Source organism: Cryobacterium sp. TMT1-3 (assembly GCF_004402315.1).
GTDB lineage: Bacteria > Actinomycetota > Actinomycetes > Actinomycetales > Microbacteriaceae > Cryobacterium > Cryobacterium luteum.
Genome location: NZ_SOFW01000020.1, coordinates 1 through 230686, shown reverse-complemented (window position 1 = coordinate 230686; position 230686 = coordinate 1). Strand labels below are relative to the sequence as shown.

Genomic DNA, 230686 nt, shown 5'->3' with positions numbered 1-230686 from the left:
ACGATGAAGGCGAAGATCAGCAGGGATCCGCCGATGTGCGCCGAAACGTAGCCGTAGTAGATCGAGGCAAGCACCCCGCCGAGGCCGGCGGCGGCGCCGCCGATCGCGAAGACCAGGGTGAAGGCACGGCGCACGTCGATGCCGAGCGCGGTGACCATGAGCCGATTCTCGACGCCGGCCCGAATGATCAGGCCATAGCGGGTGAACTTGAGGAACAGCACGATCGCTACGAGTACGAGCATCGCCACGACGATGAGCATGAACCGGTTGTTCGGAATGCGAGCGCCGAGAATCTCGCTGGTCTGCCCGAGCCAGGACGGGCTCGTGACATAGGTCGGGTCGGTGCCCCAGATTCCTTCGAACAGCGCCACGGAAGCCAGGGCGAGGCCGACCGTCACGAGCACCTGTTCGATGTGTCGGTTGTAGAGCCGACGAATGAGAAAGAATTCGGTCGCGGCGGCGACGATCGCACCTACCACGGCGCCGGTCAGCATGGCGGCGGCCAGGGCCCACCAGGATCCGTCGCTCAGCCGGCGGGCGACCTCCCAGCCGATGAAAGCGCCGATGGTCAGGAACGAGCCGTGCGCGAAGTTGAGCACGCCCATGAGGCCATAGATGAGCGAGAGGCCGGAGGCGACCAAAAAGTAGAGGGCGCCCAGGCCGAATCCCGTGATGAGCAGCAGCACGATGGTACTCATGCCGGCACCGTCGCATCCGTTTGTTCGGTGCCGCTGTGCTCCGAACCGCTGTGGACCCCCAGGTAGCGCTGGATGCGTTCGGGATCGTCGAGGAGTTCCGTGGCTTCGCCGGTGAAGACGACGCGACCACCGGACAGTATGACCACCCGGTCGGCGAGCTGCCTGATCACCTGCAGGTTCTGTTCCACCAGCAGGATCGGCACCGTTTTCGCGGCGGCGAGCAGCGCCTGGGCGACCTCGCCGACGATCTTCGGGGAGAGTCCCTTGGTGGGTTCGTCGACGAGCAGCAGCCGATTCTGGTTCAGCAGGGCACGGGCCAGCGACACCATCTGCTGCTGTCCGCCGGAGAGCGTGCCGGCCAGCTGGGCCTGGCGGTGCACCAGGTCGGGAAAAAGTTCCTCGACCAGGGCCCGGTTGGGGTGAATGGAGCGTTCGGCCAGTTTCAGATTCTCGGCGACGGTGAGCTTACCGAAGACCTCGCGATCCTCCGGCACGTAGCCAACGCCGAGCTGCACGACCTTGTGGGTCGGCAGCCGGTCCACCCGGCGTCCGTCCAGGGTGACCTCGCCGCTGCGGTCGATCAGGCCGAGGATCGACTTGATCGTGCTGGTCTTGCCGACGCCGTTGCGGCCGAGCAGGGCGGTGACTCCGGTGTTCGGCACGTCGAACGAGACGTCTTCAATGACCTGTTGCCCCTCGATGCGGCCGTACAGGTTGCGCACTGTGAGGATGTTGGTGGTGCTCAAGTTGGCGCTCATACCGGGTCTCCGAGATAGGCGGACTGCACCGTGGGATTCTTCATCACGGCATCGGGGGTGTCGCAGGCGAGCAGCTCGCCGTGGTGCATGACCGCAACGCGGTCGACCAGGCCGAGCACGACCTCCATGTGATGTTCGACCATGAGCACGGTTCGGCCACCGTGGTGCAGGCCACGAATGACTTCCATCAGGCCGGGAACGTCGCCAGAGCCCACGCCGGCCATCGGCTCGTCGAGTAGGATGACACTCGGATCCATGGCCAGCAGCATCGCGATCTCCAGCTTGCGTTTGTCACCGTGCGAGAGACCGCCGGCTTTGGCTTGGGCGTGGTCGGCGAGGCCGACCTCATCGAGTTGGGCTGTGGCCAGCCGGGTGGCGGCATCCGTTACCCGGGGAAAGCGGGTGACCAGGCTGCCTCCGCCGGCCTTGGCCTGCGCGGCCAGACGAACGTTTTCGGTGGCGCTGAGACCGTTGAACAGGCTGGAAGTTTGGAACGTGCGACCGAGACCGGCCCGTGCCCTGACGTGGATCGGTTCCCGGGTCATGTCGCGGCCGTTGAGGCGAACCACACCCTCCGTGGCGAACAGTACGCCGGAAATCAGGTTGAACAGGGTTGTCTTGCCGGCCCCGTTGGGGCCGATCACACCGAGCATCTCGCCCCGCGGGATCGACAGTGACACATCGTTGAGGATGCGTGCACCGCCGATCTGCAGTCCGGCACGCTCTAACGTGAGCACATCCATGCTGAGCACGGGCTGGTCGGGCATCGGGTTACTTTGCTGCGGTGACCGGCGGGGCGACGGTCTTCGCGTCAACGGTCTCGATCAGTTCCGGTGACCAGGTGCCGTCGGCGCCTTCCTTGAGCGTCGCCTGGAACATTGGCTGCAGCACGGCATGGTCTTCGGCACGAATGGTGAGCGAACCCTTGACCGATTCGAAGGTGTAGCCCTCGAGTGAGGCGATCATGTCGTCGACGTTGTCGCCGCCGCCCTCACGCACGGCCTGCACGAGCAGCTGCGCGGCGACGAAGCCGTCGGGCGAGAACAGATCCGCTTGCGCGTCGTTGGCCTCGAGGTAGCTGATCATGGCCTTGCTCTGTTTGTTGTCGGTGGCCGACGCGAAGTAGTGCGAGAGAAAACTGATCTTGCCGCTCGCCTCACCGTAGGCACCGTAGGTCGAGACGTCACCAAGGCCGGTGACCACGGGAACAGCGTCGAAGACGCCCTGCTGCTGCAGCGCAGTCCACATCGCGCCGGTGCTTGCTCCGGCCCAGGCGACGAAGATGAGGTCGGGTGAGGCGGCCAGCAACTGCTGCGCGAACGGCGTGAACTCGGTCGCATCCTCGGCGACAAGTATGCCATCAACGCTCGCCCCCTTGGCGCCGAGCACGGCCTGGACGCCGGCGAGGTTGCCCTGACCGAAGGCGTTGTCCTGGGCGAAGACGACGATCTTCTTGCCGCTCGGGTCGCCGATGAACGTTCCGGCGGTCGCGACGTCTTCGTAGGTCTGACGTCCGGAACGGAAGGTGTAGTCGTTGATGCCGGTGATGGCGTCGGCAGCGGCCGGGCCGGAGATGTACAGAATCTTGTTTTGCGCGGCCTGCTCGGCCAGCGTGACGGCGATACCCGAAGCGACGGTGCCGGCCAAAATCTGATAGCCCTGCCCGATCAGGTCCTTCGCGACCGAGACGGCGGTGTCCGGGTTGCCCTGGTCATCCTTCCAGGTGATGTCGAGCTCACGGCCATTGACAGTTCCGGTGCCGTCGGTCGCATAGTCGAGGCCGGCCTCGAAGCCGGCGGTGTACGCGGCGCCGTAGGCGGCGAGGGGGCCGGTCGCGGAGGTGATCATACCCACCTGCACGGCGGCCTTGTCGGTGGAATCGGAGGCTGCCGTACCGCCGGTCGTTGCCGTGGGAGCGCAGCCGACCAGCGCGAGCGCGGTGACGGCGATGATCGCCGGGGCCAGGAACATCTTTGTTACCCGCATGAAATTAGCCTCTGTTCTTGTTAGTGGCGTGCTGGTGGGTTGGGGTGGTGCCAGGAGGTGCTGTGTGAGGGACTGCCACGAAAACGACCCAAACATGACAGGTGGTTCAGGTATCAGGAATCTAGGGGCGATCGACGCTAGTGTCAAGAGGCAGGTGTAAACCGATGCCCAGACGTGGCCAATATGCTGGATACCTCACCTCATTGACAAAGGAGTCCCGATGAACGACGTCGTTATCCTGGCCGGATCGCGCACCCCGCAGGGTCGCGTGAACGGGCAGCTCTCGTCCCTCACTGCCGTTGACCTCGGCGCCGCCGCCATTGCCGGTGCCCTCGCCCGCGCCGGAGTGGCTCCGGAGCAGGTCGATTTCGTGCTCATGGGGCAGGTCCTGCAAGCCGGCTGCGGGCAGAACCCGGCCCGGCAGTCCAGCGTGGCTGCCGGCATCCCGTGGAATGTGCCGGCGATGACGCTCAACAAAGTGTGCCTGTCCGGCCTGGCGGCGGTCATCGATGCCGCCCGCCTGGTGCGGCTCGGCGAGGCAAACGTGGTGGTGGCCGGTGGCCAGGAATCCATGTCGCGCGCTCCCCACCTGCTACCGGGCTCCCGCCAGGGCTGGGCGTACGGAACAGTGTCCGCCATCGACCATGCCGCCCACGACGGCCTCACCGACGCGTTCGACGGCCTCTCGATGGGGCTCTCCACCGAGCGCGCCAACGCAGAGCTCGGCCAGACTCGGCTCGAGCAGGACGAGATCGCCGCCGCTTCACATCAACGGGCCGCCGCTGCCGCCGCGAACGACCTGTTCAGCGACGAGATCACCCCGATCAGTGTGCCCCAGCGCAGGGGCGAGCCGCTCCTGATCAGCACCGATGAGGGCGTACGCGCCGAGAGCACGACCGAGACGCTCGGCCGGTTACGCCCGGCCTTCGACCCGGCGGGCAGCATTACCGCCGGCAACGCCGCCCCCCTGAGCGACGGCGCGAGCGCCGTAGTCGTGACCAGCCGCGCCTGGGCCGAGAAGCACAACCTGCCCTGGCTCGCCGTGATCGAAGCGAGCGGCCAGGTCGCCGGCCCGGACAACTCGCTGCACTCCCAGCCGGCCAATGCCATCCAGCACGCCCTCAGCCGGCAGGGGTGGACTGCGGCCGACCTCGACCTGGTCGAGATCAACGAGGCGTTCGCCTCGGTCGTGGCCCAGTCGTCGAAGGTGCTCGGAGTTTCCGCCGACGTCGTGAACATTCACGGCGGAGGCATCGCGATCGGGCACCCGATCGGATCCAGCGGCGGGCGCGTCGCCCTGCACGCCGCGCTCGAACTGGCTCGGCGCGGCTCCGGCAAAGCCGCCGTCGCCCTGTGTGGCGGCGGCGGCCAGGGCGAGGCGCTGCTGCTGTCCCGGTAGCTTCTAGCCGAACAGGTTGATCGGCTTGACGATGTCGGCGTAGATGAGCAGCAGACTCATCCCACCGAGCAGAATGACGACCGCGAGCGTCAGCGGCATGAGCTTGGCCATATCGACCGGGCCGGGGTCGGGCCGTTTGAACAGCTTCGCAAAGAAGCGACGGATGCCTTCCCAAAGCGCACCGGCGACGTGGCCGCCGTCGAGCGGCAGCAGGGGCACCAGGTTGAACACGAACAGGGCGATATTGAGCGATCCGAGCAACTGGAACATGCTCGCCACCTTGGTCGCGACCGGGATCGTGTCGATGCTCGCGATCTCACCCGCCACCCGGCCGACACCGACCACGCTGATCGGCCCGTTCAGGTCCCGCTCGCCGGGCCCGAAGGCGGCATTCGCGACGGCCACCAGCCGGTCGGGCAGGTTGAGGATCATATGCGCGACCCCGCCGATGTTGTCGCCGACAGCGGGCAGCACGGCGGTGGCCGGCTGGGGCACGAGTTCACTCGCCGCTCCGATGCCGACAAAACCGACCTCTTCGGTCAGCAACGTGCCGGAAGCATCCGTCTTGATCTTTTCCGCGGCGGTGTAGATGTAACGCTCGGTGAGTTTAGGGGTGAGCGAGAGATCCATGTTGGCACCGTCGCGTTCGACGACCACGGCGAGGGTGCGCCCCGGGGCCGAACGGATGACATCGGTCGACTCCTCCCAGCTGGTGATGACCGTTCCGCCGATGCTGACCAGGCGGTCACCCGGCTGCAAACCGGCGGCAGCACCTGGCGAGGCTTCGTCGGTGGTCTCACAGGTCTGCCGGTCGCTCGATGCGGGCAACACGCACTTACTCACGCTGCCAACGGTCGTGCTGATCTGCGGGGTGCCGAATCCCATGAGCAGGATTGCGAACATCACAATCGCGATGAGCAGGTTCATGGTCGGTCCGCCGAGCATGATGATCACGCGTTTGTAGACGGGTAACTGATAGAACGCGCGGTGGTCTTCACCGTCGCCGATGGTCTCGGCGCTGGCCTGACGGGCATCATCGACCAGGGTCGACAGGGCGCTCGACTTCTTCTCCGGGGCACCCTCCTGCACCATCTGATCGAAGAAGCCGGTTGTGGTGCTGCGCGGGGCTCCGCCCTTTTTGGAGGGAGGAAACATGCCGATCATGGCGATATAACCGCCCATGGGAATGGCCTTGACACCGTACTCCGTCTCACCCTTGGTGCGCGACCAGAGCGTCGGGCCGAAGCCGATCATGTACTGGGTGACCTTGACGCCGAACAGCTTCGCCGGCACCAGGTGGCCGATTTCATGCAGGCCGATCGACACGGCAAGACCCACGACGACAATGGCGACGCCCAGTATGAACAGCAGTACGGTTTCCACTGTCGTAGAGTATCCGCACCAAGCTGCAAAGCGGCTGGCTGTGCGGGCAGACCTCCCGATTAAGGGGCGCATGTGGTTTGCTAGAAGGCGGACGCACCAGGAGGTCCCCTTGTCTTACGAACCCGTTCCCACCCAACAGCTGCCAGTGCCACCACCGCTCGGCCCGGTCGGCAGCCTGCTCGCCGACCGTTTCCTGCTCGGGGGTCTCATCGGCACCGGCGGGATGGCATCCGTTTATCGGGCGACCGACACCGCGCTCGGCCGCACCGTGGCCGTCAAACTCTTTCGGGCCGATGGCGGCGCCTCAGAGCCCGAACGGCAAAGCGGGGAGATCGCCCTGCTCGCGAGCCTGAACCATTTCGCCCTCGTCACCCTGTTCGACGCCGGCACCACAACCGTCGAGGGCGTTCCACGCACCTTCATCGTGATGGAACTCGTCGACGGCCCCGACCTGCGCACCCGCATCAACGACGGCCCCGTGCCGAGCGTCGACGTCGCCGGGATGGGCGCCGACCTCGCCGAAGCGTTGCACTACGTGCACGAACGCGGCATCATCCACCGGGACGTCAAGCCGGCCAATGTGTTGCTCGCACCGTCCGGGTTTCCCGGCCGCGGCATGCACGCCAAACTTGCCGACTTCGGCATAGCCCGGCTGCTCGATGAGACGCGGCTTACCGCGACGGGGTCGCTGCTGGGCACCGCGAGCTATCTCAGCCCCGAACAGGCCCTCGGCGCCGCTATCGGTGCGCCAACGGATGTCTACTCCCTCGGCCTGGTCCTGCTCGAATGCCTGACCGGGCAGCGGGCGTACCCCGGCACCGCGGTGGAGTCGGCGATGGCCCGACTACAACGCCAGCCGGAGATCCCGAATACTCTGGGCAGGGACTGGTCAGAGCTGCTCGCGTCGATGACCGCCCGTGAGGCTGCCGACCGACCCACCGCGGCTGAGGCCGCCGGGTCGTTGCGAGCCCTCGCCACGGAGAGCGCCCCGGCGACGGCCACGGAGAGCGCCACTGCGGCCACCCGCCTGCTGCCAGACCTGACGCCGGCGCCCACCCTACTGATGCCCGACTTGGCCCCGGCGCCCACCCTGCTGCTGGCTGCGGCCGAGGCCGCTCCGACCGAGGTCCTGAAAACGGATGCTCCCGCTCACGCCCCTGCTGCAGGTACCGGGACCGCGGTCCCGGTCAAGCCGCGCCGGCCCGCAAGCCGGCGGGTGCCCGTCCTAATCGCCAGCGGCGTCACTCTGATCGCACTCGCCATCGCCGCTGCGCTCCTGATCAAGCCGGCCGAAGCGCCGGCCGTGCCGCCCCCGAGCTATCCGGCCGTCGACGGCACGCTCGGCGTCCACCTTCAAGAGCTTCAAGAAAGCGTGAACCCATGATTCGACGCCACCGCCTGACCCTGGCTGCTGTGGCCGTCGGGTTCCTGTTGACTCTGGCCGGCTGCACGGCCAACCCCGTCGACCTGCAGGCCGCCACGGCCGAGAACCTGCAGGGTGAAATTCTGCAGATCACTGAGGCGGCAGCCGCCGCAGACTTCACGACCGCCCAGTCGCGGCTCGAGGCCATGCAGGCAAATCTGCGCACGGCCGCAGCGGCGGGCGAGGTCAGTACCGAACGATCCGCCGCCATTCAGGCCGCGATCAACCTGGTGCGCGACGACCTGACCGTTGAAATCGATGCCGCCGTTGTTGCCGCCGAAGCCGCAGCCCAGGCAGCGGCGGCGGCAGCGGCCCTCGCTGAGAAGCAGCACGACGAAGACGCCCAGAAGAACGCTGAGCAGGCTCAAGAAGACGCGGAACAGGCCAGGGAAGCCGCGAAGGACGCTGCCGAAGACGCCAAGCAAGCCCGGGAAGATTGCAGGGAGAACAATGACAAGGTCAAGGCCGGCGAGTGCGATTAGTGCGCCAGGCCAGCCAGTGCGGGAGTGAGGCGAGAGCGTCTAGCGCGCCGCGATGAGTTTGTCGGCCGCGGCACGCGCCCACCGTTCGGCGTCGACGAGCGACTCCCTGGTGAGTTCCTGGCCCTGTTCGTGGGATTCGACCACACGCAGCACCGTGTCCACGATATCCAGAAACCCGACGTGCCCGGCGTGGAAAGCCGCAACGGCCTGCTCGTTGGCCGCGTTGAACACCGCGGGATAGGTGCCGCCCTTACGGCCGACCTTCTTGGCCAGTTCGACCGCGGGGAATGCCGCGTCGTCGAGCGGCTCAAAGGTCCAGCTGTGCGGCACGGTCCAGTCGATCGGGGTGCCGACAGCGGCGACCCGGTTCGGCCAGTCCAGCCCGAGCGAGATCGGCAGGCGCATGTCCGGCGGGCTTGCCTGCGCAATCGTTGATCCGTCGACGAATTCCACCATGGAGTGCACCACGGATTGCGGGTGCACGACGGCGTCGATGCGGTCATATTCCACGTCGAACAGCAGGTGCGCCTCGATGATTTCGAGGCCCTTGTTGACGAGGGTGGCCGAGTTGGTGGTCACCACAAGGCCCATGTTCCAAGTGGGGTGCGCGAGGGCCTGTGCCGGGGTGACCCGGGCCAGCTGCTCCCGCGTGAAACCACGAAACGGTCCGCCGGATGCCGTCAGCACAAGTCGACGCACCTCCTGCGCGGTTCCGGCCAGCAGCGCCTGCGCAATGGCCGAGTGTTCGGAATCGACGGGCACAATCTGCCCGGGCGCGGCGAGCGATTTCACCAGGTCGCCGCCGACGATGAGCGACTCTTTATTGGCCAGGGCCAGGGTACGACCGGCCTTCAAAGCGGCGAGCGTCGGTCCGAGACCGACCGAACCGGTGATGCCGTTCAGTACGACGTCGGTGTCGACGCCCTGCACGAGCTGCTCCGCAGCATCCGCTCCCAAAGCGGTGTGCTCGACCTGAAAGTCGAGCGCCTGCGCCTCGAGGAGTTCACGGTTGCTGCCGGCCGCGAGACCAACCACCTCGAACCGTTCCGGGTTGGCACGAATGACGTCGAGGGCCTGGGTTCCGATCGAGCCCGTAGACCCGAGGATGATTACTCTCTGCACCCCTCCATGCTAGGTGCATGCCGCGGTTCATGTTCGGTGCGCGGTAACTGTGGCGTAGGGTCAACGGGTGACTGGTGCCCAAGCAGAACCCCTAGACGACGACGCAACCGACACCAGCGACAGCGAATCCGCAGCCGTCCCACGCGACGAGGCGGCAGACCTGCCCGACGAACCGGAGCACGTGAAGCGTCCGGGTTTCGTCTACTTTCTCGGCTACGGCATCATGGCACCCGTCGCCCGCGTTGTGTTCCGCCCGCGCATTCTGGGGCGCGAGAACATCCCGGCCACCGGCCGCGTCATCCTGGCCAGCAACCATCTCTCCTTCATCGACAGCATCGTCATCCCGCTCGTCGCAACGAGGCGGGTGCAGTTCCTCGCCAAATCGACCTACTTCACCGGAACCGGCTTCAATGGCTGGGTCTCCCGCACGTTCTTCACCGCGATCGGCGCCATCGGGGTGGAACGCGGGGCCGGGCAGGCCGCCCAGCTTGCCCTCGATGAAGGTCGAGCGGTGCTCGATGCCGAGGGCGCATTCGCGATCTACCCGGAGGGCACCCGCTCACTCGACGGCCGTCTCTACAAGGGCCGCACCGGCGTCGCCTGGCTGGCCCTCACCACCGGGGCCGTCGTAGTTCCGGTGGGACTGATCGGCACGCAGGAGATTCAGCCAGTCGGCACCAAGGTGCCCCGCATCCGCAAGATCACGGTCAGCTTCGGCCAACCGCTCGACCTCAGCCATCACGGCCACGCAACGTCGGGCAAAGCCCGCCGTCAGGCGACGGATGAGGTCATGGCGGCCATTCACGGCCTGTCCGGCCAAGAATTGGCCCATGCCTACAACGAATCGCCGCCGGTCGGCACGCTCAATCGTCTCGCCCGCCGGGTCTTTCCGCGCGAACGCCTGTAGCGGCGAGCGATGAATCGGTCGGCGAGCACCGCCGACCGTCATAGGCTGGAACAATGACTGCAACGTATTCGGTGCCCCAGCAACGCAAGCTCGTCACGGCTCTCCCCGGCCCCAAGTCGGTAGAACTACAGGCCCGGCGCGAGAAGACGGTCGCCCGCGGCGCCGGGACCCTCGCCAACATCTACATGGACCACGGCGCTGGAGCCATCCTGGTCGACGTCGACGGCAACCAGATCATCGACCTCGGCTGCGGAATCGGGGTGACCACGATCGGCCACGCCCATCCGGAGGTCGCCGCGGCGGCATCCGCTCAGGCAGCGAAACTAACTCACACCTTGTTCACGGTCACGCCCTACGAAAACTATGTGGCGGTCGCCGAGAAACTTAGCCAGATCACCCCGGGAGATTTTGAGAAGCATTCCGTTCTCGTGAACACCGGCGCGGAAGCGGTGGAGAACGCGGTGAAGATCGCCCGTAAGTTCACCGGCCGTCGCGCCATCGTGGCCCTCGACCACGCCTTCCACGGTCGCACCAACCTGACCATGACGATGACCTACCGGCCCTGGCCGGAACGCGCCGGCATGGGTCCCTTCCCCGGTGAGATCTACAGCGTTCCGACGAGTTACCCGTTCCGTGACGGCCTGAGCGGGCTTGAAGCGGCCGAGAAGACCATCGATTACATCAACACCCACATCGGCGCGACCGAGGTCGCGGCGTTCTTCGTCGAGCCGATCCAGGGCGATGGCGGAATCGTCATCCCCGCGCCCGGATACTTCAAGCGCATCCGCGAATTCTGCACCGAGAACGGCATCGTGTTCGTGGCCGATGAGATTCAGGCCGGCATTGCCCGCACCGGCGTTTGGTACTCGATCGAGCACCACGACGTCGTTCCCGACCTGGTCACCACCGCCAAGGGCATCGCCGGCGGCTTCCCGCTTGCCGCGGTCACCGGCCGCGCCGACATCATGGATTCCGTGCAGCCGGGCGGCATCGGCGGCACCTTCGGCGGCAACCCGGTTTCGACCGCTGCCGCCCTTGCGGTATTCAACCTGATCGAGCGGGACAACCTGCTCGGCGAGGCGAAGCGGGTCGAGGCGGCCCTCTGGGCGCGCATCGGCGACTGGGCCGATAAGTTCTCCATCGTCGGCGAGGTGCGGGGCAAGGGCGCGATGTTCGGCGTTGAGCTCGTACACCCCGGAACCAAGAAGCCCTACCCCGAGGCCCTCACTGCGCTGATCAAGCACGCCACCACGAATGGGGTCATCGCGCTGGATGCCGGCAGCTGGGATTCCGTGCTGCGCATCATGCCCAGTGTCGTGATCTCCGACGAACTCATCGATGACGCGGCGACGGTGCTCGAAGAGGCCCTCACCGCCCTGGTCGCCGCCTACCCGGCGTAACTCGCGGGCGGCGTCGCTTCCCCGTCGCCGAGCCGTGAGTATGGGCACCAAGCCGTGAGTTTCGGCAGCAGGGGACGCCTGAAACTTACGGCTCGGCGGCTCCCCTCGGTTCGAGGCATCTACAGGGGCGGGCTCGTCACAATGTTCGTCGTACAGCCGAGCTCGCCGGGCTCGATCCAGGTGCGATCAAAGCCCGAGAATTCCACGACTCCATCGGAACCCCGCACTCCCACAATGCATTCGCGCTCGCCCGGAACACCCACGGCCGCGATAAGGGCACCGTCGACGTAATCCGTATCGACCGTCATGAAGTCTTCGGCGAAGGCGGCGCGCACGTCTCGCTCCAAACTTGCGCTCGTCGCGGCACCCAGAACCGCCGCGAGCACATCCTTGGCGTCGTCGGGCAGGGCTGGGAGCGGTGCCGCGGTCGGGATCGCGAGCTCCGGATTGTCCGGGCAGCTGATACTTTGTCGGGTGACCGGATGTGGCCGCCGGAAAATCTCGTAGCGGAAACATTTGGTCGCGCTCCCCTTGCCGTAGGAGGAGTCGCCGACCCCGACAGCATTTTTCTGCTCCTCATCCACCCGGATGCGCACCTCGATGCGGGCACCCATTTCGTCACCGGAGCTCCCACTCCAAGCGAGTGTGTCCGCGTAGACAGTGGAACCGAGGCCGCCCGCCGTGGAATTCAGCGGAGTGATATAGGTGGCCGCAAACCATTCAGCATTCCGCACCCGCGACACCGGCGAGTCCAGGTCGTCGGTGAGCTCCGCAGCGATGTGGTCAACCGTGTCGGCAGCGACGCTGTCGCCGGTAGCGCAGCCCGTCAGTGCAAGGACTGCAACGATCACCACGGCACTCGCACCAAGCCATCGCGCTCGCGCAACCGACAGATTGTGCGGCGCAGTGGCAACGTTTCGACTCATGTTTCCCCCTCGTGCCACCCTAACCCGTGCAATCCTGTCTGGTCGAGGTTTGCGGCGATTCGCCCGTGGCAACCCAATCGGTTATGTCGAGGGATTGGGTGGGAGGCAGGTCGACGGCCGACGGGCTGATGACCGCTACCAGATCGGTGACCGGCAGCATCATTGTCCGGCCGTCGGTGCGGCGGATGTTGTCGGTTCCGGCGACAGCGTGGGCGCGGGCGTCGGCTCCCCCTCCGCGGGCAGTTCGACCAAGGGCTGCACCCGAGCGTACGGTAACGGCGCTGGCGCGGCATCCGCTTGGTAGGCCTGGCCGAGATAGTCGTAGGTATAGTCGATATCGTCAGACGAAACCAGCCGCAGCGGAAACACATTCCAGCCTCCGCCCGCCGGAACCAGCAGGCTCGGTACGACCATGTCCTGCTCGCCGGCCTTATCGAGTTGGGGGAGGTAATTCGTATTCGCCGGGTCATTGACCACGTTAAGAGATCGCCCGTCTTGGTCGAATAACTGCACGTCTGTCAGAGGCTGACCATCGGCGTCATACGCGAATACGTTGGTCACCTGCTCACCGTTCTGCATGAGTCCCGGCAACGGCGCCGGGTTGTAGTCCAGGTAGGCACTGTTCTGCGCTCCGGCATTCTGGGCCGTGGCCAGCAGCACGATCGGCAGAACGAGAACCGCGCACACACTGACCACCGTGCGAAAACCGGGAAGCCAGCGCCAGGGCAGCCACCGGCCGCGCCCCCACTGCACGCTCAGCACCACGAAAGCCGTGAGTATAACCCACCGCAGCGGATCGGTCGGCACAGTGCTGAGAGCGCCGCCGGCGAAGACCGCAACGACCGCGTAGACGACCCAGCCGCGCAGCACCCACCACGCGGGGCGCAAAGCGAGCAGAAAGTCGAGCAGCGCCGCACCAGCGGCACTCGAACGGATGCGCCGAGCCGCGCCCACCCGCGCGTCACCGACCCGGGTGCGCAGCCGGCGCAGCTGCGGCACCCGGGCGGTCTCATCCGTTCCACGCACCGGCAGTCCGGCGGCGCCGCGCAGCTCGTCGGCGTAGGCGACCGGATCGCCGAGCTCAAAGTCGGGCACCGCCAAATCGCCCGCATCGACGTCGGCCGCCTGCTCCGTCAGGTCGGCCTCGAGTCCGTCGGTGAGTTCATCGACATCGTCGGTGGGCAGATCGCTCAGGGCAGCTCGCACGGCAATGGCGAAATCGCGAATGGACTGGATGGTCGTGGCGGTGTCGCTCATGAGTTGTCGCCGATCGTGGGTAGGGAGACGGAGGGCTGCGGCTTATCGAGCAGCTGGGTGAGGGTGTCGGCGAAGCGGGTCCAGTTCGCGCGCTGTTCGGCGAGCATGGCCCGGCCGTTCGCGTTCATTCCGTAGTACTTGCGGTGCGGCCCGCCGTCGGACGGGACGACGTAGCTCGACAGTGCTCCCGCGCTGTACAGCCGCCGCAGGGTGCCGTAGACCGAGGCGTCCCCGACCTCATCCAGACCGGCGGCGCGCAACCGGCGCACAATGTCATAGCCGTAGCCGTCGTCGTCGACGATCACGGCCAGGACGGCCAGATCGAGCACCCCCTTGAGCAACTGGGTGGTATCCATCGGCGTCCCTTCGATCAGTTTCAGCCTTCAACGGATCCCACACTACTACGCAAACCGCACTACCGCGCTATACACAATCTGTGTCGACCTCGCCGAGCCGTGAGTCGGAGGTCATTTCCGCGCTGAAATGCCGCCAAACTCACGGCTCGATGAGTCGCGAAGCGATCAGGCGGTGGTGACCGGCTCGTGCTCGACCGGAAAGTTCACCGAGGCCGCGATGAAGCATTCCCGGGCCGCCTCGGCATGCAGCGACTGAGCAAACTCAACCTGTTCGGGGTCGGTGATGCTCACCCGCGGCCGCAGGGTCACCGAGGTGAAGTGCCCACCACCGGCGACCTGTTTCATCGTGCCGACCGGGGCATCCGTATACGCCGTCACGATCACCCCGTTGCGGGCCGCCACGTGCAGGTACGACAGCAAATGGCATTGGCCGAGCGCCGCGAGCAACAGTTCCTCGGGGTTCCAGCGGGCGTTGTCACCGTGAAAGGTAGGGTCGGACGACCCCAGGATCGTCGCCTTGTCAGCGGATGCCCGACCGGCCGGCGATATCAGATGGTCCCGACCGTAGGCCTTGTAATGACTCGTTCCGGTGCCGCGATTACCGGTCCACTCGACTCGCACCGCATATTCGTGCACTCCGTTCATGCTTCTCCCTCTACTCTCCAAGATTCTTGCAGGCGAACTCAGGTTGACCCCGCCAGGGGTCGGTACAGTGGATTCATCATGACTGACACCCTCACAAACTCTGCCACCGATGCCGCAACATACTCCGTTGCCCAAGAACGAAAGATCGTGACCGCCATTCCCGGCCCGATCTCGGCGGCGTTGCATGAGCGGCGCCGGGCCGTTGTCTCCGACGGGGTCAGTTCCATGCTTCCCGTCTACATTGCCAAGGCCAATGGGGCGATCGTCGTCGACGTCGACGGCAACCAGTTCATCGACCTCGGTGCCGGAATCGGCGTCACGACCATCGGCCACACCGAGACCAGCGTCGTCGCCGCGGCCGTCGAACAGTCCCAGGACTTCATCCACACCCTGTTCACCGTCACCCCCTACGAAGAATACGTTCGGGTCGCTGAGCTGCTCGCCGAGCACACCCCCGGAGATTTCCCGAAGAAAAGCGTGCTCATCAACTCCGGTGCCGAAGCCGTTGAGAACGGTGTGAAAATCGCCCGCAAGTTCACCGGCCGGCGCGCCGTCGCCGTGCTCGACCACGCCTACCACGGCCGCACCGTACTGACCATGGCCATGAACTACAAGGCCATGCCCTACGCCACCGGCTACGGCCCGCTCGCGAGCGATGTGTACCACGCACCGAGCTCCTACCCGTATCACGACGGCCTGACCGGCGCCGAAGCTGCCGCACGCACCATCGCCTACCTCGACAAGGTGATCGGCGCATCCGATCTGGCCTGCCTGGTCGTCGAACCGATCCAGGGTGAGGGTGGTTTCATGGTGCCAGCCGAGGGCTACCTCCCGGCCCTGCAGGAATGGTGCAGCAGCAAGGGGGTCGTAATGATCGCCGACGAGATTCAGAGCGGCATGGCCCGCACGGGCAAGTACTACGCGAGCGAGCACTTCGGCTGGATCCCTGACCTCGTGCTCACCGCCAAGGGCATCGCCGGCGGCTTCCCCCTCGCCGCCGTCACCGGTCGCGCCGAAATTATGGATGCCTCCCAGCCCGGCGGCCTCGGCGGCACCTTCGGCGGCAACCCCGTCTCCTGCGCCGCAGCAATCGCCGTCTTCGACGCGATCGCAGCGGGCAACCTGCTCGGCGAAGCGCAGCGCATCGAGAAGTCCCTCACCGCAGGCCTGACCGCGCTGAAGAACAAGTACGACATCATCGGCGAGATCCGCGGCCGTGGTGCCATGATCGCGATCGAACTGGTGCAGCCGGGAACGGGCGACACGACGAAGGCCCCCAACGCCGCCGCTGTCGCTTCCATCTCGACCTACGCCGGTCAGCACGGCGTTCTGCTGCTCACCGCCGGCACCTACGGTAACGTGCTGCGCTTCCTGCCGAGCCTGGCGCTGTCCGATGCGCTCATCGTCGACGCCCTCTCGGTGATCGACGACGCCATGGCAGCCCTGACCGCGCCCGCACACTGACGCCGTGACAGAAACCTTCACGGTCAACGATTCGGTCGAGCTCGCCGTCGTCGAACGCAGCAGCTTCGTCGAATCCCGCCACGCCGGATCGGCGATCGTACTCGGCACCAACGGTGAGGTCTTGCGTACGCTCGGCGACGTGACCAGCCCGGTTTTTCCGCGCTCGGCCATGAAACCGTTCCAGGCCGTTGCGGTCATGGCGAGCGGCGCCGCCCTGCGCGGAGCGGATGCCGCCATCGCCACCGCGAGCCACACCGGCACGCCGGCCCACATCGAGCTCGTTCGCGGACTGCTGGCCCGGGCGGGAGTGCCCGAGACAGCGCTCGCCTGCCCGGCCGCCTGGCCGATCGATTCAGCAGCCCGTGACACCCTGGTGCGTCTCGGTGCCAGCAAGGCTCCCGTGTATATGGAGTGCTCGGGCAAGCACGCGGCGATGCTCGTGGCCTGTCAACAGAACGGCTGGGCGCTGGACGGCTATTTGAATCCGGCGCATCCGCTGCAGAAACGTATTCTCGACGTGCTCGAACGTTTCACCGGCGAACGACCGGTGGTTTCCGGCACCGACGGGTGCGGCGCTCCGGTGCACGCGATCTCCCTCACCGGGCTGGCCCGCGGCATTGCGCGCATCGCCACCAGCAAGTCCAACTCACCGTTTGCGATCTATCGTGAGGCCGGTTTTCTCGCTGAGGCAGTGCGCGCCAACGGCTGGGTGATAGCCGGTCCCGGACACTCGGACAGCATCGTGATCGAACGCCTCGGCCTGTTCATGAAGGGCGGAGCGGAGGGAATCATGGTCGCCGCCGCCGAGAACGGTACGACAGTGGCGCTGAAGGTTCTCGACGGCAACCTACGCGCCGCGGCGGCAGTCGCACTGGGTCTGCTGGCCGACGCGGGTGCCATCGCGCGAACGGATGTCGCCGAGTTGCTGCCGGAGCTCGGCCTCACCGTCACCGGCGGCGGCCGGCCGGTCGGCGAGATTCGCGCCAGCTACGTCTGACCGGTGAGGTCGGGCGCAATCACGGTAAGCGCGCCCGGCCGCACCCGCGCCCCGACCGGAAACGGCCCGATGCGGTCGCCATCGGCGTAGGCATCCACCGCCCCGACCGAGTCGATCGCGACTACTCGCCCGGTCTGCACGGTCACTTCTGGCAATTCCAGATGAGACCCGGTGTAGATCATGCGCAGCGCTTTCAGAAGCCGCAGACGGCCGGCTGAGGCAAAGATGACGATGTCGAACAGGCCATCGTCCAGCTGCGCCGACGGTGCCACGTGCATGCCCGAACCGTAGTAACCCGAGTTCGCCACGTCACGGTGTGCGCGTCGACGCTCTGGCTCACGCCGTCGATCACGATGCGGTACCCGGTCGATCGGTGCGTCGCAATCGCCCAGACAGCCGCCGTCGGATACTGCCATCGTGCCGGCAGCCGGTGCACCCGGTTGACGAGCTGTGACGTGAGCGAATCGATTCCGGCGTAGACGCTCCCCACCACGATCTGACCGCCGACGTCGATCATGTCGACCTGCCGCACCGATCCGGTCAGCAAGAGTTTGGCCACGGCCGCAATATCGGCCGAAATCCCCAACTGCCGTGCAAAATCGTTCCCCCGCCCCACCGGCACAACTCCCAGGGTTCCCCCCGCCGCGACGATCGCACCGGCCAGAGATCCGACCGTGCCGTCGCCGCTGCCGCGCGCGGCGGCCTCGGTCGCGACCTGGTGGCCGTGATGAACGCTCTGGGTGTGGGTCACCGTCACGGCGGCGCCCGCCTCACGCAGGAGCCGCCTTACCGGCGCTAGCTGAGCCTGGCCAGACGCCGGGCCTTGGCTGCCCCCGTGACCTGCACCGTCACGACCACGACGATCGCGATGATGAACACCGCAGAGGCAAGCACATTGGCTTCCGCCGGAATACCGCGCGCCGCCGAAATATAGATGTACTTCGGAAACGTCGAAACCGCGCCCGAGTTGAAGTTCGTGATGATGAAGTCGTCGAAGGACAACGCGAACGACAGCAGGGCAGCCGCCAGAATGCCGGGCAGGAGCAGCGGGAACGTGATGCGTGCGAAAACCTGCACGGCCGAACCATAGAGGTCTCGACCGGCCTCTTCCAACGCCGGATCGAGACTCGCGACACGCGCCTTGACCGTGACCACGACGAAGCTGATGCAAAACATGGTGTGCGCGAGAATGATCGTCAGCATATCCTTCGGCACACCCACCGACAGAAATTGGGCCGCCAGGCCGGCGCCGAGCACGACCTCCGGGGTGGCCATCGGCAGGAACAGGAGCAGGCTGGTCTGCGACCGGAACCTGAACCGGTAGCGCACGATGGCGATCGCGATCATCGTGCCGAGCGTGGTCGCCGCAACGGTGGCGACGGCTCCGATGAACAGGCTGTTGCCGAAGGCCTGACAGACCGCCCCGTTCTGCACGTTGCAGACGTTGAACCATTTATCAAGGGTGAAACCCTGCCAGGTGATATTCGATTTGAGCGAGTCGTTGAACGAGTAGACAAAGGTGTAGCCGATGGGAATCATCAGAAAGAGCAGGGCAAGGCCGCTGTAAACGGGCAGCAACCATTTGCCGAGGGAAAACTTCACAGCAGTTCCTCCGTTCCGGAACGTTTCACATAAATACTCACGATCACAAGGATGACGGTCATCAGAATGATCGACAGCGCCGCGGCGGCGGGGAAGTTCTGCAGGACCAGAAAGTTCGCCTCGATGACGTTACCCATCATCTGGGTGCCGGTACCGCCGAGAAAGTCCCGGCTGGCGTTGATATAGTCACCGGCGGCCGGGATGAAGGTGAGCAGGGTTCCCGCCACAATCCCGGGCATGGACAGCGGAATGGTGACCTTGCGGAACACGTGGAACGGGCTCGCATAGAGGTCGCTGCCGGCCTCGAGATAGCGCACGTCGAGCCGTTCCAGCGTCGTGTACAGCGGCAGGGTCATGAACGGGATGAAATTATAGGTCAATCCGAAAATCACCGAGAACGCGGTTCCGGTCACGTGGGCTTCCGGCCCCAGCAGCGACAGCGCTTTCAGCGACTGCACGACGAAGGACTCGTCGGAGAACAGCTGCTTCCAGGCCAGGGTACGCAGCAGAAAGCTGATGAAGAACGGTGCGATCACGAGCACGAGCATCAAACTCTGCAGAAGCGGCCACTTGCGGGCCTTTACGCCGATGAAATAGGCCAGCGGATAACTGATCAGCAGTGCGAAGAAGGTCGCGGCCAGCGCATAGCTGAACGAGCGCACGATGTGCGGCCAATAGGTCGTCACGACCTCGAGGTAGTTCTGCCAGCGAAAGGCGTAGTCGAACTGACCGATATCGCCGAACTCCCGCGGCGCCTGGAATGATGTCAGCAGCAACGATATGAGCGGGGTGAGAAAGAACAGCACCAGATAGAGGATGCCCGGCAACAGCAGGAACAACGCCACCGGACTGCGACGCCGAGTGACCGGGTCCGTCGTCGGAGCGGCCGTGGAGGAGAATGCGGCGAAGGCCATCGTTAGGCCTCCTCAAGCTCCGTCAGCAGGGACGACCGTCGCTGCTGTGCGATGGTCTTGGTGTCCAGGTCGGCCTCGAACCGTGGCGAATCAGCTGGATCGTCGTCGAGACCGAAACCGTGGTCGACGTTCCAGCTGAGCCAGACCTGGGCGCCGACGTGCGCGGCCGGGCCGAAGGCCATGTTCTGGGCGAAGACGACCAGGGTACCGACTCCTGGCACCGCCACGAGGTATTGCGTGCTGACCCCGCTGAACGACACATCGATGACTGTGCCTGGGCCCATCAGGTTTCGGCCGGCATCGTCAGACGGCGCCTCGCCGTGCAAGGTGAGTTTTTCGGGGCGCACCCCGATCGTGACCTCGCCCGACACCCGGTGCGCGCGCTCCAGCGGCACCACAATCTTCTGCCCGGAGACGTCGACGGCGATGGCGGTGCTGGTGGTGGAGACGACGGGACCGGTGAACAGATTGGACTGGCCGAGAAAGTTGGCGACGAACGCGGTCCTGGGCAGTTCGTAGAGTTGTTGGGGTTCGCCCATCTGTTCGATGCGACCCTTGTTCATGACAGCGATAGTGTCGGCCATGGTCATGGCCTCCTCCTGATCGTGGGTCACGTGCAGAAAGGTGAGGCCGACCTCCTCCTGAATGGTCTTCAACTCGAGCTGCATCTGACGTCGAAGCTTCAGGTCGAGTGCCCCGAGCGGCTCGTCGAGCAGGAGTAGCGCCGGCCGGTTGACGATGGCGCGGGCCAGTGCCACCCGCTGCTGCTGACCGCCGGAGAGCTGCTGGGGTTTGCGGTGGGCGAGGTGATCCAGCTCGACCAGGAGCAGCGCCTCGTGCGCTTTGGCCACCGGGTCGCCGATCTTGCGTCGGCGTAGCCCGAAGGCGACGTTCTCCAGCACCGACATGTGCGGAAAGAGCGCGTAACTCTGGAACACGGTGTTGACCGGACGCTGGAAAGATTTCTGATTCGTGACATCCGTTCCCCCGATGAGGATGCGGCCGTTCGTGGGTTCTTCCAGCCCGGCGACGAGCCGCAGCGTGGTCGTCTTTCCGCAGCCTGAGGGACCGAGCAGTGCAAAGAACGACCCGGCCGGAATGGTGAGATTGAGATTTTCGATGGCGGTGAACCCGGGGAAACGTTTCTCGATGCCGACCAGTTCCAGGTCAGCGCCGCGATCGGCGAACGCACCGACGGCCATCAGGCAGCACCCAGCAGGATCGCCTGGAACTGGGCATTGAAGGTCTGTTCTTCGGTGCCGTCGAGGCCACGAAAGACATAGGCGTTGGCGAGGGTGGCGTCGTCGGGAAAGATCAAGGGGTCTTCGGCCAGCGTCGGGTCGATCGCCATCATGGCTTCCTTGGCACCGACGACGGGGGTGATGTAGTTGACATAGGCGGCGACCTCGGCGGCAACGGCCGGGTCGTAATAGTAGTTGATGAGTTCTTCGACGTTCTTTTTGCCGGGCGAACCGATCGGCACCACGAAGTTGTCGTTCCAGAGCGTGCCGCCCTTTTCGGGAACGATGAAGCCCCACTTATCGCCGTTTTCAGCGTTCAGCTGCACGATGTCGCCCGACCAGACAATCGCGGCCAGGGTGTCCTCGTTGGCGAGGTCTTCTTTGTAGGAGTTGCCCTTGATGTTGCGGATCTGGCCGTCGGCGACCTGTTTTTTGAACTCGTCGATGGCGGCGGTGAATTCCTCTTCGCCCCAGCTGCCGGAGATGTCGACGCCCTGGTCGAGCATGATCAGGCCCATCGTGTCGCGCATTTCGGAGAGCACCCCAACACGACCCTTCAGTTCCGGCGCCCACAGGTCTTCGACCGAGGCCAGGCCCTGCGGATACTTCGCCTTGTTCCAGGCCAGGCCGGCGAACCCGCCCTGCCACGGCACACTCATGGCGCGCCCCGGGTCGAAGTCGACGTCCTGCAGCGACGGCAGAAGATTGGCGAGGTTGGGAATGTTGGCGTGATCGAGTTCCTGGGTGTAGCCGAACCGAATCATGCGGCTGACCATCCAGTCGGTCAGGCACACGGCATCGGCACCGATATCCTGGCCGAGGGCGAGCTGGTCTTTCACCTTGCCGTAGTAGGAGTTGTTGTCGTCCACGGCCTCGGTGTACTTGACCGATACTCCCGTTTGTGCCTTGAACGCATCGAGGGTGGGATAGTTGCCGGCATCGTCGACGTCGACGTAGAGCGCCCAGTTGTCCCAGCGGATGGTCTTATTCGTGGCTGAGGTGTCGGCGGCAGCGGTGGGTTTGACCGCGGCGCCGGAGGAGCACGCGGCGAGAGCGAGCGCTGTGGCGCCGGCACCGGCACCGGCCAGGAGAGTACGGCGGCCCATTTGGGCGTTTTGCGCTTGGCGGATGAGTTGGCGGATCATGGGATCGGCGGGCAGCGGCTTGGACTTCATCATGGTTCTCCTAGCATTCGGGCACGCACACGGTCATGACTCGCTGCGTTGCGAGTTGGTCGATAATTGCACATATCAGTGGTAGAAACACCTGAAAGAGGTCAAAACATTGATCTTGCAATCGATTTGTCACGAAATCAGCACAAACTCGCAACATTCGCCCTCGAAATCGTCGGTTCGTCCCGACTAGGGTGGAGGCCAGAAGTGGCGCTCACCGCTTCGACTGTGGAGCACGCTTCAGAACAGGAGCACCATGCGAATCGCCATTCCCACCGAGATCAAGAACAATGAGTTTCGGGTCGCGATCACCCCGGCGGGGGTGCATGACCTCGTGCTGCACGGTCACGATGTTCTCGTGCAGGCCGGCGCCGGCGTCGGTTCCTCGATCAGTGATCAGCAGTATGCCTCGGCCGGTGCGACCATTCTGCCCGACGCGGCGAGCATCTGGGCGGGCGCCGATCTGCTGCTCAAGGTCAAGGAACCGGTGGCGAGTGAATACGGCTATTTTCGCGCTGATCTGGTGCTGTTCACCTATCTGCACCTGGCCGCCGAACCCGAACTGACTCGGGCCCTGCTCGATGGCGGCGTCACCGCGATCGCCTACGAAACCGTGCAGTTGCCCTCCCGGGCCCTGCCCCTGCTGGCACCGATGAGCGAGGTAGCCGGCCGCCTCGCTCCGATCGTCGGAGCCAATGCCATGCTCAAGCCGAATGGCGGCCCCGGGCTCCTGGTACCCGGCGTTCCGGGCACTCACCCGGCGAAGATCGTGGTTCTCGGCGGTGGTGTCGCTGGCACCGCCGCAATGCAGGTGTCCGTTGGCCTCGGTGCCGAGGTGACCGTGCTCGATACCAACCTGTTTCGGCTGCGGGAGATCGACGCGCTGCACTTCGGCCGGGTCAAGACCATCGCCTCGAACGGTTTCGAGATCGACAAAGCAGTTTCTGAGGCCGACCTGGTCATCGGCTCGGTACTCATTCCGGGCGCTAAGGCTCCCAAACTGGTCAGCAACGAACTCGTGTCGCGCATGAAACCGGGCAGTGTGCTGGTGGACATCGCCGTCGACCAGGGCGGGTGCTTCGCCGACAGCCACGCCACCACGCACGCCGACCCCACGTTCACCGTGCACCGGTCGTTGTTCTACTGTGTCGCGAATATGCCCGGTGCTGTGCCGCACACGTCGACCTATGCCCTGACGAATGCGACGCTGCCCTACGTGCGGGCCCTCGCCACCCTCGGATGGGTCAATGCACTGCGCGCGGACGCCGCACTCGCTCAGGGGCTGAATGCCTTCGACGGGCGACTGACCAGTGCGCCGGTGGCGCTCGCCCACAGTTTGCCGCACCGGCCTGTGGCCGACGTTTTGCTTTAGCATCACCGGTCATTTCCTGGCAACACAGCCCGAGTGACCTCGCCGTCCGAGTGCAACACCCAGACGCGCCCGCGCCCGGGTGCCAGTGGGGGCGGCAGCTCCCGGCGGTGACTGAGCAGCCGAAAGTCCGACAGGCTGCACCGATCGAAAACCAGGCTGACCGCCTGGTCGCTTACCGCCGGATCACTCGAGGGCTGGCTGCTCGCAGGCTGACCGCGCAGCTTCGCCAGCAGGGTCCAGTGCGTCTGCCAGGTCTCGGCGTCACCCACGACGATGACCCGGTCAGGGGCATCCGGTTGGCCGCCTTCCGCGCCAACGTGCAGGGCGGATGCTGCCGGCCCGCTCGTTCCCGCCAGCTCAATCACCGACGTGGCAAGGGCACCGCGCAACCGGTTTGCTGTGCTGCCGGGAGACGAGGACACGATCAGCAGCGGGCCGGAGCCGGGGAGAGCAGGAATGGACACTCCGGTGGGCACCGGCAGGTGAGACCCGGTGGGCGCCAGAAGCTGCACTCGCAGGGTTTGCCAGACTCCCCCGCCCGCCGGCAGCGACGCGATGTAGCTGGCCGACTGTCCTCCGGCAGCGAGGTGGTCCTGCACGGTGGGCAGTTTCAGCAGCAACGTGCTGTGGCAGAGAGCGGCCAACCCGGGAACCACGCTTGTGTGCCGCTGCACGGCGATGACAAGGTGCACGCCGGCGGCCGGTCCGTCCCGCAGCAGCCCGGTGAGCAGGTCAACCGCAGCCAGCCGATGGTCAGGCTGCCAGCGAGCGCATACGGAGTCGAAGTCGTCGAACAGGAGCAACCGGGGTGCTGCCGGTGTCTGCTGACCGGTTTCGACCAGGACGCTGATGCTCGCGAGGACGTCCCAGGTTGCTTCGACGTCGGCGGCGACCAGTTGGGTGAGGCGCTGCCCGTCGGCCGCGCGGGCGAGTGTGTGCAGCAGGGTGGATTTGCCCGCACGGGCCCCACCGACGACGAGCAAATGCCCGTCGATTTCCGGAGAATAGGCGAACACGCGGTAACGCTGACGCTCGGGGTCGTCGAGCAATCCCAGGGCGTAGCCGGGTGCCTTGTCGTCGGCGGCCTCCACATCGCTCACGGTGACCACCGGCGGGAGCGGATCGAGCCACGGACGTCGCTGCGACCCCGGGAACGGCACCGACAGCAATGCCGTCACGATGCTCGAAATGTCGCGATCTTCGGTCGTCGCAACCTGGCAGAGCACCGGTTCGCCCGCTTCAGTGGCGACGAAGCATCGGCCGGGCTGACTCGGCGCCAGCGCGGCCGCGGCATCCGTTCCGATCACGGCCTGGCTGTCGGCGCGATTGTTCACCCGCAACGACAGACGCAGGCTGCAGTTGGCCAGAAGCGCGTCGCGCACGACTCCCGCGGGTCGTTGGGTGCACAGAATCAGGTGCACCCCGAGCGATCGGCCCCTGGCAGCGATGTCGACGAACAGGGCGTGCAGTTCGGGAAACACCCCGAGCATCGTTGCGAATTCATCGACGACGATGACCAGGCGGGGCAACGGATGCTCCATGCGAGCGTCGGTCAGGTCTCGCGCCCCGGCAGCGCTCAGCATGCGCTCGCGATAGCGGAGTTCCGCCCCCAGGCTGGCGAGGGCCCGTGCGGCCGTGTTCGAATCGAGGTCGGTGATGAGGCCGACGCAGTGTGGGAGTCGCCCGAGCGGTTGAAAGGCAGCGCCGCCCTTGAAATCGACGAGCAGAAAATTCACCTGGCTGGGCGAGTAGGTACCCGCCAACGCTGCGATCCAGGTGGTGAGAAGTTCGCTCTTGCCGCTGCCGGTGGTTCCCCCGACCACAGCGTGCGGTCCGGAGCGCACGAGGTCGATTCGCACCGGCCCGTCTCGGCCGACACCGATCAGGCAGTCCAGGGACGGCGGAGCGGACACCCGGTCCATGGCCGAGCCGGTCGCCGATGCACCGGTCGCCGATGCACCGGTCGCCGATGCACCGGCACCGCGTTCGAGCAGTTCGGTCAGGCCGACTGAGGCCGGGAGCGCCTCGGCCATGGTGACCAACCCGGCAGCCCGGGCCTGCTCGGCGAGCGTCACGGCGAAGTCGGACGCTTCGGTCCGAGCCAGCAATTCCGGGCAGAAATCGACGGGCGGTGCCCGGTTCGGCGATCGGATGATCTGTGCTCGAGCAGGCCCGTTCACCCGCACGACCGTTCCACAACCGGGGGGAAGGTCGTCGAGCCTCGACGCGACGACCAGCAGAAGTCGCCCACGATCGAACTCGGTGCGCGGGTGGGGGGCCGCGGCGTGCTGTGTTGCGATGGCCGTTCGCAGCCTGATCGTGAGCCGGCCCGGCGTCGGTGCGGCATGCGGCAGTTGGGCCACCCAGTTCCAGTCACTCGGGTACTGGCCGGTTTCGCTGGAGAGGCCCAGGTCGGTCGGCGGCATGGCGAAGCAGAGTTGCACGAGCACGGCGCGGGCGAGGGCGTCCGCGAGCGGAATCGGGCCGACGATCCCGAGTCCGTGCGTCACGTCGACGATGATCGGGGCATCGGTCACGGTCGCGGCCCAGTCCCGCAGTTCGCGGTGCTCGTTCGGTGCGCTCGCTCCGCCGAGTCGGATTCCACTCGGTGCCGGGCCCGTTCCGAGCGCGACGAGGGCACCATCCGTCTGCCGCCAGCGAGCCGCCGCAGCACTGCCGCGCACGATGCTTCGGGCTGATGGGGTGTGTTGCCAGGCCTCATCGCGCCAGCGGGATTGACGCTCGGCGATGACCGTGCGCAGCAACGCCACCGCTTCGGTGTGAGAGGCCGTCTCGACCCGGCGCCGTTTTCGGCCGGAGCGTTTTGAATCGAACATGCTGGCCACCGCGATGATCGGGCTGAGAACCGCGAAGATGAGCGCGAAAGCCGAGCCGGTGATCATCCAGATCAGCCCGGCCGCGGCCAGCGGTGCCACTGTGGCGAGCAAGGGAAACCCTGCGGGCGGCAGCGGGGCAGGCGCAGGCGGCAGGGAGAGAGCTTCATCGACGGTCGACACCCATCCAGCAGACCAGATCGCGCATCGAGAAGCGGCCCTGATCGGGCCGATGGTGCACGATCGGCGTTTTCGTCGCCAGTGGAGGAGTCGGCGGCGGAGCCGCCGCCTCCCGGTCAGGCGACGCTGAAGGAGTGGTCGGCGATTTCGACCCGGGTGCCGCGTGGCAGAACATAGCGTCGCCCCGGTTCAAGCTGCTCGGCCGTTTCACCGGGACGGCGGATGACCGTGCCGTTGCCGGAGACCCGATCACTGACCCAGAACTCGCCGTCGTGCTGGCCGAACTCGAGGTGGGTTTTCGAGACGGAACGGTCGGCATCCGCTACCCGAATGAGTTCGTCGAACATTTCATCGGGCTGGGGTAGCGGTTTACGGCCGATCAGTCCCGAGCCGCGCACGGACACCCGTTGGCCGGTGCTGAACGTCAGGACGAAGGTCGCCCGGGTCGGCAGCGTCGCGGCCGGCAATACAGTCCGTGCAGTCGGCGCAGCGGTCACGACGGCGACGGCGCGCACAGGTGCCGAGACTGCCGTGGGGATCGGCACGGAAATGACAACGGTCTGACGCGGAAGGCGGGCAATGATGGTGGTGTCGTTCGGCCGGGGATCCGGGCGCTTGCGCGACTCCACGGTTGCGGTGCGGGAGCTACCGCATTCGCCGCAGAACATGGCGCCGACCGGCAACCAGGCCCCGCAAATCTGACACGTCACGATCGGTTGAACCTAGACCTTCTTGACCACGCTGGACTTGAGCTGCATGAATCCGAACCCATCAACCTTGCAGTCGATGTCGTGGCCATCGACCGGATCGACGAGGCGGATGTTGCGCACCTTCGTGCCGACCTTGATCGACAACGACTGGCCCTTGACCTTGAGGTCCTTGATGATCGAAACGGTGTCTCCATCGGACAGCACGGTTCCGAAGGCGTCTTTGACCTGGGCTTCCTGCTCGTCTTCAACCGGCTCGCTCGACCATTCGTGGGCACAGAGCGGGCACACCAGCAGCGAACCCATCTCGTAGGTCAGGTCGCTGGAGCATTCAGGGCACGGAGGCAAGGTATCATTCACTCGTTTCATAATACGCGACCGACGAGCGGTGCGATCAGGATTCGGGTGCCTCGTAGGGTTCGACCGCCAGCACGTCGACCACGATCGCCGTGACGTTGTCGCGACCGCCGTTTTCCAGGGCCGCTTCGACCATCGCCGTGACGGCATCCGCTGCGAGCTTCTTCTCGAGCAGAAAGTGCCGGATGCCGTAGGAGGTGAGTTCCTTGGTGAGTCCGTCGGAGCAGACCAGGATTCGCATGCCGGCTTGGATCGGCAGGATGCGGTAGTCCGGAATCGGTGGCTCGTGAAAACCGACAGCGCGCGTGATGATATTGCCGTGCGGGTGCACGTCCGCCTCTTCGCGGGTGATGCGCCCGGCGTCGACGAGCTCCTGCACGACCGAGTGGTCGTTGGTAACCTGTTCGAGAACCCCGCCGGTCAGCTGGTACACCCGGGAATCGCCGATGTTGTACACGATCCAGCTGGCGGCATCCGAGACGAGCGCCAGCGCCACGCCGGTCACGGTCGTTCCGGTGCCCTGATCGGTAACCCCAACCCCCTGCGCCATGTCTTCCACCGCGAGGGCGAGCGCCCGATCGATCGATCCAGCCTCCGCCACGAGTGTTCCCGAGAGCTCGGCCAGCCGCGCGACCACGGCGGCACTGGCGACATCGCCGGCCGAGTGGCCGCCCATACCGTCGGCGACAGCAAACAGAGGCGGCGCAGCGAGCAGGCTGTCTTCGTTCACCTCGCGGCGATGGCCGACATCGGTCAGGGCTGCCCACGCCAGCGTCAACGTCGTTGCGGCGCTGGGCAGTTCAACACGAAATCCGGTCGAACCTTGACCAATCTGGGTCACGGGTGGTGCCTTCCGAGTGTGGGGCACGAATTCGTCCCCGCCGTTCCAACGTTCACCGAAGGACTTGGACCATAATAACGTCACCACTCGCAGCCACCGCACCGCCTAGTGTCCGATGTAACTCATCACGTGCTTGATGCGGGTGTAATCCTCGAACCCGTACATCGAGAGGTCCTTGCCGTAGCCGGAGTGTTTGAAGCCACCGTGGGGCATCTCGGCAACGATGGGAATGTGGGTGTTGATCCACACACAACCGAAATCGAGGTGCTTGGCGAAGCGCATCGCGCGACCGTGGTCGCGGGTCCACACCGACGACGCCAGGCCATATTGCACGTCATTCGCCCAGCGCAGTGCCTCGTCCTCGTCGGTGAAGCGCTGCACGGTCATCATGGGGCCGAAGATCTCCTGCTGCACCGCCTCGTCGGTCTGCTTCAGACCGCTGACGATGGTCGCTTCGTGAAAGTATCCGGTGTCGCCGACCCGGTGGCCGCCGAGTTCGAGCACGGCGTGGTCGGGCAGCCGATCGACGAAGCCAGACACCTGGGCGAGCTGGTTGACGTTGTTGACCGGTCCGAACAGGATTCCTTGCTCGCTGGGCGCTCCGGTGCGGGCGTTGGCCCTGGCGTAGGCGGCGAGCGCGGCGACGAATTCGTCGTGAATACCGGCCTGCACGAGCAGTCGAGTGGCCGCCGTGCAGTCCTGGCCGGCGTTGAAGAAGCCGGCGGTGACAATCCCGGCGACGGCAAGCCCGACGTCAGCGTCGTCGAACACGATCACCGGGGCTTTGCCGCCGAGTTCGAGGTGTACCCGTTTCAGGTCGTGGGATGCGGCCTCGGCGACGGCCATTCCGGCCCGCACCGAACCGGTGATCGAGACGAGCTGCGGGGTCTTGTCGTCAATCATGGCCGCACCGGTCGTGCGGTCACCGGTGATCACGTTGAGCACACCGTGCGGCAGGAATTCCGCGGCGACCTCGGCCAGCAGCAGGGTCGCACTCGGGGTGGTGTCAGACGGTTTGAGCACCGTGGTATTGCCGGCGGCGAGCGCGGGGGCGAACTTCCATACCGCCATGTTCAGCGGATAGTTCCAGGGTGTGACCTGGCCGACGACACCGATCGGTTCACGCCGAACGAACGAGGTGTGGTCGGTCATGTATTCGCCAGCCGCTCGGCCTTCGAGGTTGCGGGCGGCTCCGGCGAAAAACCGAATCTGGTCGACCGACAGCAGAATTTCGTCGTCGACGAGGGTGGAACGCGGCTTGCCGGTGTCGAGCGACTCGGCGTCAGCGAATTCGTCGGCCCGCGCCTCGATCGCGTCCGCTATTCGAAACAGCGCGAGTTGGCGCACCGCCGGGGTTGTCTCACCCCAGATTTCGAAAGCGGATGCCGCAGCCTGATAGGCGACATCCACGTCGGTCGCATTCGATACCGGGCTCCTGCCATAGACCGTTTCGGTCGCGGGGTCGACGAGATCGAACCGTTCCAAAGATGTTGACTCCACGTATTGGCCGTTGATGAAGTTGCGTAATTCGGGAGCGCTCATGCGGCCCAGTGTACCTATTTCAATTTGATATGCACGCAGATTCACAAATGAAATGCACGGTGAATTGCATTATGAGCGACGGATTCGCTTGCCGAAGTGCTTTTGGACTGACAGAATCGATGCATGAATGGACAAAGGCGCGGTCACCCGCCCAAGCCGGCCCCGCTCGACGATGTGTCGAAAAAGATCATCGAACAGCTGCAAGCCGACGGACGTCGGTCGTACGCGGAGATCGGCAAAGCCGTCGGTCTCAGCGAGGCGGCCGTGCGACAGCGGGTGCAGAAGCTCACCGACTCCGGCGTCATGCAGGTCGTCGCCGTGACGGATCCGATGCAGCTGGGCTTCTTTCGCCAGGCCATGATCGGTATTCGCGCTTCGGCCGACACCCGCGTGCTGGCCGATCAACTGGCCGCCATCGACGCCGTGGATTACGTCGTGCTCACGGCTGGCACCTTTGACATTCTCGCCGAGGTCGTCTGCGAAGACGACGACGAACTGCTCGAACTGCTCAACTCCAAGATCCGCAATCTCGATGGAGTCCTCTCCACCGAGACGTTCGTTTATCTCAAACTCCACAAACAGTTCTATAACTGGGGAACACGGTAAAAAAAATGACTCTGACCACACCCGCCGAAACGCCTGTCGCCTACAGCGATGCCCACAACGCCGAGCTGCAGCAGAAAGCCAAGGACCACCTTTGGATGCACTTCTCCCGTCAGTCGGTGATGGAATCCGGCGCGGGAGTTCCCATCATCGTCAAGGGCCAGGGCCACCACATCTGGGATTCCAACGGCAAGCAGTACATCGACGGCCTGAGCGGACTGTTCACGGTCAATGCCGGCCACGGGCGCAAGCGCCTGGCCGAAGTAGCCGCGAAGCAGGCCGAGGAACTCGCCTTCTTCCCGATCTGGTCCTACGCCCACCCGAACGCGATCGAACTCGCCGACCGCCTTGCGTCGTATGCTCCCGGAGACCTCAACCGGGTGTTCTACTCCACCGGGGGCGGTGAGGCCGTCGAGACCGCCTTCAAGCTCGCCAAGTATTACTGGAAGCTGATGGGGCGCCCCACCAAGCACAAGGTCATCTCCCGCAATGTCGCTTACCATGGCACCCCACAGGGGGCCCTGGCCATCACCGGCATCCCCGCCATGAAGGAGATGTTCGAACCGGTCACCCCCGGTGGCTTCCGCGTTCCCAACACGAACTTTTATCGTGCCGACGAGATGAGCCCTGGCGTCGGCCTCGGCGACAACCTTGAGGTGTTCGGCCAGTGGGCCGCGAACCGCATCGAAGAGATGATCCAGTTCGAGGGCCCCGAAACCGTCGCGGCAGTGTTTCTGGAGCCGGTGCAGAACTCTGGTGGCTGCTTCCCGCCGCCCCCCGGCTATTTCAAGCGTGTGCGGGAAATCTGCGACAAGTACGACGTGCTCCTGGTCGCCGACGAGGTGATCACGGCGTTCGGACGTATCGGCAACATGTTCGCGTCAACGACCTACGACATCCAGCCCGACATGATCACCTGCGCCAAGGGCATGACGAGCGGATACTCACCGATCGGCGCGACCATCGTCAGTGACCGTATCTACGAACCCTTCAAGCACGGCGACACAACGTTCTACCACGGCTATACCTTCGGTGGACACCCGGTTTCCTCCGCGGTGGCGCTGGCCAACCTCGATATCTTCGAAGAGGAAAGGCTCAACGAGAACGTGCGCGAGAATTCACCGCTGTTCCGCAAGGAGCTGGAGAAACTCCTCGATCTGCCGATCGTCGGCGACGTGCGCGGTGCCGGGTACTTCTTCGGCATCGAGCTGGTCAAGGATAAGGGCACCAAGGAAACGTTCAACGACGAGGAGTCGGAGCGACTGCTGCGCGGCTACCTGTCGAAGGCTCTCTACGAGGCCGGCCTGTACTGCCGCGCCGATGACCGTGGCGACCCGGTCATCCAGCTCGCTCCCCCGCTGACCATCGGCCCGAAAGAATTCGCCGAGATCGGCGAGATTCTGCACGGGGTACTGTCGGAGGCTCCGAAGTATATGTAGCTAGCTGTCGGTTGCGAACTCGTCGAAGTCATCACCCCAGTCGTCGTCGGGTTCGTATTCGTCATGCTCGTCGCCCTCCTCCCCGTCGTCGCGTGGCACCGCGAACGCCCACTCCGGCAGGTGCCCCGACCTGAGCAGCAGGTCCAGCAGGGTGGCCATGCTGTAGTGCGAGTCGATGGCAAGGGCCTGGTCGACGTACTGTCCGGCGACGGAACCGCTGCCGAGGGCCCACGACAACCAGGCCAGCATGCACAGCGGCGCCGGTTTGGCCGATCGCGGTGCCATAGCGACGACGGTGCGTAGCAGGGTGATCGCCACCCGGATGCGGTCGACGTCGGGTCGTTCACGCTGCAGGCCCAACATGATGTCGCTGGTGTGTTTGGCGGTCGGCTCGCCGGTACTGAATTCTTCGGTGACCAGGTCGTCGAGACTCCGGCCGGTTTCGTCTTGAAGCCGAGCGTATCGATGGTTCATCTCGTGGGCCCGTACGCCTTCGGCACGCCCGAACGCGAACTGCACCATAATCTGGTCACGATTGGGTGGGCCCTGCACGAGGACGAGCAGCGCCGCGGCGTCTTCTTCGGTGGGGGGATTCGGCCAGGTGAGCGCCGCCTCGGCGGTCGCGACCGGGTCGAGCACGAAACCCAAGGTCGGGAACAGTTCCGGAGCGTTTTCGGCCCGGGCGAGGAGGTGGCGGTACCGCCGGTAGATCCGGGCCAGGCGTTCCCGGGCCGCCAGACTGACCTCGATCGGGTCGGCCCCATTCTGGAGCGTGCCGAGCGGACGCGGCGTTTGGGCCGCTGATTCCTGGTCCACCGCCTCGAAAATCGGCGATTCCGCAATATCGCTCAGTGGACGCCCACCAGCTGGGCACCCGGGGTCGAGGTAGCTGCCCCAGGCATCCGCTGCCACGCACAGGGAATCGCGCAGCAGGAATCCGCTCAGTTCCAGTCGCCGGTTCAGGATCTCGGCAAACCGTTCGCGCGGGATCCCGGGTGTGCCGCCGAACGCATCCGCGGTGTAGATCACCGGAACGGCGGCGTCGACTCCGGGAATCTTGCACAGCATTCCGGCGAGCGTCGTCGCGATTCGTTTGTACACCTTGTGCGGTGCGCCGTCGTCCGGCAGGTTGAAACGCAGCGCACCGCAGGTGCGGTTGCCGCGAAACGCGACGAGCACGACACTGGTCTCGGGAACGAACCCGAGCAGCTGGGGAACGAGTGCCAGAAAGTCCTGGGCCTTCTGGGCTTTGACAATGGTGGGATGCATGCCGCCACTGTGCCAGCGCTGTCGCGCGTCGAACCGCGCCGGACCGAAACTGGGGTTGATCCGGGCCGGCGACCGGTTGGGGAGGAGGCGCAGTCAGACCTCGTCGGCGACGGGCGCAGCGAACTGTGCAGCGTACAACGCCTGGTACGCACCGTGCGCGGCGAGGAGTTGAACGTGGTTGCCCTGCTCCACGATGCGCCCCGATTCCATCACGAGAATCAGGTCGGCGTCACGAATCGTCGACAGGCGGTGGGCAATGACGAAGCTCGTGCGTTCGGCCCGCAGGGCGCTCATCGCCTTCTGCACGAGAACTTCGGTGCGGGTGTCCACCGAACTGGTCGCCTCATCGAGAATGAGCACGCTCGGCTGCGCCAGGAACGCGCGGGCGATGGTGAGCAACTGCATTTCGCCGGCGCTGACGTTGCTGCCCTGGTCGTCGAGCACCGTGTCGTAGCCGTCCGGCAGCGAGTGCACGAACCGGTCGACGTAGGTCGCAGTGGCGGCAGAGAGAATGTCCTCCTCCGTCGCATCCGGTCGGCCGTAGGCGATATTGTCGCGGATCGTACCGCCGAACAGCCAGGTGTCCTGGAGCACCATGCCCATGCGGCTGCGCAGGTCGTGCCGGGTCATGGTCGCGATATCGACGCCATCGAGCAGGATGCGCCCGGAGTCGATCTCGTAGAACCGCATCATGAGGTTGACCAGGGTGGTTTTGCCGGCCCCGGTGGGTCCGACGATTGCGATGGTCTGCCCGGGTTCCGCGACGAGGCTGAGCTCTTCGATCAACGGCTTGTCTTCGGTGTACCGGAACGACACGTTCTCGAAGACCAGGCGACCGTGCGTCTCCGTCGGCGTCTTTGCCGGTTCCGGATCCTCGGACTGCTCATCGGCATCGAGCAGGTCGAACATCCGTTCAGCGGATGCGACGCCAGACTGCAGCAGGTTGGCCATCGATCCGAGCTGCGCCAGCGGCTGGGTGAACTGGCGGGAGTACTGGATGAACGCCTGCACGTCACCGAGCTGCATTGCTCCGGAGGCGACCTGCAGTCCGCCGACAACGGCGATGGCGACGTAGACGAGGTTGCCGATGAAGGTCATCGCGGGCATGATCATGCCGCTGATGAACTGGGCACCAAAACTTGCCGCGTACAGGTCGTCATTCTTCTGCGTGAAGCGGGCGTCGACCTCTTTCTGCCGGCCGAACACCTTGACCAGTGCATGGCCGGTGAATGTCTCTTCGATCTGGCCGTTGAGCTCGCCCGTGTTCGCCCATTGGGCCACGAACAATTTCTGGGACCGTTTGGCGATGAACGCGGTGATCACCAGGGTGAGCGGCACCGTGACGAGCGCGATCAGAGCGAGCAGCGGCGAGAGAATGACCATCATCACGATCACGCCGATGACCGTGAGCAGGCTGGTCACCACCTGACTCAGCGACTGTTGCAGGCTCTGCGAAATGTTATCGACGTCGTTGGTCACCCGGCTGAGCAGCTCACCGCGCGGCTTCTTGTCGAAGTAGCTCAACGGCAGGCGGTTGATCTTTGCTTCGATCTCCTCGCGCAGCCGGTACACCGTGCGCTGCACCACCCCGTTGAGGACGTAAGCCTGCATCCAGCTGAACACGCTTGAGAGCACGTAGAGCGCGAGCGCCCAGAACAGCACGGTCGACAGCATCGCGAAGTCGATGCCGAGGCCAGGGGTCAGGGTCATGCCGCTGAGCATGTCCGCCTGCCTGCTGTCGCCGGATGCCCGCAGGCCCGCGATCACGTCGGCCTGGCTGCTGCCGCTCGGCAGCGACTTCGACACGACGCCGGAGAAGATCAGGTTGGTGCCTTCTCCAAGCAGACGCGGGCCGAGCACCGAGAACGTGACGCTGATGACGGCCAGGGCCAGCACGAGCGCAAGCCAGAGTCGCTCAGGACGCAGCTTGCCGAGCAGTCGTTTGCCTGACGCAGTGAAGTTCATCGATTTCTCGGCCGGCAGGCTCATTCCGCCGAAGGGGCCGCCGCCGCGCTGAGGGCGCGGGGCCGGCTGGTCGTCAGCGTGGGTCTCGCTCATGCTGTTTCCTCCGCGGTGAGCTGGGACGACACGATTTCCTGATAGGTTGTGTTCGAGTCGAGGAGTTGCTCGTGCGTTCCCCGGCCGACGATGCGACCGTCTTCAAGCACCAGGATCTGGTCGGCATCGATGATGCTCGAGACCCGCTGGGCGACGATGATCATGGTGGCATCGTCGGTGCTCTGTTTGAGGGCGAGCCGGAGTCGAGCATCCGTGGCGAGGTCGAGGGCCGAGAATGAGTCGTCGAAAATGTACAGCTCCGGCCGTTTCACCAGGGCGCGGGCGATCGCGAGGCGCTGACGCTGTCCACCAGATATGTTGGTGCCGCCCTGCGAAATCGGTGCGTCGAGGCCGCCGGCCATATCCGTGACGAATTCCCTGGCCTGGGCGATCGTGAGAGCTTGCCAGAGGTCCTCCTCTGTGGCATCGGGTTTGCCGTACAGCAGGTTGCTGCGCACCGTTCCGGAGAACAGGTAGGGCTTTTGCGGCACGAGGCCGATGTGCCCCCAGAGCAGGTCCGGATTGAGCTCGCGCACGTTGACGCCGTCAACGAGCACGGAACCGCTCGTGGCGTCGAACAGGCGCGGCAGCAGGTTGACCAGGGTGGTCTTGCCGCTGCCGGTACTACCGATGATGGCGGTGGTCTCGCCGTGGCGGGCGATGAAGCTCACGTTGCGCAGCACCGGCTGTTCGGCGCCGGGATAAGCGAATCCGACATCGAGCAGTTCAAGCTCGCCCCGGCCGACCGTCACTTGGACCGGGTTGGCCGGGGGTGTGACGCTTGATTCGGTGGCGAGTACCTCGCCGATACGATCGGCCGAGACGGCCGCACGCGGAATCATGACGGCCATGAACGTGGCCATCATGACGGCCATGAGTATCTGCATGAGATAGCTGAGGAAGGCGATGAGCGTGCCCACCTGCATCGACCCGTCTTCAATGCGGAATGCGCCAAACCAGATCACGGCCACGCTCGAGACGTTGAGTACGAGCATGACGATGGGGAACATGAGTGCCATCAGGCGCCCAGAACTCAGGGCGACGTCGGTGACGTCCTGGTTGGCCTTGGCAAACCGGGCGACCTCCTGCGTCTCCCGCACGAACGCGCGCACCACCCGAATACCGGTGAGTTGTTCCCGCAGCACCCGGTTGACCGTGTCGATGCGGGTCTGCATCGTTCGAAACAGCGGAACCATCCGCACCACGATGAGTCCCACGGCGATGAGGAGGATCGGCACGCTGACCGCGATGAGCCAGGACAACTGAACGTCCTGGCGGATCGCCATGATCACACCGCCGATGCTGAGGATGGGTGCCGAGACCAGAAGGGTGCAAGTGGTCAGCACGAGCATCTGAACCTACTGCACATCATTGGTGGAGCGGGTGATGAGGGAAGGAGCTCCGAACCGGGTGACCTCCTGCTCGGAGAATTCGCCGACCCGGCTGAACACGGCGCCGCGCAGGTCACGGCCCACCTTCATGGCGACCTTGGCACCGAAGTAGACGGCCACGATCGCGCAGATGATCTGGGCGAGGGTGATGAGCAGCATGAGTCCGCCGACGCGCAGGATGTAGCCAGTGTCACCGGTGGCTACGCCCTCGTCGATGATGTCGGCGTTCAGGGTGGGGAGAAAGAGGGAGGCGATCGATTGTGCCAGTTGAAAGACGATCACGCCCAGCAGCAGCTGCCAGTATGGACGCAGGTACCGCATGAGCAGGGACCACAGCACGTAAATCTCCTAGGGTGAGGATCAGGCGAACAGGTTCGAAATGAAGGCGACCTCGTCGGCGGAGGGCTGCCAGGACGTTGCCGCGGCCGCGTTCTGCACGATCTGTTCCGGCTTGGTGGCACCCGCGATGACGCTGGTCAGCCCTCGCTGGGCCAGCAGCCAGGCGAACGTCGCCGCCAGCATGGTGGTGCCGCGCGCGTCGCACCACTGCTGGTATTGCTCGATTTTGTCCCAGGGGGCGTCGTCGGAGAGATGCCGCCGGATCATCATGATCCGGCTGTCGGCCGGCCCGCCCTCACGGGAGAACTTGCCGGTGAAGAGCCCATTGTAAAGCGGAAAGAACGGCAGAAAGCCCAGGCCGTACGCGTTGACGGCCGGCAGCACCTCGTCTTCGGCGTCGCGCACCAGCAGGCTGTATTCGTTCTGGCTGGAGATGAACGCGGGGTGTCCGTTCATGCGGGCCGTGAACTCGGCCTCGGCGATCTGCCAACCGGCCAGGTTCGAGTGACCGATGTAACGAATCTTGCCCTCCGTGATGAGGTCGTCCAGGGTCGCCAGGGTCTCCTCGATCGGCGTGGACGGGTCGGGAACATGCAGCTGGTACAGGTCGATCCAGTCGGTCTGCAACCGTCGGAGAGACGCCTCGACGGCCAGGCGGATGTATCGGCGTGAGCCGCGAGCCCCCCAGTCCGGACCGTTCAACCCGCCCATGTCCATGCCGAACTTGGAGGCGAGCACAATCTGATCACGCTTGCCGCGTAGGGAGTGCCCCATGAGCGTTTCGCTCAAGCCGCGTTCGGCACCGTAGATATCGGCGGTGTCGAAGAGTGTCACGCCCGCTTCGATGGCCGCGTCGATGACAGCGGTCGTTCCGTCCTGACTCTCCGACGCTGTGCCGGTTCGCCCGAAATTATTACACCCAAGGCCAATCGTCGAGACGGTCAGTCCGGAGGAGCCAAGTCTGCGATATTCAATCTGAGCCATCCTTACAGACTAGGACGGCAGCCGTCTCCTGCACAGGCGCAGGTCTCCACGCGTTGGCCACCAATGTCCGAAACCCGCGAGGTGGCGTTGCGGGCGGCGGCTACAGTCGAATCATGGACAGCACCCCGAAGCAACCCTCGCGATCAACGACAGCGAACGCGCTCCTTCGCCTTCCCAGCCCGATCGGCCGGCTCGAACTGACCGCCGACGACGAGGGAATTCTCTCCCTCTCCATCGAAACCGACGGCCAGCTGCCGCTCGATGCCCGTGCAGAGATTCCCTCCCCCATGCTACGGCGGGCCGGCGATCAACTCGATGAATACTTTGCCGGAACGAGGCAGTCCTTCGACCTCCCCGTGCATCTGATCCGCGGCACCGAGTTTCAGCGCAGCGTCTGGGCCAGGCTGGCGACCCTCACGTTCGGCGATGTCATCTCCTACGGGGCACTCGGCAGTGCCATCGGCCGCGTCGGTTCCGGCCGTGCCATCGGCGGGGCGGTCGGCGCCAACCCGGTGCCGATCATCATCGGCTGCCACCGGGTGCTCGCTTCGAGCGGCCAGATCACCGGTTATAGTGCCGGCCGGGGAATCCCGACCAAGGCGTGGCTGCTCGATCACGAAGGAATCCGGCACCGGTAGCGGCGTGGCCGTGCCGGTACGCCCTAGCGACGACCGAGCGGCAGCAGGCCCAGCGCCCGCACCGCTTCGCGTTCCTCAACCAACTCGGCAACGGATGCCGCGATTTTGCTTCGCGAGAACTCGTTGCGTTCCAGCCCGGTCACGATGCGCCACTGACCATCGACCGAACGCACCGGGAACGAGCACACCAACCCGGCCGGAACATCGTAGGAGCCGTCGGAAACCACCCCGGCACTGGTCCAGTCCGAACCGCGCCCGGTCACCCAGTCAGCGACGTGGTCAATGGCCGCGTTGGCTGCGGAGGCGACCGATGATCCTCCGCGCACGGCGATGATCTCCGATCCGCGCTGGGCCACTCGCGGAATGAAAGTCTGCGCCAGCCACTGCTCGTCGACGAGGTCTCGAACCGCTCGGCCCTGGGCTGTGGCGTGGAAGACATCCGGATACTGGCTGGCAGAGTGGTTGCCCCACACGGTCAGGCCGTGGATCGTTCCGACGGCGACGTCGAGGTGGTTGGCGAGTTGTCCCACAGCCCGGTTGTGGTCGAGCCGGGTCATCGCGGTGAATCGCTCCGCCGGCACGTCGGGTGCATGCGCGGCAGCGATGAGAGCGTTGGTGTTGGCGGGGTTGCCCACCACGAGCACGCGCACATCGTCTGCGGCCCCGGCGTTGATCGCGGCGCCCTGCGGTCCGAAAATGCGACCGTTGGCTTCGAGCAGGTCGGCACGCTCCATGCCAGGCCCACGCGGCCGAGATCCGACCAGCAGCGCAATATTGACGCCGGCGAAGGCGATAGCGGGGTCATCGGTGACCGTGACCCCGCGCAGCAGATCGAAGGCGCAGTCTTCAAGTTCCAGCGCGGTACCCTCGGCGGCTTTCAGCCCCTGAGGTATTTCCAAAAGGGTCAGCCGAACCGGCGTGGTCGGCCCGAGCAACGCGCCAGCCGCTATGCGGAACAGCAGTGCGTAGCCGATCTGTCCGCCCGCTCCGGTGACGGTCACGTTGACCGGTTGCCGATGAATGGGAACGTTGACGGATGCTGCTGCGGTTGCCGATGCGGGGAAAGTGCTGGCGTCTGTACTCACGCGCCCAGCCTATCCCGCTGCGTCCTAGACCCGGGCTAGATCAGCTCCGGTGTAGATCGTCGATGACGCCGCGCGACCCGCCGACGCGAGGTGCTGCTCGACAACGAGTTCAAGCTCGCCCGCTGCGCCCGGTCCAAGGCGGATTCCGACGGATTGCGCCCAGTCGATCAACTCTGAGGTCGTGCGAAAATCGAACTCCTGCTCGAGCAGGGCCCGGGTGAATTCACCCTTGGACTTCTTATTGAAGTGATTCAGAGCGCGCTTCTGACCGTCGCCCGCGAGGGCGACGACTCGCAGATACAGCGAGTCTGGGCGCTGGGGTCGGGCACCGAGAGCTACATAGGCCTCCGAGCGGAGGTCGAGCAACAGCCCCTGAGTCTGGCCGAGCACCTTCGCAACTTCGGTGCTCCACAGCTGCTTGAGCGTGAGACTGGTCGGTGTGAGGTTCGGCACGCGCGAATCATGCGACAGTCGGTACGCCGGTATCGGGTCGAGCGCACCGACCGGCCCGAGCAGTGCGGAGTGGACGGCCAGGTGAGCGCGCGCGAACTCGCGCTGCGAGACCGTCAGGGTGGCGGCATCCAACCCGTCGAAGAGTACCCCGGTGTACCGGTCAATGACCGGCAGGGTTGGAGACGACAGCAGTTCGCGGTTGCGGTCAATCTCGAACAGCTGCGTACGGCCCAGTTTCAGGGCGGTACGGGCTTCATCCGGATGCCTGGCCAGCGCCACAACCGCGCGGGCCAGGGCCCGGCGTTTCACGTTCAGGCGAGGATGGGCGAGGACTGTGAGGTCCAGGGGTACAGCTTCGCCGCCGGAGCGTTTCGTCTCCGACGGCGGAAGCAGTATCAGCACTGGTGTTGCAGACGCGCGGGTTAGGAACCGACGAGTTCAGCCTTGCGTGCCACGATGGTGACCATGTCGTTGTCGACCGACAGGAACCCGTCCTCAGCCTTGGCGATGACCTTGGAGCCATCGGCCAGGGTAAGACGAACGTCGCCCAGCGCCAGAATCGCCAACATCGGTTCGTGACCGGCCAGGATGCCGATCTCGCCCTCGACGGTCTTGGCTACGACCATGGTCGCTTCGCCGGTCCACACCTGGTGGTCGGCCGACACAACGCTGACGGACAGCGACTTCGCCATGCTTAGTCGTTCTCCTTCTGAATCTGAGCCCACTTCTCTTCGACGTCGTTGATGCCACCGACGTTGAAGAAGGCCTGCTCAGCGACGTGGTCGAAGTCACCGTTGGCGATTGCCGTGAACGACTCGATGGTGTCCTTGAGCGGAACCGTGGAACCCTCGACACCGGTGAACTTCTTCGCCATGTAGGTGTTCTGGGAGAGGAACTGCTGAATGCGGCGGGCACGGGAAACCGTGACCTTGTCTTCTTCAGAGAGCTCGTCAACACCGAGGATCGCGATGATCTCCTGGAGTTCCTTGTTCTTCTGCAGGATCGCCTTGACGCGCACAGCCGTGTTGTAGTGATCGGCACCCAGGTAGCGGGGGTCGAGGATACGGCTGGTCGAGGTGAGCGGGTCGACGGCCGGGTAGAGGCCCTTCGACGCGATTTCACGCGACAACTCGGTCGTGGCGTCGAGGTGGGCGAAGGTGGTCGCCGGTGCCGGGTCGGTGTAGTCGTCGGCGGGGACGTAGATCGCTTGGAGGGAGGTGATCGAGTGGCCACGGGTCGACGTGATGCGCTCCTGGAGGATACCCATCTCGTCGGCCAGGTTCGGCTGGTAGCCCACGGCGGACGGCATACGGCCCAGCAGGGTCGACACCTCAGAACCGGCCTGGGTGAAGCGGAAGATGTTGTCGATGAAGAGCAAGACGTCTTGCTTCTCCACGTCGCGGAAGTACTCGGCCATGGTCAGGGCGGAGAGAGCGACGCGCAGACGCGTTCCCGGCGGCTCGTCCATCTGGCCGAACACCAGCGCGGTCTTGTCGAAGACGCCGGCTTCTTCCATCTCGGCGATGAGGTCGTTGCCCTCACGGGTACGCTCACCGACTCCGGCGAACACCGATACTCCACCGTGGTCCTGCGCTACGCGCTGGATCATTTCCTGGATGAGGACGGTCTTGCCGACTCCGGCACCACCGAACAGGCCGATCTTTCCACCGAGAACATACGGCGTGAGAAGGTCGATGACCTTGATTCCGGTTTCGAAGAGCTGAGTCTTGGACTCGAGCTGGTCGAACGCCGGCGGCTTGCGGTGGATGGGCCAGCGCTCGGTGATCTCGATCTTCTCGCCGGGCTTGGCGTTGAGCACATCGCCGATGACGTTGAAGACCTTGCCCTTGGTGACGTTTCCGACCGGAACCGTGATGGGGCTGCCGGTGTCGCGCACTTCCTGGCCGCGGACGAGTCCGTCGGTCGGGTTCAGCGCGATGGCACGAACGAGGTCGTCACCGAGGTGAAGTGCAACCTCGAGCGTGATCTCGTTCGAGTCGTCACCGATGGTGATCGTGGTCTTCAGGGCGTTGTAGATGCCGGGGATCGAGTCATGCGGAAACTCGATGTCGACGACGGGGCCCGTGACGCGCGCGATGCGGCCAACAGAGCCGGCCGTGTCCTCCGCCCGGACTGGCGCGGTTGCGGTGTCAGTCATAGCTCTCTCTTCTCTGGTCTTACTTCTTAGCGGATGAGAGCGCGTCGGCTCCACCCACGATCTCGGAAATCTGCTGGGTGATCTCGGACTGACGCGCGTTGTTGGACAGGCGGGTGTAGTCCGTGATCAGCTTGTCGGCGTTGTCGCTGGCCGACTTCATTGCCTTCTGGCGGCTCGCATGCTCAGATGCGGCCGACTGCAGCATGGCGTTGAACAGTCGACTCTCGATGTACACCGGGAGGAGGCTGTCCAGAACCGTCTCAACGTCGGGTTCGAACTCGTAGAGCGGAAGGACCTTGTTGTCACCGGGTTCTTCCACCCCCTCGACGACCTCGAGGGGAAGCAGTCGAACGACTTCGGGCACCTGGGTGACCATGCTGACGAAACGGTTGTAGACGATGTGGATCTCGTCGACGCCGCCATCGGAGAAGTCCGTAAGGAATGACTCCAGCAGTGCTTCGCCGATTTCCTTGGCCGTTTCGAACTGCGGCTGATCGGTGCCGCCGGTCCAGACTCGCTCCGACGTGCGGTTGCGAAAGCTGAAGTAGGCGATGGCCTTGCGTCCCACCAGGAAGTAGACGATGTCCTTGCCCTGGCCGCGGAGCAACTCACTGAGCGACTCAGCTTCGCGCAAAACCTGCGAGCTGAACGCGCCGGCCAGGCCTCGGTCGGAGGCGAAGATGACGACCGCTGCGCGCTCGATCTTTTCGGGCTCCGTAGTGAGCACGTGCTCGACGTTCGAGTACGTGGCCACCGCCGAGACGGCGCGCGTCACGGCGCGCGAGTACGGGGTTGACGCAGCGACCCGCGCCTGCGCTTTCTGGATGCGCGAGGCCGAGATCAGCTCCATGGCCCGAGTGATCTTCTTGGTCGTCTGGGCAGACTTGATCTTCTGCCGGTAGACCCGAAGTTGCGCTCCCATGTGTCTGCTTCCTTGTCTTTCAGTGTGGTTTCGTCAGTGGTTCTGCGTCGCGCGAATCGGCGAGGACTAGCGGCGGTGCTTGACGATCTTTTCCTGGTTGACGTCTTCGACGGCAATCGCCTCAAACTTTTCCTTGCCGACCGAGGCGAGCGGCTTGCCTTCACCGGTCTGGAATTCGAGCTTGAACTTATCGACACCGGCGGTGAGGGCTGCAACGGTCTCATCAGAGAGAACGTTGGTCTCGCGCAGGGTCTTCAGGATTTCGGTGTTGCGACCGAGGAAGTCGAGCAGTTCGCGCTCGAAACGCAGCACGTCGGGAACCGGAACCTCGTCGAGCTTGCCGTTGATGCCGGCCCAGATCGAGACGACCTGATCTTCGACGGGGTACGGCGAGTACTGCGGCTGACGCAGGAGTTCCGTCAGGCGGGCGCCACGGGCGAGCTGACGACGGCTGGCCGCGTCGAGGTCCGAGGCGAACATGGCGAAGGCTTCGAGCGAACGATACTGGGCCAGCTCGAGCTTGAGCGTGCCCGAAACCTTCTTGATCGACTTGACCTGCGCGTCGCCACCGACGCGGGAAACCGAGATGCCGACGTCAACAGCGGGGCGCTGGTTGGCGTTGAACAGGTCTGACTGCAGAAAGATCTGGCCGTCGGTGATCGAGATCACGTTGGTCGGAATGTAAGCGGCAACGTCGTTGGCCTTGGTCTCAATGATCGGAAGCCCGGTCATCGATCCGGCACCGAGCTCGTCGGAGAGCTTGGCGCACCGTTCCAGCAGACGGGAGTGCAGGTAGAACACGTCTCCGGGGTACGCTTCGCGTCCCGGCGGGCGACGCAGCAGCAGGGAGACCGCACGGTAGGCCTCGGCCTGCTTGGAGAGGTCATCGAAAACGATGAGAACGTGCTTGCCGGCGTACATCCAGTGCTGGCCGATAGCCGAACCGGTGTACGGGGCGAGGTACTTGAATCCGGCCGGGTCGGAGGCGGGAGCTGCGACGATGGTGGTGTATTCCATTGCCCCGGCGTCCTCGAGGGCACCCTTCACCGAAGCGATGGTGGAGCCCTTCTGGCCGATGGCGACGTAGATGCAACGAACCTGCTTGTTGCTGTCGCCCGACTCCCAGTTGGCCTTCTGGTTGATGATGGTGTCGATCGCGATCGCGGTCTTGCCGGTCTGGCGGTCACCGATGATCAGCTGGCGCTGGCCGCGGCCGATCGGGATCATGGCGTCGATGGCCTTGATACCGGTCTGCATCGGCTCGTGCACCGACTTGCGGCTCATGACACCGGGGGCCTGCAGCTCGAGGGCGCGGCGGCCTTCGGTGGCAATGTCGCCCAGCCCGTCGATGGGAGCGCCGAGCGGGTCGACGACACGGCCGAGGTAGCCGTCGCCGACGGGAACGGAGAGAACCTCGCCGGTGCGGTGCACCTCCATGCCCTCCACAATGCCGCCGAACTCGCCGAGTACGACAACGCCGATCTCGTCTTCATCGAGGTTCTGGGCCAGGCCCAGGGTGCCGTCGGCGAATTTGATGAGCTCGTTGGCCATCACGCCGGGCAGGCCCTCAACGTGGGCGATCCCGTCGCCGGCCGTGGTGACGTAGCCAACCTCGGTCGTTGACGTTTTGTTCGGCTCGTAGGACTTCACGAAGTCCTGGAGAGCGCCACGGATCTCATCGGGGCTGATCGTTAGTTCTGCCATCATCTTCCCTTTTCTGTACGGCTGTACAGGTTCTGTCTGTTCGAGGACGCTGCCGCCCTGAGTCATCTGGTACTGCTGGGTTTGTGGTGCTGCTGCTTCTGTCACACTGCGCCAGAATCAGCGAGCGAGCTGGAGTCTCAAATCAGCCAGGCGGGTTGCGATGCTGCCATCGATGACCAGATCGCCGATTTGTACGCGCACTCCGCCGACCAGCGCCGGGTCGACGACCTGGTTGATGGTGAGTGCACGTCCGTGGCGTTCCTGGAGATTCTTCTGCAAGCGGTCGAGCTGGGCGGGCGTGAGAACGCTCGCCGACGTGATGGTCGCGATCGAGGTTCCGGACTGGTCTGCGACGATGGCTGCTGCGTGTCGCAGCAATTCGCCGATACGGCGGCCGCGAGGCTGCTGCACCAGGTGCCGAACAATGGCGAGCGTCTGTCCGGATACCTTGCCGGCCAGAAGCTGCTCGACGAGCGCGGCCTTGGCGGTCGGCTTGCCAAGCTTGCTGGCCAGTGCGAGTTCCAGACCAGCATCTGACGACACCGTTGTACCGAAGGCGAACAATTCGTCCTCGATGGATGTGCCGGCCGGTGCTGACAGGGCGGATGCCCGCAGGCCCAGTTCTTCGATCCCGGCGAGCAGGTCGTCGTGGCTGGACCAGCGTTCGGACACGGAGGCCGCGAGCAGGTCGAGCGCCCGAGGTGTCACGCTGGTACCGAAGACGGCACGCACGAGGGTGACCTTGGCCGCAGCATCCGCTGACGCGTCGCCGAGTGCTGACAACAGCTGGGACGACGACCCGATAACTCGACCGGCGCCGAACAGGCTTTCGCCCGTCGCCAGATCAGTCGTGCCGCCGGGGACGGACAGTGCCGCCCTCGATGTGGCGAGTGCTTCTCTGGTGGCGCTTCCCATTTGCTAGATCTTTCCGGCTTTTGGTGCTTCGCTGGCTTCAAGTTCGGCCAGGAAACGATCGACAATGGCGCTGGCTTTCGCGTCGTCGGACAGGCTCTCACCGATGACGCCCGAGGCGAGGTCAATGGCAAGGGTGCCGACCTCGCTGCGAAGCGACACGACGGCAGCCTGGCGTTCGGCTTCGATCTGCGTCTTGGCACTGGCCGCGATGCGACCGGCTTCGGCCGCGGCCTGCTCCTTGTGCTCAGCGACGATGCGCTGGCCATCGGTGCGGGCCTGTTCACGAATGGCACCGGCTTCGGCACGAGCATCAGCAAGCTGGGCGGTGTACTGCACGAGTGCAGCTTCGGCCTTGCGCTGAGCGTCGTCGGCCTTGGCAATGTTGCCCTCGATGGCTTCTGCACGGTCGTCAAGAAGCTTCTGCATTCTGGGCAGCACAAGCTTCCAGAAGAAGAACAAAATCACGACAAAGCAGACCGCCGACCAGATGATGTCGTAGATCTCCGGGATGAGCGGGTTTGGCGCCGCTTCTTCCGTCGCGGCTGCAATTACTGCGTGAAGCATCATGCCTCCTAATTAAGTAGTGAAGAGGTTTAGATGCCGGTGAAAATGAAGTAGGTAGCGATACCGATGAAGGCGAGCGCCTCGGTGAAGGCGATACCGATGTACATCAGCACCTGCAGGCGCCCGGCCAGCTCAGGCTGACGAGCGACACCCTCGATGGTCTTGCCAACGACGATACCTACACCGATTGCCGGGCCGATGGCTGCGAGGCCATAACCGACGGTCGCGATGTTTCCGTTGATTTCCGCGAGAACGGTTGTTGCGTCCACGTATGTTTCCTTCCGTGATGGTGAATTCGGCGAGTGCCGGATTCCTAAAGTGTCTAGTGTTCCTCAGCCAGCGCGAGCTGGATGTAGACGGCGGTGAGTAGGGCAAAAATGTAAGCCTGGAGGACGGCGATCAGCACTTCGAAGAGCGTGAAGGCGAAGCCGAAGACGAGGGTGCCAGCGCCGAAGAGCTTGAACCCACCATCCGCAGTGAAGAAGAAGAACTGGGTAGCGCTGAAGAACAGCACGAGCAGGAGGTGTCCGACGATCATGTTCATCATCAGTCGGAGCGTGAGAGTGACCGGTCGCACCAGAAACGTCGAGATGAATTCGATCGGCGTCACGATGAGGTACAGGAACGGAGGAACTCCGGGCGGAAAGAGTGAGTTGCGGAAGAACTTAGCCGGGCTCTTCTTGACGCCGGCGTAGATGAACGTTCCGTAGGAGATCACGCCGAGCAGCAGTGGTACCCCGATCACCGAGGTGCCGGCGATGTTGAGGAACGGAATAATACCCGTGATGTTCATGAACAACACCATGAAGAAGATGGTCGTCAAAAGCGGCAGAAAACGTTTGCCGTCTTTCTTACCGAGCAGGTCTTCGGCGATGTTGACGCGAACGAAGTCGAGTCCCATTTCGGCCAGGCTCTGGCCGCGGGTCGGAATGATCTTCATGCGGCGAGTACCAAGCCAGAAGGCCAACATCAGCACCGCGACCGCGAGAAAGCGAATCAGGATGATGCGGTTGATTTCGAAGCTGGTGCCCGCGAAGAAGATTACATTGGGGAAGAACTCATTGATGGAGGGACCGTGAAATTCACCGTCGCCGGTGGCAGACGGGACCATCAGGTTTACGGCGATTTCTAGCAGCGCTTTCTCCTGTTTCGGGGCGGTGAGCTCTGCTCGCGCAACGACGATTATGGGCAGGTTTACGACGCTGTAAAGCATGTGCAAACCGGGGTGGGATCGGTGTTTACTCTAGCAAAGATCAGGCGCTGCACCGAATCGAGAGCGGGATCCGTGGGTGGATGGGCCGAAGGGTTACTCGTCTACCGGGGCGGGGGGCAATACGACGTCGCTGGCGTAGGGCATCCGGCTCTTCATCACGACGACGGCATCGACCACGAGGGATCCCACGACGCCGGCGATGATGCATAAGAACAGCACCATGGGCTCGATCCACGCACGGTCCTGCAACACGAAAAGCAGTACCAGGAACACGACGAATTTGAGCAGCCAGCCGCCCATGATGATGCCGAAGAAGCCGCCGATCGCCGATTCGTTGCCGGCAACCCGATTGGCCAGCAGGATACTGCCGGCCGTGATACCCATGAAAGCGACGGACATGATCGTTCCGATCAGGGCACTGAGCACCCCGGTGCCACCGTCCACGAAATAGCCGATGACGGAACCGACGACGGCTATTCCGAGTGCGACCCAGCCGCCGTAGATCAGGATGCGACGCAGCACCGGGATGGACGTGGCCTGGGCAGGTGGTGGGGTGGCGCTGGTCATACGTTCTCCTCGGCAGGGGCCGCCGCAGGGGCGGTCGCTCGTGTCGGTGTTGGGGCGGGGGTGGCGGGAGTAGCGGCTTCGTCGAGCGGGTCGAACCGGTCGAGCACAGCGATCTGTGCCGGCGCTGACTGACTGACCCATTCACCGGTTTTGCGGCGGCCGAGCGGCGCGAGAGTGACGATCGTACAGATGAGCAGCGAGGTCACCAGGAAGATGGTGGCGTACCAGGTCGGCAGCCCGAAATAGACCGGCAGGATGTAATACAGCAGACACCCAACGGACGCTGCGGCCGTCCACCCGTAGAAGATCAGCACGGCATGCAGGTGGGAGTGTCCCATATCGAGCAGTCGGTGATGCAGGTGTTTTCGGTCGGCGCTGAAGGGCGATTTACCGGCCCGTACCCGCCGGAATACGGCCAGCCCGAAGTCGAGCAGGGGAATAATCATGATGGCCACCGGCAGCAGGATGGGTATGAACGCCGGAAAGAGCTGCGAGCGATTGATCGCGGTCGGGTCGATCTGGCCGGTGATGGCGATCGCGCTTGTGGCCATGAGCAGACCGACCAGCAGTGCACCGGCGTCGCCCATGAACATTTTGGCCGGGTGCCAGTTCAACGGCAGGAACCCCACGCACGCGCCGACCAGAATGGCGGCGATGAGCGAGGCGAGGTTGAAGTAGTTGGTCGGCGACGTGTCCCGCACGAGCAGGTAGCTGTAGAGAAAGAACACCCCGTTGGCGATCAGGGCAACGCCCGTGACGAGGCCGTCGAGACCGTCGATGAAGTTGATCATGTTCATGACCACCACGATGGCGACGACCGTGAACACGATCGACATCCAGCCGCTGCCGACCGTGAGCCCGCCGATCGGAAGGGAGTAGATCTGCACGCCCTGCCAGGCGACCAGCCCGGCGGCGATGAACTGGCCGGCGAGTTTGGTCATCCAGTCCAGGTCCCAGATGTCGTCGGCGACACCGACCAGCACGATGAGCAGGGCTGCGCCGAGGATCGCGAGAATCTGCTGCGGATCGGCGAACACCAGCCGAAGCGGCGCGAACGCCCCCGCGATGAGGTAGGCGACCCCGAAGGCCACCAGGATGCCGAGGAACATGGCGATGCCGCCGAGACGCGGCGTAGGGCGGGTGTGCACGTCGCGTTCGCGAATTTTCGGGTACAGGCGGTACTTGTGGCTGAGTTTGTAGACCACGATCGACAGCACGAACGTGACGATCGCCGTGACGAGCGCGAGCAAAAAGAAAAGGGTCATGGGCTACCGACCGGCATCCGTTTCGCCTGCGGTCTCAGCCGGCGCTTTCGTCGAGGCTTCGTCCTGGGACGGGGCGGCGATCGTGGGGGTCGCATCCGCTTCACTCGGTTCTGCCGGTACTCCGGGGATGGCCGGTGCGGCCGCGAGAACGTCGCCGACGACCGCCGCGATCGATTCTCGGGAGATGACGCCGCTGCGCACGATGTGCAGAAAATTGCCGTTGGTTTCGAAGCCGGAGGCGTCGACGATCGTCGATGAGCCGTCGCCGGGCTGGCCGAACACGCTCTCATAGGTACTGCCGGCGGTTCCGCCGTCAAGGTAGACCTCGACGCTCTCGCCGAGCGCCGCTTCGGCCGCCTGGGCATCACGGGTGGCGGGCATTCCGCTGAGGTTGGCGCTCGACACGGCCAGTGGCCCCGTTGCGGCGAGCAGATCGAGCGCGATCTGATTGCTCGGCATGCGCAGCGCCACGGTGCCGCGCGTCTCGCCGAGATCCCAAACCAGTGACGGCTGGGCGTTGACGATGACCGTCAGTCCGCCCGGCCAGAACGCCGCGACGAGGTCGCGCACCGGCTGCGGCACGTCGACGGCGAGAGCGTCGAGGGTTGGGATTCCGGGAATGAGAACGGGTGGCGGCGACTGCCGACTGCGGCCTTTGGCGTTGAGGAGAAGCTGCACGGCCTCGGCGTTGAAAGCGTCGGCCGCAACGCCGTAGACCGTGTCGGTGGGGATGACGACGAGCGCTCCGCGGCCGATGGCCGTGCGCGCCAGAGCGATGTGCGCCTGGTATTCCGAGTGGCTCGTGTTCGACTCGCTCGTGCAATCGTAGATACGTGTCATTTCCGGCAATTCTAACCCAGCGCGGTTGTGAAGAACGGATGCGAGCGCACGCACCCGCGAAAGTCCGCTCAGGGGTGCAGTGCGGTGGTGGCCCGATCGCGGCTGGTGTAGTCGCGGTGCGTGGCCGAAGCCCGCCAGCCATCGGCGGTCAGCAGCGCGCGAATGTCTACTCCCTGCAGTTCACCGTGTTCGATCACGAGCACACCGCCGGGACGCAGCAGGCGGAGGCCCGTGGCCGAGACGCTGCGCACGACGTCGAGGCCGTCCGGGCCTCCGAAGAGGGCGTGGGCGGGGTCGAACAGGCGCACCTCCGGGTCGCGCGGGATCGCATCCGCTGGAATGTATGGCGGGTTCGAGATGACGACGGCGACCGTGCCGTCGAGTTCCACGAAGGCATTGGCGAGGTCGCCGAAGGCGAGAGTCGCGTTGCCGGCAGCGATCTCCTCGAAGTTGCGCACGGTCCAGGGGAAGGCTTCGGCCGAATTTTCAATCGCGAAGATGCGCGCGTGCGGCACCTCGGTGGCGAGGGCCAGGGCGATCGCGCCGCTCCCGGTGCCGAGATCGACACCGATCGGCTCCGGATCGGGCATGGACCGCAACGCGTCGATGGCGAACTGGGCGACCTGCTCGGTTTCGGGCCGCGGCACGAAGACGCCAGGGCCCACGTTCAGGGACAGGGAGCGGAACGGGGCACGTCCGGTGATGTGCTGAAGAGGTTCGCGTGTGCTGCGGCGAGCGAGCAGGGTGTCGATCGCTGCGGCATCCGCTTGGCTGACCGGTCGATTCAGGATGCTGCCAGCTTGCACTTCGCCGCGACTCTGGCCGAGCACGTGGCCGATCAGTAGGTCGGAGTCGACCTCGGGGTCAGTCACCCCGGCCGAAGTGAGCGCTCGGATGGCTCGGTTGCGCAGGTCGGTCACGGTGGAGGGCAGGGCAGAATCTGAAGAAGGCACGTAGTGAAATGTAACGCACCAACCCGTTTTCGGCCGGGCAACCTAGGCTGGAGCTGGCCCACCCGCCCAAGCCAGTCGAATTCAGCCGAATTTCACCGAATGAAAGTTGCCCTCGTGCCTAAGATCTATTCCGATATCACCGAAGCCGTCGGTGGGACCCCCCTCGTCAAACTGAACCGTTTGACCAACGGCCTCGGCGCGACCGTGCTCGCGAAGCTCGAGTTCTATAATCCGTCCAGCAGCGTCAAGGACCGCATCGGCGTTGCCATCATCAATGCCGCCGAGAAGGACGGCTCCCTGAAGCCGGGCGGAACCATCGTTGAAGCCACCAGCGGCAACACGGGCATCGCCCTCGCCATGGTCGGTGCTGCCCGCGGCTACACCGTCATTCTCGCTATGCCCGAGACGATGAGCAAGGAACGTCGCGTCATGATGCGCGCCTACGGCGCCGAAATCGTGCTGACCGCTGGTGCCGATGGCATGCGCGGGGCCGTTGAGAAGGCCGCCGAGATCGTCGCGAACACGCCCGGTGCGGTGTTGGCCAGCCAGTTCACCAACCCGGCCAACCCGGCGATCCACCGTGCCACCACCGGCGTGGAGATCTGGAACGACACCGACGGTGCCGTCGACATCCTCGTTGCCGGCATCGGCACCGGCGGCACCATCTCTGGCGCCGGCGGGTACCTGAAGGAGCAGAAGCCGGGCCTCACGGTCGTCGGCGTCGAGCCGATCGACTCCCCCATTCTCACCGGCGGCAAGCCCGGCCCGCACAAGATCCAGGGCCTCGGCGCGAACTTCGTACCGGAGACGCTCGACCGTCAGGTCTACGACTCGATCACTGATGTGACCCTGGCCGACTCGCTCGCCACGGCCCGCGCACTCGGCACCGACGAGGGCATCCTCGGCGGCATCTCCGGCGGCGCCGCGGTCTGGGCCGCGCTCGAGCAGGCGAAATTGCCCGAGAACGCCGGCAAGACCATCGTCGTCATCGTTCCCGGCTTCGGTGAACGGTACATTTCAACGGTGCTGTACGAAGACCTGCTGGACTAAGAGATCACTGCCTGCCCGCACATGAATCCCCTGTCTTGACTGTGTTCTCGCGCCTCCGCGAAGATATCGCGGCTGCGCGCACCCACGACCCCGCCGCACGCAGCAATGCCGAGGTTTTTCTGGCTTACAGCGGCCTGCACGCGGTCTGGTCGTATCGGGTCGCCAATCGCCTGTGGCGTGCCGGGCTGCGCTTGCCCGCACGCCTGCTGTCGCAGGTGACCCGGTTTCTGACCGGGATTGAGATTCATCCGGGAGCGACAATCGGGCGCCGACTGTTCATCGACCACGGCATGGGTGTCGTAATCGGTGAGACGGCCGTGCTCGGCGACGATGTGATGCTATATCACGCGGTGACGTTGGGCGGCAAGAGCCGTCACGGGCATGCGCGGGGCGTGCGGCGGCATCCGTTTCTGGATGACGGTGTGACGGTCGGGGCTGGCGCCAAGGTGCTCGGCCCGATCACCATCGGGGCGTGGAGCACGATCGGCTCGAATGCCGTCGTGACCAAGTCGGCCCCGCCGCGGTCGCTGCTGGTGGGGGTGCCGGCCACCATTCGCCCGCAATCTCCCGAAACGGTGGAGTCCGCACGCGGCGGCACCCTCGAGCCCGAGTACTACCTCTAAGAAAACGACCGGGCCCGGGCCCGGTTAGGTTGAGGCGGGTGCTACTCGGGGTCGCCGAGCTCGGCCAGGCGGGTTTCCTCGTCGGCATGGATGCAGGAGTCGATGACGGGGCCGAGGGCGCCGTTCATGACGGCGTCGAGGTTGTACGCCTTGTAGCCGGTGCGGTGATCGGCGATGCGGTTCTCGGGAAAGTTGTACGTGCGGATGCGCTCCGAGCGATCCATCGTACGAATCTGCCCCTTGCGCACGAGCGACGCCGCCGCGTCGATTTCTTCCTGCTGGCGGGCCAGCACCCGGGCACGCAGCACGCGCATTCCGGCTTCCTTGTTCTGCAGCTGTGATTTCTCATTCTGCATCGCGACCACGATTCCGGTGGGAAGGTGGGTGATGCGCACGGCGGAGTCGGTCGTGTTCACGGACTGGCCACCGGGCCCGCTCGAGCGGTACACGTCGATCTTGAGGTCGTTCGGGTGCAGTTCGACCTCTTCAGGCTCGTCGACCTCGGGGAAGACGAGCACGCCGGCCGCCGAGGTGTGGATGCGTCCCTGAGATTCAGTCGCTGGCACCCGCTGAACGCGGTGCACGCCTCCCTCATATTTCAGGTGCGCCCATACGCCCTCGGCCGGGTCGCTCGAATTGCCCTTGATCGCGAGCTGGATGTCTTTAATGCCACCGAGGTCGCTTGAGGTCTGCTCGATGATCTCGGTCTTCCAGCGGTTGGACTCGGCATAGTGCAGGTACATGCGCAGCAGATCAGCGGCGAACAGCGCCGACTCGGCACCGCCCTCCCCCATCTTGATCTCCATGATCACGTCGCGGGCGTCGAGTTCGTCGCGCGGGATCAGCAGACGTCGCAGCTTTTCAGCCGTAACGTCGAGTTGTTCCACGAGATCCGGGATCTCCTCGGCAAAGGCAGCATCTTCGTCGGCGAGCTCACGAGCGGCCTCGAGGTTATCGTCGACCTCTTTCCACTCGTGGTAGGCCGCGATGATGCGGCTCAACTCGGCATAACGCCGGTTGACCTTCTTCGAGCGGGCCGGATTCGCGTGCAGCTCCGGATCCGCCAACTGCGACTGCAGGTCGTCGTGCTCGGCCAGCAGCGTGAGGACGGATTCGAACATTACTTGTCCTTGTCTGACCCGTTCAGGGTCGGCATCGACTTCTGAACCTGCATGAGGAATTCAACGTTCGACGAGGTCTCCTTGAGACGGCCGAGGATGAGTTCGAGCGCCTGCTGCTGCTCGAGCCCGGCGAGGGCGCGGCGCAGCTTCCAAGTCACTTTCACTTCATCGGCGCTCATCAGCATTTCTTCGCGTCGGGTGCCCGATGCGTTCACGTCGACGGCGGGGAAGATGCGCTTGTCGGCGAGTTGGCGCGACAGACGTAATTCCATGTTGCCGGTGCCCTTGAACTCCTCGAAGATGACCTCGTCCATTTTGGAACCGGTCTCCACGAGCGCGGAGGCGAGAATGGTGAGCGAGCCACCGTTCTCGATGTTGCGCGCCGCACCGAAGAAACGCTTCGGCGGATACAGAGCGGATGCGTCGACGCCGCCGGAGAGGATACGACCCGAGGCCGGGGCCACGAGGTTGTAGGCCCGGCCGAGGCGGGTGATCGAGTCGAGCAGCACGACAACGTCGTGGCCCAGCTCAACCAGACGCTTGGCGCGCTCGATGGCGAGCTCGGCGACAACGGTGTGGTCCTCGGCCGGCCGGTCGAAGGTGGAGGCGATGACCTCACCCTTCACCGTGCGCTGCATGTCGGTGACCTCTTCGGGGCGCTCGTCGACCAGAACGACCATGAGGTGGACCTCGGGGTTGTTGGTGGCGATGGCGTTGGCGATCTGCTGCATCACGATGGTCTTGCCAGCCTTGGGCGGCGCCACGATCAGGCCGCGCTGGCCCTTGCCGATCGGAGCGACGAGGTCGATGATGCGCTGGGTGAGCTTGCCAGGCTCGGTTTCGAGGCGCAGGCGTTCCGTCGGGTACAGCGGGGTCAGTTTGTGGAAGTCGACGCGGGTGGCGGCTTCTTCGACGGTCTGGCCGTTGATCGAGTCGACCTTGACGATGGCGTTGTACTTCTGACGCCCGGACTGGTCGCCCTCGTGCGGCTGACGGATGGAGCCGACGACGGCGTCACCCTTGCGCAGGTTGTACTTCTTGACCTGGCCGAGCGAGACGTAGACGTCGCTCGCACCGGGCAGGTAGCCGGAGGTGCGCACGAAGGCGTAGTTGTCGAGCACGTCGAGGATGCCGGCGACCGGAATGAGAACGTCGTCGTCGTTGACCTCGGGTTCGAAGTCATCGCCCTGGTTCGGGCCGCGACGCTTGCGGTCACGGTACCGGTTGCGGTTGCCGCGGCCGTTCAGATCATCGTCGAGCCGGTCGGGACCCTGGTTACGGTCCTGGTTACGGTCAGGGCCACGGTCGTTCTGGCCCTGGTTGCGGTCCTGGCCACGATCATTCTGACCCTGGTTGCGGTCCTGGCCACGATCATTCTGACCCTGGTTGCGATCGGCCTGCGCCTGAGCACGCTCCTGATTGCGTTCCTGGTTGCGTTCGTTGCGCGCCTGACGCTGGCTCTGCGCCCGCGTCATGCCCTCATCGTTGGTGCCGTTCTGGCCCCGGTCGTTCTGTCGATCAGCGGCCGGAACGTTCTCGCCCTGGTTGCGGTCGGCACCCTGCGCGCGGTCACCACCGCGGCTGCGGCTGCGGCTGCGGCCCTGACGGGGGGCGCCGGAGTCGGTCCCGTCGTCGGTTGCGGTGTCGGTTGCGGTGTCGGTTGCGGCATCGGTTGCTTCGGCCGGTGCCTCGACGGCATCGGTGACTGCGACCTCGACGACTACGTCGTCAGCGGCCGCGGACTCGACCGGCGCGGATTCGACGGGCGCGACGGCGTTGCGTTGTGAGGAGGCACGGCGGGACGGACGTCGGGTGGCCGGCGCGGCATCGACCAAGGGCTCGATGGATACATCAGCATCAACGGGCAAGTCGGCGGTTTCGGCGACCACGGCAGCCGCGTCGACGACCTGAACCGGCGCCACCTGCACGCGCTTGCGTGCCTGGTGAACGGGCCTGTCAGCATCCGCTGTGGTGGGGGCAGCGTCATCGACAGCGCCGGTGGAGGTCACAGCGCCGGTGGAGGTCACAGCGCCGGTGGAGGTTACAGCGCCGCGAGCGTTGCGCGCGATGCGGGACCCGGCGGCCGGGGCGTCGGGCAGGATGATGCCGAATCCGGTGCTGGCGTCGGCATTGACGTGGGACTTGGCTGGTGCGGCGGTGCTGGTGCTGGCACGACGCGGTGCACGCTTGCGCGGGGCTGTTTCGATTGCCTCGGCGAGGCTCTCGATCGGTGCGGCCACAGCCACGGGCGACGCCTCGGCTATCGGAGCGGCCTCAGCGACCGGAGCAGCTTCGACGGGAGCAGCGATGCTGGTGTCGGCCTGTGCCGTTTCGATTGCGTCCACGAGTTCTCCTTTACGAAGTTTGGAAGCGCCGGGGATTTTCAGTTCGAGGGCCAGAGCCTGAAGCTCTGACACGCGAAGGGTACTCAGGCGGGGAAGTTCCGAGCCAGTGGCGCGGAGGTTGACATCAGTCACGAAGGGGGGTCCTTTCCCCTGCCGAACAAAAATTCAGGCCAGGAGAGATGTATGCAGCGACGAATGCGCTGCGGGTGATCCAATCCGACAAATGGAGGGGATTGGTGTAAACACACACAGCCACGCACGAAATCGCAATAGCAGTGAGGTACAGGGAATACACCGGATGTCGCCAGTGGCGGTTTCTATCGGGTGCACACCAACCATAGCACCCCGCCACCAGTACGGCCGCCAGCCGGGCCGACGCGCGCGGGGCGCGTCGGCCCGATCAGCCCGCCGGTTACGCGGCGGTCTCTGCCGTGCTGTGCGCCGTGAGCGGATGCACGGTGGCACCCTGCATGTCCACGGCGAGCATGAGCGCGCGCCACGGGGTGTCAGACTGGCTCGCAACGAGTTCGGCAGCGACCAGGCGCTGGCCAGGATCGCTCGCCAACACCAGAATGGATGGCCCGGCACCGGACACGACGGCGGCGAAGCCAGCGGCGCGCAGCAGGGTGATGAGCTTGTTCGTCTCCGGCATGGCCGCGGCACGGTAGCTCTGGTGCAGCTTGTCTTCGGTCGCGGCGAGCAGCAGCTCGGGGCTCTGGATGAGCGCGGCGATCAACAAAGCAGACCGCGACACGTTGAAGACGGCGTCTTCGTGCGGCACCGAGGTCGGCTGCAGGCTGCGCGCGAGCGCGGTGGACATCTCCTGCTCGGGTACGAAGACGAGCGGCTTGACACCGCGGTGCACCATGAGCTTCTTGTGGCGCGGACCTTCCGGTGTGGTCCAGGCGATGGTCAGCCCGCCGAACAGTGCCGGGGCAACATTGTCGGGGTGGCCTTCCATTTCGGTGGCGAGCACGAGCAGCATCTCGGCGTCGATCTCGACGACGCCCTCGAGCAGCCCCTTCGCCGCCATGATGCCCGACACGATTGCGGCACCCGAGGAGCCCAGGCCGCGGCCGTGCGGTATGACGTTGTGCGCGACAATGTTGAGCCCGGGCATGGGCAGGCCGACGGCCTCGAAGGTGTGGATGATGGCACGCACGACGAGGTTGCTCTCGTCGGTCGGCACCAAGCCGGCACCGACGCCGTGCACCTCGACGAACACGCCGGGAGCACTCCGCACGGTGACCTCGAGCTGGTCATATTTCGCCAGCGCCAGGCCGAGGGTGTCGAAGCCGGGCCCCAGGTTGGCCGTCGTCGCCGGCACCTGCACCGAGACAGCGCGGCCGATCAGGGATACAGAACTGGTCATGCCTTGGCCAAGCCGAGCACGCTCGCGATTTCTGCGGTGTCGACCGGAACGATGGTGGGCACGACATCGGAACCGTCAGCGGTGCGGAGCGCCCACTGCGGGTCCTTCAACCCGTGACCGGTGACCGTGATGACCACGGTCGAGCCCTTCGGGATGAACCCGGCTTCGGCTCGCTCAAGCAGACCGGCGACACCGATAGCGGATGCCGGTTCCACGAAAATTCCGACCTCGGCCGAGAGGATGCGGTGGGCTTCAAGAATCTTTGCATCGGTGATGGCACCGAAGTAGCCGTCACTCTGCTCACGGGCGTTCAGCGCGAGGTCCCACGACGCCGGGTTGCCGATGCGGATGGCGCTCGCGAGGGTGTCGGGGTGGTCGACGCGGTGGCCGAGCACGATCGGGGCACTGCCGGCGGCCTGGAAACCGAACATGCGCGGCAGCTTGGTCGTGGCGCCGCGGGCGACCTCTTCGCTGTAGCCGCGAAAGTACGCGGTGTAGTTGCCGGCGTTGCCAACCGGAACGAACTGAAAGTCGGGGGCGTCGCCGAGCACTTCAACGACCTCGAACGCGGCCGTTTTCTGACCCTCGATGCGGTCGGGGTTGACCGAATTGACCAGGTGCACCGGGTAGTTGGTAGCGAGGTCGCGAGCGATGTCGAGGCAGTCATCGAAGTTGCCCTGCACCTGCAGCAGCTGCGCGTTGTGCGCGACGGCCTGGCTGAGCTTGCCCATGGCGATCTTGCCCTCGGGTACGAGGACGGCAGCGGTGATGCCGGCGTGGGTGGCGTAGGCGGCTGCGGATGCGCTCGTATTGCCGGTCGAGGCGCAGATGACCGCTTTCGCGCCGTCTTCCATGGCCTTGGAAATGGCCATGGTCATGCCGCGGTCCTTGAACGAGCCGGTGGGGTTCATGCCCTCAAATTTGATCCAGACCTTCGCGCCCGTGCGCGCGGAGAGTGCGGCGGCCGGAATCAGCGGTGTTCCGCCCTCCCCCAGGGTGATGATCGGGGTCGCGGCCGAGATGTTCAGACGGTCGGAGTATTCGTTCAGCACTCCCCGCCACTGACGGCTGACGATGGCGCCGGGTGTGGTCAGGTTGGTACTGGTCTCGCTTGGGCTAAACATCAGACTCCTTCAACTCTCAAAACGGATGCGACTTCGCTGACGACACTGTTGGTGGCCAGGTCCTGCACGGTGGCGGCGAGTGCGGCCTCCGTTGCGTCATGGGTCCCGATCACTAGGGTAGCCGTGGCCGAGCGGGCTGCGCGACTCTTCGTGGCCATCACGGCCGGGGTCATGGACTGTTCCACGAGGGCCAGGGACACCTTGCGCTTACTGAACACGCTCGCGATGGTTGCGAGCACGCCGGGTTCGTCGGTGACTTCGAGGGTCACCGCGTAGCGGGTGGTGACCCGGCCGATATCGAAGACCGGCAGTCCGGCGTAGCTTGATGCGGCCACTCCCGGCCCGCCGGCGACGTGCCGCCTGGCGATGGAGACGACGTCGCCGAGCACGGCCGAGGCTGTTTCCACTCCCCCGGCTCCGGCCCCGTAGAACATAAGGCTGCCGGCGGATTCGGCTTCGACGAAGACGGCGTTGTTGGCGCCGTGTACCGCGGCGAGCGGATGGCTGCGCGGCACCATGGCCGGGTAGACCCGCGCCGACACCCCGTCGACGCCGTTCTCGTCGGTGACGCGTTCACAAATGGCCAGCAGTTTCACGACGTAGCCGGCCTTGCGGGCCGATTCGATCTGCGCCGGCGTGACCGACTCGATGCCCTCGCGGTAAACGGATGCCAGCGGCACCGTCGTGTGAAACGCCAGACTCGCCAGAATGGCCGCCTTCTGCGCGGCGTCGTAGCCCCCGATGTCGGCGGTCGGATCTGCCTCCGCGTAGCCAAGCGCGGTCGCCTCGGCCAGCGCGTCCTCGAGGCTGGACCCTTCGGTATCCATTCGGTCCAGGATGAAGTTCGTGGTGCCGTTGACGATGCCGAGGATGCGCTTGATCTGGTCGCCGGCGAGGCTCTCCCGCAGCGGACGCACGATCGGGATCGCCCCGGCGACCGCGGCCTCGTAGTTGATCTGGGCGCCGACCTGGTTCGCGGCGGCGAAGAGTTCGGGTCCGGCCTGGGCGAGCAGCGCCTTGTTGGCGGTGACGACATCCGCTCCACTGCTGATCGCGAGCAGAATGTGGCTGCGGGCCGGCTCGATGCCGCCCATCAGTTCGATGACGATGTCGGCGCCGAGAATGAGCTCTTCGGCGTTGGTCGTGAACAGTTCATGCGGCAGGTCGACGGTGCGTTCGGCGTTCACATCGCGCACCGCGATTCCAACCAGTTCGAGGGTGGCCCCTACCCGGTTGGCGAGCTCCGGGCCCTGTTCGAGCAGCAGCCGGGCCACCTGGGCGCCGACGGATCCTCCACCGAGGAGGGCGACACGCAGGTTGCGGTATTCGAGCTTCAAGATTCTCCTTCGGTGGGCGAAAGCGCCCCGGTGTCCCGCGCGAGCAGGTCGGCAATCGTTTCGCCGCGTACGAGTACGCGTGCTGTGCCGTTCATCACGGCCACCACGGGGGCGCGGCCCTGGTAGTTGTAGTTGTTGGAGAGCGCCCAGCAGTAGGCACCCGTGGCGGGCACGGCGAGCAGGTCGCCGGGGGTCACGTCGCCGGGCAGGTAGTCGGAGTCGACGACGATGTCGCCGCTCTCGCAGTGTTTGCCGGCGATGCGCACGAGCACCGGCGCTGCGGTCGACACGCGATCGGCGAGTCGCACGGCATAGTCGGCGCCATAGAGAGCCGGGCGCACATTGTCACTCATTCCGCCATCAACACTGACGTACAGCCGCGGGGTGCCGGAGACGTCGACCGCTTTGGTCGTGCCGACGCGGTACAGGCTCACGCCGGCGCGACCGATGATAACCCGGCCGGGTTCGAACGCGACGATCGGCAGCGCGATGTTCAGTCGCGCGCACTCGGTGGCGACGATGTCGGCCAGGGCCGCGGCGAGGTCACGAATCGGGGTGGGTTCGTCGGCGCTCGTGTAGGCAATGCCGAAGCCGCCGCCGAGGTTGAGTTCGGGTACCGGACCGCCTCCCAGCAGGGTGGCGTGCAGCTCGAGCAGCCGGGCGGCCGACTCGGCGAAGCCGTCGGCGCCGAAGATCTGCGAACCGATGTGGCAGTGCAGGCCGACGAAGTTGAGCGCGCTCTCGGCGCGAATGAGTTCGACCAGCCTCGGCGCATCGCCGAGTACGATCCCAAATTTTTGGTCTTCGTGTGAGGTAGCCAGAAAATCGTGGGTGTGCGCGTGTACGCCGCTATTCACGCGGAGGCGTACGTTCTGCACCCGATTGTGGCGAGCGGATGCTTCGGCGATGCGGCCGATTTCAACCTCGCTGTCGATCACGATCGTGCCGATACCGACCCGGGTGGCTTCGTCGAGCTCGGCCAGGGACTTATTGTTGCCGTGAAAACCCAGCCGGGCCGGATCGGCGCCGCCGGCCAGGGCGACGGCGAGTTCGCCGCCGCTGCACACGTCGATGTTGAGCCCGGCGGCGATCATCCAGCGCACAACCTCGGTGGAGAGAAAAGCCTTGCCGGCGTAGTAGACCTTGGCGCTCGTGCCGATGCGGGCGAACTCGGCCTGGAACACGGCGAGCAGCTCCGCGGCGCTGGTGCGGGCATCCGCTTCGTCGATGACGTAGAGGGGAGTGCCGAATTCGGCGGCGAGGTCGTCAGCGGTGACTCCGCCGATGACGAGTTCGCCGGTGCTGCTGCGGGCGGCCGAGGTGGGCCAGAGACCGGGCGCGAGCTCATTGGCGTCGGCGGGCAGGCGCAGCCAGTCGGGCGCGAGCGGATTGGGTTCGGTTGCCACGAAGTACCTCACGAGAGTCGAAGGGGAATCTCAGCGAGCGAACCCGGATTGGTCCCTGAAGCCGGAAAATGGGACGCCCGAGTGGGTGGGCGTGCCTGACCGTATTCTATCGTCGCGGGTGGCGAGGTTCGAATCAGTCGGTGCAGCTGCCGAGAGTGGTCAGCGACTGCGCAGTGAGCCGAAGACTGCTCGACTCCAGCGTAACGCGTGCCCGCTCGGGCGAAATGTCGACGCCACTCAGTTCGACGCCGCCGGGCAGGTAGCCGGCCACGCAGACTCCGATCGGCGCCTGCTGCAGAATGAGGTTGACCAGGGGTGTGGCGTCGATGTCGCCGACGCCGCTCGTCACTGTGGCTTCGGTGGGGGTGAAGTTCAGCGTGTCCCCGGCAGCGCTGGCGGTGGCCGTCGCGCTGTAGCCCACGGTGAACTCAAACAGTTTGACCGTGCCGGTGTAGGCGACGACGCCGTCGCCGAGGGCCATCACGGCGTCGGCGGGCGCGGTCCCGGAAGCCAGCACGAGCTGGTTGAGCGCGGCCTGTTCGAGGTCGAGGGTGGCGGTGAGCGAGCCGATGGCCTTGGCGGTGTTAGTCGATACGTCGCGGGCGATGACGTGAACGGATGCCGGCACGCCGTCGACCGTCAGGTTCGGCGCGGTCAACTCGATCTGGTCGAAACTACCGGCGATGAACTGTGCGATGACGGAGGTGCCGCCGATCGTGACGTCGATGTCACCGGTCACGGAAGCGGGCATCCGGTTGCTGATTTCGGCTTCGGCCCGATCCTGGGCAAAGGCGCGCGCCCCGCTGTCGATAAGAAAATAGGCGACGACGAGCAGAATGGCGAGCACGCCCACGATGATGAGCGGAACGAGACCGCGCCGTTTGGTTCTGGCCACTGATTCATTCATGGCGACTACATGCGCTCCGGCGCGGTGACGCCGAGCAGGCCGAGGCCGTTACGAATCACCTGACCGGTGGCGTCGTTGAGCCAGAGGCGGGTGCGGTGCAGGTCGGTGACCGGTTCTTCGCCGAGCGGAATGACCCGGCAGTTGTCGTACCAGCGGTGGTAGTAGCCGGCGACCTCTTCGATGTAGCGGGCCACGCGGTGGGGCTCGCGCAGTTCGGCGGCCTGGGCGACGACGCGGGGGAATTCCTGCAGCACTCCGAGCAGCGCGGATTCGCTGTCGTGCACGAGCAGCTCCGGGGCGAAGACGGTGCGTTCGACGCCGCTGGCGGCGGCGTTGCGGGCGACCGAGCAGGTGCGGGCGTGGGCGTACTGCACGTAGAAGACGGGGTTGTCGTTGGTGCGCTTGCCGAGCAGGTCGAGGTCGATGTCGAGCTGCGAGTCGCTGTTGGAGCGCACCAGCGCGTAACGACCGGCGTCGACGCCGACCGCGTCGACCAGATCGTCGAGGGTGACGATGGTGCCGGCCCGCTTGCTCATGCGCACCGGTTCGCCGTCTTTAAGCAGGTTGACCATCTGGCCGATCAGAATCTGCAGGTTCACGCCGGGCTCATCACCGAACGCGGAGACCATCGCCATCATGCGGCCGACGTAGCCGTGGTGGTCGGCGCCGAGCATGATCAGGCACTGGTCGAAACCGCGTTCGCGCTTGTCGAGGTAGTAACCGAGGTCGCCCGAGATGTAGGCGGGCTCCCCGTTCGAGCGGATGATCACCCGGTCACGATCGTCACCGAAGGTGGTGGTGCGCAGCCAGATGGCGCCATCCGCTTCGAAGATGTGGCCCTGTTCACGCAGTCGTTCGATGGCGCGGTTGACGGCTCCCGATTCATGCAGCGAATCTTCGTGAAAGTACACATCGAAGTCAACGCCGAAGCCGTGCAGTTTGTCTTTGATCTCGGTGAACATGAGATCAACGCCAATCGAGCGGAACACTTCCTGCTGTTCGTCCCGAGGGAGGGCGGCGACGTCACCGTCATAGTTGGCGAGCACATTCGCGGCGATATCGCCGATGTACGCTCCGCCGTAGCCGTCTTCGGGGGTGGCTTCACCGAGGTAGCTGGCGAGCACGCTGCGGGCGAAGCGGTCGATCTGCGAGCCGTGGTCGTTGAAGTAATACTCGCGGGTGACGTCGGCTCCCTCGGCCTGCAGCACCCGGGCCAGGCTGTCGCCCACAGCGGCCCAGCGCACGCCGCCCATGTGGATCGGACCGGTGGGGTTGGCCGAGACGAATTCGAGGTTGATTTTGAGGCCGTCGTAGAGGTGGCCGGTGCCGTAGACGGCGCCCTGGTCGACGATGGTCTTGGCGAGGGCGCCAGCTGCCGCCGCTTCGAGGCGAATGTTGATGAAACCGGGGCCGGCAATTTCAACGGAGGCGACATCGGCGAGCTGTTCGAGACCGGCTGCCAGTTCTGCCGCGATTTCCCGCGGGTTGGCGCCGAGCGGCTTGGCGATTTTCAGCGCAATACTCGAAGCCCAGTCGCCGTGGTCGCGGTTGCGCGGGCGTTCGACAGCGACGTCGGCGAGGGTGAGTCCGAGGTCTACCCCACTCGCGTCAGCCTCACGTCGGCGTTCGCTGACGTCCTGGATGAGGTCGAAAAGGGACTGGGAGAGTTCGGCAGGAGTCACTGCTCAATCGTACCGGCCCCCTCCTGTTGGTAAGGTCAACGCGTGACTGATACCCGCGTCTACCCCACTCTCGTTCGTTCCGCTCGTGGCCGGGCGGGCGTTCTGCTCGCCGGCGGAGCACTGTTCGCCCTCGTTCTCACCGGCTGCAGCGCCGGCGACGAGCCGACACCCACGAATTCCGCGGCCGCGACGAGCGGGGCATCCGCTGACCCGACAGAGCAGCCGACGTCGTCGCCCACACCGACCCCGGAAGCGACCGGCTCACCGATCGCGCAGACCTGTGGCGATCTGCTCACCCTGCAGGACGTCTACGATTTCAACCCGAACTACGGCACCGCGCCCGACTACTCGCCGAGCGCGAACGGCCTGGCCGAGACCGCCGCGACGTACAACGGACTGACCTGCGGCTGGTCGAACCAGTCCAGTGGTGAACTCATCGAGGTGTCGGTCGTGGCCCCCAACGATGTTTTGATGACCACGCTCAAGCAGCAAGCGGATGCCGACAGCCAGGCCGTGCCGACCTACGGCACCCCGCCGACCGTCGATGGTTTCTTCACCTTTGCCGGTGGCAGCGGTCAGGCCCAGGTCTTCACCGGAAGCTACTGGGTCACCATGAGCTCGCCCGCGTTCTACAACGAGCCCGGCGCTGCCGAAGGTCTCATGTCGGCGGTGCTCGGGCATTTGGGCTAGCCGGCACCTCTACGAACAGGTTCTGGCGGTGGCGGTCATGATGGGTCTTGACGGCCGGGCCATGATGCTAACCTTGAACCACCTTGGCCCCCATAGCTCAGGGGATAGAGCACTGCCCTCCGGAGGCAGGGGCGGCAGTTCGAATCTGCCTGGGGGCACACTCGCTAGATCCGCGTAATCACGCGGATCTAAGCCATTTCCGCTGTTGTTGCAGATGTCGGCAATTCGTCGCTTGCCCACATTCATTTTAATAATGACCTGATTCAGCGCTGCTGCAACGCTGTCCAAGTCCGCGTCGAAGAGGTCACTGTAGGTGTCGAGCGTCTCCTTCGCTGAGGCGTGGCCGAGCATTCGTTGAAGTACTTTCACGTTGGCTCCCGCCGATACAGCCAGGCTGGCGCACGTGTGGCGAAGTTCGTGGGGAGTCAGTCCCGCAACTCCAATTTCGATGGCGGCTGCATCAAACCACCCTCGTCGAAATACCCGATTGCGCAGCACACCACCGCCGCGAGCCCCGACAAACATGAGATCCGTGGGCTTCTTGCCGGCGACATGAAGGGCGAGTTGTTTGGCGATCGAGGCTGGCATCGGAATAAAGCGGTCTTCATAGTCTTTCGGGGACGATTCCTTGAAATAGCCGTTCACTTCCACCATCATGGTGCGGATGTGAAGCCGACTAGTCGCGGCATCGAAGTCACGAACCTGCAAACCGGCTAGCTCGCCCCACCGAAGCCCACCGTACGCCAAAACCAGCACGAGCAGCCCGTAACCGTTGCCCGCGCTATGCGCCTCGACCGACTTGGCCAAGGCTGCAACTTGAGCGTGCGACAGAAACCGCTTCTGCGACTTGGAGATTTTGGGCAGTTTAAGGCGCTGAGCAGGATTGGCTGCGAGGCGACCATCATCGACGGCGAGCTGCAAGGCACCAGAAAGCACGTTGACGATCTTTCGGACCGATGCCGGCCCTTGTATAACGCTGAGCCCGCTCGCCCACTGCTGGATTTGAAGCCGCTCGAGGTCTCCCAAGGCGATGCGCCCCAGCTCGGGAACAATGTGATTGCGAATCGCGCCGTTTACGCGATCAAGAGTGGATGGGCGCAGGTCCGAGCGGCTGGCCAGCCAAGTGGCTGTCCAGTCGGCCACCGTGACTCGGGCGCGGCTGGGATCGATGTATCGGCCAGTGTGTTTGGCGATCTCAACGGATGCAAGAAACAGATCAGCGTCGCGTCGGGTTCGAAAACCTCGCTTGTCCGTCTGTGATTTGTCTGGCTTGCGGTAGCGCACGCGATAGCGACGGCCATTTGCGGTGTCGTACGGTGTTACTGTGCCCATGGATGCCTCCTGGGAGGGCTATCAGGCGGGCATCAGATTGACGCCAACGAAGACGAAACTACATAGTTCTAGATTATTTGGCGAGTAGTCCGACTCGGTACGGTTAGTCCACGTTGTTGGTACTGCCGTTCCACGATGTTGGTACTGCGGCCATCTGGGGGTCTGGCCAGTAACGGAACGGTGGTTGGCGCTAAGGGTTGAGGTGGCGGTAGATCGTCGCTCGTGAGACGCGAGGGCTTTGGCGTTTGGGTGGGAGTTTCGCCGCGTTGTTGTCGGGCTTTGGCTGTGACTTTTGGCGCTCCATGGCGGCATTCTGTGATCGCTATTTGGCGGCGGCGCCTCTCATCTCCCTCGGATTGTGCGCCGCGGGAATCGCCGACTAGATTAAGACGCACGTCTTGAGCGGTGGTCTCACCAAATTTTCGATCACAATATCGAATGTCGGCGGACCAGCCAACCCGGGAACAATATCCATGCCGACGTACGGTCGGGTCCGGTCCTCGCTGTCTTGCGCCTCGCGGAGTCTCAAGGGCCATGAAGAACGGTGTCATGGCCGCCGACACGGAGCGCAGCTTCACGCATTTGACGAGATGTAAACCGAATCTACTGATAGGTATACACGATGGCGACGACGACAGTAATTGCGGTCGCAATGGCCGTTACCTAGGTCGGCACAAGATCGTAAGGAACGCTGTCTCGGCGGAGATTCACGTGCTCACACGGTAGCCGGAACGCATCGTGCTGGTGCGCCATCGATATTCAATTCCGTGTGTCGAGGAGGTTAACCTGGCTCGCCGGGAGGCTGCTCGTCACCGCGTCTCGCGCCTGCCCGCCTGCCCGCCTGCCTGCCCGCCCAAGCGTCAGGATCCACGGTCAACCTCGCAGACGACCTCGAAAAGCGACGACTCGCGCACGTGCCGCCGGGGCTCTCCCTGCGACACATGTTGTGCTCGAAAGGGGGGTGTGGACATTCCCGACATACATCGTATATTTGCCGAGCGCCATGGCGGCGATATTTGCCCCGGATCGTATGGGAACGGTACGCACATGTCGCGTGGTCGGGTCTTTGTTCTTGTCGCTGTCGTTTCGGTCGTTGCGATGTTGTTTACCTCGCTTCCGGCTGTCGCCGCCCCGGTTTCACCATTGGCGAGTCGGTCTCTCCCCCCGGGGGTTGAGTACCTGCCGCCGACAGAGTTTGACGAGGTGTGGTCACCGTCGAAGGACGCTGCGAAGGGTGCAGCCGGCGAGTCGAATGCCCCTCCGAACACATGGGCCACGCCACTGGCAACGAGATCGCTGTCGAACGGTTCGGGTGGGACCGCGAACCGGGCACCGGCGGGAACTGTTGTGGGCGCACCAGGCCTGGGCGCTCTGCCCCACTTCGCTTTCGATGAGGCGAACGTCTCGAACGCGACTGTGGCGCGGGTGAATCTCGCGAACGGGAACCTGTTGCTCACCTCGAACGACGGCGTCTTGAACGGTCCGGCACTCGCGGTGCGCAACGACCGGTTCTACAACGGCCTGTCATCGTCGGAGGGTTCACTCGGTGGCGGCTGGTCGTCACCCCTGTCGGCGTTCGATGTGGGTCTCGCGGTGACCTCGAGCACCGCCACCTACACCGGGGCGAACGGGTTCAAGGCGGTGTTCACGAAGTCCGGTGAGGCCTGGGTAACTCCGTCCGGTTTCAACGCCACGCTGACCGAGCAGCCCTACACGAAAACGGTGACGTTCAATCGGACCGGTGAGCAGTTCGTTTTCAACAGCTCAGGCTGGATCACGAAGAACCTGAACCGGAACGGCGAGGGCACGACGTACAGCTACGACCCGTCGACGGGGACCGTGTCCACGGTGACGGAAGCGGCCGGCCGCTCGTACTCGGTGACGTGGGCGGGTGGGTCGCGGATCAGCCAGATCGTGGACTCTGCCGGCCGGACGACGACCTACACCGCGAACGGGGCCGGGCAGCTGAGCCGGGTGGATTCCCCGGGTGGGCTTTGGGAAGAATATGACTACGACGCGACCGGGAGGATCTCCGAACTCCGGGCCCGCGGCACCAACGCGGCGGCGACGTCCCGCACCCTGTTCGGCTACGACACCCAACACCGGCTGACGTCGATCAAACGCGGGCTGGCGTCCTCCTCAACGTTCCTTACGACCGCCTCCTACGTCTACACGGCCGGGCAGACGGTCCTGACCAATGGGCGCGGGAAAATGTTCTCCTACGCGATCGACGCCTCCGGGCGGATGACCTCTGTCACGGACCCGTTGAACCGTACCCGGTCGCAGTCCTACGCCGCGAACAGTGACGTGGTGACCGTCACGGACGCGTTCGCCACCGGCGGCATCGGTGGGAACACCACCACGTACTCATATGACGCGTTGAACAACGCGGTCAGCGCGACCCTGCCAACCGGAGCGGCGGCCTCGGCCGCGTATGGGACCGGAGTTGGCTGCGCCGGCACCGGTGGAACCGTGTTCCAGGCTAAGTGCTCCACCGACGCGGCCGGGAACGGGAAAGCGTTCGAGTACGACGCGAAGGGCAACCCGACGAAAGTCACCGACAGCACCGCCGGTGGCACCGGGGCGGTCCCACAACGGTTCACTTACGAGAATGGTGGCGCGGTCTGCGGCGGTTTCGACGGGCAGGTCTGCACTACTAAGGACGGTAAGGGGAACACCACCGCTTACACGTATGACGGGAACGGGAACCTCAGCGCGGTGACCCCGCCCGCACCGCAAGGGGCGACCAGCTACACCTACGACTCCCTCGGGCGGGTGCTGACCGTCAACGACGGCAATAGCGATACCACGACCTACGCGTACAACCTCCGGGACGACCTTGCGCTGTCCACCTTCCAGGGCGGGCAGACCCTCACCACGACGTTCTACAGCAACGGCATCAAGAACCGCGACACCGACAGCACCGGCCCGTTCACCCAGTACACCTACGACGCCCTCGGCCGGATCATCAACTACCAGACCATCGTCACCAGCACCGTGAACCAGGAATTCGACTACGACGCCGCGGGGAACATCACCCGGTTCCGGGACGCCATGACCGGCGAGGTGAATTACATCTACGACGACGCCAACCAACTCACCCAACTCACCGAACCTCTCGGCACTTGCCCGGTCGCGGCCGGCTCGCCCACCGACTCCGGCTGCATCAAGTTCGCCTACGACGCGAACGGTGCCGAAACGCTGCGCACCCTGCCCGGGAACGCGACCGTCGCCACCGTGAACGACGCGGCCAGCCGGGCGACCAGGATCACCGCGAAGGATGGTGCCGGCGTGATCAAAGCCGACATCGGCTATTCCTACACCGTTCCCGGTGGAACCGCGGACCGGACCAACATCCAGACCCGCACCAGCTATCTCGAACAGGGCATCAGCGCCGGTGCGATCAGTACCTACGGTTACGACTCCCTCAGCCGCCTGACCACAGCCACCGAGAAACTCGGTGCCGCCGCGACCGCCTCCTGGGCCTACACCTACGATCCGGCCGGGAACCGCACCCAACAGGTGAGGGCCGGCGCGACCGGTGCGACCGCGGGGACAACCGCATACAGCTACAACGCCGCGAACCAGATAACCGCTGCCACCGGAGACACCACCACCTGGACCTACGACGCGGCCGGGAACCAGACCCAAAACGGCCTCACCGGGCAAACCGCCACCTACAACGCCCGCGGCGCCGTCACCGCGATCGACGCGACCACCTACACCGCCCTCGGCCAGGGCAACGCCAACCAGCTCTCCCGAAGCGCCTCCTCCACCACCTACCTCAATGGCCCTCTCGGCCTCGCCAGCGAGAAACTCGGCACCGCCAACCGAGGATTCACCCGCACCCCCACCGGCCAGGCCTTGGGCGTGCACGGCACCAGCACCAAGTACTACTACGCACAAGACTCCCTCGGCTCCGTGATCGGACTGTTCGACAAAACCGGCGCCTACATGGGCGGGTACTCCTACAGCCCCTACGGCGAAGCACGCGCCACCGGCACCAACACCGCCACCGCCTACAACCACCTCCGCTACATCAGCGGCTACTACGACGACGCCACCAACCTCTACAAACTCGGCGCCCGCAACTACGACCCCACCATCGGACGCTTCACCCAATACGACCCGTCCGGGCAAGAAGCACACCCCTACGCCTACGCAAGCTGCAACCCCATCAACGCGAAAGACCCGTCCGGCCTGGGAGCCTTTTGCACATTTGCTCCCCTGGCTGTCGCCGCCCTAGGTTTTCTAACGGCGCAAGTCGGGTTGACCGCTGCAGTTCTAGCGATTACCGGCGTCGGCGCACCAGCTGCTGCAGTGGTCGGACTAGTTGCGGCTGCACTCGGAGTGGAAACCGCGGGTATTGGGCTAATCATCCTTTCAGTCTGCACACTTCGCCCGGATCTGTAAGGGGCCATATGATGCCGATTTCCTCGATTCTCATTGGCGTTACAGTGGTTCTTTGTCTTCTCAATACTGTTCCGCTGCTCGCTCTGGTGTTCTCCGGAGAACGCTTGCGTGCGAAGTCACGTGCGAAGTGGCGTGCCTTAACTATCGTCACAATGACGCTGTATGGAGTTGCTCTCATCACGGGCGTCACTGGCATTGCCCTCATCGTTTCCCAAAACACAGGGTAGGTATGAGCTGCCGCGGATATCTCGGACAGTGGGCCCTCTTAAAATGAGGGTTCACTGAAAGTAGAGATCAGCATGACCGCAGCGCGTAGGCGTTTCACCCAAGACTTCAAAGACGAGCTGTGCCGCGAGGTGATCACAACCTCCAAACCGATCAAGGACGTCGCCACCGCATATGGCGTCGGGCCCGAGACTCTCCGGAACTGGCTGAACAAATATCGCGAGGCCAACGCCGGCACCGAAGCGGACTTGACCGTGTCGGAACGAGCTCGTCTGAAGGAACTCGAGCGGGAAGTTCAAGAGCTGCGGGCGGAGACCGCATTTCTAAAAAAGCCAGCGCTTACTTCGCGCGGGAGCAGCGGTAGTGAGCAAGTACGAGTACATCGACTCCCAAAAATCTGAGCCCACCAACGGAATTCGGTGGTGAAAATGTGTCTCTGGCTGGCCGTCTCCACGTCCGGTTTCTACCACTGGGCAATCCGGCCGCAGTCAGCGACGGCGGCTCGCAGAGAGGCCCTGATCGCCCGCATCCAACATTTCTTCGAGGAGTCCGACGGCACCTATGGATACCGGCGAATCCACGCCGACCTTGCCGCCGAACAGACCGAATGCTCGCCCGAGCTGGTGCGGCAACTCATGCGCCAGATCAGCCTCGTAGCCTGCTAACCACGGCCCTTTCCGGATCACGACCGAAGCCGATGCCGAGGCGGCCGCGAACATGCCCGACCTCGTCAAACGCGACTTCACTGCCGACCGCCCCGGAGTAAAGTTCGTCGGCGATATTACCTACATCCACACCTGGCAAGGATTCATCTATCTGGCCACCGTCATCGACTGCTATTCCAAGAAAGTTGTCGGCTGGTCCATCGCCGATCACATGCGTACCGAGCTCGTCGCCGACGCCCTCCGCAACGCCGCTGCGACGACCCTGATCGAGCCTCACGCGATCTGGCACTCCGACGACCAGTTGAATGCGCCGTCTATACCTCGGCCGAGTTTCGGCTGCTGGTGACCGGCCTGGGGATGCGCTCCTCCATAGGCCGAACGGGCGTGTGTTGGGACAACAGCATGGCGGAAAGTTTTTTCTCGATGCTCAAGAACGAGCGTGTTTACCGCACTGCGTATGCCACGAAATCACAAGCCCGCAGCGACGTCATTCGCTATATCGAAGGGTTTTACAACAGCCGCCGCCGTTCTTTTGGGGTCTCAATGGTGTTGTGGGACGTTGCATAAAGCGACACGCTGAACTGGTTTGCGACACATCCCCGGGGGTGTTGTGCATGTGGTGAATAGTTGCGTCCAAGAGTTGAACTTTGGAGGCGGCATGCGCGCTTTTCCTGTTTTTCTTCCCTCGGGCGCGAGGTACTGGACGGTCCTGGACGACGATCTCGTGGTGGTCGCTGACGCTGATTGCTACCTGCGACATCTACGGTTGGGTCGTGACGCGGCGGAGCTGACGACTCGTTCCTACGCGGGCAGCATCTCGCTCTTTCTGCAGTGGTGCTCCCTAACGGGTCGGCACTGGCACGCCGGGGTAGATCGGCTGGGCCTATTCATCACGTGGCTGCGGTATGCCAGTCCGGGACGGATTACGGCCCAATCAGCGTCCACGACAAGATGCGTTCCCTCGGGATGACCCCGGTGCCGTCGACGGCGTCGCTGGCGAGGATCTTCCGTCAGGCCGGGGTCGCTCGGCTGGAGCCGCGGAAGAAGCCCCGGGCGTCTTACCGGCGGTTCGTCTACCCGGCGCCGAACGCCTGCTGGCAGCTGGATGGGACCGAATATGTCCTCACCGGTGGACGCAAGTGTGTGATCTTCCAACTCATCGACGACCACTCCCGCCTCGCCGTCGCCTCCCATGTCGCCTGGGGAGAAACGTCCGAAGGGGCGGTCGCCGTGGTGAAGAAAGGCATCGCCGCGCAAGGGGTTCCGCAGCGACTCCTCAGCGATAACGGGGTCGCGCTGAACCCGTCCCGGCGGGGAGTGCTCGGCCAACTCGTTGTCTATGTCACCTCGCTCGGCGTCGAGCCAATCACGGGGAAACCGTATAAACCGACCACGCAGGGCAAGAACGAACGCTTCCACCAAACCCTGTTCCGATACCTCGACAAGCAGCCCCTCGCGGACACCCTCGAGCAGCTGCAGGCCCAGGTCGACGCGTTCGATGTGATCTACAACACGCAGCGCCCGCACCAGGCGCTGCCGGGACGAATCACCCCGCAGCAGTCGTGGGAAGCGACCCCGATGGTCGAACCGCCACGCCCCGTCCCACACGCCGCCGCACCCGTCGGAGTCAACGATGACAAGCGGATGACGCGCATCCGCGACAACGGCACCGTCTTCGCCCGCGGCACCAAATTCCAAGTCAGCCGAACCCCGGCCGGCACCCTGTCCTACCTCGTCGAAGAAGACGATCGCCTCCTCGTCTTCGCCTCCCAAGGCACCCTACTCATCGAACACCGCTGGCCCCCTCCCGGGAACCAAATACGTGGGCAGCGGACGCCCCCGCGGACCCCGCGGACCGCGCGGACCGCGCACAGTCCCATGACTGTCAGAGATGTCCTGATGCAGAATTATCAGGGATGTCCTGATACATCACAAATGCCCTGAGTGGCGACCTGCAGTAGCGTGACTATATTTTGACTACATTTGACGAGATTTCAATGTGGATTAGGCGTATCGCCGTGATCACGATGCCAGTAAAACACTGGGGTCGCGGGGGTATCGCCCGGTACCGTGGCAGCATGTGTCGCCCTCCGGAGGCAGGGGCGGCAGTTCGAATCTGCCTGGGGGCACACCACTCACGCCGCAGTAATTCCTGATCAGAAGAATTTACAGCACAATTTTGGGCAAGGAATTTCGACGTCGCGTGCGTCATGGGCCCACGCGTGCCCCACAATTGATTCGTCCATTCACTTCGTCGCGTTCGGATGATGGGTGTGGACTTGCTCGAGGAACACATCCTCCCCGTCCACGTAGAACCAAATTCGAGCGTCACCGTGGACCGTGGGTTTGTGCTGCCAGCGCTCATGGCTTTTGCCTTCGCGCTGGACGAGCCCCAATTCACCGCGGAGCGGGTAATTCGTAGGGGTCCGCTCGGTGGGCGTCTTCGTAAGGAAGTCCCACGCGTCTGCCATCGGGTTTCGCAGCGTCGCAGCCAGGTCGCGCCATCCCTTCTTGCGCGCGCCGGCTGAGGCGAATCGAATCGTGTACTCGGTCTTCTTTGTGGGCCTGGGGGCCAGGTCGTCTTTTGCCACGGTCAGGGACGCTCAACACGTTCAGGGCCTTCGAGCCACTCGACCGGGTGCACCACCAGTCCGGCCGCGATCGCGGTTGCCGTCTCTCGCCACGAGGTGAGCTCGGCGATGGCGAGGTGCGACTGTCCTGTAGCGAACGACGCTCGAGCAGCGTTGACGAGATCCTGCGCACACTGTGCCTGATCCCCCAGCGATAACGCCAGCATCCACTGGAATCGGTCGGCCATTCTCGATGCGAGCGTGCCCTCGTCATCGAGTGTGACAGTGATGAGGTCTGCGGCAAATTGCAGAAGTGCATCCCGGGCGTCGGCCTCGCGCTGCGACATCAGCACCAGCGGCTCACCGTCGCGGCGAGTGATCTGCACAGTGTGATCCTCAGCCTCGGCGAACACGTCGGCCGAGTGCTTGCTCAGGTCTGATGATCGCCGAGTCGTGGTGCGAGGGTCGTAGATCAGGGTCATGTGCTCATCGTATTCGGAATGCATTCGGAAGTCCAGACACTGACATTGCGTGGCCGGCATTACCCCATTGAGCAATCGGGGGCTGCCCGTGTTATCTATCAGGACATCTGTGCGCGGAGCAGCTCGAGGAACTCGTCGGCCATGCCGAGTTGATCGTGAAGCTTCTGGCGGCGCGCAACGGTCTCGGCGATGAAGGCATCCAGCTGCTGCCTCGTTTCGGGAGCGTCGGCATCCAGTCCACCGTTTTGTCGCGTGTCGATGACCGCAAGCAGGGCCGTCATCTCATCGAGGGTGAAGCCGAGCGGCTTCATGCGACGAATGAGCATCAGTCGCGCGAAGTCGTCGGGTGAATACAGCCGAAAACCGCCCTCAGTGCGGGCGGATGCTTTGAGCAGGCCGACCTCGTCATAGTGGCGGATCGTGCGCAGGGATAGCCCGGTCTTTTCGGCAAGCTCGCCGATGTGCATCGTGACCGCAGGGCCCGTTGCGTCTGGTTTCACCGGAATACCTCTTTCTAGAAATCGCAATCAACCCTTACGTTAGGGTAGTGTTGCAGAAGTCGGCTGACATTCAACTATTAGCCCACTCTCCCACCATTGTCCGTGAAGGCACGCCTTCGAAGGAACGGTCTCGCTGGCTGGTGGAGGTGCGCACTGCGGCGATTCTTCTCAAACCATTTCGGCCGCATCCCCGGCCCAGCTTCTGGAGGCCTCATGGCCATCGTTCAAAAATTCGCGTCAACAAATCGCTACAAGGCGGAACCCTCCGTACTCACCGCGCTGCGCACACCCCGCCTGCTCACCCGCGAGGTGCTCGCCGGGCTCGTCGTGGCGATGGCCCTCATCCCCGAGGCGATCGCATTCTCGATCATCGCCGGCGTCGACCCTCGGGTCGGATTGTTCTCATCGTTCGTCATGGCCGTCACCATCGCCGTCGTCGGCGGACGCCCTGCCATGATCACCGCCGCGACCGGCGCCGTCGCCCTGGTCATCGCCCCGGTCGCCCGTGACTACGGCATGGAGTATTTCATCGCCACCGTCATTCTCGCCGGGATATTCCAGATCGTGCTCAGCCTGGTCGGCGTCGCCAAACTCATGCGCTTCATTCCCCGCAGCGTCATGGTCGGCTTCGTCAACGCCCTCGCCATTCTCATCTTCACCGCACAACTCCCCCAGCTGCTCGGCGTGCCCTTCACGGTCTACCCGCTCGTCGCCGCCGGCCTGATCATCACGATCGTCATGCCCCGCATCACCAAGGTGATTCCGGCACCGCTCGTCGTAATCGTCGTACTCACCGTGGTGACCGTCGTCATCGGCCTCAACGTGCCCACCATCGGCGACCAGGGCGAACTGCCCAAGAGCCTGCCCGAGCTCTTCCTCCCGAGCGTTCCGCTCAACTGGGACACCTTCACGATCATCGCCCCCTACGCCCTCGGAATGGCCTTCGTTGGAATCCTCGAGTCACTCATGACCGCGAAATTCGTCGATGAGATCACCGATACCCATTCCAACAAAACCCGGGAGACCTGGGGGCAAGGTGTCGCCAACGTCATGAGCGGCCTGTTCGGCGGCATGGGCGGCTGCGCCATGATCGGCCAGACCATGATCAACGTCAGAGCCTCCGGCGCTCGCACCCGCATCTCCACCTTCCTCGCCGGCATCTTTCTCCTCGTACTCGTGCTCGGCCTCGGCGACGTCCTCGCCGTCGTGCCCATGGCCGCCCTGGTCGCGGTCATGATCATCGTGGCTTTTCTCACCTTCGATTGGCACAGCATCCGTTTCTCGACCCTCAAGCGGATGCCGAAGAGCGAGACCACGGTCATGGTCGCCACGGTCATCGTCATCGTACTCACCCACAACCTCGCCATTGGCGTCGTCGTCGGCGTGATCGTGGCGATGGTTGCCTTCGCCCGTCGCGTCGCTCACCTGGCCCGAGTGGACCGCACCGTCGAACTCGACGAGCCGGTCCCGACCGCGTATTACACAGTCACCGGGGCGCTGTTCTTCGCCTCGAGCAACGACCTGATGACCCAATTCGAGTACGCCAACGACCCCGACCGCATCGTCATCGACATGTCGGCCTCACACATCTGGGACGCCTCCACCGTCGCCACCCTCGACACCATCACCTACAAGTACGAGCGCCACGACAAATACGTCGTGATCGAGGGGCTCAACGAGGCCAGCCACGAGCTACACACCCGCCTGGCCGGCAACCTCGGCGGCGGACACTGACCGGGGCGAAGTAACCAGCGCGCCGGTGTGATCTCAGTGCGGGCCGCCGCGAGTTCGGCCAGCCGTCGAAGTTACGGCAGAAACTTCGTCTGTTCTAACGATCTGGCTGCCGCCCACAGCCTGCCCGCAACTGGCCGGCAATGTATGAGTATTAGTGAATAGCGGCGCGATCGACAAATGCCCTCGAATCAGGCTTTTCGTGTCGTGTGACTGGGCATGTCTTCGGCCTGGTTCGCCCTCCGGAGGCAGGGGCGGCAGTTCGAATCTGCCTGGGGGCACGCTCAATCAGCCCAGAGGTCGGCGATCGGGATCTCCCGATGCAGAACGTTCGAGGCCGCGCGGTGGCCAGAACAAAGCGCCGCAGTGACGGTCGCCGGGTCATCGGTCCAGGTCGCCTCGCCGGCGAGGTGGAGGACCCCGCCGACGGGGGTCGCGATGTCGTCGTGGTCTGCCGTCGTAGAGCCGAGCGTCATATAAGCGTACGAACCGCGAGCGAGCGGGTCAGCGTGCCAGGCGGTGAGGTCAACCCGGTTCGGCTGCTCCACCCGGGCGCCATAAAGTCGCCGCAGTTGCGCGAGGACCGAGTCGACGACCTGCTCTTGGGTCCACTCGCGAATTTCCCTGGCCACCGGGCCGGCGGCAAAGGTCAGCAGGGTCGGGGTGCCGTGCAGGGCCGTGAGGTCGTACCAGGAGTGCCACCGGCGACCCTCGGCGCCCTGCTGCCGAATCGCATAGACCCCGTCGTCCCAGAACTTGGTCGGGAACCGCAGGACGACCTTCTCGAAGGCGTTCATCGTGAGTCGCCCCAGGGCCCCGGCGTTCGGCTCGGGGAGCGCCGGCTCAATCGTGAAATCTGCCGACTGCAGCACCCCGACGGGCACCGTCACGACGGCACTGCTCGCGGCCAGAGTTCTCTCACACGTCGCGACCGAAACACCCTCGGTCGACCAGCGCACCTGCGTGACGACCTGGTCAAAGCGGATGTCCAGCCCGGCCGCCAGCCGCACGGCCAGCTGGTCGTAGCCGTTTGGAAAGACCACTTCATCGCCGTCGATGACATCGTCATCAAGGCCGTGCGCGGCAAGGTCCTCGATCCACGCCCCGTACTGTTCCTCGCTCCGGTGCTGGAGAAACTCACGCACCCGTTCCGCACGCTCGGCGCTCCATCGCTGGCGGGCCAGCGCCGTCTCGGTCACGTCGCGGTAGGAGGCATCCGCTTTCGAGGCTGCGACCGCGGTCATGAGCGCGGCGTCGACCGCTCGCACGTCGTCGGCGAAGGCCCGCGCCTTCTCAGCCGAGAGCCGCTCACCGTCAGGACCGTAATAGGCGATGGGTCGGCTGTCGGGCTGGTAGCCGCCGACCGTGAACTCCACGGTCGGCAGGCCGAATGCCGCTGCCGCCGCTGCGACGGGGTTGCCGGTCACACCGTGGATCCAGGATGCGCCGAGATCGGTGATCAGTCCGTCGGTTCGATCCGTACACACCCGGCCACCCACGCGGTCGCGGGCCTCGAGCACCACGACGCGGCGACCAGCTTGAGCCAGGAGTCGAGCGGCGGTCAGCCCGGCTATTCCGGCGCCGATCACAATCGAGTCGAAATGTTCCATGCCTGATGGTATGCCGGTTCAGTTTGGTCCGACACAACAACGACGAGGCCCCAGTCTTTCGACTGGGGCCTCGTCGTTAGTGCAGTTGGAGTCAGTGGCTGCTCAGAGCCGGTTCGTCGAACTGGTTGCTCGTGTTGTTCACGCCGCCAGCCTTGAGGGCTGCTGCACCGGCGAAGTACTCCTTGTGGTTGTCACCGAGGTCAGATCCAGACATGTTCTGGTGCTTGACCGTGGCGATTCCCTCGCGAATTTCGCGACGCTGCACACCCTTGACGTAGGCGAGCATGCCCTGATCGGCAAAGTAGCCCTTGGCCAGGTCATCCGTTGACAGTGCAGCCGTGTGGTAGGTCGGCAGGGTGATGAGGTGGTGGAAGATTCCAGCCTCTTTCGAGCTGTCGCGCTGGAAGGTGCGAATCTTCTCGTCGGCGTTCAGAGCCAGTTCGGTCTCGTCGTAGTCGACGCTCATGAGCTTGGCGCGATCGTAAGCGGAGACATCCTTGCCCTCGGCGAGGAGTGCGTCGTAGGCCTGCTGACGGAAGTTCAAGGTCCAGTTGAACGACGGGCTGTTGTTGTAGACCAGCTTGGCGTTCGGAATCTCTTTACGGACCTCGTTCATCATCGCGGCGATCTGCCCGATGTGCGGCTTCTCGGTTTCGATCCAGAGCAGGTCAGCACCGTTCTGCAGCGACGTGATGCTGTCGAGCACGCAGCGCGCCTCACCGGTTCCGGCGCGGAACTGGAACAGGTTGCTGGCCAGGCGCTTCGGGCGAAGCAGCTTGCCGTCACGCTTGATGACGACGTCGCCGTTGCCGAGGTCGGCTTCGGTGATTTCGTCTACGTCGAGGAAGGAGTTGTACTGGTCGCCGAGGTCACCGGGCGTGTACGTTACGGCGAGCTTCTGCGTGAGACCGGCACCGAGGGAGTCGGTGCGCGAGACGATGATGCCGTTTTCGATGCCGAGTTCGAGGAACGCGTAACGAACGGCGTTCAACTTGGCGATGAAGTCTTCGTGAGGAACGGTGACTTTACCGTCCTGGTGGCCACACTGCTTCTCGTCCGATACCTGGTTCTCGATCTGGATGGCGCAGGCGCCGGCCTCGATCATCTTCTTGGCCAGGAGGTAGGTGGCTTCGGGGTTACCAAAACCGGCGTCGATGTCCGCGATGATCGGCACGACGTGGGTTTCGAAGTTGTCGATCTGGGTCTGGATCGCCGCGGCCTTGGCGTCGTCGCCAACGATGCGGGCGTTGTCGAGACCGGTGAAGAGCAAGTCGAGCTCGCGGGCGTCGGCCTGGCGGAGGAAGGTGTAGATCTCCTCGACGAGAGCGGGAACAGTCGTCTTCTCGTGCATGGACTGGTCGGGGAGCGGACCGAACTCGCTGCGCAGAGCGGCAACCATCCAGCCGGACAGGTAGAGGTAACGCTTGTTGGTGGTCTTGAGGTGCTTCTTGATCGAGATCATCTTCTGCTGGCCGATGAAACCGTGCCAGACGCCCAGCGACTGGGTGTAGACGGAGGAGTCAGCGTCGTACTCCCCCATGTCCTTGCGCATGATGTCGGCGGTGTATTGCGCGATCTCCAGGCCGGTCTTGAACCGGTTCTGGGCGCGCATGCGGGCGACGGACTCGGGGTTGATGGCGTCCCAGCTGCTTCCAACCTGCTGTTTGAGGGCTTCGATGTCCTCGATGTCTTTCTGGTACGCAGTCATATTCTTTCCTTCGACGTCTGAGTTGGGCTGAGCCGGGACTACTGACTCAACGGGCCGCTATCGGCTGTTAAACCAAGATTGGCGCAAGAACAACTGCTCTTCTCAAGAAAGTTGACCAGAAGAAACGCGATTATTCTGGTTACAGAAAGATTCTCACCCAGCGTCGGGCCGAAGACCCCAAACCAGGGGGCGCCGCACGCATCGGGCGGCGCCCGCGGATCAGCGTTTTGCGGCGCCGATGGGGAAGACCGTGCGTCCCCAGGTGGCATTGACGACGACAGCCGCCGACCCATACCAGGCGGTCAACGCTGTCGCCAGCCCCAGCCAGCCGCCGGTCTGACTCAGAGCGCTGAATCCGGTGAACTTACCCATGGCGAGGGCAATGAACGTCACCGTCAAGAGAATGAAGACGGTCAGGATGACCCGATTCGTTTTCACAGCGGCAATCGTCATGTACGCGGTGAAGATGGCCCAGACCAGCAGGTAGACACCCACTCCGCTCGCTCCGGCGTGTTCTGCGACGTCGGGGTTCGTCTCCAACCACCAAAACGACAGCCAAAATGCGCCATACGAGGTGAATGCTGTCGCGGCGAAGGTGTTTCCCGTGGCGAATTCCCACATGCCGGCTGCAAGCTGGGCGATTCCGCCGTAGAACAGGGCGACGCCCAAAACCGCGGCACCGGCCGCTGGCACCAGCCCGGTGTTGGCCAGGCTCAGCATGAACGTGGTCAGGGCGAACGCTCCCAGCCCCAGCGAACCCGGATCCGAAATGCTCGGCCGGTGAACCGTTTGAAGCTCGACGATGGGTGCATTCAACAGCTGTGGTCGTGACTCGGAAACAATACTCATTGACACCCTGACTCTCACACGCCGTGGATAGAACTGGCGATGCCCACAGGTTAGCGGTCGTCGCGGAGGTGAATTTGCGACCACAGGCCCGGCACGACGATGACGAGGCGGCACCGCGGGCACCGATGACACTCCTCCAGGCCGTCGGCGGTGTCGACGCCGTCCGTGATCATCTCGGTGCCGCAGGCCGGACAGATCGGGTTTTCCGCGGTGTCTGACTGCTCCGTGCTCATGCCTGGGCCCTGGTGGTGTCGCCGGGCGATTTCAGGCCGGCACCGCACAGGGGAACGACCACCGAACAGGCCGTGAGCAGGGTCGCAGCCGTGGTCCAGGTGGGGCTGTCGAAGTCGAACGTCTGGTCGGCGGCCGCGCGTACCGCGGCGAAACTGACCGCGGAGGTCGGCTCAACAAAAAGCCCCTCGTCGGCGAGCTCCTGCCGCGCTGCCGCGGTTTGCCGGTCGGTGACGGAGATGATCGTGCCGCCGGTGGCTCGCACGGCCGCCAGAATCTGTTTTCCCCGCGGCGGTGCCGCAATGGCGATACCCTCCGCGATGGTGGCGCCGCTCTGAACAGCCACGGGTGCGTCGAGTCCCTGCGCCATGGCCTGCTCGAGCGGCGAACAAGCGGATGCCTGCACCGCGCAGAGCCGCGGCATCCGCTCGGCAAGACCCGCGGCTACCAGCTCACGGAAGGCGAGGTAGCAGCCGAGCAGCAGCGTGCCGTTGCCGACCGGAACCACCACCGTCTCGGGCAGCGAGCGCCCGCGCTGCTCCCAGATCTCGTAGCCGTAGGTCTTGACGCCGTGCAGAAAGTACGGGTGGTAGACGTGGCTCGCGTACATGACCCCGGGCTGTCCCGCGGCCCGCAGTGCCGCCGCGGAGGTGTCCGCACGGGAACCGGGCACCAATTCGACCGTCGCGCCGTGCGCGCGCATCTGGGCGAGTTTGCCGGGCGAGGTGGATTCCGGGACGTACACGGTGCAGCCGATGCCCGCCCGACCGAAATAGGCGGCCATCGCGGTGCCGGCGTTCCCGCTGCTGTCGACCATGGCCTGCGTGACTCCCAGCCGTTTGGCAAGCGTCGCAAGCACCACCGCGCCGCGGTCTTTGAACGAGAGCGTCGGCAGCAGAAAGTCAAGCTTGAGCTGCACGTGGGCGAGCGCCAGGGAGGGCACGAGCGGCGACAGGCCCTCGCCCAGCGAGATCGCTGGATCAACCGCGATCGGCAGGGCTTCGGCGTAGCGCCAGAGTGAGGTTTCGCGGCCGGCCAGCGCCGCGGCATCCACTGTGCCGGCGAAGTCGACGACGTCGAGAATTGCACCGCACGCACACTGCCAGGCCAGGCTCTCGACCGGGTAAACGGCAGCGCATTCGGAGCAGACGAGGTCAGGCAAAGCTGGCATCGCTTCAGACTAACTGCCGGTCGTGAATTTCCACGTGCTCGTCGAGACCGGATTGCCGGCCAGGTCGCGTGCGCCCGATGTGCCGCCGGTGACCGTGACGGTGAAACCGGTCCGTGCGGCGAGGGTGGAGTTGGGGTTCAGGATCCACTGGTTGGTCGTGCCGCTGCGCGAGACCACGGCGGGGATCGAAGCGCCGGTCGTCGCATTCTTCAGCGTGAAAGTGGATACCGACACCCCGGCCATTCCCTCGTTGAACGTCGCCGAGACACTCGCGCTGCGGCTGGCACCGGTGGCCCCACTCGCCGGGGTGCGGGTGCTGATCGTGGGCGCCGGCCCGGTCGTGAAGCTCCACCCCGTGGACCGGAGCGGGATTCCCGCCGCATCGCGGATACCGGTCACGCCCCCGGTGAGGCTCAGGCTGTACTTGGTGTCGGCGCTGAGCGTCGCAGTGGGATTGAGCGTCGCGACCCGGGTACTCGCGTTGTAACTCACGGCGGCCGCCAGAACCGCACCGGCCGGGTTCTTCAGCCGCATCGTGGTCGTCGAGACACCCTGCACGGCCGTGCTGAACGTGGCTGTCACATTGGCCGTTTGCGCAACCCGGGTAGCGAGGGTCAGTGGCGATTTCACTGTGACGATTGGCGGCACCGCCAACACGATCGGCGTCAGAAACCCGCTGTTGGCGGTGTTCCAGTGGGTGGCGAGATAGTTCGAGGCGGGCGGCGTGCCCGGGTAGTAGTAGTCCTCGTCGTGGCAGTCGATGGCGGAGTCCGCCCCGGCGCAGGTGAAGGTGAGTGTGCCGCCGAGGGCGAAATACGGTCCCCCGTCGTCGTAACACATCAGGTCGGCCTCGTCGTAGCAGTGGCCGCCCTTGCTCGAGTGCGGCGCCGAATCCTGCACGGCCCCAATGTTGTGGCCGATCTCGTGCGCGATCACGGGCATGTCCAGGTAGGCCGACATGGAGTAGCGCGGGCGTGAGTCATTGTTGGCGTTCGCGGCCGGATTCGGCTGATCGTCGATGGACAGTTCGCCCTGACCGCCGAACGGGTAGGCATCCTGAATCTGATCGATATACGCGATGTACAGGCGGTCGTTTTGGAGGTAGTTCACCGGTCCCAGACCGAACTCGACCTGGTTCTGCAGGCTGAGCACATAGTCATCGAAGGTGAAAATTCCGTCGCTGCCGACCGGGGACAGCGTCACGTTTCGCACCGTCACGTCCACACCATTTGTGCACAGAAAGCGGTAATTTTGGCTGGTGGCGGCATCCGCTGCCTCGAGATTGTTGTTGACCTGCCGCATCATGTCCCGTACCGGCGCCAGCATCGTACTGAACCGGTTGGTGCGATCCTGCGGCACACCGTAGATCACCTCGATACGCTTGCCGCTTACCCCAGTGGCGCTGCACAGCGCGGTCAGTTCCGAGGCCGGCGCGACGGCCACGCCCTGTTCCTCGCCAGCGGATGTCTGCTTCAGCTTGGTTGCACCACCGAAAGCCCCGACGGGGTCGGGCCCGTGGCTGCACAGGGTGGTTTTCGCGACCGTGCGCTTGAGTCGCGCGCAGATTTTGGCCAGGTCGGGTGCGGTCTGCACGACGGCCTGCGCGGATGGCGGCAACGACGATGGCAGCAATGCAGAGGCGTCATTCGTGGGCAACAGCGCCACCGAAGCGGCGACAATCGCGCCAACGGCGAGCGCAGCGAGGCTGCGACGGATGATGCGGGACGGCTTCGGAGCGCGAACAAAATTCATTCCCGTGTCCTTCCGGTGCTGGCCACGACGTGATCGCTACAGTAATGCGGTTCATGCGGCCCGACAAGGGCCGGTGAAGCCAGAGCGCACAACATTGGCAATTCATGACCGCGCGGCGGGCAGCGTCGATAGTGTCTGTGCATGCTGATCGAACATCGCGGAAACCGGCCGACCGTCCACGAGTCCGCCTACCGGTGCGGCGTTGTTTCCCGGTGCGGTGATCGGCAAACGCGCCGAGGTGCGCATCAACGCTGTGGTGCAGATCAAGAGTCGCCTGCACGACGGGGCGGTCGTGCCGATCGGCTGGGTGGCTGTGGGCGACCCGGCGCAGATTCTGTCGCCGGATCGTCACGCTGAGATCTGGGCCATCCAACGCGGACTGAACTTCATGAGCACCGTCTACGGCGTGAGCCGGGACGAGTCGATGCGGGAGGTTATGTCGCAGCAGTCCGACTACTTCGGAGCGCACCTCACCGATCGGGTCATCGACCCCACTACCGACTGAATGGATGCCGACCGCCCCATAGGGTGGGAGCCATGTTGGTTCAGCGCTCGACATCATTATCAGTGTGGACCTTGCCAGCGCGTCGGGCATGGTGGCCGCGATCCTGGTGTACCGGGCGGACCGGCGAAGCGAGCGAGTCCAGCCGGAGGCGGGGCAGCATCCGCTACCTAGCCCCTGGGTGGAGTTCTAGACGTAGGGTGGGCTCATGATCATTCGGCGCTACTGGCGCATCGCCGTGTTCGCGCCGTTCGTTGGGTTTCTGATCGCGGCCGCCGTGGCCGTAGTCATGACCAATGCCGGAAGCGGTGAAACCGACTATCGGTTTTGGTTTCTGGCGCTGTCCATGGCGAACTACGGCGTGATCGGCGCGATCATAGCGTTGTGCGCGATGCTGGGCGGGCTCGCTGCCGTGGCCATTCTCGACCGTCACCTCGCGAGATCGCGGCGCCTGCGCACCTTCATCGCGGCGTTGGGCGCGGTCGTCGGTGTGCTGCTGCTGTCTGTCGGGGTGTCCATCGCACTGACGCTGCTGGACGATGCCGCGTATGCCGGCATCACCATGGCCTTCGGGCTGGTCTTCGGCCTGGCCTCCAGCATCGCGGCGGCCGTCATGGTGCTCTGGGCTGACTGGCGAAGCCGCTAAGCCGCAGCGAACCGCTTCTGCGAGCGTGCCCGGGCTTTGTCGGCTTCGATCTCCCGATTCTTGGGCGGCGCAGTACTCACGAGGTCTTCGAGCAGATGCCTCGAGATATGGGCGATCTCGTGCACCGCACGCTCGAACGCCTCCGCGTTGGCCTTCGACGGATGCGTCGAGCCGCTGATCTTACGCACGTATTGCAGCGCGGCCGCATGCACTTCGTCGTCGGTAGCGGCGGGCTCGAAGTTATGCAGGACTTGAATGTTTCGGCACATGCTTTCAGGGTAATCACGCACCCGGCGGCCATCAAGACCCGGGCGTAGGATGCCCGTGCTCGGCTTCGACAGGAGGCGGTCATGGTCGCAGACTTGGTGGGTATCGCCTCGAGGCTGCGCGCTGCCGGCTGTGTCTTCGCCGAAGAGGAGGCGAGCCTGCTGCTGTCGGTCAAACAGTCGCCGGCTGAGCTGAAGGGCATGATCGACCGCCGCGTAGCCGGGCTGCCGCTCGAGCAGATTCTCGGCTGGGCCGAGTTCTGCGGCCGGCGGATTCTGGTGGACCCGCGCGTGTTCGTACCGCGCCGGCGCACCGAGTTCCTGGTGGAGCAGGCCCTGGCGCTCTGCGCGAGCGACGCCGTCATCGTCGATCTCTGCTGCGGTTCGGGCGCGGTTGCCGCCACGCTGGCGGCAGCGCTGCCGGATTCCTCGTTTTTCGCGGTCGACATTGATCCGCTGGCGGTGGCCTGTGCGCGCCGTAATCTGGCCGACCGCGGGCAGGTGTTCGAGGGTGACCTGTTCAAACCGCTCCCGACATCGCTGTTGGGTCGGGTCGACATCATCGTCGCTAATGCACCCTATGTTCCGACCGACGAGGTCGCCCTCATGCCGATCGAGGCCCGCCTCTACGAACCGCGCGCCTCCGCAGATGGCGGCGATGACGGCCTCGACGTTCAGCGCCGCATTGCGTCTGGAGCGCCACAGTGGCTTTCGACCAGCGGATGCCTGCTCGTTGAAACCGGGCAGCGCCAAGCCCCGCAGACGGCCGCGATCTTCGGCCTGAACGGGCTGCTGGCCCGCATCGGCCGCAGCGAGGAGCTGGATTCGACCGTGGTCCTCGGTCTGCGGCAGCCTCGAGCGGATACCCTCAGTGATCGGGTAAGTCGGTAATCGAGGGAGATACGCATGACGACCAGCACATCGAAGAGTGCCATTCACACCGCACGCCCCGTTCGTGCCGCCCGCGGCACCGAACTCACCGCGAAGAGCTGGCAGACCGAGGGCCCCCTGCGCATGCTCATGAACAACCTCGACCCGGACGTCGCCGAGCGCCCCGACGACCTCGTCGTCTACGGCGGCACCGGCAAGGCCGCCCGAAACTGGGAATGCTACGACGCGATCGTGCGCACCCTCGAAACCCTCGAGAAAGACGAAACCCTGCTCGTGCAGTCCGGTAAACCGGTCGGCGTCTTCCGCACCCACGAATGGGCCCCCCGGGTACTCATCGCCAACTCTAACCTCGTCGGCGACTGGGCCACCTGGCCCGAGTTTCGCCGCCTCGAGCACCTGGGGCTCACCATGTACGGGCAGATGACCGCCGGCTCGTGGATTTATATCGGCACCCAGGGCATTCTGCAGGGCACCTACGAAACCTTCGGCGCCGTCGCGACGAGAAGATTCAATGGCACCCTGGCCGGCACCCTGACGTTGACCGGCGGGGCCGGCGGCATGGGCGGCGCGCAGCCGCTCGCCGTCACCATGAACGACGGCGTCGTGCTCATCGTCGACGTCGACCCGGCCCGGCTTCAACGCCGGGTCGACCACGGCTACCTCGACGAAATGACCGACGACATCGACGACGACATCGCCCGGGTGCTCGCGGCCAAGGACGAACGTCGGGCCCTGTCGGTGGGGCTGGTCGGCAACGCCGCTACGGTATTCGCGGAGTTACTGGCGCGCAAGGTTCCAATCGACATCGTCACCGACCAGACCAGTGCCCACGACCCGCTCTCCTATCTGCCGGAGGGAGTCACCGTTGAGGAGTGGCATGCCTACGCGGCCGAGAACCCGGAAGAGTTCACCGTACGCGCCCGCGCCGCGATGGCCAGGCAGGTCAAGGCCATGGTGGAATTTCAGGATGCCGGCGCCGAAGTCTTCGACTACGGCAACTCCATTCGCGCCGAGGCAAAGCTCGGCGGCTACGATCGAGCATTCGAGTTTCCCGGTTTTGTGCCGGCCTACATTCGACCGCTGTTCGCCGAGGGCAAGGGCCCGTTCCGCTGGGTCGCGCTCTCCGGCGACCCGGCCGACATCCTGGCCACCGACAAGGCCATCCTCGAGCTGTTCCCGAACGACGCCGGCCTGCACCGCTGGATCACCAAGGCCGAAGAGAAGGTGCAGTTCGAAGGCCTGCCGGCCCGCATCTGCTGGCTCGGCTACAAGGAACGGCACCTCGCCGGCCTGAAGTTCAACGAGATGGTCGCCTCCGGCGAACTGCGCGCACCCATCGTGATCGGCCGCGACCACCTCGACTCCGGCTCGGTCGCCTCGCCGTACCGCGAGACCGAGGATATGTTGGACGGCTCAGATGCGATCGCCGACTGGCCGCTGTTGAACGCCCTGCTGAACACCGCCTCCGGCGCCACCTGGGTGTCGATACACCACGGCGGCGGCGTGGGAATCGGCCGCAGCATCCACGCCGGGCAGGTCATCGTCGCCGACGGCACCCCACTAGCCGCCGAGAAGATCGAGCGTGTACTGACCAACGACCCCGGTACCGGCGTTATGCGCCATGTGGATGCCGGCTACGAGCGGGCCGAGGAGGTGGCCCGCGAGCGCGGGCTGCGCGTACCCATGTGGGAAGACTGAGGTGTCGACGGGTTTTTGGTGCGAATCCCTGTTGATCGACGGGATCGCCGTCGCGGGGGTGCGGCTCGAGGTCGACCCGACTGGTCGGCTCGCGCGGGTTCAGCCGGGGGTGGCTGCGGAGGCTGCGGACATCCGTTTGGGAACGGTCATGCCGGGGTTCGGCAATGCCCACTCGCACGCTTTTCATCGGGCGTTACGCGGCCAGACCCACGGGGAGGGCGGTGATTTCTGGCGGTGGCGTGAGCGGATGTACCGGGTCGCCGCCCAGCTCGACCCCCCGAAGTATCAGGCGCTGGCTACGGCGGTGTTCGCCGAGATGCTCGCCAGCGGATATACGGCCGTCGGCGAATTCCACTATGTGCATCACCGCCCTGACGGCACGCCCTACGACCCCCCGCACGCCATGGAACAGGCGCTTGCTGCGGCAGCGCGGGCCGTCGGCATTCGTTTGGTGCTGCTCGACACGATCTATTTGCAGGGCGGAATCGGGCGGGAGCTGGCGGCGGAGCAGCGCGCGTTCGGCGACGAAAGTGCCGCGGCCTGGCTGGCGAGGTGGCGGTCGCTGCGCGCCGAGCTCGACGGCGACGACCTGGTGACGCTCGGGGCTGCCCTGCACTCGGTGCGCGCCGTCACACCCGACGCGATGCGAGAGGTGCTCGGCGGGCTGCCGCCGCAGGCTGCCCTGCACATTCACCTCTCCGAGCAACCACAGGAGAACGTCGACTGCCTTGCGGCCTACGGCCTCACCCCCACCGGGCTGCTCGATTCGCTCGGTGCCCTCGCGCCACGACTGAGCGTCGTGCACGCGACGCATCTCAGCGACGCGGACCGCGCGCTGCTCGGCGTTTCCAGGGCAACCGTCGTGATGTGCCCCACCACCGAAGCCGACCTCGGCGACGGCATCGGGCCGGCGTTCGCCCTGGCCGAAACAGGCTGCCCGATTGCGCTCGGCTCCGACCAGAACGCCGTCATCGACCCGTTTTTGGAGATGCGCGGCCTCGAAATGGGCGAACGGCTCGTTTCCCGGCAACGCGGACGCTTCGCCCCCGCCGCGCTCCTGGCCGCCGCGTCAACCGCCGGCTATTCCTCCCTCGGGCTGGGACGCCACCGACTGCAACCGGGCGACCCGTGCGACCTGGTCGAGATCGGCACGACCGGCGTGCGCACGGTCGGGTCGGCCGTCGGGCAGCTGCCGCTGACCGCGACGGCCTCCGATGTGCTGCGCGTTTTCGTGGGCGGGCGACTGGTCGCCGAGTGCGGCCGGCTGGTCGGCGGCGAACGACCGGCGACGCTGCTGACCGAGGCGCTCGCTAGGCTCGGCAGATGACCGAATTGATCACGGGTATCGGCGAATTGACCACGCACGATGACTCCGGTGAGCGCCGCCACGACGCCGCCCTCGTGATCGGAGCAGGCCGCATCCTCTGGATCGGCCGCGCCGCGAAGGCACCCGCAGCCGATAAACGAACGGATGTCGACGGTCGCGCCGTTCTGCCCGGCTGGGTGGACCCGCACACCCATCTCGTGTTCGGCGGGGATCGTTCGGCGGAGTTCGAAGCGCGCATGAATGGGCAGGCCTATGCCGCGGGCGGCATCACTACGACCGTCGACGCCACGCGGGCCGCGACGGAGGACCAGCTCGTGGCTACGGCACGGCGTCTGCGGCACGAGGCCGAAGAACAGGGCACCACCTTTCTCGAAACCAAGACAGGCTACGGGCTCGACGTCGCCAGCGAAACACGGTCGGCGCGCGCTGCTGCCCGGGTGGCCGACGTGGTGACCTTTCTCGGCGCCCATATCGTGCCGGTCGGCCTCGATCGTCGCGACTACCTCGACCTCGTCACCGGGCCGATGCTGGCCGCCGTGCGGCCCTACGTGCAGTTCATCGACGCGTTCTGCGAACGGGGCGCGTTCGACGTGGAAGAAACCCGGGAGGTGCTGTTGGCCGGTCGCGCCGCCGGCTTGGGAGTGCGCGTGCACGGAAACCAGCTGGGCTTCAGCGGCGGCGTACAACTCGCCGCCGAGTTGGGCGCTGCGAGCGTCGACCATTGCAACTACCTGGAGCCGGCCGACATCGACGCGCTGGCCGCCGGAACGACGGTGGCTACGCTGCTGCCGGCCTGCGACCTGTCGACCCGGCAGCCCTTTGCTCCGGCCCGACAGTTGCTCGACGCCGGGGTGACCATCGCTCTGGCGACCAACTGCAACCCGGGAACCTCATACACGACGTCGATGCCGTTTTGCGTGGCGACCGCCGTGCTTCAGATGGGCCTGACCGTGAGTGAGACGGTTTGGGCGGCGACGCGCGGTGCGGCCAGGTCGCTTGGCCGCGACCAGGGAGCGGATGCCATCGGCTCGTTGCAGGTCGGCGGCCGGGCCGACCTGCAGGTTCTGAACGCTCCGTCCATTTCGCACCTCGCCTACCGCCCCGGAGTGCCCCTGACCGGAGCCGTCTGGCGCACGGGTGTGCGCGTTGAGCGGTGAAATATTGCGGGCGGCCGATCGGGTCGACGTGCCCTGGCGCAACGGCGCGGGGGTGACCAGCGAGATTCTGGTGTCCGCGGCGGGGGGCGAGTTCGACTGGCGGCTGAGCATCGCGACCGTCGATTCCGCGGCACCATTCTCGACCTTTTCCGGTGTGGACCGGTGCCTCCTGGCGCTGTCGGAACAGGGGCTCGACCTGGTCGATCAGGGGCGACTCGTGCCCCTCGGCGAATTCGAATCCCACAGCTTTGCCGGCGAGAACGCGGTGGCCTCGGCCAACGTCACGCGACCGACGCGCAACCTGAACCTGATGACCCGGCGCGGTCGATGCATCGGCAGCCTGAAAACGCACGGGGTGACGGGCAGCTGGTCGATCGCGGCCGAGGCCGGGGAGATCATCATCGTGCTGATCGTGGCAGGCCATTTTTCTCTGGACGCTGAGGAGTTAGACCAATTCGATGCGGTTCGGCTCGAGGCGAACCTCGCCGCGACGCTGACCGGTGCAGGCCGGGTCGCGGTCGCCCACATCCGGGCAGCGGTCTGAGCCGCGCACAAACTACGCTGGGGGGATGACCTCTGGCCCGATCACACGTTCGCTCGCCGCTCCCCTGGCCGCGAAGAAGCCGCACCGTCGCGAGCATCACAACGACGTCTACATCGACGACTATGAGTGGCTACGCGACAAGGACAACCCCGAGGTCATCGCCCATCTCGAGGCCGAGAACAGCTACACCCAGGCCCGCACCGCGAACCAGGAGAACCTGCGCACGCAGATCTTCACCGAGATCAAGAACCGCACCCAGGAAACCGACCTGAGCGTTCCGGTGCGTCGCGGTGCGTTCTGGTATTACACCCGCACCGTCGAGGGCCAGGAATACGGCATCCACTGTCGGGCACCCATTGCCGGCCCCGACGACTGGACCGCCCCCCTGCTCGGCACGGAACAGAGCGTGTCGGGCGAACAGATTCTGCTCGACGATAACGCTGAAGCCGAAGGCCACGACTTCTTCTCGCTCGGCAGCTTCGACCTCAGCGACGACGGCACCCAGCTGCTCTACGCCGTCGACGTTGAAGGCGACGAACGCTACACGATCCGAGTGCGCACCATTGCGACCGGGGTGAACCTGCCCGACGCCATCCCGAACACGAGCGCCGGCGCCCTGTTCGACCCGAGCGGACGCTACCTCTTCTACACCACCGTCGACGACGCCTGGCGCCCCGACACCGTGTGGCGGCACGAGATCGGTTCGGCCAGAGCGGTCGACGTCAGCCTATTTCACGAGCCCGACGAGCGGTTCTGGGTCGGCGTCGGCATCACCCGCAGCCGCAAATTCCTCATGATCGAAGCCGGCTCGAGCGTCACCACCGAATCCTGGGTGCTCGACGCGAGTGATCCCACCGGTGACTTCTCCGTGGTCTGGCCGCGCCAGGACAACGTGGAATACGACGTCGAGCACGCCGTCATCGCCGAAGACGACCGCCTGCTGATCGTGCACAACGGCGGCAGCGCGGTCAACTTCGAGCTGGTCAGCGTCGCCGCACACGACCCGCAGGGCGAGAAGCGGATGCTGCTGCCGCACGACCCGAAGATCCGCCTCGAGAGCGTCGACGCTTTCGCCGACTTTCTCGTCGTGGAATACCGGCGGGAGGGCCTGACCCGCCTGGCCATCGACCGGCACGACGCGAGCGGACTGACCGAGCTCGACTTCGACGAGCCGCTGTTCGCCGTCGGATCGGCCGGCAACCCGGAATGGACGCAACCGACCCTGCGCTTCGGCTTCACGAGCTTCGTCACCCCGTCGACCGTCTACGACCTCGTCGTGGCAACCGGCGAACGACGCCTGCTCAAGCAGCAGCCCGTACTCGGCGGCTACGACCCCGCGCTCTATGAACAGCGCCGCGAATGGGCCACCGCCGACGACGGCACCCGCGTGCCCATCTCCCTGGTCTACCGCCGCGACCTCGTCACACCAGGCACGCCGGCACCGACCCTGCTCTACGGCTACGGCTCCTACGAGCACAGCATCGACCCCGGGTTCGGCATCGCCAGGCTCAGCCTGCTCGACCGCGGCATGATCTTCGCCATCGCGCACGTGCGCGGCGGCGGCGAACTCGGCCGCACGTGGTATGAAAACGGCAAGACCACCACCAAGCGCAACACCTTCACCGACTTCGTCAGCTGCGCCCGGCACCTCATCGACGCGGGCTTCACCACCCCGTCCCAGCTCGTTGCCGAGGGCGGCAGCGCCGGCGGACTGCTCATGGGCGCCGTCGCCAACCTCGCGCCCGAACTGTTTTCCGGCATCCTCGCCGAGGTTCCGTTCGTCGACGCGCTCACCTCCATTCTCGACCCGTCCCTGCCGCTAACCGTGATCGAGTGGGACGAATGGGGCGACCCGCTGCACGACGCCGAGGTCTACGCCTACATGAAGTCGTACTCCCCCGTCGAGAACGTGCGCGCCGTCGATTATCCGTCGATTCTGGCCGTGACCAGCCTGAACGATACCCGCGTGCTGTACGTCGAGCCGGCCAAATGGGTGGCCAAGCTGCGCGAAGTGGGAGCGGATGCCCTGCTCAAGACCGAAATGTCGGCTGGCCACGGCGGTGTCTCCGGTCGATACAGTGCCTGGCATGAGCGTGCGTTCAACTACGCCTGGGTTCTTGACGCGGCCGGCCTGAACCCGGCCGGTTTCACCCCTGAAGACAGCTAACCGCCGTGTCGGATTCGCCGGGCTCAGCCGCCTGGAAGCGGCTGGTGCTTTCGCCGGAGCAGCCGGCATCCGCTGGCCTGCGGATGGGTAATTTCGGACAGCCACGCCTCCTGCCCACCGGGCCGAAGGTGCCAATGGGGCTGCAGTTCGAGCTGCGTGAGCAGACTCCGCGCACCAACGACCGATGGCGGGGGCCGACCGCCAAGGCGGTGAAGGCGCTCACGGCCGGGCACGGCGACTACCGGCTCGGCGTGCGACCGGTCATCCAGAACGCCAACGGCAACTGGGTGCGCAGCAACGTCACCTGGAGCCACCTCACCTTTCAGCTGAACCGGTTCAACCTCGACCCCGAACATCACCGCTGGATCTCCCAGTTCGCGGCCCTGCACAAGGCCGTGCGCGAGGTCTACACGAGCCAGGAAACCGACTGGATCTACCTCGACAACTACACCAGTCCGTTGCTCTGGCCGCTGTTGCGGGAGGCCGAACAGCTCGGCATCGGCCTGGTCGGCAGCAGGAAGGACGTCGCTGTGCGGGTCGCCTCGCTCGCCGAAATCAGCCTCGACGCTTCTCAAACGGATGCCGGCCCGCTCCGGCTGCAGGCCCGCCTGCACATCGACGGCGCCCCGCATCCGCTCGACGCCGCCGGGATGATCGCCGGCCACGGCGTCTACAGCGTGCGCTTCGGCGCCCCGACCGTGTTCACCCTCGCGCCGAGTGCCGGCCCGCTGAACCGCGACCAGCGCCATCTGCTCGCACAGATCGAGGCCGCAACGGTTCCGGCCCAGGACACGGCGGATTTTTTCGGCACGGTCTACCCGGCCCTGCAGCGCCGCGTCCTGGTCACCAGCACGGATTCATCGGTGCGGTTTCCCGAGGTGCTCCCCGACGACTTCGAACGCACCGAAACTCCCCACCTGGTGATCACGACCGTGGAAACCGACCAGCGGGACTGGTTCGACCTCGGCGTGATCGTGACCGTGGGCGCGATCACCGTGCCGTTCGGCCCGCTGTTCAAGGCCCTCGCCAAGGGCCAGACCCGGCTGAAGTTGATCGACAACAGCTATCTGTCGCTGCAGAGCCCCGAGTTCGAGAAGCTGCACGACCTCATCGCTGAGGCCCGTGCGCTGCCGGAATGGGAGACCGGCCTGCGCATCAGCCGTTACCAGGCCAGCCTGTGGAGCGACTTCGAGGACCTCGCCGACGAGTCCGTGCCGGCCGTGTCCTGGCGGGCAGCCGCCGCCGGCCTGAAAGATCTCGCCGAAATCGACCCGACACCACTGCCCACCACGGTGCAGGCAATCCTCCGCCCGTACCAGCAGGAGGGCTTCGCCTGGCTCGCCTTCCTCTGGCAGCACCAGCTCGGCGGGGTGCTCGCCGACGACATGGGCCTCGGCAAAACGCTGCAGACCCTGGCGCTGCTGGTGCACGCGCGCTCCACAAGGCCGTTTCTGGTCGTGGCGCCGACCTCCGTCGTGACGAACTGGTTGAACGAGGCGACCCGCTTCACGCCCGGGCTGCGGGTGCGTACGCTCACGGCGACCGAAGCGAAAAGCCGCACCCGCATAGCGGATTCCGCCACCGGCGTCGACGTGCTGGTCACCTCCTACGCACTGTTCCGTCTCGACTTCGACGCCTACTCGTCGGTGACCTGGGCCGGCCTCATTCTCGACGAAGCACAGTTCGTGAAGAATCGCACCAGCCGGGCCTACGCCTGTGCCAAAGAGCTCGACACGCCGTTCAAACTGGCGATCACGGGCACCCCGCTGGAGAACAACCTGATGGACCTGTGGTCGCTGTTCAGCATCGTGGCACCGGGGCTGTTCGCGTCGGCCCGCACGTTCACCGAGGACTACGTGCGGCCGATGACGCGTGGGCCAGTGACGATCGGATCCGGTCCGGAGCGCCTGGCGAAGCTGCGCCGGCGCATCCGCCCGCTGATTTTGCGCCGCACCAAAGAGGTCGTCGCTCGGGACCTGCCACCGAAACAGGAGCAGGAGCTGCAGATCGCGCTGAACCCGGCGCACCAGAAGCTCTACGATACGTTCCTGCAGCGGGAACGGCAGAAGCTCTACGGACTGATCGAGGAGCTCGACAAGAACCGGTTCATCATTTTTCGCTCGCTCACCCTGCTGCGGTTGCTGAGCCTCGACGCCTCCCTCGTCGACCCGAAGTATGCCGGCGTGCGCTCCAGCAAGCTCGACGCCCTGTTCGAGCAGCTCGACGATGTCATCGCCGAAGGCCATAAAGCGCTGATTTTCAGTCAGTTCACCTCGTTTCTGAAGCTCGCTGCTGCTCGGCTCGAGGCTCAGGGCGTTCCGTATTGCTACCTTGACGGGTCGACCCTACGGCGCAGCGAGGTGATCGACCGTTTCAAGAGCGGAGCAGCCCCGGTCTTTCTGATCAGCCTGAAGGCCGGCGGTTTCGGCCTCAACCTGACCGAAGCGGACTACGTTTTTCTGCTGGACCCGTGGTGGAACCCGCAGACCGAGGCGCAGGCCATCGACCGCACGCACCGCATCGGGCAGACCCGCAACGTGATGGTCTACCGGCTGGTCGCCACCGGCACCATCGAGGAAAAGGTTGTGGCGCTGCAGAAACAGAAGTCGCAGCTGTTCGACGCGGTGCTCGACGATGACGCCATGTTCTCCACCGCGCTCACCGCCGACGACATTCGCGGCCTGCTCGAGCCGTGATGCAGCGAGCTAGACGGCGCTCGACGCCGCCCACAGGTTGATGCCGCCGTCGACGGCGTGCTCATCGATGGCGGTCAGCTCCTCGGCGGTGAACTCGAGGTTCTGCAACGCGCCGACGTTCGTTTCGAGCTGCTGCACCGACGACGCCCCGATCAGGGCGCTGGTCACCTCGGCATTGCGCAGAACCCAGGCCAGGGCGAGTTGGGCGAGAGACTGACCGCGTTCTGAGGCGATCTCGGTCAACGCCCGAATATCGCTCAGCACCTCCGCGCTCACCATGGACTTGTTCGCCGAACCGTCGCGGGCCACCCGGGAATCGGCCGGGATCCCGCCGAGGTAACGGTCGGTCAGCAATCCCTGGGCCAGCGGCGAGAACGCGATGCAACCGGCACCGATGTCTTCGAGAGTGTCGAGCAGATCGTCTTCGACCCAACGGTTGAACATCGAGTACGAGGGCTGGTGAATGAGCAGCGGCGTACCGAGGTCGGCTAGGATCGCCGCAGCTGCACGGGTGCGTTCGGGCGAGTACGAGGAGATGCCGGCGTAGAGGGCTCGGCCGCTCGCGACGGCGGTGTGCAGTGCACCCATGGTTTCTTCGAGTGGCGTGTCGGGGTCGGCGCGGTGGGAGTAGAAGATGTCAACGTAGTCGACTCCCATGCGGCTGAGGGATTGGTCGAGGCTCGACAGCAGGTACTTGCGGCTGCCGAAATTGCCGTACGGGCCCGGCCACATGTCGTAGCCGGCCTTGGTCGAGAGCACAAGTTCGTCGCGGTGGGCCCGAAAATCTTCGCGGAACAGCTGGCCGAAGTTCGTCTCGGCGGAGCCGTAGGGAGGCCCGTAGTTGTTGGCCAGGTCGAAGTGCGTGATGCCGAGGTCGAAAGCGCGGCGCAGAATGGCTCGCTGCGTTGCGAGCGGCTTGTCGTCGCCGAAGTTCTGCCACAGGCCGAGCGAGATGGCCGGGAGTTTGAGGCCGCTGCGCCCGGCGCGACGGTACGGCATCCGCTCGTAGCGGGATTCGTTCGGGAGATATGTCATCTGATCATGATGCCATTCTTCGCTTCGATGTCGACATGGTCGCGCAGGTAGCCGGCGAATCCGGCCGGGGCGCGCCCCACCCGGCGGCCGGAGGTCAGCACCGGGATCAGCGCCGTGCGCGCCTCGGTGACCCCGAGGCGGCGCAGGGCAGCCACCAGCAGCACGTCCTCATCGCGGTCCACCGGCGCGAACTCGCCCGCCGCGAGGTAGCGGTCGGCTCGCACCCCCAGATTGGCGCCGTGAATGTGCGGATGCCCCTCACCGATCGTGTGCAGCGCCTCCCAGCGCAGTAGTTCGTGGGCGGCCAGGTCGTCGTCGGGTCGCACCGTTCCGAGCACGAGCTCGGCGCCGTTGCGGGCCAACGCCAGCTGGGTCACGAGCCAGTTCGGCGGCACCGCCGAGTCCGCATCGGTCGTCGCGATCCAGATGCGGGCAGCGGATGCCGCGGCGGCGGTGCGCTCCGGCAGCAGGGGTTCCAGGGTGTGTCGAATGCCGTCGCGGCGAGCCACGCCCGCCGCTCCAGCGTCGATCTCGTGGTGCCTGAAGTCAGTCCAGTCTGCGGCCACCCGCGCTGACCGGTCAGTGCATCGATCAAACACCAGGAGCACGATCACTCGCGGGCGGTCCGGTTCGGGAACGGCGCGCAGCGTGCCAATCGCCGCGGTGAGCGCGGTCAGGCAGCGGGGCAGCAGCACCTCCTCATCGCGCACGGGAACAACGACGGCCACGTATTCAATCGGCACGGAAACATCAGGCACGTCGCCGATCACGGAACCAGCCCGTCGCGCTGCGCCACGGACTGGGCGGGCCGCGGCTCGTACACCTCGAGCACGAAGTCCCGCTCCAGGTGGTGCACGGTGCGTTGCAGTCCCACCACGTGGGTGAGCTGGGTGTGCACGGCATCACCGGTGATCGGATACTCGGCGACCGGATGCCGCCAGTGACAGGCTACGAGCGCTCCATTCGGAGCGAGGCTGGCTCGGCACCGTTCGAGCAGGCGGCGCAGATCAGCCACCGAGCAGTAATATCCCACTTCCGACAGCACGATCAGGTCAAAGGATCCGTCCGGCCATTCCCCCGGCACGGTGCGCCGCTCGAAGGTGACCCCCGATCGGCCGGCCAACCGTTCGCGGGCCAGGACGAGCGGCCGTTCGACCAGGTCGATACACAGCAGGGTGTCACAGCGGTCGGCCAGTTCGGCGGTCAGTACCCCGGTTGAGCAGCCCAGTTCGAGTGCGGCCGAGAACCGCTGCCGGGGCAGGGCTGCAATCAACGCGGCGCGTTTGCGTTTCTCGTACCAGCGGGATTCAAACCCCCACGGGTCGGGCCCCGATGCGTAGACCGCATCGAAGTACCCGGCGGTGAGGGTCTCATTCGGGTCAGCCCGCACCGAAGCTTCGCTCGTCGAGGATCGCCGAGCGCGAGGTGCAGGCGGAACGGGATCCGGCGCCGCCCGCACCGTCATGTCGAGCAAGGTCTCGTAGTCCCGCGCGAAGTGCGCCCGAAATTCGGCCGGCACGATGGCTTCATCGCCGGGGGAATCCGACAGCGACCCCACCTGGCTGCGATGCAGGGCCAAAGCTCGAGCCTTGGCCTTGCGTTCGGCCGGAAGCAGGTCGAACAAGCGCACAGATTCGCCGGACCAGACCACGTCTTCCGGGGTCGACCAGTGCCAGGCCCAGATGGGATACTCGAACAGGCGCGCCCGGCGTTCCCGGGCCGCCCGCTCGGCGGCCGCACTGGCCGCAGCATGATCCGGATGCCGATCGGCTCGCCACGGTGCCACAACCCAGGTCGTATCACCCGCATCGCCGATCGCTTCCGCGATCGCTCCCGCGGCCAGGTCCACGTGCTCCGCCAGCTTGCCGTCGGGAAGTTCCAGCAGATGAATCTCCGCGTCGGGGGCGAGGTGAGCGAGAGCATCCGTCACTTCGAGACGGCGAATCTGTGCAAGTCTTGCCGGGTCGTGGGTGGTGGACTGCGGGTGCGATGCTTCGCCGTTGCTGAGCACGATGACGACGATCGGCAGCCCGAGCCCGGCCACATGGGTGATGAGGCCGCCGACGCCGAGGCTCTCGTCGTCGGGATGGGCCGACACCACGACCAGACGCTCCAGGGCGTCGAGGCCGAGCGAGCTGAACCGATCGGGCCAGTGGGCGGCTTCCCAGACCTTCTCGGGCGTTCCGTTGTCGGAATGACTGAATGTCACCACGGTGCACTCCCCCTCGTCACGAGCATCTCGCCGAGCGCAGCATCGTCGCGCTCGGCGTGGTGTTGGCGCACATACAGTTGCAGGTCGGCCACCCGTTGGGCGTGCCGTGCGTCGAGCGCGAGCGGGGCCGGCCCGAGCGCGTGCCCGACATGGAATATGACCTCGTCGACGCTGCGAGCGACGATTCCGCGCACACGCGCGGCGAGCAGGGAACCCGCCGTACCGTCTGCCTCACCGGCGTCAATGGCTGCCGCCGCCGCGGCGATCGCGAGTCTTGACCCCGTCACCGCGAGGTCAACCGCGCCGAGGTGGGCGAGGCCAATCTGGTCGGGAGGGCGGCGCTCGGCAGCGGCGTACAGGGTGCGGGCAACGCCCACGGCGCCACCCCACCAAACAGCAGCCACGCCGATGCCGCCCCAGGCGAACCCGGGTCGACGCAGGTACCATCCTTGGTCACCGACCGCATCGGCGGTGACGGCGACAAAGTCCACCGGGCCACTCGTCACCTCGGACAGCCCGCGGGCCACCCAGACGTCGTCGTGCGCGGTCACCCCGGGGTGGCGCAGGTCGACCGCGAAGAGACGACGTCCCCGGTCACCGGCCGCACCCACCACGTGTGCCGTCACGAGCGCGTGACTGAGCAGACCGGCCAGCGAACACCACAGCTTGGTGCCATCGAGCCGCCACCGGTCGCCGGTTCGGGTGGCCGTGAGCGCTGTTCCCGGGCCTTCAGCCGCGAACACACCCCAGGTCTGGTCGGGCCGGGCCGGGCGACCAGCCTGGTGCAGTATCGCGAGGGCGTCCAGGTGAGCCTCGGCGACCCGGGCCGCGGTGAGGTCGGCCGCAGCAAGCGTCGACAGGGTGTCGAAGAGCTGTGCCGTGCACCCCTCCCCCGCATAGGGGATGGATGCCAGACCGCTCGCGAGCACCAGCGCTCGCCGCGCGTCACCGTTGACCGCGCCGGCGGAATCGGCGAGGTCGCTGCGAAGCCCGCTTGGCCGCACGTTCGATTCAACCCTCATGATGCCCCGTCGCGGCTAGCGTGCGTCAGGACTTGGACTTGGCCGCTGAGCGCTTGCGCGGTTTGCGGTTCTCCGCGCTGACCATCCAGGAATACTGCTCGAGCTTTTCGATGAAGGCGTGCAGGATGTCGGCGCTCGTGGGGTCTTCCTCGTCGACCGCATCGTGCACCTTGCGCATGGTGTCGACGGTCGCGTCGAGCCGTTCGGTGATGAGGGTCACCGTCTCCGCGGTGTCGACCTCGCCGTCGGGAAATTTCGGCAGGCTGGTGGTTTTGGTGACCGTCTCGCTGCGGCCATCGGGCATGGCGTCCAGGGCGCGCATCCGCTCGGCCACTTCGTCGGAGAATTCGCGGGCATCGAGAATGATCTCGTCGAGTTGCAGGTGCAGGTCACGAAAGTTCTTGCCGACGACGCTCCAGTGCGCCTGTTTGCCCTGCACGTGCAGCTCGATCAGGTCGACCAGAACGGCCTGCAGGTTGTTGCTGAGTGTTTCGGAGGCGTGCATGGGGTCCTTTCATTGAGGAGAATTTGCCTCGAGACCATATCACCGCACCTGGATCTGGGCCACAATGCCATCACCCCGACCGAGGGCCGCAGGCCCGAAGTGCGGCCCCCGGCAGCCGGGCCGCCCCGGGGGTGACTGCCGTCGTTCAGTCCGCGTGCGGAGGGCGCGGCTTGCTGTATTTCTTGTGCGCGGTCTGCGGAGCGGTACCGAGGATGCGTGCAATAACGGCCCAGGAGGAACCGCCCTCCCGCATCGCGTTGACCGCCGCGGTGACGCGCAGGTTGATCTCCGCGCGGTCACGCACGGCTCGTTCCAGCTCCCGTTCCAGGGCTCGGTAGGGCCGACTGATGTGCGGTGCCGGTTCGTCGCCCGGGTAGGGCACGGGTGCCTCCCGGGTGTCGTCGTTCTGGGCGGGACTGTCAGGGGCAACATTGGTCATCGGCAACCTTTCCACTGATGAAATGTAAGCCCCGCATGCCAGCGCGTCAACCGCTCGACGCAAACACGGTAACGCCTGCATTTTCGGGTGTTGTGGGCATCCGTTCGAACGTGCGTGCGCTGTGACAGAATCGTTGGCATGACACTCGACAGGCCTGCCGGCACGGTGATTTCCGTCAGCCGCGACGACGCGCACCGGTTCAGCAAGCCGGTGGTGAGCAGCATCCGCTTGCTGGCCGGAATCGGCGTCGAGGGCGACTCGCACGCCGGCGCAACGGTGCAGCACCGGTACGCGAAGAAGCGCAATCCTGCGGCGCCGAATCTCTGCCAGGTGCATTTCATGGCCGCCGAGCTGTTCGATGACCTTGTGCCCACCGGCTACGTCGTGGCGCCGGGAGAACTCGGCGAGAACCTCACGACACGCGGAATCAACCTGATGCTGCTGCCGCTCGGCACCCGCCTGCACCTCGGCGCTGAGGCCGTCGTCTCGATCACCGGCATGCGCAGTCCGTGTTCACTCATCAACGGCTTTCAAAAAGGCCTGATGAAACAGCTCATCAGAACGGATGCCAGCGGTACCGTTGCGCGCCGCGGCGGCATCATGGGCGTCGTGATGACCGGCGGAATCGTGAATCCGGGCGACGGTATTCGGGTGGAGCTGCCCGTCGGCGAGCATCTCCCCCTCGACGTCGTCTAGACGCGCCTCCGCCGTCTGGGCCCACCGTGGGGAACTGGGCCCATGCTTGATCATGGGCCCAGTTTCCGGGCCCGGGCCCGGAAAGTATTGCTACTGGGGGTCAGCGGCGGTGTGGAACCACGGCGGGTAGACCGCAACCTTGGGCTTGAACGCGCTGGCCTTCAGGATGCCGCGCACGGTCGCGCGCACATTGTCATTGCAGACGCCGATGAGCGTGATCAGTTCCATCGGCACCGCGTCGGGCACGAGCAGCTCGGCTTCGAGAAGCATGGTGCCGTCGGTCTCGGCGCGCAGGGTCTGCAGCATGCGCTCGGCGGTCGCGGGTGTGGCACCGAACCGGGTGAGCGGTGCGGCAGCGTCACCGTTGGTGACGGCGACCAGGCTGGGAATGTGGGGGGCCTCATCATCATCGTCGGCGTCAGTGGGCGCCGCGGCGCGGGCGGCGAGCCCGTCGTTGATCGTTTTGACCGTGCTCACGAGCATGACGAAGTCGAAGGCTTCCGAGCCGTGGCTGTCGAGGGCGAGGCGCGGGTCTGCCTGCTCAGCGCGAATGCTTTCCCACACGCTCGCATTCGGCGAAAGAAAGAACGGCACGTACTCGGCGACGCTGCGATCAGCGCCGGTGACACGGGCGTCCCGACGGGTTTCGCGCGTCGCTGCCGCCGAGATGTCCACTGCCGGGCGGGTGGTGAGTGCCGCGTTGGCCGACAGGTGGCCGTCGTGAAGAATCGAGGCGAGGTTGCTGATGTGGGTGAGGTGATACACGCGCTGCTCGTCGACGTTGTCCGTCGACGCTTTCTCGGCACGTACGGGGCGGGGGGCGCCGGCGACGCGAACCGGGCGAGCTGCGCGGGCGGCCGGCGTGGCAGCGGTCGGCAACGGGTCGCGCAGGGAGGACAACTTCGGGGCGCGGGTCTTCTTCACCGGCGTCGCCGGCTCAGTCACAACTTTGGGATAGCACAGGGCGCACAATTGGCCCTCGAGTCCGTGGATGCATTCGTCGTCCAAGAGGGAAAACCTTTCGTTTTGCGGCTCGCGTCACCCGGAAAAGCCGAACGTGCATACCGCCTATCAACGTTACGTTCATTTGGGTGGTGGCGATGACCGTTCCTTAGCTTTTCGGCCAATCCACGATCATCAGCTCGGTTCCTCGCGCGATTCAGACGGGCTTCAGATGCTGAAGTCAACGCCCTCGACCGACACCGACTCGGCGGGATGTGAAAGGTGGTGCGCGGCATCCGTTTGCATCATTTGCTCGTCGGGGTAGGTGGCCGTCACGAGAATGGGCATGTGGTCGGAGGTACCCTGCGGCAGGGTTTCGACGTTGGTGATGGCTAGCCCCATCGAGGTCGCAAGGTCGAAGTGCCCGCGAAAGAACTTGTAGCGGGTGTAGGTGCGCGTGTCGCTGAGCGTGAGGTCGTAGCCGGACTGATTTACCTTGTTGCCGAGCTTGCCCTGAAAGATGGGGTAGTTGTAGTCGCCGACCATGAGGGTGGGCAGGCCCGGTCCCAGCAGGCTCAGCTCTTCGTGGGCGGTGCGGATTTGGTTTCGGCGCAGGGAGTTGAGGGCGGTCAGCGGCGCGGCGTGAAAGGAAGCGACGACGAGCTCCCGTTGCGCGACATTGTCGATGAGGCGGGTGGCGATCAGTCGCTCGTGGGCGGGGGCGGCGAGACGATCGTGCAGGGACTTTTTGAGAGCGAAGGTCTGGGTCTTGATCGCGGTGTAGCGGTCCTTGTTGTAGTAGATGGCGAGGCCGAGCCGGTTTCGCCGGGTGGCATCGGCCAGGTGCAGGTTGCCGACCTCGGCCGGCAGGTCGACGGTGTTGCATTCCTGCAGGCACAGGATGTTGGGAGTGTAACGCTCGGCCAGGGCGACGAGTTCGCCGCTGGCACGATTCTTGCGGAGGTTGTAACTTATGACCCTCATGGCACCCGTCTCAGACTTGATGGCTATGCCTCCAGCCTACGACTCTGCCGCAGGGCGAAATTGAACATCAGGGGCCAGTTGGAACATGCGCAGGTGGCATCCAGCCTCCCGAAGAGCTGGTGGGTGGGTGAAACGTAGACTTGATGCGCCGAAGCCCGTCTTCGGCACATTTGAGGGAGCTGCATGACCCAGAACGACATCGTTCTTATCCGCCACGGCCAGACGGAGTGGAGCATCTCCGGCCAGCACACCGGCCGCACCGACGTTCCACTGACCGACTTCGGTCGCCAACAAGCGGATGCCCTCGGCGAGATGCTCGACGGCGAACACTTCGATCGGGTCTATGCGAGCCCGCTCGTGCGGGCTTGGGAGACCATGGAACGAGCCGGCTACGGCGCTCAGGGCGTGGCGAGCGACGACGTGCTGGAGTGGGATTACGGGGTCTACGAGGGGCGCCGCACCGAGGACATCCGCTCAGAAATTGCCGGATGGACGGTGTGGGGAAACCCGATTCCGGGGGGCGAATCCGTCGAGGAGGTGGGCGCACGCGCCGACCTCGCCATTGAGACGTGCCTCGCGGCCGAGGGCCGCGTGGCCGTCTTCGCCCACGGACACTTTCTGCGCATCATGACTGCCCGTTGGATGGGGTTGCCCGCAGTCGCCGGCAAAAGCCTCAGCCTGGGCACCGCCACCGTCTCGACCCTCGGCTGGGAGCGCGAGAACCGCGTGCTGCAAATGTGGAACGATGCCTGCCATCTGAGCTCCATGGACCCGGTCGTCTAGGCCGTCTCCCAAACCCCCCGCATTACCCCTAGTCTGGGGTTAGACAGATTCTATTCGTTGGAAACTTTTGTCGTGGGAGCGTACGAACGCATGTGCGGGCGGCACCCGGAGGACACGGCAGCTGGGGCTTGGGGGCGTCACATCCCTGCGAGCCCGGTCAACGGAAGAAACCCGATGTGCAGCATCGGTGGCCATGCTCGCGCGTGGCCCTGCCCCGACCCGCATCGTGCGGGTCCTTGGAGAGGGAAGAAATAACATGAGCACGAGTACACAGCTTTCACCGTCGCGCAAGCGACTTCTCGGCGCCCTGCTCGCCGTGAGCATCATGGGCGTCGGCAGCATCGGAGTCGGCGGAGCCGTCGCCGTCGAGTCCACACCGCGCGCCGTCGTCGATCTCGGCGAGGCCGGCACGTTCGCCATCCTGTCCAAGTCAGGCATCACGGATGTCTACGCGTCGTCGGTCAGCGGCAACGTCGGTGCGAGCCCCATCTCCGGCGCCGCAATTCACCTGACCTGCCCGGAGGTGAGCAACGGAACGATCTACAGCGTCGATGCCGAAGGCCCCTCCTGCAAGGTCACCGACGAAACCTATCTCACCGAGGCCGTCAGCGACCTCGAGATCGCGTACACCGATGCTGCGGGGCGCACCACCCCCGACTACATCAACCTCGGTGCCGGCGAAATCGGTGGCCTGACCCTCACCCAGGGCCTCTACAAGTGGGGCACCGACGTGAACATCTCCACCGATGTCACGCTCACCGGAACCTCCGAGGACGTCTTCATCTTCCAGATCTCCAAGGACCTGGAACAGGCCTCCGCCAAGAACGTCGTGCTGGCCGGCGACGTGCAGGCCAAAAACGTGTTCTGGCAGGTCGCCGGATCCGTCGCGATCGGCACGACCGCGCACTTCGAGGGCACCATTCTCAGCCACACGATGATCGCCATGAAGACCGGAGCGACCATCAACGGTCGCCTGCTGGCCCAGACGGCCGTCACCCTGCAGAGCAACACGGTCACCGCGCCCGTCGAGTAACGCAGGCACAGCACGAGGGCGCGGATGACTTCTGGTCACCCGCGCCCTTGTTGCGTTGAGGTCAGCGCACCGGAACCCAGGTTCCCTTGACCCGTTCGGTCACCAGCGATGCCCGCAGCTCGGCGACGTCCCGAAGATCGGCTACGACGTGGCCGCCGATCTCCAGGGCCGACGCCGCGTCATCCGCTGTGAAACGCACGATGACGCGGGCCGCGCCGGCGACAATCGTGAGGTCGGAGGCCTCAACGGTCGTGAATTCGGCGACCTTGGCGGCGGCGCGCGGCACGACCGAGGCCGGCGCGGTTCCCGGGTGCAGGGATTCGATACTCATGGTGACGCGAAAAGAGGGCATGGATTCAGGGTACGGGTACTGCTTTACTGAACGGGCCCACTTCCCTTCACGTTCGGAGAACCATGACCTTCACCGCCACGATCGTCGCCCAGGTGCAGAGCACCAAGCCCGATGCCCTCTGGGCTATCGCCACCGCCCTCAGCACCAAAGTCGAGGAGCAGGCCGGCGCGAACGCCTTCATCGCCCTGCCGGACGGCGGCCGGGTCGAGGTAGAGATTCCGAAGTTCGGCGAGAGCCTGCCCCTGACCATCGACGTGGTCGATGCGCGCAGCCAGGCCGCAGCGCGAGCATCCGCTCAGAATATTCTGGACCTGCTCGAGCAGTCCACCGGCTGGCAGGTGGACCACCTGCACGACTAAAACGGATGCCCACCCGCCGCACACAGGCGCGCCGCCTAAGCTCGCTGACATGACTGAAACCACTGCCACCGCACCGCGCATCACGATGTATGGGGCGGAGTGGTGCGGCGATTGCCGTCGTTCCAAGTCCTTGCTCGATCGCCTCGAGGTGGACTACGACTACGTCGACCTGCTGCTGGTCGAGGATGGCGCTGATCGCGCCCGCGCCATCAGCGGCCGCACGAACATTCCCGTCATCGTGTTTTCCGACGACACCCACCTGGTGGAGCCAAGCGACGCCGAGGTGCGCACCAAGCTCACGCAGCTCGGCCGCATCGGCTGAGCATCGCGCAACCGACCCCCGTGCTACTGTCAGAAATCGCAGATACCAACGGGGGTCGCATCATGCACGCAACACTCACGCCGACGACGCGGCGCATTCCCATTTCGCTGTGGGTCAGCGTGGCGCTGTTTCTGCTGTACAGCGTGTTGGGCGTCAGCGTCTGCCTCGCCGTGGGCGACGATGCCCGCTATCTCAGCGCTCTGTTGACCGCGTCACCCCTCATGTTCCTGGGAATGATCGTGTGCGTGATTGACATCGTGCGCACCCGCAAACGCGGCGGCGCCGAGCAGCCCTACATTCGACTGCAGTGGGTGGGACTCGCGCTCATGGCCGCTGCGATGCCGCTTTGGCTGGCCATCGCCGTCGCGGTCGCCTCGCTGCCCTAGCCGACGAGTGTTTCCACTGATTTGACCTGGAGGCGGGAGTCGATCTCGGCTTCACTGAGTTCCTTCGTGCAGAAGAACCAGTCCTGGCAGGTGAGCTTTTCTTCGGCGGCGCCATCCATGCGTTCCTTGGCCGTTCCGCACGAGCCGGGCAGCGGCATGATGACGGGCTCCCCGGGAATCCAGTCGGCGGGAGTCGCGACCTGGAATTCATCGGCGGTCTGCAGCGCCTTGATGACCCGAAGCAGTTCAGGAAAGTTGCGGCCGGTGCTGAGTGGGTAGTAGATGATGGTGCGGATGACGCCCTTCGGGTCGATGATGAACACGGCCCGAACGGTCGACGAGCCACCCTCACCGGGCATGATCATGCCGTACTTCATCGCCACCTCCATGGTGTGGTCGTCGATGAGCGGAAAGGTGACCTTGACATTGCTGTGACCGCGGTACGTGATCTTCTGTTCGATCGTGCGGAGCCACGCGATGTGGCTGTACAGGCCGTCGACCGAGAGGCCGACGAGGTCGGTGTTGTAGAGGGCAAACTCGTCCTGCATGACGGCGAAGGTCATGAATTCACTCGTGCAGACGGGGGTGAAGTCGGACGGGTGGCTGAACAGAATGACCCACCGGCCGGCGTAGTCGGCGGGAAAGGTGATGTCCCCCTGGGTGGTCACGGCCGTGAATTCCGGCGCCGGATCGCCGAGGCGCGGCATCGTGAAGCGCTCGGTATCGATGGTCTCAGGCATGGTTCCTCTTATCTTTTCGTTAGGGAAAAGCCTGAACACAGCACATCCGGGCTCGCTCTCAATATACCCCCCAGGGTACCTTCAGTCCGCCGAAAAAAAAGGGCGCCCCGAACTCGGGACGCCCCTGGTATTACCCTTAGCGGCGCACGATGGAACGCAGCAGGCGCACGGCCACCGAGAGCGATGCCATGTCGTCCTGCGCGAGAGAGTTGACCTCCTCGAACACGCTGCGCGCCCGGCCGAGCTGTTCGGCGTTGAGTGCTTCCCAGGCGAGGAGGCGTTCGTCGGCGGTGCCGGCATCCGTTTCGTCGAGCACGGAGCGGGCCATGTCGGCGACCGTCGAATAGAGGTCGTCGCGCAGGGCGGCGCGGGCGAGGGCCTGCCAGCGGTCCTTGCGCGGCAGCTTCGTAATGCGCTCGAGCAGGTTGTCGACACCGAAGCGGTTGTAGACCGCGTAGTAGATGGCGGCAACGTCGGTGACGGGCACGTTGGCCCGCGCGGCGACCTTGGCCACGTCGAGCAGCGCGTAGGCTTCAAACAGTTCCGACCAGCGGCGACCGAGGTCGTCGGGCAGGCCCCACTCCCGGGCTTTCGCCTCCTGGGTTTCGAGGCGCCCCCGGTCACTGCCCTGCAGGTATTCACCGAGATGCTCGCGCATGAGCGCGATCTGCGGCCGATACTTGGCAATCACCGCGCCGACGGGCATGTTGCCGCCGTGGTTGACCTGCCAGCGCACCGCCCGGTCGAGCAGTCGGCGAATGTCGAGGTGGATCGCGGTCCATTTCTCGGTCGGGAAGGACGACGGCAGAGCGTTGAGTTCGTCAACCATCGTGTCGATGTCGAAGATCTCTCGCAGGGCCACGAAGGCGCGTGCGATCGTCGCCTGGCTGGCCGAGGTCTCTTCCATCGTGCGAAAGGCGAAGGTGATGCCACCGAGGTTGATCATGTCGTTCGCGACGACGGTCGCGATGATCTCCCGGCGCAGCGGATGCGTGTCGAGCTCGGCATCGAAACGCTGCGACAGGAGGGCCGGGAAGTACCGGCGCAGGGTGCGGCCGAACCACGGGTCGTCGGCCAGATCGCTGTCGCGCAGGGCGGTGGCCAGCTCGATTTTGGCGTAGGCGGCGAGCACGCTCAACTCGGGGCTGGTCAGACCCTGGCCTCGATCGAGACGCTCCCGCAGGGTGGCCGTGGTCGGCAGGGCCTCCAGTTCGCGCTGCAGGTCTCCCGATTCTTCCAGCCAGTTCATGAGGCGTTCGTAGCTCGGGCTCCAGTTGTTCACGAGCACCCGGTCATTGAGCAGCAGGATGTTCTGGTCGACGTTGTCCACCAGAACCAGACGCCCCACCTCGTCGGTCATCTCGGCGAGAAACTCGGCCCGCTCGGCGGGGTCGAGCTTGCCGGCGGCGACCATGCGGTCCACGAAGATCTTGATGTTGACTTCGTGGTCCGAGCAGTCCACACCGGCCGAGTTGTCGATCGCGTCGGTGTTGAGAATAACGCCGGCAAGTGCGGCTTCGATGCGGCCGAGCTGGGTGAAGCCAAGGTTGCCGCCCTCCCCCACGACCTTGACCCGCAGGTCTTTGCCGTCAACCCGGATGCCGTCGTTGGCCTTGTCGCCGACCTGCGCGGCGGTTTCGCTGCTGGCCTTGACGTAGGTGCCGATGCCGCCGTTGTAGAGCAGATCGGCGGGCGCCAGCAGAATGGCGCGCAGCAGTTCGGGCGGGCTCAACTCGGTTGTGCCCACCGGTAGTCCCAGCACGACCTGCACCTCGGTCGAGATGGGAACGACCTTAGCCTGGCGGGGAAAGACACCGCCGCCGGTGCTGATCAGGTTGGCACTGTAGTCGGCCCACGAGGAACGCGCCAGTTCGAACAACCGGCCTCGTTCCACGAAGGAGAGCGCGGGGTCGGGGTTGGGGTCGAGAAAGATGTGCCGGTGGTCGAAGGCTGCGACGAGCTTGGTGTGCTCCGACAGCAGCATGCCGTTGCCGAACACATCCCCCGACATATCGCCGACACCGACAACGGTGAAATCTTCGGTCTGGGTATCTACGCCGAGTTCGCTGAAGTGGCGTTTGACCGACTCCCACGCACCCCGCGCAGTGATGCCCATCTCCTTGTGGTCGTAGCCGACCGAGCCACCGGAGGCGAAAGCGTCTCCGAGCCAGAATCCGTACTCGGCGGCCAGCCCGTTGGCGATGTCCGAGAACGACGCGGTGCCCTTGTCGGCGGCTACGACCAGGTAGCTGTCGTCATCATCGTGGCGCACCACGCGGTGCGGTGCCACGACGTGCTCTTCGGCGCCTTCGGCGACCAGGTTGTCGGTGAGGTCGAGCAGTCCCCGGATGAAGGTTTTGTAGCTGTCGATGCCCTCTGCCATCCAGGCCGCACGGTCGACGCCGGGGTCGGGAAGCTTCTTGGCGAAGAATCCGCCCTTCGCGCCGGTGGGCACGATGACGGCGTTCTTGACCGTTTGCGCCTTGACCAGGCCGAGTACTTCGGTGCGAAAATCTTCGCGGCGGTCCGACCAGCGCAGCCCGCCACGGGCCACCTTGCCGAAGCGCAGGTGCACGCCCTCCACCCGCGGTGAATACACCCAGATCTCATACTTGGGCTTGGGCGACGGCATCTGCCCGATCTGAGACGGGTCGAGCTTGATACTCAGGTACGGCTTGTACTGAAAAAAGTTGGTGCGCAGCGACGCTTCGATCAGGGTGATCAGCGTGCGCAGCACACGGTCGGCGTCGAGGGTGGCAACCTGCTCCATTGCGACCCGCAGCTGCTCGCGCACGTCGGCGACGCGTAGCATCCGCTCGTCGTCGGCGAGGTCCGGGTCGAACCGGGCCTCGAACAAGGCCACGAGGCCGCGCGTGACGGCCGGATTGGCCAGCAGGGCATTGGCGACGAAACCGTAGGAGTTGGTATTGCCGATCTGACGCAGGTACTTGGCGTAGCTGCGCAGAATGACCACGCGGTGCCAGGGCAGGCCGTCTTGCAGAACCAGGCGGTCGAGGCTGTCGGATTCGATCGCTCCGCTGATGGCCGCACCAAAGGAGTCGGCCAGCAGCGCGCCGGTCGCGACCGGGTCCACTCCGGCCGGATAGTGCAGTCCGAAGTCGTAGAGGTAGAAACTGCGCCCGTCGGCGGTCTGAATTTCGAAGGGCACCTCGTCGAGCACCTCGATGCCAAGGTTCTGCAGAAAGGGCAGAATCTGGCTGAGGCTCTTCGGTTCGGTCATGTACAGCTTGATGCGAGCGTCTTCATCGGGGTCGCCGGCGGTCTTGGGCAGGTAGACGTGCAGCCCCGGGCGGGTGTGCGGTTGCGCGGATGCCCCCACCTGCGCTGCGCACGCCTCGAACCGGCCGATGTCTTCGAGGGCGTCGGTGATTTCGTAATCGATCCGGTAGCTGTCGGGAAAAGCCTCAGCCCACACCTCGGACAACCGCTCGGCCTCTTCGACAGAGTGGGTTTCGCGCAGTTCGTCGCTGATTCCCTCCGGCCAGGACCGCACGGCCATGGCCAGGCGGTGTTCCAGATCGGCCGCATCGACGGCGTCGGGCGACACCTCTTTGGGCAAGCGGATGCGATAGAACAGTCGCGCGAGCGCGGATTCGGTCATGCGTGCTTCGAAGTCGAGCGATTCCGAGTTGAACGTCTCCTGAAGTTCTTTCTCGATGCGCAGCCGCACGGCGGTGTTGTAACGATCACGCGGCAGGTAGACCAGCGCCGACATAAACCGGCCGTAGATGTCGGGACGCAGGAACAGGCGGGTTCGGCGACGTTCCTGCAGGCGCTGGATGGCGAGCGATACGGCGACGAGGGCGGGCACCTCGATTTGGAACAGTTCGTCACGGGGGTAGGTTTCCATGATACCGAGCAGGTCCTTGCCGCTGTGCGACTCGGGCGGAAAACCGACCTCGGTCATGACGGCGTTGACTTTTTCGCGCAGTACCGGCACGGCGGTGACCGAGCTGGTGTAGGCACTCGCGGCGAACAGCCCGATGAAGCGCTGCTCGCCGTTGACCTGACCGGCAGCATCGAAGCTCTTGATGCCGATGTAGTCAAAGTAGGCGGGGCGGTGCACGGTCGACCGAGAGTTGGCCTTGGTGATCACCAGGGCCGTGCGCTCGCGCGCCTTCTGCCGGCCGGCATCCGTCAGATGCTGGATCTGGTGCCGATCGTCGGCGGACCGCAGCAGACCGAGGCCACTGCCCTCAACGAGGCTGAGAACGTCTTCGCCGTCGAGTGTCTCGAGGTTGTATTCGCGGTAACCGAGAAAGGTGAAGTTGCCCTCGTCGAGCCAGTGCAACAGCTGTTGGGTCTGGCGGAGGTCCTTGATCTGATCGGCACCGTTGATCGTATCGAGGGCGTCGGCGATCTGCATGGCCTTGGTGCGCATGAGGGGCCAGTCAGCGACGGCGGCACGCACGTCGCCGAGAACGGCGGTCAACCCGGCGACGAGGCTGGCCTGTACTTCCTCACTCGCCGTGTCGATCTCGATGGCGATCCAGGATTCCAGGTGCGAGGCGTCATCACCGGTCGCGATGAGGTGAGCGATGTTGGGCATGGCCGAGGTGTCTCCACTGGAGACGCCGGCGCTGGCCGGAATGCGGTTGATGCCGACCAGTTCGTTCGTGGACTTGCTACGGGCCACGATGAGCAGGGGGTGCACGACCAGGTGGATGGCCGAGTGCTGGCGCACGATTTCGGCTGTGACCGAGTCCACCAGAAACGGCATGTCGTCGGTGACGATGTAAACGACGCTGCGACCGGATTCATTATGGATCTCGATCGTGGCCATCTTCGGAACCCGCGGCTGCGCGACCTGCCAGTGTGTGCGCGCCCGGGCTTCGAGCAGCTCCGGGGTGTAGTTCACCGCATCTTCGTCTGTTAGATGTTCATAGTAATCAACTATGAACGTTTCGAGCGTGGGATCTGACGGGGACAGACCCGTTCGGATGAAACCAGACGACATCGAAAAACGCCTCCATTAAGGATAGGTGCGAGGGCTCCTGCGACGGGCACGTCGGTGTGCCTCGCCTCACTCACTCATGCAGAGCCCGTGCTCGCCCATCGTACCGCCGCACCCGCCGCCCCGGCTGGCCGCCGCAGAACCTGCGGCCAGCCAGGACGAAACAGCCCGCCGCTCGTCGATTCGGTCGTGACCGGGGCATAAACCGCCGTCAAGGTCGAGGTCAGTACCAGCCGACGGACTGGGAATGCGACCAGGCGGCGCATGGCGTTCCATAGGAGGAGGCTTTGATATAGCCGAGGCCCCAACTGATCTGCGTGGTCGCGTTGGTGGCCCAGTCGGTACCGGCTGAGGCCATTTTGCTGCCGGGCAGCGCCTGGGGAATTCCGGTCGCACCGCTGCTCGAATTCCTGGCTGCGTAATTCCAGCCGGATTCCTTCTGCCAGAGCCGGTCGAGGCAGCTGAACTGGTCCTCACCCCAGCCGTACTGGGAAGCCGCCATTGAGCGTGCCGTGGCGCGTGCGCCATCGATGCCATTGCCCCCGGCGAGAGATTCCAGGCGAGCGGCCTCAGCTGCAGCTTCTGCGGCCGAGGCTGCGGCGGCAGCCGCCGCAGCCTCCGCCGCGGCCTCGGCGGCAGCGCGGTCGACTTCTGCTGTAGCGGCAGCAACCGACGCGGTCTGGGCTTTCGCCTCGGCCGTGAGGTCTTCGAGCTCATCGATCGGCAGAATATCGTAACTGGCGAGCGAGCTGGCGACCGAGGTGAGGGCCGTGGCATCCACCTTGCTGACGCTCGCGGCGATGACCAGGTTGGCGGCGCTCAGGGCAGCGGATGCGTTGTCGCGGGTGATCGACTCACCGCGCGCAGCATAGAAATCGAGCTGGTCGCTCTGCCGGCCCGAGCTTTCGGCCAGTACCGACGTGGCGGCGATGCTGTCCTGCCTGGCATCAGCGGACTGGGCGGCGAATCCGCTGCCGGCAACCAGGCCGGCGATGACGAGTGCGGCAGTGGTGGCAGCGGCGATCTCGTGCCGGCGGGTGCGGGGTTTGCGAGGCTTTCGTGTTTTTCCGAGGTTTCGGGGGGCGAGGTGGGCACGGGGCGTTTCAGTGTGTTTTGGGCGCATGTCCTTCATCTGGCGCGAATGATGGACGCTAGGTACGCCCGTTCGCTAAGGTTGTGGCCCGGGCACTTCGGGGTGGCGCGGGCAAGGTCGCCAGCATGCCCGGTGTCTTTGGACGAATCCTCACGATATTCTCCGAATCCCCTGATTTTCGGTCACGGTCGTGCTGCCGTGGCATACTTTGCGACTTTCGACCGCGTCGTCAGCGCTCAAGTTTTGGTGATTAGGCTGATCAACATCACATTATTCAGTAAAAGCACCCGGCTTGCACGCTGCAGAGCGGGCCGAAAAAAGCTGAAACTAAATCTGCGTTGCGACCTCGAGCAGCCGCCCGAGCGCGTAGTTCCACTCGATCCGCTCCTGTTCGAGGCGCACATTACCCTCCGAACGAATGCGCGTCAGAGCAACTTGTTCACTCCCGGTCAGTGTTGGATAGGTTCCGCCGGCCGCTCTTGGCTCGGACACCCAGAGATCGCGAAACTGCAGCAGCACGGTTTCATCCATGAGAACACTCGTCACGTCGTCACAGGTGCTAGGCAACGCGTGCAGGATCGCGAATCCGTCCGAATCCAGGTCGCCCCAATAGATGACGCGCAGTTGAGAGCGAAAGGGTACCTATGGGTTCGATCCCACAGAAGGATGATTCAGCTCTGCGGGAATCAGCAGAAAGCCTTCACGGGCTGGCCGCCAGGTTTGGGTGGGGTCCCAGAGCAGTGGGCCGCGTACCTGGGGTCGGCCGTTGATCATGCGGATCTGCCAGCCGTTGGTGTCGATGGTGTGGTGATGAAACCAGCACAAATTTGTTCCGTTGTCGACGTTGGTTGGTCCGCCCTTGCCGGCGGGGATGATGTGGTGCACTTCGGTCCAGCGGGCGGGGATGGTGCAGCCGGGGATGATGCAGCCGCCGTCGCGGGCGGCGATGGCGGCGCGTTGTTGGCCCACGCGCGCGGTGACCGAGGCTCAGCGCTACCATTCGGGGATGGTTACATTTGAGTTTCAGGCTGCGCTCTGGGAAGCGACGTCCACCAGCTTCTGGGTCTTCCTCAGCCTGCCGACGGACGTGACCGATGAGATTCGCGAGCGATCAACCGTGCCGCGGCGCGGGTTCGGGTCGATCCCCGTGACCGTGTCCATTGGCAACACGTCGTGGACCACCTCGATCTTTCCCGACAGCAAGCGCAATAGCTATGTGCTCCCGGTCAAAAAGGCCGTGCGCACTCAGCAGGGACTCGCGGTCGGCGACACGGCAGCAATCGTGCTTTCCCTCGAACCCTGATCGACATCCGACCGACGTCGCCGCCATCTTCAAGCGGAGGCGCCATCATCAATCGGATGCGACCCCTGCCGCGTGGTGCCTTCGAAGCGGGTATGCCCGCGCTGGCGATGCCCGCCGAACCGTGCTCGATGCGTACGATGTACTCATCCAGCCGCAGGCCTGAGCTGGGAGCGCTCGTGGAGCGTGTAGCCACGCCGTTCGACCACCGTGCCGACCGGCCAGAGGCCAGCGAGGCGAATGAGCTCGTCGACAACCTGGCTGAACGGCCGCACGCGACACGCCGGACAGGAGTCGTCGTGGCTGACGTGCAGCGCCTTCGCGTATTCGTTTCTAGTGAGCTCGGCAAAGTCTTTCACCAGTGCCGTTGTCGTTTCTTCATCGGAGCACAAGCCCCGAAACGAACGGCTGCACGGGCACCTTCCATCGGGATTGCGCCGACTCGCAGCACAGGCATCGAGTACCCAGACCAGTTCGCCATCGATACAGTGCGCGAAATCGCTTCGGCGAGCGCCCTGCGTTGCATTTGTAGCCACCAGCACCTGCATTGTCTTCTCCACATTCTCGGCACGAGTGTTTGTGAGTAGTTACTGACGACGTTAGAGGCAGCCTCCGACATGGCTCGATGGCATCGCGAACATCAACCGCTAACACCTGCAATTCGCAGGCCACGGGAGAAACACGTGCCGGATTTACGGGCATCCACATTGCGTGGCTGGCGAATTGCAGGAGTTATGCGCGCCGCGTCGCCTCCGCAACGCAGGCCGCACCGACAGCCCGCACCGCCGGCCCGGCCCGACCTAACGGCGAACGGCGAACAGCGCGTGCAGCAGGGGGGCGATAGACGCGACCATTATTACGGTGCCCAGCACCGTGTCATCCGCTCGTAGAAGAACACCAGCGATGAGCAGGGCGCCGAACACCACAGCCGAAACCGCCTGGCGCATTGAGCGTTCAAGGCGGGCGACCCGTTTTTCCAGGCCCGGGGTGGCGACACCCACCGAGCCGTCTTCGACGCGGGTGATGAACTCATCCAGTCGCTTCGGCAGGCGAACGGCGAGACCGACAGTCTCCATCGCCTGTTTGGCGATGTCCTGTACCAGGTTGCCGCTCTCGTCACGCAGCAGCTGCGCAGCGTACGGCTCGACGGAATCCCACAAATTGAACGAAGGATTCAGAGCGCTGGCCACGCCGGAGGTGAGCGACATCGCCCGAATGATGAGCAGAAAGTTCTCGGGCAGCTGAAACGGCAGCGAACGAACGACGTCGCCGAACTGCACCGCGAAGTCGCGGAACTCGCGCGGGTCGACCTCGCGCAGCTCGGCGAAGCCCATGCCGCCGAACCGGGCGAACAGGGTCGTCATCGCGCGTTCAAGCTCCGTCGTCTCAGCCGAGGGCAACAACACGCCGACATCGTTCATGGCGTTGACCAGCCCGCGTCCGTCACGCGAGGCGGCAGCGATGAGCATTTTGCGCAGCCCGGTGCGGGTGCTGGTGGGAACCTCCCCCATCATGCCGAAGTCGATGAACGTCAGCTTCCAGCCGCGCTCGCTGTCGGCGTCCGGGGTGACGAAGATATTGCCGGGGTGCGGGTCGGCGTGAAAGAAGCCCCTCGTGAACATCTGGTCGAACATGACTTCCGCGAAGACCGGGGCAACTTCAGCCGGGTCGATGCCGGCAGCCCGCAGGGCCAAGACGTCGGTGATCTTGATCGCCGTCACGTCCTCGAGGGTGAGCACGCGGCGGGTGGTGCGCTCCCAGACGACGCCGGGCACACTCACCCGATCGTCGTCGGGGAAGGCCGCCGCGAAGCGCTCAGAACTGGCCGCCTCGTGCAGGTAGTCGATCTCTTCGAGACTGGTCTGCGCGAATTCCTCGACCAGCGCGGGCATGTCGACCCGGTTGTAGACCAGCCGAACATGGCTGAGCCAGCCGCCCACCTTGCGCAGGGCGGCGAGGTCGACGTCGATGATCTCGTCGATTCCCGGTCGCTGTACCTTGATGATGACCTCGTCGAGTCCGGTGTCAGCGGCATCCAGGGCGGTCAAGCGCGCTCGATGCGCCTGCCCGAGCGAGGCTGCTGCCACGGGATTCTCATCGACGAACGTGAAGGCCCGCTCGAGCGGCATGCCGAACTCCGTCTCGACAGCCGCGCGAATAGCGGCGAACGCTACCGGGGCCACCTCGTCCTGCAACCCCTCGAGTTCTTTGGTGATCTCGGGCGGCAGCACGTCGAGGCGCGAGGACATGAACTGCCCCACCTTAATCATGAGACCGCCGAGGTCGGCCGCGAGCACGTGAAAACCCTTGGCGAAGCGCTGCATCCGCTTGGAGCGGGTGCGCTCGGCGATTTTCACCAGCCCGATGCGAGGTAGGAACAACTCGAACCACCACGTTATGGCGAGATACCAGCTGGCAAAACGCAGAATGCGGCGGTAGCGGGCGCGCATGTTTCCCGCGCCCGAATTCGAATCGTAGCTACCTCGTCGAGCCGATGGCACCCCGTCAGTCCTGGGCGAGGATCGAGTAGAGCTTGCGGCGGGCGTCGTCGAGCACAGCAACGGCTTGCTTGACCTGCTCGGGCGAGCCGGTGCGGCCAACCTGCGCTGCTGCCTGGGCGAGCTCAATGCCGGCCTTCGGCAGTGCGGCGTGGCCGTGACCCGACGGCGCGCCCGTGGCTTCCCACGGCGCGCTCGTGTCGGCGTCAGCGACAGCCGCACGACCCTCGTCGGTCAACGAGTAGATCTTGCGGCCGTTGCTCTCTTCGGCGCTGATCAGGCCTTCATCGGCCAGCAGCTGCAGGGTGGGGTAGACCGATCCGGCGCTGGGCTTCCAGCTGCCGCTGCTGCGCTCCTCGATTTCGTGAATGATCTGGTAGCCGTGCATCGACTGCTCGGCGAGCAGCGCCAGCACTGCCGTGCGCACTTCACCACGGCCGGCGCGGGTGCCGGTCTGCTTTTCGAACCGCGAGCGGAACTGTTCCATGGCCTGCCAGATGCCGTCGATGTTGCCAGCGTTGAACCCGCCTGTTGGGAATGTATTGCCCATGATTGCCTCCTCTAGGAACTGCGAACGATATACAGCGATAGCTCAACGATACCCAGCGATGCTTGCGAACGACACACTTAAACGGATGCTCAGGGCTGGCTCCCAGCCAGGTCGATTTTAGCCACTACCATCGATCGAGAGATCGGCGGCTACGGGTCTAGCGTGGAATCATGGAACACACAACGCTGCCCCTCACCCACATCCCGAACGTTCGGGCTGACGCCGCGGTCGAACCCGGCCGGCTCGGGCACAGCACGGTTCTCGCCTCCCCCGGCGTGCGCGTGGTCGTGCTCACGTTCGAAGCCGGGTTCACGCTCAAGAAGCACTCGGCACCCAAGATTCTGCTCATGCAAGCCCTCGATGGCAGCCTGCGCGTCACCGCCGGCGGGCAGGTCACCGACCTGGTGCCTGGCGCCCTACTGCGGCTCGATGCCGGCCTCGAGCACGAGGTCGAAGCGCTCGAGGAGTCACGCCTGATGCTGACACTGATCGGTTAGTCGCGCCCCGCCCGTCATGCTCGACACGGGGATCAGAAACTTCCTGGTGCCGCCCTACCTACGCTGTCAGGCGCGGTTAGCGTGCGCCCGGGCCAGCATCCGCTTGGCGCGTGCACGCCGAAACAGCACGAGAAAGACCACGAGAGCCGCAGCACCAACACCGCTGGCCACCCACATGTACCAGGTCTGCCCGAGCACGGCGAAGAGCACCGCGCCAGCCGTGACCACCAGAGTCAGAAGGGCGAGGGTGAGATAGCGTCCGTCGGCACTAGTTATCGGATTTCGAAGTTCGAGTGACGGCTGGGTCACTGGCTCCCACACCACGATGAGGAAGGTGGCGATGGGCCCCAGAAACAGCGAGACCACGAACCAGTTCCAGCGCGACCGGTTCTTCTGTTCGGCGAGGCCCGCATTGACGAGAGCGAGTACAAACCAGCCGCCGCCGTTGAGCCACCAGTCGCTCTGCTGGGGAGTCTGGTTGACGATCTCGCTCACGAAGTTGGTCATGCGTCATGCTCCCACGAATGGCGGGACCGCGTTGGAGCAGTACGACCGGCGGATGCATCGCGTCCCTAGCAGTGTCTTACACCACCCGGTAGGTGACGTGGGTGACCAGTTGCCGCGGCACCGAGCTGATCTTCTCAAGCTTGAGGTCATCGAGACCCACCAACAACGGCTCGCCGGCGCGCAGCACCGCCGGCGCCACGTGCAGCCGCAGTTCGTCGATCAGCCCGGCTGAGAGGTATTGCCGCGCAGTGGCGGCCCCGCCCGCGATCGCCACCTCGCGCTCCCCCGCAGCTGCGCGAGCCTGCTCGAGCGCCGCTTCGATGCCGGCGGTGACGAACGTGAAGGTCGTGCCGCCTGCCAGCACGAGCGGGGCTCGCGGGTAGTGTGTCAGCACGAACACCGGTGCGTGGTAGGGCGGGTCATCGCCCCACCAGCCCCTCCATTCGTCGTCCCACTCGCCGCGGCCGGGCCCGAACATGTTGCGCCCCATGATGTAGGCGCCCGCGGTGGCGATGGCGGCGATCTCAGCGGTGTTCTCGTCGGGCCGCTCGAATCGCCAGCGCGCCAGTCGTTCGCCGCCTTCTCCGAGCGGATGCTGAAGGCTCTGATTCACGCCGGCCGCGTAGCCGTCTTCCGAGACCATCATGTCGCAGGTCACTGTCATATCGATCGCTCCTCGTCTCGGTGGTCACTCTGATTGATCACGTCCGGGCGTCGCGCACGAATTGTCGCCCCAACGAGATCAAGGCCCGATCGGACGTGAGGAGGGTCATGCCCTGAACGTATGCCTGCGCGAGAATCAGCCGGTCGAACGGGTCATGTCGGGCGAGTTCAGGGAAGACTCCCACAGCCTCAGCGTGGCGGTGGTTCAACGGTAATTCTTGGATCCCATTGGCGCGAGCCACAGCGGCGAAGTCCGGCGGAACGATCAGTTTGCCCAGCATTGTCTTGATCGAGATCTCGAAGAGCGAAACTGGAGACGAGTAGACCTCGTCGGCCTCGGCCAACAGACGGAGGGAATTCGCCCCGAACTGTTTCGGATCGCCGAGCACTCACAGCAGCGCGTTGGTGTCAAGAAGGATCATCAGTGTGCAGAGGTGTGGCAGCTCCGTAGAACATGGCATCGATCTCGTCGTTTGGCCACGAGAAGGCGTCTGTGGCCACCCAAATTTGGCCCTGGAGCGCCCCGAATTGCAGCCCGTTGCCGCCTTGATGAGGAACTAAGTCGGCGATGGGTTTACCAGCCCGGGCGATGACAACCCGCTCCCCACCCTCGACGCGCTGAAGCAGCCGCGATAGTTGGGTCTTTGCGTCGTGGATGTTCACGATCTCGGTCATGCAGCCAGCGTACTTAGTCCACTTGACTAAGTCTAGATCTGATGGGATATCGCCGCCAGCGCATGCAGGTCGGGCGATATAGATATCCAGAACCCGGCATCACTTCACTTGCAGGGCTCACGCCCAGATGATCAGCGCGGCGCGCGCGAGCCTACGGGCGGCATCCGCTTCGAGCCCGTGCGACGCCATACCCAGCGGCGGCAGCAGGCCTCCCGTTCCCGCCCAGCCGAGCACTCTTCGGGTATCCGAGGCGTCGCTCAGAGCCGACTCGTTTCCGTAGCGACCACGCCCGCCGAAACTCCACCCCACCATGGAGGTGAGCAAGTCGAGTGACTGCCGCGTGCGCTCCCATTCCCCGGCTTCACCGGCGGCAACCAGCAGCAGCAGGAGGAGCGCGCAATCGTGGCCGTAATCTGTGGATTCCACGGGAAGGCGTGCCGTAACGTGGTGCCAAAGTTCCACGGGTGCATTGCGCAGTTGCGCACCACGCTTTGTCAGACGCAGCTCGCCCCGATACTTGCGTATCAGGCCAAATTGCGTCAGCGTTTCGCGCAGAATGAGTAGCGGGTAGGTTTGCGCCTCCCGGTTCGCCTCGCCCTGCCAGCGCTTGTCTATGTCGAGCTCTCGCATCAGCACCTTGACGTGGGCGGGCGGAAGATACCCGGCGCTGGTCAAGCGGATGCCGTCGCCCACATGTTCGAGGAAGGCACGAATCACTGCGGTGGCTGCCGCCGCCTCGGGCTCCCCAACCTCGACCGGCTCCTCCACTTTCGCCGCCGCAAGATAGCCGGCGAGATGCCGCTGCGCCTGTTCGCTCAGGCCCGCGAGGAGAACGACGAGTGGGGATGGCTCGTCGCCGGCATTTGACTGTTGACGCAACGAAATGAGCGCGGCTTGCGACCCTGCCAGCCGCTCCAAGCCCCGGTTAATCTCAGCGAGGCCGATCTCGTCAACGAACGCGTGCAGGCCCATCTCGAAGGCGATCTCCCGTTCCTCCGGGTAGTCAGGAGCCATGGTGCCTGCGGCCACCGCCAGAAGGCGCTCCCAGCCATGGATTCCACCCACGTCTTCAGCGGGGCCTTGGCGACGACCGTCGATGCAGCGCACCGCGGCATCTGTCCCCGGCAGCACCTCTTCAATTTTTAGCGTGTGGTCCCAGTCGTCGCCGAAGTCGTAGGTGTAGAGCAGAGAATCACCCTTCTTCGCCACGAGCTGGTCGAGCCGCAGCTCGCTCTCCAACACTCCCTCCTCACCCTCCGCAATGTCGTAGGGGGTCAGGATGCCCTGAGTCTGACGGGCGTAGCGGTCGCCGGTCAGCGCGAAGCGGTGCAGATGGCTGTCGGTCCAGCCGAAAGATGTCTGCAGCACAGCGTGCAGAACGTCAAGAGTCATATTTGACGGGAGAGTCAGCCGCCGCCAGATTGGCGGCTGCGAACCGGCGAGGTCAACGCGCAGACGAAACTGTACCGGAGTGGCCGGCGGCTTCTTTAGCGTAAGCGGCTTCAGCGGCGGCTCGGGGAACGCCCAAGTTGGGAGGTCCCGCATGGCAGCGCTCACAGAGGGCGCTCCAGAGCCCGGTGTCGCGGCGTCGAGCCGTGCCTTGAATTCGGCGAAGTCGGTCACGTTGTCAGACTTGGAGTCTTGGTTTGGCGGCTTCGTCATACCAACAGGATATTTGCCCAAGGTCGACCGCGCGCGGATTGCACGTACTTCTTCACCGCCCTAGCGTTGACACCATGTGATCGGCACGCTGCCACGGCGTGCGCCAAACCACCGTCGGCAATTGTCCACAGGGCCAGTTACCCACAGAAGTCCTTCAGGCCACCGTTCGTCACGTCGGCCGGACCTATGGTCTAGCCATGATTATTGAAGCCGGCTACGACATCCTGGTGACGCAGGGTCTTGCCAAAATACCCCGCACGGCCTCCATGGCCACGCACATTGTTGATCAAGTAAATCCTCGTGCAATTTTCGTATGTGTCGTACACACTAGATCTAATACAGGTTAGAATCACGAGAGCCGCACGCAAACACAGAATAGGAAACGCGCACATTCTTGCCGCCCTCTCTGACGCTGGCCTGCCGACGGAGGAGGGCGATGCCCTGATCTACGTGGGCTTAGACGATCGGGGCGTGGAATTGGAAATCGTTGCCGTTCCCGACAATAGACGTTCAGGTATCGCGGTGATTCACGCTATGCCGACTGGATACAGGAAGATGCCATGACCAATCTTGACCCGGCGAAGTTTGTGGTGAGCAAGGACGCCGTCGTGTCCGACATCGATCTTGACCGCGAGGAATTCATCCTTGATGATGGTCGCAGGCTAACCGACAAAGTCGCTGCCGAAATTGCCGCCGACGCACTAGCCAAGGCCCGCCGGCGAAATCTCGTTCCTGGTCGCAAATCTCTGGGCCGCGACGGCAAGCACTCCCCGGTTGTGCAGTTTCGTCTCGCTGAAGACGACCTGGACTATATCTCCCGCGCAGCGGCCCAGAACGGCCAGACGATTTCCGCCTTCGCGCGACAGGCAGTACTTTCGGCCGCCGGCAAGGCCGCGCCTGATGTCAAGCCACGATAGGCGCGATGCCAAGCAGGTCGTCGACACGCCTTACTTAGCGGATGCCGCCGGCCCCGGATCCTGACCACCTAGCGCGGCGTGCGCAACCGAATGGCGCCCTTCGCCGTCGACGGGTCGACCACGACTCCGCGCTGCGTGATCTGCAGTTCGCCGCGGGCGACCATGCGGCGGGCGGCTCGGCGGGCCGGTTCCATCAGGTCGCGCCATTCCTCGCCACCGATGGCTCGCGCTGCGTCGGACGGGCAGATCGTGGAATCGTGCGCCCGCGCCTGGAGCAGCGTCACGATGGTCGTTTCGAGCTGCAGGTCGGTGGCATCGACACCGTGTGACCGGCACGCGGCCGAGCAGTACTTCACCGAATCCCAGTTCTTGGCCCACTTCGCGCGCCACTCGATGCGACGGCCGCACGACGCGCAGGTCCTATCCGCCCGGTCAGTCGCGGGGTCGGCATCGGACGGCTTTGATTGACGGTGGGCCATGGCCCTATCTTGCCCGGAGACCGGGGATCGTGCCGTACTGGGCAGCACCGACCTGAGAGAATGAAGCCACCATGAAGACTCTTCTCAACATCATCTGGCTCGTACTGTCGGGGTTCTGGCTGTTCCTCGGCTACATGCTGGCGGCTGTCATCATGTGTATTCTCATCGTGACCATCCCGTGGGGAATCGCCGCCGCACGCATCGGCGTCTACGCGCTCTGGCCGTTTGGCAAGACCGTGGTTGAGGCGCCGGGTGCGGGCGCCGCGTCCCTGCTCGGAAATGTCATCTGGGTGATTTTGGCCGGCTGGTGGATCGCCCTCGAACATCTGCTCTCCGGCATCGCCCTCTGCGTGACGATCATCGGCATCCCGTTCGGCATCGCCAACTTCAAGCTCATCCCCGTGGCGCTCATGCCGCTCGGCAAGCAGATCGTCGACATTTCGTAGTCGTTGCATCGGAGCCCAGCAAGCTGGCCGACGGACGGCTAAAACCGGTATTTCCAAGACACGCGGGGAGATCCACCACCACGACCCCCGCGTCGTGGGTTTAGGAACCCAAACCCCGCTGCCACGTCACGAGGTTACCGAGCTTCGAGACCAGCACGTCGTCCTGAAGCCCGTGCGCCTTGGCCTGGGCCTTGCGGAGCGTCGCCGCTGCACCGGCGTGGTCGCCAGCATCCGCTGCGATCTCGGCGTTGTCGAGGTAATTCGCCAGCTGAGCGGAGAGCTTCGTGTACTTCTGGGAGCCGTCATCCAACCCTGCCAGAACTCTGTCGACCTCACCGAACGTGACGCAGTCGCCGCCGCCGCTGACGACGCCGGCCGTCCATTCGATGCCGCCGAGAATGTGGGCGAGGAACATCGGGTCGGAGTAGTTCGCGTCGACGTGTCCAGCGCCTTCGTACCAGGAGCGTCCGCCCTCGAAGTTCTGGCACCAGGAGAGGGGGTGGTCGGCGCCCATCGCGCCGCTACCCGGGTTGTACGTTGATTCGTCGAGGGTGATCAACACGTGCACGCTGTCGCGGGGGTTGGACGTGAAGTTGTACCACTCATCGAAGAGCTCCCATGCTGCCGGCAGCATCGACGTCGACGGATGATTCGGGCTCTCGACATGCAGTGTGGCCGTCTGTTGTGCCGGGTGGCCGAGGAAGCGGGCGCCGCCCCCGGTGAGGTCGCTGTACCAGGGCACGGTGTGCATTGAATCCGTCGCGGCGTGCAGACCGACAAAGCCGCCGCCGCCTCGGATGTAGCCCTGGAACGCCGACAACTCCGCGTCGTCGAGGAGCCGCGGACGGAGTGGGTCGAGGTTGTTCGTAGCGTCCACCGGTGACGCGAAGATGATGGTTGCGTATTGCGACAGGTCCTTGGCCGTGGTGAATGGAGTGGACGTTAGGGTCAGTGCTGGCTGACGCGAATCCCACACGTCCACGGTGAAACCGTTTTGCTGGCCCAGCTTGGCCACCGCGAGCGTTGTGTCATCGATGTGCGAGTGTCGAAACCCGAGGGTTTCCCCGACCACCAGCACCTTGTACTCGTCATCGTCGGCAGTTGCCGGTGCGGCGACGGCGCCGAGGCTGAGCATCAGCCCCACCGCCGCAATCCCGGTTGCCATTCGTTTCACATGCATCTGCATCGGTGTACTCCTCATTGAGTGCAACCTGACGTGGTTGCTTTCCGCCGCCGTCGCGTAATATGTTGCGTGCAACGACATATGCCTTCGTCGATAGCCTATGGGGAATTCGGCGATAAAGTCAACGCCACAGTATCTCCACGACAGCGGCACCGTCCGGCGCTACCTGGAATCAGCGCGGCGGGAAGGCCCCGGCCAGCCGCGCCATGGCAGTCTCCCCCACGATCGGGATTCCGTAGTCGCGGGCCTTGCGCGCCTTGCCCGAGAGGGAGTCCGGGTCGGCGGCCACGAGCAGCGTGACCTTAGTGTCGAGCAGGTTGGCAACGTCGACGATGTTACCCAAGGCTCGCTCGTTGGGCTGCCGCATCGATCTCTGCAGTGCGCTGCCGAAGTTGCAGCGCCTCAAGCGTCGCGGCGAAGGCTCGTTCAAACGCGGCAGCATCCTTGGAGCGGATGCCGTAAAGCCGACTCACCCACTCCCCCACCTCGAGCCGGATTTGACTCCAGAACACGCCGCGAGTGACGACGACAGCATCGAAGTTCTCAACCGCGGTTACGATAGCGACGCCACTCAGGGTAACCGTGACGCTGTCGCCGTGGAGGGCGAGTTTCCAGTTACCGGAGCGGGTCAGGACCTTGCCCCATGCGGATGGCTGCCAAGTTGACGGCATGCTGGCTGTCCTCTCGCTAGCTCGACGCGTTCGATCCAGTTGCAGGGCGCGCGGCTGAATGGCCGTGCATTCCAACAAGCGTCCTGAATGCGCGAGGCGGGCTTCACCCCGCACTTCGCACTTTAGCTAACACGTAGCCGGCCCGCGGCCCTCGGACAGGGCCGATTTAGAGACGTTCTGGTTGCGATTTCCAATGGAATCGGGACGAGTTGGGGGCATAGTCGCCATGAACAGTGATGGGTCAAGGCCGCTGAGCGGATGTGCGCCACGTCTCCGCCTGCGATCAGAAATAGGAGAATTACGGCTTTGGGGCGCCCACGTGGACCAGCGCGACCCGCGTGCGCAGTCACACCATTCCGCTGAGCGAGCTGGTCGAGATCGCCATACGACCAACGCGACTCGGTCTTATCGCAGGGAATGGGCAAGGCTCCGCTCAGCGCAGCGGGAACGCCCCCGCCAACCGTGCCAGGGCGGCCTCCCCCACGATCGGGATTCCGTAGTCGCGAGCCTTGCGCGCCTTGCCCGAGAGGGAATCCGGGTCGGCGGCCACGAGCAGCGTGACCTTCTTGGTCACCGCATTCTTCGGGGCGAAGCCGCGGGCCAGCAGCTCCGACTCCCAGTCACTGCGCGGCCGGGTCATGTCACCAGTCAGCACGACGAGGTCGCCGAGGTGCAGTTCGAAGAGTGTACTCGCCACCGCCTCGATGGGCTCCTCGGGCTGGTCCAGCGCGGCGTCGAGGGCATCCGCTGAAATATCGAGCAGGTTGGCGACGTCGACGAGGTCGGCCATTTCATCCGTGGTGAGAATGCCGTCGGCCCACGCGATGCGGGCGAGCGCGGCGAAGTACTCGCCGTGCAGCAGCTCGCAGCGGTGCCGGCTGAGGCCGAGCTCCTCGGCCAGCTGCACGAGCGCCTCCGCTTCGTGGGTGGAGAGCTGCCGGTCGAGCAGGCAGCGATCGAGCAGGGCGAGGTAGTCCTGGTGTTCCGCCGGCCCCGAGATTTCGGGCAGGCGCACGCTGATGCGGGCCAGAAAAACGGATGCCGTCTGCTCGGTCGCGAACTCCGGCCGCGCGTACCACGCGCGCTCCGGCACAGGCAGGGTCGGCCAGCGGTAGGCGGCGGCTCGGTCGAGTGCGTCGGCCCACAGGGCCGAGTCGTCAGCGCCAGCAATGTAGTGGCTGAGCAGTTGGGCGGTGGCATACGTGTCGACGGAGGCTCGGTGGGCTCCGATGAGATCGATGTCGTAGGCGGCGCAGCAGTCGGCGAGCGAGCGGCCGGTGCCGGGCAGAAAGTCGCGGGCCAGCTGCATGGTGCAGAGGCTGATCGCCGGTTCGGTAATCGGTTAGCCGGCGCGGGCGAGTTCGGCCAGGAGAAAACGGATGTCGGAGGCGGCGTTGTGCGCCACAATGACGCGGCCGTCGAGCAGTGCCACAAGCTGAGGCGCGACTTCGGCGAAGGTAGGCGCGTGCATCACATCGGCGGCACGCACACGATGGATATTCTGGCGCCCAAGATCACGCCCGGGGTTGATGAGCGTTTCCCACTGGCCTTCGATCTGCCCGTGGGCGCTGACATGCGCGACGGCAACCTCGATGACCCGGTGACTGCCGCCCGCGAAGAGTCCGGTGGTTTCGAAGTCGATGACGGCGAAACCGGGCATGGTGCTCCTGAACTAAGAACGAGGTGGTCCTTTGACTGTAGCGAGAGGGTCGACGCGGGCGCGGCCCACGAACGAGGGCGTCAGCGGTTGCGGCGGTACGGCGTGAAGGGTTTGCGGTACCCGACGACCTGCTTCACGATCGGCACCGATGGGCTGCCGCGAGGCTCGCTATTCCTTGAGCGCGCGAGATGCGAAGTATTCGTAGAGACTCGATTCAATGGGAGTAGCGAGACCCAGAGTCATTGAAACAACGTCGTGGCCACCGTCACCCGACATCTTTGTCTGACGGGCATCCTGAGAAGTTGCTCGGCCGAGGTAGTAGAAATCGGTTCCTTCTGCGTCATCTTTTTTGGCAAAAACATGGAGGGGAAGGCTGTTCTCAACAATGGCCTTCACTTCACCACTGGCGAGCGTGCGCCGGCTTCGCGTGAACCAAGTCATCGTCGAGGCGTTGAGGAACTCGTCGCCATAATTAGTGCTGTCGGACACTTCGGACCCCTTGTGGTATGTGACAAATATGGGGCATGTGTTTGAGACGAAATCGACCTTGTAGCCATAAATCGTACTTTGTTCGTTCGACTTCCAATTCAGCAGACGGCAAGCGTCTTTGCGGGAATAACGCTGGCCAACCTCCAGGCGTCCTGTCCAGTTGTGTCTATGGCGTGCGACATACAGCCCCGCCTCTAGGACATCGTTGACGTGTTCTTGGAACATGGGATCGGCGTTCCAGGCATCGACGAGCTTCTCGCTGACGGCGTATTCGCCATCACGAAGAGCGACGGTTGGTGCGTCGCCGTATTTTGCAGCTTCTGCTGCGGTGAAGAAATCAAGGCTCAGCACACCCAGCACGGATGTGAGAGTCGCTGGATCACTTGCTAGTGAATTTTTCTCAAGCAATCGCTTGAAGTCCGGACGACCCAGGCCCTTACCGCTCGACAAAAGCTCCTTGAGCAGAAGGAGCTCGTGCGGTCTCTTGCCGTTGAGTAGCTCGCCCGAGAGAAAAGTTAGAATGGCGTCTTCATACGCGCCAGGCCGAGCATCAATTGCACCGACCTTATTGAGAAAGCGCCAATAATTCTTTTGTTTTGTTGCAATGACGGTGGGATCAACCAGATCGAAGCGGGCAAAGTCGGTTAGGAGAGGCGGTCGCCCTAGGCGATTCTTCAACTCTAGGAACGACTTCTTAAGGTTCGACATGCTGTCGAGAGTCGTAGTTGCAAGGGATGAAAAAATTCGCTCTCTTGCGATCGCGTCAAAGTTTACGCTGGAAAGGCCGGCTATGGCACCGGCCTCTTGCGCGTCGATGATCTTTTTGCGGATCGAATCCTTACTGAGGCTGCTGTCTCCGAAGAGCGCGATGGGAATGAGATAGTTATTGTCGTAGTTGCCTATGAAGTCGATAACTACCAGGTGGTCTTTGCCCGCAGCTTTGCGAAGTCCCCGTCCGAGCTGTTGGGTGAACACGATACTTGATTGTGTCTGACGTAGCATAATGACTTGATTGACTGAAGGAATGTCGATCCCCTCATTAAAAATGTCAACAGTGACTATATAGTCAAGCTCTCCCCGCTCGAGCATTTGCACAGCAAACTCGCGTTCGTCGACCGAGTCGGACCCGCTGAGTGCCCGAGTTCGAAGCTGTCGACCATGAACTTTGCGACGGTTGAGAAGTGCCGAAAGCTCAGCCGCCTCATCGTTTCTGCTGCAAAAGATGAGCCCCCGTACCGGTGCGCCCGCGTGTCCGTATTTTTCGATCGTGTCCAAGAGGTGATCGACACGCTCAGTGGCGACCAGCCGACCAAGATCCGCGAGCTGGTCGATGACCTCGCCGTCTTTGATGTAGTCGGTTACACCGTAGTAGTGAAACGGTGCCAGCATGTCGGTTTCCAGCGCCTTCTGCAATCGGATTTCGTACGGCACATTGAAGTCGAAAAGCTCGAAAACGTTGAAATCGTCGGTTCGCTCCGGCGTCGCTGTCATACCGAGCAAGAACGCCGGTTCGAGGTGGTCAATCACCCTTCTGTAGCTCGTAGCGCCGGCTCGGTGAACCTCATCGATCAGAACGTAGTCAAAAGCATCGGGTTCGATCGCCGCGAGATTATCTGGCCGGGAGAGTGATTGGATCGAGGCGAAAACATATCGACTGGCAAGCTCTCGCTTCGCTCCCACAAACTTGCCAAAATCACTGTCCGGGGCACCTAGGACTCGCTTGAATTCATATATCGCACGATCCAAAATCTGCTCGCGGTGCACTATGAACAGCATCCGTTTCGGTGCGTATGCGCGCACGTCGAGCGCCGACAAGATCGTCTTTCCAGTGCCGGTTGCAGAAATGACGACTGCGCGCTTTTCCCCGGCGTCTCGCAGCGCCGCGATCTCAGCAAGCGCCTCGACCTGCATGGCGTTGGGCAGAATCACGCCGCTGAGGGGCAAACCAGTTTCCGGCTCAATCAGGCCAATTCCGGGTGAAGATTTGCTTACGGGTGCCGTCCACGTCAGCTCGTACTCGTCAATCCAGTTTTCACTAAGCGGAATGGACGCATCAATGTGAACCTGCGCAGCACGATTAAGCTGCTGCACTATGTCCCCGTCAGGAAGCGCCGAAAAGCGCAGATTCCACTCGTGATTGTTCAGGAGCGCGCGATCCGTAAGGTTCGAACTGCCCACGATCGCCGTGGTACTCGCCTCCTGCTCAAAGATGTATCCCTTGGCGTGAAAGCCAAAAGATGAATCTGGATGCACTAAAACGTTGACGCCGTCGAGATTGAGGAGTTCCCGAAAAGCCGCAGGCGAGTTGAACCCCAAGTATGTGGAGGTGATGATCGTGCCCGTGCCTGGAAAGTCTATAATTGCCTGCTTGAGCAGGGCTATCGCGCTGGGTGTGACGAAGGCGACCGAAAACACGAAACGACGCGAGCGCTTTAATTCCTCACGAATGGCTCGGAGCATCGTGTTTCCGTCGGAATTCGATACGAGCGTCGGGTTGAAGACCTGATCGGCCTTGACTTGAGAGCTCAGAAATCCAAAGTTGTTATCGAAGGTCAGCTGACGGCTGGTTGCGCTCACTCGCGAAAGTCTTTCATTACCCTCACGACTGCAGGAATATCAGCAGGCGCCCAATCGAGCTGGTCCAGCTCTGTGGCCTGAACCCACCGAATTTCTGAGTGCTCCGTGAGCCGGGGCTCTTCGCCAATGAGAGAGCAGTAGTAGGTGGTTAGGACAACGATCCCAAAGTCGTACTCGTGCTCAGTAGTTTCGACAAGCGCGCCGATCTCCGCCGAGCACAGCAATTCTTCGTCGAGTTCGCGAAGTAAAGCTTGCTCAGGTGATTCGTTCGCCTCAATCTTGCCCCCGGGAAATTCCCACATATCGGGCAGCGACATTGTCGAACTACGACGTGCTGCGAGAATTGTCTGGCCGCGCGTGAGTACGGCACCGACAACATTGATTCTCTTTTTCACAGGTGAACTCCGATGCCTAGCCGTCAATCCGTTACGCCAGCTTAGCCAGCGGGGTTCACTGACGATGAAAGCCGCCGCCGCGGCTTCAAAAAGCGCCGATGATTCCCCCGACAAACTTGCTATAGAGGGGCAAGCCCACGAACACCATGAGTGTCGCCACTGTCGCGAAAGTCAGCAGGGTCCACGAGACTCGTCGCACCCGCGCGGTCCTCACTGCGCCGTCAATCACAGCGAATTCCGCCATCAAGTTCGGGCTCGGTGGGTAGGTAGGCGACTTCCACGTGGCTGGCGCGTCAACTATCGCTGCAAGCTGGACTAGTTCGGCCTCGGCGAGGGCGACTGACCGCTTCAGAAGCCAAGGCCGCAAGTCGTTTGCATTCAACACCCGCACTTCCTCGGGCCGCTTCTTGATCGTGATCTGCGCGGGGCTGACCAGCGCAATCACGGCCTGCGCGGGCGGGAGCTGAGGCATCCGCTCTTGAAGCATTTTGGTTACGCGAGTGGCTTCGAATTTGGAGTTGCGCAGGTAAGGCTGCTTCTGGCCATTCACGAGGAATGAGCGTTCGGCGATCCAGATCTTCTTGCCGCGGTGGTGCTTGGTGTTGATGGTGAAGATTCCGCCTGGGCCGAGAACGAGGTGGTCGATGTCGGCGCCGGCTTTGCCAATGGGGAGGGCGTGGAAGACACGCCACTCGAGCGGGAGGCGACTGAGAATGCGGCCGACCTCGATCTCGCCCTGGGCACCGCGATACCAGGCGACGCTGTCGGCGGCGAGCGGAGAGTGTCCCAAGAACCGAGCGAAATTAGAGCGCGGCGGAACCGCCTGCTGTCGGCGGAGCAACTCTTCGATGACCGATTGGGCCGCGATCTGGTCTTTCATGCCCGGTGCCTGTGTTGTCATGTATCCCCCACATGTTTATTTCGATTCAGCATGACATTTTACTCCAGTGGCGGAGAACACCTTCGCTGGTGGAACGGAACCGCGTGGGCGGAACGCTCGCAGCCGGCGCCACGCGAACTCGCACCAGTTGAAGGATCGGTCGTTCCGTCGTACTCGCCGGCGACGCCGGTTTACATTCCGATGGCCTCGTGCCCGTCTGCCGCTCAACAGCGAGGCTAGGCCAAAATCGCGGCGAGCTGCCGGTAGGCATCTGTTTGATGATTTACGCGGCGGATGCGCTCTGCTGGGTCTCTGTGCCAGAGCGCCTGAATGCCGGGGTGGTAGGTCGGGATGACCGTAAGTTCGCGATTTTCGGTGAGATTCGGCGAGCGCCGCAGCACCCGGCGCCAGGATCTGCGGGCGTCACCGCCTTGCAGCAGCACGACCTGAACTGCTGGGGCCAGGCGGAGCATTTCGAGGATGGTGTCGACGCCAGCCTCCAGCTCGGTCGCCTTGGGTGCTCGGTTGATGTACCAGGGATAGGCGTTCCACGGCAGGATGTCGTACGCGGACAGGCCGACGGACTCGAAACGATTGCACTGCCGTTCGGCGGTGGGGTCATCGTTTTCGACGCTGATGAACCCGCTGCCAACGTCTTTTCGCGTGGCCGGGCCCGGATCGCGCAGCACTGAGAGCACGCGAGCGTTTATGCCGCCGTGGGCGGGTGCGACGTAGGGAACCCAGAGTTCGGCCGTGCGGATCTCGTCGATGTAATCATTGATCGGTTTGATGTGCGGATCGTAGCGGTGCTGCCACTGGTCTGCGCGATAGTTCTCGTCTCTCATGCGTCGGCTCATGGGGCGACCGTACCCGGGTTGCCGCGGTTGTCGAGGATTCCCGTGGGACGCTTCTTTGTCGCGGGTTGCTGGCCCGCTTTCAGCAGGCGAGCATCCGTTTGGGTGGCCAGTTTGCGGTCGAAGGTGTAGAGCGAATGCGCTCGGAGGAGAAGGACCCTAGAACGGTTGGGGGTCAGGGTCTCCGGAATTGTCGGTGTTCCAGACGGATGTCCACAAGTTGGGCGGGGGTGGTGCCGGTGCGGTCGGCGGAGGTGGTGCTGGCGCGGTTTGTTGTAGGCGGGGGCTGATTCGGGTGGCGGGGTCGGTGGCGTAGTGCTTGCCGGCGGGGCTGGTCCAGTGGAGGGTGCCGTCAGGGTCGGCGACAACCTTCCATTCACTGAAGTGTTTGAGGTTGTGGTGGGCTGGGGAGAGGAAGTGGAGGTTGGTGGCGGTGGTGGGGCCGCCGAATTGTTTGTCGATGGTGTGGTCGAGGTCGCTGTGGCCGGCGGAGCGGTTGCAGCCGGGGAAGCGGCAGCTTCCGTCGCGCAGGCGGAGGTATTTCTTTAGTGCGGCGGGTACGCGGAAGGGTTCGGCACTGACGTCGAGGACGATGCCGGTGTGTGGGTGGGTCAGGACGCGCAGGAAGCTCGTCGCGGTGCCGGCCAGCTTGCGGGCGGTTTCGGGGTCGATCGGCCCGTAGCCTTCGAGTTCGCCGGGCTCTTCACTCTTACCCATCAGGGTGAGCACCGGCACGGTGATGTTGACGTTCGCGGTGAGCCCGGCGCCGAGGCCGCTGCCGGTGACGCCCTGCTGAAGCAGGTCAACGGCCACATCAGCGCGTAACTGGCTGAGGGTGCGGGGTTCGTCGGGGCCTTGCAGGCTGATGGCGGCGTCGGTGACGCGGGTGTAGACGGCCTGGAGGTCGTCGCCGGCAGCACGCAGCCACAGCGTGGCCATGCCGTCGTTATCGGGGAAGAACAGCACCTTGCGATCGGACAGGCACTTGGCGCGGCGCACGGTGATGCTGTCGGGGTGGAACCGTTCCCGCAATTTGCGGGCCTTGCCCTCGAACTGCGTTGGCGTGAGGCGCTTGGCGTGCGGCAGCAGCACCGCCTCCAATTCGGCGCGAGCGGGCCGGGGCACGGAACCGAGCTGGTCGAGCACCCGGCGGGCGTGGCGCAGGGAGATCTCTCCGGTGCGGAGTGCGGTAAGAGTATCGGGCCGCTCCACCACTAGTTGGCGGCTCTCCTGCAGCAGCCCGGACGCGGTACCGCCCGGGATGCGCAGCGCGCACGCCATCTCCGCCACGAGGCCCTGCTGCGCGGCGAAGGTCGCATCCCAGTCGTGCTCGTGGCCCGGCCCGGACAGGGGCCGGCCGGTTTCGGCAGTGTTAGTCGTGTAGTCCCACGCCTCGGTGAGAACCTCAGCCTTGCTCGCCTGCGCCCAGCCGATGATCTTCTCGAAGAAGAGCACCCGGTCAACGAACTGCGCCTGATGCCGCTGGAACGGACTCAAGTCATCGGCCAGGCTGCCATCGGCCAGACTGCCATTGGCCGGACTGCCGTCGGCCAGACTGCCGTTGGCCGGACTGCCGTCGGCCGGAAGCGGCGGGCCCGGTTCGTCGTCACTGTCGTGCTCCGTGCGCAGGTACTCGGCGTAGAGGAACTCCTCCCGCAGGTCATCATCGAACAAGCCCGCGGGCGGCACGGCGGCGAACACCTCGGTCAGGTCCAGGCCGGCCGGAATGGGCGGGCCATCAGGCATCTCACGGCGACAGGACTCCGGGCCGACACATTCCGGACCGACAAGGTCTGCTAGGAAGGGGTCGGTGCCGAAGGGCTCCGTCGACGTCTTCGAGGGCGTCGTACAGAGCGAACTGACCGAGCCCCTCGGCAATTTCGACGCGCCAGTCGGCCTGGCACTGTGCCCAGAACGCCTCGAACTCGACGCGCTCCGCAGGTGTGGAAGGTGGATAGCCGTGACAAGCGAAGAACGGATCGACCGGGCCTCGCTTGGGGGTGTCGCCGCTCTGGCTCATAGAACAAGTGTACCAAGTCCCGCCCCTGAAGTCGAGCGATTCTCACATCTATTGAGATCTCCATGCGAAACTGAATTCGCACGGACAGTTCCTTTTACGAGACCAGTGAGCGTTGCCCCTCGGTCCGGAGCGGGCCACTTTTCTCAAAGTTCACAACGACCTGAAAGGAAATCGGGAGTGCCTGATTGCCATTCGGTAGTGCGGTCACTAGGCGGTCGTCAGCAGGCGGGCATCCGTTTGGCTAGCCAGTTTGCGGTTGTCGAACAAGACCGCTCGACGGCCCGTCATCGGCTGCTCGCCGACACCAGCCGCGGCCGGAGCGTGCGCTCGAAGAAGTCGAAGAAGCCAGCTTGGTCAGGCCCGGCATTCATGAGGGCAACGTGGTCGAAGCCGGCATCCGTGAACTGCCCGATCACCTCGAGGTGCCGTTCCACGTCGGGGCCGCAGGCGAACTGCTCGCGGATGTCTTGCTCACGTACCGTGCCGGCTGCGGCTTCGAAATTGACCGGGTTGGGCAATTCAGCCATGACCTTCCAGCCGGTGACCGACCAAGCGTTCGTCGTGTGGGCCGCCGTCACGGCTGCCTCTTCGGTGCGGGCCCAAGCGAGGGGAGCCTCGCAGAACAGCGGCCCGGTGCCGCTGGCAGCACGATAGCCGTCGACCAGCTCACGCTTCGGCTCCACCGCGAAGAGGCCATCGCCGTGTTTGACCGCCAGCTCGACGGAGCTTGGTCCACTCACGGCCACGGTCATGGTTGGCGCTGTGTCGGGCAGGTCGAAGATTCGGGCGTCTTCGAGCTTGAGGTAGCGACCGTCGTAGTTTTGCTAGCCGCCCTTTTAGAGCAGCCGGATGATGTCGAGTGCCTCGTCGAACATGGCGTGACGCTCGTGCACGCCGGGGAATCCACGACCGACGATGTGCTCGTTGAGCCGTTCACCCGATCCGACGCCGAGGGTGAATCGACCGTCGGAGAGCAGCGCGAGCGTGGCGGCGGCCTGGGCGATGATCGCCGGGTGGTACCGCACGCTCGGGCAGGTGACACCGGTGGCGATTTCGAGTGTCGTGGTCTTCGCCGCGATCGCGCTCAGCACATTCCAGACGAACGGTGAGTGCCCCTGGGCTTCGACCCAGGGATGAAAGTGATCACTCATCTCTACAAAATCAAATCCGACCTGTTCGGCGCGCGCAGCCTGGCGTACGAGTTCCTGCGGCCCGAAGCTCTCGGCGATCAGCTTGTATCCGATTCTCATTCCCGAACAATATGCAGGTCGGCGAGCTGCGGCAAGGCCGTTAAACATCGGGCAGCACGTCGAGATAATGCGCGTGCGGTTGACGAGATCACGGAGAAATTCCCGCTGAAGCTCGTCGCCGACGACAGGGCGCTGGGAGGCTTTGCTCAGGTACGGCTAGGCACAATAGAAGCCCAGCCAAACCGAAGGGCCCCCAATGAGCAACCTCCAGCGCATTCTGAGCATGGCATCCAAAGCCCTCGACAAGAAGGGGCAGCCGTCCTCCGGCGGGCCAGGCAAGACCGATTGGCGCGAAATGGTGCGCACCGCAGCCGACAAGGTCACCGGAGACAGCCGACCCGCGGCGAACAACGCGCAGAGAAGCGCCGCTCCCGTCGCTGCTGCGAAGGCGGCGCCGGCGGTCAGCGCGCAAGACCGTGCGGCCATCGCCCGCTACGACTACCTACTGCAGACCGCGCAGCCCCAGCAGCTCGAGCAGGTGCACCGCGATGCATTCGCGCGCCTCACGCCGGTGCAGCGCGATGAGGTCAACGCGCAGCTGCGCGCCGAGCTGCCCGCTAACGAATACCCGGCATCGGCCAGCCCGGACGACCTGGCCCGGTCGGCCACCCGCGGTGAAGCCCAGAACCCGGGCTTCCTGAAGAAGCTGTTTGCGAAGCCGTCCGGCCGCGGAGTCGGCGGCGCCCTGGCCGGAGCGGGTGTTGCCGCTGTCGGGCTCGGCGCCGGCGGGCTGCTCGCCGCCGTGGCCGGTGGCGCAGTGCTCAGCACTGTGGCCGGGCCCCTTCTGGAACAGGCGGCCGGACTCGGCGTCGATTTTGAGAGCCTCACCGGCGGTCTCGAAGGCATCACCCAGGGCGTCGATGTTGAGAACCTCACCGGCGGTCTCGAGGGAGTCACCCAGGGCGTCACCGACGGCGCGGGCGAGTACGCGACCGGACTGGGCGAGCAGGTGAAAGATCTGGGATCGAACTTCGAGATCCCTGGCCTTTCGGCACTCGGCAACCTGTTTGGCCGCGAATAAGTAGTACCAACGATTCGGCAGCCAGCCGGAGTTGGGCGCCATCGGCACGATGGCGCCCACGCTACGCTGGCATGTGCAACTTTCCCTGTGGCTGGCCCTCGTGGGTGCCGGCGTTCTGATCAGCTTCACCCCCGGCGCTGGTGCGATCAACACCATGAATAATTCGCTGAACAGCGGGTTTCGTCGTTCAATCTGGGGAATTCTCGGGCAGCAGGCCGCCCTCGTCGTGCACATTCTCGTGGTGGCGCTTGGCGTCGGGGTGCTTGTCGCCGGCTCTCCCGCGCTGTTCAACGTGATCCGCTATGCCGGTGCGGCCTACCTGGTGTTTCTGGGCATCCGCTTGCTGCTGCAGAAACCCGACCCGACGCGGGACGTGACGGCAGCCGTGGCGCGGGAGCCGGCGTGGTCGATGTTTCGCCGCGGCCTGTGGGTGAACCTGCTCAACCCCAAGGCGCTCGTGTTCTTTCTCGCGTTCATGCCGCAGTTCATTCGGCCGGACCAACCGCTGCTCCCCCAGTACCTGGTGCTGACCGTGACGGTGATGCTGATCGACGTGGTGGTGATGTGGTTCTTCTTCGCGGTGGCGGCACGGTCATTTCAGCGCTTCACGAATACGGCCCGCGGGCAGCTGATTCTCAACCGCACTTTCGGCCTGCTGTTCATATCCGTGGCGCTGTTACTGGCGCTGGTGCACTGAGGCATCAGACGCAGTGCTGCCCGCGCGACCGGCAGACCGGACACGCGGGCAGTTGCGGGAAGCCCGACTCAGCGGGTGTAGTGCGACTCCTGTAGTTCGTACACCGGAGTGTCGAGCCCCTCCATGCGCGCCTTGATCTGCAACGCGAGGTAGTTCGAATAGTGCCGGCTCTGGTGCAGGTTGCCGCCGTGAATCCACAATTGGGGAACGTTCGTGGGCTTCCACATATTGCGCAGCTCCCCCTCCCACGGTCCGGGATCCTTCGGGGTGTCGGAACCGTAGCCCCAGCACCGGCCTACCTGGTCGGCGACCTCCGGCGAGACCAGGTCGGCCAGCCATCCGTTCATCGAGCCGTATCCCGTGGCGTACACAATCAGGTCCGCGTCAAGCTCGGTGCCGTCGGCGAGTACGACGGAGTGCGCAGTTATGCGATCGAGCTGACCGGATTTCACGGCGACCCGACCGTCGATCAGCAGCTGCGAGGCACCCACGTCAATGTAATAGCCCGATCCGCGGCGCAGATATTTCAGGAACAGACCCGAGCCATCCGTTCCAAAATCCAGATCGAACCCGACATCGCTGAGCTTGGCGTAGAAGTCGGCATCACGCTCGGCCATCTGCTGGAAGACCGGAATCTGCGCGGACGGAAGAATTCGGTAGGGCAGCGACGCGAAGAGCAGGTCGGCCTTCTCGGTGGTCACCCCGTTTGCCAGCGCCTGCTCAGAGTAGAGCCCACCGAGCGCGAGGTCCATGAGCGAGTCACTGCGCGAGATGTGCGTCGAGGAGCGCTGCACCATGGTGACGTCGGCGCCGTGCTCCCACAGGTCGGCGCAGATGTCGTGGGCCGAGTTATTCGACCCGATCACGACGGCCTTCTTGCCGGTGTAGTCGCCCCCGCCGGGGTGCTTCGAGGAATGGTGCTGTTCACCGTGAAAAGACTCGGCGCCGGCAAAGACGGGAGTGTTGGGGTAACCCGAGACACCAAGGGCAAAAACCAGCTGCTTGGGTCGCAGGGTGACCGGCGTGCCGTCTCGCACGACCTGCACCACCCACTCCTGAGCTTGCTCGTCGAAGGTAGCCTTCGTGCATTCGGTACTCGACCAATAGTTGAGCTCCATGATGCTCGTGTAATGCTCGAGCCAGTCGCCGATCTTGTCTTTCGAAGCGAACACGGGCCAGTCCTCGGGAAACTTCAGGTAGGGCAGGTGGTCGTACCACACCGGGTCATGCAGGTGCAGCGACTTGTAGCGATTGCGCCACGAATCCCCCGCCCTGGCATTCTTCTCGATCACGATCGTGGGAACGCCGAGGCGGCGCATGCGCGCAGCCAGGCCAATACCGCCCTGTCCGCCGCCCACGATCACACAGTAGGGCTGCTCTTCGTAGCCCAGCCGCGCCTCCTGCGCGGTCTTCTTCTCGAGCCACGACTCTCGCCCCTTGGCGATCTCGTGGGAGACGCCCTGCTCCCTGTTTCGGCCCTTCTTCTCTTCGAAGCCCTTGAGCTCCTGCATCGTGGTGAGCAGGGTGTAGCACAGGCCATCGTTCAGGCGCAGGTGTGCGTAGCCGCGGGCCTGGCCGGTTTCAAAGGTCACCCACGCTTCGACCGCGCCCGCCGCTCCGGTCGCCGGTTCGGCGAGCGCCCAGCTGTGCGGGCGCACCTCGTCGAGGGTGGCGGCGAGCATCCGTTCTATATCAGCCTTGCCCTCGAGGGTTTTCAGATTCCAGGTGAACGACACGAAATCGCGCCAGTAGCAGTCGTCGGCGAACAGCGCCAGGGCGCCGTCGATATCGCGATCTTGCAAGGCCGTGTCGAACCGGGCGAGCCAGTTTTCGACCACGGTGCTTGGTGAGTCGGGCATGTCACTCCTTTGTGAGCCAGCGGAAGGTCACCCCGTTGTCGGACGCGACCTGTATGTTCAAGTACACGGCCGAAGGGGTTACACAGGCGTTACACCCGGTGTTTCTGCTCGGCATGATCGTCGCATCCAATGGAGGAGACAGCGCATGCTCGACGAGCCGAATGCTGTCGTTACCGCCGCTGACCTGCGCTTTTCGTCCCCGCACGACTATGAGCGGATGCTGCGGACCGCCCATGACCTCACCCTGGCCGGTGCGCAACCGCTCGCGCTCACCACCCAGGTGTGGGAGTCCTGGCAGCGTTCCCTGGCTGCCGGCATCAACCCCGACCAGCACCTTCCCCGGCATCTACACGAGGTGTCCGACGTTGTCATGCTGCGTCGCGGACACGCGCTGGAGGGTGTGATGCCTGCGCTCAGCGAGCTTCTGGCCGATGAAAGCTCGGACGGACAGCATCTGCTCGTGCTCACCGACGCGAACGGTGAAGTGCTGTGGCGGGTCGGCAGCCGCGTTGCGTTGCGACAGGCCGACGGGCTGGAGTTCGTGGAGGGCGCCGACTGGTCCGAGGCCGGCGTCGGCACGAACGCGATCAGCGAAGTAGTGCTGAGCGGGCGCGCAGCACAGTTGTTCTCGGCCGAACACCTCGTGCGCTCGCACCACACCTGGGCGTGCACGGCATCGCCCATTCGGGACCCGGATAGTGGCGCGCTGATCGGAATTCTCAACGTGTCCGGGCCACTCAACACGGTCACGGCCGACAGCATGCGCATGGTCAAGTGCGGGGTGCGGCTCGCCGAAGAGTTGCTGCGTGCGGCCCGACGAGAACCGCCGCGGGGGGCCCGTCCTGCGGCCGGCGAACCCGCGGTCACCGATTCGGCTCCGGTGTCGTTGGAGCTACTCGGTGAGCACCCTGCGGTGCTCGCCGCCGACGGTCGTCGAACGCCGCTGTCACTGCGCCGCGCAGAGATTCTGGCTCTGCTGGAGTCTCGGGATCGCGGCTGGAGCGCCGATGAACTCGCCTACGCCGTGCATGGGGAAACCGGCTCTGCCGCGGCTATCCGCATTGAGATGCACCGTATTCGGCAGGTGCTCGGGAATGCGCTGGAATCCGCGCCGTATCGCCTCGCGCCGGCTCTGCGAGGATCGACGGACGTGGCGCGGGTACTGCGTCTGGTGCGCGACGGGCAGGTGGCTGCCGCCCTCGCGGCCTACACCGCCCCATTGCTGGGTCGATCGACCTGTCCGGCAATCGAACCGCTGCGCGCCGAGCTGACGAACGCGGTGGGGGCATCCGTTCGCGCCAGTGTGAACGTTGCGTTGTTGCGCCGCTGGTGCGCGACCGAGATGGGGAGCGATGACCGCGAGGCGGTGAAAGGGCTTGGGCGCCTGGCGGGTTTCGACGATGCCGGGTACCTGGCATCGTCGGCCCGCCTCCGCCGCATCGACCAGGAGCTCGGCTGCTAGAGCTTCGGAGTAGGCGCTCGACTCTTACGTCAGTACCTGCTGCGGGCGTTCAGGGCGGACGGCATCCGCTTTAGGGAATGTGCACGAGGTCCGTCGCGTCGCGGCGCATCGACGTGGGGTACTCGACGGTCGGAGTGCCCACGCGCACGAGCATTTGGATGGTTTCGCCGTGGGGCGCGTATTGCTCATGGATGGCCTGGTAGGGCACCGCCATGGTGGGGTATTCCTGCAGTACCTGGCTGAGCGGCTGCATCACCAGGCCGAGGCTGCGGGCTCTCAATGAAAACTGTGCAAAGAGCATTCCGGCCTGCACCTGCTCGGTGCGGGTGTTGCCTGCGGTGCTGATGAGACCGTACGCGGCGGTGTGGTCCACGCCCGCCTGGGTCATAGCGATGGCACTTTTTGCACCGGCCTCCTCACCGTTCAGCGAGGGAACGATGGTGATGAGCCCCTGCAGGAGGTACTTCATGAATCCGCTCGTGCCCTGACCTTCAACGGCGAAGCCGGAGCGCGCGTCGTTCTTGGCACCCTCGGTCGAGTGGAATACTGTGGCGCTTTCGGCGGTCGCTGCGGCGAATTCAGTCTCGATCAAGGTCCCCTCAACGCCGAACGCGGCCAGTGCGGCGCGGTCCTGTTCTGCGGATAGCACCTGCAGAGTGGCGCCGTCCCGGCTGAGTGCGGTGAGCTGGTCGGTCTGGGTGGCCGTCAGCGGGGCGTCGGTGTACGGTGCGCGGTTCGTGTCCGACAGGAAGAGCGCGTCAAAGTCGGGTGCGACGGCTTGCGCGTCGGCTGCCAGCGTGATTCGGGCAACCGGCAGGGCGCTCATCGAGGCCTCGAGGTCGGTCTCGTCGTATTCACCGTTGGGAAAGAGGTCGAACGTGGCCGCATAGCCAAGGTGGGCCGCGGAGACGCTCAGATACTCGAGAAACGTGCCCTGCGAGACCAGAAGCTGGCGAGCGAGCGGATCGACAGCAGGAGAGAGCCGCGTCGGGTCGGCGAACAGGTAGAGAACGTCGGAGTCAGCCGCGTCGAGTGTGATTGTCCACGGCTGCATGTTGTGCCCGCTCGGCGCGAGTAGTGCCTGGGAGGCGACCTTCAGGCGTGCGTCTTCGAACTGGGCGGAGTATGACGCCGCCCACGGTTGCAGATAGGTGGCCGGTACGAAGATGCCGCCAACCGTGAGCACGACGCCCAAGGCGAGAGTGACGACACCAACGACCGAAGCAGTCGTGATGAGAAGAACTTTTCGTGCCCGGTGCGGTCTGGTGGTGCGCAGCATGGTTACCTTCGGTGCGGAGATGAGGAACACTTCCAGTCAACTCATCCTCCTAAGCTCGTTGTAGTGCCGAAGGTCCTCAGTTGCCTCGGCGTAGGCTGCGGGTATGCGCGCAATCATCGTGAACTCCCCCGGCGGGCCAGACGCACTGACCCTCTCGACCGTGCCCGATCTTGAGGTCGGAACCCACGACATTCGGGTGGAGGTGGCCGCGGCGGGGGTGAACCGAGCCGATATCATGCAGCGGCAGGGCCGGTATCCGTCGCCCGCCGACGCACCGCAGTGGCCGGGGCTTGAAGTCTCCGGCGTGGTCACCGAAATCGGCGACGACGTGACCCGTTTCGGCATTGGAGACCGGGTCTGCGCCCTGCTTCCCGGCGGCGGCTATGCCACCGAAGTCGTGGTGCACGAAGGCCTGGCGCTGCTGGTGCCGCTGTCGATGGACCTCATCGACGCAGCCGCCCTGCCCGAAGCCCTCGCGACGGTGTGGTCGAACGTGTTCATGAGCGGTGAGCTCGCGCCCGGTGAGACCCTGCTCGTGCACGGCGGCGGCAGCGGAATCGGTACGACCGCCATTCAACTCGCCCGCCTGATGGACGCCCACGTAGCCGTCACGGCCGGGTCGGCCGAGAAACTCGCCGTCTGCGGGAGCCTCGGTGCCGAGGTTCTGATCAACTACCGCGAGCAGGACTTCGTGGCCGAGATCAAGGCCGCAACGGAGGGTCGCGGCGCTGATGTCATTCTCGACATCATGGGCGGCTCCTACGCGGCACGCAACATCGAGGCCGTCGCGATCAACGGACGCATCATGGTGATCGCCAACCAGAGCGGCGAACCGGCCACCTTCGACCCGTTCCGGCTCATGCAGAAACGTGCCCGGTACTGGGCCACCACGCTGCGCGCACGCTCCCTGGCCGAGAGAGTTCTCATCGTGCGCTCGCTCGAAGCGGCGGTCTGGCCCTTGATTGCGTCGGGCGAGTTCCGACCGGTGATCGACGGCCGATTCTCGTTTGCGACCGCAGCGGATGCGCACCATCGGCTGGAATCATCCGCTCACGTCGGCAAGATCGTGCTCGTGCCCTAGGGCCGACGCTACAGGAGCAGTGACGGGTTGGCGCTACTCCCGTCGGGGCTGTCGAAGTGTATGCGGTCCCGTCCGGTGCGCTTGGCTTCGTAGAGTGCGGCGTCGGCTCGAGCGAGCCAGTCCGGGACGGACTCCTCGTTACCGAGGGCGGCCAGCCCCACGCTGACCGTGCACTCCAGCCCCGGCGCGATGCTGTGCCACTCGTGGTTGCGTACCGCGCTCAGCAGCCGCTCGCAGGCGATGCCCGCCTCGACCAGGTTGGTATCAGCGAACACGATCAAGAACTCTTCGCCGCCCACCCGCACCGCGAGATCAGCGCTGCGGGTAATCGTGCGCAGCATGGCGGCCGTGATCGTCAGTACCTCATCGCCCGTCGCGTGGCCATGCTCATCGTTCACGCGTTTGAACTGATCGAGGTCGATCATCGCTGCGCACAGTTGCTGCGTTTCCGTGTGCGCCCCCCGAACCATCCACGGCAGTTCGCGATCAAGTCCCCGCCGATTCGCCAGTTGAGTGAGCGGATCGGTGTGGGCCTCATCGAAGAGTTTCTCGGCCCGCAAGCGTTCCACCCGCACTTCCACCTTGGATTTCTCGACCTCGTGGCGTGCCTGTTCGATCTCGATGGTGTTGATGAGCATCTGCGACTGTAGCCCGGCCGTCTGCACGGTCATCTGCAGGGTCACCTCGTGCAACTGCTCGTGGTGCGCGAGCGCTCGGGCGTAGCGTCCGCCGGCCTTATGCATCTCGAAGAGGGAACGGTGCAATTTGGCCAGCAGTGCGGGCTCGTCGTCGACGTCGGGGTTGGCCAGCTGGGCTTCCATCATGGCGGTCGCCTCGTCGAGGTGCCCCGCAGCCCGGGCGAGCTCGGCGAGTTGGGCGTCAATGTCGATCTCAAGACTGCGGTACCCGTGGGTCTTGCTGAGGGCCTTGCCCTGCAGGCCCTGGTCGCGAGCCTCGTCGTGCTGGCCCAAACCCACCAGGAGGCTCAACAGATTTGTGCGGGCAATCGCCTCATGAAAGGGATTCTCGTGCAGCTGCGCCAGGGAAGCCGCCTGCCTCATCAGCACCAGCCCGGCATTCAGCGGCTCAGACGCGTCCTCGCCCCGCGCGAGCATGGCCCGCCCAATGGCCAAATAGGTATCGCCGAGGTTGTTGACGGCCACGAAGCTCGTCTCCGGTTTATGCAGCGTCAGGGCGAGCGCGAGTGCCTGTTTTCCGAGATCCTCGGCCCGCACCGCATCATCCATCGCCCCGTGCACGAGCGACAACCGGGTGAGCGCCCAAAATTCAGCCGTCGGGTTTCCGCACGCCCGCGCCGTTTCACGCGCACCCAGCACGTGGTGCAACGCCGTCTCGTTCAGCGCCGTGTCGGAGAAGGCGAGGGCCAGAGTGCAGTGCACCTTCGACTGCGCCAGCAGGTCACCGTGCGCGGTGTAATACTCCAACGCCAGGAGTCCCTGCTGAACCGAGGTGCGGTAATCACCCAATCGCAGCCGGTGCAACATGAGCAGCTCGCGGGCGTTGGCGAGCTGCCGATCGGTCGCGGTCTGGTCGGCCAGCACCGCCTCGGCCTGCTGAGCTCCCTGGCGATGCTGCCCACTATCTGCCGCCCGCTGACTCTGAGCGAGCAGCTCTTCAATGGCCGCGCCCACCCCGGCGACGTAGGTGCCCAGCATATTCTGCCCCCCCGCTGTTGGCGGCTCGAACGCTCCGAGCGGCGGACCGCGATCACGCGGACCGGAACGAACGAGTCAGCTGACAATTTCTGGCTCTGCTACCAGCATAAACATGCGGGTGCTCTAATGACCGGGTCTAGCCCACATGTGGGGACAGAATGGCTAAGGTTACGGCGCTCGGGGCGTCAGCGTGATTGTCGCAACGGTCTCGACGAGCGGATGCCCGTGGTCGCCGCCCTGCACGACGCCCCGTTCCCAATGAAGCTCAAGCCCGGCGGGAGTGTCCTCCAGGCTCGCGAGGCAATTGTCGAACCAGGGACCCTTGATGCCGGACCAGCGGAACGGCGGCGACGAAACGCCGGCCGAGCGGGCCAGCAGCGCGCTCAGGCGTGTTGCTATCCCGTAGGCGAGCACAGCGGAGAAGGACCGCATGGCTCGGGGAAGCGGATTGCGGATCGGCGAGCAGACGGCCTGAACGATGCGACTGCCCGATGTTCGCTGCACCTCGGACACGGTCGAGTAGTGCACGTCACCCGACAGGAACGTCACCGTCTGTGGGGGCGTTCCGCGCTGGCCGTCGGCCACTTCCGTGGCCATCCGTGCGAGCTGGCGGAAGCTGCGCTGAAAAGCACCCCAATGCTCCAGGTCGACCAACTGACGCAGGCGCTCACCCATCCGCGCGGCCGGTTTGCCCCAGGCACCCTCAGACACGGCTTCATCCCACGCCTCCAGGTGATGGAGCCCGGGCGGCAGCAGGAAGGGCAGGGAGGTACCGACCAGCAGGTGGCGAAAGCCGCCGCGCATCCGCTCGTCGAGCCAGTGGGTTTCGTCTTCGTCAAGCAGGGCGCGTCGGGCAGGTTCCAGTTGCCGAGCTGCGCGGGAGTCGACCACGATCAGGCGAACATCGTTGATGTCGCGGCAGTAACTCCACCGGTAGCTGGTGGGTTCCTGATCGCACCGCTGTGCAAACGCATCGAGCCGGGCACTGATATCGAGTTCGGCGGCGGCGCTGTGGCCGGCGATCTCCCGCCACATCTCGTCGTCGGCTCGTTCGGCGGGCGACATGTTGCCGAGATGCTGGTACACCCAGTAGGAGGCCAACCCCGCAACGATGCGCCCCCGCCACCACGTCGTCGCCTCCATCTCGCGCTTCCAGCTCAGCGAGGTATTCCAGTCGTCGCGAATATCGTGGTCATCGAAAATCATCGCGGTCGGCACGGTAGCCAGCAGCCAACGGTTCGCTTCATCTGACCAGGCCAGGCGGTAGAGGTGCGCGTACTCTTCGAAGTCGGCCAGTTCTTCGCCGGGCGGCTCGCTGATGTCCCGCCGCGCCCGAATGAACTCCTGCATCTTCTCCGTGGTCAGGTCGGCATAGACCTGATCGCCGAGAAAGAGGATCAGATCCGGCCGCGGCACGCCGGTGTTCGGCGAAGCCAGGCGAAGAGCGCTGGCTCGCAGGGCGTCGACGCCGTGCGAGCGGTTGCCGTTTTCGTCGTGGGGAACACTGGTGCGGCAGGAACCAAACGACAGGCGAAGCGCATGCTCGCTCCCCAGGGTCGCGATGACAGAGGCGGGAAACGCGGACTCGGAATCAGGCCACACCAGATTGCCGTCGATCTCCACGGTGTACGGCAGGGTCGAATCGGGGTGCAGGTCGTGCACGTGCACCAGGGCGTAGTGATGGCCGTGCACGGCGAAGGTGCGCGCCGCCCACGAGCGACCATCGGCCCGCACCACAACCTGACCGGCATCCCGCGTCTCGAACCAGATACTCGCCGAGACAGCGTCGACGTACCGCATCATGGGGCCGAGAATGAGGCGCGAACTCGTCATGAGTCAGTTGTACCGCTCCGACTCCGCGGTGGCTACGCTTACGGCCCTTCTGGGCCGCTCGCCTCGTCTTTGAACGCGCCGGCGTTTACCGGGCCGCAGTTTCGGGCGCACGTCGCCGTGAAGTCCCAGGGTCGGGTGCACGCGGGCGACGAACTGCGCCTGACCCAGATCGCGCTCGTGGATATGGCGCCGCGGGCGGCATCCAGCGGCCGCACGGTGCTCGCGACACACGAGCTTCGCGGCTGATTTCTCCGTTGGTGCGTCAGCAGGCCGCTCACGTTGGTCGATGGCGGTCTCGACAGGCTCGACCAGCGGTGTGGGGATCTTCGCAGACCGGCGCGAGCGAAGTGGTGCGGGGCAGAGGCTACGGCTGCGGCTGCGGCTGCGGCTGCGGCTGCCTGGCTCGGGGCCCATCAACCGAAGAGTACGCTCGAAATGTGTTGTCCCGCGATCTGATTCGACTGTATCCCGAGCTCTACCACGTGGCCGCCGACGACAGCTGGCCCGCCATTGAGCGGCACGGGCTGCTCAGTCCGTCCGCGCTCGTGACCCGCTGGGGCGTCAAGCAGGGCGCCCCGCAGGCTGCCATTCTGGGCAAGCGGCGCGGTGAGTCGCACGTGCTGGAGCATCCGGAATTCGGCACTGCGGTCATCCGTCACCAGAAGGCCATTCATGAGCCCTCGCTCGAGGACGCCCTCGACGATATGACGCTCGCCGAATGGTACGCGGCCCTCAACGACCGGGTGTTCTTTCACCTGCAGCCGCGGCTGCTGCGTGACCTGCTGAACGCCCGCTCCTACCGCGACGACGCCCACACCGTGATCACCCTGAACACGAAGAGCCTGGTTGCCGCCCACGAGAACGAGATCGAGCTGAGCGCCATCAACTCCGGCTTCGCGCAGCGGCACAGTAAGGAACCGCGCGGGCGCGACACCTTCGAGTCGATCGAAGAATACCGGCACCCCACCCGGTCGCACGCGGTGACCAAGGGGCAGGATATCGCCGAGCTCGCCATCCCCCGCGGGGTGCGCGATCTGCGCGACCACGTCGTTCGCGTGGAGCGGATGCGTGAGGGCACGGTTCTCGAGCGCCTCACCTAGGCCGCGTCTGGCTCCGGCAGGGGGCCAATTCAGGAAATCCGGGCTCGCACGGTTATCCCACCCGCTGTTCTGGCAACGACCGGATGCTGGCCGGCGCAATTTTCCTGATTTGGCCACGAAACGAGGCGGGCGGTGCAGGGTCAGCGGGCGGCGAGGTACTCGACGGCGGTGACGATGAGCGGCGCGGTCGCCAGAGCGAGCACGGTCGCGGCCGCCGCAGCGGCGAGAACTGTGAACGTCGTGCGTCGGGTGCGGGCGGCCGCGACCTGCTGTTCGAGTGCGGTGAACCGGGCGTGCAGGTGCGCCGGAGCGAGCGGCTGGCCGGCCGCACGCCAGGTCCCCGGGTCGTCGACGAGCGTGGTGAGCGCGGCCTGCTGCTCGGCGCTGAACACCTGCGGGCGCCCAACGAGCCACCGGCGGAGGCGTGGCGAGTCGATGACCGTCACGGTATCGGGCTTGCGGGCGAGTAAAATCTTGTGCGGGTTGACCAGCACGATCACGGGTTGAACCACGGAGGTCGCCGGCATCGCCTTGGCGAGCAGCGCGGTGATCTGGGCCGATTCGAACCGGGCGTCACGCAGGTACGGCATGGCGTGTTCGCCGATCGGGATCGAACGCTGCGAACCGGTCAGGTCGCGATCCCAGTGGGTCTTCGAGTTGATCGAGAAAATTCCTCCCGGGCCGACGACGAGGTGATCGACCCAGAACGCTGTGTGGCGAATGGGCAGGGAATGATAGACGCTGTACCCCTCGGGGAGCCGGGCGAGAATATCTCCGACAATCATCTCGGCCTGCGCCGCCCGCAACCAGCTCAACTCGTTCGCATCGAGCGGCGAGGCGCCCAAGGTGCGGGCCAGCCGGGAGCGCTGCGGTCGGTCGCCATGCTGGCGGAGCAGTTCCTCAACGACGGATTGGCCGGCAAACCGGCCGGGAGCGGTGGGGATGAACGGCACCGCCGAGCGAGCGGGCTCGCTGTCACGAGCGGGTACTCCAGCGCCGAGAATTGTTATGGCCACGTTCACTTGCCTCACCACGGGTTTGCACCCCGTACTATGGTGGCACCGACACCTGCCGATTCCGTTCCAACAATCGGCCGTGTCGCAGCATTGGTTAGCAATTCCTAAGTAATGCTCATTCGGCACTGGAGCGACGTGCGAGGCTGGCGCGGAGCATCCGCTATCAATCTAGGGGTGCAGCCTTGAATGCTGCCTCCCCCACTAAGTAGGGCAACGTCGGCTAGCCTGAAAGTCCCCCACCGATTGGATCCGTACGTGAAACACCTGACTTTCAACGTTTGCGCGATCGCGGGACTCGGATTCAGTGGCCTGGCCGTGCTTCTGCTGCTGGCCAATCTGCTCGCGGGCAACCAGTTCGTCGACGTGATCCTTCCGGCGGCCGTGGTGTCGCTCGTGGTCGGCGGAGCGTTCTCGGTGCGCGCACGCCTGCTGTCCGCCAAGGGGAACGGGCCGACGAAGCGCTAAGCGTCGGGGTGCGTGCCGGTCGTGAGCTGCTCACGAAGCGCCCGAACGACGAGGGCGTGGTCGTCAAGCTGCGGCAGACCGGAGACGCCGACCATGCCCACCATCGCGCCGTGCACGAACAGCGGAAACGCTCCCCCGTGTGCAGCAAACCGTGCCGGGTCCAGCCGGGAATCACGGTCGAAATCGACCCCACGGCTGCGAAACTCCACGCCGACGGCGAGCGAAGAATGCCCGTACCTGCGCACGACGGCGAACTTGCGTTCCAGCCAGGCGTCATTATCAGCGGATGCTCCCCCCAGGCCGGCCTGAAACACCCGTTGGTCACCCAGCATGATCGCGATCGCGATCGGCAGGGCCTGCGCGGCGGCGATCGTGCGCAGCCGGGTACCGAGCACCCAGGCATCGTCGTGGCTGAAGCCGGAGAACTGCAGGGTGCGTTCCTGGTCGAGCAGGGTGTTCAGGTGGGCGAGGTCGTCGCTGTGCATCGGGAGTCCATTCCGGGCGTCGTTGCCGTGGCGCCACCTGTCGGCGGTGGCTACTCCCCCACGGTATCGGGCCGCGGCACGATTGACGGGCGAACACCCCAGGTCAGCGGGTTGTCGATCACGGCCGCGAGCTCCATGCGTTCGATCGGGCGCAGTACCTGCGGGCGGGCGGCCAGCCAGGAGCCGAGCGCGCCGGCGCCGAGCACCGGCATCCCTGCCTTTCGCGCGGTCGGGCGGCCGCTGGTCCACAGCGCGCGGGCGCCGAGCACGACGAGAGCCGGTTGCACCGCTGTGCGCAGCGGAAGCCGTCCGCGCAATAGCGCCGTGAGGCGGTGCGCATCGGCTGCGGCGAGCGCGAGATTCGGCGAGCACGCTCCGGCGGCGAACACCGTGTGGCCGTGCACCCAGGCAATCCGGCCGTCATAGAGCTGCGCGTGCAGCGCGAGAACACCGCCGGGGCCGACCAACAGGCGCACCGCGCATGCGTTGTCACCGCCGAGTGCGGGTGAGCTGAAGGCGGCCCAATGCTCGGGCAGCGTGTCAAGCAGCGTGTCAACGGCGATCTCGCTGCGTGCCCTGGCCAGCGCCAGGTCGATCGGCGTCACCGCCGGGCGGAGGGCACGACCAAGCAGCCAGGCCGGGCCGGTCGAACTTCGAGGCGCTCCAGCGCGAGTCGATTCGGGCAGTTCCGGGGGCGTCGTCAGACGCCGCCGCGTGGAGAGTATGTGAGTCATCAGTGCTCCTCGCCGGGTTCTATATCCTGCCAGCGTCATCCGCTTTTCAAGACCCCCAAAATGGGTGACTTTTCACCAATGCTGATGCGCGCCGTGTTTCGCGATCGGCCGGGCAGGCCCCGTATATTCGAAGGGTCGTACCGTGCGGCCAGAGGGAGCCCGATGACCGTTCGACGTGCACTTCCATCGTTTCTGGTGATCGGGTCGATCGTGGGGGTGTTCGCGGCGATCCTGGTGGGATCGTCGGTGGCGGGGTCATCCGTTTCGTCTGAACGGGCCGAACCCACCAGTAGTGCACGAGCTTCGGCGTCACCGGCCGTCACTGCGGCCCCCGAGGCTCCGTTTGATACCGCGGCCCTCACCGTGCTTGCGACCCTTCCGGTGAAGGGGCGCGCGCCGAAAACCGGCTACGACCGCGAGGGTAGTTTCGGATCGGCCTGGCAGGATGTGGACCAGAACGGATGCGACACCCGTAACGACATCCTGGCCCGCGACCTCACCGTTCTCGTGGTCGACAGCAGCTGTGAGGTTCAGAGCGGCACGCTGCTCGGCCCCTATACCGGCCTGACCATCGCCTTCGTGCGCGGCCAGACGACCTCAGCGCTCGTGCAGATCGACCACGTCGTGGCGCTCTCGAATGCCTGGCAGACCGGCGCTCAGCAGCTGTCGCCGGAGCAGCGGGTGGCGCTCGCCAACGATCCGCTCAATCTGCTCGCCGTCGACGGCGTGACCAACTCGCGCAAGGGCGACGGCGACACGGCCACCTGGCTGCCGCCGCTGAAGAGTTATCGGTGCGCCTATGTGGCTCGACAGGTGTCGGTGAAGGCGAGCTACGCGCTGTGGGTGACGGCGGCCGAACGAGATGCCATGATGCGCATCCTGTCGGACTGTCCCGACGAGGTCGCGAGTATCGATACGGATCCCTTTGTCGCGCCGACCGTCGAAGCGCCGCTCCCGAGCGACGTCTATTTTGAGAACTGCACCGCCGCCCGCGAGGCCGGAGCGGCCCCCGTGCACAGCGGTGATCCCGGCTACGGCCGCCACCTCGACCGCGACGGTGACGGGACCGGCTGCGAATAGTCGGGAGTCAGGCAGCGGCCAGGGGCAGGGTGAGCGCGAAGCGGGCACCGCGCGGCGCGGCTGCCACAGCACCGTCGACCACAGCACCGTCGACCACAGCACCGTCGACCGCAGCACCGTCGACCGCAGCAACCGGATCGAGGCACTGTAGGGTGCCGCCGTGCGTTCGGGTCAGCGCCCGGGCAATCGACAGGCCCAGGCCGGAACCGCCGCGGTTGCTCGCCCGCGCGGGGTCGAGGCGCACGAACCGTTCACAGATGCGCTCCCGGTCACCCTCGGGAACGCCGGATCCGGAATCGGTCACCTCGAGCTGCGCGGTGCCGTCGGCACCGACCAGGCTGGTGCGGATGCTCGCTCCCGCCTCGGTGGCGTTCCGCACGTTCCCGAGCAGGTTCGTCACAATCTGCGCCAACCGTTGCGCGTCGCCGCTCACCCACACATCGGGTTCGACTGTCAGTTCGTATTCGCGGCCGGCCCCGAGCTGTCGCTGCTCGGCGACCACAGCACGAGTGAATGCCGACAGGTCGACCGGCTCGAAGGCCACGCCCGGGTCTCCCTGGTCGAGTCGGGTCATGAGCAGCAGGTCGTCGACCAGCCGGGCGGCGCGTTGCGTCTGCTGAATCATGCTGATGGTGACGCTCTCCCGTTCGGCGCGGGGCGGATTGTCGCGCAGCGGCGTTTCAGTCCCCAACGGAAGCCGAGCGGCTTGGTGATGCCCGTCTTCTCGCGCTACAGCGCGCCCACGAGACGGGGCACGGACAACAGAAGTTCCATGGCCGCCACGGTGGTGAGCACCACCCCCAGCGGCAACCACAGCAGGCGGGTGCGTCGGGCCCGAGCCACTTCGGTCTCGAGCACACCGAATCGCTGCAGGATCTCGGCCGGCTCGAGCGCTGGGAGGGCCTGCCAGAGCACCGGATTCTCGACGAACCCGGCGATCTCCAGCCGGTCGAGGGGCGCCAGAACCGGAGGCAGTCCCTGCAGCCACGCGCACAGGTTGGCCACCTCGATGATCTTCACCCGCGACGGCGGTGCCTTCACCGTGACGCTCCTGGTGTCCACGAGCACGACGACCCCGTGCACCGACGCGGCGCGCGGCATCCGCTGAGAAAGAAGAGTGGTCAGGCTGACCGCTTCATATTCCGCTTCCCTTATATAGGGAATCTTGCGGGCACCGACCAGCACGCTGCGCCCGGCTACCTGCACGGCCTTACGCGCTTGTCGGTCGGAGTGGAGGGCGAATACGCCGCCTGGGCCGATCACGAGGTGGTCGACGTCGGCGCCGCTGTCGCCGACCGGGAGGGAATGAAAGACGATCCACTCCCTGGGCAGGTCGGCCAGAGCCAGTCCCACCGCGATTTCGGCGCGCGCGGCAGCAAAGCATCGCACGGCATCGGCGCCGAGTGGGGAGCGACCAATCAGGCGTTCCAACGGGTTGCGAGGCGCCATCAGGCGCTGCTCCAGCAGGAGCACTTCTATGATCGATTGCGCAGGGCAACGCTGTCGCATGATCGGAGTATCGATGGTCACGGTTCTCCTGTTCGGGTGCTTGAATCTAGCCGCTCCGAGACCGTGGCCAAGAGCCCCAGAAGAGGTGCTTGTATCTGAGGTTCGCTCGTGATTATCATGCCGGCAACGAGATGCGAACTTTAAGATCTGAATCACCTGTGCCTGCGCTCATCCATTAGGGGGTGTACATTCCTTCGCTTAGGCTGAGCCAGCAACTTAGGCTGGCCGTTTGGTCCCCTGCGCCTGGGGGCTCCAAGGTAAAGCCACCTGCACCATGAACAAGAAGAACATTCTCATCGCCACCGCCGTCGGCGTGGTCCTCGTGCTGGGTGGTGCAGGCATCGCCCTGGCCGTCAGCGACCTGGGCGACAACGACGGCCCGCTCACGGGCGAGACCCTCGATCGTGCGAGCAACGCGGCCCTGGCCGAAGTCGGCCCGGGCACCGTGACGAGCGCGGAGCGCAACGATGACGGCGGCAGCGTCTACGACCTCGAGGTGCGCCTCGACGATGGAACCACGCTCGACGTTGAGCTCAACGATTCCTTCGATGTGGTCTGGGTCGGCGACTACGACACCAACGACAACAACTCAAACACCAATTCACCGGCGCCGAGTGCGACCCCGTCGGCCACGGCCGACACGAGTGCCGCCGACCAGGCCGCCAGTGAGCGCGGCAGTGCTGAAGCCGCCGCCCTTGCCGCGATCGGCAGCGGTCGCGTCACTGACTTCGACCGGGACGACGACTGGGATCACCTCTATGAGGTTGAGGTCACCCTCGACAACGGCAGCGACCGCGACGTCGACCTCGACGCCAATTTCGTCGTCGTGAGCGTTGACGACGTGCAGCAATAAGTCTTCTGCGCTGAAGCGCTGAGCGAATTCGCTCAGCGCTTCAGTGACGTCAGCGTTCGACGAGAATGCCGTCTTCATCGCAGTACACGGTGCGTCCGGGAGTGAAGACCACGCCGGCGAACTCGACGACGGCATCCGCTACCCCCGAGCCGGTCTTGGAACTCTTGCGCGGGTTGCTGCCGAGGGCTTTCACCCCGAGATCAAGGGCGCCGATGGCGACTCGGTCACGCACTGCGCCATTGATAATCGCGCCGGACCAGCCGTTCGCGACGGCGAGGTCGGCGATCATGTCGCCCATCAGCGCGGAGTTGAGTGAGCCGCCGCCATCGATGACGAGTACCGCGCCGTCACCGGGTGTGGACAGGATCGACTTGAGCAGGGCGTTGTCTTCGAAGCAGGTGACCGTGCGGATCGGGCCGCTGAAGCGAGCTCGCCCACCGATCGTCTGAAACTGCAGGGGTACGGATTGCAGCTCTTCGCCACGCTCGTCGTACAAATCGGCGGTCAATACGGTCATTGTTCCTCCAGGGTGTCGTTGCTTCCAGAGTAGGCCCCTCGGGGTGACGGTCAGAAACGGATGCTGAAGCTGCTCGCGGTGACGCTGGCCAACACGTCGGGCAGCACCTGCACCCCGATGCCGGGGCCGGTGGGCACGCGCAGGTGCCCGTTCTCGAGTTCGAACGGTGCGGTGAGGTCGTGTTTGAAATACCGGCTGGAGGCCGAGGTGTCCCCCGGCAGTACGAAGTTAGGCAGGGCGGCGAGGGCCACGTTGGCGGCCCGGCCGATGCCGGTTTCGAGCATGCCACCGCACCAGACGGGCACTCCGTGGGCTGCCGCCACATCGTGGATGCGGCGGGCTTCGAGGTAGCCGCCGACCCGGGCCGGCTTGACATTGATGATGCTGCAGGCGCCGAGGGTGATCGCCGTCGCGGCGTCGCGGGCCGATTCGATCGATTCGTCGAGGCAGATCGGCGTCGTGATGAGCTTGGCCAGATTGGCGTGGCCGAGCAGGTCATCCTCCTTCATCGGCTGTTCCATCAGCAGCAGGTCGAAGGGGTCGAGCAGGGCAAGGTGCCGGGCGTCGGCGAGGGTGTACGCGGTGTTAGCGTCGACCTGCAGCAGCAGGTCGGGGCCGAATCGTTCGCGCACGGCCCGTACCGGAGCCAGGTCCCAGCCGGGTTCGATTTTCAGTTTGATGCGCAGGTAGCCCTCGGCGAGGTAGCCGGCGACCGCGTCGAGAAGCTCGGGGATCGAGTCCATGATGCCCACCGAGACACCGGCCGGAACCGTGTCGCGCACCGCGCCGAGGTGGCTGCCGAACGAGACGCCGGTTGTTTTCAGCTGCGCATCGAGGATGGCCGTCTCGAGCACGGCCTTGCTCATCCTGTGCCCCTTGACCGGCTCGAGCGCGGTGGCAACGCGTTCGGCGCTGAGTCGGTCGCCGAGGGCCTGCAACCGGGGCACGAGATGGTCGCGAATGACAAAGTCACTCGCATCGAGAAATTCACTGCTGTAGAGCGGATGCGCGTCGGCGGCGCACTCGGCCCAGCCCTCGGCATCCGCTGTGGTGACGCGCACGACGGTGACCTCCCGCTCGGTGGAGGTGCCGAACGAGGTGCGGAACGGCCGCACCAGCGGCATGTGTACGCGGCGTAGCTCGATGGTCTCGATTTTCATTCTGTTCCTCCTGGCTCGATTCGGTACCAGCCGTCCCGGCTGACCCCGCGGGCTATCTGACCCGAAGCGAATACATCGGTGAAAATTGAACGGATCCTGCGGCGCCACTCGGCCGCGACCTCCGGGTTCTGCGCGCGCAGGGCCACGATGTCGGTGGGAACCCGGCACCACAGGGCGCCGTTCGCCGATACCAGTACGGGGTTACCGTCGGGGCCTTCTTGGAGCACATCGCTCGGGCTATAGGAGGGTCGGTCAACCGCGATCGGGCGGTCTTCGCTGCAGGCTGTGGCTTCGGCGCTCGTGAGCGGCCAGACGGCGACGAGTCGGTCGCTTTCATCGTTGGCGTTCATCTCGCCCTGCATGGGGCCGTAGAAGTCGACGACGTACTCGTTCGCATGGGCGCCGAGTTTGCTGAGATTGAAGCGAGCGTTGCGGCTGACCAGGGGGTCGAAGGTCCAGGTCATCTCGGTGAGGTCGCGGGCCAGTCCCCAGGCGCGCTGGTGCTGCTTGAGGGCGAAGCCCACGCCGCGGTCGCTGATTCCGGGTGCAACGCCGGCGATCAGGGAGTACATCGATGAGGACTGCGGGGTGACGATGGCCGCAGCAGCACCGATGATTCTTCCGGCTTGGTCGCGGGCCGCGGTCACATTGCAGCCGGCGTGGCTGATGCTGCGCAGCAGCTCGGAGGGGATGGCGCTCTCGCCGGGCGGCAGCAGCCACACCCGGCTGAACAGGGCTTCGATCTCAAGAAAACCGGCCAGACTGCTCTCGTCACTCACGACGGCGCCGGCCGATTCGGCCGCGACCAGCGCGGCGGTTTCGGCCTGCTGGGTGAGAGACCATTTCTGGGACATCTGCCCAGTCTGGCAGCCTCGCCCGCCAGCCGTCTGCCCCACTCACCTTGAGAAGTGCACGACTCGCCCGAATGCAGCTTCGGGCAAAATTCCCGACAGATCTGAGAAAGCCTCGCTTTCGCGGGGTGGGTTTGGTACACTCGTTCTATGAGCCAGCGCGGCGACACCCCCCAGCCGGGCCGCGCCGATCCGTTCTTCGCCGCGTACGGCCGACCGCCGATCACTCTCGAGGAGCGTGCCGAGTTCGAGGTGTTTTGGGCGCAGTGCCAGGCAGACTGGCAGGTCGAAATTGCTGAGGGCCTCGGGCAGTTCGCTCCGTACGAGGCCCTCCACCTCGGACTGGTCGGGTACGCCCGCAACCGACCCGACGGATCGGTGGAACTCGAAATCGAGGGGCGGGAAGCATCCGTTTCGCGCATGCTGCTCTGGCTTCAGACCGGCCCGCGCTACGCCGTCGTGACCGCCCTCGAGGTGAGTGATGTCGCCGCAACCGGCGAGAGCGAATTTCAGATCACCGACTGAGGTCGGAGGCCGCCCGGCGCTGGCGTAGCGTTAGCCTATGACCGCGCGCACGAGCCCCACCGGGGGGCGGCAATGAGAGCGCGCACCGCTTTCGGTGTGGCGCGCCTCGGCCTGACGGCAGTAGGACTGGTCGCGCTGATCGGCTACTTTCAGTACACCCTCGGGGTGGCCACCTTTGCGATTGCCAACTTTTTCAGCTATTTCACGGTGCAGAGCGCCATCGCGTCGGTCTTCGTCTTTGTGACGGCCGCCGGGGTGGCTTTGCGACGACCCACCGACCCGGCCTGGCTCGACATGTTGCGCGCCATGGTCACCACCTACATTCTGGTCTCGGGCGTGGTCTACGGAATCATCGTCTGGCAGTCCTCGGGAGCGAATTACTCGATCGAAGTGCCGTGGTCGAGCCAACTGCTGCACTTCGTGATTCCGGTCTTCGCCCTGATCGACTGGATCGTCGACCCGTTCAAAGCCCGTCTGTCGTGGAAGTATCTCGGCTGGGCCATTGTCTTTCCGGTGTTCTGGCTGGTCTTCACCCTCATTCGCGGACCGATTGTGGGCTGGTACCCATACTTTTTTCTCGACGCCCGCCAGGTGAGCGGCCCGGGCGAGACCGTGTTCTATTGCCTCATCATCGTGGCGATCATCACCGGCGTCGCGGCGCTGCTCACCTGGATCACGCGCCTGAAGCGGATGCCACGCCACCTGGTTTTGCCCTGGCGAGCCTCAGCCTGACCTGCTATTCAGGAACAGCGAGGAACGGCTCGAGTGCGGTGAGCGCGGCCGCCAGAAAAGCATCGTCATCGAGGTCGCTCAACCGGGTTGCGTTTTCGGCCGCGACCAGGCCCATCAGAATGGGTTCGCCGGTGAGCGGCATCATGTTGATCCACACCGGAAAGTCTGCGTCTTCGCCGACGATGGTCCAGAGCCGCGCAGCGGTGTCCCAGAACGGCACGTCGAAGCGCAGCCAGATCTTGTCGACCACACCCATGCCAAGAGCCGCGATGGCGCCCCGGTGGGCAAAGGGCAGCGGGGGGGAAAACTCGATCGCCGCAGCCTTCAGCACGCCGAGCGGCACCGTCACGATCACCCGATCCGCCGACAACGACTCGCCGGTCCCGAGCCGCAGACTCACCCCGCGGTCATCGTGGGCGATACGGTTGACCACGCTGGAGAGCAACAGTTCGAGCCCCTCCGCGTCACTCGTCAGCAGGGTTGAGTACCCGCCCACCACGATCTGGTCATCGTCGGCGCTTGCAATGTCGGTCGTGTACCAGGCCGATTGCTGGCTCGGCGTGGCGCCGGTCTCCACCTTGAGCTTCGTGGCGATTTCGTACTCAAGCCAGTCGGCATCCGCCAGGCCTTCGGCGTTTGCCGTCGTCGACAGGCCGGCTTCACCCGAGTCGACCAGGGCACGTTCGACCGAGACGTCCTGCTGTTGATCAGCCGCCCAGTCGAGCGCGCCGGCGACGGCCTGGGCCCCGAGCGGTGACACTTCGACGACCGAACCGGCCCGGGTACGCACCTCGGGCGTGCGCACGAACGGCAGCAGCGTCACCCCGAGGGCGGTCAGCTCCTCATCGAGAAAATTGTCGGAGCTGCGGTGCACGAAGGAGGGACCACGTTCGATCGCAAACGGCCAGTCTCCGCTGACGGTATCGATACGCCCCCCGATACGGTCGCGAGCTTCGACCACGACCACGCTGAAGCCGGCGTCGACCAGCTGGCGAGCGGCGGTGATACCGGCAATTCCGGCACCCACGACCATTATTCGTTCGTCGGGTGCCGCGACGTCCCGCACCTGGCTGGCCGCGAGCACGCCCGAGGCGCGCGCGCCCTGCACGGTGCCGGGCTCCTCCCCCGCGGTAGCTTCACCGGCAAAGAACACGCGAGCATCGATGGCCTCGCCGAGGGCCGTGCGATGTTCCGGCGTGGCTCCCACGGCGGCATAACTGAACGATCCCCGGGAGAAGGCGTCGGTCGACCAGTTGGTTCGCGAGACCATGAGGGGCTGAGGCACCAGTGAGGGCGTGAGGGTGGTGGGCGAAACGGATGGCGTCGGCACCGGTGCCGGCGCCACGCACGCAGCGAGCGCCAGCACAGAAAAACCCGACGCCGTGCCGAGCAGAAAAGTGCGCCGCTTCACGATTGGCCCGGTTCACGAGGGTCGTTCGATGCGGCGCCAGTCATGACACCAAACTACCGCAGACCGCGTGTGGGTTGACATTTTCTGACCAAGGTAGTTAGTTAGTTACATGACCAACTAACCCGTGAACCGGGCGGGCGCAGCATCCACTGAAAGCAGGCAGTCCTTGATCGAAGCGGGAAAACCGATCTTCGTGCAGATCGCGGAGCAGATCGAGAACGACATCATCGATGGCGTCATCGAGGAAGAAACACCCGTGCCCTCGACCAACGAATTCGCGGCCTTTCACCGCATCAACCCGGCCACGGCGGGCAAAGGCGTCAACCGTCTGGTCGAGGACGGCATTCTCTACAAAAGGCGAGGAATAGGAATGTTTGTAGCAACCGGAGCCCGGCAGCGGCTCGTCGGCGCCCGCACCGAACAGTTTCGGGCCAATTTCGTCGGCCCACTGCTGAGCGAGGCAGCCAAGCTTGGCATCACGCCAGAGCAAGTGGCCAAAATGATCAGCGAATCCGAGAGAAAGAGCAGCACCTCATGACTGACAGCATCGTGCGCGTCGCCGGCCTCACCAAGAAGTTCGGGGCTTTCACCGCCATCGACGACGTGAGTTTCACGGTCGAACGCAACAAGATCTACGGCCTGCTCGGGCGCAACGGAGCCGGCAAGACCACCCTGATGCAGCTGCTCACCGGGCAGCAGTTCGCCACGAGCGGCACCCTCGAGGTATTCGGTGCCTCCCCGGTTGAGAACGCGCGGGTGTTGCAGTCGCTGTGCTTCATCAAGGAGAGCCAGAAGTATCCCGACAGCTTTAGACCCGACCATGTGCTGGCCAGCGCGCCGTGGTTCTTCGCCCACTGGGACGCCGCATTCGCCGCCCGCCTGGTCGACGATTTTCGACTGCCGCTGAACCGTCCAATCAAGAAGCTCTCCCGCGGCCAGCTTTCCGCGGTCGGCGTGATTGTGGGGCTCGCCTCGCGCGCCCCACTCACTTTCTTTGACGAGCCCTATCTCGGACTCGATGCGGTCGCCCGGCAGATCTTCTACGATCGTCTGCTCGAGGACTACGCCGAGCATCCGCGCACGATCATTCTGTCGACGCACCTCATCGACGAGGTGAGCAACCTGCTCGAGCACGTTCTCGTCATCGACGAGGGGCGCATCCTCATAGACCTGGACGCCGAGCAGCTGCGCGGTTCCGCGAGCACCGTTGTCGGCAAGAAAACGGATGTCGACGCTTTCGTCGCCGGCCGCGACATCATCTCACGAACAGGTATCGGCGGGCTCGCCTCGGTGACCGTCGCTGGCCTCAGCGCGGCCGAACGCGCGGCGGCCCGCGCCACCGGACTCGAACTCTCGCCGGTCTCGCTGCAGCACCTGATCGTGCAGCGCACGACGAGCGACACCGCCGAATCTGAAACTGTGACAACCACCGACGCCTGGAGTGCACGCTCATGACTGATCTGCTAGCCGGCACCGTGGCATCCGTTCACCCGCGCAGCGCCCCGGCACGCATCTGGAACGTGGTGCGGCTGCACCTCATCGACCGGCGCACCTACATTGGGATCCCCTGGCTGATCGTGGGGATGGCGTTTGTGATCACCGTCTTCATCGCCCAGATCATCGGCTTCACGACCGGCGGACTCGGCACACCCGACGCCATCGAGGGCCAGCGCTACAGCTGGGCGGTGCTCTCCCCGCAGTGGTACCTGGTCATAGTCGGCGTGCAGGCCATCTCGTTCGGGTTTCCGCTCGCGCTCGGTTTCGGCGTGACCCGCCGGGACTTCTACCTCGGCACCGCGCTGCTGTTCGTGCTGATCTCGGCCGTCAATGCCCTGGCCTTCGCGGTGCTGACGCAGCTCGAACAGGTGACGGAGGGCTGGTGGATCGACACCTACATGTTCAACGCGCTCTGGCTCGGCCTCGACGGGTTCTGGGTGGACCTGTTCTCGTTCTTCGTGATGGAACTGCTCGTGTTTTTCATCGGTGCGTCGGTCGCGACGATCTACATGCGGTGGCGCATGCCCGGCATGCTCGTGTTCTGGAGCTCGCTGGCGTTGGCCATCGTCGGCGCCGTCACGATCATCACGTTCACGAGCAGCTGGCCGGCGGTCGCGCTGTGGTTCGGCGCGCAGGGCATCGCGGGCATCTTCGCCTGGCTGCTGGTGCCCGCCGCACTCGCCGGCTTCGGCGGGTTCCTGGCCCTGCGCCGGGCCACCCCGAAGAACTAGGCGTTACGCCGGGCGGCGTTCCTCGGCCACGGAGTTGCCGCCGTCGACGACGATCACCTGCCCGGTGACGTAGGCCGCGCCGGGGGAAGCGAGGAACGCGATAACGGATGCGACCTCCCCCGGCGTTCCGCTGCGCCCGGCCGGAACGCGCGCACCTTCCAGCGCCTCGCTCGTGAGCTGCGACCCGGTCGAAATCCAGCCAGGCGCCACGGCGTTGCAGGTGATGCCGGTCGCCGCCTCGTCGACGGCGAGGGCGCGGGTCAGTCCGACCAGGCCGGCCTTGGCCGCGGCGTAGGCGACGTCACCGCGGCTCGCCATGACCGCGCCGCTCACGCTCGAGACCGTCACGACGCGGCCCCAGCCGGCCGCGCGCATGAAACCGATCACCGCGCGCGTGGCGTGAAAGGCCGTGGACAGGTTGATGGCGAGGCCGTGGTCCCATTCGGCGGGGCTGGTCAGAATATCGCCGTGCCCCATCTCGGCGTCGCCGACCGCCACCATGCCGGCATTGTTCACGAGGATCGTCGGCTCGTGCCCGCCCCCAGCGAGGGCCGCCTGAAGTTGCTCCGCACCTGCCTCGGAGTCGAGGGTGCAGACGATTCCGACGGCGTCCCGGCCGGTGGCAGTGAGTTCCGCCGCCCGGTCGTGTACCCGCGCCGTTGTGCCGGTGAGAATCACCCGGGCACCGAGTTCACCCAGCATCCGTGCGGCAGCGAAGCCGATGCCGGTGGCGCTGCCCGCGCCGGTAATGAGCGCCGTACGCCCGCCGAGGTCGAGAGCGGCCGGGAGTAGGGGCGTAAGAGTCATGGCGTCAGGTTAGCGCCCCGCCCCGGGCATAACTCCTGCAATTCGTGGCCGACGCGAAGCGGATGCGCGGAATACCGCGGAATATTTCAGCGGCCGCCTCGATTTGCAGGAGTCATGCCGTGCGACCGGGGGCTAATTCAGGAAATCCGAACCGCCGGCACCCGGTTGTCCCGTGTTTCCGGGGGGTACGGGCGTTGATCCGACCCGAACTCCTGAATTAGCCACGGCCAACCCCCCGACGGAGGCCTGACGAGCTAGACCGGCTCCGGCACGGTCAGAAACCCGTCGGCTACGAGGTCGCGCACCTTGGGCAGCAGCTCGGCGCTCAACGCAACCTCATCGGCATCAAGCAGCTGAGCCAGCGCTCCGATGATGGCACCGACCGCGAGGTCGCCGTCGCAGGCACCGACCAGCCCGGCCAGCGCCGTGTCGAGCGGCACCGCACGGCCGAATCCGCTGCCCTGGTGCAGCGTCATCACGGTCGGATCCGGCTGACCGGGCCAGTAGTGGCGTTCCTCGGTGACGTCGGAGGCCACGGTGAGCTGCGTGCTCAACAGGCGCGCATCATCCGTTTGAGCCTGCCAGTCGTGGGCAGCGAGGCACTCGGCGAGGTGCGCGCCGAGGCCGGCCGGATTGTGGCCGAGAGCGCCGGGCATCCGTTCAAGACGGCGCAGGGTGGGAGCGGAAACCGGAAGGCGCAGCAGCAGGTAGCCAAAGCCCACTCGGCGCACGTCGCGCGCGTCGAAGTCGTTCAGCCAGGCGTCGTAGAGCCGGTCGAAGTCGGGGCCGGGCCGGGTACCGCCGTCGCGGATCCACGTTTCGGCGTACTCGCCCGGTGACTGAACCTCGCGTTCGATGATCCACGCGTCGAGTTTTTGAGAATGCGCTTCTGAAGAATGTGCCGCCAAGCCGACGACCGGCGTGAGCCAGCCGTCGAGCCGTTCGAAGGCATCCGTTTCGCCCGGGTATTCCCAGTTGCCGAGCAGCTGCGCCACGCCGCCGGGTGTGAGATGGTCGGCGGCTCCGCGCACGACGGCCTCGACCAGGGCGTCCCCGACCATGCCGCCGTCGCGGTATTCATAGCTCGGCACCCCCTCGGCGCGCGGGGTGATCACGAACGGCGGATTCGAGATGATGTGGTCGAACCGCTCCCCCGCCACCGGTTCGTACAGGCTGCCGAGCCGAAACTCGATGTTATCGATCTCGTTGAGCCCGGCGTTGAGCGCGGCGAGTTCGAGCGCGCGCACCGAGATGTCGGTGGCGACGACGTGCTCGGCGTGCCGAGAGGCGTGCATCGCCTGGATTCCGCAGCCCGTGCCGATGTCGAGCGCGCGCCCGACCGCGCCCGGCATCATGAGGCCGCTGAGCGTGCGCGAAGCGCCGCCGATACCGAGAACGTGGGTTTCGCCGAGCGGATGCCCGAGCGCCAGCTCCCCCAGATCGCTCACGATCCACCAGCTGCCGGCGCCGTGCGCGTCGATGAAGCTGTACGGCCGCAGGTCGACGATCGGGCGCACCCCGGCGTCAGCGTCCCCGGCTGGACCGTCCCCGGCCACACCGTCGACAACAACGAGGCCGAGCTGTTCAGCTCCGGTCGCGCGAAGCGTTGGCAGGGCTGCATCGAGGTCGGCACTCGAGACCGGCTCGCTAAGCAAGAACAGCCGGGCGAGGGTTGCGGCCGGTTCGTTCCGCCCCAGTGTGGTGGCGAGCGCGGCGAGCGCCCGCCGGGCCGGAACCCGCTGGTTGCGAAACAGGGCGGCATCCGCTTCGATGCCCCACAGGCCGGTCAGACCGGGGACAGTAAAACGGGCGGCGGCGAGGTCGGTGCGCAGCCGAGGAATGAGAGTTGCAGAAGTCACTGATCCATTCAACTCGATCAGCGCGGTCACAACCACCGCATGGTGAATGCCCGGGCCACCAGCTCATTCGCCGGCGGCAGGGTGAGGCCGCGCACCAGTGCGTTGCGGGCGCCCAGCCGCATCCCGTGGGCCGGCCGCCCCATGGCCATGTTGAAGCCGGCCTGCCGGGCCGCTCGGCTGGCGGCGGGGCGTCGGGTGCGATCGTAACCGTTCACAGCGGATGCCGCCGCCCCCGGTTCGAGCAGCGCCCGCTGCAGCGCCGGCCGAAGCGCAACGGCGTCGAGCCAGCCCAGGTTCATGCCCTGCCCGCCGATCGGACTGATCTGGTGCGCCGCATCGCCCACCAGCACGACACGGCCGGAATGCATACTCGCCGCGAGCCGCTGCTGCACGGCGAACGCGCTCGCGGGCCCGAGCGGTTCGGCCACCCCCACGCCGGTTCGATGGTGGATCAGCGCGGCCAGGTCGGCGCTGTCGGCATCCGCTGCCAGATGGTCGGTCATCGCCACCCACCGTCGTCGTGCACCGGGCAGCGGAAACGACTCGACCACACCGCCGCGCTCGAAGTAGAGCACCGCATCGGCGTCGCGTGATTCGGGGTCGGCGAAGTCGCCCATGAGATAGGTTTCACGGCCGCCGACCTCGCGCCAGCCGATGCCGACCTGCTCGCGCACGCGGCTGCGGGCGCCGTCGGCACCGACCACATACCGGGCCTCCACCGGTCCGGCCGTCGTTGCGAGTTGCACGGCATCGCCGCGGTCGCGCAGCCCGGTCACCGTCACACCGCTGCGATACCGGCCGGGCCGCAGCTGGTCGAATCGGTCTCGCAGCAGGGCTTCCGTCTCGTATTGCGGCAGGGTCACGACGAACGGATAGACCGGCGCGGCCCGCTCGAAAGACAGGGCCCCGAGCTGTCGGCCGTCGCAACGCACCTCCCCGGCGCGAATGCGCACGGCCCGCTCAAGCAGCGCGTCGGCGACACCGATTTCGGCGAGTGCCGCCAGCGACGGCGGGTGGATGCCAATGGCCCGGGAGCGCAGCGACGGCGTTTCACGCCGTTCGAGCACCTCAACGTCGAGTCCGCCGACGGCCAGCACGCAGGCGAGCATCGTGCCGACCGGCCCGCCTCCCACGATGACGACGTCACGCATCCGGCGGCGTCCAGCCCAGCACGAGCCGGGACGGTAACCCCCGCGACACCGTCCACCCGGCAGGCACCACCGCCCGCAACTCGGTGGCGGTGTAGCTGCGCCGAATCGAGGTGAGCCCGTCCGGGCGAATGTAGGAGTGCCGAAAGAACGGCGTGGTCGCCGCCGCGAACCCGAGATATGCGTGGTTGGAACGCTCCAGGTCGGCGTGCAACACCCGACGCCGCACCAGATCCTCCGAATCCACGAGCAGCCCCTTCAACTCGGCCACGCTGAGGTGGTGCAGCACATGGTTCGAGACCACGAAGTCGAACCGTGCGCCCTCGGCCACGAGGTCGGAGCTCAACGCCCGCCGAAACGACAACCCGGCGATCTTCGGCTGGCTGGTCGCGAACACGTGCGCACGGGCATCCGGATCGATACCGATCACCGCGAGGCGCAGGCCGTCGCGCATCGCCCAACGGGCGAGCGCCCGCGAGACGTCCCCGCCGCCCGAGCCCACATCGAGCAGCGTCATCTCCGTCGTGGTCGACAGGTCGGGGCGGATGCTGCGGCGATAGATCCCCCACCAGCCGGAGACGAGCGCGTTGACGACACGAAAATCCTGGTACGTGCGGGTGAGCATAGCCGGGTCGCAGAACGGAGAATCCATGATCTCGACCGCTCCGTGCGCCCGAACCCGCAGTGACGGAAGGGCCATTCAGCCCTCGATCACGGTCATCAGGCAGGATTCCACGGTGAGGCCGGGACCGAAGGCCATGGCGCAGACCCGTTCCCCGTCGGCGGTGGCCGAGCCGTCGAGGATGGCCTTCATCACGAACAGAATCGTCGCACTGCTCATATTGCCGTTGGTGCGCAGGGTCTCCCGCGACGGAAGCAGCTGGTCGGCGCGCAGCTCGAGCTTCGCCTCGGTCTTATCGAGGATGCTGCGACCGCCCGGGTGGATGGCCCAGTGCTCGATCACCGAGCTGAGCGAGGCGGGGGGTGCGATGGTGAGCACCGGTGCAGCCAGCACGGTGCCGACAGCCGACACCGCGGAATCCGCGTGGAGCGAAGCGGCGAGCTGGCCGGTGATCGACGCGTCACGGGCGAACAGCGGCGCCAGAGCTCCCTCGATGTGCTCGTCGATGATGTGCGGAACATAGGTGCTCAGTACCATCTCGAAGCCCGCATCGCCGATCTTCCAGGCCATGTCGCCCTCGCCGACCGGGGTGATCACCGTTTCGAAGAGGTCGAGGGCGAGGGCCTTCTCACCGGGCAAAGGCGGCCGGGCGCTGACGATGCCGGCGGCGGCGCCGTCGGAGAACAGCGATGACGCGACGATGGTGTCCGGGTCGCTCGAGGTGCGCAGGTGCAGCGAGCACAGCTCCGCGCTGACCACGAGCACGACCGCGTTCGGGTCGGCCTCGACGAACTGCTTCGCGGTGCGCAGGGCCGGCATCGACGCGTAGCAGCCCATGAATCCGAGGTGGTAGCGCTGGGTGCTCGCCCGGAGGCCGAGCTCCCGCACCAGCATGTAGTCGGGTCCCGGCGCGTAGAAACCGGTACAGGAGACGGTGACGACATGGGTCACGTCTTCGGGGCGAATGTCGGGGCAGGCGGCGAGCGCGAGGCGCCCGGCTTCGACGAACAGTTTGGTGGCCTCGGAAATATACAGCTCGTTACGCACCTTGGTACTCGGCACCAGCAAAAGCTGCTGCCTCGCATCAAAGAATTGCGGATCGGTCGCATCGTTGTCGAGGGTGAGTTCGTCGATGACGGTATGCCGGGTCTCGATGCCCGACACGTTGAAACTGGTGCTGACCAGCCGTTGCGCGAGCCTGCTCAGCCCGGGCTGGGCGGCGAAGATGTCGCGCACCTGCTCTTGGATCAGAATCGTCGGGGGAACTACGGTCTGGAGCGCTCTCAGCGTGACGGCCATGAGTTAGTGTCGCACGCGACTTCGATCGAGTACACCCCTGCAGCGCAAAGCTAGGGAAGGCGAGCGAACAATCGGGTTCCGCTGAGCGCGAGCAGCAGGCCGGCGGTCACGATGGCGGTGACACCGCCGAGGTAGGCCACGACGGTGCCGAACACGCCGACGCGCTCGAACAGGCTGCTGCTGAGCACGAGCGTGGTGATGAACGCCAGTGCCGAGACAGTACCGCAGCCGATTGACAACCAGCGAACGACGCGCACCGTGGAGCGGCGCAGTCCCGTGAAAGCGGGCCACCGTGAACTGGCGGCCGCCGTCTCTGTTCGTAACTCGACGCCCACGCGAGGCCAGGCCAGCACCGCCCCGGCGAGGCAGCCCCACAGAGCCACCCAGAGCAGCGCGGCGATCACGTCGCTGGGCCGGTGCCACTGGTTGGCGAGGGTCGCCACGCCGGCGAGCACGGCGAAGGCGGTGCCCCAGCCGGCGACCATCGGGCGCAGGCGCGGGCTCGCCACGAGAAAAACGACGAGAGCGGATGCCGCCGCCACCGTCGTATGCCCCGACGGGAATGAGTTTCCGGCGTAGCCCTCGACCGCGAGGTCGGGCCGGGCCAGGATGCCGTATTTCAGCAGCTGAGCCGAGGCCGTGGCCGCTGCGGCAGCGACGAGCGCGACAGCGAGCGTGCGCCAGTTGCGCCGCACGAAGGCGATGACCGCCGTCAGCAGCACCCCGAACGCCACAGCGACGTCGGGTACCGAGTCGAGTACCCGCCCGGTGAACGGGGTGATGCTGCGGCGGCCGAATTCGGCGCCGTCATAGGCGAGCTGATCGGCCTCCTGACCGACATGGCTGCGCACGAAGAACAGGTACAGACCCGTGAAGGTCACCGTGATGAGCGCGGCCCCCGCAAGGTACCCCAGCGATCCCTTGGTCAGGGAGCTTCGAGGGGACCAGTTGCGCACGATCAAGCATGCCACAGTGTGTGTGAGAGCCACCTGCGCTTCGCGAGCCGACTACCGGGTACTGAGCACGACCTTGCCGCGCAGGTGGCCGGCCATGAGATAACGGTAAGCCTCCTGTACCTGCTCAAGAGGAAACACCGAGTCGATCGGCAGCACGATCTGGCCCGTCGCGATGAGGTCAGCGAGCACTTCAAGATCGCCGATGGTCGCGGCCTGGCCACCCACCTCGGTGATTCCGGCTCCGGCCCGATGGCCGCGTGCGGCGATCGTATTGATGCGGGTTCCGGGCACGCCAAGCTCCAGGGCCGCATCGATCGTCGCCGCGCCGTTGTAGTCGAGGGCGGCCGTCACGATCGGAGTGATCGCGCGCACCCGTTCGACCAGGCCGTCCCCGTAAGCCACCGGCAGCACGCCGAGGCCGCGCAGAAAATCGTGGTTGACCGAACTCGCGGTACCGATCACCGTCGCCCCGGTGCGACGCGCGAGCTGGCAGGCGAGCACACCAACGCCGCCGGCGGCAGCACCGATCAGCACGGTATCATCGACGCCCAGCCCGAGCGAGGCCACGCTGGCCCACGCGGCGCGCCCCGCGATGTCGAGGCCACCGGCCTGCTCAAACGTCAGGCCGATCGGTTTCCTGAGGATGCGAGACGCGTCGACGACGACAAAGTCGGCCTGCGCGTTCATGCGCTTGCCGCCGAACACCGCGTCCCCCAGCTGAAAATCCGTCACACCGTCACCGAGCTCGTCGATCACGCCCGAGAAATCGTTGCCGTTGCCGCAGGGCGGAACCGCCTCGTAGCGCACGGCAGCCGGGCCGCCGTGAAATATCTTGTAGTCCACCGGATTGAGGCCGGCACAGAGCACCCGCACGCGCACCTCCCCGCGCCCGGCCTGCGGCTGCTCATCGTGCACAATGCTCAGCACTTCTGGACCACCGAATTCGTCAATGCGTACGTATCGCGCCATGCGGCCAGCCTAGGGCCCCTGATACCGAGAACAATTCACTAGTACCACTTGCCCATTTACCCCGAGCGATTCAGGATTGATGTGTGGCGTACACCGGTTGTTCAAGAACATCTGATCGAATAGTGTCAAGCATCGTAACAGCGTGCTCGCAGAGCGCGCCTACGACAAACGGATGGACGCTTCGTGAGCATTCGAACGGCTGAGTACCCCCGGCCGGACCACTTCCTGTTACACCTGAGCGACACCCACCTGCTGGCGGGAGGCTCGAAGCTCTACGGCAGCGTCAATGTCGAGGCCCATCTGGCCGGGCTTTTCGCCGAGGTCGAGGCCTCGGGCGCCCGACCCCAGGCCATCGTCTTCACCGGTGATCTCGCCGACAAGGGCGAACCGGGTGCCTACGAGTTACTGCGTGAGATCGTCGAACCCGCAGCGGCACGGCTCGGCGCTCGCGTCATCTGGGTGATGGGCAATCACGACAACCGTTCCGCCTTCCGCACGGAACTCCTCGACCAGCAGCCAAGCGAAGCTCCGATCGACCAGTCGTACGACCTCAATGGGCTACGCCTGATCACCCTCGATACCTCGGTACCGGGCCACCACTACGGAGCCGTGACCGACCAGCAACTGCTCTGGCTCGCCGACGAGCTGCGGGTGCCGGCACCGGACGGCACGATCCTCGCCATGCACCACCCGCCGATCCCGAGCGTGCTCGATCCGGCCACCGCCGTGGAACTGCGCGACCAGAACCAACTGGCCGAGGTGCTCCGCGGCTCCGATGTGCGCAGCATCATCGCCGGGCACCTGCACTACTCATCGATGGCCATGTTCGCCGGCATCCCGGTGTCGGTCTCGTCGGCGACCTGTTACACGCAGGATCTCAACGTTCCCGTCGGCGGCACCCTCGGCCGCGACGGCGCCCGAGCGTTCAACCTCGTGCACGTCTACCCGGGCACGGTGCTGCACTCCGTCGTTCCGCTCGGCCATTACCCCACGCTGGAATACGTTGACGCCGCCGAAAGCGCGCGTCGCCTGCGCGCTTCCGGCATCGAAATCATGCCGTCGGAAACTCTGCCTGCATTGCGCGAGCCGCCGATGACCAGGCCGGTCCCGGTTCTGCACTAGTCTCGGCGCTGGCCCGTTCCCACGGTGCCACGATCGGAAAGTACAGCTCGAGAAATTCGGTGACCGCAGCGCGACGCACCTCGGTCGAGATCTCCGGGTGGCTGCCGTCGTTGAGGCAGAACATGTCTTGGTCGCGTCGCTTGCGCAGCTGGTTCATCTGCCGCAGGGCGATGCGCAGGGTCGTCTCGATGTACAGCGATCGCACCTGGGTCTGTGCTACCGCACGGCCGGTCATCAACGCATAGTAGTGGTACAACGAGTTGGTGACCGAGATGTCGGTCGCCGAACGAAACCGGCTCGCCGCCGTGCGGCTGAAGTCCTCGGGAAACTCCTTCTCCAACTCGAGCAGCACGCTCTTGCGCATCGGCGCCGGCGTGTGCTCCAGGTGCCGGGTGGTGACCTTGCCGAACCGACCGCGCAGCAGCGCACGGTTCACGCGGGCCGCATTCTCGAACCCGCTGCGGGTCGGGTCATTTTCACCCAGACCGATACGAGTGGATGCCTCCACGAACTTGGTGACCCCGCCCGGCGAGAAGAACAGTTCGGGGCCCACCGGACGGCCGAAGAACATGTCGTCGTTGGAGTAGAGAAAATGCTCGGCGAGCCCGGGGATGTGATGCAGCTGGCTCTCGACGGCGTGCGAATTGTGAATCGGCAACACGCTCGTGTCCACGAAGAAGTCTTCACTGCGCATGATCGTGACACGGGGATGCTCGGCGAGCCACTCGGGCGCCGGCGAGTCGGTGGCGATGAAGATGCGGCGAATCCACGGGGCGAACATGTAAACGCTGCGCAGCGCATACTTCAATTCGTCAATCTGGCGAAAACGAGCGTCGGAATCGTCACCCTCGCCGACCACATAGGCCTTCATGCGCTTGGCGCGTTCCCGCTGGAATTCGTCGCTCGACCCGTCGACCCAGCTGAACACCAGGTCGATGTCGAAGGAGACGTCGCTGGCCAGGTCGTCGAACATGTTCTGCAGGGTCAGCCAGGTGCGCCCGTACAGCTCGATCGTGGTTTCGCGGGCTTCGGAGCGCGGCAGGCGGGTGCGCATGAGCGCATTCTCTACAGGCGCGATGATCTCGTCTTCGCCGAAACGCCAGAGCTCGAACTGGAACGCGGTCTGGGCGCCATAGCGGAGACGGCCGATCGGTTCGATGCGCGGGCGGTACACCCGAAAAACGTTGGACTTACGCAGGGTGGTGAGCGCGCCGTCAGCGAGCAGAAACTGTTGACTCACGGTGCCGCCCTGCGGCTTCGCATAGAAAGGCTCGTTGGAAAAGGCCCGACTCAGAACCTTGGTGATTTCCTTGCGCTGCTTGCGGTCGACGGCGATGACCGGACGGTTGTGGTCGCCGCGCACGAGCAGAAATTCAATGCCGGCCTTCGTGAGAGCGTCGTGAACGGCCACGAGGTCCTTCACCATGGACTCATGCGGGGTGTAATGGCCGTTGATGAGGGCAATCTCGCCCTTGCGCACCACGAGGTCGTCGCGGTCGAAGCGGCGAGTGCGGGCATCCGGTGTGATCAGTACCAACTCGGGCTCGCTGCTGAGCGACAGGGTCGGGATCAGCCCGGTGTTGGTCAACGGTTCCGGCGCACTCGAGTCGTAGCCGACCGAATCGGTGCGCAGTGCGTCGGTGTCGAAGATCTCACCGGTCAAAGAATCGGGGTAACCCAGCTCGGACGTTTCCGGTCGAGCGTCCGGGATGTCGAGTGTCGCCATGGTCCTCCTTGAAAAAATGGAGCACTCGATCGTGACCAGCCGAGGCTGACGCGAGGAGTGCGGCCGAAGATGCCGGCGTGGATGCTTCAGTGTGGTTCGCAGCGACAATTTTATCGAGAAGTGACGATGTTCTCGATGTGCATGCTCGATAGCTCAGTGTACGTCTCGAGGTCGCAAGTTAGCTGCGCGTGCGAACCACAGTGCGAAGACGCCGAACAGGCCGATGATCAGGGCCAGGAGCAGGATCGTGACCAGGTCGTGCGCGATGTTCAGCACGGTGAGACCGGCCGGGCGGCGATCGAACGCGTCGTGGGTGATCATGCGAGCGGCGGTGAATCCGGCCCGGAAGATGACGCCGGTGAGCAGGGTGTTGAACAGAAAGTTTCTGCCGTCGAAGTTCTGGGCGATTGCCGCGGCGCCGGCCAGCACGGCGGCGGGGTGAGGCTGACGATGACCGTGATGATGATCGCCCCGGTGCCGCTGCCCGTCATGCTTCTTCGGTGTGCCCGACCACTTTCATCCAGTACCGACCGAAGACGGCGCGGGTGTACCAGATGGAGCCGACGACCATACTCGACCCGGTGGCCAGGAGCCGGCCCAAATGTTGATCTCGGGAACCATCAGGGATCCTTTCGACGTGCCCCGGGAGTGTAAGGCTGGGGTGTCGGGCTGGGGTGTCGGCTGGGGTGGTACCCCGATGTTAGTGCGTGTGCGGGCGGTCAGAGTGTTGCGCTTCGACCGCGATTTCGCCGGCGATTTCAGCGGCGATTTCAGCGGCGATTTCAGCGAGCAGCACGGCGGTAGCGTCGACCGGCGGCAGCCGTGCTGGGTCGGTGACCGGCAGTTGGCAGACGAAGTCGCGGCAGAGATACGCGGTGGGTTGGCCGGTCGGGGCCGCCCGCCCTGCGAATAGGTCGAATCCGGCAACAGCGAAGGCCCGCGCCTGGGTTTCGGACACGGATGCGACGACTCCCGCCGGGTGACGGCGCGCGAGGTCGTTCAGGGTGATGGGCTGGCTGGCGTTCCCGCTTATTCGATCGGGCGACACGATGATGAGCTGCTCGATCGGTGCATTCAATTCGTCGAACAAGCGCAGCGCGGCGCCGTAGGCGAGTGGGCGGGCGGGGGCGAGGGTGGCGACGAGGCTGAGGCCGGCCCGCGCGGCCCGACGGTAGCGGTCGTCGCCGGTGAGGCGGTGCAGGAGCAGGGCGGCGTCGGCGGTGGCGGACAGCCCCGAGGGGTAGGCCCCCTCGGAGGGATCGATGGTGCTGACCAGTCCCTGCCCGCTCAGCACCGGATCGGCACCGTACGGCGGACGGAAAACGGGAGTGTCTTCGGTGCCCGATAGTGTGCTGTCGAGCAGGTGACGGGCCCGGGTGGCGTAGGTTGCGTCACCGGTGACGAGTGCGAGTTCGAGGAGTCCCCGTGAGTACATGCCGTAGTCCTCCAGGGTGGCTTTAGCCGTGGACGTGCGCCCGTTGACCGAGGCTCGCACCAGAGTGCCGTCGGCACGCTCGTGCTGCTCGCGCAGGGAGTCGGCTGCCCGGCGGGCGGCGGCGATGAGCTCGGGCCGGTCGAAGGCAAAGCCGGCCCGAGCCAGAGCCTGGATGGCGAGACCGTTCCAGCCGGTGAGCACCTTCTCATCGAGGGCCGGCGGGGTCTGTCTCGCTCGCTCGCCTGGTTCGAGGGCGTAGTAGCTGCCCTCGACCCGTTGGCCGTCAACGGTGCTCTCGGAGTCCTGGGCGCTCGCGAACCCACCGCCGGGCAGCTGCAAAACCGTGCAGAGAAAACCGGCGATTTCCTCGGCGACGGTGCGTGCCCACGACTGGCCGGTGAGCATCCAGGCTCGGGTGTAGAGGCTGAGCAGTTGGGCGTTGTCGTAGAGCATGCGCTCATAGTGCGGGTCGCTCCAGTTTCGGTTGACCGCGTAGCGAAAGAAGCCGCCCTCAATCGCATCGCGCAACGGTGACGCCCCCATGACCTTCAGGGTGCGCAGGGCCAGGGCCGGCCCGTCACCCGGCACATCACCGTGCCCCAGCTCACCGTGCCCGAGCAGAAAGGACAGCGCCGGTGCCACCGGAAACTTCGGGCTGCCGCCAAAACCGCCGAACCGGGCGTCTTCGTAGCCGACCAGTTCGGCCACGGCCTGGTCGAGTGCGGCGCTGCCGGGCTGCGCGGTACCCGCCGCACCTCCCCCGGCGGCCAGCTGCCGCGCCGAGTCAGCGAGCAGTTCCGCCACCCGGGAGGCACCGGCCGTGACCTCGGCGCGGCGGGTGAGCCAGGCATCCGTCACTGCGGTCAGCACCTCACGAAATGCCGGATGCCCCGCAACGGCCACCGGCGGAAAGTACGTTCCCGCGTGGAACGCCTGCCCGTCGGGGGTGACGAACACGTTCAGCGGCCAGCCGAGCCCCTCCACGAAGGCGCTCGCGGCGGCGAGGTAGCTCGCGTCGACGTCGGGATGCTCCTCCCGGTCGACCTTGATGCTCACGAAGTGGGCGTTGAGGTACTCGGCGACGGCCGGGTCGCTGAAGCTCTCCCTGGCCATGACGTGACACCAGTGGCAGGTGGAATAGCCGATCGACACGAGAACGGGCACATCTCGCCTGCGGGCTGCGGCGAACGCCTCCTCACCCCAGCCGAACCAGTGCACCGGGTTGTCGGCGTGGCTGCGCAGGTAGGGACTGATGGCGTCGGCGAGGTGGTTGGGCATGCTCCATTCTGCGCTCGCCGGCAACTGAGCGCGAGGGGACGGCAGCTAGACGACGCCGAGCAGGGCGTTCCGGCGGCGCTGCACCCGCACCCACACCACGAACCCCACGAGGGTGAAGGCGCCGTAAAACAGATAGAGCACCGCTGAGGCGTAGTAGCCGGCGCTGATCAGCAGGGGCACCCCGACGACGTCGACGGCCACCCAGATCAGCCAGAACTCGGTCCACCCCTTGGCCATGCCGTAGGTCGCGAGCAGCGAGCCGGTGAAGATCCAGGCATCCGCCCAGACCGGTTCGAACGAACCGAGCGCCCGAAAGATGGGAGTGAGCACGAGGGTGCCTGCGACCAGGCCGAGTCCCAGCACAATCCGGGTGCGATTGCCCGCCCAGTGCGGCGCCACCGCCACATGCACGGCCGAGTTGCGGCTGCGCTGCCACTGCACCCAGCCGAAGATCGACACGACGATGAACATGATCTGACGACCGGCCTGGCCGAGCAGGTTGACCGGGTTGGGCGTGCCGAACACGGCACCGAGAAAGACGGTGAACAGCAGGGCGTTGCCGATGATGCCGACCGGCCAGGCCCAGATTTTGCGACGCATACCGCCGACCGCGCTCGCGATGCCGAAGGCATTGCCGACGACCTCCCGCCAGAGGATGGTCTGGGTGCCGATCTGCAACTGGGCGTCGAACAGCCATTCAATGGGGTTCATGGGATCTTTCTGCCGGGCGGCGCGCTCTCTGAGACGCAGCGCATCCCAATGTACGCCGCTCGCGGAGCTCGCCGATACACCGGTGGCCCCGCCGACGAGGAGTCTGCGGGGCCACGTGACGAACGGATGCTGCGGGCTAGTTCACCTCGTTGGGGTGCGCCGAGACACGCCCGGCACGCTCGAGCGCGGAGATCATGGTGACCTCGGTGCGGGTGAGTTCGAAGTCGAACACGTCGAAGTTCTCGGCCATGCGTTCCACCCGGTTTGATTTCGGGAACAGGATGTTGCCCACCTGCAGGTGCCAGCGGATGACAACCTGCGCGGGCGACTTGCCGTGCGCGTCGGCAGCATCCGCTACTACCTGCTCGTCGAAGAGGGGGTACTTGCCCTGGCCGAGCGGGCCCCACGCCTCGATGTTGATACCGTTCTCGCGGGCGAACGCGGTGACCTCGGGCTGCTGGTGAGCCGGGTGCAGCTCGATCTGGTTGACGGCGGGCACGATGCTCGTCTCGTGAAGCAGGCGGTCGAGGTGCGGCACCAGAAAGTTGGATACGCCGATCGAGCGGGCACGACCCGACTCCTGGATCTTTTCGAGGGCCTTCCAGCTCTCGACGAACTTGTCGTTGGCGGGGGCTGGCCAGTGGATCAGGTAGAGGTCGACGTAGTCGAGGCCGAGCTTCTCCAGGCTCTCCTCGAACGCGTCGAAGGCCGACTGGGTGCCCTGGCGGTCGTTCCAGAGCTTGGTCGTGATGAACAACTCGGAGCGGTCGATCTTCGAGGCGGCGAGCGCCTTGCCGACGCCCTCTTCGTTGCCGTAGATGGCGGCGGTGTCGATGTGGCGGTAGCCGACCGACAGCGCGTCGGCGACGATGCGGGTGGTTTCGTCGGGTTCGACCTTGAATACGCCGAAACCGAGCTGCGGAATCGTGTGGCCGTCGTTGAGGGTGATGGTGGGTACAGATTTCGTCATCCCCCAACCCTATGGGCCGCGGTTCTTCTTCTACCCCCCGAACACCCAATGTTCACTGACCGCGAAAGCAATGACATGACCGAAGTAATATTGAGACTTCATGGAAACGCTGAAGATCACCTTCCCGCCCGAACTGCCGGTCAGCCAGCGTCGGGACGACATCGCCCGCGCAATTAGCGACCACCAGGTCGTGATCGTCGCCGGGTCGACCGGGTCGGGTAAGACCACCCAGCTGCCCAAGATCTGCCTGGAACTGGGCCGAAAGAACATCGGCCACACTCAGCCGCGCCGGCTCGCCGCGCGTACCATCGCCGAACGCATCGCCGAGGAGCTCGGCCAGGAGGTCGGGCAGCTGGTCGGCTATCAGGTGCGGTTCACCGACAAAGTCGGCTCCGACACTCGCATCAAGTTGATGACCGACGGCATCCTCCTGAATGAGATTCACCGCGATCGAATGTTGCAGAAGTACGACACGATCATCATCGACGAGGCGCACGAACGCAGCCTCAACATTGACTTTCTGCTCGGCTACCTGCGGCAGCTGCTGCCCAAGCGCCCCGACCTGAAGCTCATCATCACGTCGGCCACGATCGACCCGGCCAGTTTCGCGAAGCATTTCGCGGCCGCCGACGGCACCCCGGCACCGGTCGTCGAGGTCTCCGGCCGCACCTTCCCGGTGGAGATTCGCTACCGCCCGCTCGTGGTGGAGGCCGCCGATGACGATGACGACACGACGGATGCCGCTCCCCCGGTGGACCGCGACTACATCGAGGGCATCACCGCCGCCCTCGACGAACTCGAACGCGAATCGAACGGTGACGTGCTGGTCTTTCTCTCCGGTGAGACCGAGATTCGCGACGCCGCCGACGCCCTGCAGGGCAAGTACGCCTCCGCGGCCAGCCGCAATCCCACCGAGGTGCTGCCGCTCTACGGCCGGCTGTCGTCGGCCGACCAGCACCGGGTGTTCCAACCGTCCACGGTGGCCGGGGTGAAGCGGCGCATCGTGCTCGCGACGAACGTGGCCGAGACCAGCCTGACGGTGCCGGGCATCCGCTACGTCATCGACGCCGGTACCGCGCGCATCAGCCGGTACAGCGTGCGCTCCAAGGTGCAGCGCCTGCCGATCGAAGCCATCTCGCAGGCCTCCGGCAACCAGCGCAGCGGCCGCAGCGGCCGAACGAGCGACGGCATCGCGATTCGGCTCTATTCCGAAGAAGATTATCTGCGCCGCCCGGACTACACCGAGCCGGAGATCCTGCGCACCAACCTCGCCGCAGTCATTCTGCAGATGATCTCGCTCGGCCTCGGTGACATCGCCTCGTTCCCATTCTTGACCCCGCCGGACTCACGCAATATCAAGGACGGCCTCGACCTGCTCGCCGAACTCGGCGCCATCGAGGCTGAGGGCGCCGGCCACACCAAAAGCGGTCGCCGCCCTGCCCGTGCTGAAGCGGATGCCACCACCCCACCTGCCGCCGCCGGCCCGGCCACCCCGCGCCTCACCCGCATCGGCCAACAGCTCGCGCAGCTGCCGATCGACCCGCGTTTTGGCCGCATGGTGATCGAGTCGAAGACGCAGGGCACCAGCCGGGAGGTCATGGCGATCGTCGCCGGCCTGACCATTCAGGACCCCCGCGAGCGCCCGCTCGAGCGGCGCGCCCAGGCCGACCAGTTCCATGCCCGCTTTATCGACCCCACGAGCGATTTTCTCAGCCTGCTCAACCTGTGGAACTACCTCGAGAAGCAGCAGTCCGAACTGGGTTCGAGCGCTTTTCGGCGGCTGTGCAAGAACGAATATCTCAACTATTTGCGGGTTCGGGAGTGGCAGGACGTGCTGCGCCAGTTGCGCCAGCTCGCCAAACCGCTCGGCCTGCACCTGGGCGAACCGAGCGCGAACCCCGACGGCGTGCACCGGTCGCTGCTGGCCGGGCTGCTCTCGCATATCGGGCTGAAGGATGTTGCCAAGAAGGACTATGTCGGCGCAAGACAGCAGCGCTTCGTGCTGTTTCCCGGCTCGGCCCTGGCCAAGAAACAGCCGAGCGCGGTGATGAGCGCCGAACTGGTCGAGACCAGCCGGCTGTTCGCCCGCATGAACGCGGTCGTCGACCCGGCCTGGGCCGAACCGCTCGCCGGTAACCTGTGCAAACGCAGTTACTCCGAACCACACTGGGAGATGAAGCAGGGCGCCGCCGTCGTCTACGAACGGGTCACCCTGTACGGAGTGCCGATCGTGGCCCGCCGCCGAGTGCAGTTCTCCAGGATCGATCCGGCCTACGCCCGGGAGTTGTTCATTCGGCACGCCCTGGTCGAGGGCGAGTGGGACCGCGCGTCGGGACCGGAGTCCGCTGCGGCGGAAAAAGAAGCCGATCGCGGTGGCCGCGGACCGTCCCGCAATGAGCGCGTGAGCATCTCGGTCGACGGCGGCGACGCCAGCGCTGGTCGAGGTACGGTCGGCCGCGGTTCCGGCCGCACGCCGGCCGTCGGCTCGAGCGCGAGCCGGGGCGGCCGCCCCGGCCAGACCGGCGACCCCGGAATGTGGGCGTTCGAACGCGCCAATGCCCGGCTGCGGGAGGAACTCGCCGAGCTGGAGGAGCGCACCCGGCGCCGGGACATCCTCTTTGACGACGAGGCCGTGTTCGACTTCTACCAGCGCCGCATCCCGGCCGAGGTGTCGTCGACCAAGAGCTTCGAGGGCTGGTGGCGCACGGCCCGCTTCGACACCCCCGACCTGCTCACCATGACCGCCGACGCCCTCGTCGCCGAGGACTCCCCCGAGATCGACGAACGGCTGTTTCCGCCGAGCTGGCAGCAGGGCGACCAGCGCCTGACCCTCGGCTACCGCTTCGAACCCGGCAAGGAAGACGACGGCGTGACCGTGCGCATTCCACTCGCGCTGCTGGCGCGACTGTCGCCGTACGGTTTTGACTGGCAGGTACCGGGCCTCCGCGCCGAACTGGTGACCGCCATGATCAAGTCGCTGCCGAAAAGCATCCGTCGTACTGTCGTTCCCGCCGCCGACTGGGCGGCCCGGCTTCTGGCTGAGCTGCCCGGCGAACCGGGAATCGTGGAGACCCTGCCGACGCCGGTGCCTGACGCCTCGTTTGCTGAGACGCTCGCCGCGCTGATTCAAAAACTCACCTACGTGCCGGTGACCGCGCGCGACTTCGAGCTCGGCCGTGTTCCCTCCCACCTGCGCATGACCTTCGTCGTGACCGACGAACGGGGGCGCACGGTCGCCGCCGACAAAGACCTCGCCGACCTGCAACGTCGGCTCGGCACCCGGGTGCGGGAGAGCGTCGCGAAGGCCACGAGTGCTGCCGCGCCGAGCAACGCGATCGAACGCAGCGGCCTCACGACCTGGGACCTCGGCGAGCTCCCCCGGTTTCTCGACGCGTTGCAGGGCGACAACACGATTCGCGGGTATCCGACGCTCGTCGATGACGGGGCATCCGTTTCTATTCGCATGATGAGCACCGAGCTGGAGCAGGCTCGGGCACTGCCCCGCGGGGTGCGCCGGCTGCTGCTGCTCGCCACGCCGTCACCGGCCGCGTATGTGCAGCAGCATTTGACCGCGGCTGAGAAGCTGTCGCTGGCGACCAGCCCGTACAAGAGCACGCAGTCCCTGTTCGAGGATTGCCTCGCCGCAGCCGTCGACGACGTATTGTTTCGGGTGCGTCCCGACGGGCAGGTGTTCATGAAGGCGGAGTTCGACACCATTCGCGACCGGGTGTCGGGGGTGGTGATGGACTCCATGTTCGAGACCGTGGGGCTGGTCGCCCGCATTCTCACCGCTCATCGCCTGGCCGACAAGGCGCTCAAGGCCGCAACGAGCATGGCGCTGTTGCCCGGAATCAGCGACGCCCGCCAGCAGCTGACCGCCCTGGTCTATCCCGGATTCGTCAGTGAGACCGGCCTGGCCCGGTTGCGGCATCTGCCGCGCTACCTCGGCGGAATCAGCGCCCGCGTGCCGAAACTGGTCGACAACCCCAGCCGCGACCGAGTCTGGATGAACGAGACCCAGGCCGCTACCACTCGGTTCGAAACCGCCGGCGGCACCATGCCGCTGCCAGCGGATGCCGCAGCGCCGGTTCTCCGCGCCCGCTGGATGATCGAGGAGCTGCGCATCAGCCTGTTTGCGCAGGAGCTCAAGGCCGCCGAGTCGGTATCGCTGCAGCGGATTCAGAAGGTGCTCGCCGGTTAGAGGTGCTCCGTGGGGGTGTTTTCCCGCCCGGGCCCACCTTACGCAACCGGGACCATGATCTATCGTGGGCCCGGAAAGGAGAGAGCGGGGGCTAGAGCACCTTGGAGAGGAAGGCCTGGGTGCGGTGGTGCTGCGGGTTGGCGAGCACCTCGGTGGGCACACCGCTCTCCACCACGACGCCGCCGTCCATGAAGACGAGCGAGTCGGCGACCTCGCGGGCGAATCCCATTTCGTGGGTGACCACGATCATGGTCATGCCATCGCGGGCGAGGCCCTGCATGACGTCGAGCACCTCACCGACCAGCTCGGGGTCGAGCGCGCTCGTGGGCTCGTCGAACAGCATGAGCTTGGGTTCCATGGCGAGGGCGCGGGCAATAGCCACCCGCTGCTGCTGACCGCCGGACAGGTGCGCGGGATAGTAGTCGGCGCGTTCGGCGAGGCCGACCCTGGCTAGCAGGACGCGGGCGTTCGCTTCAACTCCGGCTTTGGAGAGGCCCTTGACCCGAATCGGCGCTTCCATCACGTTCTGCAGCGCGGTCATGTGCGGAAACAGGTTGAACCGCTGGAACACCATGCCGATGTCACGGCGCTGCCGTGCGGCCTCTTTGGGACGCATCTCATAGAGTCTGTGGTTGGCTTCGCGGTAGCCGATGAGTTCCCCGTCGACGCTCAGCCGCCCGGACGAGACGACCTCGAGGTGGTTGATGCAGCGCAGAAAGGTGGACTTGCCCGAGCCGCTGGGCCCGACCAGGCACATGACCTCGCCGCGTTTGACCTCAAGCGAGATGCTCTTGAGCACCTCATTGGAGCCGAAGCTCTTCGAGACGCGGTCGGCGACCACCATGGGGGTGTCGGGCATCAGCGTTCTCCCTTCGATGAGTCAGCACGCGGGTCGGTGGGCGGCAGCACGACGGTAGGTTGACCGCTGCCGACGACCGGGATGACGCCGGTCATGGCGCCAGCGACCGACGCGGTGGCGTCATCCGCTTTCTTGTCGGGTCTGCGGTCACCGATGCCGCGAGCGAAACGCTTCTCGAGAAAATACTGGCCGACCATGAGAATGGAGGTGAAGAACAGGTACCAGATCGACGCCACGATGAGCATCGGAACGGTGTCGAAGGTGACAGCAGCGATATCTCGGGAGCGCGTGTAGAGCTCAAGGGTGAACGGAATGGCCGTCACCAGCGAGGTGGTCTTCAGCATCGAGATGACCTCGTTGCCAGCCGGCGGAATGATCACCCGCATCGACTGCGGCACAATCACGCGCACCATGGTCTGGAACCAGCTCATGCCCAGGGCCGTTGCGGCTTCCTCCTGGCCGCTGTCGACCGAAAGCAGGCCGGCGCGCACGATTTCGGCCATGTAAGCCGCCTCGTTGAGGGCGAGTCCGACGATGGCGAGAACGAACGCACTCAGCGCCACCCGGGTCGGGAAGGACACCCACGGCTCGGTGAACGGCAGCCCGATGTCGATGGACTGGTAGATCGTGCCGATCAGGCCCCAGAACACCAACTGAACGTAGACCGGGGTACCGCGAAACACCCAGAGATAGACCCAGGCGATGCTGTTGACCACCGGGTTCGGCGACAGCCGCATAATCGCCAGGGTCACGCCGAGGATGATTGCGATGATCATCGAATAGACCGTGAGTTGCAGGGTGACGAACGCCGCTTGCGAGATGCGCTGGTCGAACAGGTATTTGCCGACCGCCGGCCAGTCGTAGGCCGGCCGCATCGCCGCATCGGCGACGAACAACGCAACGATGAGCAGTAACACGACCGCGAAGGTGTTGCGCCACGGGTGACGCAGGCGAATCGCCTTGATTCCGGGCTCCGTCTTTTCGCCGTTCACGGCCGTGTTCGTCATGATGCGGGTCGCTTATTCTCTAGCCGTTGGACGCGGCGTTGATGGTGATGGTGTCGATGCCGCCGTCGGTGACGCCCCAGGCATCGAGGATCTTGGCGTAGGAACCGTCATCGACCATGGACTGAAGCGCGGCCTGTACGGCCGCCGTCAGCTCGGATCCCTTGTCGACGGTGATGCCGTACGGCGCCGTGTCGAAGCTCTCGCCGGCCGGCTGCAGCTCGCCCTCCGCCTTGGAGATGGCGTACAGGGTGACGGGCGAGTCAGCGCTGAGGGCGTCGGCTTTGCCGAGAACGACCGCGTTGGTCGCTTCGTCCTGCGAGCCGTAGGGCAGAATCTCGATCTTTTCCTTACCGGCGGCGACGCAGGCATCGCTCTTGGCGGGGAGTTCATCGGTGTCTTCGACCGTGTTGTCCTGCACAGCGACGGTCAGGCCGCAGGCGTTGTCGGGGTCGACGGTGCTTCCAACCGGCGCGGCCCAAAGAATTCCGGCGTTGTAGTAGTTGACGAAGTCAACCTGCTGCTCGCGCTCGAGGTTGTCGGTGAACGAGGATTCGCCGATGTCGACGGTGCCGCCGGTGATGCTCGGAATGATGTTATCGAAGGACGCGATCTGGTACTTGGTCGTGAGGCCGAGCTTGGCGGCGATGCCGCTGGCGAGTTCGATGCCCCAGCCGATCGGTGCGCCCGACTCGTCCTTGAACTCGTTCGGCGGGTACGCCGCGTCGGTTCCGATCACGAGCACACCGGCGCTTTTGATGTCGTCGGGCAGCAGCGCGACCGCAGCGGCATCCGCTTCGATCGTGCTGACCTCGCCCGGGGGCGTCGTGGCGGCCGGGGTGGAGTTGTCGACACAGCCGGTGAGCAGCAGAGCGGCTGCTGCGGCGAATGCCGGAACGATGTAGCGTGCGCGCATGGCACTTCCTTCTTTAGTGGGGCGAAAATGCGCGGATTCGCCGGTGAACCCACACGCAGGTAAGACCTAACGAGCCTAGTGCACCCTCGACCGCGAAGATTCGAGCAGACGGATACCGTGCTGCCGGCCGGCAGCGCGGCATCCGTTCTCGAAAGCGCTACTTGACGGCGGCGGCGAGCAGGGCGACGTAGTCGTCGAGGCCCCAGCTCAGCGAGAGGCCGGTGGGCGGGGAGACCGAGGAGATGAAGGCAGCGCCGACCGGGGACGCGACCGTACCGGCCTGCACCTGCGGCATGGCCTGGGCGTAGCTCGCGGTGAGGAACGCGTCGTACTCTTCCTGGGTGGAGCCGAAATTCACCAGCAGGTCGCTGTCGAGCTGGTCGAGCTGCTCGTAGCTGAGCGTGTAGTAGAAGCTCGCCTCGTCGGTGGCGAGCTCATCGACGGCCGGCGCGCTGACGAAACCGAGGTCGAGGGTGAAGGCCACGCGCGGGTCTTCCTTTTTATAGACGTAGAAGGTTCCGGCGCTGTCGCTCGTGAGCGCGATGGACTTGCCGGCGAATTCGGGGTGCGCGGCAGCCTGGTCGGCGATTTCGGTGTCGATCGACGCGAGCAGGGCGTCGGCTTCGTCGGTCTTGCCGAGCGCGGTTCCGGTAATCTCGATGAGGTCGCGCCACGGGGTGGCCCAGGCGTCGCCGGGGTAGGCGACGACCGGCGCGATCTCGCTGAGCAGCTCGTATTCCTGCTCGGTGATGCCGGAATAGGCGGCGAGGATCACGTCGGGGGCGGCGGCGGCGATGTCTTCGTACGGGGGCTCCTGGGTGTCGGGCAGGATGACCGGCATCTCCTGGCCCACGAGCGCCTCGTCGATCCAGGGCAGCACGCCGTTCTCGTCGCCGGCGTAGCTTTGGAACGGCATCGCCACCGGAGTCACGCCGAGCGCGATCGCATCATCGGCGCTGCCCCAGCCCCAGGTCACGACGCGGGTCGGCTGCGTTTCGATCGTCGTTTCGCCGAAGGCGTGCTCGATCGTGACGGGAAAGCTGCCGGATGCCGCCGCGTCGTCAGCGGGGTCGGCCCCGTCGCTGGCGGCGGCCGTGCAACCACTCAGGCCCAGGGCAAGGATGCTCGCTGCGGCAGCGAGCGTGAGGGTAAGGCGTCGGGACACAACGTTCTCCAGTTCGTCGGGCGCGGGGCGACATCGAGCACCCGCGCAATAAGGGTAGCCTACCCTAAATTACTACCGGTTCGTTGTGTCGCACGCCGGGCGTCGTCGTGGTCGACGCCACCCCGTGGAACCGGCCGATCGGCACGACCATGGGGGAACCGCAGACGGGATCGGGAACGATGCGCGCCTCGAGATCGAAGGCGTGCCGCACGATCTCGGCGGTGAGCGTCTCAGCGGGCGTGCCGTTGGCGACGATGCGCCCGGCGCACATGACGACGAGGTGGTCGGCGTAGCGAGCGGCGAGGTTGAGGTCGTGCAACACCATCACGACGGTTGTGCCGCGCTCGCGGTTGCGCTCGAGCAGCAGGTCGAGCACCTCGATCTGGTGGGTCACGTCGAGAAAGGTGGTCGGTTCATCGAGCAGCAGAATCTCGGGGTCCTGGGCGAGGGCCATGGCGATCCAGACCCGTTGGCGCTGGCCGCCGGAGAGGTCCTCGAGGCGACGCGCAGCGAGTTCGTGGGTGTTGGTAGCGGCCATGGCGGCGGCGACGATCTCGTCATCGCTGCTCGACCATTGCCGAAACCAGCCCTGGTGCGGGTAGCGACCACGCCCGACGAGGTCGGCCACGGTGATGCCGTCGGGAGCGACGGGCTGCTGCGGCAGCAGCCCCACGACCGTGGCCACCTTCTTTGCGGGCAGCGCCCTGATACTGCGGCCGCCCAGGGTGACCTGGCCGGCATCCGGTGTGATCAGCCTGGACAGCCCCTTGAGCAGGGTGGACTTGCCCGAGGCGTTGGCCCCGACGATGACGGTGATCGCGCCGGGCACGATGGTCAGGTCGAGGTTCTCGATGATGGGCGTCTGGCCGTAACCGAGGCTCACACCCTCGGCGCGCAGTATCGGGGTCATCAGGCACCCTTTCCGGTTTTGTTGCTGGTGGCGAGCAGCCAGAGCAGGTAGGGGGCGCCGATGGCGCCCGTGATGATTCCGGCGGGCAGTTCCAGCTGCCCGGGCAGCAGGTGCTGGGCCACGAAGTCGGCCACGGTCGTGATGAGCGCCCCGATCAGCGCTGCCGGAATGAGGGCGAGCCCGCCGGTACCGACCACGCGCCGGGCGATGGGCGCCGCGACGAAGGCCACGAAGGCGAGCGGGCCGACCGCCGCTGTCGCCGTCGCGGCGAGCGCCACGGCGATTACGAGCAGCACGAGCCGGGTGCGTTCGGCACCGACGCCGAGGCTCGTCGCGAGGTCGTCACCGAGCTGCAGGGCGCGCAGCCGACCGTCAGCCAAGCGAATGATGGGCAGCAGCAGGAGCAACAGCACCGCCACGACCGAAATGTTTTGCCAGCGGGCGCCGCTCACACTGCCGACCAGCCAGAGCAGGGCGCCCTGCGCGTCGTTGAGGTCGGCGCGAGAGAGCAGGTAGCCGAGCAGGCCCTGCACCATGAACGCGACTCCCACGCCGATCAGCACGAAGCGGTAGCCGACCACCCCACCGCGGCGCGCCAGCAGGTAGATGACGCAGGCGACGATGATGGCCCCGGCGAACGCGGCGAACGAAGTGGCGAGGCTACCGAAGCCCAAAATGAGCATGCCGAAGACGGCGGCGGCGCTCGCTCCCCCGGTGACCCCGATGATGTCGGGGCTGGCCAGCGGATTGCGCAGCACGGTCTGGAACAGTGCTCCCGAGAGCGCGAAGGCCACACCGACGAGCACGGCGAGGGTCAGCCGCGGCAGCCGCAGCGACAGCACGATGAAGTTCTCGCTCTGGGTGCCCTGCCCGGCGAGGGTGCGCAGCAGGTCGGGCACGCTCAGCGAATAGGCGCCGACGGCGAGACTGAACGCGGCGACGATCAGGAGGGCGCCGACGAGCACGAGCACGACGCGTCGTTCGCGTCTGCTCCGCTGGGCGCGCGCGGCGGTCAGCGGGGCGGCATCCGCTTGGCGCTCTCTGAGCATGGTCATCACAGGCCCGCCAGTTTCACGCGGCGCACGAGTGCGATGAGTACCGGCGCCCCGAGGAACGAGACGACAAGGCCGGCCTCGATCTCGCCGGGCTGCCCGATGACGCGACCGAGCACATCAGCCGCGACGAGCAGGGTCGGACCGAACAACGCGGAGAAGGCGATGATGAGGCGGTAGTCGGGGCCGGTGATCCAGCGGGCCACGTGCGGCACGGCGAGGCCGACGAACACGATCGGGCCGGCCATAGCTGTCGCCGAGCCGCAGAGCAGCACGATCGCCACGGCGCAGACGACGCGGGCGAGCATGAGGTTCTGGCCGAGGCCGCGGGCGAGGTCGTCGCCGAGGGCGAGGGCGTTGAGCATGCGGGCAGCCACGATGGCGAGGATCGCGCCGATCAGGATGAACGGGGCCAACGGCAGGGCGGCGTCGAGGCCGCGGGCCACGAGCGAGCCGGCTGCCCAGAACCGGTAGCGGTCGAAGGCCGCGGTGTCGGCGAGCAGAACGATCGTGATGAGCGAGGTGAACGCCGCCGTCAGCGCGGTTCCGGCGAGGGCGAGCTTGACCGGCGTGGCGCCCTCGCGCCCGAGCGAACCGATCAGGTAGACGATCGTGGCGGCCGCGGCGGCGCCCGCGAACGCGAACCAGACGTAGCCGAGCGAACTGGTCACACCGAACCAGGCGACGCCGGCGACGACGAACAGCGAGGCGCCGGCGTTGACCCCGAGCAGGCCGGGGTCGGCGAGCGGGTTGCGGGTGACGCCCTGCATGAGCGCGCCGGCCAGGCCGAGGGCGAGGCCGGCGAGCAGGCCGACGACGGTGCGCGGCACCCGCAGGTCGAGGATGACGGTGCGGTCAGTCAGCGCAGTATCGGTCAGGCTGGTATCGGGGTTGACCAGGGCATCGATGACGGCGCCGAGACCGATCTCCCGGGTACCGACCAGGAGCGAGGCGGCAATGCTGAGGCCGAGAAGCACGAACGCAAACGTGAAGCCGATGACGACGCGACGTGGACGGGTGCGAGCGCGTCGTTCCAGAATCAGGGTCATTGAGCTTCGGACCGGCCCAGCCGCCAGTAGCCCATGAAGGCCACTCGCGACCGGTCGATGCCGGTCTCGCTCACCAGAAAACGTCGCAGCAGTTTGATCATGCAGGATTCGCCGGCGAGCCAGGCGTAGAAACCCGTTCCCGCCGCGGCATTGGGTGATTCCCAGAGCAGGTCGCAGTCCACGTCGACCTCGGCGAGCGGCTGCGGGGTGGTGGCGACCGCCGTATCAACCAGGGGGCGATTGGCGGCGACCCACTCACGCACCGCCTGGTCGAGGCGTTCTCCGTGCGGCGCTCTGTCGCGGGCCAGCCAGGTGATTTCGCACCCTGCAGGCAGGGCGAGGGGCAGGGCATCCGCTGGGCTGGGCACCTCGATGAAGGCGCGCGCGCGGCGACCCGCTGCCAGGCTCTCGAGGATGCTGCAGATGGCGGGGGCGGCGGTTTCATCACCGACCAACAACAGTTCGGTCGCCTGGGCCGGGTGCCAGTCGAAGCCGACGGCGCGGTCGGGGCTGCGCTCGTCGGGGCCGACGATGAGAACGTCGCTGCCGACGCTTGCGGTCTGCAACCAGCGCGCGGCGGGACCGAGTGGGCCGTGGCCGGCGTGGGTGACGAAGTCCACATCGATCTCGCGCTGCTCGAGGCGCACCGCGCGAATCGTGTAGGTGCGAAACGGGTTGCGATCGGCGTCGGGCAGCGCACGCCAGCGGGCATACCAGGTGCCGTCGGCGATGGTGCGTTCGTCGGTGGCGCCGATCTCGGCCAGGCCCCGGCCGGGCAGCGGCAGAACGATCTTGATGCGCTGGTCGAGGCCGGCGGTGCCGAAGGTGTCGAACTGGGTACCGAAGAAGGTCACCCGGGTGAAGTGCTCACTCAACGAACGGATGCCCACCACCATGGCCCGATAGGGGCGGTAGGCCGGACGGTCGACGACCATCGTGGCGGCGGAGCCGGTCTCAATCGGTAAGGTAAGCATCACCTTAGTATGGCATGCCTTACCTGACAATGACCACCCAGGCGGGCAGCGCGCAGACCGCACGGGTCACCGGTCTCCCCCAGTTTTCGACCCGCCCGACCCTAGACTGAAAGCATTGTGAAAAGTTACTGGACGCTCCTGCGTACGCCCGGCGTATCCCGTCTGATCGGCGCGCAGCTGACGGCGAGGTTTCCGTTCGGGATGCTCTCGCTCGCCTTCCTCATTCACATTGAGCAGATCTTTGATTCCTACGGCGCGGCCGGACTGGTGCTGGGCGCCATGAGCATCGGCCAGGCCATCGCCGGTCCGCTCACCAGCCGGCTGATGGGCCGGCTCGGCATGCGCCCGGTGATCATCGCGACCATGTTCATCTGCGCCGTGTCGATCATCGTCATGGCGCTGGTACCGCTGTCGGTGCTGAGCCTTATGCTCATCGGATTCGTCGCCGGCCTGTCCACCCCGCCGATCCAGCCGGCCGTGCGTACCATCTACCCCAAGATCGTCAACTCACGCCAGCTCACCCCGCTGTTCTCGCTCGACGCGTCGGCGCAGGAGATCATCTGGGTGCTCGGCCCGGTGATCGCAACCTTTGTGGCGCTGCAGGTGTCGACGACCGCGGGTATCCTGCTCGCCGCGATCTTTCTGGTCGGCGGGGGCATCTGGTTTGTCTCCCTGCCCGAGGTCGGCCGGGTGCGCATTCCGCGCAGTCGTCGCAAGCTCGGCGTCGTGCTCAAGAAGCCCGAGGTGCTGCTTAGCACCATCGTCGGGTTCACCCTCGTCGCCGCCTGCGCCGCCGTCGAGGCCGGGGTCGTTGCTGTCTTCGGCCATGGCAGCGCCGACGCCGGCTGGGTGCTCGGCATCTTCGCGATCGGCTCGCTGATCGGCGGGCTCGCGCTCGGCCATGCCCCGATCGGCCCGTGGGCGCTGGCCGCCCGCATGCTGATCGTCACGATCGGACTCGCCCTGGCCAGCCTGTGGCTCACCTTCTGGTGGTTGTCGCTGGCGCTGCTCTTGGCCGGGGTCGGTATCGCACCCGCTTTCGCGGTGTTGTTCGGCATCGTCTCGGCGAGCGTGAAGTTCAGCGATACCGCCGAAGCCTACGGCTGGGTCGGCACCGGCCAGCTGATCGGCGCCGCGATGGGCTCCGCCATAGCCGGCTTCTCGATCGACCACTCCGGGCCGGTCTCGGCGATCTACGTCGCCGCGGGCTTCGCCGCCCTCGGCTGCATCATCCCCGCCCTCGGCCGACGCTGGCACCCGGACCTGCGCGGCCGCGACATCAGCCCCATACCCGACACCGAGCCGATCCAAGTTCAGGTCTCCTAGGCCAGATCCCGGTCTCGTAGCATGGAAGGATGACTTCCCTCACGCTGAACGACGGCCACACCATCCCCCAGCTCGGCCTCGGCGTCTACAAAATAGCGGATGCCCTCGCCGCCGATACCGTTGAGATCGCGCTTGACGCCGGATATCGTCACGTCGACACCGCAGCCCTCTACGAGAACGAGGTGGGTGTCGGGCAGGGACTGGCCCGCTCCCGTGTGGCGCGTGAGGACGTGTTTGTGACGACCAAGGTGTGGAATGACCGCCACGGCTATGACGAAACGTTGACGGCCTTCGACGAGAGCCTGGCCAAGCTCGGCCTCGACTACGTCGATCTGTACCTCATTCACTGGCCGGCACCGCAGCAGAACCGCTACGTGGAGACCTGGCGGGCCCTCGAGAAGCTGCGCTCAGATGGCCGTGCCCGCTCGATCGGCGTCTCCAACTTTCATCCGCACCACCTCGACCGGCTGCTTGCAGAGACCGACATCGTGCCGGTGCTCAACCAGGTGGAGTTGCACCCGTGGTTGCCGCAGGCCGGAGTGCGTGCGTACGACGCGGCCCACGGCATCCTGACCGAAGCGTGGTCGCCGCTGGCCCGGGGCCGTGCGATCGGCAACGAGACCCTCGACGCGATCGGCGCCAAGCACGGCAAGTCCGCCGCGCAGATCGTGATCGCCTGGCATTTGTCGCTCGGCAACGTGGTCATTCCCAAGTCGGTCACACCGGAACGTATTCGCGCCAATATCGATGTGTTCGACATCGTGCTCGACGCGAACGACCTCGCCGCGATCGCCCGGCTCGACAGCGGCCAGCGCACCGGCAAAGACCCCGACGACCTCGACTGAGCTCCCGAACTCCGTGCCAGGTGCTACCAGCGCGGGTGGATCTGCTCCCGCAGGAGCCGGTCGTAGATATCCTGCACGCCCTCGTTGAAGGCCAGGGAGAGGGGCTCGGCCACGCCCGCGGCAGCGTTGCCCTGCGCCTGCCCGACCGAGCGCGCACCGGGAATGACCGCGCTCACCCCGTCGATCTGGGCGACCCAGGCCAGTGCGGCCTGCGCCGGGGTCAGGCCGGCCGGAGCCAGGGCGGCGAATTCGGTCGCCGCTTGCAGTCCCACCTCGAAGTCGACACCGGAGAAGGTCTCGCCGACGTCGAAGTGGCTGCCGTCGCGGTTGAAGTTGCGGTGGTCGCTCTCGGCGAACACGGTCTCGCGAGAATACTTGCCGGTGAGCAGCCCACTGGCCAGCGGCACCCGCGCGATGATGCCAACCCCGGCAGCACGCGCGGCGGGCAGTACCTCGTCGAGCGGCTTGAGCCGAAACGCGTTCAGAATGATCTGCACCGTGGCCACACCCGGGTGGCTGATCGCGGCGAGGGCCTGGTCGCAGGTCTCCACGCTTACGCCGTAGTTGCTGATGGCTCCCTCGTCGACGAGGGTGTCCAGAGCGTCGTAAACCTCACCCGAGTCGAAGACCGCGCTCGGCGGGCAGTGCAACTGCACGAGGTCGAGGGTGTCCATTCCCAGATTCGTGCGTGAGCGGTCGGTCCACTCCCGAAAGTTGGCGAGCACGAAATTCTCGGGCAACTGCTCGGCCCGTCGTCCCATCTTGGTGGCGACGGTGATGGCAGCGCCCGGGTCGTCGTGCGCAAGGAAATGCCCGATCAGGCGTTCGCTGCGGCCGTCACCGTAGACATCCGCTGTGTCGAAGAAGGTGATGCCGGCGTCAGCGGATGCCGCCAGCACGGCGGCCCCGTCGGCGTCAGACACGGCGCCCCAATCGGCGCCCAACTGCCAGGTGCCCAGGCCGATCACTGAGACAGTACGGCCGGTTCGTCCGAGGGTGCGCTTGTGCATGGTCCCAGCTTAGGCAGCGTGTGGTTTCAGTGGCGGAACATTTTCCGGCTACGGGCGCCAACCCCGCGAGCGCAGCGCGCCGTCAACGGCAGCGCGGATCCATTCCTTCGACGACCCCTTGCGCACGGTGACGACCAGCCACCCGGCGCCCCGCAGGTCGTGCAGCCGTTCGGCATCGCGGTTGTACTGCCCGTCGTCGGTGCGGTGCTGCTCACCGTCATATTCAACGAGAACCTTGTAGCGAAAGTAGACCAGGTCGCCGCGCACCCGACGTTTGCCGGCGGGCAGGGGAATGTATACGTTCGTCTCGGGCTCGGGAAATCCGCTCAGCACCAGGAAGAGGCGCAGAAACGTCTCCCGCCTGGACTCGACCCGGGGCCGAATCAACGCCTCTGCCGCGCGCAGGCTGCGGGCACCGCGCTGCCCTGCATACTGCACGACCTGCGCTGAGATCTCGGGTGCGGTCGCGAGCCCGAGTTCCGGCCTGAGCAGATGGTCACCCGCCGCGACGAGGTCATTCAGGTCCAGAACGGATGCCAGTTGGCACCACGCCGAGACCGGCTCCAGCACCGGCAGCCCGGCCACACTACCCAGCCCCGGAGGAATCGCCACCCGGTGTCCGACAACCCCCACTGCTCGCAAGGCCCGATGCGGGTCGAGCACCGTCACATGAAGGAGCGGGTCGGCCTCGAGCTTGGCCGGCAGGGGCATGCCGAACAGGCGGGCAGCCGTGACGTGGCTGAAGAAGGCGCCAACGGGCATCCGTTGTCTAATTGCCCGGCACCGGTCATTCAGCTCTGCAATGCTGCCGGCCGCAACGCAGACACCCCAAAACGGATGCTCGATATCGCGCGACCGCAGGCGCTTGGCCGACGCGCCCGCGGCCCGGGCCTCGGCATAGGTGAACGCTCCGACGTCGAAGCCGCGAGGGAGTGGAGTCTGGAGATGCATGCTCCGAGAGTGCCACGATCACCGACCCACCCGACGGTTATCCACAGGGGTGCAAGCAGTCGCGCGCTATTTCATGGAGCAATCACTGCCCCACCCACGCGAGGTGCCATCTTTGGCCCCATGAAACCTCGCCATGAGGCCAAAGATGGCACCTCGCGAAAACGATGGGGCAAAAGGTGGCACCTCGCGCCCGCGCCAATGCGCGACGGGCCGCTGGCGGCCGAACTCACCTTGCGCGAGCCTCACGTAGCCAGGGCGTCCCGCTCAGCGAATGCAGACGCTGCTAGCGACTCCCGATGCGCTCGGCGATCAGGGGGCCACCGTCCAGCACGGGCTCCCCCGGGTCGCCGATGCGCCAGGCACCCGCAACAGCTTCGAGTGCGCGCGCGAATCGCGCCGGCTCGTCAGCGCTCAGTGTGAACAGTGGCTGTCCCTGCACCACGGTGTCGCCGGGCTTGGCGTGCAGGTCGATGCCGGCGGCGTGCTGCACCGGATCCTGCTTGCGCGCCCGGCCAGCGCCGAGCCGCCAGGCGCCGATGCCGAACGGAAGCGCCTGCTGTTCGACCAGCACGCCGCTGCGTTCGGCGAGCACGACGTGGGTTTCTCGCGCCACCGGCAACGCGGCATCCGGGTCGCCGCCCTGTGCCCGTATCACGGCCCGCCACTTGTCCATCGCCCGGCCGTCGGTGAGCGCCGCGCCCACGTCGACGCCAGTGATTCCGGCGAGCGAGAGCATCTCCTCGGCCAGTGCTACGGTGAGCTCCACCACGTCGGCCGGCCCGCCGCCGGCGAGCACCTCGACCGATTCGCGCACCTCATTGGCGTTGCCGATGGCAAAGCCGAGCGGCACATTCATGTTGGTCAGCAGAGCGGATGTCGCCACCCCGGCGTCCTCGCCGAGCTCCACCATCGTGCGCGCCAGTTCCCGCGACCGCTCGATGTCTTTCAAAAAAGCGCCGGAGCCGAACTTCACGTCGAGCACGAGCGCGCTGGTGCCCTCAGCGATCTTCTTCGACATGATCGACGAGGCGATCAGCGGGATCGCCTCGACCGTACCGGTGATGTCGCGCAGGGCGTAGAGCTTGCCGTCGGCCGGTGCTAGGCCGCTGCCGGCCGCGCAGATCACGCCGCCGAGCTCCTGCAGCTGCTGGAGCATCTCCGCGTTGGTGAGGTTGGCGCGCCAGCCCGAAATCGACTCGAGCTTGTCGAGGGTGCCGCCGGTGTGGCCGAGGCCACGGCCGGAGAGCTGCGGAACGGCCGCGCCGAACACGGCGACGAGGGGCATGAGCGGCAGGGTGATCTTGTCGCCGACGCCGCCGGTGGAGTGCTTGTCGGTGGTCGGCTTGCCGAGGCCGGCAAAGCTCATGCGTTCGCCGCTGGCCAGCATCGCCATCGTCAGCGAGCGAATCTCAGCTCGGGTCATGCCGTTCAGAAAGATGGCCATGGTCATCGCGGCCATCTGCTCGTCCCCGACATACCCGCGCGTGTAGGCGTCGATCAGCCAGTTGATCTGCGGCTCGCTGAGCTCGCCCCGGTCGCGCTTGGTGTGGATGAGATCGACGGCGTCGAAGGCTTCGATGGCGGTCATGAAGTGGGTTCCTTTGCGGCGTGGTACTCGGCGAGTTGGCGCGGCCCGAACGCATCCGGCAGCACCTCGTCGATGGTTTTCACACCCGACACGGTTTCCAGCAGCATGCCAGGTGCGGAGTGTTCGTAGAGCAGCTGTCGGCACCGTCCGCACGGCATGAGCACGCCGCCGTTGCCGTCGACACAGGTGAACGCGACGAGGCGGCCGCCGCCACTCAAGTGCAGCGCCGAGACGAGGCCGCACTCCGCGCAGAGGGTGAGGCCGTAGGAGGCGTTCTCCACGTTGCATCCGCTGATCACGCGCCCGTCGTCGACGAGGGCCGCGACGCCCACCGGAAACTTCGAGTACGGCACGTAGGCCGTCTCCATGGCGGCGAGGGCCTGCGTACGCAGCGCCGCCCAGTCGATGGCTGGAGCGCTCACTTGATGTACGGCTTTCCGTCGGCGGCGGGCGCCCGCGAGCGGCCGACGAACCCGGCAACGGCGAAGATCGTCACAACGTAGGGCAGCATGAGCATGAACTCGCTCGGCACCGGCGAGCCGATGATGCCCAGCACGTTCTGCAGGTTGGTTGCGAAGCCGAACAATAGCGCCGCGAGGGTGGCCTTGATCGGATGCCACTGGCCGAAGATGACTGCGGCGAGGGCGATGAAGCCCATACCGTTGGTCATCTCCTTGTTGAAAGCACCGACCGCGCCGAGGGTGAAGTAGGCCCCGCCGAAGCCCGAGATGACGCCGCCGAGGGTGACGGCAACGAAGCGGGTGCGGTTGACGTTGATGCCTACCGTGTCGGCGGCCTGCGGATGCTCACCCACGGCCCGAACGCGCAGGCCCCACTTGGTGCGAAACAGGCCGAAATACACCACGGCAACGGCCACGTACATGGCGTAGACGATGATGGTCTGGCGAAACAGCACGGGGCCGATGATGGGGATCTCGCTGAGCAACGGGATGTTCAGCCGTGAAAAGACATCCGGTGAGTTGAGCGTGGCGCTGGGAGCGAGCACCTGCGAGTAAAGAAAGCTGGTGAGCCCGATCACGAGCACGTTGAGCACGACACCGACGATGACCTGGTCGACAAGGTACTTGAGCGCGAACGCGGCCAGCACCATCGACACGAGCGCGCCGGCCACCATGGCGGCGAGCAGACCGAGGTACGGGTTGCCCGTGGCGGAGGCCACGACCGCCGAGCTGAAGGCACCGGCCAGTAACTGCGCTTCGATGGCTACGTTCACGACGCCAGCGCGTTCCGACAGCACACCGCCGAGGGCGCCGAAGATCAGCGGGGCGCTCAGGGTGACCGTTCCGATCAGCAGACCGGGCACCGGGATCGTTGAACCGGAGGCCGCCCAGGCCAAAAAACCGATTAGGAAGAGCAGGGCGAACAGAATGGTCAACACGATCGGAACCTTGCGATGGCGGTAGACCAGCGTGGCCGACGCCGCGGCCATGAGCACGAGCACGATGGCCACGAACACGCCGGTGGCGAAGGTCGGCAGGGCCACCTCGGGCAGCTGGATAAGGTCGCGCGCTTCGGACAGCCGAAAAGTGCTGAGGTCACCGCGCTGGCCGCGGCCGAGCACGACGAACAGCAAAAGGGACAGCACGGCAATTCCGCCGAAGGTGATCGGAATCTTCCAGCTGCGAATTTGCGCCGTCGGCTTCACGATCGGGGCCGAAGCCGGAACGGGAGCGGCGCTCTCGGTCAGTGTGCTCATTTCGCCACCACCTCGTTGGACGTGCGTACCTTGACGCTGTGAATTCTGGGTTTCCTGGTGGTGCCCGGCGTCGGCAGGTGGAACATGGCCCGTACCAGCGGCGGTGCCGCGATGAACAGAACGATGAGTGCCTGAACGACCACGACGATGTCGATGGGAACCCCTTCGGCCGCCTGCATGGCGAAGCCACCGGCTTTGAAGGCTCCGAACAGGATGCCGGCGGCGAAGATACCCCACGGCCGCGAACGACCGAGCAGGGCGACCGTGATGGCGTCGAAACCGATGCCGGCATCGATTCCCGAGCTGAAACCGCTGGTCAGGGTGCCGAGCACCTGGTTGACGCCGGCCAGGCCCACGAGCGCGCCCGAGATGGCCATGGCATACATGTAGACGTTCTTCACGTTGATGCCGGCGACGCGGGCCGCATTGGGGTTCTGCCCGACGGCACGAAACTGAAACCCGAGATTGGAACGGTCGAGCAACCACCAGACGAAGATGGTGGCCGCGATGACCGTGAGAAAACCGGCGTGCAGGTTGTACCGGGGGCCGAACAGGTCGGGGAACACCGCGGTGGGCAACATGGCCGGCGTCTTCGGGTTGTTGCTGCCCGGAGCCTGCAGGGCGCCCGGGGTGCGCAGCAGAAACTGAATGAGATACAGCGCCACGAAGTTCAGCATGATTGTGACGATCACCTCGTGGGCGCCGGTGCGAGCCTTGAGCAGGCCCACGATTCCGCCCCAGATGGCGCCGCCGAGCAGGCCGGCCAGAATGGCGACGATCAAGTGGATGCCGGCCGGCAGCTCGACCGCGAAGGCGACCCAGCCGGCGGCCCCCGCGGCGATGAGCATCTGCCCACGGCCACCGATGTTGAACATGCCCACGCGAAAGGCGAGTCCCACCCCGAGGCCGGCCGCGATCAGCGGCGTAGCGAAGGTGAGGGTCTCGGTCAACGGACGAATGGCGGTGAGAAAATTGTCGGCGCGAAAGTTATAGATAGCGCCCTGAAACAGGGCGGAATACGCGCCCGCGACGGCGTCCCAGACGGCCTGCAGCAGGTCAGTCGGCCGAGAGAAAAAATACCCCGCCGTTTCCTGCACGCCTTCGTTCGTGAACGCGATCAGAATGGCACCGACCACGAGGGCGACGAAGACGGCGAGGATGGAGATCATCGCGCTGCCGCCGGTGATGTCGCGCAGCGTCTGGTTCCAGCGCTCCGACCCGTCTTTGCTGGCGGGGCCCACTGGCGGGGTGTTCGTTTTGTCGCTCACAGTGCGGCCTCCGTTGCGGGAGCGTGTTCGCCGACCATCATGAGACCGAGCGTGGCTCGAGGGGTGTTGCCGGGCACGATTCCAACGATTTCTCCTCGATACATCACCGCTATGCGGTCGGCCAGAGCGACGACCTCGTCCAGCTCGGTGGAAACGACTATGACCGGAATGCCGGAGTCCCGGGTTTCGATGATGCGGGTGTGAACGAACTCGATCGAGCCGACGTCGAGCCCGCGGGTCGGCTGGGCCGCCACGAACAGGCGCAGGTCGCGGCTCAGTTCGCGCGCGAGCACAACCTTCTGCTGGTTACCGCCGGAGAGTCGGCCGGCTTCCATTTCGCTGCCCTGCGACCGAATGTCGAACTCGTGAATTTTCTCGGCGGCGAACTTGGCCCGGAACCCGAGCTGTAGGTTGCCGGCCTTCACGAAGGGTGCCCCGGAGCTGCGGTCGAGCATGAGATTCTCGGCGATGCTGAAATCGGCGATGAGGCCGTCTTCGGTGCGGTCCTCTGGCACGAAGCCGACACCGGAGTCGAGAATGTGTCGCACGCTGTAGCCTCGCAACGGTTTGCCGTCGAGCTCGATCGACCCGGTCACGTGCTGTTGTAGGCCGAGCAGGGCCTCGGTGAGTTCTGTCTGGCCGTTGCCCTGCACGCCCGCGATCGCGAGCACTTCACCGGCTTGCACGTCGAAGCTCACGTTGTTCACGACGATCTGGTTGCGGGAGTCGATCACTGAGAGGTTCTTCACCGCCAGCGCGGTTCCGCGCAACTCCGGGGCGTTCTTGTGTACGGTCAGTTCAACCGCGCGGCCGACCATGAGCGAGGCCAGCTCCGCGTTCGTCGCGGTCGGTGATGCTTCGCCGACGACGGTTCCCAAGCGGATGACGGTGATGCGGTCGGCCACGGCGCGCACCTCCCGCAGTTTGTGGGTGATGAACACGATGGAGGTACCGGATGCCGCGAGCTGGCGCATGATCGTCATAAGCTCGTCGGTCTCCTGCGGGGTGAGCACGGCGGTGGGTTCGTCGAACACCAGCACCTTCGCATCCTGCGACAGCGCCTTGATGATCTCCACACGCTGCTGCACACCGACCGGCAGGTCTTCAATGAGGGCGTCGGGGTCGATGTCGAAACCGAACCGGTCGGAGATCTCCCGCACCTTGGCGCGGGCAGCGCTGAGGTCGAGGCGACCGCCGAAGGTGGTCTGCTCGTGGCCGAGCACGACGTTCTCCGCGACGGTGAACACCGGAACGAGCATGAAGTGCTGGTGCACCATGCCGATACCCGCATTCATGGCGTCGCCGGGGCCGGCGAACTTCTGCACCACGTCGTCGAGCAGGATTTCACCCTCTTCAGCGATATACAGGCCGTAGAGCACGTTCATGAGCGTGGATTTGCCGGCGCCGTTCTCGCCCAGGAGGGCGTGAATCTCACCGGACTCGACGGTGAGGGAGATGTTGTTGTTGGCGACCAGTGCGCCGAAGCGCTTGGTGATGCCGCGAAGTTCGAGCTTCATTGATCCTGGATTCCTGGGTCGAGCACGACGGGGGAAAAGCGTGGGGAAATGAAATGGGGAGGCCGACAATCCGGCCTCCCCAGGTCACTACAGCGTATTACTGCTTCGGCGAAGAAGGCGATTCGACCGTGATTGAACCGTCGATGATGCCGGCCTTGATGGCGTCGAGTTCGTCGCTCAGGGTCGAGGGGACCTTGGATTCGAAATCGTGGAACGACGCAATGCCCACGCCGTCGTTGTCCAGGGTGCCGACATACGGGGTGGCGTCGAAAGAGTCTTCACCAGCGCCGGTGACGACGTCGGACACGCTGACCTTGATGCCCTTGAGAATGCTCGTGAGGAACAGGCTCTTGTTGGTCGCGTCGGTCTCATACAGGTCAGCGTCAACGCCCACCATGGCAATGTCCTTGCCCGAGCTCTTGATCGCTTCGATCGCGCTCAGGAAGATCGGTCCACCAACGGGCAGCAGCACGTCGGCATTCTGGTCGATGAGGCCCTGAGCGTTGGCGAGCGATTCGACGCCGGCGGCGAAGCCACCGGTGAACGACCCGGTCTGTGATGCGACGTCCCAGCCGAGCGACTTGACGTCCGTGCCGTTCTGCTCGTTGTAATACGCGACGCCGTCAGCGAAGCCATCCATGAAGATGGTGACGGTCGGGAACTGCATTCCGCCATAGGTTCCAACGACGCCGGTCTTGCTGTAGCCGGCTGCCGCGTAGCCGGCCATGAATGCGGCCGGGGCGGTGTCGAAGATGATGGGCTTGATGTTCGGGGCGTCGACCTTGCCGTCGAAGTTGAGGTCGGCATCGTTGTCGATGATGGCGAAGTTGACTTCGGGGTTCGCCAGGGCGGACTCGACGGTCGCTGCGGCGAGGTTGAACCCGACGGTCACGATGAGGCTGCAGCCCTGGACGACGAGGTTCTGCACGTTGGACTGGTAGTCGGTTTCGGAGGTTGACTCCACCGTGATCGGCTTAACGCTGAGAGTGTCAGCAGCTTCACTGAGGCCCTCGAAGCCGAGCTGGTTGAAGGACTTGTCGTCGAATCCGCCGGCATCAGACACCATGCAGGGCAGAAAGTCGCTGGCGGCGGCGGAGTTGGTGTCGTCGGTCGTGGCGGGCGCCTGAGCACAGGCGGCGAGCATCGCCACGGTGCCGAACATTGCAAGACCGGAAAGTACGGTCTTACGGGTCGAAATTGTCAAGATGACCTCCAGGATGCTGCCCAGCGAGATCGCACGGGCGTGGTGCGATCCACGTTACCGAATGTGACGCCGCGCAGATGAGCAATGTGCGTGCGCGACCGAGTCGTTACCAAGCCGCGACATTGTCGAGACAATTCTCCCCTTACTGGGGTGAACTGGGACCGTCCACGGAGATGATCCCGGCTATAATCGCGGCCCGAATCTGGTCAAGTTCATCAGTGAGCTCCGCGGTCACCCGAGCTGCCTGGTCGTGGAAGTCGGCGATCTCGACGCCGCCGTTCTTCAGCGTGCCCACGAAAGCCGTGTTGTCGAAGGTGCCGTCGAGGTCAGCCCCAATGGTTTCGACGACCGCGGCAGAGGTGTTCTTGAGCACGCTCGTGAGCACGACAGACCGAAACTGCTCCGGCAGGGTGACATAGCCGTCGTTGTCGACCCAGATGATGGACACGTCCGGTGTCTCGATCGCGGCAGCAGCAGCGCCCTGGCCGACCTGACCGGCTACCGGCAGAATGACGTCGGCGCCCTGGTCGATGAACGACTGCGCCAGGGCCTTGCCTTTGTTGACATCCTCGAAGTCGCCGGTGAAGCTGCCGTCCTGGGCGTCCTTGTTCCAGCCGAGCACCTTCACCGCTGTGTCGTGCTTGTCGTTGTACATTGCGACACCGTCGACGAAGCCGTCCATGAACAGCGTGACGGGCGGCTGGTTGCCGCCACCGAAGGTGGCCACCGTGCCGGTCTTGCTCACGCCGGCGGCCAGGTAGCCGGCCAGAAACGAGGCCTGGGCGGTGTCGAAGACGATCGGTTTCACGTTCGGCGCCTCGACGACCTCATCGACGATCGCGAAGTGCACATCGGGGTTGGCAGTCGCCTCGGCGAGGGTGGCGTCAGCGAGTTCAAACCCGACGGTGAGCACGAACTGGCACCCGGTAGCGACGGCCTCACTCACGTTGGGGGCCAGATCGGTCTCCGACGTCGATACGATCGCGTCGGTGTCGATGCTGTACTTCGTCGCCGCCTCCTGCAGCCCCTCCCAACTGGACTGGTTGAAGGAGCGGTCGTCGAGACCGCCCGAGTTCGTGACCATCCGGGCGCAGTATTCCGGCTTCGTCGCATCCGTTGTGGCGGTGGGTGTCGGCGGTTGCGCGCAAGCGGCCAGCAGTAGAGCGGATGCCGCGAGGGCAGAAACAGCGATCACACGACGCATGGACACTCCCTTAAGCATGAATTGGAATTCTAGTCAGGTCGGGCCTACAACACGTCGCTCGACCCCGAGAGTTTCAAGGCGTCGACGACGGCTTTGACCTTCTGGGCGTTCGCGCTCGTGGTGACCAGGAGTGCGTCGGGGGTGTCGATCACGACGATGTCTTCGACGCCGATGAGCGCGATCATACGACCGGTGTGACTGACCACGATGCCGCTCGACGAGTCGGCGAGCACCCGGGCACCGTCGCCGAGGATGGCGAGGTTGGATTTGCGACCCCCGGAGTGCAGCTTGGCGATCGAGGCGAAGTCCCCCACGTCGTCCCATTCGAACTGGCCGGGAATCACGACGAGTTTGCCGGCCGCCGCGGCGGGTTCGGCGACCGAGTAGTCGATGGCGATCTTCTTCAGGCGCGGCCAGACCTGATCGACCACGGCGCCGCGGGCCGGGGTGTCCCAGGCCTCGGCGAGTTTCATCAGCCCGGCGTGCAGCTCGGGTTCGGCCGCTTCGATCTCGGCCAGCAAACGATCGGCGCGCGCGATGAAGATGCCCGCGTTCCACAGGTAGTTGCCCTCGGCGACGTACTGTTCAGCAACCTCGGGGCTCGGCTTCTCCACAAAGGAATCCACGGCGAGCGCGGTTGGGGCGCCGTCGATCGCGAGCGCGGCCGCGCTCTTGATATAGCCGAAGCCGATCGCCGGCTCGGTCGGCTGGATTCCGATCGTGACGATGTAGCCGGCATCCGCTGCGGCAACAGCTTCGGTCACCGCCGACCGAAACAGCCCGTCACCCTTGATGACCTGATCGGCCGGGAACGATCCGATGATCACGCCCGGTTCCCGCAGCTGCAAAATGGCGGCGGCTAGGCCGATCGCGGCGGTCGAATCGCGCGGTTCGCTCTCAAGCACCACGTTCGGATCGGCCAGTTCGGGCAACTGCTGCTCGACCGCGGCGCGGTGGGCGCGCCCGGTGACGACCATGATGCGCTGCTCGCCCGACAGCGGAACGAGGCGGTCCCACGTGTCGCGCAGCAGGGTCTGACCCGAACCGGTGAGGTCGTGCAGAAATTTGGGGGCATCCGCTCGCGACAGCGGCCACAAGCGGGAGCCGATACCGCCGGCGGGAATCACGCTGTACAGGCGGGCGAGGGGCTCACTGGACGTAATCATTCGCCCAGACTATCGGGCAGCCCCAACACCACTGTTCATGCGCGCGTCACCCGACGGCAATGGCCGCTGCCTAACCTCGAATTATGCGGATCGCAGTCATCAGCGAAAGTTTTCTCCCCACCATCAGCGGGGTGACCACGAGCGTCTGCAAGGTGCTCGAGCACCTCGCTGCCAACGGACACGAGGCCATGGTCATCGCGCCATCCGGCGCCCCGTCGCACTATGCCGGATTTCCGGTGCACACCGTCTCCGCCGTCAACTACCGTGAGTTTCCGGTCGGCATACCGAGCCCGCAGGTGCAGAAGCTGCTCGCCGACTTTCGGCCCGACGTATTGCACGCGGCGTCGCCGTTTTTGCTCGGCGCCCAGGGCATCAGCGCGGCCAATCGGCTCGATATCCCCTCGGTCGCGATCTTTCAAACGGATGTCGCCGGCTACGCTCACCGAAACCACCTCGGCCCCGCCACGGCTCTGGCCTGGCGATTCGTGAAGTGGGTGCACGAAGGAGCCACCCGCACCCTGGTTCCGTCGTCGTCGTCGATGGCTGCCCTGTTGCGCCTCGGCGTGCCCCGGCTCGCCCTGTGGACCCGCGGCGTCGACCTCACCGGCTTTCACCCGAACCTGAAGAACGACCCGGCGGTCTGGAATCTTCGGGAACGCATCGCGCCTACGCCCCAGGGCGGTGCAGCCCGCGACGTCATCGTCGGCTACGTCGGCCGCATGGCTCCGGAGAAGCAGGTGGAGCGGCTGCGTGCGCTGCGCGGGGTTCCGGGCATCCGTTTGGCGCTGGTCGGTGACGGGCCGAGCGTTCCTTCTATACGACGTGCGCTCGCCGGCATGCCGGTCACCTGGCTGGGCCGGCTCTCGGGTGCCGAGCTCGCCGTCGCCTACGCGAGTTTCGACGTGTTCGTGCACGCCGGCACCGAGGAAACGTTTGGGCAGACCATTCAGGAGGCGCATGCCGCCGGACTGCCCGTGGTGGCTCCCCACGCGGGCGGGCCGATCGACCTCGTGGCGCACGGTGAGAACGGCTACCTGTTTCGGCCGGACGACGACCGTGACCTCAAGCACTGGGTGGGTCAGCTCGTGCGTGACCCGATGCTGCGGGCGCGGATGGGTGAAGCGGGGCGTCGTGCGGTGCTCGGTCGCTCCTGGCCGACGGTGTGCACCGAGCTGGTCGACTACTACGAGCAGGCCATCGACGAGCGTCTCGCGGTGCGCGCCAACACCCACGTCCCGCGCTCAATGCAACGTTAGGTTACCCTAACCGGCACGAGTGGGGGGAGCACTTGTAGAATACAGAAATGTGCTTACAGCGCATTCTCGGTCTCACTAAAGAGCCATAATTCAGCCAGGGAGGGTTGTTCATGCCACAGACGGCAGGAACCCTAGATTCTCAGCAGAAGACGACATCACGTCGCCCCGCCGGCACCCTCTATCGGGGTAACACGGGCATGTGGTCGTGGGTGTTGCACCGCATCACCGGCGTCGCGATTTTCTTCTTTCTGCTCGTTCACATTCTCGACACGGCCCTCGTACGCCTCAGCCCCGAGGCCTACAACGCGGTCATCTCGCAGTACCAGACGCCGATCATGGGACTCGGTGAGGTCGCACTCGTCGGCGCCATCGTGTTCCACGCCTTCAACGGACTGCGCATCATCCTGATCGACTTCTGGAATGCCAAGTACCAGCGGGTGCTGTTCTACGTGGTCATCGGCCTGTGGGTCGTCACCATGCTCGGCTTCGCGCCGCGCCACCTCATCAACGTGTTCAGCCACTAGGGGGCGACAGACATGACTTCAACAATCGAAGCTCCCCGCAGCCCGTACACGCGCTCGGCGAAAAAACGCGGTCTCAACTGGGAAAAATGGGGCTGGATCTACATGCGCGTCTCCGGCGTCGTGCTGATCGTGCTTATTTTCGGCCACCTGTTCGTCAACCTCATGGTCGGCGAGGGCGTCAGCGCCCTGAACTTCGCGTTCGTCGCCGGCAAGCTGGCGAGCCCGTTCTGGCAGACCTGGGACGTACTCATGCTCTGGCTCGCCCTCATCCACGGCGGCAACGGCATGCGCACCCTGGTCAACGACTACGCCACGTCGCGCATCAGCCGCGGCATCCTGAAGGTTGCGATCCTGCTCAGCGTTGTCTCGTTGATCGTTCTCGGCACCCTCGTGGTCTACACGTTCGACGCCTGCCCGGCCGGTTCGCCCGCCGACCTTCTTCCCGCTCTCTGCTCGAACCTATAGGAGCTGCACACACTCATCATGACGACACCTGCACCCGCACCTACCTCCACCCTTGTGGACGGCGTTCACTACCACCAGTTCGACATCGTGATCGTGGGAGCGGGTGGAGCCGGCATGCGTGCCGCCATCGAAGCCGGCCCCCACGCCAGCACGGCGGTCATCTCCAAGCTCTACCCGACGCGTTCGCACACCGGTGCGGCGCAGGGCGGGATGGCTGCGGCCCTCGCCAACGTCGAAGAAGACAACTGGGAATGGCACACCTTCGACACGATCAAGGGTGGCGACTACCTGGTCGACCAGGACGCCGCCGAGATCCTGGCCAAGGAAGCAATCGACGCGGTCATCGACCTCGAGAACATGGGCCTGCCGTTCAACCGCACGCCCGAGGGCAAGATCGACCAGCGTCGCTTCGGCGGCCACACCCGCGATCACGGTAAGAGCCCGGTGCGTCGCGCCTGCTACGCCGCCGACCGCACGGGCCACATGATCCTGCAGACGCTGTATCAGAACTGCGTCAAGCGCGGCATCAATTTCTTCAACGAGTACTACGTGCTCGACCTCGTCATGACCAACGTCGACGGCGTCGACCAGCCGTCCGCCGTGGTCGCCCTCGACCTGTCGAGCGGTGAACTTCACGTGTTCCAGGGCAAGGCCTTCATCTTCGCTACCGGTGGCTTCGGCAAGATCTTCAAGACCACCTCCAACGCCCACACCCTCACCGGTGACGGCGTCGGCATCGTCTGGCGCAAGGGGCTGCCGCTCGAGGACATGGAATTCTTCCAGTTCCACCCGACCGGCCTGGCCGGGCTGGGCATCCTCTTGACCGAGGGCGCACGCGGCGAGGGAGCCATCCTGCGTAACGCGAGTGGTGAGCGCTTCATGGAACGCTACGCGCCGACCATCAAGGACCTCGCCCCGCGTGACATCGTGTCGCGCTGCATGCTCAAGGAGGTCGCAGAAGGTCGCGGCGCCGGCCCCGAGAAGGACTACCTGTACCTGGACTGCACCCACCTCGGCAAGGAACTGCTCGAGACCAAGCTGCCCGACATCACCGAATTCGCCCGTACCTACCTCGGCGTCGACCCGGTCACCGAGCCGGTGCCGGTCATGCCGACCGCGCACTACGCGATGGGCGGCATCCCGACCAACGTGAAGGCCGAGGTCTGGCGCAACAACGAGCAGGTCGTTCCGGGACTGTACGCCGCCGGCGAATGCGCCTGCGTCTCGGTGCACGGCTCCAACCGCCTGGGCACCAACTCGCTGCTCGACATCAACGTGTTCGGCAAGCGCGCCGGCAACAACGCGGTCGAGTACGTCAAGACGGCCTCGTTCACCCCGCTGCCGGAAGACCCGGCCAAGGAGGTGCGCGAACTGCTCGAAGGCATCCGCTCGTCGACCGGAACCGAACGCATCTCGGTGCTGCGCAAGATTCTGCAGGAAGAAATGGACAAGAAGGCTCAGGTGTTCCGCACCGACGAGTCCCTCGCCTCGGTCACCGAGACCATCCACCTGCTGCGTCAGCGGTACAAGAACATCGCCGTGCAGGACAAGGGTCGTCGCTTCAACACCGACCTGCTCGAAGCCGTTGAACTGGGCTTCCTGCTCGACCTGGCCGAGGTCGTCGTCTACTCCGCCCGCAACCGCAAGGAAAGCCGCGGCGGACACCAACGTGAGGACTACCTCGTGCGTGACGACGAGAACTACCTCAAGCACACGATGGCATACCTCACGGGTGACGCGATGAGCGCGGACGCCGCCGACCACATCAAGCTCGACTGGAAACCGGTGGTCATCACCCGCTACCAGCCGATGGAGAGGAAGTACTGAGTTGAGTACCGCCACGATTGCCAACCAGCCCGTTGTACCCGAAGAGATCCAGTCCTTCACGGTCACGCTCATCATTCGTCGGTTTAACCCGGAGGTCGATGACGAGCCGCACTGGCAGGACTTCGATGTGCAGCTGTACCCGACCGACCGCGTGCTCGACGCCCTGCACAAGATCAAATGGGAGCAGGACGGTTCGCTGACCTTCCGTCGTTCCTGCGCGCACGGCATCTGCGGCTCGGATGCCATGCGCATCAACGGCCGCAACCGCCTGGCCTGCAAGACGCTCATGAAGGACCTCGACGTCACGAAGCCCATCTACGTGGAGGCCATCAAGGGCCTGCCGCTCGAGAAGGACCTCATCGTCGACATGGAGCCGTTCTTCGACTCCTTCAAGGCGGTGCAGCCCTTTCTCGTTGCCAAGAGCAAGCCGGTCGACGGCAAGGAACGCCAGCAGACCGTTGCCCAGCGCGCCCGCTTCGACGACACGACGAAATGTATCCTTTGCGCCGCCTGCACGTCGAGCTGCCCGGTGTTCTGGACCGACGGCCAGTACTTCGGTCCGGCCGCGATCGTCAACGCGCACCGTTTCATCTTCGACTCCCGCGATGAGAATGCGGCCGTGCGCCTCGACATCCTCAACGACCAGGAGGGCGTGTGGCGTTGCCGCACGACCTTCAACTGCACGGATGCCTGCCCCCGCGGCATCCAGGTGACCCAGGCCATCGCCGAGGTCAAGCAGGCCATCATGCGTGGCAAGGCGTAACTGACTGACTGAACGACAAACACCCCCGTCATTGTGACGGGGGTGTTTTTGTCTGGTCGCCTAGGCTGACACAGCAAATAAGCTGACACAGCAGTTAAACTCACACAGCAGTTACACTCACACAGTGAAAGAGCTTGTGGAGCGCATTCTTGGGTGGCGACCCGTGCGGGTGGTGACGCACTTCAACAACGTGGGCGGCAGCATCCTCGCCGGGGGAATGTCTTACCAGGCGATCTTTGCCATCTTCGCGGCCGTCTGGGTGGGGTTCTCCATTGCCGGCCTGTTCCTCACCGCGAATCAGGGACTGCTGAACGCGCTGTACGCCATCATCAACCAATCCATTCCGGGCCTGATCGGTTCCGACGGCATCATCGACCCCGATCTGCTCGCCACGGCGGGGATCTTCACCTGGACCGGTGCCATCGCCCTGGCCGGACTGCTGCTGACCGCGCTCGGCTGGCTTTCGACCACCGCCCAGGCGGTGCGCACCGTTTTCGGCATGCCCCCACAGACCACGTTCTTCATCTGGGTCAAGCTGCGCGAGCTCGGCCTCGGGTTGGTGTTCGGGCTCGCCCTGGTCGTGTCGGCGCTGGTTTCCCTCGCCAGCACCGCGCTGCTGGGCGCCCTGTTCGGTCTCTTTCAGATTCCTCAGGACTCGTTCTTCTACGAGGCGTCCGCCCGCGGCATCGGCCTCGCGGTGGTGCTCATCATTGATACGCTCACCCTCGCCGGCCTGTTCCGGGTGCTGTCGCGGGTGCGCATCCCGGTGCGGCGCCTGTTCGCGGGGGCGCTGCTCGGCGGTGTCGCCCTCGGCGTGCTGAAAATTCTCGGCGGGGCGCTGCTCGGCGGCGCCAGCCGCAATCCGTTGCTCGCGACCTTCGCGGTCATCATCGGGCTGCTCATCTGGTTCAACCTCGTGAGTACCGTGACCCTGATCGCCGCCGCCTGGATCGCCGTCGGCATGAACGATGCGGGCATTCCGCCGCAATCGCTCAGCGCCGACGAAGCAGCCGAGAACCAGGAAAAGCGGATGCAGGACGCCCTGCGGCTGACCGCCCAGGCCGAGCTCACGGCGGCTCGGGCCGACCGCGACGCGGCGCCCTGGTATGCCCGGTGGGCGGCCAGACGGCGGCTCAGGGCGGCCGAGGCGCGGGTGGCCGAGTATGCTGCGGCGGATGACGCCCACGCCCCCTAACTAGACTTGACCCATGTCTTCCGCCAAACCCCTTCGCATTGCCAGCATCAACACGAACGGGGTACGAGCCGCGTACCGCAAGGGGATGGGCGACTGGCTGGCTGCCCGCGACGTCGACATCCTGGCCATCCAGGAGGTGCGCGCCTCCACCGAGGACCTCGAGGGGCTGCTCGGGCCGGACTGGAACATTCTGCACGACGCTGCCACCGCTAAGGGTCGGGCCGGAGTGGCCCTCGCCAGCCGCGCCGGGGCATCCATTCACCGGGTCGCCCTCGGCGCCGAGGATTTCGACAGCGCCGGCCGCTGGCTGGAAGCCGACTACGAGGTCGACGGGCAGATCATCACCGTCGTGAGCACCTATGTGCACTCCGGCGAGACAGACACCCCCAAGCAGGTGGAAAAGTACAAGTTTCTGGACGCCATGGTTGCCCGGCTGCCCGAGCTCACCGCGCACAGTCCGCTCGCACTGGTGCTCGGCGACCTGAACGTGGGACACCGCACGCTCGACATCAAGAACTGGCGCGGCAACAAGAAACACGCCGGCTTTCTGCCGGAGGAGCGGGAGTATTTCGACCGCATCCTCGGAGCGGAAGGCGACCCGCGGTACAACGCGGGTGCCGGACTCGGCTGGGTGGATGTCGGACGTAAGTGGGCCGGCGAGGTCGAGGGGCCGTACACCTGGTGGTCCCAGCGCGGCAAGGCCTTCGACACCGACACCGGGTGGCGACTGGACTACCATCTGGCCAGCCCACTTTTGGCGGCATCCGTTCTGAATTATGCGGTCGACCGGGCCGCGGCGTACGACCAGCGCTGGAGCGACCACTCCCCCGTGGTCGTCGACTATGACCTTTCGAAAGCAGCACACTCATGACCCTCACCCGCCTCTATTCGGGTATGCAGCCCTCAGCGGAATCGCTTCAGATCGGCAACTACATCGGCGCGCTGCTGAACTGGAAGACCCTGCAACAAACGCACGACGCGTTCTTTTCCATCGTCGACCTGCACGCGATCACCGTGGCCCAGGATCCGGCGAAGCTGCGCTTGAACACGCGCCGCACGGCGGCGCAGTACATTGCGGCCGGAATCGACCCGTCGGCATCGACGCTGTACGTGCAGTCACACGTGCCGGCGCACGCTCAGCTGGCCTGGGTGCTCAACACCATCACCGGTTTCGGTGAGGCGAGCCGCATGACGCAGTTCAAAGACAAGTCTGCGCGGCACGGCGCCGACGCCACGACGGTGGGCCTGTTCGCCTACCCGACCCTCATGGCCGCCGATATTCTGCTGTATCAGACGTCCGTGGTGCCGGTTGGCGAAGACCAGCGCCAGCACGTGGAACTCACCCGTGACCTCGCGTCGCGCTTCAACTCGCGGTTCGGCGAGACCTTCACGATTCCCGAGGTGGCGATCGTGAAGGAGACCGCGAAGATCTACGACCTGCAGAACCCCACGTCGAAGATGAGCAAATCGGCAGAGTCACACGCCGGGGTCATCTGGCTGCTGGACGAGCCGGGGGTCACCAAGAAGAAGATCATGCGAGCCGTGACGGATGCCGACGGCGGTGTGGTATTCGACCGGGAGAACAAGCCCGGTGTGGCCAACCTGCTCACGATTTACTCGGTGCTGGCTTCTCAGTCGATCGAGTCGCTCGAGAACGAGTATGCCGGTCGCGGCTACGGCGACCTGAAGAAGGGGCTGGTCGAGGTGGTCCTCGGCACCTTCGACCCGATTCGTGAGCGCGTCGCCGAGCTGATCGGCGACCCCGCCGAACTCGACCGGGTGCTCGCGTCGAACGCCGCGAAAGCCTCCGACGTGGCGAACGAGACCCTCGCCACCGTCTACGACCGCGTCGGCTTCCTGCCGCTGCGCTGATGCCGGTTTCTGTGCCTGGTCCGGTGCTTGTACCGGTTTCGGTGGCGGCCGGTCAGGAGACCGCAGGTTCTGCCGGATTGGATCCGTCAGTCCGGCACGCTGTGCGGCATCACCAACCGGCGGTGGTGCTGTTCGACCTCGACGACACCCTGTTCGCCCATCGGGGTGCGGTTGCGGCGGGTATTCTGCTGCACCTCGACCGGGTTGGTGGCGCGTTCGCGACCGGCGACCGGGTCGCGGCGACCGGGCTTTGGGATGCGCTCGAAGAGGAGCATTACCACTCCTACCTCGCCGGATCGTTGGACTTCGCCGGCCAACGCCGCGCCCGGGCCCAGGATTTCGCGGCGTCGTTCGACATCATGCTGACCGACGCCGAGGCCGATACCTGGTTCGACGAGTACTTCGAAAGCTACCGGGCCAGCTGGCGCCTGCACGACGACGCTCTCCCCTGCCTGGACGCGCTGGCGCAGCTTCTGCCCGAGGTACGCTTCGGCCTCATCACGAACGGCGACCCGGTCTTTCAGGGCGAGAAGATTCGGCGGGTCGGCCTGACCGACCGGTTCGAGCACGTCGTCACCTCGGGTGCTCTCGGCTTCGCCAAGCCCGACCCCCGCATCTTCGAGCACGCCTGCGCCGTGTTCGGCGTGCCGGTTTCGGAGGCGGTCTATGTCGGGGACCGGCTGCGCACGGACGCTGTGGGCGCTGCCGCTGCGGGGCTGACGGGGGTCTGGCTGGACCGCGCCGGCGCATCCGCTGCCCCAACTGGGTCTGCCATCCCCTCGCCGCGCGCAGCCACGGGTCTCCCTCCGACCACCGGCGCCGACTCAATCGAGGCGGCCCACCTGGGAGTGCTGCGAATAGGGACCCTCGCCGACTTGCCGTTCGCCCTGACCAGCCAATAGCCCGGTCATCACCCCTCGGGTGTCCCCCCCCTCGCACGTCTCCGGGTCAGAAGCGTCGTTTCGTTGCTAATTCAGGAAATCGACGCGCTGGCCGCTCGAAGCCCCCGGAACTTGGGGAGATGTGGACCACGCCTGCTCCTGACTTCCTGAATTAGCCACCGCGCACCGGGGCGATTCGTCGTCTGCGGTGACACGCGACAGCCGAACACTGCGGGCACACACCACCGAGCACGAAGCAGGCCGACCATCGAGCCGCCGCGTGGCTAATTCAGGAGAGTAGCGTGAGCGAATGCAGCCACCACTGCAAACACGGGGCTGGCCGTGCGCGGAACTGACGGGTTTCCTGAATTGGCCACGCGGCGGGGGTCTGCTGGGCGATTCGCCGCTCGCTACAGCACGTATGTACGGAAGTGATTGCGCACGGCCAAGAGTCCAGTTATCGCCGCCACGACGCGCTCCGGGTGGTAGAAAATGTCCCGGTGGATGGCGCGGTAACTCATATAGGTCATGCCGGCGAGGTCACAATCACGGGTGCGGTCGCGCAGATGCGCGTCCCAGCCGTCATGGAACTGTCGGCTGTCGGCTTCGACGACGAGGCATCCTTCTATGACCATGTCCACGCGCCCCACGCCGCTGATCGACACCTGAATTTCGAACTGAAACCCCGCAAGGTGCACGATGAACCGCAGCACCGTCTCCTGGCCCGATTCACTCCGCGCATCGACCCACGCACGGAGATACTGTAAATCCTCGGGAAGGGCCGCGAAAATCAACACGACGGCCTCGCTCGGCAGCAGACGCAAATGCAGGGCGTTGTCGAGGGAGGCTAATGCAAATCGTGGTTGTTGGCATCGGAAGATCTGGATTAGGGAATCCGTTAGGCCGATGCTGTATTCGGTGCCGTCCTCGGATGCCAGAAGTTGATCCCAATGCAACTCAATACCGTTGCGGTTCGCCACAGTGAGCCGCTGAAAGCGATCCTGTGGTGCGCGCAGTCTCGAAGCATTCGGGTCAAGATGAACGTGCGTGGAGCTGCTGTCGAGGGCAAAGACTCCCATATCGGCAGCTGCGGATATGCAGCCGAGCCGGCCACCGACGCGCACGGCTTCAAGAATGTGACGGTTGGTGGAGGGGAGCGCGTAGTGCCCACGGCGACAGCGCACCAGGAAACCGTTGTCGACGGCCGCCTTCAGTGACCTCCACGTCGCGCCGGCGGCCCGCAGTTCACCGGTCTCGATGACGGACCGGTCGGATTCGTGAAAGAGCACTTCCCATGTCATAGGACCCAGCATGGTAATCAACGGGCCTATTGAAACCGCGACTGGATGTTTCAGTGGACAGACGCGCGAATCAGTGCCTGTGGAGAACTTAAGAACCCACTGTTGCACCCGAAAAGCGTGGCGAATTCAGGAAATTCTCGATTTCACAGGTACGTCCGCTGCACTGGCTCGGCGGTGTGCAGGAGGATTTCCTGAATTGGCCCCCGTCAGGTTCGTGCAGACCGGTCTTGGCCGTCCGGCCCACGCGGGAGGCCCGATCCTGGCACTTGCCAGGGTGAACGGATGCGGCGCTCGGCACGTCCCCCGAGGTTCCCCGCCCGTGCCGTGGCCAATTCAGGAAATTCTCGGGGTCGAAGGGAACTGGCCGCGCAGATCCGCGGCCCACCGGCCGCCATACCAACGGATTTCCTGAATTAGCCACGGAGAGAGTGCGCACGAGGAGAGGAACACGGACGATGCCGAAAGCCCGGCCGCGCAGAGGCGCGGGCCGGGCCGTAACGCCGGATCGGTCTGGTGCGGGTTACCGCACGTCTTCGTCTACCCAGTCGAGGGTCTTCGTGACGGCTTTCTTCCAGTTGCGCAGCAGGCGGGCGGCCTCCTCCTTGTCCATGGCGGGCTCCCAGCGGGCATCTTCCTGCCAGTTGGAGCGCAGGTCGTCGAGGCCGCTCCAGAAGCCGACGGCCAGGCCGGCGGCGTAGGCGGCGCCGAGGGCGGTGGTCTCGGCAACGACCGGGCGCACGACCGGCACGCCGATGATGTCGGCCTGGAACTGCATGAGCAGGTCGTTGGCCGTGGCTCCGCCGTCGACCTTGAGCTCGGTCAGCGGCACACCGGAGTCGGCGTTGACCGCGTCGAGCACCTCGCGGGTCTGGTAAGCGATGGCCTCGAGGGCCGCACGGGCAATGTGGCCCTTGTTGACGTACCGGGTGAGGCCGACCAGGGCGCCGCGGGCGTCGGAGCGCCAGTACGGCGCGAACAGGCCGGAGAAGGCCGGCACGAAGTAGGCGCCGCCGTTGTCGGTGACCGTCTTGGCGAGGTCTTCGATCTCGGAGGCGTTCCTGATGATGCCGAGCTGGTCGCGCATCCACTGCACGAGTGAGCCGGTCACCGCGATCGAGCCTTCGAGCGCGTAGTGCACCGGAGCATCGCCGAGCTTGTAACCCACGGTGGTGAGCAGGCCGTTCTTGGAGTGGATGATCTCGGTGCCGGTGTTGAAGATCAAAAAGTTTCCGGTGCCGTAGGTGTTCTTCGCCTCGCCCTGGTCGAAGGCGGCCTGGCCGAAGGTCGCCGCCTGCTGGTCGCCGAGGATGCCGGATATCGGCACCTCGCGCAGCAGGCTGTGCCCGCTCGCAATGCCGTAGACCTCGGATGACGATTTGATCTCGGGCAGCATCGCCCTGGGCACGTCGAAGACGGCGAGGATCTCGTCGTCCCACTGCAGGGTTTCCAGGTCCATGAACATGGTGCGGCTCGCGTTGGTGACGTCGGTCGCATGCACGCCGCCCTCGGTGCCGCCGGTCAGGTTCCACAACACCCAGGAATCGGTGGTGCCGAACAGGAGGTCGCCGGCATCCGCTTTCTCGCGTGCCCCCTCGACGTTTTCGAGAATCCAGACGATCTTGGTGCCGGAGAAGTAGGTGGCCAGCGGCAGGCCGACCTTGTTCTTGAACCGTTCGACGCCGCCGTCAGCCGCGAGGCGGTCGACGATCGACTGGGTGCGGGTATCCTGCCAGACGATGGCGTTGTAAACGGGCACGCCGGTGTTCTTGTCCCAGACGACAGCGGTTTCGCGCTGGTTGGTGATGCCGACGGCTTCAATGTCGTGGCGGGTGATGTTGGCCTTCGACAACGCCTGCCCGATGGCCTCACGGGTGTTGTCCCAGATCTCCTTGGGGTCGTGCTCGACCCAGCCGGCCTGCGGCAGAATCTGTTCGTGCTCGAGCTGCCCGGTCGAGATGATCGACCCGGCCTTGTCGAAGATGATGGCGCGGGAGCTCGTGGTTCCCTGGTCGATGGCGAGAACATACTTGGCCATGTGTAACTCCTTTGTTGTTCCAGGTGGGAATTAAGTATAGAAACGGATGCTGCAGCCTGCGTCGGCCGGCTCAGCCCAGGATGGGCATGAGCACGCCGGAAGACGCGCCGGCGACGACGCCGCCGATGATGGGACCGACGACCGGAACCCAGGAGTAGGACCAATCGCTGGACCCCTTGCCCTTGATCGGCAGCAGGAAGTGCGCGATGCGGGGGCCCAGGTCACGAGCCGGGTTGATCGCGTAACCGGTCGGTCCACCGAGCGATGCGCCGATCGCGATCACGAGCAGAGCCACCGGCAGCGCACCGAGAGCGGCGAGGCCGCCGGCGTCGCCGTTGCGGCCGAAGCCGATGACAACGAAGACGAGCACAAAGGTGCCGATGATCTCGGTGACGAGGTTCCAGCCGTAGGACCGGATGGCCGGCCCGGTCGAGAAAACACCGAGCTTATTGGCCGGTTCCGGTTCCTGATCGAAGTGCTGCTTGTAGGCCAGCCAGACCACCACGGCACCGAGAATACCGCCGATCAGCTGCGCGCCGATGTAGACGAGCGTTGACGCGACGTTGACCGGCACCCCGGACCCGAAGGTGTCGGTTCCGCTCGCGACGAGGCCGAGGGTGACGGCCGGGTTCAGGTGGGCGCCTGAGTTGTATGAGGCGATGACTCCGGCGTAGACCGCGAGGCCCCACCCGATGGTGACCATGAGAAAGCCGCCGCCGAAGCCTTTGTTCCTGGCGAGTGCGACGTTGGCGACCACGCCGCAGCCGAGCAAGACGAGGATGGCCGTTCCCACGACCTCTGACATAAAGACGACACCGAGATTGTCCACATTGACCTTTCAGATGGGTGTTGCGTGCGCCGACCGACCTTGTTGTCGAGTGCGGCGATCGTTCTGGCGTGCTTAAAAACGTATCGGCGCCCGGGCAGGCACCGGCCGGTTTTCGCTGCACGTTCGTGCAGATTGCCGGCCGGTGCGGGTACTACGAGGTGAGGACCGAGCCGGAACTGACCGGGGCGAGGTCGACCCCGTGCACGTCGATCAGGATGCCGCGGGTCAGCTCGATCTCCTCGGCTCGGCGCCCGGCGTCCCAGCCGAGAACGGGAGCGACGACGAGTGCGAGTTCTTCGATCAACGGGGTGGTGACGGCACCGACGAAGGCCATGCTGGTGCGACGCAGGAGCAGGTCGATCAGGCGCACGACGCTCTCGGTCCCGGCGAGAAATTCGATCTCGCGTCGGGTGTAGGCGGCGTTGTGGCGGAGCGGGGCATCCGGTTCACTCGATGGGTCGGTCAGAAAGTCGATGACCTCGCTCGCGCGCGTGCCGTAGCGGGAGAGCAGGGCGGCCGCACGGTCGGCACCGACCTCATCGCCGTGCGCGGTGACCCAGACCAGGTGGGCGGCTTCGGTGGCCGGAAAATCGCGGCCGCCGCCAATGGCGAGCCCCTCGGTCGAGACGGTGCGCGGCAGTCCGAGCAACGTCAGGATGTCGGTGCTCAGGTTTTCGGCCAGAGCGCGGAAGGTGGTCCACTTGCCGCCGACCAGGCTGAGCAGGGTGCCGTCGGCGGCTCCGGTGCGGGGCAGCGGACGCGACTCGATGCGGTAGTCGCGGGAGACGAAACCGGGGGCTTCCTCGTCGTGGCGAGGCAGCGGGCGCACACCGGCGAAGCGGAACACGATGTGTGACCGGTCGACCGGAACGGTTGGGAAAACGTGCGCGACCAGGTCGAAGAAGTAGTCGATCTCGTCTTCGGTGCAACGAATCGGCTTGGTCATGTCGTGCTCGAGGTCGGTGGTGCCGACCAGAACACGTCCCTTGAGCGGGTAGATCAGCACGATACGGCCGTCTTCATGCTCGAAGAAGATCTCGCGACCACCCGTCGCCGCGAGCAGCTCAGGGTTGTCCAGCACAATGTGCGAACCTTTGGTGCCGCCCATGAAGGTGCTCGGCTGGCCGAGAGCCGTGTTGGTCAGGTCGGTCCACGGCCCGCTCGTGTTGACGACGACATCCGCTTGGAAGGTGAACTCTTCACCGGTGATCGAGTTGCGCAGGAGCACACCGTTCTCGGTCATGCCGGCAGCTTCAACGTAATTGGCGGCGCGGGCGTGCAAGCCGGCGTCGAGGCCGTCGCGCAGCACGTCGAGGGCGAGGCGCTCCGGGTCGTGCATGGCGGCGTCGTAGTAGGTGGCCGTGTACTTGAGGCCCGGGTTCAGCAGCGGCAGGGCAGCGAGCGCCTTGGTGCGGCCCTTGAATTCGTGGCGCGGCACCGTTCCGCCGTCGCGCGAGAAGGCGTCGTAGATCATCATGCCGATTTTGATCAGCATGGCACCGCGCTCGACGTGCTTGGCGCCCTGCTTGTGGGTGACGAAGCGCAGCGGCGCGGCCATCACTCCGGAGAAGGTGGAGAAGATGGGAATGGTCGTCTGCAGCGGCTTGACGTAGTGCGGTGCGATCTTGAGCAGGCCGTTGCGTTCCTCGACCGATTCCTTCACCAAGCGAAACTCACCGTTTTCAAGGTACCGCACGCCGCCGTGGATCATGTGCGAGCTGGCCGAGGAGGCTCCGGAGACGAAGTCATTCTTCTCGACGATGACCACGTCAACGCCCTGCAGGGCCAGGTCACGGAAGGTCGCGATGCCGTTGATGCCGGCGCCGATGATGAGCACCTGGGCGCGGGGGCGGTCGGAGATCGCGGTTGACGTCTGTGAGTTTAAGAACGACATTGTTGTCACCTCTGTCTCGGGGCCGGCCCGTGATTTGCGCGGGGCAGGCCGTATGAATAGATTCAGTCTGACAGTCCGACACAATTTCTCAATCGGATTGAACATACGTGCAAGGAGCCGCCGTGACCTACGCTACCGATCCAGTGCAGTCCGATCGCAGCCGCGATGCCCTCACCGCGGCGCACCTGTATTACCTGCAGGACCTCACGATGGAGGCCATAGCGCAGGAGTTGCATACCTCCCGTTCCTCGGTCTCCCGCCTGCTCAGTCACGCCCGGGAGACCGGTCTGGTGAACATTCAGATCAAGTCGCCATTGGATGCCCCGAGTCACCTCGAGCAGCAGATCGAAGCCCGATTCCAGGTCACCGCACACGTGGTTCCGGTTCCGGACAGCGCGAGCGACGTCGACCGGCTGGAGCGCGTGGCGCTCTCGGTTGCACGGATTCTCGGCCAATACTTTGACTCCAACATGACCATGGGCATCGCGTGGGGTTCGACCATGAACGCGATCAGCCGGCACGTGACCCCGAAACAGACCCACAACTCGCAGGTCGTGCAGCTCAACGGCGCCGGAAACATGCGCACGACCGGTCTCGGCTACGCGAGTGAGATTCTCGGCCGCTTCGGTACGGCCTTCGGCGCTCACGTTCAGCAGTTTCCGGTACCCGCCTTCTTCGACGACCCGGCAACGAAACAGGCATTGTGGCGCGAACGCAGCATCAGCCGCCTGATCGACATGCAGGCCACCATGGACATCGCCCTGTTCGGCCTCGGCTCCCCCTTCTCCGGTGTGATCAGTCGCGTCTACGCCGGCGGCTACCTCGAACAGGCCGAATTCGATGCGCTCAGCACGGCCGGCGTGGTCGGTGATGTGGCGACGGTGTTCTACCGCGCCGACGGTTCGACCGACGGCATCACCCTGAACGAACGCTCGACCGGCCCCGACTTCACCGTGCTGCGTCGCACCCCACGCCGCATCTGCGTTGTGGCCGGCCGCTCCAAACTCGCGAGCCTGCGCGGAGCCCTGGCCGCGCGGCTCATCACCGACCTGTTCGTCGATGAGAGCACGGCCCGCGCCCTGGTCGAGGCACCCTGATCGGATATTGAACGGAATACGCCGGAGCGTACGGTGTTGCACTATAAATAGAAGTACAACACGTGCTCCGGGGTCGGTGTAAATCCGAACCGGCGGTTAGAGTCCGCGACCCGTTAGTTCCTTGAGAAGGTTTGAGGGGCGAAACGGTTGAGCTGGTGAAATTCCAGCACCGACGGTTAAAGTCCGGACGGGAGGCGCACGAGTTGGTTGGCTCCTACGGTCGACCGACGGGTTTGTGCGCGTCTGCGTACCCCCATACCCCCCGGAGCTCGTCCGACACAGGATGAGGGCGGGATGACCAACAAAGCGGCAGTCGGCCTGGATCGGTCGGTGCTGCACGGCGCCATGCTCCGTGCCCTCGAACTGGCCACCCACGGCCCCGCCACCGGGGTGAACCCGCGGGTCGGCTGCGTCATTCTGAACGCGCACGGCGACGTGCTCGCCGAAGGCTGGCACCGCGGCGCCGGCAGCCGCCACGCCGAGGTCGACGCCCTGTCGAAGCTCGCTCCTGGCGGCGCTCGCGGCAGCACCGTCGTCGTCACGCTCGAACCGTGTAACCACGTCGGCCGCACCGGTCCGTGCGCGCTGGCCCTGATCGAGGCCGGTGTTGCCCGCGTCGTCTACTCGGTGACCGACCCCGGCGAGCACTCCTGCGGCGGCGCGGAACGGCTGCGTGCCGCCGGCATTGGGGTGCAGGGCGGCCTGCTCGCCGAGAACGGTGAGGCGTTCCTCGGCGACTGGCTCGTGGCCGCTCGCCTCGGCCGCCCGTTCGTCACACTTAAATGGGCGTCGAGCCTCGACGGGCGCGCCGCCGCCGCCGACGGTTCCAGCCGCTGGATCACCGGGCCGGATGCCCGCCTCGACGTGCACCGGCGCCGCGCGGCCTGCGACACGATTCTGGTCGGCACCGGCACCGTGCTCGCCGACGACCCGGCCCTGACCGCGCGGGGCGCTGACGGCGGGCTGCTCCCCCGGCAGCCGGTGCCCGTTGTGGTCGGCCGCCGTGAGGTGCCGGCATCCGCTGCCCTGCTGCACCACCCACAGCAGCCACTGTTTTTCGACGGGCTCGACTTACCGGGACTGCTGACCAACCTGCACCAGCGGGGCCTGCGCAGCGTGTTCATCGAGGGCGGACCGACCGTAGCGAGCGCCTTCGTCGCCGCCGGGCTGGTCGACGAATACCTCATCTACCTCGCACCGACCCTGATCGGCGGGCCGCGGCTCGCCATCACCGATCTGGGCGTGTCCACCATCGGCGAGCAGCGCCGCCTCTCCATCTATTCCCTCGACCGGCTCGGCGACGATATTCGCCTCGTCGCCCGGCCTCGCACCAACTAAGGAACCCCATGTTCACCGGAATCATCGAGGAGCTCGGTCAGATCGAGCGCATCGAGACCACAGCGGATGCCGCCCGCCTCACCATTCGCGGCCCGCTCGTCGTCGAGGGCGTGGGCCACGGTGATTCCATCGCCGTGCAGGGCGTCTGCCTCACCGTGGTCGAACGCACCGCCGACACGTTCACCGCCGACGTGATGGCGCAGACCCTGTCGATGTCAACGCTGTCCGACGCCCGCGTCGGCGCGCCGGTCAACCTGGAACGCGCAGCCCTCGTCGGCGACCGTCTCGGCGGTCACATCGTGCAGGGCCACATCGACGGCACGAGCACCGTACTCGCCGTCACGCCGGGTGACGCCTGGCGAGTGCTGCGGTTCAGCCTGAACACCGAACTCGCGCCACTCGTCGTCGGCAAGGGCTCGATCGCCATCGACGGCGTCTCCCTCACCGTGAGCAATATCAGCCCGGCCGCCGAGGCCAGCCAATGGTTCGAGGTGTCGCTCATTCCCGAGACCCTCGCCGCCACCACCCTCGGCGAACGCCAGGTCGGCGACAGCGTCAACCTCGAAACCGACATTCTGGCCCGACACGTTGAGCGGATGCTGGACCTTCGCGCGACCCACAATTCCCACCCCGAAACAAGGAGCGCATCATGAGCCTCGCCGATATTCCCTCCGCACTCGACGCCCTGCGCCTCGGCCGACCGGTCATCGTCGCCGACGACGAGGGCCGCGAAAACGAGGGCGACGTGATCATCTCCGCCCAGCTCGCCACCCAGGAATGGATCGCCTGGACGGTGCGCTACTCCTCCGGGTTCATCTGCGCCCCGATGACCAACGAAATCGCCGACCAGCTCGACCTGCCGGTGATGGTGCTGAACAACGAAGACCCGCTCGGCACCAACTACACAGTGAGCGTCGACGCCGCCGACCGGCTGTCGACCGGCATCAGCGCCGCCGACCGAGCCCACACCCTTCGCGTGCTGGCCGATCCCCAGTCGGCCCCGGCGAGCCTGCACCGCCCCGGCCACATCCTGCCGCTGCGAGCCCGCGACGGCGGCGTACGCGAGCGCGGCGGACACACCGAAGCCGGCGTCGACCTGATGAAACTCGCCGGCCTGTTTCCGGTCGCGGCGATCGCCGAGATCGTCGCCGAGGACGGCGAGATGATGCGTCTGCCCGGCCTGCTCGAACTCGGTGAGCGCGAAGGACTGCTCGTCATCACGATCAAAGACCTGATCAGCTACCTCAACGAGGTTCATCCCAACGAAGCCCTGCCGACCATCGCCCCGCTCACCGAAGCGCCGCGGGTCGACTTCGAGGTGGAAACCACCGTCCCCACCCGCCACGGCGCCTTCCGGGTGCGCGCATACCGTGATCGCTCCACCGGCGCCGACCACGTGGCGTTCGTCGCCGGCACCCCGGTCGACGGCGCCATCGTGCGGGTGCATTCCGAATGCCTCACCGGCGAAGCCTTCGGCTCGCTCAAGTGCGAGTGCGGGCCGCAGCTCGACGCCTCCCTCGACATCATCCAGGAGGAGGGCGGGGTGGTCGTCTACCTGCGCGGTCAGGAAGGCCGCGGCATCGGCCTCATCAACAAGCTGCGCGCCTACGAACTGCAGGAAGACGGCCTCGACACCCTCGATGCGAACGTGGCGCTCGGTCTGCCCATCGACAGCCGCGATTACGGCGCGGCCAGCAGCATCCTGCACGATCTGGGCTTGAACTCGGTGCGACTGCTCACCAACAACCCCGAGAAGGTGCGACAGCTCGAGCTGCACGGTGTCGCCGTGAGCGAGCGGGTGCCGCTCGTCGTCGGCATCGGCGAATACAACGAGGAATACCTCGCCACCAAGCGAGACCGCATGGGTCACCACATCACGAACGCCGAAATCATGAACGGAATCGCCTAATGGCTGGAACAGGACCCACAATCACGGTTGACGCACGGGGCCTGCGCGTCGTCATCGTGGCCGGGCAGTGGCACGATGTCATCACCGACGGCCTCATCGCCGGCGCCACCCGGGTACTCGAAGCCAGCCAGGCGGAGTTCTCCCTCGTGCGCGTTCCCGGCAGCTTCGAACTGCCCGTCGCCTGCAAGGTCGCGCTCGAAAGTGGGGCCGACGCGGTCGTCGCCCTCGGCGTGATCATTCGCGGCGGCACCCCCCACTTCGAGTTCGTCTCGAATGCGGCAACGGATGGCCTCACCCGCGTCGCCCTCGACACCGGCAAGCCCGTGGGTTTCGGCGTGTTGACCCTCGACGACGAGCAGCAGGGCCTCGACCGGGCCGGGCTACCCGGATCCAGGGAGGACAAGGGCGAGGAGGCGGCATCCGCTGCGCTGGCTACCGCGCTCGTGCTGCGGGAGCTGCGCGACCACATCGGGTAACTCGCGGTGCGTCTGAGTGCCTAGGCTGAACGCATGGACCTTCTACGCAACATTCTGCTCATTCTGCACTTCGTCGGCCTTGCCTCGCTGCTCGGCGGCTTTCTCGTGCAGATCAAGCCGATCATTGCCGGCAAGGGAACGATCGTCGCCGCGATGTTCCACGGTGCGCTGACCCAGCTGGTCACCGGCCTGCTGCTCGTGGGCATCATCCAAATGGGCTCGCTCGGCCACATCGACAATGCCAAGATCGGCGTCAAGCTGCTCGTGCTCATTGTGATCACCGTGCTCGTGATCGTAAATCGCAAGAAGCCGAGCGTGTCGTCGCTCGTGCTCTGGGCCATCGGCGCCCTGACCCTCGCGAACGTTGTCATCGCGGTGCTCTGGAAGTAACTGGTTCAGCGGGCAACAGTCCCGGCGGTAAGGTATTTTGTGACCTCTACAGGCGGCCACACTACTATTCGTGCGTACACGCTGCTGCGGGAAGTCTGATCGACTTGCGGGTTTCGTCGGCGCTCAGCCATCCCACCGGAGTGTTCCACCCTCATGTCAGCAACGACCGCGTCAGTTTCGACGCCGACCACACCTCTTAATCCGAAGAGTCGGGTCATCATGGCCAGCCTCATCGGCACGACCATTGAGTTCTACGACTTCTACGTCTACGCGACCGCCGCGGTACTTGTCTTCCCGCACCTGTTCTTTCCCACCGGCAATGAGACCACGGCGCTGCTCGCCTCCTTCGCGGTCTTCGGTGCCGCCATGGTCGCCCGCCCGATCGGCGCTCTGTTCTTCGGTCACTTCGGCGACCGCAAGGGCCGAAAGGCCACCCTGGTCGGCGCGCTGCTCACGATGGGGATCGCGACCTTCCTGATCGGTCTGCTTCCGACCTACGCCATGATCGGCTGGTGGGCACCGTTGATGCTCGTCATCCTGCGCCTCACCCAGGGCTTCGCCCTCGGCGGCGAATGGAGCGGCGCCGCCCTCGTCGCGACGGAGAACGCCCCGGTCGGCAAACGTGCCTGGTACGGCACCTTCCCGCAGGTCGGCGCCCCGCTCGGCTTCATCATCGCCAACGGACTGTTCCTCGGCCTCGCCCTGGCCCTGCCGTCGACCGACCCGACCCGCCCGTCCGAGGCGTTCCTCGAATGGGCCTGGCGTATCCCGTTCCTGTTCTCGGCGGTCATGGTGATCATCGGACTGTGGGTGCGTCTGCGCCTGGTCGAAAGCGACGTCTTCACCAAGGTCGTCAAGGCCGACCGGGTCGAGAAGCTGCCGCTCGCGGCGGTGTTCAAGTCCAACTGGCGCGAACTGATCCTCGGCACGTTCATCATGCTCGCCACCTACGTGCTGTTCTACCTGATGACTACGTTCACGCTCAGCTACGGTCGCGCCGCAACGGATGCCGCGGTTCCGGGTCTCGGATTCACCTACAACAGTTTCATCCTCATGATGATCGCCGGCGTGGTGTTCTTCGGAATCTTCACCCTCGCCTCCGGCCCGTGGGCCGACCGGCACGGACGTCGTAAGACGCTCATCATCGTGACCCTGTTCATCGTCGTGTTCGGTTTTCTCTTCGTGCCGCTGCTCGGGGCCGGGTTCCCCGGCGTGATGCTGTTCCTCATCGTGGGTTTCTCGCTCATGGGCATGACCTTCGGTCCGATGGGCGCCCTGTTGCCCGAGTTGTTCCCGACCAACGTGCGCTACACCGGTTCGGCGTTCGCCTACAACGTCAGCTCGATCCTCGGCGCTGCCGTGGCACCGTTCATCGCCGTCTGGCTGTGGACCCTCGGTGAGGGCAGCCCCTTCTGGGTCGGCATCTACCTCTCGATCATGGCCGTCATCACCCTGATCGCGCTGGTTTTGAGCCGCGAAACGAAGGATCTCGACCTGCACCGCTAAGCACGACCCGAGAGCGGGAAAATTGTTGCTTCGAAGGACTCGAGGCAGCAATTTTCCCGCTCTCGCGCGTTAATCGAGGAAGAGGGCGCGCAGTCGGCGGGTCGTCAGGAACAGGCCGACCGCTATCATCACGGCGTAGTAGAGCACATGCCAGAGCAGCCCGGCATTCACCTGGCCGGTGGTCAGGGCGCGCACCAGTTCAACGCCGTGCCAGAGGGGCAACGCCTGGATCACGTACTGGATGCCCTGCGGGTAGACGCTGAGCGGATAGAACGTGGCGGAGAACAGGAACATCGGCAGCAGCACGAAGTTGATCCAGTCCATCTGCTGGAACGTCTTCAGATAACTCGTGACCGCCATGCCCACGCTGGCGAAGCCGAACGCAATGAGCAGCACCGCCGGCAGGGCGAGCAGCGCCCACCAGGACAGGTTGAGCCCGAGCGCCTGCATCACCAGCATGAATCCGGTTGCGTAGAGCAGCCCACGCGCCAGCGCGAGCGAAATCTCGCCGAGCGCCACGTCGAGCGGGCCGAGCGAGGTCGCCAGCATGCCCTCATAGAGCTTGGCGAACTGCATTTTGAAGAACACATTCCAGGTCGAGTCGTAGATGGCGCCGTTCATCGCTGCCACCGCGAGCAGGGCCGGCGCGATGAAGGCAGCGTAAGGCACACGCTGGCCGTCTTCGGTCTGCACCTGGCCGATCAGCGCCCCGAGGCCGAGGCCCATCGACAGCAGGTAGAAGATGGGCTCGACGATACCGCTCATCACGACGAGGGAGTTGGTGCTGCGGGTCGCCCGCCACCCGCGCGCCATCACGCTGCGCGCGTTGCCGGAGTAGTACTTTCCGACAGGGAATCTGCCGAAGAGGAGCGCGGTGCCAGTGGCGGCCGCGAGCGTCGATGGCGACAGGTTGGGGCGGGTCATTTGTTGAGCCGCCGCACCGTGAGGCGGCGGGCCCAGACCCAGCCGACGGCCAACAGTACGGCGAGATACAGCACGTGCACGAGGCTCAGCCAGATCGGTTCGGGCATGCCGTAGGCGAAGACACGAGACAGTTCGGTGCCGTGCCAGAGCGGAGAGATCCAGCCGATCCACTGCAGGTACCGCGGCAGCACGTCGAGGGGAAAGAACGTGCCGGAGAAGAGGGTCATCGGCAAAATCACGAATCGCTGCACCATGGCGAGTTGGCCGGTGTCGTCTTTGAGAGTGGCCGTGTAGGCCATCACGAGCGCGCCGAAAGCCAGGCCGGTGAGCAACGCCACCGGCACCGCGACGAACCCGAGCGGGCCGGGCGCCGCACCGAAGACCAGCATGAAAACGTAGAAGATGGTGCAGGTCAGCACCATGCGGGCGGCGACCGAGATGACGATGCCGTTGATGATCTGGCCCGGTTGTATCGAGCTCGCGTTCATGGCGAAGAAGGTGGGATTCCATTTGAAGCCGAGCATGATCGGGTAGGTGAACTCTTCGGAGGCCACCGCGATAGCGCTGCTCGCGAGCAGCGCCGGCGCCAGGAACGCGAGGTAGCTCACCCCGTTGACGGCGTTGTCGCCCAGATTGCCGTCGACGAGGCTGGCCAGGCCGACGCCCATCGCGTAGAGGTAGACCAGCGGGCTGCCGACAGCGGTGAACAGCACGGTCTGGGCGTACGACCGCATCACCCGAAACCGGTGCTCGGCCACATACCAGGAGCCGTAGCGCCGGGTACGCGCCGCGCCCGCGACCGCAGCAGCGAGCGCAGCAGAGCGGATGCCGTCACTCACCTGCCTCATTCGATCAGGTTTCTGCCGGTGAGCCGCAAAAACACGTCTTCGAGGCTGGAGCGACGCACGAGGCTGGTGAGCGGGCGGAGGCCGGCCGCGGTCATCCGCTCTAATTCTTTCTCACCGCTGTCGCTGTAGACCAATATGCGGTCGGGCAGCACCTCGACCCGTTCGCCAGACCCCTGAATGCGTTCGGCGACCTCGGCATTCTGGGTGGAACCGAACCGCACCTCGAGCACTTCGCGGGAAGAGTAGCGGCGAATGAGGTCGGCCGGGGAACCCTCGGCCATGATGCGGCCCTGGTCGACGACGACGAGGCGGTCGCAGAGTTGTTCGGCTTCGTCCATGTAGTGGGTGGTGACCAGCAGGGTCGTGCCCTGTTCCTTCAGGCGAAACAGGCGGTCCCACAGAATATGGCGCGCTTGCGGGTCGAGGCCCGTGGTGGGCTCGTCGAGCAGCAGCAGGCGCGGGTCGTTGATGAGGGCCCTGGCGATGGTGAGACGCCGTTTCATGCCGCCGGAGAGGTCGTCGACCTTATGCGTGGCCTTGTCGGCGAGCTGGGCGAACTCGAGCAGTTCGTCGGCGCGGCGAGCCACCCGGGCGCGCGGCAGCCCAAAGTAGCGACCGTAGACCAGCAGATTCTCTCGCACCTTCAATTCCAGGTCGAGGTTGTTCTCCTGCGGCACGACGCCGAGCTGCGAACGGATCTCTGGACCGTACTCGTTGGGGTCGAGACCGAGCACGCGCAGTTCACCGCCGGTTCGGGTGGAGACGGCACCGATCATGCGCATCGTCGTAGATTTTCCCGCACCGTTGGGGCCGAGCAGCCCGAAGGACTCCCCCGGCGCAACCTCAAAGCTGATGCCGTCAACGGCGACGAAATCCTGGTAGCGCTTGACGAGATTCTGACTGACGATGACAGGGTCTGGCACAGTTCCCCACTGTAGACCGCACGCCGGACATTGGGGATTGTTCGCAGCGATGGCGGTTAAGATTTATAAGTGACTACCGCTACTCGTGTGCCTGGAACTCCTGCTTCATCCGTTTCCCCGACCGCTGTGAAGCCTCCCCGCGGCCGACGCGGCCGCCCAGCTCCCACCGGGCCGCGCGCCAAGTTCAGCCAGCTGCTGCCCTACCTGTTCGAGCACAAGAAGGTGCTCAGCGTCGTCATCGTTTTGAGCGTGCTCGGCGCCGCCGCCAGTCTCGCTCAGCCGCTGCTCGTGAGCCAGGTCATCACGATCGTGCAGGCCAATGATCCGCTCGGGTCCCTCGTCGGTGCACTCATCGCGCTCGTCGTGATCTCGGGGCTGATCAGCGGATACCAGCACTATCTGCTGCAGCGCACCGGCGAGGGTGTCGTGCTCTCCAGCCGCCGCAAACTGGTCAGTCGCCTGCTGCGCCTGCCGATCAGCGAGTTCGACGCGCGCCGCACCGGCGACCTCGTCTCCCGCGTCGGCAGCGACACCACCCTGCTGCGTGCGGTACTCACCCAGGGGCTGGTCGAAGCGATCGGCGGGTCGCTCACCTTCATCGGCGCGCTCATCGCGATGCTCATCATCGACCCGGTATTGCTCGGCCTCACCGTGCTCGTCATCGCGGTGTCGGTCGTCACCGTCACACTGTTGTCGCAGCGCATTCGCACCGCCAGCACCGCCGCCCAGGTGAAGGTCGGCGACCTCGCCGCGAGCGTCGAGCGTGCCATCAGCGCCATTCGCACCGTGCGTGCCTCCAACGCGACCGAACGTGAGGTTGCCGTCATTGAGGAGGACGCCCGCGGCGCCTGGCGCATGGGAATCAAGGTCGCCAAGATCAGTGCCCTCGTCGTTCCGATCGCCGGCATCGCCATGCAGGTGTCATTTCTCGTGGTGCTCGGCGTCGGCGGATTTCGGGTCGCAAGCGACGCCATCACGATCGCCGATCTGGTGGCGTTCATCCTGTTTCTGTTCCTCATGATCATGCCGCTCGGCCAGTTCTTCGGCGCGATTACCTCGGTCAATTCGGCGCTCGGTGCGCTCGGTCGCATCCAGGAGATCATCGACCTGCCCGCCGAGGACCAGTTCGACCGCGAGATCGCCCCTCTCGCCATGACCGTCGGCGCCGCCAACGAGAAGGTGCGCCCGGAGGCCGCCGCGATCAGCTTTGAGAACGTGCACTTCGGCTACGCGGTCGCGCCGGTGGAGATCGACGCTGCAACGGATGCCGCCAGCCCGGTCGACGACACGGCAGACTCGGCGGCGGCCACCGGCCCGCGCCCGGTGCTCACGGATGTGTCGTTCAGCGCACCGCGCGGCCTGCGCACGGCGTTGGTCGGCCCCAGCGGCGCCGGCAAGAGCACAATCCTCGCCCTGATCGAACGGTTCTACGACGTCTCCGATGGCACCGTGCGGCTGGGTGGGCTGGACATCCGCTCGTTGGATCGCACCGCCCTGCGCGCGCAGATCGGCTACGTCGAGCAGGACGCCCCGGTGCTCGCCGGATCACTGCGCGACAACCTCATCCTGGCCACCCCCGACGCCACCGACGAGGACTGCATCAAGGTGCTGCACGCCGTCAACCTCGGCGAGGTGCTCGACCGAGACCCGGCCGGACTGGGCGCCGCGGTCGGCGAGTCGGGAGTGAAACTCTCCGGCGGCGAACGCCAGCGGCTCGCGATCGCGCGGGCGCTGCTCGCGGCACCGCCCATTCTGTTGCTCGACGAATCGACGTCGAGCCTCGACGGTAAGAACGAGCAGATGATGCGGGAAGCCATCGACGCCGTCGCGGCCGACCGCACCCTCATCGTGATCGCGCACCGCCTGTCGACCGTCGTCGACAGCGACCAGATCGTGGTACTCGACCACGGCCAGGTCGTGGGAGTGGGCACCCACTCCGAACTCGTGGTCTCCACTCCCCTCTATCGCGACCTGGCCAAGCACCAGCTGTTGGTCTAACCCGCCAAGCTGGTACGTTCTGCCGGTAAATATGCGACACGCCGTGTCGGTTGAGGGGTGTTAACGGCGTGTCGTAACTTTTACCGGGGTTACGTGCGCTGATAGCGCAGGGTCAGCAGCTGGAACGGGCGCAGCTCCAGCGTCCGGGCAGCGTCATCGCTCGCTCGGATGGCGTTCGGGGCGACGCGGCGCTCGAGCAGGTCGGTCTCGAAGGCCCCGGTCGCATCGAACGAGCGGATGACCCGCGCTCCAGCCCGGGTTCCGTGCGCCTCGTAGACCCGCAGGATGACATCGCCACTGTCGTCTTCGGCAGGCTTCACGGCCTCGATCACCACCGCCGGATGGATGCGCACGCCCGCTCGGCCGATAGGCAACCCGTCGAGTTTCTCGACCGATTCGGCGTCAGTGAGAGCCTCGAACATTCGGGCGTGCGGGGGTGTCGAGGTCCCAGGCGTCCCCTTGGGTGGGAGTATCCCGGTGCAGGGTGAGCAGGTTGGCCCGCGCGCCGATCGGGACCACTTCGCGATTGGCGTGGCGGTCGTAGATCGAGCTGAACACACCGTCGGGATCGATTGTCACCCGCACGTGCCGGTTCGTCAGCACCCAGCCGTCGAGGGTGGGCGCGATCCTCGCCCCGAGCAGCGAGTCTGCCCGGAGTGCCAGACCGCCAAGCGCGGGCACGCCGCTTTGGCCATACGGGCCGGCGTTCAGCACGACCGCGCCCTCCCCCGGCCCGCACAGCGCCCGAACGGATACCTCAATCACCCCCTCCAGCACCCCCGCGATCCGCGCATACTCGCGCTCCGCCTCCTGGTGCACCCAGGTGATCGATGACCCCGGCAGAATGTCATGAAACTGGTGCAGCAACACCGTCCGCCACGCGTTCTCGAGGGCCGCGCGTGGATCCTCCGCCCCCGCCCGAACAACAGCCGTGGTGGCCCACAATTCTGCCTCCCGCAGCAGGTGTTCGCTGCGCCGGTTGCCGCGCTTGGTGCGGGCCTGCGAGGTCAGCGTGCCGCGGTGAAGCTCGAGGCCCGACCGGCCAGGGCCGTGCCGGCCACGTCGTCGGGGTCGAGCAGGTCAAGGCAGTGTTCCAGGGCCCGCAGAATGTCGGCCCGGCGCGGTTGGGCCGACGGCAGCTCGCGGCGCAAGCCGTCGAGGGTGACTTTGTCCTGGGTGAGGTCCCAGACCTGTGTGTCGCGCAGGGCGACATCCGCTTGCCGCAGCCGGTAAAGCGGCGCGGTACCGGCGGTGGCGAGGTCGCCGAGCGCGGTGGGGGTGAAGCTGAAATCGGCGGCGATATTAGGGTTGGCGGCGGCTTCGATGTAGAGGTCGATCCGAGTATCGGTCGCCGTGACCGTGCGGTTTAGCGACTCAATGCCCTTGAGCAGGCGACCATCGGAGCTGTACGCGATTCCCTCGGTTTGAAACCCGGGCACGGCGGTGGTGAAGCCGAGGTCCACGACGACCTCGATGCGGCTGGGCCAGGCCGCCCCATTTGGGCGGTACCAGCCCGGTCAGGTGGAACCGTACGGTTCCCCACGGGCGCCCCCACGCGTCACCCGCAGCGAATGGCGCAAACGGATGCGAGACCGGTTCCCCGGGCGCCACCCAGGCGGTGACCGTGAGCGGGGCGGTGGCCCGGTAGATCGCCGGCTGCAGCCGTTCACGAACGAACCGGTTCAGCCGAGCCTCAACGAGTGCGCTGTCGTCATGCATGCTGGCATTTTACGACGGGGCCCACCTCGCGACACCGGGCCCACGATAGGGCGGTTTCTGGGGGTCGTTGCAACACCGGGTGGTCTATTCAGTAGTCAGCAGTTTAGCGAAGCGCTCGGCGGGGGTGTCCCAGTCGAGCGTCTTCCGT

General features: G+C 65.3%; 210 protein-coding genes, 2 tRNA genes, 6 pseudogenes and 1 riboswitch (1 of these 219 cut by a window edge). Of the genes and pseudogenes, 74 read left to right on the top strand and 144 right to left on the bottom strand.

All coding sequences use genetic code 11. From position 1 onward, the window contains the following. The 4 genes in view from E3O25_RS06760 to E3O25_RS06745 are tightly spaced (at most 4 nt apart) and all read right to left on the bottom strand, a layout consistent with a single transcriptional unit that may run on beyond the window. Window positions 1-698: the 5' portion of a branched-chain amino acid ABC transporter permease gene (locus E3O25_RS06760; RefSeq protein ID WP_092109503.1), read on the bottom strand. The gene continues 178 nt to the left of window position 1, outside the view; the window shows 698 of its 876 coding nt (coding positions 1-698); the start codon lies at window positions 696-698; its stop codon lies beyond the left edge, outside the window. After that, window positions 695-1456 carry an ABC transporter ATP-binding protein gene (locus E3O25_RS06755; RefSeq protein ID WP_092109500.1) on the bottom strand — a complete coding sequence of 254 codons (762 nt, stop codon included), beginning with the start codon at window positions 1454-1456 and terminating at the stop codon, window positions 695-697. Before E3O25_RS06755 ends, E3O25_RS06760 begins: the two co-directional genes overlap by 4 nt. After that, on the bottom strand, window positions 1453-2223 hold the full coding sequence (locus E3O25_RS06750; RefSeq protein ID WP_092109497.1) for an ABC transporter ATP-binding protein: 771 nt from the start codon (window positions 2221-2223) through the stop codon (window positions 1453-1455). Before E3O25_RS06750 ends, E3O25_RS06755 begins: the two co-directional genes overlap by 4 nt. A gap of 4 nt (window positions 2224-2227) precedes the next feature. Further along, window positions 2228-3442 (bottom strand): substrate-binding domain-containing protein, encoded by a 1215-nt coding sequence (locus E3O25_RS06745; RefSeq protein WP_134360787.1) that lies wholly within the window; start codon window positions 3440-3442, stop codon window positions 2228-2230. A 220-nt stretch (window positions 3443-3662) separates the two neighbouring features. Here E3O25_RS06745 and E3O25_RS06740 point away from each other — a divergent pair, with 220 nt between their 5' ends. After that, the gene (locus E3O25_RS06740; protein WP_092109490.1) at window positions 3663-4841 is read left to right on the top strand and encodes an acetyl-CoA C-acetyltransferase; all 1179 of its coding nucleotides are present in this window, start codon (window positions 3663-3665) and stop codon (window positions 4839-4841) included. A 3-nt stretch (window positions 4842-4844) separates the two neighbouring features. On the opposite strand, the gene E3O25_RS06735 is transcribed toward E3O25_RS06740, so the two are convergent. Continuing rightward, entirely contained in the window at window positions 4845-6224 is a 1380-nt protein-coding gene (locus E3O25_RS06735; RefSeq protein WP_166787681.1) for an RIP metalloprotease, read from the bottom strand. Window positions 6225-6333: 109 nt separating this feature from the next. On the opposite strand from E3O25_RS06735, the gene E3O25_RS06730 reads away from it, so the two are divergent. Both E3O25_RS06730 and E3O25_RS06725 read left to right on the top strand, forming a co-directional pair. Further along, window positions 6334-7608 carry a serine/threonine-protein kinase gene (locus E3O25_RS06730; protein ID WP_241988520.1) on the top strand — a complete coding sequence of 425 codons (1275 nt, stop codon included), beginning with the start codon at window positions 6334-6336 and terminating at the stop codon, window positions 7606-7608. Next, entirely contained in the window at window positions 7605-8129 is a 525-nt protein-coding gene (locus E3O25_RS06725; protein ID WP_092109480.1) for a hypothetical protein, read from the top strand. Before E3O25_RS06730 ends, E3O25_RS06725 begins: the two co-directional genes overlap by 4 nt. Window positions 8130-8168: 39 nt before the next feature. On the opposite strand, the gene dxr is transcribed toward E3O25_RS06725, so the two are convergent. Then, on the bottom strand, window positions 8169-9251 hold the full coding sequence (gene dxr, locus E3O25_RS06720) for a 1-deoxy-D-xylulose-5-phosphate reductoisomerase (protein ID WP_134360785.1): 1083 nt from the start codon (window positions 9249-9251) through the stop codon (window positions 8169-8171). Window positions 9252-9318: 67 nt separating this feature from the next. On the opposite strand from dxr, the gene E3O25_RS06715 reads away from it, so the two are divergent. Next, window positions 9319-10158 (top strand): lysophospholipid acyltransferase family protein, encoded by an 840-nt coding sequence (locus tag E3O25_RS06715; protein ID WP_370448733.1) that lies wholly within the window; start codon window positions 9319-9321, stop codon window positions 10156-10158. Between the two features lie 53 nt (window positions 10159-10211). After that, a complete protein-coding gene (locus E3O25_RS06710; RefSeq protein WP_092109474.1) occupies window positions 10212-11558 on the top strand; it encodes an aminotransferase class III-fold pyridoxal phosphate-dependent enzyme in 1347 nt (448 codons plus the stop codon). Between the two features lie 119 nt (window positions 11559-11677). On the opposite strand, the gene E3O25_RS06705 is transcribed toward E3O25_RS06710, so the two are convergent. From E3O25_RS06705 to E3O25_RS06690, 4 genes are all read right to left on the bottom strand, one after another. After that, the gene (locus tag E3O25_RS06705) at window positions 11678-12484 is read right to left on the bottom strand and encodes a hypothetical protein (RefSeq protein WP_134360784.1); all 807 of its coding nucleotides are present in this window, start codon (window positions 12482-12484) and stop codon (window positions 11678-11680) included. Between the two features lie 159 nt (window positions 12485-12643). Beyond that, the gene (locus tag E3O25_RS06700) at window positions 12644-13741 is read right to left on the bottom strand and encodes a hypothetical protein (RefSeq protein ID WP_134360783.1); all 1098 of its coding nucleotides are present in this window, start codon (window positions 13739-13741) and stop codon (window positions 12644-12646) included. Further along, the gene (locus E3O25_RS06695) at window positions 13738-14097 is read right to left on the bottom strand and encodes a PadR family transcriptional regulator (RefSeq protein WP_092109464.1); all 360 of its coding nucleotides are present in this window, start codon (window positions 14095-14097) and stop codon (window positions 13738-13740) included. Before E3O25_RS06695 ends, E3O25_RS06700 begins: the two co-directional genes overlap by 4 nt. Window positions 14098-14262: 165 nt before the next feature. Continuing rightward, window positions 14263-14742, bottom strand: coding sequence for an OsmC family protein (locus E3O25_RS06690; protein ID WP_134360782.1), 480 nt, complete (start codon window positions 14740-14742; stop codon window positions 14263-14265). 78 nt (window positions 14743-14820) lie between these two features. Between E3O25_RS06690 and gabT the strand changes: the two genes are divergently transcribed. Both gabT and E3O25_RS06680 read left to right on the top strand, forming a co-directional pair. Then, entirely contained in the window at window positions 14821-16206 is a 1386-nt protein-coding gene (gene gabT / locus E3O25_RS06685) for a 4-aminobutyrate--2-oxoglutarate transaminase (RefSeq protein ID WP_092109459.1), read from the top strand. A gap of 4 nt (window positions 16207-16210) precedes the next feature. Beyond that, the gene (locus tag E3O25_RS06680; RefSeq protein ID WP_092109456.1) at window positions 16211-17203 is read left to right on the top strand and encodes an asparaginase; all 993 of its coding nucleotides are present in this window, start codon (window positions 16211-16213) and stop codon (window positions 17201-17203) included. Here the strand turns inward: E3O25_RS06680 and E3O25_RS16915 are convergent. The 5 genes and pseudogenes from E3O25_RS16915 to E3O25_RS06655 form a co-directional block, all read right to left on the bottom strand. Beyond that, a pseudogene (locus E3O25_RS16915) lies at window positions 17194-17960 on the bottom strand (diacylglycerol kinase family protein). The gene E3O25_RS06680 and the pseudogene E3O25_RS16915 overlap by 10 nt on opposite strands. Before the next feature lie 38 nt (window positions 17961-17998). Next, entirely contained in the window at window positions 17999-18805 is an 807-nt protein-coding gene (locus E3O25_RS06670) for an ABC transporter permease (protein WP_174721714.1), read from the bottom strand. Continuing rightward, a complete protein-coding gene (locus tag E3O25_RS06665; protein ID WP_092109453.1) occupies window positions 18802-19719 on the bottom strand; it encodes an ABC transporter permease in 918 nt (305 codons plus the stop codon). The genes E3O25_RS06670 and E3O25_RS06665 overlap by 4 nt, the downstream gene beginning before the upstream one ends. A gap of 2 nt (window positions 19720-19721) precedes the next feature. After that, window positions 19722-20921 carry an ABC transporter ATP-binding protein gene (locus E3O25_RS06660; protein ID WP_134360780.1) on the bottom strand — a complete coding sequence of 400 codons (1200 nt, stop codon included), beginning with the start codon at window positions 20919-20921 and terminating at the stop codon, window positions 19722-19724. Continuing rightward, window positions 20921-22135, bottom strand: a complete 1215-nt coding sequence (locus E3O25_RS06655; RefSeq protein WP_092109447.1) for a PotD/PotF family extracellular solute-binding protein — start codon at window positions 22133-22135, stop codon at window positions 20921-20923. Before E3O25_RS06655 ends, E3O25_RS06660 begins: the two co-directional genes overlap by 1 nt. A 253-nt stretch (window positions 22136-22388) precedes the next feature. Between E3O25_RS06655 and ald the strand changes: the two genes are divergently transcribed. Then, window positions 22389-23504: an alanine dehydrogenase gene (gene ald / locus E3O25_RS06650; protein ID WP_134360779.1), complete on the top strand. Its 1116-nt coding sequence runs from the start codon at window positions 22389-22391 to the stop codon at window positions 23502-23504. Window positions 23505-23506: 2 nt separating this feature from the next. Here ald and E3O25_RS06645 read toward each other — a convergent pair whose 3' ends face one another. From E3O25_RS06645 to E3O25_RS06625, 5 genes are all read right to left on the bottom strand, one after another. After that, window positions 23507-26521, bottom strand: a complete 3015-nt coding sequence (locus E3O25_RS06645; protein ID WP_134360778.1) for an FtsK/SpoIIIE domain-containing protein — start codon at window positions 26519-26521, stop codon at window positions 23507-23509. A 113-nt stretch (window positions 26522-26634) separates the two neighbouring features. Further along, complete coding sequence (locus tag E3O25_RS06640; protein WP_134360777.1) at window positions 26635-27228, bottom strand: FHA domain-containing protein; 594 nt, start codon at window positions 27226-27228, stop codon at window positions 26635-26637. Window positions 27229-27240: 12 nt separating this feature from the next. Continuing rightward, a complete protein-coding gene (locus E3O25_RS06635; protein WP_134360776.1) occupies window positions 27241-27594 on the bottom strand; it encodes a zinc ribbon domain-containing protein YjdM in 354 nt (117 codons plus the stop codon). Between the two features lie 25 nt (window positions 27595-27619). Further along, on the bottom strand, window positions 27620-28423 hold the full coding sequence (locus E3O25_RS06630; protein WP_338419438.1) for a protein phosphatase 2C domain-containing protein: 804 nt from the start codon (window positions 28421-28423) through the stop codon (window positions 27620-27622). A 105-nt stretch (window positions 28424-28528) separates the two neighbouring features. Further along, the gene (locus E3O25_RS06625; RefSeq protein ID WP_134360775.1) at window positions 28529-29965 is read right to left on the bottom strand and encodes a gamma-aminobutyraldehyde dehydrogenase; all 1437 of its coding nucleotides are present in this window, start codon (window positions 29963-29965) and stop codon (window positions 28529-28531) included. Window positions 29966-30088: 123 nt separating this feature from the next. Here E3O25_RS06625 and E3O25_RS06620 point away from each other — a divergent pair, with 123 nt between their 5' ends. Together E3O25_RS06620 and E3O25_RS06615 are read left to right on the top strand one after the other, a co-directional pair. Then, entirely contained in the window at window positions 30089-30571 is a 483-nt protein-coding gene (locus E3O25_RS06620) for an Lrp/AsnC family transcriptional regulator (protein WP_092109428.1), read from the top strand. 5 nt (window positions 30572-30576) lie between these two features. After that, complete coding sequence (locus tag E3O25_RS06615) at window positions 30577-32007, top strand: aspartate aminotransferase family protein (protein ID WP_134360774.1); 1431 nt, start codon at window positions 30577-30579, stop codon at window positions 32005-32007. Here the strand turns inward: E3O25_RS06615 and E3O25_RS06610 are convergent, their stop codons facing one another. The 4 genes and pseudogenes from E3O25_RS06610 to E3O25_RS06595 all read right to left on the bottom strand — a co-directional run bounded on the left by E3O25_RS06610 (window position 32008) and on the right by E3O25_RS06595 (window position 38048). Next, complete coding sequence (locus E3O25_RS06610; RefSeq protein ID WP_092109422.1) at window positions 32008-33276, bottom strand: DUF4192 domain-containing protein; 1269 nt, start codon at window positions 33274-33276, stop codon at window positions 32008-32010. Between the two features lie 93 nt (window positions 33277-33369). Then, window positions 33370-35334, bottom strand: coding sequence for an ABC transporter ATP-binding protein (locus E3O25_RS06605; protein WP_092109419.1), 1965 nt, complete (start codon window positions 35332-35334; stop codon window positions 33370-33372). Continuing rightward, a pseudogene (locus tag E3O25_RS06600) lies at window positions 35331-37064 on the bottom strand (ABC transporter ATP-binding protein). The gene E3O25_RS06605 and the pseudogene E3O25_RS06600 overlap by 4 nt, the downstream one beginning before the upstream one ends. A gap of 21 nt (window positions 37065-37085) precedes the next feature. After that, window positions 37086-38048 (bottom strand): aldo/keto reductase, encoded by a 963-nt coding sequence (locus E3O25_RS06595; RefSeq protein WP_092109414.1) that lies wholly within the window; start codon window positions 38046-38048, stop codon window positions 37086-37088. 113 nt (window positions 38049-38161) lie between these two features. Between E3O25_RS06595 and E3O25_RS06590 the strand changes: the two genes are divergently transcribed. Further along, complete coding sequence (locus tag E3O25_RS06590; RefSeq protein ID WP_134360773.1) at window positions 38162-38686, top strand: methylated-DNA--[protein]-cysteine S-methyltransferase; 525 nt, start codon at window positions 38162-38164, stop codon at window positions 38684-38686. A 23-nt stretch (window positions 38687-38709) separates the two neighbouring features. On the opposite strand, the gene E3O25_RS06585 is transcribed toward E3O25_RS06590, so the two are convergent. From E3O25_RS06585 to prmC, 14 genes are all read right to left on the bottom strand, one after another. Continuing rightward, window positions 38710-39708 (bottom strand): malate dehydrogenase, encoded by a 999-nt coding sequence (locus E3O25_RS06585; protein ID WP_134360797.1) that lies wholly within the window; start codon window positions 39706-39708, stop codon window positions 38710-38712. 87 nt (window positions 39709-39795) lie between these two features. Then, window positions 39796-40626 (bottom strand): YaaA family protein, encoded by an 831-nt coding sequence (locus E3O25_RS06580; RefSeq protein ID WP_134360772.1) that lies wholly within the window; start codon window positions 40624-40626, stop codon window positions 39796-39798. A 20-nt stretch (window positions 40627-40646) separates the two neighbouring features. Next, the gene (locus E3O25_RS06575) at window positions 40647-40916 is read right to left on the bottom strand and encodes a F0F1 ATP synthase subunit epsilon (RefSeq protein ID WP_134360771.1); all 270 of its coding nucleotides are present in this window, start codon (window positions 40914-40916) and stop codon (window positions 40647-40649) included. Between the two features lie 2 nt (window positions 40917-40918). Beyond that, window positions 40919-42382: a F0F1 ATP synthase subunit beta gene (atpD, locus tag E3O25_RS06570; protein WP_092109402.1), complete on the bottom strand. Its 1464-nt coding sequence runs from the start codon at window positions 42380-42382 to the stop codon at window positions 40919-40921. A 19-nt stretch (window positions 42383-42401) separates the two neighbouring features. Further along, the gene (locus E3O25_RS06565; RefSeq protein ID WP_134360770.1) at window positions 42402-43304 is read right to left on the bottom strand and encodes a F0F1 ATP synthase subunit gamma; all 903 of its coding nucleotides are present in this window, start codon (window positions 43302-43304) and stop codon (window positions 42402-42404) included. 66 nt (window positions 43305-43370) lie between these two features. Continuing rightward, complete coding sequence (gene atpA / locus E3O25_RS06560) at window positions 43371-45008, bottom strand: F0F1 ATP synthase subunit alpha (protein WP_092109631.1); 1638 nt, start codon at window positions 45006-45008, stop codon at window positions 43371-43373. 117 nt (window positions 45009-45125) lie between these two features. Then, window positions 45126-45923: a F0F1 ATP synthase subunit delta gene (locus E3O25_RS06555; protein WP_092109397.1), complete on the bottom strand. Its 798-nt coding sequence runs from the start codon at window positions 45921-45923 to the stop codon at window positions 45126-45128. A gap of 3 nt (window positions 45924-45926) precedes the next feature. Next, window positions 45927-46487 carry a F0F1 ATP synthase subunit B gene (locus tag E3O25_RS06550; RefSeq protein ID WP_092109628.1) on the bottom strand — a complete coding sequence of 187 codons (561 nt, stop codon included), beginning with the start codon at window positions 46485-46487 and terminating at the stop codon, window positions 45927-45929. Between the two features lie 29 nt (window positions 46488-46516). Beyond that, window positions 46517-46756 carry an ATP synthase F0 subunit C gene (atpE, locus tag E3O25_RS06545; protein WP_092109394.1) on the bottom strand — a complete coding sequence of 80 codons (240 nt, stop codon included), beginning with the start codon at window positions 46754-46756 and terminating at the stop codon, window positions 46517-46519. 53 nt (window positions 46757-46809) lie between these two features. Then, entirely contained in the window at window positions 46810-47598 is a 789-nt protein-coding gene (atpB, locus tag E3O25_RS06540; protein ID WP_241988524.1) for a F0F1 ATP synthase subunit A, read from the bottom strand. 195 nt (window positions 47599-47793) lie between these two features. After that, a complete protein-coding gene (locus E3O25_RS06535) occupies window positions 47794-48267 on the bottom strand; it encodes a hypothetical protein (RefSeq protein ID WP_092109388.1) in 474 nt (157 codons plus the stop codon). Then, window positions 48264-49532, bottom strand: a complete 1269-nt coding sequence (locus E3O25_RS06530) for an MraY family glycosyltransferase (RefSeq protein WP_134360768.1) — start codon at window positions 49530-49532, stop codon at window positions 48264-48266. The genes E3O25_RS06535 and E3O25_RS06530 overlap by 4 nt, the downstream gene beginning before the upstream one ends. Window positions 49533-49535: 3 nt before the next feature. Continuing rightward, window positions 49536-50372, bottom strand: a complete 837-nt coding sequence (locus E3O25_RS06525) for an L-threonylcarbamoyladenylate synthase (RefSeq protein WP_134360767.1) — start codon at window positions 50370-50372, stop codon at window positions 49536-49538. A gap of 68 nt (window positions 50373-50440) precedes the next feature. Further along, a complete protein-coding gene (prmC, locus tag E3O25_RS06520; RefSeq protein WP_092109381.1) occupies window positions 50441-51325 on the bottom strand; it encodes a peptide chain release factor N(5)-glutamine methyltransferase in 885 nt (294 codons plus the stop codon). Window positions 51326-51439: 114 nt separating this feature from the next. Here prmC and cysK point away from each other — a divergent pair, with 114 nt between their 5' ends. Together cysK and epsC are read left to right on the top strand one after the other, a co-directional pair. After that, the gene (gene cysK / locus E3O25_RS06515) at window positions 51440-52375 is read left to right on the top strand and encodes a cysteine synthase A (RefSeq protein WP_174721713.1); all 936 of its coding nucleotides are present in this window, start codon (window positions 51440-51442) and stop codon (window positions 52373-52375) included. Window positions 52376-52410: 35 nt separating this feature from the next. Beyond that, window positions 52411-52998: a serine O-acetyltransferase EpsC gene (epsC, locus tag E3O25_RS06510; protein WP_092109376.1), complete on the top strand. Its 588-nt coding sequence runs from the start codon at window positions 52411-52413 to the stop codon at window positions 52996-52998. 41 nt (window positions 52999-53039) lie between these two features. On the opposite strand, the gene prfA is transcribed toward epsC, so the two are convergent. The 8 genes from prfA to argS form a co-directional block, all read right to left on the bottom strand. Then, window positions 53040-54119, bottom strand: a complete 1080-nt coding sequence (prfA, locus tag E3O25_RS06505) for a peptide chain release factor 1 (RefSeq protein WP_092109373.1) — start codon at window positions 54117-54119, stop codon at window positions 53040-53042. Beyond that, the gene (rho, locus tag E3O25_RS06500) at window positions 54119-56596 is read right to left on the bottom strand and encodes a transcription termination factor Rho (RefSeq protein WP_134360766.1); all 2478 of its coding nucleotides are present in this window, start codon (window positions 56594-56596) and stop codon (window positions 54119-54121) included. The genes prfA and rho overlap by 1 nt, the downstream gene beginning before the upstream one ends. 280 nt (window positions 56597-56876) lie before the next feature. Beyond that, complete coding sequence (thrB, locus tag E3O25_RS06495) at window positions 56877-57836, bottom strand: homoserine kinase (RefSeq protein WP_134360765.1); 960 nt, start codon at window positions 57834-57836, stop codon at window positions 56877-56879. Continuing rightward, the gene (thrC, locus tag E3O25_RS06490; RefSeq protein ID WP_092109364.1) at window positions 57833-58960 is read right to left on the bottom strand and encodes a threonine synthase; all 1128 of its coding nucleotides are present in this window, start codon (window positions 58958-58960) and stop codon (window positions 57833-57835) included. Before thrC ends, thrB begins: the two co-directional genes overlap by 4 nt. Further along, the gene (locus E3O25_RS06485) at window positions 58960-60297 is read right to left on the bottom strand and encodes a homoserine dehydrogenase (protein WP_092109361.1); all 1338 of its coding nucleotides are present in this window, start codon (window positions 60295-60297) and stop codon (window positions 58960-58962) included. Before E3O25_RS06485 ends, thrC begins: the two co-directional genes overlap by 1 nt. Beyond that, on the bottom strand, window positions 60294-61703 hold the full coding sequence (lysA, locus tag E3O25_RS06480; protein ID WP_134360764.1) for a diaminopimelate decarboxylase: 1410 nt from the start codon (window positions 61701-61703) through the stop codon (window positions 60294-60296). The genes E3O25_RS06485 and lysA overlap by 4 nt, the downstream gene beginning before the upstream one ends. A 133-nt stretch (window positions 61704-61836) precedes the next feature. Further along, window positions 61837-62598: a DUF2993 domain-containing protein gene (locus E3O25_RS06475; protein ID WP_166805992.1), complete on the bottom strand. Its 762-nt coding sequence runs from the start codon at window positions 62596-62598 to the stop codon at window positions 61837-61839. A 17-nt stretch (window positions 62599-62615) separates the two neighbouring features. Further along, window positions 62616-64292 carry an arginine--tRNA ligase gene (gene argS / locus E3O25_RS06470; protein WP_092109353.1) on the bottom strand — a complete coding sequence of 559 codons (1677 nt, stop codon included), beginning with the start codon at window positions 64290-64292 and terminating at the stop codon, window positions 62616-62618. A gap of 42 nt (window positions 64293-64334) precedes the next feature. Here argS and E3O25_RS06465 point away from each other — a divergent pair, with 42 nt between their 5' ends. Both E3O25_RS06465 and E3O25_RS06460 read left to right on the top strand, forming a co-directional pair. Further along, window positions 64335-64982, top strand: coding sequence for an iron ABC transporter ATP-binding protein (locus tag E3O25_RS06465; protein WP_134360762.1), 648 nt, complete (start codon window positions 64335-64337; stop codon window positions 64980-64982). Window positions 64983-65068: 86 nt separating this feature from the next. Continuing rightward, a tRNA-Arg gene (locus E3O25_RS06460) sits at window positions 65069-65140 on the top strand. Between the two features lie 196 nt (window positions 65141-65336). Here E3O25_RS06460 and E3O25_RS17885 read toward each other — a convergent pair. Beyond that, a pseudogene (locus tag E3O25_RS17885) lies at window positions 65337-66314 on the bottom strand (tyrosine-type recombinase/integrase); the annotation flags it as partial. 1347 nt (window positions 66315-67661) lie between these two features. Here E3O25_RS17885 and E3O25_RS17750 point away from each other — a divergent pair. The 4 genes and pseudogenes from E3O25_RS17750 (at window position 67662) to E3O25_RS16910 (ending at window position 73746) form a co-directional block, all read left to right on the top strand. Continuing rightward, window positions 67662-70727, top strand: coding sequence for an RHS repeat-associated core domain-containing protein (locus E3O25_RS17750; RefSeq protein ID WP_166805991.1), 3066 nt, complete (start codon window positions 67662-67664; stop codon window positions 70725-70727). A gap of 299 nt (window positions 70728-71026) precedes the next feature. Continuing rightward, window positions 71027-72145: pseudogene (locus E3O25_RS06440) on the top strand (IS3 family transposase); the annotation flags it as partial. A gap of 372 nt (window positions 72146-72517) precedes the next feature. Further along, window positions 72518-73561 (top strand): annotated as a pseudogene (locus E3O25_RS06435) (integrase core domain-containing protein); the annotation flags it as partial. 116 nt (window positions 73562-73677) lie between these two features. After that, window positions 73678-73746, top strand: a tRNA-Arg gene (locus E3O25_RS16910). Window positions 73747-73863: 117 nt separating this feature from the next. Here the strand turns inward: E3O25_RS16910 and E3O25_RS06430 are convergent. From E3O25_RS06430 to E3O25_RS06420, 3 genes are all read right to left on the bottom strand, one after another. After that, window positions 73864-74208, bottom strand: coding sequence for a hypothetical protein (locus E3O25_RS06430; protein ID WP_134360759.1), 345 nt, complete (start codon window positions 74206-74208; stop codon window positions 73864-73866). A 2-nt stretch (window positions 74209-74210) separates the two neighbouring features. Further along, window positions 74211-74669 carry a prevent-host-death protein gene (locus E3O25_RS06425; RefSeq protein ID WP_092109339.1) on the bottom strand — a complete coding sequence of 153 codons (459 nt, stop codon included), beginning with the start codon at window positions 74667-74669 and terminating at the stop codon, window positions 74211-74213. Between the two features lie 98 nt (window positions 74670-74767). After that, entirely contained in the window at window positions 74768-75136 is a 369-nt protein-coding gene (locus E3O25_RS06420; RefSeq protein ID WP_134360796.1) for a MerR family transcriptional regulator, read from the bottom strand. Window positions 75137-75382: 246 nt separating this feature from the next. On the opposite strand from E3O25_RS06420, the gene E3O25_RS06415 reads away from it, so the two are divergent. Continuing rightward, complete coding sequence (locus tag E3O25_RS06415) at window positions 75383-76903, top strand: SulP family inorganic anion transporter (protein WP_092109333.1); 1521 nt, start codon at window positions 75383-75385, stop codon at window positions 76901-76903. A 281-nt stretch (window positions 76904-77184) separates the two neighbouring features. On the opposite strand, the gene E3O25_RS06410 is transcribed toward E3O25_RS06415, so the two are convergent. The 6 genes from E3O25_RS06410 to E3O25_RS06385 all read right to left on the bottom strand — a co-directional run bounded on the left by E3O25_RS06410 (window position 77185) and on the right by E3O25_RS06385 (window position 84221). Further along, on the bottom strand, window positions 77185-78510 hold the full coding sequence (locus tag E3O25_RS06410; protein WP_092109330.1) for an NAD(P)/FAD-dependent oxidoreductase: 1326 nt from the start codon (window positions 78508-78510) through the stop codon (window positions 77185-77187). A gap of 91 nt (window positions 78511-78601) precedes the next feature. Beyond that, a complete protein-coding gene (locus E3O25_RS06405) occupies window positions 78602-80218 on the bottom strand; it encodes an isocitrate lyase (RefSeq protein WP_092109327.1) in 1617 nt (538 codons plus the stop codon). 219 nt (window positions 80219-80437) lie between these two features. Then, the gene (locus tag E3O25_RS06400; protein WP_092109325.1) at window positions 80438-81067 is read right to left on the bottom strand and encodes an acetate uptake transporter family protein; all 630 of its coding nucleotides are present in this window, start codon (window positions 81065-81067) and stop codon (window positions 80438-80440) included. 50 nt (window positions 81068-81117) lie between these two features. Continuing rightward, window positions 81118-81300, bottom strand: coding sequence for a zf-TFIIB domain-containing protein (locus E3O25_RS06395; protein WP_134360758.1), 183 nt, complete (start codon window positions 81298-81300; stop codon window positions 81118-81120). Then, window positions 81297-82469, bottom strand: a complete 1173-nt coding sequence (locus E3O25_RS06390; RefSeq protein ID WP_134360757.1) for a threonine synthase — start codon at window positions 82467-82469, stop codon at window positions 81297-81299. The genes E3O25_RS06395 and E3O25_RS06390 overlap by 4 nt, the downstream gene beginning before the upstream one ends. Before the next feature lie 9 nt (window positions 82470-82478). After that, entirely contained in the window at window positions 82479-84221 is a 1743-nt protein-coding gene (locus E3O25_RS06385) for an Ig-like domain-containing protein (protein ID WP_134360756.1), read from the bottom strand. A 202-nt stretch (window positions 84222-84423) separates the two neighbouring features. Here E3O25_RS06385 and E3O25_RS06380 point away from each other — a divergent pair, with 202 nt between their 5' ends. Next, complete coding sequence (locus tag E3O25_RS06380; protein WP_092109314.1) at window positions 84424-84726, top strand: hypothetical protein; 303 nt, start codon at window positions 84424-84426, stop codon at window positions 84724-84726. Between the two features lie 205 nt (window positions 84727-84931). Next, entirely contained in the window at window positions 84932-85369 is a 438-nt protein-coding gene (locus E3O25_RS06375) for a hypothetical protein (protein WP_092109311.1), read from the top strand. On the opposite strand, the gene E3O25_RS06370 is transcribed toward E3O25_RS06375, so the two are convergent. Next, on the bottom strand, window positions 85366-85638 hold the full coding sequence (locus tag E3O25_RS06370) for a DUF2277 domain-containing protein (protein WP_092109308.1): 273 nt from the start codon (window positions 85636-85638) through the stop codon (window positions 85366-85368). The genes E3O25_RS06375 and E3O25_RS06370 overlap by 4 nt on opposite strands. An 81-nt stretch (window positions 85639-85719) precedes the next feature. On the opposite strand from E3O25_RS06370, the gene E3O25_RS06365 reads away from it, so the two are divergent. The 7 genes from E3O25_RS06365 to E3O25_RS06335 are packed head-to-tail and all read left to right on the top strand — an operon-like array spanning window position 85720 to window position 96115. Then, on the top strand, window positions 85720-86526 hold the full coding sequence (locus E3O25_RS06365) for a putative protein N(5)-glutamine methyltransferase (RefSeq protein ID WP_134360754.1): 807 nt from the start codon (window positions 85720-85722) through the stop codon (window positions 86524-86526). Window positions 86527-86541: 15 nt separating this feature from the next. After that, a complete protein-coding gene (gene hutU, locus E3O25_RS06360; RefSeq protein WP_174721712.1) occupies window positions 86542-88224 on the top strand; it encodes a urocanate hydratase in 1683 nt (560 codons plus the stop codon). Window position 88225: 1 nt separating this feature from the next. Then, entirely contained in the window at window positions 88226-89551 is a 1326-nt protein-coding gene (locus E3O25_RS06355) for a formimidoylglutamate deiminase (protein WP_241988518.1), read from the top strand. After that, window positions 89548-90708 carry an imidazolonepropionase gene (gene hutI, locus E3O25_RS06350; protein WP_134360752.1) on the top strand — a complete coding sequence of 387 codons (1161 nt, stop codon included), beginning with the start codon at window positions 89548-89550 and terminating at the stop codon, window positions 90706-90708. Before E3O25_RS06355 ends, hutI begins: the two co-directional genes overlap by 4 nt. Continuing rightward, window positions 90689-91252 (top strand): HutD family protein, encoded by a 564-nt coding sequence (locus E3O25_RS06345; RefSeq protein ID WP_092109296.1) that lies wholly within the window; start codon window positions 90689-90691, stop codon window positions 91250-91252. The genes hutI and E3O25_RS06345 overlap by 20 nt, the downstream gene beginning before the upstream one ends. Window positions 91253-91277: 25 nt before the next feature. Next, entirely contained in the window at window positions 91278-93419 is a 2142-nt protein-coding gene (locus E3O25_RS06340) for a S9 family peptidase (RefSeq protein ID WP_134360751.1), read from the top strand. A 5-nt stretch (window positions 93420-93424) separates the two neighbouring features. After that, a complete protein-coding gene (locus tag E3O25_RS06335) occupies window positions 93425-96115 on the top strand; it encodes a DEAD/DEAH box helicase (RefSeq protein ID WP_134360750.1) in 2691 nt (896 codons plus the stop codon). 9 nt (window positions 96116-96124) lie between these two features. Here E3O25_RS06335 and mgrA read toward each other — a convergent pair whose 3' ends face one another. The 6 genes from mgrA to E3O25_RS06305 form a co-directional block, all read right to left on the bottom strand. Beyond that, window positions 96125-97150: an L-glyceraldehyde 3-phosphate reductase gene (gene mgrA, locus E3O25_RS06330; RefSeq protein WP_092109287.1), complete on the bottom strand. Its 1026-nt coding sequence runs from the start codon at window positions 97148-97150 to the stop codon at window positions 96125-96127. Next, window positions 97147-97908 (bottom strand): glycosyltransferase family 2 protein, encoded by a 762-nt coding sequence (locus E3O25_RS06325; RefSeq protein WP_241983813.1) that lies wholly within the window; start codon window positions 97906-97908, stop codon window positions 97147-97149. Before E3O25_RS06325 ends, mgrA begins: the two co-directional genes overlap by 4 nt. Window positions 97909-97916: 8 nt before the next feature. Beyond that, entirely contained in the window at window positions 97917-99362 is a 1446-nt protein-coding gene (locus E3O25_RS06320; RefSeq protein WP_092109284.1) for a bifunctional PIG-L family deacetylase/class I SAM-dependent methyltransferase, read from the bottom strand. Then, window positions 99356-100384, bottom strand: coding sequence for an acyl-CoA dehydrogenase family protein (locus tag E3O25_RS06315; RefSeq protein ID WP_134360749.1), 1029 nt, complete (start codon window positions 100382-100384; stop codon window positions 99356-99358). The genes E3O25_RS06320 and E3O25_RS06315 overlap by 7 nt, the downstream gene beginning before the upstream one ends. A gap of 25 nt (window positions 100385-100409) precedes the next feature. Then, window positions 100410-100889 carry a Dps family protein gene (locus tag E3O25_RS06310; RefSeq protein WP_092109279.1) on the bottom strand — a complete coding sequence of 160 codons (480 nt, stop codon included), beginning with the start codon at window positions 100887-100889 and terminating at the stop codon, window positions 100410-100412. 145 nt (window positions 100890-101034) lie between these two features. Continuing rightward, on the bottom strand, window positions 101035-101328 hold the full coding sequence (locus tag E3O25_RS06305) for a hypothetical protein (protein ID WP_134360748.1): 294 nt from the start codon (window positions 101326-101328) through the stop codon (window positions 101035-101037). Window positions 101329-101466: 138 nt separating this feature from the next. On the opposite strand from E3O25_RS06305, the gene E3O25_RS06300 reads away from it, so the two are divergent. Next, window positions 101467-102024 carry an MOSC domain-containing protein gene (locus tag E3O25_RS06300; RefSeq protein ID WP_092109273.1) on the top strand — a complete coding sequence of 186 codons (558 nt, stop codon included), beginning with the start codon at window positions 101467-101469 and terminating at the stop codon, window positions 102022-102024. A gap of 90 nt (window positions 102025-102114) precedes the next feature. Here the strand turns inward: E3O25_RS06300 and E3O25_RS06295 are convergent, their stop codons facing one another. Both E3O25_RS06295 and E3O25_RS06290 read right to left on the bottom strand, forming a co-directional pair. After that, on the bottom strand, window positions 102115-102969 hold the full coding sequence (locus tag E3O25_RS06295) for a DarT ssDNA thymidine ADP-ribosyltransferase family protein (protein WP_166805990.1): 855 nt from the start codon (window positions 102967-102969) through the stop codon (window positions 102115-102117). A 225-nt stretch (window positions 102970-103194) separates the two neighbouring features. Then, window positions 103195-103950, bottom strand: a complete 756-nt coding sequence (locus E3O25_RS06290; RefSeq protein WP_092109267.1) for an endonuclease/exonuclease/phosphatase family protein — start codon at window positions 103948-103950, stop codon at window positions 103195-103197. 183 nt (window positions 103951-104133) lie between these two features. Here E3O25_RS06290 and E3O25_RS06285 point away from each other — a divergent pair, with 183 nt between their 5' ends. Together E3O25_RS06285 and E3O25_RS06280 are read left to right on the top strand one after the other, a co-directional pair. Then, window positions 104134-104733 carry a histidine phosphatase family protein gene (locus E3O25_RS06285; protein ID WP_092109265.1) on the top strand — a complete coding sequence of 200 codons (600 nt, stop codon included), beginning with the start codon at window positions 104134-104136 and terminating at the stop codon, window positions 104731-104733. A gap of 256 nt (window positions 104734-104989) precedes the next feature. Then, window positions 104990-105766, top strand: coding sequence for an ice-binding family protein (locus E3O25_RS06280; RefSeq protein ID WP_092109262.1), 777 nt, complete (start codon window positions 104990-104992; stop codon window positions 105764-105766). A gap of 61 nt (window positions 105767-105827) precedes the next feature. Here the strand turns inward: E3O25_RS06280 and E3O25_RS06275 are convergent, their stop codons facing one another. Next, window positions 105828-106118 carry a hypothetical protein gene (locus E3O25_RS06275; protein WP_092109259.1) on the bottom strand — a complete coding sequence of 97 codons (291 nt, stop codon included), beginning with the start codon at window positions 106116-106118 and terminating at the stop codon, window positions 105828-105830. 62 nt (window positions 106119-106180) lie between these two features. Between E3O25_RS06275 and E3O25_RS06270 the strand changes: the two genes are divergently transcribed. The 3 genes from E3O25_RS06270 (at window position 106181) to E3O25_RS06260 (ending at window position 107185) form a co-directional block, all read left to right on the top strand. Further along, window positions 106181-106477, top strand: a complete 297-nt coding sequence (locus E3O25_RS06270; protein WP_092109256.1) for a hypothetical protein — start codon at window positions 106181-106183, stop codon at window positions 106475-106477. Window positions 106478-106526: 49 nt separating this feature from the next. Continuing rightward, window positions 106527-106799, top strand: coding sequence for a glutaredoxin domain-containing protein (locus E3O25_RS06265; RefSeq protein WP_092109253.1), 273 nt, complete (start codon window positions 106527-106529; stop codon window positions 106797-106799). A gap of 62 nt (window positions 106800-106861) precedes the next feature. Next, window positions 106862-107185 (top strand): hypothetical protein, encoded by a 324-nt coding sequence (locus E3O25_RS06260; RefSeq protein ID WP_092109250.1) that lies wholly within the window; start codon window positions 106862-106864, stop codon window positions 107183-107185. Here E3O25_RS06260 and E3O25_RS06255 read toward each other — a convergent pair. From E3O25_RS06255 to E3O25_RS06235, 5 genes are all read right to left on the bottom strand, one after another. Further along, a complete protein-coding gene (locus tag E3O25_RS06255) occupies window positions 107182-107925 on the bottom strand; it encodes a peroxiredoxin (RefSeq protein WP_198410964.1) in 744 nt (247 codons plus the stop codon). The genes E3O25_RS06260 and E3O25_RS06255 overlap by 4 nt on opposite strands. 136 nt (window positions 107926-108061) lie before the next feature. Further along, window positions 108062-112903 (bottom strand): NAD-glutamate dehydrogenase, encoded by a 4842-nt coding sequence (locus E3O25_RS06250; protein ID WP_134360746.1) that lies wholly within the window; start codon window positions 112901-112903, stop codon window positions 108062-108064. 220 nt (window positions 112904-113123) lie between these two features. Beyond that, window positions 113124-114023 (bottom strand): phospholipase, encoded by a 900-nt coding sequence (locus tag E3O25_RS06245; protein WP_241983812.1) that lies wholly within the window; start codon window positions 114021-114023, stop codon window positions 113124-113126. 297 nt (window positions 114024-114320) lie between these two features. Then, complete coding sequence (locus E3O25_RS06240) at window positions 114321-114617, bottom strand: Wadjet anti-phage system protein JetD domain-containing protein (protein WP_134360745.1); 297 nt, start codon at window positions 114615-114617, stop codon at window positions 114321-114323. Window positions 114618-114635: 18 nt separating this feature from the next. After that, window positions 114636-114962 carry an HNH endonuclease signature motif containing protein gene (locus E3O25_RS06235; RefSeq protein WP_134360744.1) on the bottom strand — a complete coding sequence of 109 codons (327 nt, stop codon included), beginning with the start codon at window positions 114960-114962 and terminating at the stop codon, window positions 114636-114638. A gap of 37 nt (window positions 114963-114999) precedes the next feature. Between E3O25_RS06235 and E3O25_RS06230 the strand changes: the two genes are divergently transcribed. Then, complete coding sequence (locus E3O25_RS06230; protein WP_134360743.1) at window positions 115000-115296, top strand: DUF1905 domain-containing protein; 297 nt, start codon at window positions 115000-115002, stop codon at window positions 115294-115296. A gap of 143 nt (window positions 115297-115439) precedes the next feature. Here E3O25_RS06230 and E3O25_RS17255 read toward each other — a convergent pair whose 3' ends face one another. The 3 genes from E3O25_RS17255 to E3O25_RS06215 all read right to left on the bottom strand — a co-directional run bounded on the left by E3O25_RS17255 (window position 115440) and on the right by E3O25_RS06215 (window position 118341). Then, window positions 115440-115652, bottom strand: a complete 213-nt coding sequence (locus E3O25_RS17255) for a hypothetical protein (RefSeq protein WP_206750209.1) — start codon at window positions 115650-115652, stop codon at window positions 115440-115442. 441 nt (window positions 115653-116093) lie between these two features. Then, window positions 116094-117743, bottom strand: coding sequence for an AarF/ABC1/UbiB kinase family protein (locus tag E3O25_RS06220; RefSeq protein ID WP_134360741.1), 1650 nt, complete (start codon window positions 117741-117743; stop codon window positions 116094-116096). A gap of 55 nt (window positions 117744-117798) precedes the next feature. Beyond that, on the bottom strand, window positions 117799-118341 hold the full coding sequence (locus tag E3O25_RS06215) for a PadR family transcriptional regulator (protein WP_134360740.1): 543 nt from the start codon (window positions 118339-118341) through the stop codon (window positions 117799-117801). Between the two features lie 170 nt (window positions 118342-118511). Between E3O25_RS06215 and E3O25_RS06210 the strand changes: the two genes are divergently transcribed. Next, window positions 118512-118838, top strand: a complete 327-nt coding sequence (locus E3O25_RS06210; protein ID WP_092109230.1) for a hypothetical protein — start codon at window positions 118512-118514, stop codon at window positions 118836-118838. Between the two features lie 66 nt (window positions 118839-118904). Here E3O25_RS06210 and E3O25_RS17435 read toward each other — a convergent pair whose 3' ends face one another. The 5 genes from E3O25_RS17435 to E3O25_RS06185 form a co-directional block, all read right to left on the bottom strand. Next, window positions 118905-119345: a hypothetical protein gene (locus tag E3O25_RS17435; protein WP_241983810.1), complete on the bottom strand. Its 441-nt coding sequence runs from the start codon at window positions 119343-119345 to the stop codon at window positions 118905-118907. Window positions 119346-119421: 76 nt separating this feature from the next. Continuing rightward, entirely contained in the window at window positions 119422-120009 is a 588-nt protein-coding gene (locus E3O25_RS06200; protein ID WP_134360739.1) for a dihydrofolate reductase family protein, read from the bottom strand. Window positions 120010-120046: 37 nt separating this feature from the next. Continuing rightward, the gene (locus tag E3O25_RS06195) at window positions 120047-120397 is read right to left on the bottom strand and encodes a type II toxin-antitoxin system VapC family toxin (protein ID WP_134360738.1); all 351 of its coding nucleotides are present in this window, start codon (window positions 120395-120397) and stop codon (window positions 120047-120049) included. Window positions 120398-120416: 19 nt separating this feature from the next. Continuing rightward, window positions 120417-120683 carry a type II toxin-antitoxin system Phd/YefM family antitoxin gene (locus E3O25_RS06190; RefSeq protein ID WP_134360737.1) on the bottom strand — a complete coding sequence of 89 codons (267 nt, stop codon included), beginning with the start codon at window positions 120681-120683 and terminating at the stop codon, window positions 120417-120419. Window positions 120684-120800: 117 nt separating this feature from the next. Next, window positions 120801-122306 carry a plasmid pRiA4b ORF-3 family protein gene (locus E3O25_RS06185; protein WP_206750208.1) on the bottom strand — a complete coding sequence of 502 codons (1506 nt, stop codon included), beginning with the start codon at window positions 122304-122306 and terminating at the stop codon, window positions 120801-120803. Between the two features lie 599 nt (window positions 122307-122905). On the opposite strand from E3O25_RS06185, the gene E3O25_RS06180 reads away from it, so the two are divergent. After that, window positions 122906-123262 carry a hypothetical protein gene (locus E3O25_RS06180; RefSeq protein ID WP_134360735.1) on the top strand — a complete coding sequence of 119 codons (357 nt, stop codon included), beginning with the start codon at window positions 122906-122908 and terminating at the stop codon, window positions 123260-123262. 68 nt (window positions 123263-123330) lie between these two features. On the opposite strand, the gene E3O25_RS06175 is transcribed toward E3O25_RS06180, so the two are convergent. Next, window positions 123331-123741, bottom strand: a complete 411-nt coding sequence (locus E3O25_RS06175; RefSeq protein WP_092109212.1) for a DUF2256 and DUF3253 domain-containing protein — start codon at window positions 123739-123741, stop codon at window positions 123331-123333. A 71-nt stretch (window positions 123742-123812) separates the two neighbouring features. Here E3O25_RS06175 and E3O25_RS06170 point away from each other — a divergent pair, with 71 nt between their 5' ends. After that, complete coding sequence (locus E3O25_RS06170; RefSeq protein ID WP_092109209.1) at window positions 123813-124187, top strand: YccF domain-containing protein; 375 nt, start codon at window positions 123813-123815, stop codon at window positions 124185-124187. 100 nt (window positions 124188-124287) lie between these two features. Here the strand turns inward: E3O25_RS06170 and E3O25_RS06165 are convergent, their stop codons facing one another. From E3O25_RS06165 to E3O25_RS17425, 11 genes and pseudogenes are all read right to left on the bottom strand, one after another. Beyond that, the gene (locus E3O25_RS06165; protein ID WP_166805988.1) at window positions 124288-125352 is read right to left on the bottom strand and encodes a ThuA domain-containing protein; all 1065 of its coding nucleotides are present in this window, start codon (window positions 125350-125352) and stop codon (window positions 124288-124290) included. 190 nt (window positions 125353-125542) lie between these two features. After that, complete coding sequence (locus E3O25_RS06160) at window positions 125543-125713, bottom strand: hypothetical protein (RefSeq protein ID WP_198410963.1); 171 nt, start codon at window positions 125711-125713, stop codon at window positions 125543-125545. After that, window positions 125706-126041 carry a hypothetical protein gene (locus tag E3O25_RS06155; protein ID WP_092109203.1) on the bottom strand — a complete coding sequence of 112 codons (336 nt, stop codon included), beginning with the start codon at window positions 126039-126041 and terminating at the stop codon, window positions 125706-125708. Before E3O25_RS06155 ends, E3O25_RS06160 begins: the two co-directional genes overlap by 8 nt. Window positions 126042-126474: 433 nt before the next feature. After that, entirely contained in the window at window positions 126475-127350 is an 876-nt protein-coding gene (locus E3O25_RS06150) for a hypothetical protein (protein ID WP_241988516.1), read from the bottom strand. A gap of 33 nt (window positions 127351-127383) precedes the next feature. Next, a complete protein-coding gene (locus tag E3O25_RS17430; RefSeq protein WP_241988515.1) occupies window positions 127384-127701 on the bottom strand; it encodes a 3'-5' exonuclease in 318 nt (105 codons plus the stop codon). 168 nt (window positions 127702-127869) lie between these two features. Beyond that, window positions 127870-130767 (bottom strand): DUF3427 domain-containing protein, encoded by a 2898-nt coding sequence (locus tag E3O25_RS06145; protein WP_166805987.1) that lies wholly within the window; start codon window positions 130765-130767, stop codon window positions 127870-127872. Next, window positions 130764-131162 (bottom strand): (deoxy)nucleoside triphosphate pyrophosphohydrolase, encoded by a 399-nt coding sequence (locus tag E3O25_RS06140; RefSeq protein ID WP_134360733.1) that lies wholly within the window; start codon window positions 131160-131162, stop codon window positions 130764-130766. The genes E3O25_RS06145 and E3O25_RS06140 overlap by 4 nt, the downstream gene beginning before the upstream one ends. Before the next feature lie 85 nt (window positions 131163-131247). Then, window positions 131248-132063 (bottom strand): nuclease-related domain-containing protein, encoded by an 816-nt coding sequence (locus E3O25_RS06135; protein ID WP_134360732.1) that lies wholly within the window; start codon window positions 132061-132063, stop codon window positions 131248-131250. A gap of 215 nt (window positions 132064-132278) precedes the next feature. Then, window positions 132279-132899, bottom strand: a complete 621-nt coding sequence (locus E3O25_RS06130; RefSeq protein WP_134360731.1) for a uracil-DNA glycosylase — start codon at window positions 132897-132899, stop codon at window positions 132279-132281. A gap of 156 nt (window positions 132900-133055) precedes the next feature. Beyond that, window positions 133056-134642 carry an HNH endonuclease signature motif containing protein gene (locus tag E3O25_RS06125; RefSeq protein WP_134360730.1) on the bottom strand — a complete coding sequence of 529 codons (1587 nt, stop codon included), beginning with the start codon at window positions 134640-134642 and terminating at the stop codon, window positions 133056-133058. A 558-nt stretch (window positions 134643-135200) separates the two neighbouring features. Then, window positions 135201-136166: pseudogene (locus E3O25_RS17425) on the bottom strand (TIGR03557 family F420-dependent LLM class oxidoreductase). A gap of 196 nt (window positions 136167-136362) precedes the next feature. On the opposite strand from E3O25_RS17425, the gene E3O25_RS06115 reads away from it, so the two are divergent. Both E3O25_RS06115 and E3O25_RS06110 read left to right on the top strand, forming a co-directional pair. Further along, window positions 136363-137187 carry a hypothetical protein gene (locus E3O25_RS06115; RefSeq protein ID WP_092111263.1) on the top strand — a complete coding sequence of 275 codons (825 nt, stop codon included), beginning with the start codon at window positions 136363-136365 and terminating at the stop codon, window positions 137185-137187. 73 nt (window positions 137188-137260) lie between these two features. Then, window positions 137261-137884, top strand: a complete 624-nt coding sequence (locus E3O25_RS06110) for a LysE family transporter (protein WP_092111286.1) — start codon at window positions 137261-137263, stop codon at window positions 137882-137884. Between the two features lie 68 nt (window positions 137885-137952). Here E3O25_RS06110 and E3O25_RS06105 read toward each other — a convergent pair whose 3' ends face one another. Then, the gene (locus E3O25_RS06105) at window positions 137953-139743 is read right to left on the bottom strand and encodes an NAD(P)/FAD-dependent oxidoreductase (RefSeq protein ID WP_092111261.1); all 1791 of its coding nucleotides are present in this window, start codon (window positions 139741-139743) and stop codon (window positions 137953-137955) included. Between the two features lie 145 nt (window positions 139744-139888). Here E3O25_RS06105 and E3O25_RS06100 point away from each other — a divergent pair, with 145 nt between their 5' ends. Further along, window positions 139889-141205 (top strand): histidine kinase, encoded by a 1317-nt coding sequence (locus E3O25_RS06100; RefSeq protein ID WP_092111259.1) that lies wholly within the window; start codon window positions 139889-139891, stop codon window positions 141203-141205. Between the two features lie 70 nt (window positions 141206-141275). Here E3O25_RS06100 and E3O25_RS06095 read toward each other — a convergent pair whose 3' ends face one another. Next, window positions 141276-142514 (bottom strand): hypothetical protein, encoded by a 1239-nt coding sequence (locus E3O25_RS06095; protein WP_198410961.1) that lies wholly within the window; start codon window positions 142512-142514, stop codon window positions 141276-141278. A gap of 73 nt (window positions 142515-142587) precedes the next feature. Here E3O25_RS06095 and E3O25_RS06090 point away from each other — a divergent pair, with 73 nt between their 5' ends. Then, window positions 142588-143565 (top strand): NAD(P)H-quinone oxidoreductase, encoded by a 978-nt coding sequence (locus E3O25_RS06090; protein ID WP_134360728.1) that lies wholly within the window; start codon window positions 142588-142590, stop codon window positions 143563-143565. A gap of 8 nt (window positions 143566-143573) precedes the next feature. Here the strand turns inward: E3O25_RS06090 and E3O25_RS06085 are convergent, their stop codons facing one another. Both E3O25_RS06085 and E3O25_RS06080 read right to left on the bottom strand, forming a co-directional pair. Then, window positions 143574-145241 carry a diguanylate cyclase gene (locus E3O25_RS06085; protein WP_134360727.1) on the bottom strand — a complete coding sequence of 556 codons (1668 nt, stop codon included), beginning with the start codon at window positions 145239-145241 and terminating at the stop codon, window positions 143574-143576. 168 nt (window positions 145242-145409) lie between these two features. Further along, complete coding sequence (locus E3O25_RS06080) at window positions 145410-147074, bottom strand: alkaline phosphatase D family protein (protein ID WP_134360726.1); 1665 nt, start codon at window positions 147072-147074, stop codon at window positions 145410-145412. Between the two features lie 69 nt (window positions 147075-147143). On the opposite strand from E3O25_RS06080, the gene E3O25_RS16905 reads away from it, so the two are divergent. Together E3O25_RS16905 and E3O25_RS06075 are read left to right on the top strand one after the other, a co-directional pair. Beyond that, window positions 147144-147320, top strand: a complete 177-nt coding sequence (locus E3O25_RS16905; protein WP_166787669.1) for a hypothetical protein — start codon at window positions 147144-147146, stop codon at window positions 147318-147320. A gap of 191 nt (window positions 147321-147511) precedes the next feature. Beyond that, the gene (locus tag E3O25_RS06075; protein WP_092111251.1) at window positions 147512-148174 is read left to right on the top strand and encodes a hypothetical protein; all 663 of its coding nucleotides are present in this window, start codon (window positions 147512-147514) and stop codon (window positions 148172-148174) included. A 140-nt stretch (window positions 148175-148314) separates the two neighbouring features. Here E3O25_RS06075 and E3O25_RS06070 read toward each other — a convergent pair whose 3' ends face one another. Next, entirely contained in the window at window positions 148315-149190 is an 876-nt protein-coding gene (locus E3O25_RS06070) for a nuclease-related domain-containing protein (protein ID WP_134360725.1), read from the bottom strand. 255 nt (window positions 149191-149445) lie between these two features. Between E3O25_RS06070 and E3O25_RS06065 the strand changes: the two genes are divergently transcribed. Further along, window positions 149446-149655 carry a hypothetical protein gene (locus tag E3O25_RS06065; RefSeq protein WP_134360724.1) on the top strand — a complete coding sequence of 70 codons (210 nt, stop codon included), beginning with the start codon at window positions 149446-149448 and terminating at the stop codon, window positions 149653-149655. Here the strand turns inward: E3O25_RS06065 and E3O25_RS06060 are convergent. Both E3O25_RS06060 and E3O25_RS06055 read right to left on the bottom strand, forming a co-directional pair. Then, complete coding sequence (locus E3O25_RS06060) at window positions 149652-150140, bottom strand: heme-degrading domain-containing protein (RefSeq protein ID WP_092111246.1); 489 nt, start codon at window positions 150138-150140, stop codon at window positions 149652-149654. The two genes, E3O25_RS06065 and E3O25_RS06060, sit on opposite strands and share 4 nt — an antisense overlap. Before the next feature lie 50 nt (window positions 150141-150190). Beyond that, window positions 150191-150874 (bottom strand): hypothetical protein, encoded by a 684-nt coding sequence (locus tag E3O25_RS06055; protein WP_092111244.1) that lies wholly within the window; start codon window positions 150872-150874, stop codon window positions 150191-150193. Window positions 150875-151036: 162 nt separating this feature from the next. Here E3O25_RS06055 and E3O25_RS06050 point away from each other — a divergent pair, with 162 nt between their 5' ends. Then, on the top strand, window positions 151037-151954 hold the full coding sequence (locus E3O25_RS06050; RefSeq protein WP_134360723.1) for a DUF1524 domain-containing protein: 918 nt from the start codon (window positions 151037-151039) through the stop codon (window positions 151952-151954). A 7-nt stretch (window positions 151955-151961) separates the two neighbouring features. Here the strand turns inward: E3O25_RS06050 and E3O25_RS06045 are convergent, their stop codons facing one another. Together E3O25_RS06045 and E3O25_RS06040 are read right to left on the bottom strand one after the other, a co-directional pair. Then, entirely contained in the window at window positions 151962-152645 is a 684-nt protein-coding gene (locus E3O25_RS06045; protein WP_134360722.1) for a cell wall metabolism sensor histidine kinase WalK, read from the bottom strand. 38 nt (window positions 152646-152683) lie between these two features. Beyond that, on the bottom strand, window positions 152684-153484 hold the full coding sequence (locus tag E3O25_RS06040; RefSeq protein ID WP_134360721.1) for a nuclease-related domain-containing protein: 801 nt from the start codon (window positions 153482-153484) through the stop codon (window positions 152684-152686). A gap of 253 nt (window positions 153485-153737) precedes the next feature. On the opposite strand from E3O25_RS06040, the gene E3O25_RS06035 reads away from it, so the two are divergent. After that, window positions 153738-154316, top strand: a complete 579-nt coding sequence (locus E3O25_RS06035; protein WP_134360720.1) for a PepSY domain-containing protein — start codon at window positions 153738-153740, stop codon at window positions 154314-154316. A 49-nt stretch (window positions 154317-154365) separates the two neighbouring features. Here the strand turns inward: E3O25_RS06035 and rraA are convergent, their stop codons facing one another. Genes rraA through E3O25_RS06020 form a run of 3 tightly spaced genes read right to left on the bottom strand, consistent with a single transcriptional unit; the run spans window position 154366 to window position 156847 of the window. Then, a complete protein-coding gene (gene rraA / locus E3O25_RS06030; RefSeq protein ID WP_092111237.1) occupies window positions 154366-154833 on the bottom strand; it encodes a ribonuclease E activity regulator RraA in 468 nt (155 codons plus the stop codon). A gap of 50 nt (window positions 154834-154883) precedes the next feature. Then, entirely contained in the window at window positions 154884-155993 is a 1110-nt protein-coding gene (menC, locus tag E3O25_RS06025) for an o-succinylbenzoate synthase (protein ID WP_134360719.1), read from the bottom strand. After that, window positions 155990-156847 carry a hypothetical protein gene (locus E3O25_RS06020; protein ID WP_092111233.1) on the bottom strand — a complete coding sequence of 286 codons (858 nt, stop codon included), beginning with the start codon at window positions 156845-156847 and terminating at the stop codon, window positions 155990-155992. The genes menC and E3O25_RS06020 overlap by 4 nt, the downstream gene beginning before the upstream one ends. A 147-nt stretch (window positions 156848-156994) precedes the next feature. Here E3O25_RS06020 and E3O25_RS06015 point away from each other — a divergent pair, with 147 nt between their 5' ends. Together E3O25_RS06015 and E3O25_RS06010 are read left to right on the top strand one after the other, a co-directional pair. Continuing rightward, entirely contained in the window at window positions 156995-157369 is a 375-nt protein-coding gene (locus E3O25_RS06015) for an acylphosphatase (protein WP_134360718.1), read from the top strand. Between the two features lie 72 nt (window positions 157370-157441). Further along, the gene (locus E3O25_RS06010) at window positions 157442-158101 is read left to right on the top strand and encodes a Pr6Pr family membrane protein (RefSeq protein WP_134360717.1); all 660 of its coding nucleotides are present in this window, start codon (window positions 157442-157444) and stop codon (window positions 158099-158101) included. Between the two features lie 4 nt (window positions 158102-158105). Here the strand turns inward: E3O25_RS06010 and E3O25_RS06005 are convergent, their stop codons facing one another. Then, the gene (locus tag E3O25_RS06005; RefSeq protein ID WP_134360716.1) at window positions 158106-159512 is read right to left on the bottom strand and encodes an NAD(P)/FAD-dependent oxidoreductase; all 1407 of its coding nucleotides are present in this window, start codon (window positions 159510-159512) and stop codon (window positions 158106-158108) included. Window positions 159513-159678: 166 nt separating this feature from the next. Here E3O25_RS06005 and E3O25_RS06000 point away from each other — a divergent pair, with 166 nt between their 5' ends. Genes E3O25_RS06000 through E3O25_RS05990 form a run of 3 tightly spaced genes read left to right on the top strand, consistent with a single transcriptional unit; the run spans window position 159679 to window position 161740 of the window. Further along, a complete protein-coding gene (locus E3O25_RS06000) occupies window positions 159679-160050 on the top strand; it encodes a GntR family transcriptional regulator (RefSeq protein WP_134360715.1) in 372 nt (123 codons plus the stop codon). After that, window positions 160047-160967 (top strand): ABC transporter ATP-binding protein, encoded by a 921-nt coding sequence (locus E3O25_RS05995; RefSeq protein WP_134360714.1) that lies wholly within the window; start codon window positions 160047-160049, stop codon window positions 160965-160967. Before E3O25_RS06000 ends, E3O25_RS05995 begins: the two co-directional genes overlap by 4 nt. Beyond that, window positions 160964-161740: a hypothetical protein gene (locus E3O25_RS05990; protein ID WP_134360713.1), complete on the top strand. Its 777-nt coding sequence runs from the start codon at window positions 160964-160966 to the stop codon at window positions 161738-161740. The genes E3O25_RS05995 and E3O25_RS05990 overlap by 4 nt, the downstream gene beginning before the upstream one ends. Window positions 161741-161743: 3 nt before the next feature. Here the strand turns inward: E3O25_RS05990 and E3O25_RS05985 are convergent, their stop codons facing one another. The 7 genes from E3O25_RS05985 to E3O25_RS05955 form a co-directional block, all read right to left on the bottom strand. Then, on the bottom strand, window positions 161744-162547 hold the full coding sequence (locus E3O25_RS05985) for an SDR family NAD(P)-dependent oxidoreductase (RefSeq protein WP_134360712.1): 804 nt from the start codon (window positions 162545-162547) through the stop codon (window positions 161744-161746). A gap of 254 nt (window positions 162548-162801) precedes the next feature. After that, window positions 162802-164406 (bottom strand): methyltransferase, encoded by a 1605-nt coding sequence (locus E3O25_RS05980; RefSeq protein ID WP_092111280.1) that lies wholly within the window; start codon window positions 164404-164406, stop codon window positions 162802-162804. Window positions 164407-164432: 26 nt separating this feature from the next. Beyond that, the gene (locus tag E3O25_RS05975) at window positions 164433-165557 is read right to left on the bottom strand and encodes an NAD(P)/FAD-dependent oxidoreductase (protein WP_092111215.1); all 1125 of its coding nucleotides are present in this window, start codon (window positions 165555-165557) and stop codon (window positions 164433-164435) included. Next, on the bottom strand, window positions 165550-166254 hold the full coding sequence (locus tag E3O25_RS05970) for a class I SAM-dependent methyltransferase (RefSeq protein ID WP_134360711.1): 705 nt from the start codon (window positions 166252-166254) through the stop codon (window positions 165550-165552). The genes E3O25_RS05975 and E3O25_RS05970 overlap by 8 nt, the downstream gene beginning before the upstream one ends. After that, window positions 166255-167475: a type III polyketide synthase gene (locus tag E3O25_RS05965; protein ID WP_134360710.1), complete on the bottom strand. Its 1221-nt coding sequence runs from the start codon at window positions 167473-167475 to the stop codon at window positions 166255-166257. It lies immediately after the preceding gene. A gap of 50 nt (window positions 167476-167525) precedes the next feature. Further along, window positions 167526-168431, bottom strand: coding sequence for a phosphatase PAP2 family protein (locus E3O25_RS05960; protein ID WP_166787667.1), 906 nt, complete (start codon window positions 168429-168431; stop codon window positions 167526-167528). Between the two features lie 51 nt (window positions 168432-168482). Continuing rightward, the gene (locus E3O25_RS05955) at window positions 168483-169400 is read right to left on the bottom strand and encodes an NADP-dependent oxidoreductase (protein WP_134360709.1); all 918 of its coding nucleotides are present in this window, start codon (window positions 169398-169400) and stop codon (window positions 168483-168485) included. A gap of 183 nt (window positions 169401-169583) precedes the next feature. Between E3O25_RS05955 and E3O25_RS05950 the strand changes: the two genes are divergently transcribed. Then, entirely contained in the window at window positions 169584-170522 is a 939-nt protein-coding gene (locus tag E3O25_RS05950; protein ID WP_092111205.1) for a phosphodiesterase, read from the top strand. Here the strand turns inward: E3O25_RS05950 and E3O25_RS05945 are convergent. The 5 genes from E3O25_RS05945 to E3O25_RS05925 all read right to left on the bottom strand — a co-directional run bounded on the left by E3O25_RS05945 (window position 170452) and on the right by E3O25_RS05925 (window position 176642). After that, the gene (locus E3O25_RS05945; RefSeq protein WP_092111203.1) at window positions 170452-172248 is read right to left on the bottom strand and encodes a stealth family protein; all 1797 of its coding nucleotides are present in this window, start codon (window positions 172246-172248) and stop codon (window positions 170452-170454) included. The genes E3O25_RS05950 and E3O25_RS05945 overlap by 71 nt on opposite strands. 153 nt (window positions 172249-172401) lie before the next feature. Continuing rightward, window positions 172402-172677 (bottom strand): hypothetical protein, encoded by a 276-nt coding sequence (locus E3O25_RS17420; protein WP_241983808.1) that lies wholly within the window; start codon window positions 172675-172677, stop codon window positions 172402-172404. 271 nt (window positions 172678-172948) lie between these two features. Then, on the bottom strand, window positions 172949-174961 hold the full coding sequence (locus tag E3O25_RS05935) for a thioredoxin domain-containing protein (RefSeq protein WP_134360708.1): 2013 nt from the start codon (window positions 174959-174961) through the stop codon (window positions 172949-172951). Between the two features lie 45 nt (window positions 174962-175006). After that, complete coding sequence (gene pnuC / locus E3O25_RS05930) at window positions 175007-175672, bottom strand: nicotinamide riboside transporter PnuC (RefSeq protein WP_092111199.1); 666 nt, start codon at window positions 175670-175672, stop codon at window positions 175007-175009. A gap of 136 nt (window positions 175673-175808) precedes the next feature. Beyond that, window positions 175809-176642 (bottom strand): aldo/keto reductase, encoded by an 834-nt coding sequence (locus E3O25_RS05925; RefSeq protein ID WP_092111197.1) that lies wholly within the window; start codon window positions 176640-176642, stop codon window positions 175809-175811. 100 nt (window positions 176643-176742) lie between these two features. Here E3O25_RS05925 and hrpA point away from each other — a divergent pair, with 100 nt between their 5' ends. After that, window positions 176743-180843: an ATP-dependent RNA helicase HrpA gene (gene hrpA / locus E3O25_RS17415; protein ID WP_134360707.1), complete on the top strand. Its 4101-nt coding sequence runs from the start codon at window positions 176743-176745 to the stop codon at window positions 180841-180843. A 91-nt stretch (window positions 180844-180934) separates the two neighbouring features. Here the strand turns inward: hrpA and E3O25_RS05915 are convergent, their stop codons facing one another. The 8 genes from E3O25_RS05915 to E3O25_RS05880 all read right to left on the bottom strand — a co-directional run bounded on the left by E3O25_RS05915 (window position 180935) and on the right by E3O25_RS05880 (window position 188772). Further along, complete coding sequence (locus E3O25_RS05915; protein ID WP_166787682.1) at window positions 180935-181687, bottom strand: amino acid ABC transporter ATP-binding protein; 753 nt, start codon at window positions 181685-181687, stop codon at window positions 180935-180937. Between the two features lie 14 nt (window positions 181688-181701). After that, window positions 181702-182709, bottom strand: a complete 1008-nt coding sequence (locus E3O25_RS05910; protein WP_092111191.1) for an amino acid ABC transporter permease — start codon at window positions 182707-182709, stop codon at window positions 181702-181704. Between the two features lie 19 nt (window positions 182710-182728). Next, on the bottom strand, window positions 182729-183622 hold the full coding sequence (locus E3O25_RS05905) for an ABC transporter substrate-binding protein (protein ID WP_092111189.1): 894 nt from the start codon (window positions 183620-183622) through the stop codon (window positions 182729-182731). Between the two features lie 157 nt (window positions 183623-183779). After that, window positions 183780-184787: an iron-siderophore ABC transporter substrate-binding protein gene (locus tag E3O25_RS05900; protein ID WP_134360706.1), complete on the bottom strand. Its 1008-nt coding sequence runs from the start codon at window positions 184785-184787 to the stop codon at window positions 183780-183782. A gap of 64 nt (window positions 184788-184851) precedes the next feature. Further along, window positions 184852-185697 (bottom strand): ABC transporter ATP-binding protein, encoded by an 846-nt coding sequence (locus E3O25_RS05895; protein WP_134360705.1) that lies wholly within the window; start codon window positions 185695-185697, stop codon window positions 184852-184854. Continuing rightward, window positions 185697-186752: an iron chelate uptake ABC transporter family permease subunit gene (locus E3O25_RS05890; RefSeq protein ID WP_134360704.1), complete on the bottom strand. Its 1056-nt coding sequence runs from the start codon at window positions 186750-186752 to the stop codon at window positions 185697-185699. The genes E3O25_RS05895 and E3O25_RS05890 overlap by 1 nt, the downstream gene beginning before the upstream one ends. Beyond that, complete coding sequence (locus E3O25_RS05885; RefSeq protein WP_092111182.1) at window positions 186752-187798, bottom strand: iron ABC transporter permease; 1047 nt, start codon at window positions 187796-187798, stop codon at window positions 186752-186754. Before E3O25_RS05885 ends, E3O25_RS05890 begins: the two co-directional genes overlap by 1 nt. After that, on the bottom strand, window positions 187795-188772 hold the full coding sequence (locus tag E3O25_RS05880; RefSeq protein ID WP_134360703.1) for a siderophore-interacting protein: 978 nt from the start codon (window positions 188770-188772) through the stop codon (window positions 187795-187797). Before E3O25_RS05880 ends, E3O25_RS05885 begins: the two co-directional genes overlap by 4 nt. A gap of 117 nt (window positions 188773-188889) precedes the next feature. On the opposite strand from E3O25_RS05880, the gene E3O25_RS05875 reads away from it, so the two are divergent. Next, window positions 188890-190098: an MFS transporter gene (locus E3O25_RS05875; RefSeq protein WP_092111178.1), complete on the top strand. Its 1209-nt coding sequence runs from the start codon at window positions 188890-188892 to the stop codon at window positions 190096-190098. A 29-nt stretch (window positions 190099-190127) separates the two neighbouring features. Continuing rightward, a complete protein-coding gene (locus tag E3O25_RS05870) occupies window positions 190128-190943 on the top strand; it encodes an aldo/keto reductase (RefSeq protein ID WP_092111176.1) in 816 nt (271 codons plus the stop codon). Window positions 190944-190966: 23 nt separating this feature from the next. Here the strand turns inward: E3O25_RS05870 and E3O25_RS05865 are convergent, their stop codons facing one another. The 10 genes from E3O25_RS05865 to E3O25_RS05820 all read right to left on the bottom strand — a co-directional run bounded on the left by E3O25_RS05865 (window position 190967) and on the right by E3O25_RS05820 (window position 202568). Continuing rightward, a complete protein-coding gene (locus E3O25_RS05865) occupies window positions 190967-191953 on the bottom strand; it encodes an aldo/keto reductase (RefSeq protein WP_134360702.1) in 987 nt (328 codons plus the stop codon). A 48-nt stretch (window positions 191954-192001) separates the two neighbouring features. After that, window positions 192002-192904: a hypothetical protein gene (locus E3O25_RS05860; protein ID WP_134360701.1), complete on the bottom strand. Its 903-nt coding sequence runs from the start codon at window positions 192902-192904 to the stop codon at window positions 192002-192004. Window positions 192905-193187: 283 nt separating this feature from the next. Further along, complete coding sequence (locus tag E3O25_RS05855) at window positions 193188-194492, bottom strand: thymidine phosphorylase (protein WP_092111169.1); 1305 nt, start codon at window positions 194490-194492, stop codon at window positions 193188-193190. Beyond that, the gene (locus E3O25_RS05850; protein ID WP_092111167.1) at window positions 194489-194914 is read right to left on the bottom strand and encodes a cytidine deaminase; all 426 of its coding nucleotides are present in this window, start codon (window positions 194912-194914) and stop codon (window positions 194489-194491) included. Before E3O25_RS05850 ends, E3O25_RS05855 begins: the two co-directional genes overlap by 4 nt. Then, window positions 194911-196209 carry an ABC transporter permease gene (locus E3O25_RS05845; RefSeq protein ID WP_092111165.1) on the bottom strand — a complete coding sequence of 433 codons (1299 nt, stop codon included), beginning with the start codon at window positions 196207-196209 and terminating at the stop codon, window positions 194911-194913. The genes E3O25_RS05850 and E3O25_RS05845 overlap by 4 nt, the downstream gene beginning before the upstream one ends. After that, window positions 196206-197477 carry an ABC transporter permease gene (locus E3O25_RS05840; protein WP_241983807.1) on the bottom strand — a complete coding sequence of 424 codons (1272 nt, stop codon included), beginning with the start codon at window positions 197475-197477 and terminating at the stop codon, window positions 196206-196208. Before E3O25_RS05840 ends, E3O25_RS05845 begins: the two co-directional genes overlap by 4 nt. Further along, window positions 197474-198994 carry an ABC transporter ATP-binding protein gene (locus E3O25_RS05835; protein ID WP_092111163.1) on the bottom strand — a complete coding sequence of 507 codons (1521 nt, stop codon included), beginning with the start codon at window positions 198992-198994 and terminating at the stop codon, window positions 197474-197476. The genes E3O25_RS05840 and E3O25_RS05835 overlap by 4 nt, the downstream gene beginning before the upstream one ends. Window positions 198995-199091: 97 nt before the next feature. Beyond that, entirely contained in the window at window positions 199092-200198 is a 1107-nt protein-coding gene (locus tag E3O25_RS05830; RefSeq protein WP_134360700.1) for a BMP family protein, read from the bottom strand. A 142-nt stretch (window positions 200199-200340) separates the two neighbouring features. Further along, window positions 200341-201420, bottom strand: a complete 1080-nt coding sequence (locus E3O25_RS05825; protein WP_241983806.1) for a BMP family protein — start codon at window positions 201418-201420, stop codon at window positions 200341-200343. Window positions 201421-201446: 26 nt separating this feature from the next. Next, the gene (locus E3O25_RS05820; protein WP_092111157.1) at window positions 201447-202568 is read right to left on the bottom strand and encodes a mannose-1-phosphate guanylyltransferase; all 1122 of its coding nucleotides are present in this window, start codon (window positions 202566-202568) and stop codon (window positions 201447-201449) included. A gap of 83 nt (window positions 202569-202651) precedes the next feature. On the opposite strand from E3O25_RS05820, the gene E3O25_RS05815 reads away from it, so the two are divergent. The 9 genes from E3O25_RS05815 (at window position 202652) to E3O25_RS05775 (ending at window position 211372) form a co-directional block, all read left to right on the top strand. Further along, complete coding sequence (locus E3O25_RS05815; protein WP_134360699.1) at window positions 202652-203824, top strand: glycosyltransferase family 1 protein; 1173 nt, start codon at window positions 202652-202654, stop codon at window positions 203822-203824. A gap of 110 nt (window positions 203825-203934) precedes the next feature. Then, window positions 203935-204348, top strand: a complete 414-nt coding sequence (sdhC, locus tag E3O25_RS05810) for a succinate dehydrogenase, cytochrome b556 subunit (protein WP_092111153.1) — start codon at window positions 203935-203937, stop codon at window positions 204346-204348. Window positions 204349-204360: 12 nt separating this feature from the next. Further along, window positions 204361-204813: a succinate dehydrogenase hydrophobic membrane anchor subunit gene (locus tag E3O25_RS05805; RefSeq protein ID WP_092111151.1), complete on the top strand. Its 453-nt coding sequence runs from the start codon at window positions 204361-204363 to the stop codon at window positions 204811-204813. A gap of 18 nt (window positions 204814-204831) precedes the next feature. Continuing rightward, window positions 204832-206640 (top strand): succinate dehydrogenase flavoprotein subunit, encoded by a 1809-nt coding sequence (sdhA, locus tag E3O25_RS05800; RefSeq protein WP_092111149.1) that lies wholly within the window; start codon window positions 204832-204834, stop codon window positions 206638-206640. Between the two features lies 1 nt (window position 206641). Continuing rightward, a complete protein-coding gene (locus E3O25_RS05795; RefSeq protein WP_092111147.1) occupies window positions 206642-207403 on the top strand; it encodes a succinate dehydrogenase iron-sulfur subunit in 762 nt (253 codons plus the stop codon). Between the two features lie 124 nt (window positions 207404-207527). Then, on the top strand, window positions 207528-208598 hold the full coding sequence (locus E3O25_RS05790; protein WP_134360698.1) for a YihY/virulence factor BrkB family protein: 1071 nt from the start codon (window positions 207528-207530) through the stop codon (window positions 208596-208598). Between the two features lie 13 nt (window positions 208599-208611). Further along, window positions 208612-209469: an exodeoxyribonuclease III gene (locus tag E3O25_RS05785; RefSeq protein WP_092111143.1), complete on the top strand. Its 858-nt coding sequence runs from the start codon at window positions 208612-208614 to the stop codon at window positions 209467-209469. Continuing rightward, window positions 209466-210470: a tryptophan--tRNA ligase gene (gene trpS, locus E3O25_RS05780; RefSeq protein ID WP_134360697.1), complete on the top strand. Its 1005-nt coding sequence runs from the start codon at window positions 209466-209468 to the stop codon at window positions 210468-210470. The genes E3O25_RS05785 and trpS overlap by 4 nt, the downstream gene beginning before the upstream one ends. A gap of 122 nt (window positions 210471-210592) precedes the next feature. Continuing rightward, window positions 210593-211372, top strand: coding sequence for an HAD family hydrolase (locus tag E3O25_RS05775; protein ID WP_241988514.1), 780 nt, complete (start codon window positions 210593-210595; stop codon window positions 211370-211372). Window positions 211373-211761: 389 nt separating this feature from the next. Here E3O25_RS05775 and E3O25_RS05770 read toward each other — a convergent pair whose 3' ends face one another. The 4 genes from E3O25_RS05770 to E3O25_RS05755 form a co-directional block, all read right to left on the bottom strand. Then, window positions 211762-212652 (bottom strand): hypothetical protein, encoded by an 891-nt coding sequence (locus E3O25_RS05770; RefSeq protein WP_134360696.1) that lies wholly within the window; start codon window positions 212650-212652, stop codon window positions 211762-211764. A gap of 520 nt (window positions 212653-213172) precedes the next feature. Then, on the bottom strand, window positions 213173-214687 hold the full coding sequence (gene glpK, locus E3O25_RS05765; protein WP_134360695.1) for a glycerol kinase GlpK: 1515 nt from the start codon (window positions 214685-214687) through the stop codon (window positions 213173-213175). Window positions 214688-214757: 70 nt separating this feature from the next. After that, entirely contained in the window at window positions 214758-215492 is a 735-nt protein-coding gene (locus tag E3O25_RS05760) for an MIP/aquaporin family protein (RefSeq protein ID WP_092111276.1), read from the bottom strand. Between the two features lie 175 nt (window positions 215493-215667). Next, window positions 215668-217410, bottom strand: a complete 1743-nt coding sequence (locus tag E3O25_RS05755; protein ID WP_092111133.1) for a glycerol-3-phosphate dehydrogenase/oxidase — start codon at window positions 217408-217410, stop codon at window positions 215668-215670. Window positions 217411-217532: 122 nt separating this feature from the next. Between E3O25_RS05755 and E3O25_RS05750 the strand changes: the two genes are divergently transcribed. The 7 genes from E3O25_RS05750 to E3O25_RS05720 all read left to right on the top strand — a co-directional run bounded on the left by E3O25_RS05750 (window position 217533) and on the right by E3O25_RS05720 (window position 224126). After that, complete coding sequence (locus E3O25_RS05750) at window positions 217533-218507, top strand: sugar-binding transcriptional regulator (protein ID WP_370448731.1); 975 nt, start codon at window positions 217533-217535, stop codon at window positions 218505-218507. A 59-nt stretch (window positions 218508-218566) separates the two neighbouring features. Further along, window positions 218567-218710: riboswitch (FMN riboswitch) on the top strand. Between the two features lie 91 nt (window positions 218711-218801). Further along, the gene (gene ribD / locus E3O25_RS05745; protein WP_241983804.1) at window positions 218802-219845 is read left to right on the top strand and encodes a bifunctional diaminohydroxyphosphoribosylaminopyrimidine deaminase/5-amino-6-(5-phosphoribosylamino)uracil reductase RibD; all 1044 of its coding nucleotides are present in this window, start codon (window positions 218802-218804) and stop codon (window positions 219843-219845) included. Between the two features lie 8 nt (window positions 219846-219853). Then, window positions 219854-220498 (top strand): riboflavin synthase, encoded by a 645-nt coding sequence (locus E3O25_RS05740; RefSeq protein WP_092111131.1) that lies wholly within the window; start codon window positions 219854-219856, stop codon window positions 220496-220498. Next, window positions 220495-221754 carry a GTP cyclohydrolase II gene (gene ribA / locus E3O25_RS05735; protein WP_092111129.1) on the top strand — a complete coding sequence of 420 codons (1260 nt, stop codon included), beginning with the start codon at window positions 220495-220497 and terminating at the stop codon, window positions 221752-221754. Before E3O25_RS05740 ends, ribA begins: the two co-directional genes overlap by 4 nt. Beyond that, the gene (gene ribH / locus E3O25_RS05730) at window positions 221754-222230 is read left to right on the top strand and encodes a 6,7-dimethyl-8-ribityllumazine synthase (protein ID WP_092111127.1); all 477 of its coding nucleotides are present in this window, start codon (window positions 221754-221756) and stop codon (window positions 222228-222230) included. The genes ribA and ribH overlap by 1 nt, the downstream gene beginning before the upstream one ends. A gap of 33 nt (window positions 222231-222263) precedes the next feature. After that, window positions 222264-222620, top strand: a complete 357-nt coding sequence (locus E3O25_RS05725; RefSeq protein WP_092111125.1) for a hypothetical protein — start codon at window positions 222264-222266, stop codon at window positions 222618-222620. 153 nt (window positions 222621-222773) lie between these two features. After that, entirely contained in the window at window positions 222774-224126 is a 1353-nt protein-coding gene (locus E3O25_RS05720; protein ID WP_198410960.1) for an MFS transporter, read from the top strand. 69 nt (window positions 224127-224195) lie between these two features. On the opposite strand, the gene E3O25_RS05715 is transcribed toward E3O25_RS05720, so the two are convergent. From E3O25_RS05715 to E3O25_RS05705, 3 genes are read right to left on the bottom strand one after another with little or no spacing between them, the layout of a single operon-like run. Continuing rightward, window positions 224196-225050, bottom strand: coding sequence for an ABC transporter permease (locus tag E3O25_RS05715; protein WP_092111121.1), 855 nt, complete (start codon window positions 225048-225050; stop codon window positions 224196-224198). Continuing rightward, entirely contained in the window at window positions 225047-225898 is an 852-nt protein-coding gene (locus E3O25_RS05710; protein ID WP_092111119.1) for an ABC transporter permease, read from the bottom strand. Before E3O25_RS05710 ends, E3O25_RS05715 begins: the two co-directional genes overlap by 4 nt. Continuing rightward, entirely contained in the window at window positions 225895-226821 is a 927-nt protein-coding gene (locus E3O25_RS05705; RefSeq protein WP_092111117.1) for an ABC transporter ATP-binding protein, read from the bottom strand. The genes E3O25_RS05710 and E3O25_RS05705 overlap by 4 nt, the downstream gene beginning before the upstream one ends. Window positions 226822-226947: 126 nt before the next feature. Between E3O25_RS05705 and E3O25_RS05700 the strand changes: the two genes are divergently transcribed. Further along, complete coding sequence (locus tag E3O25_RS05700) at window positions 226948-228819, top strand: ABC transporter ATP-binding protein (protein WP_134360793.1); 1872 nt, start codon at window positions 226948-226950, stop codon at window positions 228817-228819. Between the two features lie 89 nt (window positions 228820-228908). Here the strand turns inward: E3O25_RS05700 and E3O25_RS17410 are convergent, their stop codons facing one another. From E3O25_RS17410 to E3O25_RS17400, 3 genes are read right to left on the bottom strand one after another with little or no spacing between them, the layout of a single operon-like run. Next, the gene (locus E3O25_RS17410; RefSeq protein WP_241988513.1) at window positions 228909-229241 is read right to left on the bottom strand and encodes a glycosyl hydrolase-related protein; all 333 of its coding nucleotides are present in this window, start codon (window positions 229239-229241) and stop codon (window positions 228909-228911) included. Beyond that, on the bottom strand, window positions 229222-229830 hold the full coding sequence (locus E3O25_RS17405) for a glycoside hydrolase family 38 C-terminal domain-containing protein (RefSeq protein WP_241988522.1): 609 nt from the start codon (window positions 229828-229830) through the stop codon (window positions 229222-229224). Before E3O25_RS17405 ends, E3O25_RS17410 begins: the two co-directional genes overlap by 20 nt. Continuing rightward, window positions 229827-230282, bottom strand: coding sequence for a hypothetical protein (locus E3O25_RS17400; protein ID WP_241988512.1), 456 nt, complete (start codon window positions 230280-230282; stop codon window positions 229827-229829). Before E3O25_RS17400 ends, E3O25_RS17405 begins: the two co-directional genes overlap by 4 nt. Between the last annotated feature and the right edge of the window lie 404 nt (window positions 230283-230686).

Coding starts and splice junctions, on each gene's coding strand:
- E3O25_RS06755 (WP_092109500.1), bottom strand. CDS start 1,456: ATGAGCGCCAACTTGAGCACCACCAACATCCTCACAGTGCGCAACCTG.
- E3O25_RS06750 (WP_092109497.1), bottom strand. CDS start 2,223: ATGCCCGACCAGCCCGTGCTCAGCATGGATGTGCTCACGTTAGAGCGT.
- E3O25_RS06745 (WP_134360787.1), bottom strand. CDS start 3,442: ATGCGGGTAACAAAGATGTTCCTGGCCCCGGCGATCATCGCCGTCACC.
- E3O25_RS06740 (WP_092109490.1), top strand. CDS start 3,663: ATGAACGACGTCGTTATCCTGGCCGGATCGCGCACCCCGCAGGGTCGC.
- E3O25_RS06725 (WP_092109480.1), top strand. CDS start 7,605: ATGATTCGACGCCACCGCCTGACCCTGGCTGCTGTGGCCGTCGGGTTC.
- E3O25_RS06710 (WP_092109474.1), top strand. CDS start 10,212: ATGACTGCAACGTATTCGGTGCCCCAGCAACGCAAGCTCGTCACGGCT.
- E3O25_RS06705 (WP_134360784.1), bottom strand. CDS start 12,484: ATGAGTCGAAACGTTGCCACTGCGCCGCACAATCTGTCGGTTGCGCGA.
- E3O25_RS06700 (WP_134360783.1), bottom strand. CDS start 13,741: ATGAGCGACACCGCCACGACCATCCAGTCCATTCGCGATTTCGCCATT.
- E3O25_RS06695 (WP_092109464.1), bottom strand. CDS start 14,097: ATGGATACCACCCAGTTGCTCAAGGGGGTGCTCGATCTGGCCGTCCTG.
- E3O25_RS06690 (WP_134360782.1), bottom strand. CDS start 14,742: ATGAACGGAGTGCACGAATATGCGGTGCGAGTCGAGTGGACCGGTAAT.
- gabT (WP_092109459.1), top strand. CDS start 14,821: ATGACTGACACCCTCACAAACTCTGCCACCGATGCCGCAACATACTCC.
- E3O25_RS06665 (WP_092109453.1), bottom strand. CDS start 19,719: ATGGCCTTCGCCGCATTCTCCTCCACGGCCGCTCCGACGACGGACCCG.
- E3O25_RS06660 (WP_134360780.1), bottom strand. CDS start 20,921: ATGGCCGTCGGTGCGTTCGCCGATCGCGGCGCTGACCTGGAACTGGTC.
- E3O25_RS06655 (WP_092109447.1), bottom strand. CDS start 22,135: ATGAAGTCCAAGCCGCTGCCCGCCGATCCCATGATCCGCCAACTCATC.
- ald (WP_134360779.1), top strand. CDS start 22,389: ATGCGAATCGCCATTCCCACCGAGATCAAGAACAATGAGTTTCGGGTC.
- E3O25_RS06635 (WP_134360776.1), bottom strand. CDS start 27,594: ATGAAACGAGTGAATGATACCTTGCCTCCGTGCCCTGAATGCTCCAGC.
- E3O25_RS06625 (WP_134360775.1), bottom strand. CDS start 29,965: ATGAGCGCTCCCGAATTACGCAACTTCATCAACGGCCAATACGTGGAG.
- E3O25_RS06620 (WP_092109428.1), top strand. CDS start 30,089: ATGAATGGACAAAGGCGCGGTCACCCGCCCAAGCCGGCCCCGCTCGAC.
- E3O25_RS06615 (WP_134360774.1), top strand. CDS start 30,577: ATGACTCTGACCACACCCGCCGAAACGCCTGTCGCCTACAGCGATGCC.
- E3O25_RS06610 (WP_092109422.1), bottom strand. CDS start 33,276: ATGCATCCCACCATTGTCAAAGCCCAGAAGGCCCAGGACTTTCTGGCA.
- E3O25_RS06605 (WP_092109419.1), bottom strand. CDS start 35,334: ATGAGCGAGACCCACGCTGACGACCAGCCGGCCCCGCGCCCTCAGCGC.
- E3O25_RS06595 (WP_092109414.1), bottom strand. CDS start 38,048: ATGGCTCAGATTGAATATCGCAGACTTGGCTCCTCCGGACTGACCGTC.
- E3O25_RS06590 (WP_134360773.1), top strand. CDS start 38,162: ATGGACAGCACCCCGAAGCAACCCTCGCGATCAACGACAGCGAACGCG.
- E3O25_RS06575 (WP_134360771.1), bottom strand. CDS start 40,916: ATGGCGAAGTCGCTGTCCGTCAGCGTTGTGTCGGCCGACCACCAGGTG.
- atpD (WP_092109402.1), bottom strand. CDS start 42,382: ATGACTGACACCGCAACCGCGCCAGTCCGGGCGGAGGACACGGCCGGC.
- E3O25_RS06565 (WP_134360770.1), bottom strand. CDS start 43,304: ATGGGAGCGCAACTTCGGGTCTACCGGCAGAAGATCAAGTCTGCCCAG.
- atpA (WP_092109631.1), bottom strand. CDS start 45,008: ATGGCAGAACTAACGATCAGCCCCGATGAGATCCGTGGCGCTCTCCAG.
- E3O25_RS06555 (WP_092109397.1), bottom strand. CDS start 45,923: ATGGGAAGCGCCACCAGAGAAGCACTCGCCACATCGAGGGCGGCACTG.
- E3O25_RS06550 (WP_092109628.1), bottom strand. CDS start 46,487: ATGCTTCACGCAGTAATTGCAGCCGCGACGGAAGAAGCGGCGCCAAAC.
- atpB (WP_241988524.1), bottom strand. CDS start 47,598: ATGGTCCCGTCTGCCACCGGCGACGGTGAATTTCACGGTCCCTCCATC.
- E3O25_RS06535 (WP_092109388.1), bottom strand. CDS start 48,267: ATGACCAGCGCCACCCCACCACCTGCCCAGGCCACGTCCATCCCGGTG.
- E3O25_RS06530 (WP_134360768.1), bottom strand. CDS start 49,532: ATGACCCTTTTCTTTTTGCTCGCGCTCGTCACGGCGATCGTCACGTTC.
- E3O25_RS06525 (WP_134360767.1), bottom strand. CDS start 50,372: ATGACACGTATCTACGATTGCACGAGCGAGTCGAACACGAGCCACTCG.
- prfA (WP_092109373.1), bottom strand. CDS start 54,119: ATGTTCGAATCCGTCCTCACGCTGCTGGCCGAGCACGACGACCTGCAG.
- thrB (WP_134360765.1), bottom strand. CDS start 57,836: ATGACCAGTTCTGTATCCCTGATCGGCCGCGCTGTCTCGGTGCAGGTG.
- thrC (WP_092109364.1), bottom strand. CDS start 58,960: ATGTTTAGCCCAAGCGAGACCAGTACCAACCTGACCACACCCGGCGCC.
- E3O25_RS06425 (WP_092109339.1), bottom strand. CDS start 74,669: ATGACCCTGATCTACGACCCTCGCACCACGACTCGGCGATCATCAGAC.
- E3O25_RS06420 (WP_134360796.1), bottom strand. CDS start 75,136: ATGCACATCGGCGAGCTTGCCGAAAAGACCGGGCTATCCCTGCGCACG.
- E3O25_RS06415 (WP_092109333.1), top strand. CDS start 75,383: ATGGCCATCGTTCAAAAATTCGCGTCAACAAATCGCTACAAGGCGGAA.
- E3O25_RS06410 (WP_092109330.1), bottom strand. CDS start 78,510: ATGGAACATTTCGACTCGATTGTGATCGGCGCCGGAATAGCCGGGCTG.
- E3O25_RS06405 (WP_092109327.1), bottom strand. CDS start 80,218: ATGACTGCGTACCAGAAAGACATCGAGGACATCGAAGCCCTCAAACAG.
- E3O25_RS06400 (WP_092109325.1), bottom strand. CDS start 81,067: ATGAGTATTGTTTCCGAGTCACGACCACAGCTGTTGAATGCACCCATC.
- E3O25_RS06395 (WP_134360758.1), bottom strand. CDS start 81,300: ATGAGCACGGAGCAGTCAGACACCGCGGAAAACCCGATCTGTCCGGCC.
- E3O25_RS06390 (WP_134360757.1), bottom strand. CDS start 82,469: ATGCCAGCTTTGCCTGACCTCGTCTGCTCCGAATGCGCTGCCGTTTAC.
- E3O25_RS06385 (WP_134360756.1), bottom strand. CDS start 84,221: ATGAATTTTGTTCGCGCTCCGAAGCCGTCCCGCATCATCCGTCGCAGC.
- E3O25_RS06375 (WP_092109311.1), top strand. CDS start 84,932: ATGATCATTCGGCGCTACTGGCGCATCGCCGTGTTCGCGCCGTTCGTT.
- E3O25_RS06370 (WP_092109308.1), bottom strand. CDS start 85,638: ATGTGCCGAAACATTCAAGTCCTGCATAACTTCGAGCCCGCCGCTACC.
- E3O25_RS06365 (WP_134360754.1), top strand. CDS start 85,720: ATGGTCGCAGACTTGGTGGGTATCGCCTCGAGGCTGCGCGCTGCCGGC.
- hutU (WP_174721712.1), top strand. CDS start 86,542: ATGACGACCAGCACATCGAAGAGTGCCATTCACACCGCACGCCCCGTT.
- hutI (WP_134360752.1), top strand. CDS start 89,548: ATGACCGAATTGATCACGGGTATCGGCGAATTGACCACGCACGATGAC.
- E3O25_RS06340 (WP_134360751.1), top strand. CDS start 91,278: ATGACCTCTGGCCCGATCACACGTTCGCTCGCCGCTCCCCTGGCCGCG.
- mgrA (WP_092109287.1), bottom strand. CDS start 97,150: ATGACATATCTCCCGAACGAATCCCGCTACGAGCGGATGCCGTACCGT.
- E3O25_RS06315 (WP_134360749.1), bottom strand. CDS start 100,384: ATGAGGGTTGAATCGAACGTGCGGCCAAGCGGGCTTCGCAGCGACCTC.
- E3O25_RS06310 (WP_092109279.1), bottom strand. CDS start 100,889: ATGCACGCCTCCGAAACACTCAGCAACAACCTGCAGGCCGTTCTGGTC.
- E3O25_RS06305 (WP_134360748.1), bottom strand. CDS start 101,328: ATGACCAATGTTGCCCCTGACAGTCCCGCCCAGAACGACGACACCCGG.
- E3O25_RS06300 (WP_092109273.1), top strand. CDS start 101,467: ATGACACTCGACAGGCCTGCCGGCACGGTGATTTCCGTCAGCCGCGAC.
- E3O25_RS06290 (WP_092109267.1), bottom strand. CDS start 103,950: ATGAGGGTCATAAGTTACAACCTCCGCAAGAATCGTGCCAGCGGCGAA.
- E3O25_RS06285 (WP_092109265.1), top strand. CDS start 104,134: ATGACCCAGAACGACATCGTTCTTATCCGCCACGGCCAGACGGAGTGG.
- E3O25_RS06280 (WP_092109262.1), top strand. CDS start 104,990: ATGAGCACGAGTACACAGCTTTCACCGTCGCGCAAGCGACTTCTCGGC.
- E3O25_RS06275 (WP_092109259.1), bottom strand. CDS start 106,118: ATGCCCTCTTTTCGCGTCACCATGAGTATCGAATCCCTGCACCCGGGA.
- E3O25_RS06270 (WP_092109256.1), top strand. CDS start 106,181: ATGACCTTCACCGCCACGATCGTCGCCCAGGTGCAGAGCACCAAGCCC.
- E3O25_RS06265 (WP_092109253.1), top strand. CDS start 106,527: ATGACTGAAACCACTGCCACCGCACCGCGCATCACGATGTATGGGGCG.
- E3O25_RS06260 (WP_092109250.1), top strand. CDS start 106,862: ATGCACGCAACACTCACGCCGACGACGCGGCGCATTCCCATTTCGCTG.
- E3O25_RS06255 (WP_198410964.1), bottom strand. CDS start 107,925: ATGCCTGAGACCATCGATACCGAGCGCTTCACGATGCCGCGCCTCGGC.
- E3O25_RS06250 (WP_134360746.1), bottom strand. CDS start 112,903: ATGTCGTCTGGTTTCATCCGAACGGGTCTGTCCCCGTCAGATCCCACG.
- E3O25_RS06245 (WP_241983812.1), bottom strand. CDS start 114,023: ATGCGCCCAAAACACACTGAAACGCCCCGTGCCCACCTCGCCCCCCGA.
- E3O25_RS06230 (WP_134360743.1), top strand. CDS start 115,000: ATGGTTACATTTGAGTTTCAGGCTGCGCTCTGGGAAGCGACGTCCACC.
- E3O25_RS06220 (WP_134360741.1), bottom strand. CDS start 117,743: ATGCGCGCCCGCTACCGCCGCATTCTGCGTTTTGCCAGCTGGTATCTC.
- E3O25_RS06215 (WP_134360740.1), bottom strand. CDS start 118,341: ATGGGCAATACATTCCCAACAGGCGGGTTCAACGCTGGCAACATCGAC.
- E3O25_RS06210 (WP_092109230.1), top strand. CDS start 118,512: ATGGAACACACAACGCTGCCCCTCACCCACATCCCGAACGTTCGGGCT.
- E3O25_RS17435 (WP_241983810.1), bottom strand. CDS start 119,345: ATGACCAACTTCGTGAGCGAGATCGTCAACCAGACTCCCCAGCAGAGC.
- E3O25_RS06200 (WP_134360739.1), bottom strand. CDS start 120,009: ATGACAGTGACCTGCGACATGATGGTCTCGGAAGACGGCTACGCGGCC.
- E3O25_RS06190 (WP_134360737.1), bottom strand. CDS start 120,683: ATGACCGAGATCGTGAACATCCACGACGCAAAGACCCAACTATCGCGG.
- E3O25_RS06180 (WP_134360735.1), top strand. CDS start 122,906: ATGACCAATCTTGACCCGGCGAAGTTTGTGGTGAGCAAGGACGCCGTC.
- E3O25_RS06175 (WP_092109212.1), bottom strand. CDS start 123,741: ATGGCCCACCGTCAATCAAAGCCGTCCGATGCCGACCCCGCGACTGAC.
- E3O25_RS06170 (WP_092109209.1), top strand. CDS start 123,813: ATGAAGACTCTTCTCAACATCATCTGGCTCGTACTGTCGGGGTTCTGG.
- E3O25_RS06165 (WP_166805988.1), bottom strand. CDS start 125,352: ATGGCAACCGGGATTGCGGCGGTGGGGCTGATGCTCAGCCTCGGCGCC.
- E3O25_RS06155 (WP_092109203.1), bottom strand. CDS start 126,041: ATGCCGTCAACTTGGCAGCCATCCGCATGGGGCAAGGTCCTGACCCGC.
- E3O25_RS06150 (WP_241988516.1), bottom strand. CDS start 127,350: ATGCAGCTGGCCCGCGACTTTCTGCCCGGCACCGGCCGCTCGCTCGCC.
- E3O25_RS17430 (WP_241988515.1), bottom strand. CDS start 127,701: ATGCCCGGTTTCGCCGTCATCGACTTCGAAACCACCGGACTCTTCGCG.
- E3O25_RS06135 (WP_134360732.1), bottom strand. CDS start 132,063: ATGACAACACAGGCACCGGGCATGAAAGACCAGATCGCGGCCCAATCG.
- E3O25_RS06130 (WP_134360731.1), bottom strand. CDS start 132,899: ATGAGCCGACGCATGAGAGACGAGAACTATCGCGCAGACCAGTGGCAG.
- E3O25_RS06125 (WP_134360730.1), bottom strand. CDS start 134,642: ATGCCTGATGGCCCGCCCATTCCGGCCGGCCTGGACCTGACCGAGGTG.
- E3O25_RS06115 (WP_092111263.1), top strand. CDS start 136,363: ATGAGCAACCTCCAGCGCATTCTGAGCATGGCATCCAAAGCCCTCGAC.
- E3O25_RS06105 (WP_092111261.1), bottom strand. CDS start 139,743: ATGCCCGACTCACCAAGCACCGTGGTCGAAAACTGGCTCGCCCGGTTC.
- E3O25_RS06100 (WP_092111259.1), top strand. CDS start 139,889: ATGCTCGACGAGCCGAATGCTGTCGTTACCGCCGCTGACCTGCGCTTT.
- E3O25_RS06090 (WP_134360728.1), top strand. CDS start 142,588: ATGCGCGCAATCATCGTGAACTCCCCCGGCGGGCCAGACGCACTGACC.
- E3O25_RS06085 (WP_134360727.1), bottom strand. CDS start 145,241: ATGCTGGGCACCTACGTCGCCGGGGTGGGCGCGGCCATTGAAGAGCTG.
- E3O25_RS06080 (WP_134360726.1), bottom strand. CDS start 147,074: ATGACGAGTTCGCGCCTCATTCTCGGCCCCATGATGCGGTACGTCGAC.
- E3O25_RS06060 (WP_092111246.1), bottom strand. CDS start 150,140: ATGCACAGCGACGACCTCGCCCACCTGAACACCCTGCTCGACCAGGAA.
- E3O25_RS06055 (WP_092111244.1), bottom strand. CDS start 150,874: ATGACTCACATACTCTCCACGCGGCGGCGTCTGACGACGCCCCCGGAA.
- E3O25_RS06050 (WP_134360723.1), top strand. CDS start 151,037: ATGACCGTTCGACGTGCACTTCCATCGTTTCTGGTGATCGGGTCGATC.
- E3O25_RS06035 (WP_134360720.1), top strand. CDS start 153,738: ATGAACAAGAAGAACATTCTCATCGCCACCGCCGTCGGCGTGGTCCTC.
- rraA (WP_092111237.1), bottom strand. CDS start 154,833: ATGACCGTATTGACCGCCGATTTGTACGACGAGCGTGGCGAAGAGCTG.
- menC (WP_134360719.1), bottom strand. CDS start 155,993: ATGAAAATCGAGACCATCGAGCTACGCCGCGTACACATGCCGCTGGTG.
- E3O25_RS06020 (WP_092111233.1), bottom strand. CDS start 156,847: ATGTCCCAGAAATGGTCTCTCACCCAGCAGGCCGAAACCGCCGCGCTG.
- E3O25_RS06015 (WP_134360718.1), top strand. CDS start 156,995: ATGAGCCAGCGCGGCGACACCCCCCAGCCGGGCCGCGCCGATCCGTTC.
- E3O25_RS06010 (WP_134360717.1), top strand. CDS start 157,442: ATGAGAGCGCGCACCGCTTTCGGTGTGGCGCGCCTCGGCCTGACGGCA.
- E3O25_RS05995 (WP_134360714.1), top strand. CDS start 160,047: ATGACTGACAGCATCGTGCGCGTCGCCGGCCTCACCAAGAAGTTCGGG.
- E3O25_RS05990 (WP_134360713.1), top strand. CDS start 160,964: ATGACTGATCTGCTAGCCGGCACCGTGGCATCCGTTCACCCGCGCAGC.
- E3O25_RS05985 (WP_134360712.1), bottom strand. CDS start 162,547: ATGACTCTTACGCCCCTACTCCCGGCCGCTCTCGACCTCGGCGGGCGT.
- E3O25_RS05975 (WP_092111215.1), bottom strand. CDS start 165,557: ATGCGTGACGTCGTCATCGTGGGAGGCGGGCCGGTCGGCACGATGCTC.
- E3O25_RS05970 (WP_134360711.1), bottom strand. CDS start 166,254: ATGGCCCTTCCGTCACTGCGGGTTCGGGCGCACGGAGCGGTCGAGATC.
- E3O25_RS05965 (WP_134360710.1), bottom strand. CDS start 167,475: ATGGCCGTCACGCTGAGAGCGCTCCAGACCGTAGTTCCCCCGACGATT.
- E3O25_RS05955 (WP_134360709.1), bottom strand. CDS start 169,400: ATGGCGCGATACGTACGCATTGACGAATTCGGTGGTCCAGAAGTGCTG.
- E3O25_RS05945 (WP_092111203.1), bottom strand. CDS start 172,248: ATGGCGACACTCGACATCCCGGACGCTCGACCGGAAACGTCCGAGCTG.
- E3O25_RS05935 (WP_134360708.1), bottom strand. CDS start 174,961: ATGCCCAACCACCTCGCCGACGCCATCAGTCCCTACCTGCGCAGCCAC.
- pnuC (WP_092111199.1), bottom strand. CDS start 175,672: ATGAACCCCATTGAATGGCTGTTCGACGCCCAGTTGCAGATCGGCACC.
- E3O25_RS05925 (WP_092111197.1), bottom strand. CDS start 176,642: ATGACGAAATCTGTACCCACCATCACCCTCAACGACGGCCACACGATT.
- hrpA (WP_134360707.1), top strand. CDS start 176,743: ATGGAAACGCTGAAGATCACCTTCCCGCCCGAACTGCCGGTCAGCCAG.
- E3O25_RS05915 (WP_166787682.1), bottom strand. CDS start 181,687: ATGGTGGTCGCCGACCGCGTCTCGAAGAGCTTCGGCTCCAATGAGGTG.
- E3O25_RS05910 (WP_092111191.1), bottom strand. CDS start 182,709: ATGACGAACACGGCCGTGAACGGCGAAAAGACGGAGCCCGGAATCAAG.
- E3O25_RS05905 (WP_092111189.1), bottom strand. CDS start 183,622: ATGCGCGCACGCTACATCGTTCCGGCATTCGCCGCAGCAGCCGCTCTG.
- E3O25_RS05895 (WP_134360705.1), bottom strand. CDS start 185,697: ATGACCCCGATACTGCGCGCCGAGGGTGTGAGCCTCGGTTACGGCCAG.
- E3O25_RS05890 (WP_134360704.1), bottom strand. CDS start 186,752: ATGACCATGCTCAGAGAGCGCCAAGCGGATGCCGCCCCGCTGACCGCC.
- E3O25_RS05885 (WP_092111182.1), bottom strand. CDS start 187,798: ATGACCCTGATTCTGGAACGACGCGCTCGCACCCGTCCACGTCGCGTC.
- E3O25_RS05880 (WP_134360703.1), bottom strand. CDS start 188,772: ATGCTTACCTTACCGATTGAGACCGGCTCCGCCGCCACGATGGTCGTC.
- E3O25_RS05870 (WP_092111176.1), top strand. CDS start 190,128: ATGACTTCCCTCACGCTGAACGACGGCCACACCATCCCCCAGCTCGGC.
- E3O25_RS05865 (WP_134360702.1), bottom strand. CDS start 191,953: ATGCACAAGCGCACCCTCGGACGAACCGGCCGTACTGTCTCAGTGATC.
- E3O25_RS05860 (WP_134360701.1), bottom strand. CDS start 192,904: ATGCATCTCCAGACTCCACTCCCTCGCGGCTTCGACGTCGGAGCGTTC.
- E3O25_RS05855 (WP_092111169.1), bottom strand. CDS start 194,492: ATGACCGCCATCGAAGCCTTCGACGCCGTCGATCTCATCCACACCAAG.
- E3O25_RS05845 (WP_092111165.1), bottom strand. CDS start 196,209: ATGAGCACACTGACCGAGAGCGCCGCTCCCGTTCCGGCTTCGGCCCCG.
- E3O25_RS05835 (WP_092111163.1), bottom strand. CDS start 198,994: ATGAAGCTCGAACTTCGCGGCATCACCAAGCGCTTCGGCGCACTGGTC.
- E3O25_RS05825 (WP_241983806.1), bottom strand. CDS start 201,420: ATGCTTAAGGGAGTGTCCATGCGTCGTGTGATCGCTGTTTCTGCCCTC.
- E3O25_RS05820 (WP_092111157.1), bottom strand. CDS start 202,568: ATGATTACGTCCAGTGAGCCCCTCGCCCGCCTGTACAGCGTGATTCCC.
- E3O25_RS05815 (WP_134360699.1), top strand. CDS start 202,652: ATGCGGATCGCAGTCATCAGCGAAAGTTTTCTCCCCACCATCAGCGGG.
- sdhC (WP_092111153.1), top strand. CDS start 203,935: ATGCCACAGACGGCAGGAACCCTAGATTCTCAGCAGAAGACGACATCA.
- E3O25_RS05805 (WP_092111151.1), top strand. CDS start 204,361: ATGACTTCAACAATCGAAGCTCCCCGCAGCCCGTACACGCGCTCGGCG.
- sdhA (WP_092111149.1), top strand. CDS start 204,832: ATGACGACACCTGCACCCGCACCTACCTCCACCCTTGTGGACGGCGTT.
- E3O25_RS05785 (WP_092111143.1), top strand. CDS start 208,612: ATGTCTTCCGCCAAACCCCTTCGCATTGCCAGCATCAACACGAACGGG.
- trpS (WP_134360697.1), top strand. CDS start 209,466: ATGACCCTCACCCGCCTCTATTCGGGTATGCAGCCCTCAGCGGAATCG.
- E3O25_RS05770 (WP_134360696.1), bottom strand. CDS start 212,652: ATGACATGGGAAGTGCTCTTTCACGAATCCGACCGGTCCGTCATCGAG.
- glpK (WP_134360695.1), bottom strand. CDS start 214,687: ATGGCCAAGTATGTTCTCGCCATCGACCAGGGAACCACGAGCTCCCGC.
- E3O25_RS05760 (WP_092111276.1), bottom strand. CDS start 215,492: ATGTCAGAGGTCGTGGGAACGGCCATCCTCGTCTTGCTCGGCTGCGGC.
- E3O25_RS05755 (WP_092111133.1), bottom strand. CDS start 217,410: ATGTCGTTCTTAAACTCACAGACGTCAACCGCGATCTCCGACCGCCCC.
- ribD (WP_241983804.1), top strand. CDS start 218,802: ATGACCAACAAAGCGGCAGTCGGCCTGGATCGGTCGGTGCTGCACGGC.
- E3O25_RS05740 (WP_092111131.1), top strand. CDS start 219,854: ATGTTCACCGGAATCATCGAGGAGCTCGGTCAGATCGAGCGCATCGAG.
- ribA (WP_092111129.1), top strand. CDS start 220,495: ATGAGCCTCGCCGATATTCCCTCCGCACTCGACGCCCTGCGCCTCGGC.
- ribH (WP_092111127.1), top strand. CDS start 221,754: ATGGCTGGAACAGGACCCACAATCACGGTTGACGCACGGGGCCTGCGC.
- E3O25_RS05725 (WP_092111125.1), top strand. CDS start 222,264: ATGGACCTTCTACGCAACATTCTGCTCATTCTGCACTTCGTCGGCCTT.
- E3O25_RS05720 (WP_198410960.1), top strand. CDS start 222,774: ATGTCAGCAACGACCGCGTCAGTTTCGACGCCGACCACACCTCTTAAT.
- E3O25_RS05715 (WP_092111121.1), bottom strand. CDS start 225,050: ATGACCCGCCCCAACCTGTCGCCATCGACGCTCGCGGCCGCCACTGGC.
- E3O25_RS05710 (WP_092111119.1), bottom strand. CDS start 225,898: ATGAGGCAGGTGAGTGACGGCATCCGCTCTGCTGCGCTCGCTGCTGCG.
- E3O25_RS17410 (WP_241988513.1), bottom strand. CDS start 229,241: ATGTTCGAGGCTCTCACTGACGCCGAATCGGTCGAGAAACTCGACGGG.